This is a genomic window from Pseudonocardia petroleophila (assembly GCF_014235185.1).
In the GTDB taxonomy this organism is placed as follows: domain Bacteria; phylum Actinomycetota; class Actinomycetes; order Mycobacteriales; family Pseudonocardiaceae; genus Pseudonocardia; species Pseudonocardia petroleophila.
Map to the genome: position 1 here is coordinate 7,501 of NZ_CP060131.1, position 225,455 is coordinate 232,955.

At 73.1% G+C, this 225,455-nt stretch carries 218 protein-coding genes, 4 tRNA genes and 3 pseudogenes (2 of these 225 only partly in view); 103 read left to right on the top strand and 122 right to left on the bottom strand.

Features of this window, described 5'->3' with window-relative positions; all coding sequences use genetic code 11:
- On the bottom strand, window positions 1-424 hold the 5' portion of the coding sequence (locus tag H6H00_RS00020; RefSeq protein ID WP_185719348.1) for a bifunctional copper resistance protein CopD/cytochrome c oxidase assembly protein. It extends 1,760 nt beyond the left edge of the window; only the first 424 of its 2,184 coding nucleotides appear in the window; it begins with the start codon at window positions 422-424; the stop codon falls past the left edge of the window.
- A gap of 50 nt (window positions 425-474) precedes the next feature.
- Here H6H00_RS00020 and H6H00_RS00025 point away from each other — a divergent pair, with 50 nt between their 5' ends.
- On the top strand, window positions 475-1,107 hold the full coding sequence (locus H6H00_RS00025; protein ID WP_185719350.1) for a class I SAM-dependent methyltransferase: 633 nt from the start codon (window positions 475-477) through the stop codon (window positions 1,105-1,107).
- A gap of 32 nt (window positions 1,108-1,139) precedes the next feature.
- On the opposite strand, the gene H6H00_RS00030 is transcribed toward H6H00_RS00025, so the two are convergent.
- Window positions 1,140-3,107 carry a putative bifunctional diguanylate cyclase/phosphodiesterase gene (locus tag H6H00_RS00030; protein WP_185719352.1) on the bottom strand — a complete coding sequence of 656 codons (1,968 nt, stop codon included), beginning with the start codon at window positions 3,105-3,107 and terminating at the stop codon, window positions 1,140-1,142.
- A gap of 38 nt (window positions 3,108-3,145) precedes the next feature.
- Window positions 3,146-3,946, bottom strand: a complete 801-nt coding sequence (locus H6H00_RS00035; RefSeq protein ID WP_185719354.1) for a PP2C family protein-serine/threonine phosphatase — start codon at window positions 3,944-3,946, stop codon at window positions 3,146-3,148.
- 121 nt (window positions 3,947-4,067) lie between these two features.
- On the opposite strand from H6H00_RS00035, the gene H6H00_RS00040 reads away from it, so the two are divergent.
- Both H6H00_RS00040 and H6H00_RS00045 read left to right on the top strand, forming a co-directional pair.
- Window positions 4,068-4,141: transfer RNA gene (locus tag H6H00_RS00040), tRNA-Arg, on the top strand.
- A gap of 29 nt (window positions 4,142-4,170) precedes the next feature.
- Window positions 4,171-4,761 carry a hypothetical protein gene (locus H6H00_RS00045; RefSeq protein WP_185719356.1) on the top strand — a complete coding sequence of 197 codons (591 nt, stop codon included), beginning with the start codon at window positions 4,171-4,173 and terminating at the stop codon, window positions 4,759-4,761.
- A gap of 13 nt (window positions 4,762-4,774) precedes the next feature.
- Here the strand turns inward: H6H00_RS00045 and H6H00_RS00050 are convergent, their stop codons facing one another.
- From H6H00_RS00050 to H6H00_RS00095, 10 genes are read right to left on the bottom strand one after another with little or no spacing between them, the layout of a single operon-like run.
- The gene (locus H6H00_RS00050) at window positions 4,775-5,923 is read right to left on the bottom strand and encodes a tyrosine-type recombinase/integrase (protein WP_185719358.1); all 1,149 of its coding nucleotides are present in this window, start codon (window positions 5,921-5,923) and stop codon (window positions 4,775-4,777) included.
- On the bottom strand, window positions 5,923-6,111 hold the full coding sequence (locus tag H6H00_RS00055; RefSeq protein WP_185719359.1) for a helix-turn-helix transcriptional regulator: 189 nt from the start codon (window positions 6,109-6,111) through the stop codon (window positions 5,923-5,925). Before H6H00_RS00055 ends, H6H00_RS00050 begins: the two co-directional genes overlap by 1 nt.
- 17 nt (window positions 6,112-6,128) lie before the next feature.
- The gene (locus tag H6H00_RS00060; RefSeq protein ID WP_221775731.1) at window positions 6,129-7,763 is read right to left on the bottom strand and encodes a replication initiator; all 1,635 of its coding nucleotides are present in this window, start codon (window positions 7,761-7,763) and stop codon (window positions 6,129-6,131) included.
- The gene (locus tag H6H00_RS00065; protein WP_185719360.1) at window positions 7,760-7,990 is read right to left on the bottom strand and encodes a hypothetical protein; all 231 of its coding nucleotides are present in this window, start codon (window positions 7,988-7,990) and stop codon (window positions 7,760-7,762) included. The genes H6H00_RS00060 and H6H00_RS00065 overlap by 4 nt, the downstream gene beginning before the upstream one ends.
- On the bottom strand, window positions 7,987-8,799 hold the full coding sequence (locus tag H6H00_RS00070) for an FtsK/SpoIIIE domain-containing protein (protein WP_185719361.1): 813 nt from the start codon (window positions 8,797-8,799) through the stop codon (window positions 7,987-7,989). The genes H6H00_RS00065 and H6H00_RS00070 overlap by 4 nt, the downstream gene beginning before the upstream one ends.
- A 2-nt stretch (window positions 8,800-8,801) precedes the next feature.
- Complete coding sequence (locus H6H00_RS00075; RefSeq protein ID WP_185719362.1) at window positions 8,802-9,428, bottom strand: hypothetical protein; 627 nt, start codon at window positions 9,426-9,428, stop codon at window positions 8,802-8,804.
- Window positions 9,425-9,595: a hypothetical protein gene (locus H6H00_RS00080; protein WP_185719363.1), complete on the bottom strand. Its 171-nt coding sequence runs from the start codon at window positions 9,593-9,595 to the stop codon at window positions 9,425-9,427. The genes H6H00_RS00075 and H6H00_RS00080 overlap by 4 nt, the downstream gene beginning before the upstream one ends.
- The gene (locus H6H00_RS00085; protein ID WP_185719364.1) at window positions 9,592-9,957 is read right to left on the bottom strand and encodes a hypothetical protein; all 366 of its coding nucleotides are present in this window, start codon (window positions 9,955-9,957) and stop codon (window positions 9,592-9,594) included. Before H6H00_RS00085 ends, H6H00_RS00080 begins: the two co-directional genes overlap by 4 nt.
- A complete protein-coding gene (locus H6H00_RS00090; RefSeq protein WP_185719365.1) occupies window positions 9,954-10,328 on the bottom strand; it encodes a hypothetical protein in 375 nt (124 codons plus the stop codon). The genes H6H00_RS00085 and H6H00_RS00090 overlap by 4 nt, the downstream gene beginning before the upstream one ends.
- Window positions 10,318-10,770: a plasmid replication, integration and excision activator gene (locus H6H00_RS00095; RefSeq protein ID WP_185719366.1), complete on the bottom strand. Its 453-nt coding sequence runs from the start codon at window positions 10,768-10,770 to the stop codon at window positions 10,318-10,320. The genes H6H00_RS00090 and H6H00_RS00095 overlap by 11 nt, the downstream gene beginning before the upstream one ends.
- A gap of 129 nt (window positions 10,771-10,899) precedes the next feature.
- Between H6H00_RS00095 and H6H00_RS00100 the strand changes: the two genes are divergently transcribed.
- The 7 genes from H6H00_RS00100 (at window position 10,900) to H6H00_RS00130 (ending at window position 17,692) form a co-directional block, all read left to right on the top strand.
- A complete protein-coding gene (locus tag H6H00_RS00100) occupies window positions 10,900-11,676 on the top strand; it encodes a GntR family transcriptional regulator (RefSeq protein WP_185719367.1) in 777 nt (258 codons plus the stop codon).
- Complete coding sequence (locus H6H00_RS00105) at window positions 11,677-12,558, top strand: DMT family transporter (protein WP_185719368.1); 882 nt, start codon at window positions 11,677-11,679, stop codon at window positions 12,556-12,558.
- A gap of 165 nt (window positions 12,559-12,723) precedes the next feature.
- The gene (locus H6H00_RS00110) at window positions 12,724-13,404 is read left to right on the top strand and encodes a hypothetical protein (RefSeq protein WP_185719369.1); all 681 of its coding nucleotides are present in this window, start codon (window positions 12,724-12,726) and stop codon (window positions 13,402-13,404) included.
- Window positions 13,405-14,259: 855 nt separating this feature from the next.
- Window positions 14,260-15,114 carry an ABC transporter permease gene (locus H6H00_RS00115; RefSeq protein ID WP_185719370.1) on the top strand — a complete coding sequence of 285 codons (855 nt, stop codon included), beginning with the start codon at window positions 14,260-14,262 and terminating at the stop codon, window positions 15,112-15,114.
- Window positions 15,111-15,950: an ABC transporter permease gene (locus tag H6H00_RS00120; RefSeq protein ID WP_255425489.1), complete on the top strand. Its 840-nt coding sequence runs from the start codon at window positions 15,111-15,113 to the stop codon at window positions 15,948-15,950. The genes H6H00_RS00115 and H6H00_RS00120 overlap by 4 nt, the downstream gene beginning before the upstream one ends.
- Entirely contained in the window at window positions 15,934-16,698 is a 765-nt protein-coding gene (locus H6H00_RS00125) for an ABC transporter ATP-binding protein (RefSeq protein WP_185719371.1), read from the top strand. Before H6H00_RS00120 ends, H6H00_RS00125 begins: the two co-directional genes overlap by 17 nt.
- Before the next feature lie 25 nt (window positions 16,699-16,723).
- The gene (locus tag H6H00_RS00130) at window positions 16,724-17,692 is read left to right on the top strand and encodes an ABC transporter substrate-binding protein (protein WP_185719372.1); all 969 of its coding nucleotides are present in this window, start codon (window positions 16,724-16,726) and stop codon (window positions 17,690-17,692) included.
- A 31-nt stretch (window positions 17,693-17,723) separates the two neighbouring features.
- On the opposite strand, the gene H6H00_RS00135 is transcribed toward H6H00_RS00130, so the two are convergent.
- On the bottom strand, window positions 17,724-18,500 hold the full coding sequence (locus tag H6H00_RS00135; RefSeq protein ID WP_185719373.1) for an IclR family transcriptional regulator: 777 nt from the start codon (window positions 18,498-18,500) through the stop codon (window positions 17,724-17,726).
- A 58-nt stretch (window positions 18,501-18,558) separates the two neighbouring features.
- On the opposite strand from H6H00_RS00135, the gene H6H00_RS00140 reads away from it, so the two are divergent.
- Genes H6H00_RS00140 through H6H00_RS00180 form a run of 9 tightly spaced genes read left to right on the top strand, consistent with a single transcriptional unit; the run spans window position 18,559 to window position 28,984 of the window.
- Complete coding sequence (locus tag H6H00_RS00140; RefSeq protein ID WP_185719374.1) at window positions 18,559-19,821, top strand: FAD-dependent oxidoreductase; 1,263 nt, start codon at window positions 18,559-18,561, stop codon at window positions 19,819-19,821.
- On the top strand, window positions 19,818-20,912 hold the full coding sequence (locus H6H00_RS00145; RefSeq protein ID WP_185719375.1) for a cupin domain-containing protein: 1,095 nt from the start codon (window positions 19,818-19,820) through the stop codon (window positions 20,910-20,912). The genes H6H00_RS00140 and H6H00_RS00145 overlap by 4 nt, the downstream gene beginning before the upstream one ends.
- Before the next feature lie 2 nt (window positions 20,913-20,914).
- Complete coding sequence (locus H6H00_RS00150; RefSeq protein WP_255425490.1) at window positions 20,915-21,835, top strand: fumarylacetoacetate hydrolase family protein; 921 nt, start codon at window positions 20,915-20,917, stop codon at window positions 21,833-21,835.
- Window positions 21,836-21,891: 56 nt separating this feature from the next.
- Window positions 21,892-23,121, top strand: coding sequence for an acyl-CoA dehydrogenase family protein (locus H6H00_RS00155; protein ID WP_185719376.1), 1,230 nt, complete (start codon window positions 21,892-21,894; stop codon window positions 23,119-23,121).
- Window positions 23,118-23,657 (top strand): adenylyltransferase/cytidyltransferase family protein, encoded by a 540-nt coding sequence (locus H6H00_RS00160; protein WP_185719377.1) that lies wholly within the window; start codon window positions 23,118-23,120, stop codon window positions 23,655-23,657. Before H6H00_RS00155 ends, H6H00_RS00160 begins: the two co-directional genes overlap by 4 nt.
- 31 nt (window positions 23,658-23,688) lie before the next feature.
- A complete protein-coding gene (locus tag H6H00_RS00165) occupies window positions 23,689-25,059 on the top strand; it encodes a BPG-independent phosphoglycerate mutase family protein (RefSeq protein ID WP_255425491.1) in 1,371 nt (456 codons plus the stop codon).
- A gap of 45 nt (window positions 25,060-25,104) precedes the next feature.
- On the top strand, window positions 25,105-26,580 hold the full coding sequence (locus tag H6H00_RS00170) for a flavin-containing monooxygenase (RefSeq protein WP_185719378.1): 1,476 nt from the start codon (window positions 25,105-25,107) through the stop codon (window positions 26,578-26,580).
- A 41-nt stretch (window positions 26,581-26,621) separates the two neighbouring features.
- Window positions 26,622-27,338: a response regulator transcription factor gene (locus H6H00_RS00175; RefSeq protein WP_185719379.1), complete on the top strand. Its 717-nt coding sequence runs from the start codon at window positions 26,622-26,624 to the stop codon at window positions 27,336-27,338.
- Window positions 27,339-27,349: 11 nt separating this feature from the next.
- Window positions 27,350-28,984 carry a GAF domain-containing sensor histidine kinase gene (locus H6H00_RS00180; RefSeq protein WP_185719380.1) on the top strand — a complete coding sequence of 545 codons (1,635 nt, stop codon included), beginning with the start codon at window positions 27,350-27,352 and terminating at the stop codon, window positions 28,982-28,984.
- On the opposite strand, the gene H6H00_RS00185 is transcribed toward H6H00_RS00180, so the two are convergent.
- On the bottom strand, window positions 28,977-29,459 hold the full coding sequence (locus H6H00_RS00185; RefSeq protein ID WP_185719381.1) for an SRPBCC family protein: 483 nt from the start codon (window positions 29,457-29,459) through the stop codon (window positions 28,977-28,979). The genes H6H00_RS00180 and H6H00_RS00185 overlap by 8 nt on opposite strands.
- 36 nt (window positions 29,460-29,495) lie before the next feature.
- Window positions 29,496-30,962, bottom strand: a complete 1,467-nt coding sequence (locus H6H00_RS00190) for an aldehyde dehydrogenase (protein WP_185719382.1) — start codon at window positions 30,960-30,962, stop codon at window positions 29,496-29,498.
- A gap of 99 nt (window positions 30,963-31,061) precedes the next feature.
- On the opposite strand from H6H00_RS00190, the gene H6H00_RS00195 reads away from it, so the two are divergent.
- The 5 genes from H6H00_RS00195 to H6H00_RS00215 are packed head-to-tail and all read left to right on the top strand — an operon-like array spanning window position 31,062 to window position 35,009.
- Entirely contained in the window at window positions 31,062-31,367 is a 306-nt protein-coding gene (locus H6H00_RS00195) for a PASTA domain-containing protein (protein WP_221775732.1), read from the top strand.
- A gap of 35 nt (window positions 31,368-31,402) precedes the next feature.
- Window positions 31,403-31,684, top strand: a complete 282-nt coding sequence (locus H6H00_RS00200; RefSeq protein WP_218601144.1) for a metal-sensitive transcriptional regulator — start codon at window positions 31,403-31,405, stop codon at window positions 31,682-31,684.
- A 15-nt stretch (window positions 31,685-31,699) separates the two neighbouring features.
- Window positions 31,700-31,906 carry a heavy-metal-associated domain-containing protein gene (locus tag H6H00_RS00205; protein ID WP_185719384.1) on the top strand — a complete coding sequence of 69 codons (207 nt, stop codon included), beginning with the start codon at window positions 31,700-31,702 and terminating at the stop codon, window positions 31,904-31,906.
- 2 nt (window positions 31,907-31,908) lie between these two features.
- Window positions 31,909-32,814 (top strand): DUF8832 domain-containing protein, encoded by a 906-nt coding sequence (locus H6H00_RS00210; RefSeq protein WP_185719385.1) that lies wholly within the window; start codon window positions 31,909-31,911, stop codon window positions 32,812-32,814.
- On the top strand, window positions 32,811-35,009 hold the full coding sequence (locus tag H6H00_RS00215) for a heavy metal translocating P-type ATPase (protein WP_185719386.1): 2,199 nt from the start codon (window positions 32,811-32,813) through the stop codon (window positions 35,007-35,009). Before H6H00_RS00210 ends, H6H00_RS00215 begins: the two co-directional genes overlap by 4 nt.
- A 30-nt stretch (window positions 35,010-35,039) precedes the next feature.
- On the opposite strand, the gene H6H00_RS32635 is transcribed toward H6H00_RS00215, so the two are convergent.
- Together H6H00_RS32635 and H6H00_RS00225 are read right to left on the bottom strand one after the other, a co-directional pair.
- A complete protein-coding gene (locus tag H6H00_RS32635) occupies window positions 35,040-35,582 on the bottom strand; it encodes an FKBP-type peptidyl-prolyl cis-trans isomerase (protein ID WP_185719387.1) in 543 nt (180 codons plus the stop codon).
- A 46-nt stretch (window positions 35,583-35,628) separates the two neighbouring features.
- Entirely contained in the window at window positions 35,629-36,576 is a 948-nt protein-coding gene (locus tag H6H00_RS00225; protein ID WP_255425493.1) for an asparaginase, read from the bottom strand.
- A gap of 78 nt (window positions 36,577-36,654) precedes the next feature.
- On the opposite strand from H6H00_RS00225, the gene H6H00_RS00230 reads away from it, so the two are divergent.
- The 3 genes from H6H00_RS00230 to H6H00_RS00240 are packed head-to-tail and all read left to right on the top strand — an operon-like array spanning window position 36,655 to window position 38,236.
- The gene (locus H6H00_RS00230; protein WP_185719388.1) at window positions 36,655-37,017 is read left to right on the top strand and encodes a YbaB/EbfC family nucleoid-associated protein; all 363 of its coding nucleotides are present in this window, start codon (window positions 36,655-36,657) and stop codon (window positions 37,015-37,017) included.
- A complete protein-coding gene (locus tag H6H00_RS00235; RefSeq protein WP_185719389.1) occupies window positions 37,014-37,316 on the top strand; it encodes a hypothetical protein in 303 nt (100 codons plus the stop codon). The genes H6H00_RS00230 and H6H00_RS00235 overlap by 4 nt, the downstream gene beginning before the upstream one ends.
- Entirely contained in the window at window positions 37,313-38,236 is a 924-nt protein-coding gene (locus H6H00_RS00240; protein ID WP_185719390.1) for a PPE domain-containing protein, read from the top strand. Before H6H00_RS00235 ends, H6H00_RS00240 begins: the two co-directional genes overlap by 4 nt.
- Window positions 38,237-38,254: 18 nt before the next feature.
- Here the strand turns inward: H6H00_RS00240 and H6H00_RS00245 are convergent, their stop codons facing one another.
- A complete protein-coding gene (locus H6H00_RS00245; RefSeq protein ID WP_185719391.1) occupies window positions 38,255-40,282 on the bottom strand; it encodes an amylo-alpha-1,6-glucosidase in 2,028 nt (675 codons plus the stop codon).
- A gap of 85 nt (window positions 40,283-40,367) precedes the next feature.
- Between H6H00_RS00245 and H6H00_RS00250 the strand changes: the two genes are divergently transcribed.
- The 3 genes from H6H00_RS00250 to H6H00_RS00260 all read left to right on the top strand — a co-directional run bounded on the left by H6H00_RS00250 (window position 40,368) and on the right by H6H00_RS00260 (window position 42,295).
- Window positions 40,368-40,796: an SRPBCC family protein gene (locus tag H6H00_RS00250; RefSeq protein ID WP_185719392.1), complete on the top strand. Its 429-nt coding sequence runs from the start codon at window positions 40,368-40,370 to the stop codon at window positions 40,794-40,796.
- Window positions 40,789-41,730, top strand: a complete 942-nt coding sequence (locus H6H00_RS00255) for a carbohydrate kinase family protein (protein WP_255425494.1) — start codon at window positions 40,789-40,791, stop codon at window positions 41,728-41,730. Before H6H00_RS00250 ends, H6H00_RS00255 begins: the two co-directional genes overlap by 8 nt.
- A gap of 187 nt (window positions 41,731-41,917) precedes the next feature.
- Entirely contained in the window at window positions 41,918-42,295 is a 378-nt protein-coding gene (locus H6H00_RS00260) for a cupin domain-containing protein (RefSeq protein ID WP_221775733.1), read from the top strand.
- Window positions 42,296-42,304: 9 nt separating this feature from the next.
- Here the strand turns inward: H6H00_RS00260 and H6H00_RS00265 are convergent, their stop codons facing one another.
- The 7 genes from H6H00_RS00265 to H6H00_RS00295 form a co-directional block, all read right to left on the bottom strand.
- Window positions 42,305-43,327 (bottom strand): PHP domain-containing protein, encoded by a 1,023-nt coding sequence (locus H6H00_RS00265; protein WP_185719394.1) that lies wholly within the window; start codon window positions 43,325-43,327, stop codon window positions 42,305-42,307.
- Window positions 43,328-43,342: 15 nt separating this feature from the next.
- Window positions 43,343-44,821 carry a CYTH and CHAD domain-containing protein gene (locus H6H00_RS00270; RefSeq protein ID WP_185719395.1) on the bottom strand — a complete coding sequence of 493 codons (1,479 nt, stop codon included), beginning with the start codon at window positions 44,819-44,821 and terminating at the stop codon, window positions 43,343-43,345.
- Between the two features lie 19 nt (window positions 44,822-44,840).
- Window positions 44,841-46,265, bottom strand: a complete 1,425-nt coding sequence (locus H6H00_RS00275; RefSeq protein ID WP_185719396.1) for an AMP-binding protein — start codon at window positions 46,263-46,265, stop codon at window positions 44,841-44,843.
- Window positions 46,262-47,644 carry an FAD-binding oxidoreductase gene (locus H6H00_RS00280; RefSeq protein WP_185719397.1) on the bottom strand — a complete coding sequence of 461 codons (1,383 nt, stop codon included), beginning with the start codon at window positions 47,642-47,644 and terminating at the stop codon, window positions 46,262-46,264. The genes H6H00_RS00275 and H6H00_RS00280 overlap by 4 nt, the downstream gene beginning before the upstream one ends.
- Window positions 47,645-47,655: 11 nt before the next feature.
- Window positions 47,656-48,576, bottom strand: a complete 921-nt coding sequence (locus H6H00_RS00285; RefSeq protein ID WP_185719398.1) for an NAD(P)/FAD-dependent oxidoreductase — start codon at window positions 48,574-48,576, stop codon at window positions 47,656-47,658.
- Between the two features lie 260 nt (window positions 48,577-48,836).
- The gene (locus H6H00_RS00290) at window positions 48,837-49,769 is read right to left on the bottom strand and encodes an o-succinylbenzoate synthase (protein ID WP_185719399.1); all 933 of its coding nucleotides are present in this window, start codon (window positions 49,767-49,769) and stop codon (window positions 48,837-48,839) included.
- Window positions 49,770-49,773: 4 nt separating this feature from the next.
- Window positions 49,774-51,231: a flavin-containing monooxygenase gene (locus H6H00_RS00295; RefSeq protein ID WP_185719400.1), complete on the bottom strand. Its 1,458-nt coding sequence runs from the start codon at window positions 51,229-51,231 to the stop codon at window positions 49,774-49,776.
- Window positions 51,232-51,302: 71 nt separating this feature from the next.
- On the opposite strand from H6H00_RS00295, the gene H6H00_RS00300 reads away from it, so the two are divergent.
- A complete protein-coding gene (locus H6H00_RS00300) occupies window positions 51,303-51,905 on the top strand; it encodes a TetR/AcrR family transcriptional regulator (RefSeq protein WP_185719401.1) in 603 nt (200 codons plus the stop codon).
- Window positions 51,906-51,912: 7 nt separating this feature from the next.
- The gene (locus H6H00_RS00305) at window positions 51,913-52,647 is read left to right on the top strand and encodes a siderophore-interacting protein (RefSeq protein WP_185719402.1); all 735 of its coding nucleotides are present in this window, start codon (window positions 51,913-51,915) and stop codon (window positions 52,645-52,647) included.
- Window positions 52,648-52,656: 9 nt separating this feature from the next.
- On the opposite strand, the gene H6H00_RS00310 is transcribed toward H6H00_RS00305, so the two are convergent.
- The 3 genes from H6H00_RS00310 to H6H00_RS00320 form a co-directional block, all read right to left on the bottom strand.
- Window positions 52,657-53,799, bottom strand: coding sequence for an acyl-CoA dehydrogenase family protein (locus tag H6H00_RS00310; RefSeq protein ID WP_185719403.1), 1,143 nt, complete (start codon window positions 53,797-53,799; stop codon window positions 52,657-52,659).
- On the bottom strand, window positions 53,796-55,277 hold the full coding sequence (locus tag H6H00_RS00315; RefSeq protein WP_185719404.1) for a TLP1 C-terminal extension domain-containing protein: 1,482 nt from the start codon (window positions 55,275-55,277) through the stop codon (window positions 53,796-53,798). The genes H6H00_RS00310 and H6H00_RS00315 overlap by 4 nt, the downstream gene beginning before the upstream one ends.
- Window positions 55,278-55,382: 105 nt before the next feature.
- On the bottom strand, window positions 55,383-56,006 hold the full coding sequence (locus tag H6H00_RS00320) for a DUF2461 family protein (RefSeq protein ID WP_185719405.1): 624 nt from the start codon (window positions 56,004-56,006) through the stop codon (window positions 55,383-55,385).
- A 95-nt stretch (window positions 56,007-56,101) separates the two neighbouring features.
- Between H6H00_RS00320 and H6H00_RS00325 the strand changes: the two genes are divergently transcribed.
- Both H6H00_RS00325 and H6H00_RS00330 read left to right on the top strand, forming a co-directional pair.
- A complete protein-coding gene (locus H6H00_RS00325; RefSeq protein WP_185719406.1) occupies window positions 56,102-56,833 on the top strand; it encodes a response regulator transcription factor in 732 nt (243 codons plus the stop codon).
- Complete coding sequence (locus tag H6H00_RS00330; RefSeq protein ID WP_185719407.1) at window positions 56,830-58,266, top strand: sensor histidine kinase; 1,437 nt, start codon at window positions 56,830-56,832, stop codon at window positions 58,264-58,266. The genes H6H00_RS00325 and H6H00_RS00330 overlap by 4 nt, the downstream gene beginning before the upstream one ends.
- Here the strand turns inward: H6H00_RS00330 and H6H00_RS00335 are convergent.
- From H6H00_RS00335 to H6H00_RS00355, 5 genes are read right to left on the bottom strand one after another with little or no spacing between them, the layout of a single operon-like run.
- On the bottom strand, window positions 58,244-59,242 hold the full coding sequence (locus H6H00_RS00335; protein ID WP_185719408.1) for a branched-chain amino acid ABC transporter permease: 999 nt from the start codon (window positions 59,240-59,242) through the stop codon (window positions 58,244-58,246). The genes H6H00_RS00330 and H6H00_RS00335 overlap by 23 nt on opposite strands.
- Complete coding sequence (locus H6H00_RS00340; RefSeq protein WP_185719409.1) at window positions 59,239-60,102, bottom strand: branched-chain amino acid ABC transporter permease; 864 nt, start codon at window positions 60,100-60,102, stop codon at window positions 59,239-59,241. The genes H6H00_RS00335 and H6H00_RS00340 overlap by 4 nt, the downstream gene beginning before the upstream one ends.
- Window positions 60,099-60,791, bottom strand: a complete 693-nt coding sequence (locus H6H00_RS00345; RefSeq protein WP_221775734.1) for an ABC transporter ATP-binding protein — start codon at window positions 60,789-60,791, stop codon at window positions 60,099-60,101. Before H6H00_RS00345 ends, H6H00_RS00340 begins: the two co-directional genes overlap by 4 nt.
- A 13-nt stretch (window positions 60,792-60,804) precedes the next feature.
- Window positions 60,805-61,539: an ABC transporter ATP-binding protein gene (locus H6H00_RS00350; protein WP_185719411.1), complete on the bottom strand. Its 735-nt coding sequence runs from the start codon at window positions 61,537-61,539 to the stop codon at window positions 60,805-60,807.
- Entirely contained in the window at window positions 61,536-62,876 is a 1,341-nt protein-coding gene (locus tag H6H00_RS00355) for an ABC transporter substrate-binding protein (protein WP_185719412.1), read from the bottom strand. Before H6H00_RS00355 ends, H6H00_RS00350 begins: the two co-directional genes overlap by 4 nt.
- A 298-nt stretch (window positions 62,877-63,174) precedes the next feature.
- Between H6H00_RS00355 and H6H00_RS00360 the strand changes: the two genes are divergently transcribed.
- From H6H00_RS00360 to H6H00_RS00395, 8 genes are all read left to right on the top strand, one after another.
- Window positions 63,175-65,811, top strand: a complete 2,637-nt coding sequence (locus H6H00_RS00360) for a nitrate- and nitrite sensing domain-containing protein (RefSeq protein ID WP_185719413.1) — start codon at window positions 63,175-63,177, stop codon at window positions 65,809-65,811.
- Between the two features lie 77 nt (window positions 65,812-65,888).
- Window positions 65,889-67,115, top strand: coding sequence for a glycosyltransferase (locus H6H00_RS00365; protein ID WP_185719414.1), 1,227 nt, complete (start codon window positions 65,889-65,891; stop codon window positions 67,113-67,115).
- Window positions 67,112-69,073, top strand: coding sequence for an ArnT family glycosyltransferase (locus tag H6H00_RS00370; RefSeq protein ID WP_185719415.1), 1,962 nt, complete (start codon window positions 67,112-67,114; stop codon window positions 69,071-69,073). The genes H6H00_RS00365 and H6H00_RS00370 overlap by 4 nt, the downstream gene beginning before the upstream one ends.
- 73 nt (window positions 69,074-69,146) lie before the next feature.
- The gene (locus H6H00_RS00375) at window positions 69,147-70,712 is read left to right on the top strand and encodes an AMP-binding protein (protein ID WP_255425495.1); all 1,566 of its coding nucleotides are present in this window, start codon (window positions 69,147-69,149) and stop codon (window positions 70,710-70,712) included.
- A 46-nt stretch (window positions 70,713-70,758) separates the two neighbouring features.
- On the top strand, window positions 70,759-71,637 hold the full coding sequence (locus H6H00_RS00380; protein ID WP_185719416.1) for a ferredoxin family protein: 879 nt from the start codon (window positions 70,759-70,761) through the stop codon (window positions 71,635-71,637).
- A 102-nt stretch (window positions 71,638-71,739) separates the two neighbouring features.
- Complete coding sequence (locus H6H00_RS00385; protein ID WP_185719417.1) at window positions 71,740-72,228, top strand: PH domain-containing protein; 489 nt, start codon at window positions 71,740-71,742, stop codon at window positions 72,226-72,228.
- Window positions 72,225-73,742, top strand: coding sequence for a PH domain-containing protein (locus H6H00_RS00390; protein ID WP_185719418.1), 1,518 nt, complete (start codon window positions 72,225-72,227; stop codon window positions 73,740-73,742). Before H6H00_RS00385 ends, H6H00_RS00390 begins: the two co-directional genes overlap by 4 nt.
- Complete coding sequence (locus tag H6H00_RS00395) at window positions 73,727-74,809, top strand: glycosyltransferase (RefSeq protein ID WP_185719419.1); 1,083 nt, start codon at window positions 73,727-73,729, stop codon at window positions 74,807-74,809. Before H6H00_RS00390 ends, H6H00_RS00395 begins: the two co-directional genes overlap by 16 nt.
- A 7-nt stretch (window positions 74,810-74,816) precedes the next feature.
- On the opposite strand, the gene H6H00_RS00400 is transcribed toward H6H00_RS00395, so the two are convergent.
- Entirely contained in the window at window positions 74,817-76,349 is a 1,533-nt protein-coding gene (locus H6H00_RS00400; protein WP_185719420.1) for a helicase HerA-like domain-containing protein, read from the bottom strand.
- Between the two features lie 139 nt (window positions 76,350-76,488).
- On the opposite strand from H6H00_RS00400, the gene orn reads away from it, so the two are divergent.
- From orn to H6H00_RS00425, 5 genes are all read left to right on the top strand, one after another.
- Entirely contained in the window at window positions 76,489-77,091 is a 603-nt protein-coding gene (gene orn / locus H6H00_RS00405) for an oligoribonuclease (RefSeq protein ID WP_185719421.1), read from the top strand.
- Between the two features lie 57 nt (window positions 77,092-77,148).
- Window positions 77,149-77,224: transfer RNA gene (locus H6H00_RS00410), tRNA-His, on the top strand.
- 211 nt (window positions 77,225-77,435) lie between these two features.
- A tRNA-Lys gene (locus H6H00_RS00415) sits at window positions 77,436-77,508 on the top strand.
- 143 nt (window positions 77,509-77,651) lie between these two features.
- Window positions 77,652-78,842 carry a tyrosine-type recombinase/integrase gene (locus H6H00_RS00420; RefSeq protein ID WP_185719422.1) on the top strand — a complete coding sequence of 397 codons (1,191 nt, stop codon included), beginning with the start codon at window positions 77,652-77,654 and terminating at the stop codon, window positions 78,840-78,842.
- Window positions 78,843-79,175: 333 nt separating this feature from the next.
- Window positions 79,176-81,113 (top strand): AAA family ATPase, encoded by a 1,938-nt coding sequence (locus H6H00_RS00425; protein ID WP_185719423.1) that lies wholly within the window; start codon window positions 79,176-79,178, stop codon window positions 81,111-81,113.
- A 174-nt stretch (window positions 81,114-81,287) separates the two neighbouring features.
- Here H6H00_RS00425 and H6H00_RS00430 read toward each other — a convergent pair whose 3' ends face one another.
- The 10 genes from H6H00_RS00430 to H6H00_RS00475 form a co-directional block, all read right to left on the bottom strand.
- Window positions 81,288-81,881 carry a hypothetical protein gene (locus tag H6H00_RS00430; RefSeq protein ID WP_221775736.1) on the bottom strand — a complete coding sequence of 198 codons (594 nt, stop codon included), beginning with the start codon at window positions 81,879-81,881 and terminating at the stop codon, window positions 81,288-81,290.
- Window positions 81,874-82,488: a uracil-DNA glycosylase gene (locus H6H00_RS00435; RefSeq protein WP_221775737.1), complete on the bottom strand. Its 615-nt coding sequence runs from the start codon at window positions 82,486-82,488 to the stop codon at window positions 81,874-81,876. The genes H6H00_RS00430 and H6H00_RS00435 overlap by 8 nt, the downstream gene beginning before the upstream one ends.
- Window positions 82,489-82,614: 126 nt before the next feature.
- A complete protein-coding gene (locus tag H6H00_RS00440; protein WP_185719425.1) occupies window positions 82,615-82,968 on the bottom strand; it encodes a hypothetical protein in 354 nt (117 codons plus the stop codon).
- A 387-nt stretch (window positions 82,969-83,355) separates the two neighbouring features.
- Window positions 83,356-83,625, bottom strand: coding sequence for a hypothetical protein (locus H6H00_RS00445; protein ID WP_185719426.1), 270 nt, complete (start codon window positions 83,623-83,625; stop codon window positions 83,356-83,358).
- 67 nt (window positions 83,626-83,692) lie between these two features.
- Window positions 83,693-84,220 carry a hypothetical protein gene (locus H6H00_RS00450; RefSeq protein ID WP_185719427.1) on the bottom strand — a complete coding sequence of 176 codons (528 nt, stop codon included), beginning with the start codon at window positions 84,218-84,220 and terminating at the stop codon, window positions 83,693-83,695.
- Window positions 84,221-84,794: 574 nt separating this feature from the next.
- Entirely contained in the window at window positions 84,795-85,715 is a 921-nt protein-coding gene (locus tag H6H00_RS00455; RefSeq protein WP_185719428.1) for a DUF5655 domain-containing protein, read from the bottom strand.
- Window positions 85,715-88,315 carry a DEAD/DEAH box helicase gene (locus tag H6H00_RS00460; RefSeq protein ID WP_185719429.1) on the bottom strand — a complete coding sequence of 867 codons (2,601 nt, stop codon included), beginning with the start codon at window positions 88,313-88,315 and terminating at the stop codon, window positions 85,715-85,717. Before H6H00_RS00460 ends, H6H00_RS00455 begins: the two co-directional genes overlap by 1 nt.
- Window positions 88,312-90,339: a site-specific DNA-methyltransferase gene (locus H6H00_RS00465; protein WP_185719430.1), complete on the bottom strand. Its 2,028-nt coding sequence runs from the start codon at window positions 90,337-90,339 to the stop codon at window positions 88,312-88,314. The genes H6H00_RS00460 and H6H00_RS00465 overlap by 4 nt, the downstream gene beginning before the upstream one ends.
- Before the next feature lie 10 nt (window positions 90,340-90,349).
- Window positions 90,350-91,861 carry an AAA family ATPase gene (locus tag H6H00_RS00470; RefSeq protein WP_185719431.1) on the bottom strand — a complete coding sequence of 504 codons (1,512 nt, stop codon included), beginning with the start codon at window positions 91,859-91,861 and terminating at the stop codon, window positions 90,350-90,352.
- Window positions 91,862-91,865: 4 nt separating this feature from the next.
- Window positions 91,866-94,592: a hypothetical protein gene (locus H6H00_RS00475; protein WP_185719432.1), complete on the bottom strand. Its 2,727-nt coding sequence runs from the start codon at window positions 94,590-94,592 to the stop codon at window positions 91,866-91,868.
- Between the two features lie 321 nt (window positions 94,593-94,913).
- On the opposite strand from H6H00_RS00475, the gene H6H00_RS00480 reads away from it, so the two are divergent.
- The 3 genes from H6H00_RS00480 (at window position 94,914) to H6H00_RS00490 (ending at window position 97,630) form a co-directional block, all read left to right on the top strand.
- Window positions 94,914-95,423: a hypothetical protein gene (locus tag H6H00_RS00480; protein ID WP_185719433.1), complete on the top strand. Its 510-nt coding sequence runs from the start codon at window positions 94,914-94,916 to the stop codon at window positions 95,421-95,423.
- 911 nt (window positions 95,424-96,334) lie between these two features.
- Window positions 96,335-96,646: a hypothetical protein gene (locus H6H00_RS00485; RefSeq protein ID WP_185719434.1), complete on the top strand. Its 312-nt coding sequence runs from the start codon at window positions 96,335-96,337 to the stop codon at window positions 96,644-96,646.
- A 378-nt stretch (window positions 96,647-97,024) separates the two neighbouring features.
- Window positions 97,025-97,630, top strand: coding sequence for a hypothetical protein (locus H6H00_RS00490; RefSeq protein WP_185719435.1), 606 nt, complete (start codon window positions 97,025-97,027; stop codon window positions 97,628-97,630).
- 10 nt (window positions 97,631-97,640) lie between these two features.
- Here H6H00_RS00490 and mobF read toward each other — a convergent pair whose 3' ends face one another.
- The 12 genes from mobF to H6H00_RS00550 all read right to left on the bottom strand — a co-directional run bounded on the left by mobF (window position 97,641) and on the right by H6H00_RS00550 (window position 108,781).
- Complete coding sequence (gene mobF, locus H6H00_RS00495) at window positions 97,641-102,155, bottom strand: MobF family relaxase (RefSeq protein WP_185719436.1); 4,515 nt, start codon at window positions 102,153-102,155, stop codon at window positions 97,641-97,643.
- Window positions 102,155-102,613 (bottom strand): hypothetical protein, encoded by a 459-nt coding sequence (locus H6H00_RS00500; protein WP_185719437.1) that lies wholly within the window; start codon window positions 102,611-102,613, stop codon window positions 102,155-102,157. The genes mobF and H6H00_RS00500 overlap by 1 nt, the downstream gene beginning before the upstream one ends.
- Window positions 102,610-102,831 carry a hypothetical protein gene (locus H6H00_RS00505; RefSeq protein WP_185719438.1) on the bottom strand — a complete coding sequence of 74 codons (222 nt, stop codon included), beginning with the start codon at window positions 102,829-102,831 and terminating at the stop codon, window positions 102,610-102,612. The genes H6H00_RS00500 and H6H00_RS00505 overlap by 4 nt, the downstream gene beginning before the upstream one ends.
- Before the next feature lie 544 nt (window positions 102,832-103,375).
- The gene (locus H6H00_RS00510) at window positions 103,376-104,101 is read right to left on the bottom strand and encodes a hypothetical protein (protein WP_185719439.1); all 726 of its coding nucleotides are present in this window, start codon (window positions 104,099-104,101) and stop codon (window positions 103,376-103,378) included.
- Window positions 104,085-104,513: a hypothetical protein gene (locus tag H6H00_RS00515; protein ID WP_185719440.1), complete on the bottom strand. Its 429-nt coding sequence runs from the start codon at window positions 104,511-104,513 to the stop codon at window positions 104,085-104,087. Before H6H00_RS00515 ends, H6H00_RS00510 begins: the two co-directional genes overlap by 17 nt.
- Complete coding sequence (locus tag H6H00_RS00520) at window positions 104,510-106,483, bottom strand: type IV secretory system conjugative DNA transfer family protein (protein WP_255425496.1); 1,974 nt, start codon at window positions 106,481-106,483, stop codon at window positions 104,510-104,512. Before H6H00_RS00520 ends, H6H00_RS00515 begins: the two co-directional genes overlap by 4 nt.
- Window positions 106,480-107,067, bottom strand: a complete 588-nt coding sequence (locus H6H00_RS00525) for a DUF2637 domain-containing protein (protein WP_185719441.1) — start codon at window positions 107,065-107,067, stop codon at window positions 106,480-106,482. The genes H6H00_RS00520 and H6H00_RS00525 overlap by 4 nt, the downstream gene beginning before the upstream one ends.
- Complete coding sequence (locus H6H00_RS00530; protein WP_185719442.1) at window positions 107,064-107,336, bottom strand: hypothetical protein; 273 nt, start codon at window positions 107,334-107,336, stop codon at window positions 107,064-107,066. Before H6H00_RS00530 ends, H6H00_RS00525 begins: the two co-directional genes overlap by 4 nt.
- Entirely contained in the window at window positions 107,333-107,722 is a 390-nt protein-coding gene (locus H6H00_RS00535; protein ID WP_185719443.1) for a hypothetical protein, read from the bottom strand. The genes H6H00_RS00530 and H6H00_RS00535 overlap by 4 nt, the downstream gene beginning before the upstream one ends.
- A 29-nt stretch (window positions 107,723-107,751) precedes the next feature.
- Complete coding sequence (locus H6H00_RS32950) at window positions 107,752-108,276, bottom strand: WhiB family transcriptional regulator (RefSeq protein ID WP_185719444.1); 525 nt, start codon at window positions 108,274-108,276, stop codon at window positions 107,752-107,754.
- A gap of 8 nt (window positions 108,277-108,284) precedes the next feature.
- Window positions 108,285-108,506: a hypothetical protein gene (locus H6H00_RS00545; protein WP_185719445.1), complete on the bottom strand. Its 222-nt coding sequence runs from the start codon at window positions 108,504-108,506 to the stop codon at window positions 108,285-108,287.
- A 2-nt stretch (window positions 108,507-108,508) separates the two neighbouring features.
- Window positions 108,509-108,781: a hypothetical protein gene (locus tag H6H00_RS00550; protein ID WP_185719446.1), complete on the bottom strand. Its 273-nt coding sequence runs from the start codon at window positions 108,779-108,781 to the stop codon at window positions 108,509-108,511.
- A 189-nt stretch (window positions 108,782-108,970) separates the two neighbouring features.
- On the opposite strand from H6H00_RS00550, the gene H6H00_RS00555 reads away from it, so the two are divergent.
- The 3 genes from H6H00_RS00555 to H6H00_RS00565 all read left to right on the top strand — a co-directional run bounded on the left by H6H00_RS00555 (window position 108,971) and on the right by H6H00_RS00565 (window position 111,293).
- Entirely contained in the window at window positions 108,971-109,342 is a 372-nt protein-coding gene (locus H6H00_RS00555; protein ID WP_185719447.1) for an XRE family transcriptional regulator, read from the top strand.
- Window positions 109,343-109,584: 242 nt separating this feature from the next.
- Window positions 109,585-110,787, top strand: coding sequence for a helix-turn-helix domain-containing protein (locus tag H6H00_RS00560; protein ID WP_185719448.1), 1,203 nt, complete (start codon window positions 109,585-109,587; stop codon window positions 110,785-110,787).
- Window positions 110,784-111,293: a flavoprotein gene (locus H6H00_RS00565; RefSeq protein ID WP_185719449.1), complete on the top strand. Its 510-nt coding sequence runs from the start codon at window positions 110,784-110,786 to the stop codon at window positions 111,291-111,293. Before H6H00_RS00560 ends, H6H00_RS00565 begins: the two co-directional genes overlap by 4 nt.
- A 185-nt stretch (window positions 111,294-111,478) precedes the next feature.
- Here the strand turns inward: H6H00_RS00565 and H6H00_RS00570 are convergent, their stop codons facing one another.
- From H6H00_RS00570 to H6H00_RS00590, 5 genes are all read right to left on the bottom strand, one after another.
- Window positions 111,479-112,495: an AlbA family DNA-binding domain-containing protein gene (locus tag H6H00_RS00570; protein WP_185719450.1), complete on the bottom strand. Its 1,017-nt coding sequence runs from the start codon at window positions 112,493-112,495 to the stop codon at window positions 111,479-111,481.
- Window positions 112,496-113,873: 1,378 nt separating this feature from the next.
- Window positions 113,874-114,401 carry a hypothetical protein gene (locus H6H00_RS00575; RefSeq protein ID WP_185719451.1) on the bottom strand — a complete coding sequence of 176 codons (528 nt, stop codon included), beginning with the start codon at window positions 114,399-114,401 and terminating at the stop codon, window positions 113,874-113,876.
- 23 nt (window positions 114,402-114,424) lie between these two features.
- Window positions 114,425-115,288 (bottom strand): hypothetical protein, encoded by an 864-nt coding sequence (locus H6H00_RS00580; protein ID WP_185719452.1) that lies wholly within the window; start codon window positions 115,286-115,288, stop codon window positions 114,425-114,427.
- 442 nt (window positions 115,289-115,730) lie between these two features.
- Window positions 115,731-116,549 (bottom strand): CBS domain-containing protein, encoded by an 819-nt coding sequence (locus tag H6H00_RS00585; RefSeq protein ID WP_185719453.1) that lies wholly within the window; start codon window positions 116,547-116,549, stop codon window positions 115,731-115,733.
- 448 nt (window positions 116,550-116,997) lie between these two features.
- Window positions 116,998-117,507 carry an IclR family transcriptional regulator gene (locus H6H00_RS00590; protein WP_185719454.1) on the bottom strand — a complete coding sequence of 170 codons (510 nt, stop codon included), beginning with the start codon at window positions 117,505-117,507 and terminating at the stop codon, window positions 116,998-117,000.
- A gap of 32 nt (window positions 117,508-117,539) precedes the next feature.
- Here H6H00_RS00590 and H6H00_RS32720 point away from each other — a divergent pair.
- From H6H00_RS32720 to H6H00_RS00600, 3 genes and pseudogenes are all read left to right on the top strand, one after another.
- Window positions 117,540-117,635, top strand: a pseudogene (locus H6H00_RS32720) (oxidoreductase); the annotation flags it as partial.
- Window positions 117,608-117,967 carry a flavin reductase family protein gene (locus H6H00_RS32725; RefSeq protein WP_221775738.1) on the top strand — a complete coding sequence of 120 codons (360 nt, stop codon included), beginning with the start codon at window positions 117,608-117,610 and terminating at the stop codon, window positions 117,965-117,967. The pseudogene H6H00_RS32720 and the gene H6H00_RS32725, both read left to right, overlap by 28 nt.
- Window positions 117,968-117,971: 4 nt before the next feature.
- A complete protein-coding gene (locus H6H00_RS00600; protein ID WP_185719455.1) occupies window positions 117,972-118,406 on the top strand; it encodes a GlcG/HbpS family heme-binding protein in 435 nt (144 codons plus the stop codon).
- A gap of 58 nt (window positions 118,407-118,464) precedes the next feature.
- Here the strand turns inward: H6H00_RS00600 and H6H00_RS00605 are convergent, their stop codons facing one another.
- The 13 genes from H6H00_RS00605 to H6H00_RS00665 form a co-directional block, all read right to left on the bottom strand.
- On the bottom strand, window positions 118,465-119,481 hold the full coding sequence (locus H6H00_RS00605; protein ID WP_185719456.1) for an AraC-like ligand-binding domain-containing protein: 1,017 nt from the start codon (window positions 119,479-119,481) through the stop codon (window positions 118,465-118,467).
- Window positions 119,482-120,040: 559 nt separating this feature from the next.
- On the bottom strand, window positions 120,041-121,300 hold the full coding sequence (locus H6H00_RS00610; RefSeq protein ID WP_185719457.1) for an acyl-CoA dehydrogenase family protein: 1,260 nt from the start codon (window positions 121,298-121,300) through the stop codon (window positions 120,041-120,043).
- A 205-nt stretch (window positions 121,301-121,505) separates the two neighbouring features.
- Window positions 121,506-122,528, bottom strand: coding sequence for a helix-turn-helix domain-containing protein (locus tag H6H00_RS00615; RefSeq protein ID WP_185719458.1), 1,023 nt, complete (start codon window positions 122,526-122,528; stop codon window positions 121,506-121,508).
- A 389-nt stretch (window positions 122,529-122,917) separates the two neighbouring features.
- Entirely contained in the window at window positions 122,918-123,502 is a 585-nt protein-coding gene (locus H6H00_RS00620; RefSeq protein WP_379539921.1) for an LOG family protein, read from the bottom strand.
- Window positions 123,503-123,665: 163 nt separating this feature from the next.
- Window positions 123,666-124,835 (bottom strand): acyl-CoA dehydrogenase family protein, encoded by a 1,170-nt coding sequence (locus tag H6H00_RS00625; protein WP_379539923.1) that lies wholly within the window; start codon window positions 124,833-124,835, stop codon window positions 123,666-123,668.
- An 85-nt stretch (window positions 124,836-124,920) separates the two neighbouring features.
- Window positions 124,921-125,952, bottom strand: a complete 1,032-nt coding sequence (locus tag H6H00_RS00630) for a ribose-phosphate diphosphokinase (protein WP_255425498.1) — start codon at window positions 125,950-125,952, stop codon at window positions 124,921-124,923.
- The gene (locus H6H00_RS00635) at window positions 125,949-126,608 is read right to left on the bottom strand and encodes an HAD family hydrolase (protein ID WP_221775739.1); all 660 of its coding nucleotides are present in this window, start codon (window positions 126,606-126,608) and stop codon (window positions 125,949-125,951) included. The genes H6H00_RS00630 and H6H00_RS00635 overlap by 4 nt, the downstream gene beginning before the upstream one ends.
- 77 nt (window positions 126,609-126,685) lie before the next feature.
- Window positions 126,686-128,158 (bottom strand): nicotinate phosphoribosyltransferase, encoded by a 1,473-nt coding sequence (locus tag H6H00_RS00640; RefSeq protein WP_255425499.1) that lies wholly within the window; start codon window positions 128,156-128,158, stop codon window positions 126,686-126,688.
- A 390-nt stretch (window positions 128,159-128,548) separates the two neighbouring features.
- A complete protein-coding gene (locus H6H00_RS00645; RefSeq protein ID WP_255425500.1) occupies window positions 128,549-129,526 on the bottom strand; it encodes a PfkB family carbohydrate kinase in 978 nt (325 codons plus the stop codon).
- 10 nt (window positions 129,527-129,536) lie between these two features.
- A complete protein-coding gene (locus H6H00_RS00650; protein ID WP_185719460.1) occupies window positions 129,537-130,535 on the bottom strand; it encodes a LacI family DNA-binding transcriptional regulator in 999 nt (332 codons plus the stop codon).
- A gap of 37 nt (window positions 130,536-130,572) precedes the next feature.
- On the bottom strand, window positions 130,573-131,352 hold the full coding sequence (locus tag H6H00_RS00655; protein WP_255425501.1) for a glutamine amidotransferase: 780 nt from the start codon (window positions 131,350-131,352) through the stop codon (window positions 130,573-130,575).
- Window positions 131,349-131,864, bottom strand: a complete 516-nt coding sequence (locus tag H6H00_RS00660; protein WP_185719461.1) for a pyridoxamine 5'-phosphate oxidase family protein — start codon at window positions 131,862-131,864, stop codon at window positions 131,349-131,351. Before H6H00_RS00660 ends, H6H00_RS00655 begins: the two co-directional genes overlap by 4 nt.
- A 2-nt stretch (window positions 131,865-131,866) precedes the next feature.
- Window positions 131,867-132,334 (bottom strand): EutQ-related cupin domain-containing protein, encoded by a 468-nt coding sequence (locus tag H6H00_RS00665; RefSeq protein ID WP_185719462.1) that lies wholly within the window; start codon window positions 132,332-132,334, stop codon window positions 131,867-131,869.
- 266 nt (window positions 132,335-132,600) lie between these two features.
- Between H6H00_RS00665 and H6H00_RS00670 the strand changes: the two genes are divergently transcribed.
- Entirely contained in the window at window positions 132,601-133,722 is a 1,122-nt protein-coding gene (locus tag H6H00_RS00670; protein WP_185719463.1) for a CaiB/BaiF CoA transferase family protein, read from the top strand.
- On the opposite strand, the gene H6H00_RS00675 is transcribed toward H6H00_RS00670, so the two are convergent.
- Together H6H00_RS00675 and H6H00_RS00680 are read right to left on the bottom strand one after the other, a co-directional pair.
- On the bottom strand, window positions 133,719-134,708 hold the full coding sequence (locus H6H00_RS00675; protein WP_185722067.1) for an IS481 family transposase: 990 nt from the start codon (window positions 134,706-134,708) through the stop codon (window positions 133,719-133,721). The genes H6H00_RS00670 and H6H00_RS00675 overlap by 4 nt on opposite strands.
- A gap of 188 nt (window positions 134,709-134,896) precedes the next feature.
- Window positions 134,897-136,336, bottom strand: a complete 1,440-nt coding sequence (locus H6H00_RS00680; protein ID WP_221775740.1) for an aldehyde dehydrogenase family protein — start codon at window positions 136,334-136,336, stop codon at window positions 134,897-134,899.
- Window positions 136,337-136,540: 204 nt separating this feature from the next.
- Here H6H00_RS00680 and H6H00_RS00685 point away from each other — a divergent pair, with 204 nt between their 5' ends.
- Window positions 136,541-137,362 carry an alpha/beta fold hydrolase gene (locus tag H6H00_RS00685; RefSeq protein WP_185719464.1) on the top strand — a complete coding sequence of 274 codons (822 nt, stop codon included), beginning with the start codon at window positions 136,541-136,543 and terminating at the stop codon, window positions 137,360-137,362.
- Window positions 137,363-137,366: 4 nt separating this feature from the next.
- Here the strand turns inward: H6H00_RS00685 and H6H00_RS00690 are convergent, their stop codons facing one another.
- The gene (locus H6H00_RS00690; RefSeq protein ID WP_185719465.1) at window positions 137,367-139,061 is read right to left on the bottom strand and encodes a helix-turn-helix domain-containing protein; all 1,695 of its coding nucleotides are present in this window, start codon (window positions 139,059-139,061) and stop codon (window positions 137,367-137,369) included.
- 129 nt (window positions 139,062-139,190) lie between these two features.
- Here H6H00_RS00690 and H6H00_RS00695 point away from each other — a divergent pair, with 129 nt between their 5' ends.
- From H6H00_RS00695 to H6H00_RS00710, 4 genes are all read left to right on the top strand, one after another.
- Window positions 139,191-140,486, top strand: a complete 1,296-nt coding sequence (locus H6H00_RS00695) for an MFS transporter (protein WP_185719466.1) — start codon at window positions 139,191-139,193, stop codon at window positions 140,484-140,486.
- Window positions 140,483-141,904, top strand: a complete 1,422-nt coding sequence (locus H6H00_RS00700) for an FAD-binding oxidoreductase (RefSeq protein ID WP_221775741.1) — start codon at window positions 140,483-140,485, stop codon at window positions 141,902-141,904. The genes H6H00_RS00695 and H6H00_RS00700 overlap by 4 nt, the downstream gene beginning before the upstream one ends.
- Window positions 141,905-142,446: 542 nt before the next feature.
- Window positions 142,447-143,577 carry an N-acetyltransferase DgcN family protein gene (locus H6H00_RS00705; protein ID WP_221775742.1) on the top strand — a complete coding sequence of 377 codons (1,131 nt, stop codon included), beginning with the start codon at window positions 142,447-142,449 and terminating at the stop codon, window positions 143,575-143,577.
- Entirely contained in the window at window positions 143,574-144,662 is a 1,089-nt protein-coding gene (locus H6H00_RS00710) for an alanine/ornithine racemase family PLP-dependent enzyme (RefSeq protein WP_185719468.1), read from the top strand. The genes H6H00_RS00705 and H6H00_RS00710 overlap by 4 nt, the downstream gene beginning before the upstream one ends.
- Here H6H00_RS00710 and H6H00_RS00715 read toward each other — a convergent pair.
- From H6H00_RS00715 to H6H00_RS00730, 4 genes are all read right to left on the bottom strand, one after another.
- Window positions 144,569-146,119, bottom strand: a complete 1,551-nt coding sequence (locus H6H00_RS00715) for a flavin-containing monooxygenase (protein WP_185719469.1) — start codon at window positions 146,117-146,119, stop codon at window positions 144,569-144,571. The two genes, H6H00_RS00710 and H6H00_RS00715, sit on opposite strands and share 94 nt — an antisense overlap.
- Window positions 146,106-146,528, bottom strand: a complete 423-nt coding sequence (locus tag H6H00_RS00720; protein WP_185719470.1) for a DoxX family protein — start codon at window positions 146,526-146,528, stop codon at window positions 146,106-146,108. Before H6H00_RS00720 ends, H6H00_RS00715 begins: the two co-directional genes overlap by 14 nt.
- A 77-nt stretch (window positions 146,529-146,605) precedes the next feature.
- Window positions 146,606-147,355: an LLM class flavin-dependent oxidoreductase gene (locus H6H00_RS00725; RefSeq protein ID WP_185719471.1), complete on the bottom strand. Its 750-nt coding sequence runs from the start codon at window positions 147,353-147,355 to the stop codon at window positions 146,606-146,608.
- Window positions 147,352-149,310, bottom strand: coding sequence for an acetoacetate--CoA ligase (locus H6H00_RS00730; protein ID WP_185719472.1), 1,959 nt, complete (start codon window positions 149,308-149,310; stop codon window positions 147,352-147,354). Before H6H00_RS00730 ends, H6H00_RS00725 begins: the two co-directional genes overlap by 4 nt.
- A 174-nt stretch (window positions 149,311-149,484) precedes the next feature.
- Here H6H00_RS00730 and H6H00_RS00735 point away from each other — a divergent pair, with 174 nt between their 5' ends.
- Window positions 149,485-150,471 (top strand): LLM class flavin-dependent oxidoreductase, encoded by a 987-nt coding sequence (locus H6H00_RS00735; RefSeq protein ID WP_185719473.1) that lies wholly within the window; start codon window positions 149,485-149,487, stop codon window positions 150,469-150,471.
- 108 nt (window positions 150,472-150,579) lie between these two features.
- Here H6H00_RS00735 and H6H00_RS00740 read toward each other — a convergent pair whose 3' ends face one another.
- Genes H6H00_RS00740 through H6H00_RS00750 form a run of 3 tightly spaced genes read right to left on the bottom strand, consistent with a single transcriptional unit; the run spans window position 150,580 to window position 154,145 of the window.
- A complete protein-coding gene (locus tag H6H00_RS00740; protein ID WP_185719474.1) occupies window positions 150,580-151,584 on the bottom strand; it encodes a VOC family protein in 1,005 nt (334 codons plus the stop codon).
- 12 nt (window positions 151,585-151,596) lie between these two features.
- Window positions 151,597-152,808 carry an FAD-dependent oxidoreductase gene (locus H6H00_RS00745; protein WP_255425502.1) on the bottom strand — a complete coding sequence of 404 codons (1,212 nt, stop codon included), beginning with the start codon at window positions 152,806-152,808 and terminating at the stop codon, window positions 151,597-151,599.
- Window positions 152,805-154,145, bottom strand: coding sequence for an MFS transporter (locus H6H00_RS00750; protein WP_185719475.1), 1,341 nt, complete (start codon window positions 154,143-154,145; stop codon window positions 152,805-152,807). The genes H6H00_RS00745 and H6H00_RS00750 overlap by 4 nt, the downstream gene beginning before the upstream one ends.
- A gap of 172 nt (window positions 154,146-154,317) precedes the next feature.
- Between H6H00_RS00750 and H6H00_RS00755 the strand changes: the two genes are divergently transcribed.
- The 3 genes from H6H00_RS00755 to H6H00_RS00765 all read left to right on the top strand — a co-directional run bounded on the left by H6H00_RS00755 (window position 154,318) and on the right by H6H00_RS00765 (window position 156,353).
- A complete protein-coding gene (locus H6H00_RS00755) occupies window positions 154,318-155,088 on the top strand; it encodes an IclR family transcriptional regulator (RefSeq protein ID WP_185719476.1) in 771 nt (256 codons plus the stop codon).
- Window positions 155,089-155,186: 98 nt separating this feature from the next.
- Window positions 155,187-155,993 (top strand): IclR family transcriptional regulator, encoded by an 807-nt coding sequence (locus H6H00_RS00760; RefSeq protein WP_185719477.1) that lies wholly within the window; start codon window positions 155,187-155,189, stop codon window positions 155,991-155,993.
- 30 nt (window positions 155,994-156,023) lie between these two features.
- Entirely contained in the window at window positions 156,024-156,353 is a 330-nt protein-coding gene (locus H6H00_RS00765) for a tetratricopeptide repeat protein (RefSeq protein ID WP_185719478.1), read from the top strand.
- Between the two features lie 10 nt (window positions 156,354-156,363).
- On the opposite strand, the gene H6H00_RS00770 is transcribed toward H6H00_RS00765, so the two are convergent.
- Window positions 156,364-156,570, bottom strand: a complete 207-nt coding sequence (locus H6H00_RS00770; protein WP_185719479.1) for a hypothetical protein — start codon at window positions 156,568-156,570, stop codon at window positions 156,364-156,366.
- A 165-nt stretch (window positions 156,571-156,735) separates the two neighbouring features.
- Between H6H00_RS00770 and H6H00_RS00775 the strand changes: the two genes are divergently transcribed.
- Complete coding sequence (locus H6H00_RS00775; RefSeq protein WP_185719480.1) at window positions 156,736-157,059, top strand: putative quinol monooxygenase; 324 nt, start codon at window positions 156,736-156,738, stop codon at window positions 157,057-157,059.
- On the opposite strand, the gene H6H00_RS00780 is transcribed toward H6H00_RS00775, so the two are convergent.
- A complete protein-coding gene (locus tag H6H00_RS00780; RefSeq protein WP_185719481.1) occupies window positions 157,051-158,061 on the bottom strand; it encodes a TerC family protein in 1,011 nt (336 codons plus the stop codon). The two genes, H6H00_RS00775 and H6H00_RS00780, sit on opposite strands and share 9 nt — an antisense overlap.
- 39 nt (window positions 158,062-158,100) lie before the next feature.
- Complete coding sequence (locus tag H6H00_RS00785; RefSeq protein WP_379540063.1) at window positions 158,101-158,958, bottom strand: SCO6745 family protein; 858 nt, start codon at window positions 158,956-158,958, stop codon at window positions 158,101-158,103.
- Between the two features lie 92 nt (window positions 158,959-159,050).
- Between H6H00_RS00785 and H6H00_RS31725 the strand changes: the two genes are divergently transcribed.
- Genes H6H00_RS31725 through H6H00_RS00795 form a run of 3 tightly spaced genes read left to right on the top strand, consistent with a single transcriptional unit; the run spans window position 159,051 to window position 161,456 of the window.
- The gene (locus H6H00_RS31725; protein ID WP_255425503.1) at window positions 159,051-159,353 is read left to right on the top strand and encodes a hypothetical protein; all 303 of its coding nucleotides are present in this window, start codon (window positions 159,051-159,053) and stop codon (window positions 159,351-159,353) included.
- On the top strand, window positions 159,346-160,611 hold the full coding sequence (locus H6H00_RS00790) for a cupin domain-containing protein (RefSeq protein WP_255425504.1): 1,266 nt from the start codon (window positions 159,346-159,348) through the stop codon (window positions 160,609-160,611). Before H6H00_RS31725 ends, H6H00_RS00790 begins: the two co-directional genes overlap by 8 nt.
- On the top strand, window positions 160,608-161,456 hold the full coding sequence (locus H6H00_RS00795) for a ferredoxin family protein (RefSeq protein WP_185719483.1): 849 nt from the start codon (window positions 160,608-160,610) through the stop codon (window positions 161,454-161,456). The genes H6H00_RS00790 and H6H00_RS00795 overlap by 4 nt, the downstream gene beginning before the upstream one ends.
- 4 nt (window positions 161,457-161,460) lie before the next feature.
- On the opposite strand, the gene H6H00_RS00800 is transcribed toward H6H00_RS00795, so the two are convergent.
- A complete protein-coding gene (locus H6H00_RS00800; RefSeq protein WP_185719484.1) occupies window positions 161,461-162,585 on the bottom strand; it encodes an App1 family protein phosphatidate phosphatase in 1,125 nt (374 codons plus the stop codon).
- A 35-nt stretch (window positions 162,586-162,620) separates the two neighbouring features.
- Between H6H00_RS00800 and H6H00_RS00805 the strand changes: the two genes are divergently transcribed.
- Entirely contained in the window at window positions 162,621-163,274 is a 654-nt protein-coding gene (locus H6H00_RS00805) for an HAD-IA family hydrolase (RefSeq protein WP_185719485.1), read from the top strand.
- 6 nt (window positions 163,275-163,280) lie between these two features.
- Here the strand turns inward: H6H00_RS00805 and glpK (H6H00_RS00810) are convergent, their stop codons facing one another.
- Together glpK (H6H00_RS00810) and H6H00_RS00815 are read right to left on the bottom strand one after the other, a co-directional pair.
- Window positions 163,281-164,777 (bottom strand): glycerol kinase GlpK, encoded by a 1,497-nt coding sequence (gene glpK / locus H6H00_RS00810; RefSeq protein WP_185719486.1) that lies wholly within the window; start codon window positions 164,775-164,777, stop codon window positions 163,281-163,283.
- Window positions 164,774-165,538 (bottom strand): IclR family transcriptional regulator, encoded by a 765-nt coding sequence (locus tag H6H00_RS00815; RefSeq protein WP_185719487.1) that lies wholly within the window; start codon window positions 165,536-165,538, stop codon window positions 164,774-164,776. Before H6H00_RS00815 ends, glpK (H6H00_RS00810) begins: the two co-directional genes overlap by 4 nt.
- Window positions 165,539-165,696: 158 nt before the next feature.
- Here H6H00_RS00815 and H6H00_RS00820 point away from each other — a divergent pair, with 158 nt between their 5' ends.
- The 7 genes and pseudogenes from H6H00_RS00820 to H6H00_RS00850 all read left to right on the top strand — a co-directional run bounded on the left by H6H00_RS00820 (window position 165,697) and on the right by H6H00_RS00850 (window position 173,412).
- Window positions 165,697-166,506 carry an MIP/aquaporin family protein gene (locus H6H00_RS00820; protein WP_185719488.1) on the top strand — a complete coding sequence of 270 codons (810 nt, stop codon included), beginning with the start codon at window positions 165,697-165,699 and terminating at the stop codon, window positions 166,504-166,506.
- Window positions 166,507-166,525: 19 nt separating this feature from the next.
- A pseudogene (gene glpK / locus H6H00_RS00825) lies at window positions 166,526-168,045 on the top strand (glycerol kinase GlpK).
- A gap of 41 nt (window positions 168,046-168,086) precedes the next feature.
- On the top strand, window positions 168,087-169,796 hold the full coding sequence (locus H6H00_RS00830; protein WP_185719489.1) for a glycerol-3-phosphate dehydrogenase/oxidase: 1,710 nt from the start codon (window positions 168,087-168,089) through the stop codon (window positions 169,794-169,796).
- Between the two features lie 66 nt (window positions 169,797-169,862).
- On the top strand, window positions 169,863-170,525 hold the full coding sequence (locus H6H00_RS00835; RefSeq protein ID WP_185719490.1) for a DUF1345 domain-containing protein: 663 nt from the start codon (window positions 169,863-169,865) through the stop codon (window positions 170,523-170,525).
- A gap of 20 nt (window positions 170,526-170,545) precedes the next feature.
- Window positions 170,546-171,538: a threonine ammonia-lyase gene (locus H6H00_RS00840; RefSeq protein ID WP_255425505.1), complete on the top strand. Its 993-nt coding sequence runs from the start codon at window positions 170,546-170,548 to the stop codon at window positions 171,536-171,538.
- A 37-nt stretch (window positions 171,539-171,575) separates the two neighbouring features.
- A complete protein-coding gene (locus tag H6H00_RS00845; RefSeq protein ID WP_185719491.1) occupies window positions 171,576-172,625 on the top strand; it encodes a flavin-containing monooxygenase in 1,050 nt (349 codons plus the stop codon).
- A gap of 109 nt (window positions 172,626-172,734) precedes the next feature.
- Window positions 172,735-173,412, top strand: a complete 678-nt coding sequence (locus H6H00_RS00850) for an N-acetyltransferase (protein ID WP_221775744.1) — start codon at window positions 172,735-172,737, stop codon at window positions 173,410-173,412.
- Window positions 173,413-173,425: 13 nt separating this feature from the next.
- Here the strand turns inward: H6H00_RS00850 and H6H00_RS00855 are convergent, their stop codons facing one another.
- The 3 genes from H6H00_RS00855 to H6H00_RS00865 all read right to left on the bottom strand — a co-directional run bounded on the left by H6H00_RS00855 (window position 173,426) and on the right by H6H00_RS00865 (window position 177,079).
- Complete coding sequence (locus H6H00_RS00855; RefSeq protein WP_185719492.1) at window positions 173,426-174,640, bottom strand: acetyl-CoA acetyltransferase; 1,215 nt, start codon at window positions 174,638-174,640, stop codon at window positions 173,426-173,428.
- Between the two features lie 44 nt (window positions 174,641-174,684).
- On the bottom strand, window positions 174,685-176,151 hold the full coding sequence (gnd, locus tag H6H00_RS00860) for an NADP-dependent phosphogluconate dehydrogenase (RefSeq protein WP_185719493.1): 1,467 nt from the start codon (window positions 176,149-176,151) through the stop codon (window positions 174,685-174,687).
- Window positions 176,152-176,212: 61 nt separating this feature from the next.
- Entirely contained in the window at window positions 176,213-177,079 is an 867-nt protein-coding gene (locus H6H00_RS00865; protein ID WP_185719494.1) for an LLM class F420-dependent oxidoreductase, read from the bottom strand.
- Window positions 177,080-177,267: 188 nt separating this feature from the next.
- Here H6H00_RS00865 and H6H00_RS00870 point away from each other — a divergent pair, with 188 nt between their 5' ends.
- On the top strand, window positions 177,268-178,008 hold the full coding sequence (locus H6H00_RS00870) for a histidine phosphatase family protein (RefSeq protein ID WP_185719495.1): 741 nt from the start codon (window positions 177,268-177,270) through the stop codon (window positions 178,006-178,008).
- Here the strand turns inward: H6H00_RS00870 and ygiD are convergent, their stop codons facing one another.
- Both ygiD and H6H00_RS00880 read right to left on the bottom strand, forming a co-directional pair.
- Entirely contained in the window at window positions 178,009-178,863 is an 855-nt protein-coding gene (ygiD, locus tag H6H00_RS00875) for a 4,5-DOPA-extradiol-dioxygenase (RefSeq protein ID WP_221775745.1), read from the bottom strand.
- Window position 178,864: 1 nt separating this feature from the next.
- A complete protein-coding gene (locus H6H00_RS00880) occupies window positions 178,865-179,230 on the bottom strand; it encodes a DoxX family protein (RefSeq protein WP_185719496.1) in 366 nt (121 codons plus the stop codon).
- Window positions 179,231-179,324: 94 nt separating this feature from the next.
- On the opposite strand from H6H00_RS00880, the gene H6H00_RS00885 reads away from it, so the two are divergent.
- Together H6H00_RS00885 and H6H00_RS00890 are read left to right on the top strand one after the other, a co-directional pair.
- A complete protein-coding gene (locus H6H00_RS00885) occupies window positions 179,325-180,179 on the top strand; it encodes an EamA family transporter (protein ID WP_185719497.1) in 855 nt (284 codons plus the stop codon).
- 37 nt (window positions 180,180-180,216) lie between these two features.
- The gene (locus H6H00_RS00890) at window positions 180,217-180,636 is read left to right on the top strand and encodes a VOC family protein (protein ID WP_185719498.1); all 420 of its coding nucleotides are present in this window, start codon (window positions 180,217-180,219) and stop codon (window positions 180,634-180,636) included.
- 3 nt (window positions 180,637-180,639) lie between these two features.
- On the opposite strand, the gene H6H00_RS00895 is transcribed toward H6H00_RS00890, so the two are convergent.
- Genes H6H00_RS00895 through H6H00_RS00910 form a run of 4 tightly spaced genes read right to left on the bottom strand, consistent with a single transcriptional unit; the run spans window position 180,640 to window position 183,599 of the window.
- Window positions 180,640-181,434, bottom strand: coding sequence for an SCO1664 family protein (locus tag H6H00_RS00895; protein WP_185719499.1), 795 nt, complete (start codon window positions 181,432-181,434; stop codon window positions 180,640-180,642).
- 12 nt (window positions 181,435-181,446) lie between these two features.
- Entirely contained in the window at window positions 181,447-182,019 is a 573-nt protein-coding gene (locus H6H00_RS00900; protein ID WP_185719500.1) for a DUF3090 domain-containing protein, read from the bottom strand.
- 46 nt (window positions 182,020-182,065) lie between these two features.
- Window positions 182,066-182,767 (bottom strand): histidine phosphatase family protein, encoded by a 702-nt coding sequence (locus tag H6H00_RS00905; RefSeq protein ID WP_185719501.1) that lies wholly within the window; start codon window positions 182,765-182,767, stop codon window positions 182,066-182,068.
- 10 nt (window positions 182,768-182,777) lie between these two features.
- Window positions 182,778-183,599 (bottom strand): undecaprenyl-diphosphate phosphatase, encoded by an 822-nt coding sequence (locus H6H00_RS00910; protein WP_185719502.1) that lies wholly within the window; start codon window positions 183,597-183,599, stop codon window positions 182,778-182,780.
- Window positions 183,600-183,651: 52 nt separating this feature from the next.
- Between H6H00_RS00910 and H6H00_RS00915 the strand changes: the two genes are divergently transcribed.
- Together H6H00_RS00915 and H6H00_RS00920 are read left to right on the top strand one after the other, a co-directional pair.
- Complete coding sequence (locus H6H00_RS00915) at window positions 183,652-184,599, top strand: aldo/keto reductase (protein WP_185719503.1); 948 nt, start codon at window positions 183,652-183,654, stop codon at window positions 184,597-184,599.
- A 112-nt stretch (window positions 184,600-184,711) separates the two neighbouring features.
- Complete coding sequence (locus H6H00_RS00920; RefSeq protein WP_185719504.1) at window positions 184,712-184,951, top strand: DUF5703 family protein; 240 nt, start codon at window positions 184,712-184,714, stop codon at window positions 184,949-184,951.
- Here H6H00_RS00920 and H6H00_RS00925 read toward each other — a convergent pair.
- The 4 genes from H6H00_RS00925 to H6H00_RS00935 are packed head-to-tail and all read right to left on the bottom strand — an operon-like array spanning window position 184,948 to window position 188,022.
- Window positions 184,948-185,592 carry a zinc-binding dehydrogenase gene (locus tag H6H00_RS00925; RefSeq protein ID WP_255425508.1) on the bottom strand — a complete coding sequence of 215 codons (645 nt, stop codon included), beginning with the start codon at window positions 185,590-185,592 and terminating at the stop codon, window positions 184,948-184,950. The genes H6H00_RS00920 and H6H00_RS00925 overlap by 4 nt on opposite strands.
- Window positions 185,589-185,930, bottom strand: coding sequence for an alcohol dehydrogenase catalytic domain-containing protein (locus H6H00_RS32065; RefSeq protein WP_255425510.1), 342 nt, complete (start codon window positions 185,928-185,930; stop codon window positions 185,589-185,591). Before H6H00_RS32065 ends, H6H00_RS00925 begins: the two co-directional genes overlap by 4 nt.
- The gene (locus H6H00_RS00930) at window positions 185,930-186,700 is read right to left on the bottom strand and encodes an SDR family oxidoreductase (RefSeq protein WP_185719505.1); all 771 of its coding nucleotides are present in this window, start codon (window positions 186,698-186,700) and stop codon (window positions 185,930-185,932) included. Before H6H00_RS00930 ends, H6H00_RS32065 begins: the two co-directional genes overlap by 1 nt.
- Entirely contained in the window at window positions 186,700-188,022 is a 1,323-nt protein-coding gene (locus H6H00_RS00935; protein WP_185719506.1) for a M20/M25/M40 family metallo-hydrolase, read from the bottom strand. Before H6H00_RS00935 ends, H6H00_RS00930 begins: the two co-directional genes overlap by 1 nt.
- Before the next feature lie 51 nt (window positions 188,023-188,073).
- Here H6H00_RS00935 and H6H00_RS00940 point away from each other — a divergent pair, with 51 nt between their 5' ends.
- The 6 genes from H6H00_RS00940 (at window position 188,074) to H6H00_RS00965 (ending at window position 193,171) form a co-directional block, all read left to right on the top strand.
- Window positions 188,074-188,766 carry a response regulator transcription factor gene (locus H6H00_RS00940; RefSeq protein ID WP_185719507.1) on the top strand — a complete coding sequence of 231 codons (693 nt, stop codon included), beginning with the start codon at window positions 188,074-188,076 and terminating at the stop codon, window positions 188,764-188,766.
- A 78-nt stretch (window positions 188,767-188,844) separates the two neighbouring features.
- The gene (locus H6H00_RS00945) at window positions 188,845-190,092 is read left to right on the top strand and encodes a carboxylate--amine ligase (protein ID WP_185719508.1); all 1,248 of its coding nucleotides are present in this window, start codon (window positions 188,845-188,847) and stop codon (window positions 190,090-190,092) included.
- A gap of 26 nt (window positions 190,093-190,118) precedes the next feature.
- Window positions 190,119-191,420, top strand: coding sequence for a sensor histidine kinase (locus tag H6H00_RS00950; RefSeq protein WP_185719509.1), 1,302 nt, complete (start codon window positions 190,119-190,121; stop codon window positions 191,418-191,420).
- Window positions 191,421-191,467: 47 nt separating this feature from the next.
- Window positions 191,468-191,555: transfer RNA gene (locus H6H00_RS00955), tRNA-Leu, on the top strand.
- A gap of 240 nt (window positions 191,556-191,795) precedes the next feature.
- Entirely contained in the window at window positions 191,796-192,131 is a 336-nt protein-coding gene (locus tag H6H00_RS00960; RefSeq protein ID WP_185719510.1) for an AbrB/MazE/SpoVT family DNA-binding domain-containing protein, read from the top strand.
- A complete protein-coding gene (locus H6H00_RS00965) occupies window positions 192,128-193,171 on the top strand; it encodes a tyrosine-type recombinase/integrase (RefSeq protein ID WP_185719511.1) in 1,044 nt (347 codons plus the stop codon). Before H6H00_RS00960 ends, H6H00_RS00965 begins: the two co-directional genes overlap by 4 nt.
- A gap of 142 nt (window positions 193,172-193,313) precedes the next feature.
- On the opposite strand, the gene H6H00_RS00970 is transcribed toward H6H00_RS00965, so the two are convergent.
- The 3 genes from H6H00_RS00970 to H6H00_RS32730 all read right to left on the bottom strand — a co-directional run bounded on the left by H6H00_RS00970 (window position 193,314) and on the right by H6H00_RS32730 (window position 194,226).
- Window positions 193,314-193,568: a type II toxin-antitoxin system RelE family toxin gene (locus tag H6H00_RS00970; protein ID WP_185719512.1), complete on the bottom strand. Its 255-nt coding sequence runs from the start codon at window positions 193,566-193,568 to the stop codon at window positions 193,314-193,316.
- A 69-nt stretch (window positions 193,569-193,637) separates the two neighbouring features.
- Complete coding sequence (locus tag H6H00_RS00975) at window positions 193,638-193,904, bottom strand: DUF6247 family protein (RefSeq protein ID WP_185719513.1); 267 nt, start codon at window positions 193,902-193,904, stop codon at window positions 193,638-193,640.
- Between the two features lie 46 nt (window positions 193,905-193,950).
- Complete coding sequence (locus tag H6H00_RS32730) at window positions 193,951-194,226, bottom strand: hypothetical protein (RefSeq protein WP_221775746.1); 276 nt, start codon at window positions 194,224-194,226, stop codon at window positions 193,951-193,953.
- Window positions 194,227-194,392: 166 nt separating this feature from the next.
- Here H6H00_RS32730 and H6H00_RS00985 point away from each other — a divergent pair, with 166 nt between their 5' ends.
- From H6H00_RS00985 to H6H00_RS00995, 3 genes and pseudogenes are all read left to right on the top strand, one after another.
- A complete protein-coding gene (locus tag H6H00_RS00985) occupies window positions 194,393-195,406 on the top strand; it encodes an alpha/beta hydrolase family protein (RefSeq protein WP_185719514.1) in 1,014 nt (337 codons plus the stop codon).
- Window positions 195,406-195,819: pseudogene (locus H6H00_RS00990) on the top strand (pyridoxamine 5'-phosphate oxidase family protein); the annotation flags it as partial. The gene H6H00_RS00985 and the pseudogene H6H00_RS00990, both read left to right, overlap by 1 nt.
- Window positions 195,820-195,964: 145 nt before the next feature.
- Window positions 195,965-196,705, top strand: a complete 741-nt coding sequence (locus tag H6H00_RS00995; protein WP_185719515.1) for a helix-turn-helix domain-containing protein — start codon at window positions 195,965-195,967, stop codon at window positions 196,703-196,705.
- Between the two features lie 126 nt (window positions 196,706-196,831).
- Here H6H00_RS00995 and H6H00_RS01000 read toward each other — a convergent pair whose 3' ends face one another.
- Window positions 196,832-197,500 carry a DUF3159 domain-containing protein gene (locus H6H00_RS01000; protein WP_185719516.1) on the bottom strand — a complete coding sequence of 223 codons (669 nt, stop codon included), beginning with the start codon at window positions 197,498-197,500 and terminating at the stop codon, window positions 196,832-196,834.
- 83 nt (window positions 197,501-197,583) lie between these two features.
- On the opposite strand from H6H00_RS01000, the gene H6H00_RS01005 reads away from it, so the two are divergent.
- Together H6H00_RS01005 and H6H00_RS01010 are read left to right on the top strand one after the other, a co-directional pair.
- A complete protein-coding gene (locus H6H00_RS01005) occupies window positions 197,584-198,294 on the top strand; it encodes a hypothetical protein (protein ID WP_255425511.1) in 711 nt (236 codons plus the stop codon).
- A gap of 96 nt (window positions 198,295-198,390) precedes the next feature.
- Entirely contained in the window at window positions 198,391-201,120 is a 2,730-nt protein-coding gene (locus H6H00_RS01010; RefSeq protein ID WP_185719517.1) for an ATP-binding protein, read from the top strand.
- A 90-nt stretch (window positions 201,121-201,210) separates the two neighbouring features.
- Here H6H00_RS01010 and H6H00_RS01015 read toward each other — a convergent pair whose 3' ends face one another.
- The 9 genes from H6H00_RS01015 to H6H00_RS01055 all read right to left on the bottom strand — a co-directional run bounded on the left by H6H00_RS01015 (window position 201,211) and on the right by H6H00_RS01055 (window position 209,576).
- On the bottom strand, window positions 201,211-201,573 hold the full coding sequence (locus H6H00_RS01015; protein WP_185719518.1) for a nuclear transport factor 2 family protein: 363 nt from the start codon (window positions 201,571-201,573) through the stop codon (window positions 201,211-201,213).
- Window position 201,574: 1 nt separating this feature from the next.
- Entirely contained in the window at window positions 201,575-201,886 is a 312-nt protein-coding gene (locus tag H6H00_RS01020) for a MoaF-related domain-containing protein (RefSeq protein ID WP_185719519.1), read from the bottom strand.
- Window positions 201,887-202,007: 121 nt separating this feature from the next.
- Complete coding sequence (locus H6H00_RS01025) at window positions 202,008-202,361, bottom strand: hypothetical protein (RefSeq protein WP_185719520.1); 354 nt, start codon at window positions 202,359-202,361, stop codon at window positions 202,008-202,010.
- Between the two features lie 53 nt (window positions 202,362-202,414).
- Window positions 202,415-202,714, bottom strand: coding sequence for a GNAT family N-acetyltransferase (locus H6H00_RS01030; protein ID WP_185719521.1), 300 nt, complete (start codon window positions 202,712-202,714; stop codon window positions 202,415-202,417).
- On the bottom strand, window positions 202,711-203,658 hold the full coding sequence (locus tag H6H00_RS01035) for a DUF5996 family protein (RefSeq protein ID WP_185719522.1): 948 nt from the start codon (window positions 203,656-203,658) through the stop codon (window positions 202,711-202,713). Before H6H00_RS01035 ends, H6H00_RS01030 begins: the two co-directional genes overlap by 4 nt.
- Window positions 203,655-204,362 carry a flavodoxin family protein gene (locus tag H6H00_RS01040; RefSeq protein WP_185719523.1) on the bottom strand — a complete coding sequence of 236 codons (708 nt, stop codon included), beginning with the start codon at window positions 204,360-204,362 and terminating at the stop codon, window positions 203,655-203,657. Before H6H00_RS01040 ends, H6H00_RS01035 begins: the two co-directional genes overlap by 4 nt.
- Window positions 204,359-206,293 carry a S9 family peptidase gene (locus H6H00_RS01045; RefSeq protein WP_185719524.1) on the bottom strand — a complete coding sequence of 645 codons (1,935 nt, stop codon included), beginning with the start codon at window positions 206,291-206,293 and terminating at the stop codon, window positions 204,359-204,361. The genes H6H00_RS01040 and H6H00_RS01045 overlap by 4 nt, the downstream gene beginning before the upstream one ends.
- 193 nt (window positions 206,294-206,486) lie before the next feature.
- Entirely contained in the window at window positions 206,487-207,671 is a 1,185-nt protein-coding gene (locus H6H00_RS01050) for a CE1758 family FMN-dependent luciferase-like monooxygenase (protein ID WP_185719525.1), read from the bottom strand.
- Between the two features lie 78 nt (window positions 207,672-207,749).
- On the bottom strand, window positions 207,750-209,576 hold the full coding sequence (locus H6H00_RS01055; RefSeq protein ID WP_185719526.1) for a carboxylesterase/lipase family protein: 1,827 nt from the start codon (window positions 209,574-209,576) through the stop codon (window positions 207,750-207,752).
- A 347-nt stretch (window positions 209,577-209,923) separates the two neighbouring features.
- Between H6H00_RS01055 and H6H00_RS01060 the strand changes: the two genes are divergently transcribed.
- Window positions 209,924-211,285 carry an alpha/beta hydrolase family protein gene (locus tag H6H00_RS01060; protein WP_221775747.1) on the top strand — a complete coding sequence of 454 codons (1,362 nt, stop codon included), beginning with the start codon at window positions 209,924-209,926 and terminating at the stop codon, window positions 211,283-211,285.
- A gap of 96 nt (window positions 211,286-211,381) precedes the next feature.
- On the opposite strand, the gene H6H00_RS01065 is transcribed toward H6H00_RS01060, so the two are convergent.
- Window positions 211,382-214,138, bottom strand: a complete 2,757-nt coding sequence (locus tag H6H00_RS01065; protein WP_185719528.1) for an ATP-binding protein — start codon at window positions 214,136-214,138, stop codon at window positions 211,382-211,384.
- Window positions 214,139-214,371: 233 nt separating this feature from the next.
- On the opposite strand from H6H00_RS01065, the gene H6H00_RS01070 reads away from it, so the two are divergent.
- The 3 genes from H6H00_RS01070 (at window position 214,372) to H6H00_RS01080 (ending at window position 216,544) form a co-directional block, all read left to right on the top strand.
- Window positions 214,372-215,238, top strand: coding sequence for an alpha/beta fold hydrolase (locus tag H6H00_RS01070; RefSeq protein ID WP_185719529.1), 867 nt, complete (start codon window positions 214,372-214,374; stop codon window positions 215,236-215,238).
- Between the two features lie 71 nt (window positions 215,239-215,309).
- Window positions 215,310-215,552 (top strand): hypothetical protein, encoded by a 243-nt coding sequence (locus tag H6H00_RS01075; RefSeq protein WP_221775748.1) that lies wholly within the window; start codon window positions 215,310-215,312, stop codon window positions 215,550-215,552.
- A gap of 53 nt (window positions 215,553-215,605) precedes the next feature.
- Window positions 215,606-216,544: a CPBP family intramembrane glutamic endopeptidase gene (locus H6H00_RS01080; protein ID WP_185719530.1), complete on the top strand. Its 939-nt coding sequence runs from the start codon at window positions 215,606-215,608 to the stop codon at window positions 216,542-216,544.
- Between the two features lie 181 nt (window positions 216,545-216,725).
- Here H6H00_RS01080 and H6H00_RS01085 read toward each other — a convergent pair whose 3' ends face one another.
- Together H6H00_RS01085 and H6H00_RS01090 are read right to left on the bottom strand one after the other, a co-directional pair.
- Window positions 216,726-217,586, bottom strand: a complete 861-nt coding sequence (locus H6H00_RS01085; protein ID WP_185719531.1) for an LLM class flavin-dependent oxidoreductase — start codon at window positions 217,584-217,586, stop codon at window positions 216,726-216,728.
- Window positions 217,583-218,605, bottom strand: a complete 1,023-nt coding sequence (locus H6H00_RS01090; RefSeq protein ID WP_185719532.1) for an aldo/keto reductase — start codon at window positions 218,603-218,605, stop codon at window positions 217,583-217,585. The genes H6H00_RS01085 and H6H00_RS01090 overlap by 4 nt, the downstream gene beginning before the upstream one ends.
- A 123-nt stretch (window positions 218,606-218,728) precedes the next feature.
- On the opposite strand from H6H00_RS01090, the gene H6H00_RS01095 reads away from it, so the two are divergent.
- The gene (locus tag H6H00_RS01095) at window positions 218,729-219,301 is read left to right on the top strand and encodes a TetR/AcrR family transcriptional regulator (RefSeq protein ID WP_221775749.1); all 573 of its coding nucleotides are present in this window, start codon (window positions 218,729-218,731) and stop codon (window positions 219,299-219,301) included.
- A 102-nt stretch (window positions 219,302-219,403) separates the two neighbouring features.
- Window positions 219,404-220,372 carry an IS481 family transposase gene (locus H6H00_RS01100; RefSeq protein ID WP_185719534.1) on the top strand — a complete coding sequence of 323 codons (969 nt, stop codon included), beginning with the start codon at window positions 219,404-219,406 and terminating at the stop codon, window positions 220,370-220,372.
- On the opposite strand, the gene H6H00_RS31735 is transcribed toward H6H00_RS01100, so the two are convergent.
- Entirely contained in the window at window positions 220,369-220,572 is a 204-nt protein-coding gene (locus H6H00_RS31735; protein WP_221775750.1) for an SDR family oxidoreductase, read from the bottom strand. The genes H6H00_RS01100 and H6H00_RS31735 overlap by 4 nt on opposite strands.
- A gap of 649 nt (window positions 220,573-221,221) precedes the next feature.
- On the opposite strand from H6H00_RS31735, the gene H6H00_RS31740 reads away from it, so the two are divergent.
- The 3 genes from H6H00_RS31740 (at window position 221,222) to H6H00_RS01120 (ending at window position 224,091) form a co-directional block, all read left to right on the top strand.
- The gene (locus H6H00_RS31740; RefSeq protein WP_255425512.1) at window positions 221,222-222,175 is read left to right on the top strand and encodes an alpha/beta hydrolase family protein; all 954 of its coding nucleotides are present in this window, start codon (window positions 221,222-221,224) and stop codon (window positions 222,173-222,175) included.
- A gap of 3 nt (window positions 222,176-222,178) precedes the next feature.
- Window positions 222,179-222,502, top strand: coding sequence for a DMT family transporter (locus H6H00_RS01115; protein WP_185719535.1), 324 nt, complete (start codon window positions 222,179-222,181; stop codon window positions 222,500-222,502).
- Window positions 222,503-222,651: 149 nt separating this feature from the next.
- Window positions 222,652-224,091 carry an MFS transporter gene (locus H6H00_RS01120; RefSeq protein WP_255425513.1) on the top strand — a complete coding sequence of 480 codons (1,440 nt, stop codon included), beginning with the start codon at window positions 222,652-222,654 and terminating at the stop codon, window positions 224,089-224,091.
- On the opposite strand, the gene H6H00_RS01125 is transcribed toward H6H00_RS01120, so the two are convergent.
- Window positions 224,051-225,455, bottom strand: partial view of an ATP-binding protein gene (locus H6H00_RS01125; protein ID WP_185719537.1) — the 3' portion only. Its footprint extends 1,346 nt past the window's final position; 1,405 of the gene's 2,751 nt are visible here — the last part of the coding sequence; its start codon lies beyond the right edge, outside the window; it ends in the stop codon at window positions 224,051-224,053. The two genes, H6H00_RS01120 and H6H00_RS01125, sit on opposite strands and share 41 nt — an antisense overlap.

Sequence of the window (225,455 nt, forward strand, 5' to 3'; positions counted from 1 at the left end):
CGACGAGCAGACCGACGTCGAGGACGTCGGAGACCGGGCGGCCGAGTGCGTCGGCGACGTTGAGCGGCACGAGCAGCACCGCGGCCACCAACCACACGACGCCCGTCCAGGTCGCCGTCCGCAGCGCGCGGTACCCGGCGACGTCGAGGTAGCCCGACCGCTGCGGGGGCACCAGGAACGCGGCGAGGAGCAGCGCGCCGATCGTCAGCACCATCCCCACCTCGGCGACGGCCCGCACGGCCGGCAACCCGGCGGTCGTGAGCACCCCGGGATCGGGCAGCCCGAGCGCGGTGAGCGGGCGGGCCCCGGACAGGACCGTGAGGCCCGCGGCCACGAGGACCGCGATCGCCGTACCCAGTGCCACCAGCCCGGCCGGTCCGGACGTGCGGGGTGGAGCGGCGGTCTCGACGGGGGTCTTCGCCATATCGACCAGGCTAGCCGCAGGTCCGGCGGCCGGCCCGGCACACTGCGGCGGTGACCGGCGATCCCCTCATCACACTCCGCGGTGGTGACGCGGCCGCCTGGGCCGCCGCGCCGCTCCGCGGGCTCGCGCCGGTGCTGCTCCCCCGCGTCGACGACGGACGGCTCGTCCTCGACGCACCCGGGGCCGGCCCGACCGGGACCGCCGACGGGCCGGGCGCGAGCGGGCCCGGTGGTGCCGGCGGGGTCCTGCTGCGGCTGGTGCTGCACCGCGTCGTCGACGTGGACGCGGCCTTCGCCCGGCTGCGGCACCTCCTGCGGCCGGGCGGGACGCTGGTCGTCGTGACGCCGTCGGTGTCGACGCGCTCGGTCGCGGAGCTGCGCTGGCGCGGGACGCTGAGGCCCGTGCACCGGGGGCCGTGGCGCCACCGGGCCGCGCTCGACGACGCGGCGTGGCTGCTCACGGCGGCCGACTTCGCGGTGCTGGCCGACGACCGCGTCCCCTTCGCCCTCCCCCTGCCCGACGTCGACGCCGCCCGACGCGCGGTCGACGACCTCCCCGCGGCAGGGCTGTGGCCCGACCTCGCCCCGGACGTCCGCACCGCGCTGGCCGCGGAGCTCACCCATCGGGCCGGACCCGGCGCCCGGCTGCCGGTCCCGCTGCGCCGGCTCGTGGCCCGCCGCTAGGAGCCGCGCCGCGACCCGGCGACCGCTCCGCTCTAGAGCGCGGCCAGCACCTCGCGCAGCGGCTTGGGCCGTCCCAGGTGGTAGCCCTGCCCCTGCGCGACGCCGAGCCCGCGCAGCTGCCCGACCAGCGGGGGCCGGTCGACCTGCTCGGCCACCGTGACGATCCCCAGCTGGTGCGCCACCCCCACGACGGCCCCGACGAGCGCCCGGTCGACGGGCTCGGTGTCGAGCTGGCGCACGAAGTCGCCGGCGATCTTGATCCCGGTGAACGGCAGGTGCTTGAGGTGGGAGAAGGAGCCGAAGCCGGCGCCGAAGTCGTCGAGGGTGAAGCCGCACCCCGCGCCGGTGAGCCGGCAGGCGAGGTCGCGGGCGGCGTCGATGCTGGCGATGGCGGCGGTCTCGGTGATCTCCAGGCCCAGCCGCCGGGGGTCGACGTCGGCGCGCGAGAGCACCGACAGGATCCACGCCCCGAGCTCCGGATCGTCCAGCGAGCGCGCCGAGACGTTGACCTCCAGCCGCAGGTGCGACTCCAGCGCCCACGGCGTCGCGAGTGCGGCGATCGCGCGCTCCAGCACCCAGCGGTCCAGCCGCAGCACCAGGTCGGTGCGCTCGGCCGCCGGCAGGAACTCGGCGGGTCCGAGCACGGGTTCCAGCCCGTCGCGCAGCCGGATCAGCAGCTCGTGCCGGGCGACGGTGCCGGTCCGCAGGTCGACGATGGGCTGGGCGTCGAACGTCATCGTGCCGTGGTCGAGCCCCGCGCGGACGCGCTCGAGCACCGAGACCCGGCGCAGCGCCTGGTCGTACTGGTCGGGGGCGAACAGCCGGGCCCGGTCGCGGCCGGAGCCCTTCGCCTCGTACAGCGCGAGGTCGGCCTGCGCCATCGCGCTCTCGACGTCGTGACCGCGCCGGAACGCCGCGACCCCGACCGAGATGCTGACGCGCAGCGCGTCGCCCTCCCCCGGCACCTGCGTGTGACGGGCGGCCGCGCACAGCCGCTCGCCGAGGTCGAGCGCGTCGGTGGCGCCGCACGCGGGGACCACCACCGCGAACTCGTCGCCGCCGAGCCGACCCAGCAGGGCGTCCGGTCCGATCTGCGCACCCAGCGTGCGGGCGAGCGTGCGCATCACCCGGTCACCCGCGGCGTGACCCCGGATGTCGTTGATGTCCTTGAAGTTGTCGACGTCGACGAGCAGCAGCGCCACGCCCCGCTCGTCGGCCAGGCACTCCTCCAGCCGCCCGGTGATGCGACGGCGGTTGGCGATGCCGGTGAGGGGGTCGTGGTCGGCGAGGAACGCGAGCTCGGCCCGCGCGCGGTGCTGCTCGGTGACGTCACGGACGGCCCCCAGCACCCGGACCGGCGCGCCCGACGCGTCGGTGAACACCTCGCCGTGGCACTCGAACGTCCGCAGCGTGCTGCGGTCGTAGGAGTGCATGCGATGGGTGTAGGTGAACGGCTCGCCCGTGCGGAGGGCCTCGGCGAGCACGGCGTCGACCATCGCCCGGTCGTCCGGGTGGATCAGGTCGCGGAACCCGGTCCGGTCCCGCGTCGTGCCCGGCGGCACGCCGAGCAGCCGCAGCAGCGAGTCGGAGTACTCCGCGATGCCGTCCAGCGGGTCCCACTCCCACGACCCCATCCCGGCGATGGCCTCCAGCCGGTCGAGCCGCCACCGGTCGTTGCGGTCCTCGCGCAGCTGCCGCGGGGTCTCGTCGGTGATCTCGTAGAGCAGGCCCATCGTGGTCGGCTCGAGCAGGCGGCAGGAGACCTCCCACCAGCGCGTACCGCCCACCGGGGACGGCCAGCGCAGCGCCTCCCGGCGGGTCCCCGGCCGGACGCCGTGCAGGAGGTGAAGCACCGTCGACGCGCCCTGCCAGGCTCCGCCGTGCGGGGCGACGAGGTCGTGCGCGGCGCGGTTGGTCCACTGCACCGCGCCGTCCCGCACCACCACCAGACCGACGGAGGTGCGGCGGGCCACGTCCTCCGCGGTCACGTCGGCCGCCACGTCGCCCATCCTGCCAACAGTCGGGCCGTTCGGCTCGATCAGTCGGGGGGTGCGACCGCGGCGGCGCCGACCAGCTCCGGGCCGGCGTCGGACACGGGTTCCTCGCCGTCGACGACGTCGGCCACCACGCAGGTGATGTTGTCGGGCCCGCCGCCCTCGTTGGACAGCTCGATCAGCCGCGCCACCACGGCCTCCGGCTCGCCCGCGGACGTCAGTACCTCGAGGATCTCGTCGTCGCCGAGCACGGCGGTGACGCCGTCGGAGCAGACGAGGTAGCGGTCGCCCGGCTGCGCCTCGTGGTGGAACAGGTCCGGCTCGACGGTGTTGCCGTCCTGCAGCGTGCGCATCAGCATCGAGCGGCGCGGGTGCTCACGCGCCTCCTCCAGCGAGATGCGACCCTCGTCGACCAGGGCCTGCACCAGCGTGTGGTCGCGCGTGAGGCGCACCAGCTCCCCGTCGCGGACGAGGTAGGCGCGCGAGTCGCCGACGTGCAGGATCCCGACCCGGCCGCCGTCGAAGAGCAGGGCGACGACCGTGGTGCCCGACCCCCGCAGCGCGGTGTTCTCGCGCGCGAGGCCGGTGAGGCGGTCGGCCGCGGCGGTGACGGCGCGGGCCAGCACGCCGAGCAGGTCGAGCCCGGCGAGGTCGGTGCCGGCCAGGTCCTTGTCGAGATCGGCCAGCGCCGTCACGGCGACGGAGCTGGCCACCTCACCGTGCGCGTGCCCGCCCATGCCGTCGGCGACGGCGAGCAGGCGCGGACTCGTGACGGCGGAGTCCTGGTTCAACGGACGGCGCCGACCGACGTCGGACCCGGCCGCCGAGCGCAGCGTCAGGGGCATGGGCACACCTTCTCATGGGGTGGACTTCCCCCACCACGACGACACCCGGGAGAGGTCCTGCTCGCCGCGCGGGGTGCCCGGACGGCCCGCTACGCTTCCCGTGGGCGGTTCGTCCGTCCCGGCCTCCGTAGCTCAGATGGATAGAGCAAGAGCCTTCTAATCTCTAGGTCGCAGGTTCGAGTCCTGCCGGGGGCACATACTCGCTGGTCAGTCGCGTAACCGGGTTGACCAGCGACGATCTAACCCGCGTTTACCCCGCGCATTGCGACGCGACGACGGCTGGAGGGTCTGTGCGGAACTGTCAGCGGACGGCGCTGAACGTGCTCGTGGTTCTGTCCCTGGCCGTCCTCAGCGGATGCACCGTCGAGGCACCGGAACCCGTCGCACCCGTGGCGGTGCCCGACGCCGCCACTCCTGATGCGCCGGCTGACGGTTGCCCGGTGCTGGCTCCCGAAGCCGACGGGCCGATCAGGTCCGGCGTCGCGATCGACTACACCGACTTCGTCAACCACGCCGGCCGCCGGTATCTCGCCGGGTTCAACGAGGCTGCGCCTGTCGCTCGCACAGACCTGGGCGACGTGGTCCTCCGGTCGAGGTGCTCCCTCAGCACCTTCAACGAGATCACGGGGCGAGATCCAGGCCGACCCCGGGACGGCGACACCGCTTTCCTCCCGCAAGGAACGGCGATCCGGACCGTTCGCGGCTGGGCGCCAGAGTGTCGGCTTGCCGCCGAACGCGACGGACAGGTCTACGTCTACCTGGCCCTCGACCCGAGCGCGGAACGCGCCCAGCCCGCTTCGTGCGCTCTCGACTGAGCAACGGCCGACTTTAGCCACGGCCCGGCTCGAACTGCTGGAGGGCAGATGCGGCACCGGTCCCGATCGACTTGCGCGACATGTACACGTCCTGGGTCATGCTCACCCGCTCGTGGCCGAGGTAGTCGGCGATCTCGCGCGCGGTCAGGCCGGCGGCGTCGAGCCGAGTGGCGACGAGGTGCCGGAACGCGTGCGGGTGCAGGCCCTGCCACTCGGTGCCGGCGACGACCTCGCGCAGCGCCTTCCGGGTGTTGTCCGGATCGCGGAGGGTGCCGCGCGTCGACGGGAACACCCAGGGGCCGTGTGAGTCGGCGTGCCGCTTGCGCAGGAGCGCGAACACCCAGCGCGGCGGTCGGATGGTGCGCATGCCGGCGTCAGACTTCGTGTGCGACTGGACGAACAGCCCCTCACCAGGAACCCGGATCACCGTGCCTTCGATCGCGACCGTGCCGACGACGTCGTCGACCCGCGGCCAGTCGAGCGCCAGCAGCTCGCCGATGCGGCAGCCCAGCCCGGACAGAACCTCGGTGAGGTCGCGCAGATCGTGCTTGCCGGCGGCCGGCGAGTCGGCGAGGTGCGCCCGGAGGCCGTCCCAGCTCGACTCCGTAAGAACGAGGGGCTTGCTCGATGGCTTGGACCGGGCCGGCGTCAGGTCGCGGACGGGGTTGGCGTCGAGTGCGTCGTGACGGACGGCGAGCCCGAGGACGCCCGAGAGGATGACCTTGGCGTGCTTGGCGGTGCCGGGGCCGGACCGCTCGCGCAGTTGCCGGATCACCGCGTCGACGCGGGACACCCGAGCGTCCCGGAGCCGTAGTGACCCGACGGCCGGTTCGAGATGCCGGGTCCAGACGTCCCGATAGGTGATCTTCGTGCGGATGGCGCGGTCGGACTCGTCGAGGTCGCGCAGCCACACAGCCCCCACGGCGCTGATCGTCGAGTCGGCGGTGATCTCGCCGCCGGCCGGCGTCCACTGCCGATCGCGCAGCGCTTCCCGCAGGTTGTTGATCGCCGCCGTCTTGGACGGGCCGACGCGCTCGACGTGGCGGGTGATGCCGTCGACGTCGCGGAAGCGGACCCGCGCCCGGAAGCGGAGCCGGCGACCGGGCGCGGGCGTCACGGTGATCTCCCCGTAGGTCCCGATCGGGAGCGGGGGCCGAGCCATCAGGCGGCGTCCCCGTCGAGCTGGGCGAACCACTGTCGGACAACGGTCTCCTCGTAGCGGAGGTACCGCCCGACCCTCTTGCCCTTCGGGCCGTACCCCTTGCAGCGCCAGTCGTAGAGCGTGCCGACCGGGACGCCGAGGTAGTCGGCCACGTCCTGCACGGTCCAGAGCCGGTTCTTGACCTGCATCGCTGTCACCTCCTCCCCTACGCCGCCGGTCGATCGTCGGTTGCCGGAAGTTCGGCGACTTGGTCGCGGGCGCGTTCGTACTGCTCGCGCCATCGCTTGCGTTCGGAGATCAGCCGTAGCAGCAGTTCGAGCCGGTCGGGCTGGTCGGGGTCGGTGGGCCGGATCGGCTCCCAGGTGTAGCGCTCGCGCTCCCCGTCGGGAGTGGACTGCTCGACCGCCGCACCGACGACGCCGAGGGTGCGGAGCACGTGCTCCCGACGCTCGGTGCGGTGCTCGGTGAGGTTGCGCCCGGACCACTTGCGCGAGACCAGGCAGCGCCGGCCGCCGTAGCCGAGGTTGTCGCGCTTGTGCGCCTTGCCTTTGCATAGCCCAGGGACGAGGCCGGCCTTCGCGTGCTCGGGCGCGACGCCGTACAGGAGCCAATTGGCGCAGGTGGGCGAGCACGGTTCGTAGCGCAGCGCATCGGCGAGCCGGTCGACGTGCGCGATCGCCGAGGTGGAGTCGGGTTCGTGGCACTCGTCGAGCGACTTGGTCAGGTACTTCACGAGGTAGCGCAGGCACTGGCCGGCCTGCTCGGTGTCGCCGAGGACGCCTTGCACGTCGACCTGGCTGCCGAACTGGACCACGTGCGCGGGCGGCGCGGTCTTGTCGGCCGCGAGCTCGTCGAGGACGTCGTCCCAGGCGCGCAGCGGCCGGCCGGTGTCCGGGTCGACGTAGCAGGAGATCTCGCGGGTCTCGTCCCAGATCGGCGGCCGGTCCGGAGAGTAGGTGGGTTCGTCGTGGGGCGGCCACCAGACCTGGTGGTACGTGGCGGCGGCGACCTGGCGCAGGAGCTTTCGCGGGATGGTCCCGCGGACGGCTGCGTGCAGGTGCGGGGCGCCCCGGCGCTGTGGTTCGACAGCGGCGAAGTACTGCACGTTCCACCCGACGGCACGGCGCAGGTTCTGCCAGAACCGGTCGACCAGGTCGCCGAAGTGGATCGCGTCGCGGGCCGCGCGGCGGTAGTCGTAGCGGTCGGGGTCGACGGGCGAGCCGTCGGAGTACATCCGGCCGTAGGACGGCAGGGTGAGGGTTAGGAACGTCGAGGGCCGGTAGCGCCGGCCGTCGGGGGTGTCGAAGGTCCGGCCGACGGTCCGAGCTGCGACGGGCAGCCGGGGCAGGTTCGGTGCGTCCTGCCGGCGGCGGGTGGACCGGACGCGGCGGGGCTTGCGCTCCCCCGGTGGGCGGGTGGAACCGCGGGCGCCGGCCGCCCGGACCATGTCGTCGGCGTCGCCGATGGCGCGGTCCAGGTCGGTCACGGCGGCGGTGTCATTCTCGGCGAGCGCGGCGGCGCGGGCGGACTCGAGGTCGGCGCGGTAGCCGATGACGGCGAGCTGCTCGGCGGTCGGTTCGGCGGTAACGATCTCCGGGTCGGTGTCGAGGTGCCATCCCTCCTGCGCCTGCCACATCCGCAGCCGGCGGGCACGTTCGGCGCACGGCGGGCACTTAGTGGCCCGGGTGGCGCCGCACGGGATCGGGACCGCCATGCGGGCGCCGGTCTGGGTGTCGATCCGGCGGACGGCAAGCGGGCGGATGCAGGCACCGACCTCGGTGGCGGCGGCCTCGGCCAGCTCCCGGGCGAGCGGGGCGACGATCTTCACGGGTGCGGTCATGCCGGTACCTCCTGTCGAGCGGACGGGTTCGTGTCGAGGGCGCGCATGTCGCGGCGGAACCGGCACTCGCGGACGGCCTCGCGCAGCCAGTAGCCGGCCGCCGCACCGCCGGCCGCGGTGAGGATCAACGCGACGAGTACGCCGTCCAGGGCCGGCCACACGGAGGTGACGGCCGCGAGCACCGCGACCAGGGCGACGCCGGTCATGATCAGGCGATAGTCGTTCACGACGTCACCGCCGTGACGACGGCCGCGATGTCGGCGTCGGTGAGCCAGGTGCAGCGCATCCGGCGCGGGATGCCGCCCTCGGCGAGCAGCCAGCCGACGCCGCGGTCCTCCGGGTCGATAGTGGAGGCGTCGTAGCCGCGGGCGTGCCAGCCGTGGCCGAGGATGATGTCCGAGCTGGTCTCGGTGGTGCAGCGGAACGCGAGCCGGTAGCCGAACAGGTCACGCAGCGACACCGGGATGATGTCGTGGCTGGGACGCTGGGTCGCGGCCACGGCGATGATCCCGGCGGCGCGGCCGCGGGCGACGATGTCGCGCAGCAGGAGCGAGAACTGGTCGCGCTGCTTCTTGTCCCCCGCCGTGGCGGAGTAGTAGGCGAGTTCGTCGATCACCAGCATGATCGCATCGGTCCAGTCCTGGCGTTCGATCTGCCGGACTCCGTCGGTGTCGAGCTGGTCGTAGCGGCGGTCCATCTCGGCCTGCAGCTCCCCGAGCGCGTCGATGGCCTCGGCGAGGTCGGGGCCGACGAACCGTTCGGCGGCGCGGCGCCAGAGGCCGAGTTCGACGCGCTTGCCGTCCATCAGCCACAGCCGGCAGTCGGTCGCGAGGGCGGCGTGCGCGGTGATCCGGTTCAGCCCGCCGGACTTGCCGGCGCCGGGCTCCCCGGCCAGCAGGATGTTGCGGTAGATCAACGTGATGTCGACCGAGCAGGCGTTCTCGTCGATCCCGAGCCGGATCGGATCCCAGATCGACGTCGGCGCGAGGTCGATCGGGCAGCTCCGTGGGCGGGGTCGGCGGCGGATGGCGCGCATGATCAAGCTCCCTTCCGGGTGGGCACGCTGTGCAGGACCGGCCGGGCGGCCGGGCGCGGAGCGGGGGCAGCAGGGCGGGCGGCCGGGCCGCTGAGCGGGTCGCGGCGGATGACGTCGACGAGGACGAGGGCCGTCATGCGGCGGGTGACGCTGATCCGGGCGTCCCGGGCGAAGCAGCCCGACGCGATGTGCGCGAGGTTGCGTTCGATGTCGACACCGTCGATACCGGCGCGCAGCAGCACCCACACCCGTTCGCCGACCGGGGTCGGACGAGACCAGAGCAGGACCGGCAGGTTCCCGGTCCAGTTCATGACACGGCGCTGCACCAACACCGACCGCAGCCGATGCCGGGTGAGCACGGCCAGGACGCGGCGGTGCAGGTAGCGCCGACTCACCGGGACCGCGAGCGCGGCCAAGGTGGGGACGCCGAGGACGAGGCCGGCGCCCCAGGTCGGCAGGTGCTCGGTGAGCCACGACCAGGCGAGCAGCCCGGCGACGATGACGGCGATCTCGACGCGGCGGCGGATGAGGAGGCCGGCGAGCCGGGCCGGGCGCGAGCGCTGCGGGCGGGTGAAGACCTCGAACGGCTCCGAGCGGGCGAAGCGGTTCGGGGCGGTCTGGCTGTTCATGCGGCCCTCCGGGTGCGTCGGCCGACGTCCCGCAGCGGGACGAGGGCGAGTTGGGCGAGGTGGTCGGCGCAGCGGCGGCGGTGGGGCTGCGGCCGGCGGCCAAGGACGGCGCAGCAGACCTCGCAGCGGTCGACCGGGGCGCGGCGGTTGCGGCGGGGGCCGTTCATGGCGTGGTCTCCGTTCCGATGTGGCCGATGGCGGACCAGAAGCGGTTGGCCGCCTGGGCTGCCGCGCGCACCCCGGTGCGGGTGTCGCGGAGCAGGGCAGCGGCCTCGGCGAGCCGGGCGGCCGGGTCGACGGTGCGGGTGTCGTCGTAGACGGGCCGGCCCTCGGCGTACATGGCGACCTGCTCGGCGAGGACCGCGGTCAGGTCGTCGAAGGCGTGCAGGGTGGTGACGATCTCGCCGGCCAGGGCGTAAAAGTCGGCGTGATCGGGCGTCGCGTGCCGCTGGTGGCGCACGACCTGCTCCCACCCGTCAGTGCCTTCCGCGGCCCGGTGCAGGGCCGGGGAGCGCTGCTCGTCGTTCATGACGCCCTCCCGGCAGCGCGGTCGAACGGGTCGCCGATCACGCGGGCGGTGTGCTCGGCGTGCCAGTCGGCGGCGGTGGTGCGCCAGAACCGGGCGTCGTCCTCGTCGCGGCGTCGGGCGTCGAGGACGGCGGCGCCGAACACCCACGGCAGGGTGCAGGCGGGCGAGAAGATCCAGCGGACGAGCACGCCCCACCAGCGGGCACGTCGCTCGCACACCGCGGCCAGGCACTCGGCGCGGTGGGCCTGCTCGATGAGGCTGCCGCTGGGCAGGGCCAGGGCCTCGCCGTACTCCTGCGAGCACCGGAGCATCGCGCGCTCGACCAGCTCGGGAACGTTCGTGCCAGCGGGCACGGTGATCTCACGCAGCATCGCTGTGACCCGCCTTCCCTGCCGGACGCGGGGCGCGCATACCGATCGCGCGCAGGCTGTAGGCGATCCGGGCGCGGCAGCGGTGCTGCTCCCCCGGCCGGGCCGGCTTGCACGCCTTGTCGTCGATGTAGGGCGTCACGGTCAGGCCGTCGAACTCGACCGGCCGGAACGGCGTGCCGGGCACGGTCGGAGGAGGCACCGGCTGCACCTCGGCCATGAACTTGATCTCGAAGGTCTTCTCCGTCTTGCGGACGTCGGGGTCGGCGTCGTGGGCCATCGCCGACCACAGGCGCAGGCCGGTGACCTTGTCGAGGGCCTGGACGAAGTTCTCGCGGGTGGACTTGTCGAAGTCGCGCATCGGCTCGACGTCGGTGACGAGGTAGCAGCCGTGCGGGAAGATCTGCTCGTGCGGGATGGGAAGGCGCTGGTTGCTTGCAGACACGGAGGGCTCCTGAGACTAAGTTGCGCCAGTTGGCTAACTGGCTTGAGCCAGTAGAGCACGTGGCTCATGACACAGGAACGGCGGTCTGTCGATTTCACCTGACTGGCGCAAGCCAGTACGGTGGGTGACATGACTTCTCCCGAGGGCGGCGACCGTCGTCCGGCCAGCGAGCGCCTGGCCGATGAGCTGCGCAGATCCATCGAGTCCGGCGAGCTGCCGGCCGGCGCGAAGCTCTCCTCGGAACGCGAGCTCGCCGAGCTCCACGGCATCGCCCGCAACACGGCACGCCAGGCGATCCGGCTACTGGCCGAGAGCGGGCTAGTGATCGCCGAGCACGGCCGCGGGGTGTTCGTGCGGCCGGCCATCTCGGTGATCCGGCTCGGGAACGACCGCTACAGCCCCCGCTACCGCGACACCGGACTCTCGCCGTTCCTGCTGGAGTGCGCGAAGCAGGGCAAGGCCGGCCGATTCGAGGTTCTGTCCGTCGAGCGCGTCACCCCGCCGGCCGACGTCGCCGCACGGTTGAAGCTCTCTCCCGACACCCTGTCGGCGCTACGGCGCGAGAACGTGTTCTGGGCCGACGCCGACCCCGTCCAGCGGGTCACGACCTGGCTGCCGTGGGCGCTGGCCGACGGGACCGCGCTCCTGCGCGACGAGGTCGGCCACCCGTTCGGCATCCACGGAATCTTGGAGGAACGCGGGCACACGATGACCCGCATCCACGACGAGATCAGCGCCCGGATGCCGACCCCCGACGAGCGCGAGCACCTACAGCTCTCCCCCGGCGTCCCGGTGCTCGACGTCCTACACACCAGCATCGACACCGAAGGCGAGCCCTACGAGCTGACACGGTTCGTCATGCGCGCCGATCTGTCAGGACTGCGATACGACGCCCCGGTCGAGTAGGTGCGCACCACCGGCCTGATCGCCACCCTCGCCCTGCTCTGGGGATCAGGATTCTTCTGGATCGCACTCGCGCTCGACGGTTTCACTCCGGTTCAGATCACATTCGCCCGGCTCGCGCTCGGCGCCCTGGTGCTCGTGCCGATCGTTCTGTGGCGACGGCTGCCCCGGCCAGCCGGCCGAACCATGTGGCTGCACCTGACCGTTTCCGCGCTCGTCGGGAACGCGATCCCCTACACGCTCTTTGCGGTCGCCGAGCAGACCGTTCCATCGAGCCTAGCCGGGGTCATCAACGCGACAACTCCACTGTGGACGCTGCTACTTGCCGTGGCGACACGCAGCGACAGCCGACTAACCTCTCGGCGGGCCGCCGGTGTGGCACTCGGATTCGTCGGTGTGCTCGTGGTGTTTGAGCCGTGGAACGGCGTAGCCGGCGGGACCGCTACCGGCCTGTTCGCCTGCATCGGAGCAGCCGCAAGCTACGGAATCGCCTACATCTATCAGGCCCGATTCCTGACCAACCGCGGACTCTCACCACTGACATTGACCGCCGCACAACTCCTCATCGCAGCCGCGCTCCTCGCCCTGGCTCTGCCGTTCAGCGGCGCGCTCCACAGCCCCGGACCACTCGCGATCGTCGCCGTCCTGATACTCGGCATCATCGGCACCGGCGTAGCCCTGATCATCAACTTCCAGCTCATCGCCACCGAGGGCGCCACCGCCGCCAGCGTCGTGACCTACCTCGTTCCCGCGGTCGCGCTACTCCTCGGCGTCCTGGTCCTCAGCGAGCCCGCGAGCCTGGCACTACCCATCGGCGGCGTCCTCATCCTGACTGGCGTCGCCATCACACGTGCCCGCAGCCGTCCCGCTCGACCATCGCCGTAGCCGCTCCGTTGCCGCGTTGACCTCTTTCATCATCAAGGGCGCGCTCCGCGCGCCGCCGGCCCGGATCCCGCCTTGCCGCTCCGCTCACGGCGGGACCGGGCCGACTTGTGCGAAGCTGCCCTGATGGTGGAGATACGTGGCGAGGGGCTCCTTATCGTCGACAGTGTGAAGGTCACGATGCGGTCATACCTGTCGACAGCCCATCTGTGGATGGCCAGGCATTGCGCTGCCTACACATCCAAGTACGAGACGCAGCACAAGGCAGAGCGGTCAGCATTCCATATCCACCAACGCGCATATGTCATGTCAGCAGTAACTGAGGCAGTCGCGTTCGTCGAAGCACTCATCAACGAGTTCTTCACCGATATTCACGACTCGCACGCCGATCGATACGACAGTCTGGGACCTGAAGTGCTCGCAACTATCCGAGGCTATTGGTCCATAGCCGGCAGCGGGAACAACGTATCAGTGCTCACAAAGTACGAGATGGCCCTACTTTTATGCGGCAAGCCTGCATACGACAAAGGCGCTGAACCTTACCAATCCATGAAAGCTGCGATCGATTTGCGAAACTGGCAAATCCACTACAGGCCAAAGAATGTCGGCGACGAATCGAGCTACGACGTAGCAAAACGACTGGTCGGCAAGTTTCCGGACTGCGCATTAATGGCCGGTAGTGGAAATGCGTGGTTCCCAGACCGAGCTCTCGGTGCAGGTTGCGCGCAATGGGCGGTCAGTTCCGCATTGGCTTTCGCAGACCACTTCGTCGAGACGCTGGGAGTCGAACCCAACTACAGGATCGTGCAGCATCCAGATGAACCGCCGCCGATACCAGCCGGAACGTAGCTGCCCCCTCGGCCGTAATCATCCACGCCACGCCGGCGGAGTACAGGGCGCCTACGGCGTCGCTACGCGATGGCTGCGCCACCCTGGACACCACCACCGCGACGAGCAAGGCGGCCAGGACGAGGGAGCCGGGGAGGTGTGGGCCGAACCCCGGCGCGGGTCGGCTCAAGATCGCATCCCACGTTTACCTACCTGGAACGGCCTGGAACGACGCCAGATGACCCGTAGGCGCCGGAACTGTCCGCCCAGCTCAGCGGCATTGTCCGGCACCATGCGGCACCGTCCCGAGACACCGACTCGGAATCTCTAGGTCGCAGGTTCGAGTCCTGCCGGGGGCACAGATCCGCTGGTCGGCCGGATGACCGGGCCGACCCGGAGGCACGGGGATCCGCCTCCCGCGTCGGACGCGGTGTGCGACGGCACGAAGGCCTCCTGCCGCGCCGGCGCGCCCCCGACGGAGTCGCCGTCCGACACCGCGACGACATCCGGACGCCCGGCAGCCCCTGCGCACCGGAGGCGACGCGCCGGCGAGCGACGAAGCGGTCTCGCCCCGGGTCGGCACGACGATCAGCTGCACGGCCGCCGATGCGAGCAGCACGCGGCCCCGGGTCGGGACGGGCCGGCGTCCTTCGTGGATCACCGGTGCTGGTCCCGGTCGGCCGGTCGTGTCCGAGGGGCACCACGCCAGAGGGGTGAGCGGTCACCCCGATCCGGAACCGAGGATTCGACATGGAGGAACTTCGACCCCTCTTTGGCGCGCTGAGCGAGTCGTCGGGCTAGCGTCCCGGGGCATCGCGTGTCCCCGGCCACACCCACCGGCCGGGCACGACCCCGATCCCAAGGAGGGACGTCACGGTGAACTGGTCGACCGTCACCGCCCGGGCGCCGGGGAAGGTGACGACACCCGCCCCGGCACCCGCGGTGACCCCGGTGAACGCGCGGCTCCGCACGGTCGGGCTGGGCGTCGCGGGCGTGCTCGGCACGACCGCGGTGCTGGAGCTCGCCGTCCGCGGCGGCCTGCTGCCCGCGGCCTGGTTCCCGCCGCCGAGCGAGATCCTCCCCGCGTTCGCCGCGCTGGTCACCACCGGCGAGCTGTTCGCCCCGGTGGGCCAGACCCTGCAGGGCTGGGTGCTCGGCATCCTCGCCGCCACCGTGGTCGCGGTGCCGCTCGGTGTGCTCATCGGCTCGGCCGACCTCGCCCACCGGATGTCGCGCTTCCTGCTGGAGTTCCTGCGGCCCATCCCGCCGGTCGCCCTCATCCCCGCGGCCGTGCTGATCTTCGGTTCCAACCTCGACATGAAGGTGTTCCTCATCGCCTTCGGCACGTTCTGGCCGGTGCTGCTGCAGACCGTCTACGGCGTGCACGACGTCGACCCGACCGCGCGCGACACCGCCCGGTCCTACGGCCTGGGCCGCCGGGCCGTGCTGTGGCGGATCACCCTGCCCAGCGCGCTGCCCTACCTCGCGACGGGGTTGCGGATCGCCTCGGCGATCGGGCTCATCCTGGCCGTGACCAGCGAGATCGTCGTCGGGGTCCCGGGGATCGGGGTCGGCATCACCGACGCGCAGTCGGCGGGCGGCGCGGAGGCCCGGATGTACGCGTGGATCCTCGCCGCAGGGCTGCTGGGCTGGGCCCTCAACGGGGTCCTGCAGACCGTCGAGCGCCGCACGCTGCACTGGCACACCTCCTTCCGGGAGGTGGCCCGGTGATCCGCGACCGCCTCACCGGCTGGGGCCTGGCGATGGTGGTCCCGGTCGCCCTGCTCGCCGTCTACGACCTGTGGGCCCGGACCGCGGGCGACTTCTTCTTCCCCCCGCTGTCGGAGATCGGCTCCACCTTCGCCGAGCAGTGGCTGTTCGCCCGCGTCGCCACCGACCTGCTGCCGAGCCTGGCCCGGATGCTCTCCGGCTACGCGCTGGCGATCGGGGTCGGCGTGGCGCTCGGCGCGCTGCTCGGCTTCTCCCGCACGTGGGCGACCGCACTGGACCCGGTGCTGCAGTTCCTCCGGGCCCTGCCGCCGCCCGCGCTCATCCCGGTCTCGCTGCTCGTGTTCGGCGCCGGGGACAGCGCCAAGATCTTCCTGATCGCCCTGGGCGCGCTGTGGCCGGTGCTGCTCAACACCGTCGACGGCGTGCGCGGCGTCGACCGGACGGCGCTGGACATGGCGCGGTCCTACCGGGTGCCCGCCCGGGCCCGGTTCACCCGGCTGATCCTCCCGGCCGCGCTGCCCCGGATCTTCGCCGGCGCCCGCACGGCACTGGCCATCGCGATCATCCTCATGGTCGTCAGCGAGCTGATCGGCGCCGACAACGGCGTCGGCTACCTGGTCCAGCTCTCCCAGCGCGGCTTCGACATCCCGGAGATGTGGGCAGGCACGGTCCTGCTGGGGCTGCTCGGCTTCGCGTTCAACGCCCTGTTCCTGGCGGTGGAGAAGCGGGTCCTGCACTGGCACCTGGCCACCACCGGCCGCGGGCCCGCACCGACCCCGCCGCAGCGCCGCACCGCCCCGACCCCGACGGAGACCGCCGATGCTCGACGTCCGTGACCTGACCAAGACCTACGACCCGGCGGGCGCTCCGGCGATGGCCGACCTGTCGTTCACCGTGGGCGAGCGCGAGTTCGTCTGCATCGTCGGCTCCTCGGGCTGCGGGAAGACGACGATGCTGCGCTGCCTGTCCGGGCTCGTCGACCCGACCTCGGGCGAGGTGACCCTCGACGGCGCCCGCGTCGACGGCCCGCCGAAGGACATGGCGTTCGTCTTCCAGGACTACAGCCGCTCGCTGCTGCCCTGGATGACCGTCGCCGGCAACGTCTCGTTCCCGCTGCCCTACAAGGGCCTGTCCGCGGCCGAGGTCGCCGCCGCCACCGCGGAGGCGCTCGACGCCGTCGGTCTCGGCGACCGCGGCGACAGCTACCCGTGGCAGCTCTCCGGCGGCATGCAGCAGCGGGTGGCGATCGCCCGGGCGCTGGCCTACCAGCCGCGGATCCTGCTGATGGACGAGCCGTTCGCCTCCGTCGACGCCCAGACGCGCGCCGACCTCGAGGACCTGCTGCTCGACATCTGGCGCCGCTTCGACATCACGGTCCTGTTCGTCACCCACGACATCGACGAGGCGGTCTACCTCTCGCAGCGGGTGCTGGTGCTGCGCCGGCCCGCGCACGTGCACGAGGTCGTCGAGGTCGACCTGCCCGTCGAGCGCGACCAGCTCGCCACCAAGGCGCTTCCGCGCTTCGGACAGCTGCGCTCCCGCGTGCTGTCCAGCCTGCGGGCCCCCGAGCCCGCGACCGGCTGACCCCCTCCCACCAGAAAGGCACCCGATGAAGACCTGGCCCCGCCTCGGCGCCGTCGTCGCCGCCGCGGCCCTGCTCACCACCGCCGCCTGCTCCGGTTCCGGGTCCGCCCCGCAGGCCGGTGCGGACGGGATGACCCCGCTGCGCATCGCCGAGACCGCGGGCGCGCCCCTGAACTTCCTCACCTACGGCGACGAGCAGGGCTTCTTCGCCGACGCGGGACTGGACCTGGACATCGCCTCGTCCAGCGGCGGGGCCACCGTGATCCCGCAGCTGATCAGCGGGGACCTCGACGTCGCGGGGTCGAACATCGTCTCCGGCATGATCGCCATCAGCCAGGGCCTGCCGCTGCGGATGGTGGCCGCGGGCACCAGCACGTCCGAGGACCCGGAACAGGACTTCTCGGCCCTGATGGTCGCCGCGGACAGCCCGGTCGCCGGGATCGGCGAGCTCGCCGGGCAGCGGGTCGCGGTCAACAGCCTGCGCAACATCAACGACATCGTGCTCGGCAACGAGCTGGAGCAGGCCGGGCTGGGCTACGATGCCGTCGAGTTCGTCGAGATCCCGTTCCCCGAGATGGCCGCCGCCGTGGAGCGCGGCGACGTGGCTGCGGCGATGATCATCGAACCGTTCATCACCGTCGCCGAGGGCCGGGGGCTGCGGATCATCGGCCGGCCCTACACCGACCTGCGCCCCGGACTGCAGATCGGGACGTTCCTCATGAGCGAGCGACTGGTGGGGTCCTCCCCCGAGCTGGTCGCGTCGTTCCAGCAGGCGGTGCAGGCCACGGCCGACTCCATCGCCGCCGATCCCGCCGCGTTCCGCGCGGCCCTGCCGCGGATCAGCGACACCGACCCCGCCCTGGCCGAGAACGTGCGGATCAACCTGTGGCGTGGGACGACCGACCGCGAGTCGCTGGAGCTGGTGATGGGCCTGATGGTCGACTACGGGCTGGTCGACGCCCCGATCGCGCTCGACGACGTCGTCGTGGGCTGACCGCTCCGTGACCCGACGCGGAGCGGCCCGCTCACTGCGTGCGCAGCCGCTCGTGCACCAGGTCCGCCCCGCGCAGCACCGCCGGGACGAAGGCCCGGATCGCCTCCGCGTCGCCCATGCGGCTGCTCGGGGCGGCGACGCCCAGCGCGGCGAGCGGCTGACCGACGGTGTCGCGCAGGGCCACCGCGACCGCGCAGACCCCGTCGGCGCTCTCCTCCCAGTTCAGCGCGTAGCCGCGGGCACGGATCGCGGCCAGCTCGTCGAGCAGGGCGGTGCGGCCGGTCAGCGCCGCGTCGGTCGTCGCGGCGGGCAGCTCCTCGTCGGGGTAGCGGCGCAGCACCTCCGCGTCCGAGAGCCCGGCCAGGATCGCCTTGCCGACGGCGGAGGCGTGGGCGGGCCGGACCACCCCGGTGCGGTTGCCGACCCGGACCGACCGGGGACCCTCCGCGCAGTCGACGAACCGGATGCTCGCGCCCTCCAGCACCGCGAGGCTGACGGTCTCCCCCGTCAGCTCCCGCACCTCCTCCAGCACCGGCCGGGCGACCCGCCGGATGTCGATCCGGCTCACCGCGGCGAGCCCGATCTCCACCAGCGCCGGACCGGGCCGGTAGGCGCCGTTGGGCCGGTCCTGCATGACGAAGCCCCGCCGTCGCAGCGCGCTGAGCAGCCGGTGGGCGGTGGACCGCGCCACCCCCAGCAGGTCGGCCGCCTCGGCCACCCGCAGCGCCTGCCGCTGGCCGATCAGCTCGAGCAGCCGCAGCGCGTTGTCCACCGAGGTGGAGGGCGGAGACGGGACCACGTTCGACATACCGGAACTCTAACCGAACCCATTCCAACGGACGGAACCGATGTCTAGCCTCAGCGCCATGTCCTGGGACCCAGCCACTGCCGCACCGGTGAACGAGGACCACCCCGTCGTGGTCGTCGGCGGCGGACCGGTGGGGATGACCGCCGCCGCCGCGCTCGCCGCGCACGGCCTGCCCGTCGTCCTCGTCGAGCTCTCGCCCGAACCCCGCCCGGACTGGCGGGCGAGCACGTTCCACGCCGCCACGCTCGAGCTGCTCGAGTCGATCGACATCACCGGGCAGATGCACGCCGAGGGGCTCGTCGTCCCCACCTACCAGTTCCGCGACCGCCGCGACGGGCTGATCGCCGAGTTCGACTTCGGCCTGCTCGCCGACGAGACCCGCTTCCCGTACCGGCTGCAGCTCAACCAGCAGCACCTGGTGCGGATGCTCGCCGAGCGCCTGGACCGCGACGAGCACGTGCGGCTGCGCTTCGGCACCCGGCTGACCGGGCTGCGGATCACCGCCGACGGTGCCCGGCTGCAGCTCGCCGGCCCGGACGGGGACACCGAGCTGGACGCGTCGTACGTCATCGGCGCCGACGGGCCGCGCAGCGCGGTGCGCAACGCGCTGGGCGTCGCCTTCGACGGGTTCACCTACCCGGAGCGCTTCGCGATCACCAGCACCTCGGTCGACCTGCAGGAGCTGCTCCCCGACCTGGGGCACGTCAACTACGTGGCGGATCCGCAGGAGTGGCTGTTCATCCTGCGCACGCCCGAGTCGTGGCGGGTGGTCTGGCCGGTGCCCGGGTCCCTGACCGACGAGCAGGCGAGCGACCCGGACCGGCTGCAGCGCCAGCTGCAGCGCGTCGCCCCGTACGCGGCCGGCTACCCCGTGATCGACCACCAGGTCTACGGCGTGCACCAGCGGGTGGCGGGCGCGTTCCGGGTGGGCCCGGTCCTGCTGGCCGGCGACGCCGCGCACATCAACTCCCCGATCGGCGGGGTCGGGCTCAACTCCGGCATCCACGACGCGATGGACGGCGCCCGGCGCCTGGTCCGCATCGCCGGTGGCGACGCCGACGCCGACGCCGAGCTCGACGCCTACGACCGGGTCCGCCGGACCGTCGCCGTCGAGTACGTCCAGGCCGACACCCAGCGCAACACCGACCGGCTGCGCGAGACCGACGACGGTGTCCGCCGGCAGCACCAGGAGGACATGCGGGCCATCGCCGCCGATCCCGAGCGGGCCCGCGCCTACATCCGCCGGGTGTCGCTGCTGGAGAGCGTGCAGCGCTTCGGGATCGGCCGCCCGCCCGCCGAGCTGGGTGCGGAGGTCCGATGACCGGCACCGGGCACGCGACCGAGCTGGACGCGCTCTACGCCGACCTCGCCGCCGCCGAGCTGCGGCCGCTGTGGACGATCACCGAGCAGCTGCTCACCCCGACCCCGCGGCCCCGCGCGGTGCCGTGGCTGTGGCCGGCGGCGACGATGAAGCCGCTGGCCCGGCGGGCCATCCGGCTCGTGCCCGTGGAGCGCGGCGGCGAGCGGCGGGTGCTGAGCCTGCAGAACCCGGGGCTCGGTGGGGCCCCGTACGCCGTCGGCACGCTCTGGGGCGCGATCCAGTGCCTCGGCCCGCACGAGACCGCACCCGCGCACCGGCACTCCCCCGGCGCGATCCGGTTCGTCCTCGACGGCGAGGGCGTCTGGACCACCGTCGACGGCGACGCCTGCGACATGCGGCCCGGCGACCTGGTGCTCACCCCGTCGATGAACTGGCACGACCACGTCAACGGCGGCGACAGCGAGATGTTCTGGTTCGACGGACTGGACCTGCCCATGGTCGCGGCGCTGGACGGCGTCTTCTTCGAGGAGTACCCGGGGCCGGGCGAGAGCCAGCCCGAGCCCGCCGAGCACAACGTCTCCGAGCGGGTGCACGCCGCGGGCACCCGGTACGCGGTCGGGACGACCGCGGCGCTGAGCCCGCGGCACTCCCCGCTGATGGTCTACCGCTGGACCGACACGGCGGCCGAGCTCGACCGGCTCGCCGCGTCCTCCGACGAGCCGCTGCTGGCACTGGAGTACGTCGACCCCGTGACCGGGGCGAGCGTGCTGCCCACGCTGGCCTGCGCCGTGCACCGGGTCCGGGCCGGGCGGCGCAGCGCGCCGGTGCGGCGCGCGGGCAACGCCGTCCACGTGGTGTTCTCCGGGCACGGCTCCAGCGTGATCGACGGGCAGCGGTTCGACTGGGGGCCCGGGGACATGTTCGCGGTGCCGTCCTGGGCCGCCGTCGAGCACGCGGCCGCGGAGCAGGCCGACCTGTTCGTGCTCACCGACGCCCCCGTGCTGCGGGCACTGGGCCTGGAGCGCGAGCAGGTCCTCGACGCGCCGCAGGCCGTGACCGGCACGTTCGTCCCCCACCCGCGAGAGAGGTAGCCGTGCGACTCGTCAGCTTCCTGACCACCGGCGGCGTGCCGTCGGTCGGCGTCCCCGTCGACGACGGCGTGCTGGACCTGACCGCCGGGCTGGAGCCCGTGATCGGCCCCTCCGGCGCCCACACCGTCAGCCCGATGCGCCGGCTGCTCGCCGCGACCGGCGGCGACCTGCGGGCGCTGTCCGGGCGCGGCGCACCCCGGCTCGGCCGGGGCGAGTACACGCTCCAGGCCCCCGTGCCGGACCCGACGAAGATCGTCGCCGCCCCGGTGAACTACGTCGACCACCAGGCCGAGATGAGCCAGACCGTCCACGTCGGCTCGCTCGGGGTGTTCCTCAAGGCCCCGTCGTCGCTGGTCGCGGACGGCGGTGTCGTGCGGCTGCCCTACTCCGACCGGCGCTTCGACCAGGAGGGCGAGCTCGGGGTCGTCATCGGGCGCACCGCGAGCCGGGTCACCGCCGCCTCCGCGCTCGACCACGTCGCGGGCTACACCTGCGTGCTGGACATGACCATGCGGGGCGGGGAGGACCGCTCGGTGCGCAAGTCGTTCGACACCTTCACCCCCTGCGGCCCGCACCTGGTGACCCCCGACGAGGTCGGGCCGCTGGACGCGCTCGAGCTGCGCTGCGCGGTCAACGGTTCGCTGCGCCAGCTCGCGCGCGTCGCCGACCTGATCTGGGACGTGCCCCGGCTGATCGAGTACGTCTCGTCGGTGATGGTCCTGCACCCCGGTGACCTGATCTCCACCGGGACCCCGGCCGGGGTCGGCGCGGTCGGGCACGGGGACGAGGTCGTCGCCGAGGTCGACGGCGTGGGGCGGCTCGGGGTCACCGTCAGCTCGACCGGTGCCGTCCCGTGCCCGACCTCGGGCGCCGGGGCGGGGCCGGTGCCCCCGGCCGAGCTGACCCCGGTCCGCGGACGCTGAGGACGGCCGCGGCGGCGCCCCGGGCGGGCGGCGGGCCCGGTGGCTACGGTCGGATCATGACCACCGGCACCGTGGCCGCGTCGAGACGCGTCACCGACTACACGACCCGCTTCCGCACCTTCCTCGACGACGAGGTCGCGCCCGTGGAGGCCGAGCTCGCGGCGGCGGGAGTCGGCACCGTGTGGCAGCCCGCCCTGGACGCCGACGGCCGGATGCACCCGGCGGTCTGGGCGGCGCGCCGCGAGGTCCAGCGGCGCTCCGCCCGCGCCGGGCTCTACCACCCGCACGTCTCCACCCGCGCCGGGGGCGACGGGTTCTCCCGCGTGGAGATGCAGCACGTCGAGGAGTACGTCTACCGGAGCTCCGGCCTCGGGCTGGGCCTCGCCGCACTGGGCTGGACCGAGGGCGCCAACCCCGCGATCGAGCACTGCTCCGACGCCGCCCGCGGCCGCTACCTGGAGCCGCTGCTGGCCGGCGAGGTCACCGCGGCGTTCTGCAACACCGAGACCTCGGTGGGCACCGACGTCCTCGCCATGACGACCCGCGCCCGTCGGAGGGGCACCGACTGGATCCTCGACGGCGCCAAGGCGTGGATCACCAACGCCCACTTCGCCGAGGTCCTGCAGGTCGTCGCCGTCACCGAGGCCGGGGCGGGCACGCGGTCGCTGTCGATGTTCCTCGTCGACGGCGACGCGCCGGGCGTCACCCGCGGCCGGGACATCCCCACGATGCTGGGCGACGGCCTGACCGGCGAGCTGCACTTCGACGGCGTCCGGGTGCCGGCGGAGAACGTGGTGCGCGAGGTCGGCGACGGGTTCGCGCTCGCCATGGCGTGGATCAACTGGCGGCGGATGTGCCGCGGCGGGATGTGCGCCGGCTGGGGTTCCTGGCTGCTGGAGCGGGCGATCGACCGGGCGCGCACGCGGCGGTCCGGCGGGCGGCCGATCGCCGACCTGCAGGCCGTGCAGCACCTCGTCGCCGACATGGACGCCGACGTCTACGCCGCCCGCGCCACGTCGCTCGTCGCGCAGGCCGAGCTCGACGAGCTGGGGCCGTTCTCGATCCCGCTGCACCCCGACGCGCCGCGGCTGATCAGCCTGATCAAGGTGGTCAACGACGAGGCGTTCTTCCGGGTGGCCGACAACGCGGTGCAGGTGCACGGCGGCACGGGACTCCTGCAGGGCTCGCCGGAGGAGAAGCTGTTCCGCGTGGCGCGCAACCTGAAGATCCCGGCCGGCACGGTGGAGATCCAGCGCAACGCCATCGCCCGGGGGCTGCTGCGGTGACCACCGGCTGCGTCACGGGGCGGTTCCAGCCCGTCCACGACCAGCACCTGGAGCTGATCGGCATCGCGCTGGCGGAGTGCGACCACGTGATCGTCGCGGTGACCAACCCGGACCCCGACGCCCGCCACGAGGAGTCCACGTCGGCGCACCGGCACACGCCTGCGGCGAACCCGTTCACCTACTACGAGCGGTCCCGGCTGCTGACCGCCGCGCTCGCCGGGGCCGGGTGGGCCGGCCGCACCACCGTCGTGCCGTTCGACCTCACCCGCCCCGCGGTCTGGGCCGCCTACGTCCCGCCCGACGCCCGGCAGTACGTGCGCGCCTACGACGGCTGGGAGCGGCAGAAGGCCGCGGCGCTGGAAGCGGGCGGCTACCGGGTGACCGTGCTCCGCGGTGACCCGGCCGCCAAGCGCTCCGCCACCGACGTCCGCGCCCTGCTCGCCTCGGGCGCGCAGTGGCGCGACGCGGTGCCGGCCGGGGTGGCCCCCCTGCTCGCCGAGCTCCTCGCCGCGACCCCGATGGCGACCCGCCGATGAGCCCGGCGCGGGCGCCGGGCGGGGTGGGCGGGTGAGACCGCCGGAGGCGGTGCTCCCGCGCGCCGACGGCGCGTTCCACCACGGCGAGACCCAGCCGCGGCTGCCCGACGACCGCGTCCCCGTCGTCCTCGTGGTGCTCGACGGGCTCGGCGACCGCCCGGTCCCCGAGCTCGGTGGCCGCACCCCGGCCGAGGCCGCCCGCACCCCGGTGCTCGACGCGCTGGCCGCGCGCGGGGCGTCGGGCTGGCACCTGCCGTTCGGGTGGGGGCCGGCGCCCGCGTCGGAGCTCGCGCACTGGGCGATGTTCGGGTTCGCCGACGTGCCGTTCCCGGGCCGGGCCGTGCTGGAGGCCGTCGGTGCGGGCCTCGACGTGCCGTACGGGACGGCCGTGACGCACGCCGCGCTGCGGGCGTCGCACGCCCACGAGGGCCGGGTGTGGATCGTCGGCCGGGCCGCCGCGGGCGACGCCGCCGATGTCACGACCCTGTTCGACGCCCTCTCCCCGGTCGCCGCCCGGCACGGGGCGGCGCTGCGCGCCCTGCGCGGCCGGGGCGAGGCCCTGCTGACGCTGGCCGGGCACGCGAGCGGCGCCGTGACCGACTCCGACCCGTTCTTCGCCGAGCGGCATCCGTGGCTGCGGGTGCTGCCCGTCTCGCCCGGGGGCACGGCCACGGCGGAGACGCTCAACGCGCTGCTGCTCGACGCCCGCGCCGTGCTCCGCGCCCACCCGGTGAACGCCCGCCGCACCGCCGACGGCCTGCCCCCGCTCGACGTGCTCACCACCAAGTGGTCCGGTGACCGCACCCCGATCCCGACGTTCGCCGAGCGCAACGGCGTCGCGGGCGCGCTCGTCACCCAGACCGGGCTCTACCGCGGGCTCGCCGGCGTGCTCGGCACCGCCCGGCGCGACGTGGCCGCCGTACCGGACGTCGGCGCCGACCTCGCCACCCGGCTCGCCGCGGCCGAGGAGCTGATCGCCGACGGCGCGCGGTTCGTCCACGTCCACACGAAGGCCACCGACGAGGCCGGGCACACGAAACGACCGCACGCGAAGCGGGAGGTGCTGGAGGCGGCCGACCGCGGCCTGGCCGGGCTCGCGGAGCTGGCCGGGCGCGCGGTCGTGGCCGTCACCGGCGACCACGCCACCCCGTCGGTCGACGGCGTGCTGCACACCAGCGACCCCACCCCGCTGGTCGTCGCCGGGCCGGGGGTGCGGCCCGACGGCGTCACCGCCTTCGGCGAGTCGCCCGCCCGGCACGGCTGGTACGGGCAGGTGCGGGCCGCGGAGCTGCTGCCGCTGCTGTTCGCCCACGCCAACCGGCCGGTCTTCCTCGGGCACCGCGCCACCCGGCGGGTGACGTCCGCGCTGCCGGACGATCCCGAACCGATGCCGGCGGACTGAGGACCGGCGGCAGCGGGCGCCGGAGGCCCGGTCCACAATCGGGGCATGACCAGTGATCACGTCGACGTCCTGATCGTCGGGGCCGGGCTGTCCGGGATCGGGGCCGCGTGGCGGCTGCAGCACGACGCCCCCGGCACGAGCTACGCGATCCTGGAGTCGCGCGACGCCATCGGGGGCACCTGGGACCTGTTCCGCTACCCGGGCGTCCGCTCGGACTCCGACATGTTCACCCTCAGCTACCCGTTCCGGCCGTGGCAGGGGCGGGAGTCGATGGCCGACGGGGACCGGATCCGGGACTACATCCGCGACACCGCGGCCGAGGCGCGGATCACCGAGCACATCCGGTTCGGCACGCGGGTGCTGGGCGCGGAGTGGTCGACGCCCGACGCGCGGTGGACGGTGCGCACCGACGGCGGGACGTGGACCTGCTCGTTCCTCTACGTCTGCGCCGGCTACTACGACTACGACCACGGCCACCAGCCCGACTTCCCCGGGCTCGACGACTACGCCGGTCGCTTCGTGCACCCCCAGTCCTGGCCCGCCGACCTCGACCACACCGGGCAGCGGGTCGTCGTCGTCGGGAGCGGCGCGACGGCCGTGACGCTCGTGCCGGCGATGGCCGGGACCGCCGCGCACGTCACGATGCTGCAGCGCTCGCCGTCCTACCTGACGGCGCTCGCGCGCACCGACGGGGTCGCGAACGCGCTGCGGAGATTCCTGCCCGCGGGGCTCGCCCACTCGATCGTCCGCACCAAGAACGTGCTGCTGACCTCGGCGTTCTACCAGCTGTGCCGGCGCCGCCCGGAGACCGCGAAGAAGCTGCTGCGGGCGGGTGCGCTGCGCTTCCTGCACGACCCCGCCTACGTCGACGAGCACTTCACGCCGACCTACGAGCCGTGGGACCAGCGCCTGTGCGTCGTGCCCGGCGGCGACTTCTTCCGGTCCGTCGCGGCGGGGGACGCGTCGGTGGTGACCGCGCGGATCGACCGGTTCGTGCCCGAGGGGATCCGGCTGGAGTCCGGGCGGGTCCTCGAGGCCGACGTCGTGGTCTCGGCCACCGGCCTGTCGCTGGTGGCGCTGGGCGGGATGGACCTCGTGGTCGACGGCGAGCCGGTCGACGTCGGCAGCAGCGTCGCCTACCGCGGCCTGATGCTGGGCGGCGTCCCGAACTTCGCGTTCTGCTTCGGCTACACCAACGCCTCGTGGACGCTGCGCGCCGACCTCTCGTCGCGGTTCGTCGCCCGGCTGGTGCGCCACCTGCGCAGCCGCGGCCTGGCCTCGGCGACGCCGCGGGTGCCGGGCCCGGACCAGCCGCGCCTGCCGTTCCTGGACCTCACCTCCTCCTACGTGCAGCGGGCGGTCGACCGCTTCCCCCGGCGCACCGGCCGGGAGCCCTTCGACGTCCGGCAGAACTACCTGCTCGACCGGCTCGTCATGAGCGGGGCCGCTCTGGGCCGCGACATGGACTTCGCCCCGGCCCGGGTCCCCGCCGCCGTTCGCAACGGACGCTCAACGGACTGACAACGGAGGCCCCTTGCCCCCCGCTCCGCGCGGCGGGCACGATGGGCCCGAGGGGGTCGAGGGTGACCGATCGCACACAGGCGCGGGTGCTCGTCGTCGACGACGACGAACGGGTGCGCACCGTCGTGTCCTGGCAGCTGGAGGCCGACGGCTACGTCGTCGTCGAGGCGCCCGACGGCGCCGCGGCACTGGCCCGGATCGCCGACGACCTCCCCGATCTCGTGGTGCTCGACCTGTCGATGCCCGGCGTCGGGGGGCTCGACGTCCTGCGCCGCGTCCGTGACGGCGACGGGTCGCTCCCGGTGATCGTGCTGTCCGGCCGCAGCGGCGAGACCGACCGGATCGTCGGCCTCGATCTCGGTGCCGACGACTACCTGGTCAAGCCCTTCTCCCCCGGTGAGCTCGCGGCGCGGGTCCGCTCCGTGCTGCGCCGCTCGGGGCGCGCCGCGCCGCAGCCGGTGACGCGCGGGAGCGGGCTCGTCGTGGACCCGGCGACCCGGGACGTCGTGGCCGACGGCCGCACGGTCGAGCTGACCGCGCGCGAGTTCGACCTGCTCGCGTTCCTCGTCGCGCACCCGCGGCAGGTGTTCAGCCGGGCGCAGCTGCTCAAGCAGGTCTGGCGCAGCGACCCGGGGTGGCAGGGCGAGGCCACCGTCACCGAGCACGTCCACCGGCTGCGGCACAAGATCGAGGCCGATCCCGCGCGGCCCCGGCGGCTGCGGACCGTGCGGGGCGTCGGCTACCAGCTGGAGCCGTGATGCTGCCCGTCATGCCCGAGCTCGACCACGCCGACAGCCTCGAGCTGCTGCACCGCCAGACCACCGTCCTGGAACTGATCGCGGGCGGCGCCGCGCTGCCGGAGATGCTGACGGCCGTCACGGTCGCGCTGGAGGAGCTCATCCCGGGCAGCCGCTGCTCGGTGCTGCTGCTCGACGGCACCACGCTGCACCACGGGGCCGCCCCGTCGCTGCCCCGGGCGTACTCCACCGCGATCGACGGCCTCGCGATCGGGCCCGACGCCGGGTCCTGCGGCACCGCGGCCCACCTGGACGTCGAGGTGGTCGCCGAGGACATCCTCGACGACGCCCGCTGGGACCGGTTCCGCGTGCTCGCCCGCCCGCACGGGCTGCGGGCGTGCTGGTCGAGCCCGATCCGCGGGCGCCGGGCCAACGGGGCGGCGACCGGGGTGCTGGGCACCTTCGCCGTCTACCACGACGTCCCGCACCGCCCGACGGCCCGCGAGCGGCGGCTGGTCGAGCGCTTCACGCACCTGTCGTCGGTGGCGATCGAGCACGCGCGGCTCTACGGGGCGCTGACCGAGAGCGAGGAGCGGTTCCGCCGCGCGTTCGAGGACAACGCCGTCGGCATGGCGCTGACCGGCCTGGACGGCCGGTTCGGGCGGGTCAACCGCGCCCTGCGCGAGATGCTCGGCCGCGACGAGGACGCGCTGCTCGCCGCCGGGCTCGACTCCGTGCTCGACCCCCCGACCGCTCCCGCGGCGCTCGCCGCGATCGCCCTGTGCACCAGCGGCGACCGGGACTCGGTGCAGTTCGAGACCACGCTGCTGCGCGTCGACGGCGAGCCGGTCCGGGCCGGCGTCACCGCCTCGGTGGTGCGGGGGGCCGGCGGGGAGCCCGTCTACCTCAGCATCAACGTCCTCGACGTCACCGCGCGCCGCGCCGCGGAGCTCGACCGCCGCGCGCGGCGCGAGGCGGAGCTGGCCCGGGAGGTGGCGGAGTCGGCGAGCCGGGCGAAGTCGGACTTCCTGTCCGCGCTGAGCCACGAGCTGCGCACCCCGCTGCAGGCGATCACCGGGTTCACCGAGCTGCTGGGCACCCTCGACCTCACCCCGGCCCGGCGGGCGGCCGCGCTGGGGCACATCGGCGGGGCGTCCTCGCACATCCTCGCGCTCGTCGACGACGTGCTCGACATCGCCGCGATCGAGGCGGGTGCGCTCCCGCTGCACCCGGTCGACGTCGACGTGGCCGGCCTGGTCGGAGAGGTCGTGGACCTGCTCGGCCCGCTCGCCGACGACCGCGGGGTCGAGCTCGTCGCCTGCGCGCCGTGCGGCACGGTGCGCGCCGACCCGCGGCGGCTGCGCCAGGTGCTGATCAACCTCGTCACCAACGGCGTGCGCTACAACCACGCGGGCGGACGGGTGCGCGTGCGGGCCGGGGCGGGCACGATCCGCGTCGCCGACTCCGGACCGGGCATCCCGGAGGAGCACATGGAGCGGCTGTTCGTGCCGTTCGACCGCCTCGGGGCCGACGTCGGCCCCGAGCCCGGCGCGGGCCTCGGGATGGTGCTCGCCCGCGGCCTCACCGAGGCGATGGGCGGGCAGCTCACCGTGGACAGCGCGCCGGGATCGGGCACGACGGTGCTGGTGCGGCTGCCGGTCAGCTGACGGCGGACTCCAGCCGGTCGAGCGTGCCGGCGAGCTGCTCCTGCGAGACCCGCGGGAACATCTTCTCGAACTGCGGGTCCTTGACGCCCGTCCAGTCGTAGACCGAGGTGACCTCGGTGCCGCCGTCGACCTCGCGCAGGTCGTAGGTGAAGGTGTGGCCGCTGGCCTCCATGCCCTCGAGCTTCTCGGCCAGCTCGCACGTCGGGTCGACCTTCGGGGCCCAGCCGACGCGCGCGCCGGGGACGAAGGCGGTGACGGAGTTGACCATCCGGTACTCGCCCAGGTCGTCGGCCTGCATGTTCATGGTGAAGACCTGGCCGATGCCCGAGATCGGCGGCGTGGAGCCCTCGACCCCCTGGATCGAGCCGGCGCCGTCGAGCGCGGAGTGCTGGTTCGGGTCGGACAGGAGCGCGAAGATCGTGTCGGCGGGGGCTGCGATGACCTTGCTCGCCTGGAGCTTCTTGTCGGTGTCCATGCCAGACGGTTACCCCGTTCGGCCCAGACCCAATCCCTAGCCGAGCGTGAACGGGTCGCGCGTGCCGCCCGTCAGCTCCACCCAGACGGACTTGTTCTCGGTGTAGGCGAGCACCGCCTCGGTCCCGTTCTCGCGGCCGATGCCGGACTGGCCCATCCCGCCGAACGGCACGCTCGGCGCCACCACCCGGTAGGCGTTGACCCACACCGTGCCCGCCCGCAGCCGCGCCGCCACCCGGTGCGCGCGGTGCACGTCCTTCGTCCACACCGCCCCGGCCAGGCCGTACGGGGTGTCGTTGGCCAGCTTGAGCGCCTCGTCCTCGTCGGTGAAGGTGACGGCCGAGAGCACCGGGCCGAACACCTCCTCGCGGAACACCGTGTCCGACGGCTTCACCGACAGCACGGTCGGTCGGACGAAGTACCCGCCGAGCCCGTCGTCGGCGGAACCGCCGTAGGCGACGGTCGCGCCCTCGTCCTGCGCGGTGCGCAGGTAGCCGAGCACCTTCTCGTACTGCGGGGCGTTGGCGACCGGGCCCATCTCGGTCTCCGGGTCGTTCGGGTCGCCGAGCCGGATCGTCGCGGCGCGCTCGGCGACCAGCCGCACGAGCTCGTCGTGCACCGACTCGTGGACGATCAGCCGCGAGCCCGCCATGCAGGTCTGCCCGGTGGCCGCGAACACGCCCGCGATCAGGCCGTTGGCCGCGGCCTCGAGGTCGGCGTCGGGGAAGACGATCTGCGGCGACTTTCCGCCCAGCTCCAGGGTGACCGCGTTGAGGTTGTCGGCGGCGGCGTGCGCGACGGCGCGGCCGGTGGCCGTGGACCCCGTGAACGCCACCTTGTCGACGCCCGGGTGCCCGGCCAGCGCGGCGCCGGTCTCCCGCGACAGCCCGGTGACGACGTTGACGACGCCCGCCGGGAAACCGGCCTCGGCGAACAGCTCGGCGAAGCCCAGCGTGGACGCGGGCGAGTGCTCCGAGGGCTTGACGACGAACGTGCAGCCGGCGGCGAGACCGGGCGCGAGCTTCCAGGTCGTCAGCAGCAGCGGGGAGTTCCACGGCGTGATCGCCGCGACGACGCCGACCGGCTCGCGGCGGGTGTAGACGAGGAAGTTCGGGTTCGGCGCGGGGATCTGCCGTCCCTCGAGCGTGGCCGCGAGGCCCGCGTAGTAGTGGTACCAGGAGCCCAGGCCGTTGAGCTGGCCGATCATCTCGCGGTAGAGCTTGCCGGAGTCGTTGACCTCCAGGCGGGCGAGGCGCTCCGCGTTCTCGCCGATCAGGTCGCCGAGGCGGCGCATCAGCGCGGCGCGGGCGAAGCCGGTCAGCGAGCCCCACTCGCCGTCGAGCGCGGCGCGGGCGGCGGCCACCGCGGCGTCGACGTCCTCGGGCCCACCGTCGGGCACCTGCGCCCAGGGCTGCCCGGTGTACGGGTTCTCCGACTCGAACGTGCGGCCGGACGCCGCGTCGACGGCCCGGCCCCCGATCAGCATCCGGAACACCTCGGTCATGCCGTCCTCCTCGCCTCGCCGGGCAGGTTACGAGGCGCAGCGGCGCGATGCACCTGTACCCAGCGGTAACACGGACGCCACACCGGCGACATACTCGACGTGAACCGACGCCGGACCCTCACCGCCCTGCTCGCGGTGACCGCCATCGCCGGCTGCTCCTCCCCCGACCGGGCGTGGGAGATGCCCGGGGTGGTCGGGCAGAACCTGCAGGCCGCGCAGGACGCCGTGCAGGAGCTGACGGGCTTCGCGGTGCGCGTCACCACGCACGACCTCAGCGGCGCCGACCGCAGGCAGGTCACCGACGTCGAGTGGATGGTGTGCACCCAGACCCCGGAGGCGGGCACCGAGATCACGACGGACTCGATGGTCGACCTCGGCGTCGTGCGGCAGGACGAGGACTGCTGAGCGGTACGGTACCCCCCTAGCGTATGCTCGACGGCGTGAACGGATACGCCCAGGACAAGGACGCCTACCTCAAGCGCATGAAGCGCATCGAGGGCCAGGTGCGCGGCATCGCCAAGATGATCGAGGACGACAAGTACTGCATCGACGTCCTCACGCAGGTCTCCGCCGCCACCAAGGCCCTGGAGGCCGTGGCGCTGGGCCTGCTCGACGAGCACCTGCGCCACTGCGTCTCCGAGGCCGTCGCCCAGGGCGGGCAGGCGGCCGACGACAAGGTCGCCGAGGCCAGCGCGGCCATCGCGCGCCTGGTCCGTTCGTAGCAGAAGGGGAACGACATGACCGAGCACACCTGGACCGTCACCGGCATGACCTGCGACCACTGCGTCGCGTCGGTCACCGAGGAGATCACCGAGCTCGACGGCGTCGCGGCCGTCGCGGTCGACCTGCGCACCGGGGCCGTCACGGTCCGCAGCGCCGCCCCGCTCGACGACGCCGCCGTGCGCGCCGCCGTCGCCGAGGCCGGGTACGCGGTGGCCGCCTGACCATGCGCACCGCCACGAAGCTGACCGCCTACGGTGCGGCGCTCGTCCTGGTCACGGCCGGGGCATGGGCGACCGGAACCGCTGTCGGTCCCCTGGGCTCCGCGGTCGCCGATCCCGGCACCGCGGCCCACGGGGACGCTCACAGCGGCACCGTCGCGGAGGCGACCGGACTGCCCCCGGGGCTGTCCACCACCGAGCAGGGCCTGACGCTGCGGCCGGCCGCGACGACGCACACCGGCGGCCCGTTCGCGTTCACGATCACCGGCCCCGACGGGGCGCCCGTCACCGCGTTCGACGTGGAGCACGAGAAGCGGATGCACCTGGTCGTCGTACGCCGCGACGGCTCCGCGTTCCGGCACGTGCACCCCGAGATGGCGCCCGACGGCACCTGGACCGTGCCGCTGGAGCGGCCCGCCGGCGGGAGCTACCGCGCGTTCGCCGACTTCGTCCCCACCGGCGGCGAGCCCGTCACGCTGGGCGTCGACGTGTCGGTGCCCGGCGAGTTCGTCCCCGTCGAGCACGCCCCCGGCCGCACCGCGCAGGTCGGCGGCTACACCGTGACCCTCGACGGCGACCTGGTCGCCGGGCAGGCCTCCCCCGTCACGCTGACGGTCGCGCGCGACGGCGTGCCCGTCACCGATCTCGAGCCGTACCTCGGCGCGTACGGCCACCTCGTCGCGCTGCGCGGGGGCGACCTCGCGTACCTGCACGTGCACCCGGAGGACGGGCCGGCGGGGCCGGGGATCGGGTTCGTCGCCGAGGTGCCGAGCGCCGGCACCTACCGGCTGTTCCTGGACTTCTCCCACGGCGGGGTCGTCCGCACCGCGGAGTTCACCGTGCCCACCGGCCCGTCCACCGGGGCCGGCGCGGAGAGCGAACCGCACTCGCACGAGGAGGGACCCCGATGACCGCGACGCTCCCCGTCACCGAGATCGAGCTGGTGATCGGCGGGATGACGTGCGCGTCCTGCGCCAACCGGGTCGAGCGCAAGCTCAACAAGCTCGACGGCGTGAGCGCCAGCGTCAACTACGCCACCGAGAAGGCCCGGGTGCAGGCGCCCGACGGCGTCGACCCGGCCGTGCTCGTCGCGCAGGTGGAGGCGGCCGGGTACACGGCGAAGCTGCCCGCCGCGGCGCCCGCTCCCGAGGAGGGGACGGCCGACCCGCTGCGCGAGCGGCTGCTCGTCTCGATCGCGCTGTCGGTTCCGGTGGTCGCGCTGTCGATGGTGCCGGCCTGGCAGTTCACCTACTGGCAGTGGATCGCGCTCGCGCTCGCCGGGCCGGTCGTCGTGTGGGCGGCGGCGCCGTTCCACCGCGCGGCCTGGACCAACCTGCGCCACGGCGCGGCCACGATGGACACGCTGGTGTCGATGGGCGTGCTGGCCGCGTTCGCGTGGTCGCTCTACGCCCTGCTGTGGGGCACCGCGGGCACGCCCGGGATGGTGCACCCCTTCGAGCTGACGATCTCCCCGAGCGACGGCGCCGGCAACATCTACCTCGAGGTCGCGGCCGGGGTCACCACGTTCCTGCTGGCCGGGCGGTGGTTCGAGGCGCGGTCCAAGCGCCGGGCCGGCGCGGCGCTGCGCGCGCTGCTGGAGCTGGGGGCGAAGGACGTCGCCCTGCTGCGGGACGGGACGGAGACCCGCGTCCCGGTCGACGCGCTGCGCGTCGGTGACCGCTTCGTGGTGCGGCCCGGTGAGAAGGTCGCGACCGACGGCGTGGTCGAGGACGGCAGCTCGGCCGTCGACGTGTCGCTGCTGACCGGGGAGCCGGTGCCGGTCGAGGTCGGGCCCGGTGACGCCGTGGTCGGGTCGACCCTCAACTCCGGCGGGCGGCTGGTCGTGCGCGTGACCCGCGTCGGCGCCGACACCCAGCTCGCGCGGATGGCGCAGCTCGTCGAGGACGCGCAGAGCGGCAAGGCCGCGGTGCAGCGCCTGGCCGACCGCGTGTCCGGGGTGTTCGTGCCCGTCGTCATCGCGCTCGCCGCGGCCACGCTCGGGTTCTGGCTCGGCACCGGAGCCGGGGCGGCCACGGCGTTCACCGCGGCGGTCGCGGTGCTCATCGTCGCGTGCCCGTGCGCGCTGGGGCTGGCCACGCCCACCGCGCTGCTCGTCGGCACCGGGCGGGGCGCCCAGCTCGGCATCCTCATCACGGGGCCGGAGGTGCTGGAGTCCACCCGCCGCGTCGACACCGTGGTGCTGGACAAGACCGGCACCGTCACCGAGGGACGGATGTCGCTGGTGTCGGTCGTCGGCGACGAGGACGCCCTGCGGTGGGCCGGGGCCGTCGAGGCCGCGTCGGAGCACCCGATCGCGGCGGCCGTCGTGGCCGGGGCGCGGGAGCGCGTCGGGGACCTGCCGGCCGTCACCGGCTTCGCGAACGTCGAGGGCCTCGGGGTGCGGGGCACCGTCGAGGGGCACGACGTCGTCGTCGGGCGGGCCGCGCTGGACGACCTCGACCTGCCCGCGGCGCTCGTCGCGGCGCGGGAGGCCGCCGAGGAGTCCGGGCACACGGCCGTCGTCGTGGCCTGGGACGGCGAGGCGCGCGCGGTGCTCGCCGTCGCCGACACCGTGAAGCCGACCTCGCGCGAGGCCGTCGCGCAGCTCCGCGCGCTGGGGCTGCACCCGGTGCTGCTCACCGGCGACAACGCCCGCGCCGCGCGCGCCGTCGCCGGGCAGGTGGGCATCGACGACGTGATCGCCGAGGTGCTGCCCGCCGACAAGCTCGACGTGGTGAAGCGGCTGCAGGACGAGGGCCGGGTCGTCGCCATGGTCGGCGACGGCGTCAACGACGCCGCCGCGCTCGCCCAGGCCGACCTCGGCCTCGCGATGGGCACCGGCACCGACGTGGCGATCGAGGCGAGCGACCTGACGCTGGTCCGGGGCGACCTGCGGGCCGTCGGCGACGCGATCCGGCTGTCGCGCCGCACGCTCGGCACGATCAGGGGCAACCTGTTCTGGGCCTTCGCCTACAACGTCGCCGCGCTGCCGCTGGCCGCCTCCGGGCTGCTCAACCCCATGATCGCCGGGGCGGCCATGGCGTTCAGCTCGGTGTTCGTGGTGGCCAACAGCCTGCGCCTGCGGGGGTTCCGGCCCGCGCGGTGACCGGCCGATCCCGGCTCAGCCGATCCCGGCTCAGCTGATCCCGACGAGGTCCACGACGAAGACCAGGGTGGCGCCGGCGGGGAGGCCGGGGGGCGGGTTGTCGCCGTAGGCGAGGTCCGGCGGCATCACGATCACGCGGCGCCCGCCGGGGGCCATGCCCTCGATGCCCTGCGAGAAGCCGGGGACGACCTGGTCCAGCGGGAACTCGATGGGGGCGTCGCCGCGCGACCACGAGCTGTCGAAGACCGACCCGTCCGACCACAGCGTGCCGGTGTAGCGGACGCCGACCGTGTCGGCCTGGGTGGCCGCGGCGCCCTCCCCGACGACGACGTCCTCGGTGACCAGCTCGGTGGGCGGGGCGCCGGTGCCCGCGCCGGCCTGGGTGGGGGCCGTCAGGTCGGTGGGGTCGCCGGTGAGGCCGGGGACGCCGCCCTCGGGCCCGGCCGGGGCGGCCGCCGTCGCGGACGCGGACGGCGCGGCGGACGCCGGGGACGCGGCGGGGGCGGCGGTCTCGGCGGAGCCGCAGCCGGCCACCGCGAGGACGAGGAGCGCGGGGAGCAGGAGCCTTCTCATCCGACCAGCAGATCACGCACCGTGCCCGCCACCGCGCCCGGGCCCGTCAGGCCAGGACGGCGCGGATCTCCCCGACCGGTTCGCCGCCGCCGAGCACCGGGCGTCGGCCCAGGTCGTCGGGGACGTCGGCGCCCAGGGCGCGCAGGGCCCCGGCGACCACCACCGGCAGCGGACGCATCGCGCCGTCGAGCACCTTGACCGCGACCGCGCCGCCGTCGGGCAGGGCGGCCGCCCACACCCCCTCCGCCCCGTCCTTGGCGACGAGGCCGGGCACCTCGGACAGGAACGCGCTGACGTCGCGCCCGATGCCACCCACCCACTCGGGGTGCGCCGACATCGCCGCCGCCACGCGGTGCTCGGCCGAGCCCGGCTCGGCCAGCACGAGGCGGGCGAACGCGTGCGCGAGCCCGGTGAGCGTGCACGAGTAGAGCGGGGCGCCGCAGCCGTCGACGGTGACGTGCTCCGCGGCGTCGCCGGTGAGCTCCTGCACCGTCTCGCGCACCGACTCCTGCAGCGGATGGTCCGGGGCGCGGTAGCCCTCGACGGGCCAGCCGGCCGCCACGCAGGTGGCGATCATCGCGGCGTGCTTGCCCGAGCAGTTCTGCACCAGCGACGAGGGGCCGAACCCGTCGGCCCGCCAGGTGGCGCCGACGTCCTCGCCGAGCGGGTACGCGGGGGTGTTGGCCAGGTCGTCCTCGGTGCGACCAGCCCCGGCCAGTATCCGGCGGACCCCGTCGACGTGGATCGGCTCGCCCGAGTGGCTGGAGCAGGCGAGCGCGAGCAGCTCGCCGTCGAGGTCGAGCCCGGCGCGCAGCATGGCGACGGCCTGCACGGGCTTGAGCGTGGACCGCGCGAAGACCGTGACGTCCGGGTCGCCGCGGTGCAGGACCGGCGAGCCGCCGCCGTCGAGGGCGACGAGGTGGCCGCGGTGCACCGACTCCACCGTCCCGCCGCGGACCACGTGGGCCAGGGCCTGCGCCCGATCGTCGATCACGCGTCGACGCTACGTGAGCGGGACGAGTTTCACCGAACGCCCACGGGGCGCGGGCGTCCCTCCGTACCGTCCGCGGGCATGGACGGACGCCCAGGCATCGACGGACGACAGTGGCTCGACAGCTACCAGGACCGGCTCAGCGAGCTCAAGGCCCGCGCCGACCGCGCGCAGGCCGCGCTCGCCGGCGTCGACGGCACGGCGGCGAGCCCCGACGGGGCGGTGTCGGTCACCGTCGTCCCGGGTGGGGCGGTGCGGCGGGTCGTGTTCTCCGAGCGCAGCGAGGCGCTGTCGCGCGTCCAGCTCGCCGCGCTCGTCGTCGAGACCGCGGCGCGCGCGCAGGCCGAGGCCGACCGGCGGGTGACCGAGGCCGTCGCCCCGCTGCTCGGCGACGACAGCGAGGCGATGCGGGTGATCCGCTCGTACCGGGGGGCCGGGTCGTGAACGCCGACTCCGGGTTCCGCCTCGGTGACCTGGGGCCGCACATCGGGTTCGTCGAGGGGTCCGTCGCCGAGCCGATGCGGCTCGCCACCGGGGCCGGGCGGCCGCTCGACCCGCTCTCCTACGGCGTCGTCGGGCAGGTGTTCGCCCTCGCCGTCGGGGTGGCGGCGGGCATCGGCGCGCACGCGGTCCGCGGCCTGGCCGACGAGTCGGACGGCTTCGTCGTCGGGCTCCGCGCCACGCGCGCCGCCTACGAGCACGCCGAGCGGGTCACCGCCGAGCTGTTCCGGCCGCCGCGGTGACCGCGCCGAACCCGCTGATCGTCGAGGCGGAGAACGAGGACGCCCAGCCCCTGGACAACTGGGAGGGCGCCGGAGCCGCGTCGAGCGTCGCCGACATGAACGCGGCGTGGGCGCGCGACGACCCCGACCTCCTGCAGATCGGGTTCACCACCGCCGGGGCCGCGCTCGACGGGCTGGACGCGGTGATGCACCCGCTCGACGCCCTCGCCACCTCCGCCGTCGGCTGGCTCATCGAGCACGTCTGGTGGCTGCACGAGCCGCTCGACGCCCTCGCCGGTGACCCGACGCAGATCAAGGCCCAGGCGCAGACCTGGCACAGCGTCGGCGCGCAGCTCTCCGCGGTGGCCGCCGGGTACCGGTCCGAGCTCGCCGGCGGCTCCCCGGACTGGGAGGGGGCCGCGGCCGACGCCTACCGCGCCGCGGTCACCGACTACGCCACCCGCCTCGACGACGTCGCCGCGATGGCCGAGCGCCTGTCGTCGGTGATCCTGGTGTCCGGTGCCGGGGTCGCGGCGATGCGCTCCTGGATCCGCGACCGGATCGCGGAGTTCGTGTGGCTCGTCCTGCAGCTGCTGCTCTGGTCGGGCGTGCTCGCCTTCCTCACCGCCGGTGGATCGCTCGCCGCCGCGGCGGTGCAGGCGATCGTGCGGGCGGAGCGGCTGGCGCGCTCGTTCGTCCGGCAGATCTCCCGCCTGCTCGACACCCTCGACGCCTCCGGCCGCACCGCCCACCAGCTGGTCTCGGCGATGCGCGACACCGTGGCGCAGGTCCGCGCCGCTGCCCCCCTCCTCCACACGACGGGCGAGGGGGTCCTGAGCGGTGCCGACGCGGTCCGCGCCGCGGAGGTGATCGAGACGGGCAAGCAGCTGACCAACTCCGCGCAGGACCGTCGGAACTGGGACACCCCCTCCCCCGGCTGATCGCGGGCGCGGCCCTTCCTACCCGGCGACCTCGACCCGCAGACCGGACGCATGCGAGCAGTGGACCACCCGCCCGCCGCGATCGAGGGAGACGTCCAACGCGCCCCCACCGACCACCAGACCCCGAACGTGCAGCTCCCCCACCGGGCTCGGCGACGGCGGCGCCACCCGCACCACCCCGGCGGGCACGTCCACGGTCAGCCCGAGCAGCGCCGTCACCAGCCCCACCACCGACGCCGCCGCCCACGCCTGCGGCCGGCACGACGCCGGGTACGGCACCGGCGAGGCCACCTCGTCGCTCCCGAACCCGGCGAACAGCTCGGGCAGCCGCCCGTCGAACCCGTCGGCGGCGTCGAGCAGGGCCACCCCGAGCGCCGCCGCCCGGTCGCCCTGCCCGGACCGCTGCAGCCCCCGCACCACGACGGCGGTGTCGTGCGGCCACACCGACCCGCAGTGGTACGACAGCGGCGAGTACCCACCGGCCCCCGCCGACATCGTGCGCAGCCCGTACCCGCTCGCCATGTCGGGGCCCGCCAGCCGCCGCCCGATCTCCGACGACTCCTCCGCCGACACGAGCCCGGTGCCGAGGAGGTGGCCGATGTTGCTGGTCAGGGCGTCGACGGGGGTCTTGCGGCCGTCCAGGGCCAGCGCCGGGAACGGGCCGTCGCCGTCGGACACCCAGAACGCGCCGCGGAACCGGTCGCGCAGCGCGGCGGCGCGGGCGAGCCAGGGGGCCGGGTCCCCGTCGTCGAAGGCGGTCAGCAGCTCGGCCCCCGCCACCAGCGCCTCGTGGACGTACCCCTGCACCTCGCACAGCGCGACGGGGCCCTCGGCGACCGCCCCGCCCGCGAACCGCACGGCGTCCGCGGAGTCCTTCCACCCCTGGTTGGCCAGGCCCCGACCGGAGTCGTCGAAGTACTCGGTGAACCCGTCGCCGTCGCGGTCGGCGTCGTCGCGGATCCAGCCCAGGGCCGCGTGCAGATGCGGCAGCAGGGCGCGCACCTCCGCGGCGGGGAGCCCGTGCCGCCAGGCGTCGCGCAGCAGGCAGACCCACAGGGCGGTGGCGTCGACGGTGCCGTAGTAGCGCGACGGGAGCAGCATCGTGCCGTGGGCGGCCTCCCCGCGCCGGCGCTCGTGCAGGATCTTGCCGGGCTGCTCGCCGGTGGCCGGGTCGGAGCGGGTGCCCTGCGCGCGGGCCAGCGTCCGCAGCGTGCCCCCGGCCACCCCGACGTCGACGGGGAGCAGCAGGGTGGCCGTCCACAGGGAGTCGCGGCCGAACAGGGTGAGGTACCACGGGGCGCCTGCGGCGGCGAACACGTCGTCGGGGTGGTCGGGCTCCGCGACGAGCAGGGCGTCGAGGTCGTCGAGGGCGCGGTCGAGCAGCCGGGCGAGCCGGGGGTCGCCCGCCTCGACGGACGGGCGCGTCAGGGTCCGGGTGGCGCCGACCACCACGGGACGGTCGTCGGACGCCGCCAGCGTCCAGCGGAACGCGGCACTGCTGCGCGGCCCCAGCCGGACCGGCCAGGTGATCGAGGCCCCGTCGCCGCGGGCGCGCAGCGCGGCCCCCGGCGCGGTCAGCACCACCCCGGGCCACCGGACGTCGGGGCCGATCTGCGGGACGACCGCGACGGTCGCCCCTCCCGCCTTCACGACCTCGATCGGCGCGAGGTCGGCCGACACCGCCAGCTCCAGGTCGGCGCGCACCTCGCGGTCGCTGCGGTTGACCACCCGCAGCACCTCGGCCATCGCGCCGGGGCGCACCGTCCGGTCGCGGCGCAGCCACACCGTCGGGTCCGCGACCGGGTCGCCGTGGTCGCGCAGCAGCCCGACGACGTGCTCGGCCGCCGCCCCGTCGACGCCGTGGGCCACCGGCTCCGGCTCGGCCCCGTCGACCGTGACGACGGCCCGGGCCAGCACCCGGACGTCGCCGTGGAACACGCCCTGGGTGCCGGCGGCCCGGATCTGGCCGTCCCGGCCGGCGAGGCACAGGGTGGGGGCCGCGAGGGTGACGGCGAGGTCGTGCAGCAGCGGCTGCCGGGAGGCCATCCGCCGATGGGAGCGACCCGGTGCGGCCCGTGTCAACCCGTCGGCGTCGCGCGACCGCTGCCGGGCGTGCGGCAGGATGGCGGCCATGGCACAGGTGACGGCAACGGCCGAGCGCACGATCGACGCCCCCGCGGAGCAGGTCAGCACGGCGCTCGGCGACTACGAGACGGTCCGCCCGACGATCCTCACCGAGCACTACTCGGAGTACCGGACCGAGCCCGACGGGCGGGTGCACTGGAAGCTCGCCGCCACCGAGAAGCGGGTGCGCGACCAGCTCGTCGCCGTCGAGAAGCCCGACGCCACCACCATCGTCGAGCGCGACGCGAACTCCTCGATGGTCACCACGTGGACGGTCACCTCCGAGGGCACGCACCGCAGCACGGTCCGGGTCGTCACCACGTGGAAGGGCGCGGGCGGCATCGGCGGGTTCTTCGAGCGGACGTTCGCGCCGAAGGGTCTGCGCCGCATCCACGAGGGCGTGCTCGCGAACCTCGACGGCGTCGTGCGTGGCTGAGACCGGCATCGTCGCCGTCGCGGGCGAGGCGCTCGTCGACCTCGTCCCGGCCCCCGTCGGCGGCTACCTGGAGATCGCGCCCGGCGGGAGCCCGGCGAACGTCGCGGTCGGGCTGGCCCGGCTCGGGGTCCCGGCGCGGATGCTGGCGCGGCTGGCCGACGACCCGCTGGGCCACCGGATGCGCGCGCACCTCGCCGACAACGGCGTCGCGCTGGACCACACGGTCGCGGCCGTCGAGCAGACCTCGATGGCGCTGGTCACCGTCGACGACGACGGGGTGCCCAGCTACGACTTCCGCGTCGACGGCACCGCCGACTGGCAGTGGACCGACGCCGAGCTCGCCGACGCACTCGACGGACCGGTCGTCGCCGTCCACTCCGGCTCGCTCGCGCTGACCACCGCCCCCGGCGACGGCCCGCTGCGCGCGCTGCTGGAGCGCGCCGCGGCCACCGCGACCGTCAGCTACGACCCGAACTGCCGCCCGCTGCTCATGGGCGACCCGGCCGTCGTGCTGGAGGGGGTGCACGCGCTGCTCGCCGTGGCCGACGTCGTGAAGGTCAGCTCGGAGGACCTGGAGTGGCTCGGCCTCACCCCGGAGGCCGCGCTGGAGGACTGGCTGACGCGCGGGCCCGCGGTCGTCGCGATCACCCTGGGCGGCGACGGCGTCCTCGCCGGGACGGCCTCCGGGCTGCGCACGCGGCGCCCGGGCGTCCCGGTGACGGTGATCGACACCGTCGGTGCGGGCGACACCTTCTCCGCGGCCCTGCTCGCCGGGCTGCACGGGCGGGGGCTGCTCGGGGCCGCGCACCGCGCGGAGCTGCGGGCCCTGGACGGCGCCGTCCTCGACGCCCTGCTCGAGTTCGCCGCACGGGCCGCGGCGATCACCTGCTCGCGGCGCGGGGCCGACCCGCCGAGGGCTGCGGAGCTGGCCTGACCCGGCGGCCGGTGTGAAACGTGGGTGGGACGACGACGCCCCAGATCTTTTCGCCGCCGCCCCACCCACGGGCCCGCCGTAAGGCCTCCACGATCATCGACCGCGCAGGGTCCCCGGCGCCACCTCGGCCACCGGTTCGGGCGGCCCTCCATCGGGTCGGCGCGTCGCGTTGCGTCAGAATCACGGGGTGTCGATTCCCCCGGAAGTCGCAGCTCACGGCCTCGCACCCCACCCCGAGGGCGGCTGGTACCGGCGCACCTGGACCTCCCCGGTGCGGGTCGACACGCCGGGCGGGACGCGCCCGAGCGCCACGGCGATCCTCTACCTGCTCGACGCGGTCTCGGCCCGGCACCGCGTCGCCTCGGCGGAGCTGTGGCTGTGGCACACGGGATCGGCGGTGGAGCTGACCGTCGACGGGCGGCCGACCGTCCTCGACGCCGCCACCCCGCAGCGGACGGTGCCCGCGCACGCCTGGCAGTCGGCCCGCCTCCTCGGCCCCGATCCGGCCCTGGTCAGCTGCGTGGTCTCCCCCGGCTTCGACTTCGCCGACTTCGAGCTGGCCTGAGCGCGGGGGTCAGGCGCGGGTGCGGTCCAGGAGCTCCTCGACCGGCCAGGTGTTGAGGACGCGCTCGGGCGGCACCGCGCAGGCCACGGCGCGCTCGCAGCCGTTGCCGAGCCAGTCGAGCTGGCCGGGGGCGTGGGCGTCGGTGTCGATCGTGAACTCGCAGCCCGCCTCGACGGCCAGGCGCAGCAGCCGCTTGGGCGGGTCGAGCCGCTCGGGCCGGGAGTTGACCTCCACCGCCACCCCGTACTCGGCGCACGCGGCGAAGACGCGCTCGGCGTCGAACTCCGACTCCGGGCGCTTGCGGGTGCCCGTCACCATCCGGCCCGTGCAGTGCCCCAGCACGTCGACGTGCGGGTTCGCGACGGCCGTCAGCATCCGCTCGGTCATCTCCGCCCGCGGCATCCGCAGCTTGGAGTGCACGCTGGCGACGACGACGTCGAGCTGGTCGAGCAGCTCCGGGTCCTGGTCCAGCGCGCCGTCGTCGAGGATGTCGACCTCGATGCCGGTGAGGACGCGGAAGTCGGTCAGCTCGGCGTTGAGCTCGCCGATCTGCTCCAGCTGCGCGCGCAACCGCTCCGGCGAGAGCCCGTTGGCCACCGTCAGGCGCGGCGAGTGGTCGGTGACGACGAGGTAGGAGTGCCCGAGCGAGCGCGCCGTCTCGACCATCTCGCGCAGCGGCGAGCCGCCGTCGGAGGCGTCGGTGTGGCTGTGGCAGTCGCCGCGCAGCGCGTCCTTCAGGGCGAGCGCGGCTGCGTCGAGCGGCGTGCCCTCCGTGGCCTCCAGCCGGCGCAGGTACACCGGTTCCTCGCCGGTGAGCGACTCGACGACGCACCGCGCCGTCACCTCGCCCACCCCCTTGAGCCGCACCAGCTCACCGGACAGCGCGAGCCGCGTCAGCTCCTCGCGCGGCTGCTTCGCCAGCACGGCGGCGGCGGTGCGGAACGCGCGCACGCGGTAGGTCGACTCGTGCGCGCGCTCCAGCAGGAAGGCCACCCGGCGCAGGTCGGCCACGGGGTCGCGGTCCTCGCTCACGGGGGTGATCCTGCCCTACTTCCGCCCGCGCACACCCGCCCACAGCTGCGGCAGGTCGCGCTCGATCCGCACGGCCCGCTCGACGTCGCGACCCAGCAGCACGCCGAAGCTGAACCCGTTCTCGCCGCTCGCGTGCGCCGCGGCCCCCAGCTCGCGCAGCGCCGTGGCGGCGACGACCGCGTCCTGGTGCTCCCCCAGCGCCTTCTGCAGGCGCTTGAGGCTCCTGTCCTTCGTGCCCGCCACCTCCGTGGCGTAGCGCAGGCGCTTGCCCGCCTTGCGCGCCGCGTGCACGGCCTCGGTCTGTTCCGGGCCGGGTGCCACCGCGGCGTCGACGGCCTTCGCGAGCCGCTTCGTCGCCCGGGCCACCCCGGTCCTCAGCCCGGACTTCCCGCGGGCCGCCCGCGTCAGCGGCGGCTCCTCCAGGAGTGCCTCGAGCGCGCCGCGCAGGGCGGCGTAGCGGTCACCGTCGAGCTCGGTCAGCACGGCGGCGCGGGCCTCGGCCTCGACGCGGGCGAAGTGCCGCGTCGCGAACGCCTCGGCGTGGCCCAGCCGCAGCTCGGGCGGCAGGTCGGCCAGGCCGGCGAGCACGCGCTCGCGGAGCACCTCGGCGTCGCGGGCGGGCGCGAGGGCCTGCCCGAACCGGCGCAGCGCCTCGACGACGGGCTCGGTGCGTTCGACGTCGAGCAGCGGGCGGTAGGCCTGCAGCGCGCTGCGCAGCCGCCGCGAGGCGACCCGCAGCTGGTGGACGGCGTCTGGCTCGTCGCGGCGCACGCGCAGGTCCTCCGCGGCGAGGCGGTCGGCCTGCGTCGCGACGTAGGCCATGAGCGCGGCGCCGGCGGACCCCTTCTTCCCGGCCCGGGCCCGGCGGGCGGACGCGGGGCGCAGCAGCCGGTCCAGCGCGGCGTCGACGCCGGGTGCGGCGGGGGTCAGCCCGGACTCGGCGAGGCGGTCGAGGAGGCCCTCCGGGGCGCCGGGCCGCAGGTCGAGCGCGGCCTCGGTCCAGGTGCGGACGTCGGTGGAGCGGCCCAGCGTGGCCACGGAGACGTGGTCGTGCACGACCTCGGCGAGGACGGAGTCGTCGGCGGCCAGCAGGCGGGTCACCGCACGCGTGGTGCGGGCGCGGCCCACGGGGCGCACCGCGCGGTCCCGGGCGGCGCCGCGGATCAGCTCGTCGATCTGCGCGGGCACCGGGGCCGGCTCGGCAACGTCGGCCGCGACGGGCACGCGCAGGCGCTCGTCCCGGTCGCCGTCGGGCAGGTCGAGGTGCCACTGCGCCGAACCCCCGGGGGCCCGTCCGTCCCCGCGGTGCAGCGACAGCGTGATCCCGGCCGCGGCGAGGCGCAGGTCGTCGGTGTCGTAGCGCTCGACCTCGAGCACCACGACCGGCGACGACTCCTCGCGGTCCACCCCCGGCAGCCCGGCCAGCCGCGGCGACCCGGCCTCGGCGGCTCCGCGGAAGTGCAGGGGCGTGGGCGGGGCGGTCGTCTTCGGCATTGCACCGGAGTGCCCGGTCTCAGCCCTCCCGTAAACGGGACTTGAGCACCTTGCCCATGTCGTTGCGCGGCAGCGCGTCGACGAACCGCACCTCGCGGGGGCGCTTGTGCGGGGCGAGCTCGGCGGCGACGTGGTCGATCAGCTCCCGCTCCGCGGGGGGCTCCCCCGTTGCGACGACGACGGCGACGACCCGTTCCCCGAGGTCGTCGTCGGGCATCCCGAACACCGCGGCCTCGGCCACGCCGGGGTGCTCCAGCAGCGCGTTCTCGATCTCCCCCGCCCCGATCTTGTAGCCGCCGGACTTGATCAGGTCGGTGGACTGCCGCCCGACGAGCGCGAGCGCGCCCGACTCCGTCCAGCGACCGATGTCGCCGGTGGCGAACCAGCCGTCGCGGTCGGCGCCGCCGTCGCGGTGCAGGTAGCCGTCGAACAGGCCGGGGCCGCGCGCGTGCACCGTGCCCAGGTCGGGGTCGCCCTCGACGGGGTCCAGGCGCACCTCGGTGCCGGCCAGCGGGCGGCCGACGGTGCCGGGCTCGGGCTCCTCGTCGGCGCGCACGGCCGTGAGGATCAGCGACTCGGTGAGCCCGTAGCGCTCGCGGACGGCGAGGCCGGTCGCGGCGCGCAGGCGGGCGTGGTCGACGGCGGTGAGCGCTGCCGACCCCGAGACGAGCAGCCGGGCGCGGCCGATCCGCTTCGCCGCGTCCGGATCGGACTCCAGCTGGTCGGCGAGGCGGTGGTACTGGGTCGGCACCCCGAACACCATCGTCGCGCCGGACTCGACGGCCCCGGCGAGCGCACCGGCGTCGAGGGCGGGGAGGTGGTGCAGCGACCCGCCGCGGCGCAGCGGCCCGAGCACGCCGAGGACGAGCCCGTGCACGTGGAACAGCGGCAGCGCGTGCACCAGCACGTCGTCGCCGGTCCAGGACCAGGCGTCGGCGAGTGCGTCGAGGTTGGCCGCGACCGCGCCGCGGGACAGGACCGCACCCTTGGGCGGTCCGGTCGTCCCCGAGGTGTAGACGACGAGCGCGGGCGCGGCCGTACCCGGGTCGCGCGGGGGCGCGCCGCCGCCGGTGCTGCTCAGCTCGACGTCGATGCGCGGGAGCTCGGCGAGCCCGCCGGGCAGGTCGGCAGCCGGGGCGGCGAGCACCGCGCCGGGCTCGGAGTCGCCGAGCACGTGGGCCAGCTCGCGCTCCCCCAGCTTCGGGTTGACCGGCACCGCGGGCACCCCGGCGAGCACCGCCGAGGCCACCGCGACGGCCGTGTGGATCCCGGGCACCGCGTGCACCGCGATCCGCTTCGCGCCGGCCGCCCTGATCCGCTCGGCCAGCGCGTCGGCGACCGACGCCAGCTCGGCGTGGGTCAGCGACGCCTCGCCCGCGCGCAGGGCCGGGCGGTCGGTCGGGTCGAGCAGGGTGGGCAGCAGCGCCGTGGGGAGCGGGGTCACGCGATCACCTTGCCGGGGTTGAGGATCCCGCGCGGATCCAGGGCCGCCTTCACCGCGCGGTGCATCGCGACGACGGCCGGCCCGAGCTCGCGCAGGGCCCCGTCGCGCTTGAGCAGGCCGACGCCGTGCTCGCCGGTGACCGTGCCGCCGAGGTCGATGGCGGCGTCGACGATGTCGTCGAACGCGGCCTGGGTGCGGATGCGGGCGGCGTCGTCGCCGTGCGGGGTGAGCATCAGCGGGTGCAGGTTGCCGTCGCCGGCGTGCGCGACGGTGGCGATCACGACGTCGCGGTGGGCGGCGATCTCCTCGATCCGGGTGAGCATCTCGGCGATCCGGCCGCGCGGCAGGCACACGTCCTCGGTGAGCATCGCCATCCCGAGCTGCTCCAGCGCGGGGTAGGCGAGGCGCCGGGCGTCGAACAGGGCCTCGGCCTCGACGGGGTCGGTGGACAGCAGGGCGTCGCTCGCCCCCGCGGCCAGGAACTCGGCGTGCATCTGCGCCGCCTCGTGCTCGGCGGCGGGCTCCGGGAGGTCGGTCTGGGCGAGCAGCAGCACGGCGGCGTCCTCCGGCAGACCGGCCCGCTTCCAGTCGTTGACGGCCTTGAGGCACACGCGGTCGACGAGCTCGAAGATCGCCGGCTGCAGACCGGCGGCCGTGACGCGCGCGATCGCGTCGCCCGCGGCGGGCAGCGTGTCGAAGAAGCCGACGACGGTGCGCGGGGCGGTGGTGCGCGCGGGCCGCAGCTTGACCGTCACCTCGGTGACGACGCCGAGCGTGCCCTCCGAGCCGACCATCAGCCCCGCCAGGTCGTAGCCGACGACCCCCTTCGCCGTGCGCCGGCCCAGCCGCACGACCTCGCCGTCGGCGAGCACGACCTCGAGCGCGAGGACGTAGTCGCGGGTCACGCCGTACTTGACGCAGCACAGGCCGCCCGCGTTGGTGGCGACGTTGCCGCCGATCGTCGACCACGGGGCGCTCGCCGGGTCCGGCGGGTACCAGAGGCCCTCCTTCGCCGCGGCCGCGCGCAGGTCGTCGTTGACGACGCCGGGCTGCACGACCGCGAGCCGCTCGGCCGGGTCGATCTCGACGATGTCGCGCATCCGCTCGGTCGACAGGACCACGCAGCCCTCGACCGCGTTCGCCCCGCCGGACAGGCCGGTGCCCGCCCCGCGGGTGACGACCGGGACGCCGTGCGCGGCGCACGCGGTGACGATCGCGGCCACCTCGGCGGTCGTCGCCGGGCGGGCCACCGCCACGGCGGCCCCGTGCGGCGCCCACTCGGCCTCGTCGTGCAGGTAGGGGGCGACCGTGTCGGGGTCGGTGAGCAGGTGCTGCCGGGGCAGGATCGCCGTCAGCGCCGCCAGTACGTCGTCGGACATGGTTGCCGACGCTAACCGGCGGTGGCGCGCGCCGCGAGGGCCCGTCCCAGGAGCGTCCCGGAGCGCCACGCCGTCTCCACCTTCGGCGCGCCCCAGCCGTCGCCGGCGTACGCGATGCCGTCCTCGCCGAGGTGGAAGGGCTCCTCGCGGGCCTGCCCCGGGGAGGCGTAGCGCCAGCGGTGGGCGTAGGTCCACTCCGGTTCGACCGTGAGGCCCAGCAGCCCGGCCAGCGCGTCGAGGACGAGCGGGACGGCGGCGTCGGGGTCCGTGTCGTGGGCGCGGGCGACGTCCGCGGTGGTGTGCGCGACGAGGACCGGGGCGTCGTCGCCGCGGCGGGCGCCGTCGTCGGCGACGAGGGTGAGGACCGGGTGGTCGTTGACGAACGCGACCGGCAGGTCGGGCCAGCGGCGGCGCGACCACCCCGCGGCGACGGCGACGACCGGCGACCACTCCGGCGACGGGGCCCCCGTCAGCCGCGCGGACTGCGGGTCGGGCATGGCCAGGACGACGGTGTCGGCCCGCTCGCCGTCGACGACCGGGCCGGGCCCGACGCGGCTCACCTCGTGCCCGAGCCGCACGTCGAGGCCCGTCGCGAGGTCGGTGACCAGGCTGCGCAGTCCGCCCGGCGCCGCGTACCGGACCGGGCCCGGGGCACCGGTGCGCCTGCCCCCGGCCAGCACGGCGGGCTCGGAGGTCCACTCCCGGACCAGACCGGCGTCCTGCCAGCCCCGGACGACCGCGCTGAACTCCGGGTCGCGGGCGGTGAAGTACGCCGCCCCGAGGTCCACCGGACGCCCGGCGAGGCGCTTGCTCGACATCCGCCCGCCGACGACCCGCGCACGCTCGAGCACCCGGACCGGCAGCCCGGCGGCCGCCACCTCCCGCGCACACGCGATCCCGGCGATCCCGGCCCCCACGACGATCACCGACATGGCGGCCACGCTAGGCGCCGGACGGAGCGGGCGCCCGGTGACGGTGCCCACCCGGCCCGCCGCACACCCCCCGCCGGACACCGGCTTTGCTCTGCTTACCGATACGCACCGCCGGAGATCGGCTGGTGCGTCGAGGTAAGCAGAGCAAAGGCGGGGCCGAGTGCCACCCGTCGGCCCGCCCCCTCCCGGGCCGCCGGGACGCTCCCGCGTCCCGCGCACCGGATCCACGGGCGGAGTGGAGCAGGGCGGGTCGGGGCGGGTCAGCGCAGCGCTTCCACCCGGGCCAGTCGCGCCCGCCACCAGGCCGTGCGCTCCGGGTCGGCGGCCGGTGCGTCGGCGAGCCGTGGGACGGGCGCCGTCCGGGGCACCGGGAGCAGCCCGTCGACCGGGGCGAGGGGGGCCACGACGTCGGCCGCCAGCAGCGCCCCCGTGCCCAGCCCGCACGCGAACTCCAGCGACGGCAGCGCCCCGGCCAGCGCGATCTCCGCGGCCAGCCCGACCCCGGACTCCAGCGCCGAGGACACCACGCACGGTAGCCCGCACGCCTCCGCCACCTCCAGCGCCCGCCGCACGCCGCCGAGCGGGGCACACTTGAGCACGGCGACGTCCGCCGCCCCGGCCACCGCGACGCGGAGCGGGTCCGACGCCCGGCGGATCGACTCGTCGGCGGCGATCCGCACGTCGACCCGGCGCCGCACGGCCGCGAGCTCGTCGATCGTGACGCAGGGCTGCTCCACGTACTGCAACCCGCCGGCCGCGCGGTCGAGGGCGCGGATCGCCGCCACCGCCTCGTCGACGGTCCACCGCGCGTTCGCGTCGACCCGCACGTGCCCGCCGGGGCCCAGCGCGTCGCGGACGGCCTCGACGCGCGCGAGGTCAGCGGCCAGCGACCCCGGCGCGTCGGCCACCTTCACCTTCGCCGTGCCGCACCCCGACGCCACCACCATCGCGTGCGCGACGGACGGCGACACCGCCGGCACGATCGCGTTGACCGGCACCGCGTCCCGCACCGGCGCGGGCCAGCCGTCGTGCGCGGCCTCGTGGGCGGCGTCGTACCAGGCCCGCGCCTCGGCGTCGTCGTACTCGGGGAAGGGGCAGAAGTCGCCCCACCCCGCGGGCCCCTCCAGCAGCAGGCCCTCCCGCACGGTGATCCCGCGGAAGCGGGTGGTCATCGGCAGGGCGTAGACGAACACGCCCCTATGCAACCAGCTCGTGGTCGGCCGGGTTCACCTTCCGGGTGCGGCGGCGGTAGTCGAACGTGTAGCCGGGCCAGACGGTGCGGTTGTTGCCCTGGGCGTCGAGGTACCAGGACCTGCAGCCGCCCGAGTTCCACACCGAGCCGACCAGCCGCCGCTGGATCTCGGCGTTGAACGCGTCCTGCCGGTCGCGGCGCGTGTCGAGCGCGGTGGCGCCGTGGGCGTCGAGCAGGCGCAGGGCGTCGACGATGAAGCTCGTCTGCGACTCGATCATGAAGACCATCGAGCTGTGCCCCAGCCCGGTGTTCGGCCCGATCATCATGAACAGGTTCGGGAAGCCGGCGACGGTCGTGCCCAGCAGCGCCTGCGGGCCGTCGGCCCACTCGTCGGCGAGCTTGACGCCGTCGCGGCCGGTGACGGTGACGTCGGCCAGGCTCTCCCCGACCCGGAAGCCGGTGCCGAGGATGATTGTGTCGACCTCGTGCTCGATGCCGTCGGCCGTCACGACCCCGTTCGCGGTGACGCGCGTGATCCCGTCGGTCACGACGTCGACGTTGGGCTGCTTGAGCGCGGAGTAGTAGTCGTTCGACATGAGGATGCGCTTGCAGCCGATCGTGAAGTCCGGCGTCAGCTTGGCCTTGAGATCGGGGCGGTCGGCGAACTTCCGGTCCAGGTAGGCCCGCGCGAAGCCCTCGATGATCTTCATGCGGGCGGGCTTGAGGAAGCCGCCGACGAGCATCTCGTTGCGCGCGTAGACCAGCGAGCGCTGCACCTTCTGCGCGGCCGGGAACGCCCTGTACAGCGCGCGGAGCGGCCCCGCGATCTCCCGGTCGGGCTTGGGCAGCACCCACGGCGCGGTGCGCTGGAACAGCGTCAGCGAGGCGACATCGGGCTGGATGCGCGGGACGAACTGGATCGCGCTCGCCCCGGTCCCGACGACGGCGACCCGCTCGCCGCGCAGGTCGTGGTCGTGGTTCCAGCGCGAGGAGTGGAAGACGGTGCCGCGGAAGTCCTCGAGGCCCTCGATGTCGGGCGTCGACGGGAGGTGCAGCGGCCCGGTGCCCCACACGACGGCGCGCGCGTGCACGACGGAGCCGTCGGCGCTGCTCACGGCCCAGCGGGTGCCGTCCCACTCCAGGCCGGTGACCTCGCGGCCGAAGCGCAGGCGGTCGCGCAGGCCGTAGCGGTCGGTGACCGCCTCCAGGTACGCGCGGATCTCGGGCTGCCGCGCGAAGGTGCGCGTCCAGTCCGGGTTGGGGGCGAAGGAGAACGAGTACAGGTGGCTCTGCACGTCGCAGGCGCAGCCGGGGTAGGTGTTGTCCCGCCAGGTCCCGCCGACGCTGTCGCCCTTCTCCAGGATGACGAAGTCGTCCCGGCCCGCCTCGGCGAGCTTCACGGCGGCGCCGAGCCCGGCGAACCCGCTGCCGACGATGGCCACGTCCACGGTCTGATCCGACATTCCCCGACCTCCCAGTAGGTGTTACCGGCGGTAAGTTACCACGAGTAAGTTACCTGCGGTAGGGTCTTCCCGTGACGACGACACGAGCCCCCCGTCGCCGGGTCGGGCGGGCGGAGCGCGAGCAGCAGATCCTCGACGCCGCCGTCGCCGTGTTCAGCGAACGGGGCTTCCAGAACGCCTCGATGGACGCCGTCGCCGAGCGCGTGGGCGTCACCAAGCCCGTGCTCTACACCCACTTCGGCTCCAAGGACGGCCTGCTGCTCGCCTGCATCTCGCGGGCCCGCGCGGAGCTGCTGGAGGTCACGTCGGGTGCGGCCGCCTCCGCCGACACCCCCGAGGAGATGCTGCGCCGCGGCACCCGCGCGTTCTTCGACTACCTCGAGCGCCACGAGCCGGAGTGGACGCTGCTCTACTGCGAGTCGACGGTCGCGGGCGAGGCGCTGGAAGGCATCCGCGCGCAGCAGACCGACTTCATCGCGGCCCTGCTCGCCGCGCAGGCCCCCGGCACCGACCCGCAGCGCCTGGAGGGCTGGGCGCAGGTGATCGTCGGTGCGTGCGAGCGGCTGGCGGTGTGGCGCGGCAGCGCCCGGACCGTCACGAGCGAGCAGGCCACGGAGTACCTCATGGACCTGGCCTGGACGGGGTTGGGGACGCTGGACCCCGGCGCGGGATGATCGGCCGATGAGCACGACGGCACCCCGCCTGCTGCAGGTCCGGCGCAGCGAGCGGGTCACCCCGCGGATGATCCGCGTGACGCTGGGCGGCGACGAGCTCGCCGGCTTCCCCGGCGACGGCCCGGACCGGCGGATCAAGATGTTCTTCCCGGTGCCCGGCCAGGAGCGCCCCGCGGTGCCGCGCGCCGCGTCCGGCGGGCCGGTGTGGCCGGCCGGTGAGGCGCGGCCGGCGATCCGGACGTACACGGTGCGGCGGTTCGACGCGGGCGCGGGCGAGCTCGACGTCGACTTCGTCCTGCACGGCGACGGGCCCGCCGCGGCGTGGGCGGCGGAGGCGGCACCCGGGGCGTGGGTGGGCGTCTCCGAGCCGGGCGGGCGCTACGAGCCCGACCCGACCGCCGACTTCCACGTCGTCATCGGCGACGAGACCGCGCTGCCCGCGGTGGCCACGGTCCTCGACGCGCTGCCGTCCGGGGTGCCGGCGCTGACGTTCCTGGAGGTCGCCGACGCCGCCGAGGAGCAGCCGCTGCCCGGCACCGTCACCTGGGTGCACCGCGGCGACCGCGAGGCCGGCGCGCCGCTGGCCGAGGCCGTGCGGACGGCGGCGTTCCCGGCCGGGCGCGGGCAGGCGTGGCTCTCGGGCGAGAGCGCGTGCGTCAAGGACCTGCGCAGGCACCTGCTCGACGACCGCGGTCTCGACCGCCGCGCCGTCTACGCCACCGGCTACTGGCGGGCCCGCTAGCTGTGATCCTCAGAACCCCAGCAGCTTGGCGATGATCTCGTTCATGATCTCCGTGGTGCCGCCGCCGATGCCCAGCAGGCGCGCGTCGCGGTAGTGCCGCTCCACCTCGTGCTCGCGCATGTAGCCGAGCCCGCCGAGAAGCTGGACGCACTCGTGGACGGCGTGGTCGCACGCGGCCACCGCGGTGTTCTTGGCCATCGCGGTCTCCATGAGCATCGACTCGCCGGCGAGCCAGCGGGTCGTCACCGTCTGCGTGTAGACCCGCGCCACGTCGATCTGCCGGGCCGTCTCGGCCATCTTGTGCCGCACGACCTGCCGCGAGGACAGGGGGCGCCCGAACGTCTCGCGCTCGCGGATCCAGGTGCTCGTGAGGTCGACGCAGCGCTGCGCGGTGGCGTACGCCTGCACGGCGAGCGAGAGCCGCTCGCTCTGGAACTGCTGCGCGATCTGCAGGAACCCGGTGCCCTCCGCCCCGACGAGGTGCCCGGCCGGCACGCGCACCCCGGCGTAGGACAGCTCCGCGGTGTCGGAGCAGAGCCAGCCCATCTTGTCGAGCCTGCGCGAGACGCCGAACCCCGGCGAGCCCTTCTCCACGACCAGCAGCGAGACCCCCGCGTGTCCCGGGCCGCCCGTGCGCACCGCGGTGGTGACGAAGTCGGCCCGCACCCCGGAGGTGATGTAGAGCTTCGCCCCGTCGACGACGTACTCGTCGCCGTCGCGCCGGGCCCGCGTCCGGATCCCGGCGACGTCGGAACCGCCCTCGGGCTCGGTGATCCCGAGCGCGCCGATCAGCTCGCCCGCCAGCGTGGGACGCACGAAGCGGTCGATCAGGTCGGGGTCGCCCGCCGCGACGATGTGCGGCAGCGCGATGCCGTGCGTCAGCAGCGCCGCGACCAGCCCGCCCGAGCCGCCGGACAGGATGATCTGCTCGGCGACGAGGAAGCCGTCGATCGCGTCGCCGCCGCCCCCGCCGACCTCCTCCGGGTACGCGACGCCGAGCAGCCCGACGTCCGCGGCCTTCCGGTGCAGCTCGCGCGGGACCTCGCCGTCGCGCTCCCAGTCGGCCAGGTGCGGCACGATCTCCCGGGTCGTGAAGTCGGCGACGAGCGCGCGCAGCGCCGTCCGCTCGTCGGTGCGCCAGGGATCGGTCATGCCGCCTCCACCACCACGTGCTCGCCCGTCGTCGTCGCCCGGACCCTCCGCCCGACCGTCTCGCCGTGCTCCAGCGACAGGACCCGCGCGCTCGCCACGTCCCCGGGCGCGGTGGAGGCGCAGTACCGCGCGCCGCCCGCCGTGCGCGCGACCAGGAAGCCCTGGGCCGGTGCGCCGTCGCGGCCGTGCTCGACGGTGGCGGTCTCCACCGTCACCTCCTCGCCGTCGACGACGGTCGCGACGGGCGGCCCCGGCCGCGCGGTGTCGCGGGACCCGGGATCACCCACGTACTCGTGCGGCGTCGTGGAGACGACGAGCGCGTGCTCGTGGGTGAGGTAGCCGCCGTTGCCGTGCACGAGCGCGGTGCCGCCGCCGGCGCGCAGCCGTGCGGTGACGGCCACGAGCGCGTGCAGGGTGTAGCTCGACAGCGGCCCGCCGAACGCCGAGTGCCCGCCCGTCACCCCCACCGGCGGCGCGATGCCCAGGTGCGCGCCGACCAGCTTCGGGACGACGGGGAAGCAGCTGTAGACGTCGATCACGTCGAGGTCGGCCGGGCTCAGCCCGGTGGCGGCGAGGGTGCGGTCGAGGACGTCGGACAGCGCTGCCGACGCCGCGAAGCTCGGCCGGGCCAGCGCGTCGGCGTCGTCGTGGGCGCCCGCCCCGCCCCACACGTGCACGATCCGGTCCTCCGGCACGCCGGCCTCGCGGGCCGCGGCCAGCGAGGTGACGACGACGGCGGCGGCCTGGTCGACCATCGGCATCGCGTTGACGCCCAGCGGGTACGGCTCGCACACCATCCGGTTGCCGGGGCCGACGGTGGCGATCTCGTCGGCGGAGCGCGGCTCGGGGTTCCACGCGACCGGGTTCGCGGCCGCGACCTGCGAGAACGCCGCATACAGCTCCGCGGACGCCCGCGCGGCCTGCTCCGGGGTCTCGCCGCGGGCGGCGCGCAGGGCGTTCTCGAACAGCGGGTAGACGCGCGTCGGCAGCACGAGCCCGGTGCGGGTCATGGCGTCGCTGCGCAGCCCGCTCTCCTCGAACGAGGGCGGCCCGCCGGGCGTGGCGCTCCAGCGCTGCGCCGGGTCGATCCCGTTGCGCCACAGCGCCTGCACCGACGCCTGCGCCTCGCCGCCGACGATCAGCGCGACGCGCGACCCGCCCGCCGCGATCCGCGCCGCCGCGAGCTCCAGCAGCTCGGCGGGGCGCTGGCCGCCGACCGTCGTGTCGACGGTGTGCCGCGGGCTCGCGCCGACCTCGCGGGCCACGCGGGCGGCGAGGTCGTCGTAGGCCCAGCTCGCGACGTGGACGGAGTAGACGGCGTCGAGAGCGGTCGGGTCGACGCCGCAGTCGGCCGTCGCCGCGCGCACGGCCTCGACGATCAGCGGGAAGGGCTCCCGCGCCCCCTCGACCGTGCGCTCCCGGTTGCCCCGGACCTGCCCGACCCCGACCAGCACCGGCCGCCGTTCGTCTGACGTCACGGCGGCGACGCTACAGACGCCGGCGGGGTCCGTCGCCGTGATCGTCGGGAACGGCCCCCGGGTGCCACCGGTGACACCCGCGGCCCACTCCCGGTGGTCTCCGGATCAGCCCGGCACCGCGGGGCGGGGGCGCGGCACGACCGGGTCGGCCGGGCCGACGTGCCGGTCGAGCCAGCGCAGCAGCGGGCCCGCCGCCCGCCACGTCTCCCGCACCCGCCGGACCGGCTCGTCGGTGCCCAGCCACTCCCCCACCGGCCACGACCGCTCCACCTGCAGCCCGCCCAGGCGCAGCAGCGCCAGGTGCGGGGCGTCGGCCCGGAACCCGCGGGGCAGGCCGGTGAGCCGCGGGGACGCGACGGTCCAGCCCTCCAGCAGCGCGGCCAGCCCGTCGTCGACGGCGGCGCGGAAGCGCGTGCGCTGACCGGCGTCGAACCGCCACGGCCCCGCCGACACCGTCAGCGCGGCGGCCGACAGCAGGACCGCCCGCGGCGGGTCGGCGGCGACCAGCCCGGCGTCGGTGCGGTACGGGGGCGCGTCGGGCCGGAAGCGGCGGTTGCGCTGCGGGCGCAGCACGCGCAGCGGACCGAACTCCTCCGCCAGCGCCGCGGCCAGCGCCCGCATCGGCGCGTCGAGGGCCGCGGTGCGGCGGTCGCGGTGGGCGGCGAAGAACGCGGGGGTGTTGTCGTCGGCGATCTCGGACAGGAACGCGGTGGCGTCTGCGGTGAACATGCCGACTTGGACGGGACGCGACGCCCCGCGGTTCCACAGCGGGCGCACAGGTTCCTCCCAGCGAGGCGACAGTTCCGCGCGCGAGGGTCACTAGCATGTCGACGATGAACGAGCAGGCGCCGCTGCGTCGCGCCGACGGCAGCGCGATCCGGGTGCTGGTCGTCGACGACGAGGCCACGCTGGCCGACCTGCTGTCCATGGCCCTGCGCTACGAGGGCTGGGAGGTCCGCACGGCGGCGGACGGGTCCGCCGCGGTGCGCGGGGCGCGCGAGTTCCGGCCCGACGCCGTCGTCCTCGACGTCATGCTCCCCGACTTCGACGGCCTCGAGGTGCTGCGCCGCGTGCGCGCCGACACCCCGGACGTGCCGGTCCTGTTCCTCACCGCGCGCGACGCCGTCGAGGACCGCGTCGCCGGGCTGACCGCGGGCGGCGACGACTACGTGACCAAGCCGTTCAGCCTCGAGGAGCTGGTGGCGCGGCTGCGGGGGCTGCTGCGCCGGTCCGGGATGGCCGCGGCGCGCCAGGGCACCGAGCTGGTCGTCGGCGACCTCACGCTGGACGAGGACAGCCACGAGGTCCGGCGCGGCGACGACCTCGTCGAGCTGACGGCGACGGAGTTCGAGCTGCTGCGCTACCTCATGCGCAACCCGAGGCGGGTGCTGAGCAAGGCCCAGATCCTCGACCGCGTCTGGCACTACGACTTCGGCGGCCAGTCCAACGTCGTCGAGCTCTACGTCTCCTACCTGCGCAAGAAGATCGACGCCGGGCGCCTGCCGATGATCCACACCGTGCGCGGCGCCGGGTACGTCCTGAAGCCCGCCGGGTGAGAGGCACCCTGCGGGCGCGGCTCGTCGCCACCGTCCTGCTGCTGCTCGCCGTCACCGGGGCCGTGATCGGGATCGTGACGACGGTGTCGCTGCACCGGATCCTCGTCGACCAGCTCGACGACAACCTGCGCGCCGCAGGCGGGATCGCCCGCGGGCTGCCGCCCGCCGACGACGACCGCGGCGTCCCCGACGGCGACGACCTGCCCGCCGGTGCCCCGCTCGGGCCGGGGCTGCAGTTCGGGGTGCTCGTCGCGGTGGTCAGCGACGGGCGGGTCACCAGCGCCGCGGTGCTCGACCGCCGGGGGGCGAGCCAGCCGGTGCCCGCGGAGGCGACGCCGGCCCTGCTCGACGTCCGGGCCGGGGACCGGCCCCGCAGCGCCGACCTCGGCGAGCTGGGCGACTACCGGCTCGTCGCCGGCTCGCGGACCTCGTCGGACGGCAGCACGGTGACGGTCGTGACGGGCCAGTCCGAGCGGCCGCTGCAGGAGACGCTGTCGACGCTCGTCGCGATCGAGGTCGTCGTCGTCGCGGTGGCCCTGCTCGGGGCGGGGGTCGCCGGGGCGGTCGCGGTGCGCCGGGAGCTGCGGCCGCTGGAGCAGGTGGCGGCCACGGCGTCGCGGGTGGGCGCGCTGCCGCTGGCCAGCGGCGAGGTGGAGCTGGCCGAGCGGGTGCCGGTGGCCGACCCGCGCAGCGAGGTGGGGCAGGTGGGCACGGCGCTCAACCGGATGCTCGACCACGTCGGCGCGGCCCTGGAGGAGCGGCACGCGAGCGAGCTGCAGCTGCGCCAGTTCGTCGCCGACGCGAGCCACGAGCTGCGCACGCCGCTGGCCGCCATCCGCGGGTACGCCGAGCTGTCGCGCCGCGGCGAGCTGACCGAGGAGACCGCCTACTCGCTGCAGCGCATCTCGTCGTCGGCGGAGCGGATGAGCACGCTCGTCGAGGACCTCCTGCTGCTCGCCCGCCTCGACGCCGGCCGCCCGCTGGAGCGCACCGAGGTCGACCTCACCCACCTCGTCCTCGACGCCGTGAACGACGCCCACGTCGCGGGGCCGGGGCACCGCTGGCTGCTCGACCTGCCCGAGGAGCCGGTGACCGTCACCGGCGACCCCTCCCGGCTCGCCCAGGTGCTGGGCAACCTGCTCGCCAACGCCCGGACGCACACGCCGCCGGGGACGCGGGTGTCGGTCGGGCTCGCCCCGGTGGCCGGCGGGGTGGCGCTGACCGTCGTCGACGACGGGCCGGGGATCGCGCCCGACCTGGCGCCGCGGGTGTTCGAGCGGTTCGCACGGGGGTCGAGCTCGCGGTCGCGGGAGAACGGCAGCACCGGCCTGGGCCTGGCCATCGTCTCCGCGGTGGTGGCGGCGCACCGCGGCACGGTGGACGTGACCAGCCGGCCCGGCCGCACCGAGTTCACGGTGACCCTCCCCCGCTGACCCCACCCTGCGAGCCCGCCACCCGGTAACCCGTCGGGAGGAACCGCACGTCCCGCCCGCCCGTCGCCAGGCCCCACAGCCCCCGCCGGGCGAACAGGGCGGCGGCGATCGCGACCAGCCCGAGCACCACCAGGTACCAGACCCCGTAGGGCTCCAGCACCTGCTGCAGGGCGAAGAACACGATCGCGCCGAGGATCGGGCCCTCGATCGAGCCGATCCCGCCGATCACCACCATGAAGATCATGAACGCCGACCACTGCACCGAGTAGATCGAGTCGGGCTGCACGCGCAGGGAGTCGAGCACGATGATCGCCCCCGCCACCCCGCACCCGGCCGCGGCGACGACGAACACCAGCCGCTTCGCCGCGGTCACCCGCACGCCGAGGCTGTCGGCGGCCGTGGGGTCGTCGCGGATGGCCGTGAGCGCCAGCCCGAGCCGCGACCGCATGATCGCGAACACCACCCCCACCGCGAGGACGACGGCCGCCAGCGCGCACCAGTACGTGACGGCGCCGCGCAGCGTCGGGCCGAGGGCCGACAGCCCCGTCAGCGACGCCCCCGAGCCGCCGCCCACGGCCGCGAACTCCACGGTGACCAGCCGGAACACCTCCGCGACCACCCACGTGCCGATCGCGAAGTAGCCGCCGTTCAGGCGGAAGACCAGCGCGGTCGTGGGCAGGGCGAGCAGCCCGGCGACGAGCGCGGCGAACGGGATCCCGACGAACGGGCTCACGCCCGCGATGTCGGTCAGCAGCACCGTGTACGCCCCGATGCCGATGAACCCCTGCTGCCCGACGGAGATCATCCCGCCGTACCCGGCGAGCAGGTTCCACATCGACGCCAGCACGACGAGCGCGAACAGCCCGACCAGCGTCCGCGTGACCGGCGGCGCGACCAGGTACGGCAGCGCCGCGAGCAGGACCACCACCGGCACGGCGAGGTACAGGGGAAGGCGCGAGCCGCGCGTCACGATCACCGGGTCGCCGCCTTCCGGAACAGGCCCTGCGGCCGGACGGCGAGCACGAGCAGGAAGACCAGGTGCCCGGCGAGCACGCCGTAGCTGGGCTGGATCTGCGCGCCGACGGTCTGCGCGACGCCCAGCACCAGCCCCCCGGCCAGCGTCCCCCACAGCGACCCGAGCCCGCCGATGATCACCGCCTCGAACGCGAAGATCAGGATCTGCGGGCCGAGCGTCGGGGTGAACGTGCCGCGCAGACCGTAGAACACCCCGGCGAGCGCGACGGTCGCGAGCGCGAGCGCGGTGGCCGTGGCGTAGACGCGGCGGGGGTCGAGCCCCATGAGCTCGGCGGTCTCGGGGTCGTCGCTCGTCGCCCGCATGGCCCGGCCGAGCGCGGTGCGCGCGAGCAGCAGCTGCAGCCCGGCCAGCACCGCGACGGCCACCACCAGCGTGAGCAGAGCGAGCACCCCGATCTGCACGCCGCCGCCGAGCGCGATCCCGGCCGTCCCGAGATCACCCGCCGGCAGCGAGCGGGTGTCGGCGGAGAACGTCTGGAGCAGCGCGTTCTGCAGGACGATCGACAGCCCGAACGTGACGAGCAGCGGCGCCAGCTCCCCCGCCTCCAGGCTGCGCTGCAGCAGCACGCGCTGCAGCACGTACCCCAGCAGCGCGACGGCCGGCACGACCACGACGAGCGACACCAGCGGCCCGACCCCCAGCACCCCGGTGACGACGACGGCGAGGAACGCGGCCAGCACCGTCAGGTCGCCGTGGGCGAGGTTGACGATGCGCAGCACGCCGAAGACGAGCGAGAGCCCGCAGGCGAACAGCGCGTACACGCCGCCGAGCAGGATCCCCTGCACCACCGCGTTGATCACGTCGCCGCCCCGAAGTACGCGGCCGTCACGGCCTCCGGGGTGACGTCGGCCGACGCCCCCGTCAGCACCGTGCGCCCGGCCCGCAGGCAGTGCACCCGCGCGGCGATCCTCAGCGCCTGACCCACGTCCTGCTCCACCACCAGCATCGTCATCCCCGCCGCGCCGATCTGCGCGAGCGCCGCGTACAGCCGTTCGACGACGACCGGCGCGAGCCCGAGCGACACCTCGTCGAGCAGCAGCACGCTCGGGTTCGCCATCAGCCCCCGCCCGATCGCGACGGCCTGCTGCTCGCCGCCGGACAGGGCCCCCGCCGGCCGGTCGCGCAGCGCGGCGAGGTCGGGGAACAGGTCGTGCACCGCGTCGACGGTCCACGGGCCCGGGCGGACCGCCCCGATCCGCAGGTTCTCCCGCACGCTCAGGCTCGGGAACAGCCTGCGCCCCTCCGGCACCAGGCTGACGCCGCGCCGCACCCGCTCGTGCGGGCGCAGCCCGTCGATCCGCGTGCCGTCGAGCACCACGGACCCGGTCGCGGAGACCTGGCCCACGACCGCGCGCAGCAGCGTCGACTTGCCGGCCCCGTTCGCCCCGATCACGGCCAGCGTCTCCCCCGTCGCGACCGACAGCGAGACGTCGGTGAGCGCCGGGAAGTGGCCGTAGACGGCGTCGATCCCCTGCACCTCGAGGCTCACCGGCATCCCCTCGTCACAGGCCCTCCACCGACGAGCCCAGGTAGACCTCGCGCACCCGCGCGTCGGCGAGCACGTCGGCCGGGTCGCCGAGCGCGATGACCGCACCCGAGGCCAGGCACAGCATCTCGTCGACGACGGAGACCAGCGCGTGCACGATGTGCTCGATCCAGATCACCGCGGTGCCGCCGTCGCGCACCTCGCGCACGATGCCGATGAGCTCGGGCAGCTCGGCGTCGGTCAGGCCGCCCGCGATCTCGTCGAGCAGGAGCAGCGTCGGGCGGCAGGCCAGCGCCCGCGCGAGCTCCAGGCGCTTGCGGTCGAGCAGCCGCAGGTCCCCGGCCGGGGTGTTGGCGCGGTCGGCCAGCCCGGTGCGGACGAGCGCGTCCCCGGCCGCGTCGTGCGCCTGCGACGTCCGCAGCCCCGCCCCGTGCACCGCCCCCACCAGGACGTTCTCGAACACCGTCATGCCGACGAACGGGCGCGGCGTCTGGTAGGTCCGGCCGATGCCCAGCCGGCAGCGGCGCGCGGCGGACACGCGCGTGACGTCGCGCCCGGCCAGCTCCACCCGCCCGGCGCCGGGCGTGAGCCCGCCGTCGAGCAGCGTCAGCAGCGTCGTCTTGCCCGCCCCGTTCGGGCCCACGACGCCCAGCGCCCTGCCCGCGGGCACGGCGAAGGACACGTCGTCGACGACGGTGAGACCGCCGAACGCGCGGGTCAGGCCGCGCACGTCGAGGACGGCGTCGGTCAACGCAGCGGCTCCACGGTGCCGGCCGTCGGGATGTTCGGGTTCTGCGTGTTCGACACGATCACCAGGTCGTACGGGGTGTCCGTGCCGGTCCGCCACTGCCCGCCCACCACCGGCGTCTTCGCGACGTTCGGCACCGGGCCCGCGGTCCAGTCCAGCGGCCCGACGACGGTGTCCAGCCGCAGCTGCGAGATCGCCTGCGCGAGTCCCTCGCGGTCGTCGATCGCCTCGACCGAGGAGAACGCGGCCGCGGCCACCTCGAACAGCGCGTGCGCGAACCCGATCGGCTGCGTCCACTGCCGCCCGGTCGACGCGGTGTAGGCGTCGGCGAGCGCACCGGCGTTCTGGCCGGTCAGCGACGAGGTGAACGGGTGGGTCGGCGACCACCAGACCTCGGTGCCGAGGTTGACGCCGAGGTCGCCGAGCGCCTCGACGCTCGACGGGAACAGCAGCGCCTTCGCGACCGTGGCGATCCTGGGCTGGTAGCCCTGCTGCGCGGCCTGGCGCCAGAACGTGGTGAAGTCGGGCGGGATCGGGACGCCGAGCAGGATCTCCGCGTTCTCCGCCTGGAACTGCGCGATCTGCGCGGAGAAGTCCTGCGTGCCGTTCGGGTAGTTGCCCGGGTCGACGATCGAGTAGCCGCGCTGCGCCTGGGCGGGCGGGAAGCCGGTCTGCGGGTTGCCCCAGGCGAGGCCGTCAGGGTCGTTGGGCCACAGCGCGCCTGCCGTCTTGTTCGTCGGGACCTGGTCCCACATGTCGGCGAACACCGCCTCGACGTCCTCGAGGCCCCAGAAGAAGTTGAACGTCCAGTTGAACCGCGTGCCCTCGGTGGCGCCGCGCCCGAAGTACCAGGGCTGCCACGGGGTGACCGTCGAGACGCACGGCATGCCGTTGGCCTCGCACTGGTCCGACACCGGGTTCGAGGTGTCCGGCGTGGAGGACACCAGCATCAGGTGGATGCCGGCGTTGCCGATCAGGTCGGCGGCGACGTCGGCGGCCCGGTTGGAGTCGGACTGGCTGTCGCGCTTGATGATCTCGACCGGGTAGGACGTGCCGCCCACCTGGATCGGGTTCTGGGCGAAGTACTCGCCGATCGCGGTGATCACGAACTGGTCGGCCTCGCCGAACGGCGCCAGCGGCCCGGTCTCCGGGCTCACGTACCCGATCCGGATGACGTCCGCGCCCCCCGAGCCGCCGGACTCCTGGAGCCCGCCGCAGGCGGAGGCGAGCCCGCCGGCCGCGGCGAGCCCGCCGGCGCTGCCCAGCACCCTGAGAAAGCGGCGGCGGTCCAACGGGACGCCCCCCGTGATGCCGCTGAGCCGGCGTTGCGTCTCGGCCATGCCGTCGTGCCCCCGTCGTCGCGCGGCCACCGGCGATCCCGGTGCCCGGAGGTCGCAGCATCGGGGGACCAGAGTTGCGGTGTCAACGATCGAGACGGAACTGTTCGCCCGTTCGCACCCGTACGGCGCAGGGGACGCGACCGGTCACTGACGTTCCGTGTCCACACCCCCCGACGTCCCGCGTCGTTCCTCCGATCGTATGAGCGGGACTCCGGGCTCCTCGCTACGCTGAGTCGCCACATCCGTCCCGGACACCGCCGCCCTCCCCAGCAGCGTCTGGCCACCTGGGAGTACTGCCGTGCCATCGTCCCGCCGGTTCTCACCCCGCGACTGGAGCCTGCGCGTCCGGCTCGCCGTCGTCCTCCTCGTCCCCGGCATCCTCGCCGTGGTCCTCGGCGGTCTGCGGATCGCCGACCAGACCGGGGAGGCCGCCGAGCTCGACCGCGTCGCCCGCTTCGCCACCGCCCAGGGCGCCGTCGCCGGCCTCGTCGAGCAGGTCGCCCAGGAGCGCTACGCCGCGACCACGTACGTGGCGGGCGGCCGCACCGGCGACGCCGCCGCGCTGCAGTCCGGGTTCGGCCGCGTCACCGACATCCGGGCCGCGCTCGAGCCCGTGCTCGCCGACCTCTACCCCGACGATCCCGCCCTCGTCGGCGCGGTCCGCCAGGCCGACCAGGCCATCGCCCGCCTCTCCGACGTCCGCGGTCTCACGCTCACCTCGGCGGCCCCGGCGTCGGCGGTCGCCGCGCGCTACACCGGGCTGGTCTCCCAGCTCTCCGAGCTCGACGGCGCCCTGCTGCGCGGGGTCAACAGCACCGAGGTCAACGGCCTGGCCACCGGCCTGTCCGGGCTGACGGCCGCGCGCAACGAGGCGTCGCTGCAGTACGCGCTCGTGGCCTCCGGCGACGACTCCACCGAGCTGGCCGCCTCCGACGCCCGGATGGGCAACGCCCTCGCCGACTTCCGCACCGCGCTCGACCCCGGCCAGCGCGTCCGCTACGGCGCCGTGATCGCCGGGCCGGCCAACACGGCCCGCGCCGGGCTGGTGCAGGGCGTCCTGGCGGCGCCGGGCACGGTCCCGCCCCGCACCCCGGAGGTGTTCGACGGGATCCTCGGCGAGCTCGACGCCGCCGAGGACGGCGTGCGCGCCGAGCTGACCAGCACCGCGCAGCAGCGCGGCAGCGCGGCGACCGCACTGGCGGGCGTCAACGCCGTGCTGCTGCTGCTGGCGCTGCTGGTCGGCGCGGTGATCGTCGGCCTCATCGCCCGCGCCATGCTCACCTCGCTGCGGACGCTGCGGTCGAGCGCGATGGACGTCGCCGAGCGCCGCCTCCCCGAGGCAGTGCAGGCCATGCGGTCGGGCTCGATGCCCGACGTCGACGTCGAGCCGGTGCCCGTCACGTCGCGGGAGGAGGTCGGGGAGGTCGCCCGCGCGTTCGACGCCGTGCACAGCCAGGCCGTCCGGCTCGCGGCCGAGCAGGCGACGCTGCAGGCCAACGTCAACCGCATGTTCGTCAACCTCTCGCGGCGCAGCCAGACCCTCGTCGACCGCCAGCTCCAGCTGATCGAGGCGCTGGAGAGCAACGAGCAGGACCCCGACCAGCTCTCCAGCCTGTTCCGCCTCGACCACCTCGCCACCCGCATGCGGCGCAACTCCGAGAACCTGCTGGTCCTCGCGGGGACCGACCTGACGAAGCGCTCCGCGCAGCACGTCCCCGTGATCGACGTGCTGCAGGCCGCGGTCTCGGAGGTCGAGCGCTACGAGCGGATCACCGTCGAGTCGCCGCCGCCGCTGGCCATCCTCGGGCGGGCCGCCAACGACGTGCAGCACCTGCTCTCCGAGCTGCTCGACAACGCCACCAACTTCTCCCCGCCGGACGCGCCGGTGCGGATGAGCGTCGTCCGCTCCGGCACCGGCCCGCTCGTCGTCGAGATCACCGACACCGGGGTGGGGATGCCGCCCGACGACCTGGCCGAGGCGAACCGGGCGCTGGCCCGGCGCACCGAGGTCGGGGTCACGGCGTCGCGGCGGATGGGCCTGTTCGTGGTCGCGCGGCTCGCCGCCCGCCACGGCATCGACGTCCGGCTCGTCACCGGGGCCGGGCTGGCGCAGGCCCGGGTGCGCAGCGGCGGCGAGCCGCCGGCGATCTCCTCGGCCACCGGCGACCCCGGGATCACCGCACGGGTCGCGATCCCCGCGCACCTCGTCGTCGGGGCCACCCCGCGGCGGCAGCCGCCCGCCGCGCCGCAGTCCCGGCCCCCGCAGGCGGCCCCGCACCCGCAGGTGTCCCCGCCCCCGCAGGCGGCCCCGCCCCGGCCGGAGCGGCCGTCGGTCCCGGAGCAGGCGTCCCGCCGTCCGAGCTTCCCGGTCCGGCCCGACGCCGCGCCGACCCCCGCGCACTCCTCCTTCGCACCGTCCGGCGACGCCGCCCCGTTCTTCACCCCGGCCCGGAGCGAGCCGCCCCCGCGGGTCGCCCCGGTCCCGCCCGAGGCCCGCCCGGTCCCCGCGGCCGACGCCGGTCCCGACGCGGACGGGTCGGCCGGGACGCCGATCTTCGAGGAGGTGACGTCGGGCTGGTTCCGCTCCTACCGGCACGTGCCGATCACCTGGCAGGACGGCGCCGCGCCCGACGGCGAGCCCGTCACCCCCGCCGGACCGATGCTGACGGGCATGCCGCAGCCGCGCCACGAGATCGGCCGGGACGCCTTCGCCTCGCCCGCCGACGACGCCGCACCCGCCCGCGACGTCGCGGTGGAGCTCGACGCCAACGGGCTGCCGCAGCGCACCCCCGGCGCGCAGCTCGTGCCCGGGAGCGTGCCGGCCCCCGCCCCGCCCCGCCAGCGCGACCCGGAGGCGGTCCGCGACCGGCTCACCGGCTACCACCGGGGGACCCGCACCGGCCGGGACGCCGCCGACGGGGGCACCGAGAGGTGAGCGGGTAGGGCCCGACGCACAGCCGGCGCACAGGTCGGCCACACGGGCCCGACAGCGAAGATCGACACGCTCGTGGCATGACCGTCGAGACCGCTCCCGCCGCACCGCCCGGGCCCCGCGCCACCGGCCCCGTGCTGGACCTCGTCGTGCCCGTCCACAACGAGGAGGCGGCGCTGGAGCCGTCGGTCCGGAGGTTGCACGCACACCTGTCCGCGCAGCTCCCCTACCCGTTCCGGATCACCATCGCCGACAACGCGAGCGTCGACGCGACCCCGCGGATCGCCGAGCGCCTGGCCGGCGAGCTGCCCGGCGTCACGGTGTTCCGGACGGCGGAGAAGGGCCGCGGCCGCGCGCTGCACGCGGTCTGGGACGCCTCGGACGCGCAGGTGCTCGCCTACTGCGACGTCGACCTGTCGACCGACCTCGCCGCCCTGCTGCCCCTGGTCGCGCCGCTGATCAGCGGGCACTCCGACCTCGCGATCGGCACCCGGCTGGGCCGCGGGTCGCGGGTGGTGCGGGGGGTCAAGCGCGAGTTCATCTCCCGCTCCTACAACCTCCTCCTGCGCGGCGCGCTGGCCACGCGGTTCAGCGACGCGCAGTGCGGGTTCAAGGCGATCCGCGCCGACGTGGCCCGGGCCCTGCTCCCGCACGTCCGGGACGGCGGATGGTTCTTCGACACCGAGCTGCTGGTGCTCGCCGAGCGCGCCGGGCTGCGGATCCACGAGGTGCCGGTCGACTGGGTCGACGACCCGGACTCGCGCGTCGACATCGTCCCGACCGCGCTCGCCGACCTGCGCGGCATCGCCCGGCTCGGACGCGCGTTCGCCACCGGTGCCCTGCCGCTGCGGGAGCTGCGCGGCCAGCTCGCCCGCCCCACCCTGGAGGTGTCCGGCGTCCTCGCCGGGATGCCGGGCCAGCTGGTGCGCTTCGCCGCGGTCGGCGTCGTCAGCACGCTGGCCCACCTGCTGCTGTTCCTGCTGCTGCGCGACCCCCTCGGCGCCTACGCGGCGAACCTCGTCGCGCTGCTCGTCACGGCCGTCGCGAACACCGCGGCCAACCGGCGCCTGACGTTCGGCGTGCGCGGCCGCGACGGGGCCGCCGTCCAGCAGTTCCAGGGGCTGATCGTGTTCGGTCTCGGGCTCGCGCTGACGACCGGTGCGCTCGCCCTGCTCGCCGCAGCCGCACCGGGCGCGAGCGCGGCCGTCGAGCTCGCCGTGCTGGTGGCCGCCAACGCCCTCGCGACGCTGCTCCGCTTCGTCGCGTTCCGCAGCTGGATCTTCCGTCCGACGGGGACCGCGGCATGACCGCCACCCTGAACCGGCCCGCTCCCGCCGGCGCTCCCGCGGCGCGCGGGGACCGGCGGGCCCCGCTCGCCGTCCTGCTCGTCGGGACCGCCGTCCTCCACCTCTGGGGCCTCGACGCCAACGGCTGGGCCAACAGCTACTACGCCGCCGCGGTGCAGGCGATGTCGCAGGACTGGACGGCGTTCCTGTTCGGGTCGCTCGACTCCGGCAACGCCATCACCGTCGACAAGCCGCCCGCGTCGCTGTGGGCGATGGCCCTCTCGGCGCGGATCTTCGGGTTCTCGACGTGGAGCATGCTCGTGCCGCAGGCGCTGATGGGCGTCGGCTCGGTGGCGCTGCTGCACGCGGCGGTGCGCCGGGTGGCCGGGTCGGGTGCGGCGCTCGTCGCGGGGGCGGTGCTGGCGCTGACCCCCGTCGCCGTCCTGATGTTCCGCTTCAACAACCCCGACGCCCTGCTCGTGCTGCTCATGGTGGGCGCCGCGTACGCGGTGGTGCGGGCGGTGGAGCGGGCCGGCACGCGCTGGCTGGTGCTCGCCGGTGTCCTGGTCGGGTTCGCGTTCCTGACCAAGATGCTGCAGGGGTTCCTGGTCCTGCCCGCGTTCGTGCTGGTCTACCTGGTGGCGGCGCCGACCGGGCTCGGCCGCCGCCTGTGGCAGCTGCTGCTGGCCGGCCTCGCGGTGGTGGTGAGCGCGGGCTGGTGGATCGCGCTCGTCGAGCTGTGGCCCGCCGACAGCCGTCCCTACATCGGCGGCTCGCAGACGAACAGCGCGCTGGAGCTGGCCCTGGGCTACAACGGGCTCGGCCGGATCCTCGGCGGCTCGGGCAACCCGGGCGGCGGGACGGGCGGCGGCTTCGGCGGCACCGTCGGCCTGACGCGGCTGTTCGGCCCGAACTTCGGCGGGCAGATCTCCTGGCTGCTGCCGGCCGCGCTCGCGCTGCTGCTGGCCGGCCTGTGGCTGACGCGCCGGGCCCCGCGCACCGACCCGCTGCGGGCCTCGCTGCTGCTGTGGGGCGGCTGGACCGTCGTCACCGGGCTGGTGTTCTCCTTCATGGAGGGCACGATCCACGAGTACTACTCGGTGGCGCTCGCGCCCGGGATCGCCGCGCTCGTCGGCGTCGGCGGGCACGTGCTGTGGCGGCGGCGGGCGACGTGGGGCGGGCGGGCCGCGCTCGCCGTCGTCACCGCGGGGACCGCGGCCTGGGCGTGGGTCCTGCTCGGCCGGTCGCCGGAGTTCCTGCCGTGGCTGCGCTGGGTCGTCGTCGGGCTCGCGGTGGTGGCCGTCGCGGTCCTGCTGCTGGGGCGCGCCGGGCGGCGGGCCGGGGTGGTCGCGGTGCTGGTCGTCGCGCTGACCGGGCTGGCCGGACCCGCGGCGTACGCGGTGCAGACGGTCGCGACCGCGCACACCGGGTCCATCGTGCTGGCCGGGCCGACCGTCGAGGGCGGCACCGGCTTCCCCGGCGGCGACCTCCCCGCCGGCGGGTTCCCCGGCGGCGACGCCGACGGGCGCGGCCTGCCCGGCGGGGGCACGCCCCCGGCCGGGTTCCCGGGCGGGACGGTGCCGACCGGCGCCCCGCCCGACGGGGGTGCGGTGCGCAGTGGAGCGGGCCCGGGCGGGACGGGCCCGGGTGCGGCCGCCGACGCCGATCCCGCGCTCGTGGCGCTGCTGCAGGCCGCGGGGACGCGCTGGGCCGCGGCGACCGTCGGCGCGCAGGGCGCGGCGGGCCTGGAGCTGTCGTCGGGCACCGCGGTCATGGCGATCGGCGGGTTCACCGGCAGCGACCCGTCCCCGACCCTCGCGCAGTTCCAGGCCCGCGTCGCCGCGGGCGAGGTCCGGTACTTCATCGGGTCCACCGAGGGCGGCTTCGGGCGCGGGGACTCCGAGATCGCCGCCTGGGTGGCCGCCACCGCCACCGCGACGACCGTCGGCGGCCAGACGGTCTACGACCTCACGGGCTGAGCCGCACGCCGGGCTCCGGCACCCCGGCGGGGCCGCACTGCGTCCGGGCGGGCGCGCTGCGAGGATCGGCGCCGTGAACCAGGTGTGGACCACGGCACGGGCGGTGGCGGACGAGGCGGTCGGCACGGCGCGCGCGCTGCGCGAGCTCGGCCGGGCCGGGCTGATCGGGCCGGTGCGGCCCGACCGGCTCGCCCGGATGGCGACGGCGGCGGTGCGCTACCGCCTCAGCGTCGCCGCCGGGTACGAGGCGGGGGCCGCCCGCCACCCCGACCGGGAGGCGATCGTCGACGACGACGGCGTCCTCACCTTCGGCGAGCTGCACGAGCGCACCGACCGGCTGGCGCAGGCGCTGGCCGCGACCGGGGTCGGCGAGGGCACCCGGGTCGGCGTGCTGTGCCGCAACCACCGCGGGCCCGTCGAGATGCAGATCGCGGTGGGCAAGCTGGGCGCCGACGTCGTGCTGTTCAACACCGGCATGTCGGCCGGGCAGCGCGCCGACGTCGTCGAGGAGCTGGGGGTGCACACCCTGCTCGCCGACGCCGAGTTCACCGACCTCCCCGACTCCTGCCGCGTCGTCCGCGACCTGTCGGACCTGATCGCGCGCGGCGGCCCCGACCCGCTGCCGTTCCGCCCCGCGGGCGGGCACACCATCGTGCTGACGTCCGGCACGACCGGTCCGCCCAAGGGCGCCCGCCGCCCCCCGCCGCACAACCTCGCGCCGATCGCCGCCGTCCTCGGCTCCATCCCGCTGCGCGCGGGCGAGCGCGTGCACATCGCCGCGCCGCTGCTGCACACCTGGGGCCACGCGGCGCTGCAGCTCGCGATGCTGCTGGGCTCCCCCGTCGTGCTGAGCGCGAAGTTCGATCCCGCGCGGTTCCTGGAGATCGCCGCGGGGTGCGACGCGGTGTTCGCCGTCCCGGTGATGCTGCAGCGGGCGATGGACGAGCCCGCCGGGGGCCGCATGGCGCGGGTCGTCGCCGTCAGCGGGTCGGCGCTGCCCGCGGGCCTCGCGACGGCGTTCCTCGACCGCCACGGCGAGGTGCTCTACAACCTCTACGGCTCCACCGAGGTCTCCTGGGTGAGCATCGCCGGGCCCGCGGACCTGCGCGCCGCCCCCGGCACCGCGGGCCGCGCGCCGCTGGGCACGCGGCTGGCCGTCCTCGACGAGCACGGCGACGAGGTGCCCGCCGGCACCGAGGGCCGGGTGTTCGTCGGCAACGACATGCCGTTCGAGGGCTACACCCGCGAGGGGGCCGACGTCGAGCGGGCCGGGGACCTCATGGGCACCGGCGACGTCGGGCGGATCGACGAGCACGGGCGGCTGCACCTCACCGGCCGCGCCGACGACATGATCGTCAGCGGCGGGGAGAACGTGCACCCCGGCCCGGTGGAGGACCTGATCGTCGCGCGCCCGGAGGTGCGGGAGGCGGCCGTCGCGGGCGTCGACGACGACGAGTACGGGCAGCGCCTGGCCGCCTACGTCGTGCTGGAGCCGGGGGCCTCGGTCGACGAGGACGCCGTGCGGGGCTGGGTGAAGGCGGAGCTGAGCCGGTTCGCCGTGCCGCGCGACGTGGTGTTCCTCGACGAGTTGCCGCGCAACGCGACCGGCAAGGTCGTGCACCGGGAGCTCCCCTCCTGACCGTTCACCCGAGCGGGTAAGGGCACCCTTACGGTAGGCTCGTCCGATGACGGGTCCCGACGGTCGCTGCGCGGTACTCGCGCGGGCCCTCGACGAGCCGCTGGCCGGCACCGCGCCGCAGGCCGCGCGCTGGGTCGCGCTCGAGCACCGGGGCGCGTGGCCGCGCGACATCGCCGCCCACCCCGACCCGTCGATCTCCGGTTTCGCGGCCCGGGCCAGCGCCGCGGGGTGGCGCCCGCTGCTGATCCGCCGCCCCGGGCGGCGCGCCTGCGACGGGCCCACGCGCGTGTTCCTGGCCGACACGGTGCCGGGGGCGTCGCGCACCACGCTGCTGACGGTCGCCGGCCCCCGCGAGCTCACCCGGGTGCCGCTGCCCCGCGCCGGGACGCCGCTGCCCGGCGAGCCGGTCCGCGACCCCCTGCTGCTGGTCTGCACGCACGGCCGTCGCGACCGCTGCTGCGCCGTCGACGGCCGCGCGCTCGCCGTCGCCGTCACCGCCGTCGGGGAGCCGGACGTGTGGGAGTGCAGCCACCTCGGCGGCCACCGCTTCGCCCCGACCGCGCTCGTGCTCCCCACCGGCTACCTCTACGGCCGCCTCGACGCGGCCACCGCGATCGCCGCCCGCAAGGCCGCCGCGCTCGGCGAGGTGGAGGCCGGGCTGAGCCGGGGGCGCTCGACGTGGTCGGCGGCCGGGCAGGTCGCCGAGCTCGCCGTCCGCGAGGCCACCGGACTGCGCGACGCCGACGCGCTCACGCTGGACCCCCTCGCCCGCCCCGGCACCGTCGTGGTCTCCGGGCCCGCGGGCCGGCGGTGGGCGGTGGAGGTGGCCGAGCGCCCCGGCACCGGCACCCGCCCCGCCTCCTGCGGCGTCGCCGCCCTCCCCTACGTCGCCCTGCACGCCACCGCGGTCCACACCCTCGCGTAGCGGCGTCCGGGCCGCCCGGATCGCCGCCGACCTCGCCCCGCACGCCGCGGGCGTGCGGGTCGCGCAGCTCCGCGCGTCCACCGGCGGGGCATGATCGGGTCCATGACCGTCGAACCGCCGCTGCGTCCACCGGCGCACCAGGTGAGCCCCCGGGCCGTCCGCTGGTGGCAGCTGCGCGCGCTCCCCTGGCTGGTCGTGCTCGGCGTGCCCCAGCTCGTCCTGCTGCTGGCGACCGGCGCCCCAGCCTGGCCCTGGACGCTCGCGGCCACCGTCGTCGCCGTGCTCGCCTACGTCCTGGTCGTGCCGCGGATCCTGTTCCGCATCCACCGGTGGGAGATCACCGACGAGGCCGTCTACACGCTGTCGGGCTGGCTCGTGCGGGAGTGGCGGATCGCGCCGATCTCGCGCGTGCAGACCGTCGACACCCAGCACGGACCGCTGCAGCAGCTGCTGAAGCTGGCCACGGTCACCGTCACGACCGCCTCGGCCCGGGGCGCGGTGAAGATCGCCGGGCTGGACGCGGGGGACGCGGCCGACCTGGCCCGCACCCTGACCGAGACGACGCAGGCCACCCCGGGCGACGCGACGTGACGGCCGTCGACCGGGTCCTCGACGACCGGGTCCCCGGCGAGCAGCCGTGGCGGCGGCTCGATCCCCGGATGCTCGTCGTCGGGCCGCTGGGCAGCCTCGCGCGACTGGTCCCGCTGGTGCTGATCCTGCTGGTCACCGGCGGTACCGGCGACCCGGTCCGGCTCTGGATCGCCGCGGTCGCGGCCGGGGTCGTCGTGCTGGCGGGGATCGTCCGCTGGCGCACGACGAAGTACCGGATCACCCCGGACCGCGTCGAGCTGCACACCGGCTGGCTGCGCCGCCAGCGCCGCTCGGTGCCGCGCGACCGCATCCGCACGGTCGACCTCACCGCCCGCCTGCTGCACCGCGCGTTCGGGCTGTCGGTGGTGCAGGTGGGGGCGGCGTCGGGCTCGCCGCTGGAGTCCGCCGGGCTGAGCCTCGACGCCGTCAGCACCGCCGAGGCCGACCTGCTGCGCCGCGAGCTGCTGGACCGCTCGGGCCCCGTCCCGCGGCAGGAGGCCCCGCCGGGTGAGCTGCTCGCCCGCCTGGACTGGTCGTGGCTGCGCTTCGCCCCGCTGACGTTCTCCTCGATCGCGGGCATCGGCGCGATCGGCGCGACGCTGTTCAACGCCCTCGACGACCTGGGGGTCGATCCGCGCGACATCGGCGCCGTCGACGACGCCGCGGGCCGGTTCACCAGCGCCCCGATCTGGCTGGGGGTCCTCGTCGTGGCGGGCGTGCTGCTGGTGCTCGCCGTCGTCGGGGCGCTGCTCCTCTACGCCGAGCGCTGGTACGACTACCGCCTCACGCGCGAGGCCGACGGGACGCTGCGGGTGGAGCGGGGGCTGCTGACGCGGCGCTCGCTGTCGGTGGCGGAGCAGCGGCTGCGCGGGGCCGAGGTCGTCGAGCCGCTGCTGCTGCGGTGCGGGCGGGGCGGGCAGACCCGGGCCCTGTCGACCGGGCTGTCCCGGGACGCGCAGGGCGGGGCGCTGCTGCCGCCCGCCCCGCGGGCGGAGGCGCACCGGGTGGCGTCGGCGACGCTGCGCGCGCACCCGGCGGAGATCACCGGGGCCGCGCTGCGCCGGCACCCGGCCGCCGCGCGGACCCGCCGCCTCACCCGCACCCTGGTCCCCACCGCGGTGGTGTGCGCCGGCGCGTTCCTGCTCGGCCCCGGCTGGGCGGGGCCGGCGTCCCTGCTGCTCCTGCCCCTCGCGGTGCTGCTCGGCCTCGACCGCTACGCCCAGCTCGGCCACGAGCTCACCGCCCGCTACCTCGTGGCCCGGCAGGGCTCGCTGGTGCGCACCACCGTCGCCCTGCAGCGCGACGGCGTGATCGGCTGGACCGTCCGGCAGAGCGTGTTCCAGCGCCGGGCCGGGGTCGTCACCGTCGAGGCGGTGACGGCGGCGGGCCAGGGCGGCTACCCGGTCCTCGACGTCGCCGCGGCCGACGGGGTCGCGCTCGCCGACGCCGCGGTCCCCGGCATGCTCACCCCGTTCCTGCACCGGACGGAGGACCCCCGATGGCCCGCATCCTGATCGTCACCCGCGGCGGCGACCCGACCGCCCTGGGCATCGGCACGGAGCTGGTCCGCCGCGGCCACGACGTCCGCGCCCTCGACCACGCCGACCGGTACGCCGCGGTGAACGGGGCGGGGCTCGGGTTCGCCGCCTACACCCACGCGGCGGCGTGGTCCCCGGCCGCGCAGGTGCCGGAGAACCGGTTCCTCGCCGCCCGCGTCGCGCTGGCGCTGGACCCGGGTGCCGGCGTCGACGTCCGTGCGGAGCTGGTCCGCCGCCGCCCCGACGTCGTGCTCGTCGACGCCACCTGCCTCACGGCCGTGCGGGAGGCGGAGCGCTCCGGGATCCCGACCGCGGTGCTGGTGCCGACGCTGCACCGGTTCCTCGCCGAGCGCTGGGCCGCCGGCCCGCTCGGGCTCGCCTCCCGGTTGCGGCGGCTGCGGCCGACCACCCTGTGGGGCCGGGCCGCGCGGGTGATCGTCGCGACCGACCCCGACCTGGACGGCCCGCTGCCCGCGGGCGCGGTGCACACCGGTGCCGTCACCGGCCGGTTGCGCCCCCCGGCCCGCGAGCCCGACGTGCTCGTCGCCGTCGGGCTGGGGACGGGCGCCTACCCCGGGCAGGCCGAGCTGCTGCAGCGCGTGCTCGACGGGCTCGCCGACCTCGACGGGCAGGCGCTCGTCGGCATCGGGGACGGGGTCGACGGCGACGCGCTGCGGGTGCCCGGGACCGTGCGGCTGCACCGCAGGCTCGACCACGCCGACGTGCTCTCCCGCGCCCACCTGCTGATCGGCCACGGCGGGCACGCCAGCACGCTGCGGGCGCTGGCCAACGACCTGCCGGTGCTCGTCCTGCCCGGCCACCCGCAGCTGGTGCACCCGATGATCGGCGCCGCCGTCGAGGTGGCGGGGGCGGGCCGGGCCCTGCCGCCGGACAGCCCGCCCGAGGTGATCGCCGCGGGGGTCGCGGCGCTGCTCGCCGACGGCCCGCACCGGGCGGCGGCGGCCGCCGTCGGGGCCCGGATCCGGTCGCGGGACGGGGCCGGGGCCGCGGCCGACGAGCTGGAGTCGCTGCTCCCGGGGTAGGTCCCGGTCAGCGGCGTCGGCGCGTCCCGAACATGCCGCGGGTGATCTCCCGGCCCAGCGCGCTGGCCGCCGAGCGCAGGAACGACCGCACCACGGGTGAGCCGAACGCCTTCTCGACGAAACCGGGCTCGGCCCGCTCCTCCCGCGCGCGCGGCGGCGGGGCGTCGGCCGGCGCGGGGGGCGGCGGGACCTCCGCGATCCGGGCCGTCAGCTTCTCGTAGGCCGACTCGCGGTCGACGGTCGTGCCGTACTTGGGGTGCAGCACGGAGCCCCGCGCCGCCGCCGTGATCGCGTCCCCGCCGATCGCCGCCATGAGCGAGCGCGGGGCCCGCATCCGCGACCAGGCGACGGGCGTCGGCGCACCGCGCTCGGAGAGCACCGTGACGATCGCCTCGCCGGTGCCCAGCGACGTCAGCGCCTCCTCCATGTCGTAGTGCTTCGTGTTCGGGTAGGTCTTGACGGTCTTGCGCAGCGCCGTCTGGTCCTCGGGGGTGAACGCGCGCAGGGCGTGCTGGATGCGCGCGCCGAGCTGGCTGAGCACGGCGTTGGGCACGTCGGTGGGCAGCTGCGTGCAGAAGAAGACGCCGACGCCCTTGGACCGGATGAGCTTCACGGTCTGCTCGATGCGCTCCAGGAACGCCTTCGACGCGTCGTTGAACAGCAGGTGCGCCTCGTCGAAGAAGAAGACGAGCTTGGGCTTGTCGAGGTCGCCGGCCTCCGGCAGCTCCTCGTAGAGCTCCGCGAGCAGCCACATGAGGAACGTGGAGAACAGCCGCGGGTTGGCGGCCTGGTCGGCCAGCTCCAGCAGGGTGACGACGCCCTTGCCGTCGACGAGGCGGATCAGGTCGGACGGCTCGAACTCGGGCTCCCCGAAGAAGTCCTCGCCGCCCGCGGCCTCCAGGTTGACCAGTGCGCGCAGGATGACCCCCGCCGTGGCCGAGGAGACGCCGCCGATGCCCTTGAGGTCGGCCTTGCCCTCGTCGCTGGTGAGGTGCTGGATGACCGCGCGCAGGTCCTTGGTGTCGAGCAGCGGCAGGCCCTGCTTGTCGGCCCAGTGGAAGATCAGGCCGAGCGTCGACTCCTGGGTGTCGTTGAGGTCGAGCACCTTGCTCAGCAGGATCGGGCCGAACTGCGTGATCGTCGCCCGGATCGGCACGGCCGACGAGCTGCCGCCCAGCGAGAGGAACTCGACGGGGTACGCGGTGGGCGTCCAGTCGTCTCCGGTGTCCCGCGCCCGCGAGTCGATCTTCGGGCCGGGCTCGCCGGGCCGCGACAGCCCCGACAGGTCGCCCTTGACGTCGGCCAGCAGCACCGGGACGCCCGCGTTCGAGAGCTGCTCGGCGAGGCCCTGCAGCGTCTTCGTCTTGCCGGTGCCGGTGGCGCCCGCGACGAGGCCGTGCCGGTTGAGCGTGGCGAACGGGATGCGGACCCGCGCCGTCGGGTCCACGACGCCGTCGACGACGACGGCCCCCAGTTCCAGCGCCGCCCCCTCGGTGGCGTAACCGGACGCGATCTCCTGGGCAGCGGTGTCGTTCTCCACGAGCGCGCACCCTATCGCCCCCGGCCGGGCGCCCCGCGATCATGCGGCGGCAGGTCCCGGACTCCGCGCCCACCCGGCCGGGCGACGGCGATGGCGTGTTCCGGCCGCGCTCGGAGCCCCCAGCGCTTACGCTGCGTCGGTGAACGACCGTCTGGTGTGGATCGACTGCGAGATGACCGGCCTCGACCTGCAGCGTGACGCGCTGATCGAGATCGCCTGCCTGGTCACCGACGGTGAGCTCAACGTGCTCGGCGAGGGCGTGGACGTCGTCATCCACGCCGACGAGTCCGCGCTCGCCGCGATGCCCGACGTCGTCCGCGACATGCACGCGCACTCCGGCCTCACCGACGAGGTCCGGCGCTCGACGGTGACGCTGCGCGAGGCCGAGGAGCAGGTGCTGGCCTACGTCCGGGAGCACGTGCCCGACGTCCGCACCGCCCCGCTCGCCGGCAACTCGATCGGCACCGACCGCGGCTTCCTCGCCCGCGACATGCCCGAGCTCGACGCCCACCTGCACTACCGCATGGTCGACGTCAGCTCGATCAAGGAGCTGTGCCGCCGCTGGTTCCCGCGGGTGTTCTACGCGAAGCCGGAGAAGGGCCTCGCCCACCGCGCGCTCGCCGACATCGAGGAGTCGATCCGCGAGCTCGCCTACTACCGCGGCACGCTGTTCGTGGCCCAGCCCGGGCCGAGCACGGAGGAGGCCCAGGCCGTCGCCGCCTCCCTCGCACCCCGGGGTTAACGGCTCGCGGGGTCGCGATAGGCTGGAGAGGTTCCCGGCTGCGGCCGGGTGCGCATGGTGGGTGTAGCTCAGCTGGTAGAGCACCTGGTTGTGGTCCAGGGGGCCGCGGGTTCAAGTCCCGTCACTCACCCCATGCGGTCCGGTCCGTCGTCGGTCACGACGCGGCGGTCGCGTCCGGCACCGCGTTGTCGGCCTCCTCGCACAGGTCGCGACCGGGCGACGCTCAGCTGCACGACGTCGAGGCCCGGGTGGTCGAGGGCCGAGCCCCCCACCCCCGACCCGGTCGACGGGCCGCCGGAGAGGCTGTGTTAGCGTTTTCGAGTGCTCGCAGGAGCGCATCGCACGCGCCGTTAGCTCAATTGGCAGAGCAGCTGGCTCTTAACCAGCGGGTTCGGGGTTCAAGTCCCTGACGGCGCACCCAAAGTAGCAGGTCAGAGCTTTGTCGCTCTGGCCTGCTACACATTCGGGAAGATCGAAGTCAGCGGAAACTCACCGCTTACCCTTCCCGGAGCTGATGCCTCGTGGCACGTCCACCTCTCGCGCTCGGTCATCACGGGACCGTGCACCTCACCCGCAAGGGCAAGGGCTGGGCGGCCCGCTGCCGCGTCCGAGACCTCGATGGCGTGACCCGGCAGATCGAGAAGCGCGGCACCTCCCGCGCAGCGGCGCAACGCGCCCTTCAGGACGAGCTACGCCAACGCCACGGCCAGCGGGTCGAAGCACTCCGGCCCTATTCTCGGTTCCGCGACGCGGCCGACATGTGGATGCTGAAGATCCGGGAACGGCGGGCCGACTCCACGTATGACCTCTACGCGCACTGGTTGAACAAGCTGGTTCTCCCCCAGCTCGGCGAACTGCGCCTGGTCGAGTGCGACGTCGCCAACATCGACGCCTTCTTCTCTCGGCTCGAACGCGCCCGCCTCGCCGTCGTCCAGGACGACGGCTCGATCGCCAAGAAGCCGCACTACGCCGCGGCGACCCGCCGCACGGTCCGCAGCGTCGTCTCCGGCGTCCTGCAGCAAGCCGTGCTGCACCAAGCGATCGGGACGAACCCGGTGCGCAACCTGGAGCGCATCGAGTCTGCCAAGGGCCACCAGGCGCCTTCGCCGCGCGGGCTGACACCCGAGGAGCGGCGCCAGCTCTTCACCTACATCGACACCGACCCGGTCTCCGTCGCCGCCGACCTCCCCGACCTGATCCGTTTCGCCATCGGCACCGGCCTACGCATCGGCGAGCTGTGCGCCGTCCGCTGGCGAGACGTGAACCTGGAAGGCATCGCCGTCGTCAACGAGAACGACATGCGCCTCGTGCCGGTCGTGGCGGTGCGCCAGAACGTCTACCCGGTGAAGGGCAAGGGCCTGTCGGTCCACGGTGGCAAGACCTCCATGGCGCTGCGAATCGTCCCGCTGCCCGAGTTCGTTGCCGACCGCCTCCGACTGCGGCGACACGGCGACGAATCGCCCGACTGGCCGGTGTTCGCCTCCGCCGGCCGCAACGGTCAGCTCACCTACCGGTGGCCCTCAACGCTCCGTCGCACCGTTCGGACGGTCCGAGCGAAAGTCGGTTTGGACTGGATGACTCCGCACTCCTGGCGCCGCACCTACGCCACGATCCTCGACGACGAGATGACCCTGACCGACCGGGCCAAGGCCGACCTGATGGGCCAGGCCAAGTTCCTGAAGGACGCCTACGTCAGCCGCGGCGAGCTACACCCAGACGCAGCGCTGTTCATAGACGCAGCGCTACGGTAAGCAACGAATCGACCGACCACGAAGATCATGAGCAAACGTAGAGACGCTTGTCGTTCTCGCACAGCCGTTCGACCGCTGACGGCTCCCCGGCGGGCCGGTCGTCGCAGGCCGGGATGCGGGTCGAAGGGAACCGTCGGACCCCACGGCTACTGTGATCGATACGGAAAACAGGACGCCCCGGGCACATCGCTGGGCGACAGGCTCCGGGGCGGACTTCCTGATTGGCGTCTGGAACCTACCTCGACCACTGCATCGGGTGCACTACTGCACCCGGATCGAGTGGCGCTTGTCGCGCGCGTGACCGCCCTGGGCTGCGATACGAGGAGGTCAGCCATGCGGCTGGTCGATGCCCACGTCATGAACTACCGCTCTATCGAGGACTCGGAGATGTTCGAGGTCGATCCCGAGGTCACCTGCCTGGTCGGGAAGAACGAGGCCGGCAAGACCGGTCTGCTGCAGGCGCTCTACCACCTAAACCCGGTGGAGAACGTCCCCGAGTTCGACGAGCACGTCGACTTCCCCACCAAGCGGATGAAGCAGAAGCGTGAGTACCGCCGGGACCAGATGATCCCGGTGGTCACGGCGACGTTCGAGCTCACCCCGGGCGAGGTCGCCCACGTCGACGGGGCCCTGGGCGAGGGCGTGCTCATGAGCACGCAGTTCACGCTCACCAAGGGCTACCGGGCCTTCCCTGGTGGGCAATGGCAGTTCCAGTACTCCGAGCGCACGATCACCGCGCACCTGGTCGCGCAGCTCGATGCGACGGCTCGCGAGATCGTCGGTTCCGCCGCGTCGGTCGAGGCACTCGTGACCACCCTCGAAGCCGAGACGGAGCTGCACAGCACGTCCAAGGCGGTCCTGGAGAAGGTCCGAGGCTGGGGCGGGACCGCATCGCACTGCGTGCTGGCGCAGGTCAAGCCGATGCTGCCCCGATTCGTCTACTTCGAGGACTACGACCGGATGCCGGGCAAGATCGCCATCCCCGACCTGGCCAAGCGCTACGCGGACGGCACTCTGACCCGCGGTGAGGCCGCGCTGTTCAACTTGTTGTCGATGGCCGGTACCGACCCCGAGGACTTCGACGACCAGAGCAACCACGAGCGCCTCATCCGGCTGCTGGAGAACGCCGGCAACGGGATCTCCGAGGAGGTGTTCGCGTTCTGGACCCAGAACACCGGCTTGTCGGTCAAGCTGGACGTCAAGCCGCCGGAGAAGGGCGTCACCGGCCGGCTGAGCGAGGGCACGAACCTGCAGGTCCGCGTCTTCAATGAGAAGCACGGGGCCTCGGTGCCATTCGACGAGCGCTCGCGCGGGTTCGTCTGGTTCTTCTCGTTCCTGGCCTACTTCACCGAGCTCGAGGAGGCTCAGGACACCGACCTCGTCCTGCTGCTCGACGAGCCGGGCCTGTCGCTGCACGGCCGCGCCCAGGAGGACCTCCTGCGGCTGATCGACGAGCGCCTCGCCCCGAAGCACCAGGTCCTCTACACCACGCACTCGCCGTTCATGGTGTCGTCGACACAGTTCGGCCGCGTCCGCACCGTCATCGACCACGACCCCGGCGGAACCCGGGTCTCGGCCGAGATCTTCAAGGCCGACGATGACACCGCCGCGCCGCTGCTCGCGGCGATGGGCATCGACATGAGCCAAACCCTGTTCATCGGCGACAACACCCTGCTCCTCGAAGGCCCCAGCGACCTCATCTACATCGATGTCCTCAACGACGCCCTCGCCCAGGAAGACCGGATCACCCTCGACCCCCGGTGGGTCAAGGTCCCCGTCGGCGGCGCCGGGAAGCTGTCCACCTTCGTCACTCTGCTGGGGTCGAACAAGCTCAATGTCGCGGTGCTCATCGACTCCAGCACGAAGGACCAGGGTGCGGTGAGGCGGCTGCACGACAACGGCCAGATGCGACCCAAGGCCCTGATCAAGCTCAGCGAGATCATCGGCCGGACCAACGCCGACATCGAGGACCTATTCGACCTCGACTTCTACCTCGCGCTGGTCAACGACGCCTACAGCGACAAGCTCCCGAGCGCGATCACTCCCGGGGATCTGAACAACGACGACCCGCGCGTGGTCAGCCGCATCGAGCAGTACTTCCGCGAGGGCAACATCAACAACGGTCACTTCGACCACTACCGCCCGGCAGCGGTCCTGCTGCGTCCTGGCGCTGTCACCTCGACTCCCAGCACGACCACCCTCGACCTCGCCGAGCAGCTGTTCGAGCGAATCAACAAGCTGATCGTTAAGAACCGCGGGGCACGCCGATGACCGTCCAGCACTACTCCGACCTGGCTTAACGCATTCGTCGGAGGCCAAGGAGGCCTGGCGCGACGGCGGCGATGTCGTTGACGAGATTACCGCCGGCGTGCGGGCCATGCGAAGAGGCGGCCGCGGGCTGGGCTGGGCCCGCGGCCCGTGTCAAGGTCGTCTACTCGATTCAGCTCAACCGCCGAGCTGAAAGAGCGCGGTGTCCACGCGACGCGCGCTCCAGTCGTGGCCGGCCTCAAGGAGGACTGCACGACAGTTCTCGACGATCGTCATGAAGCGCCGGTAACGACCCGGGCGGTTGTTGAGATCGAACCCGAGTTCGCTGACCGCGGCGTGCGCGCGCCGGTCGTAGACGGCCAGCCGGTCGGGGGCGGCAACGAAGCAGACGGTCGAGGCCAGGGCGTCGCCGGTTCCGAAACCGGGTAGTGGCGAGAGAGCTCCGCGTGCCTGACCAGCGGCATCCGGAACGGACAACGAGGCGTCGTTCGCGAATGTGACTGCTTGGGCGGTGTGGCGCCTGACTTCGGCGTCGGGCCAGCTCATCAGCTCCGCTGCCCACCGGGTGTCCGCACGCAACCTCTTCCATGTCGTCAGGGCGGCGATGTCGAGCTTGCCGACGCTCCCGACATCACCGACTCGCGCGATCACCTCAACAACAACCTCGTCGTAAGACGTCGACACCGAATCTTGGTAGGCGGCGTCGGCCTCCAGCAGCCGCCGAACACACGCAGCGGCCATCCCGATCTCGTCGTTCGCCGGCTCACCCACGCCCGAGCGCTCCTGCGAGTTGCCGGTAGGCAGCCTCTCGATGCTCCGCGCGGGCCTGGCGCACGTCAGGGTCGGGATGGAACAAGGCCTGCCGCCCGGGGTGGAACGTGGCGATGACCGTCCCGGCCCGTCGTGCTCGAGCCGGGTAACGCTTCACCAGCCGCGCCCAACCGTTCCGGGCGTCGTTGCCCTGCAGGAACACCACCCGCACCTTCGTCATCAGATCGAGCAGGTCGATCAGAGGTTGAACGCCGTCATCGAGCTGGGCCGCCTTCGGAGCGGCGTTGATGTACCAGGGGTAGGCGTTCCACGGCGTGACATCGCCCGGCAGCACCCCAACCTTCTCGAACATCGTCTGCTGCCGCTCCGCGGTCGGATCGTCGTTCTCGATGCACAAGAACCCGGACCCCGAACCCACCTGCGTAGCCGGTCCCGGGTCCCGCAGCACGCTGAGCACCTCGGCGTTGATCCCGCCGTGCAGCGGCGCCACGTGCGGCATCCATCCGCGGGTTTCGTCGCGCAGCGAGTCGACGAGCTCGTTGATCGGTTTGACATGTGCGGCGTAGCGGTCCGCTTCCTGCGCGGCCCGGAACGCTGACTCGGCCATTCGTCTCGGCATCCGCGCAGCTTGTCGCACCTGCGGGCGGCCGTACAGCTCCCGGGAACCCTTCCGGCGACTACAGGGGTCTGATCGTGCTCGACCGCCGACGAGTTGATCTCGCGGGTAGCGGTTTCACGACGCGGCGCACACGGTCTGTTCAGCGGCGTCGACGATGGCTTCGGCCTCTTCGGTGGTCACCGTGTAGCTGCCGCCTGAGAACCGCTCGACGGCCTGAGGAATCGCAACCTCCGGGCCGCGCGCGATCGAGTCGCAGCTGTTCGCGCCGCGGCGCGCGAGCCGCTCCGGGTTCTCCGCCAAGGGCGGCGCAATCGTCGCAACCTGTTCGACAAACGCCACCTCTGCCGGCGTGAGCGCGTCCGGGCCGGCCGCTGGCGATGGACTGATTGTCGGCGCCGGTGACGGCGCCGCGCACCCGGTGAGGACGAGCAAGCTGCCAAGAATCAGTACGAACCGGATGAAGACCACGCTCCTCCATCGCGCGACATCGACGCCCGTTACCTGGCTCGTCGATCTTGACGAGGAGACTGTGGATCTAATGGTGGCGCTACCGCCCTGGCCGCCTCGACGTGCCATCACAGGGCCGCGCTTCCCCGCGGTCGACAACAATCAGAGTCGACGTGCGCCGCGAAGCCGACGAGGCCGGTGCGTTGCACGTGATCGCAGTCCTACTCGACGACTACCCGGTATCGACGCACCGGTCATCGCGGACCGGCCGGGCAAGATCTTGCGCTGCACTGCGCTCGAATTCAACGCCGGCCGCGACGTGCCCATCGGGATCCGCCGAGCCGTCCGCCACCTCGCTGACGCGGTACGCGTCGAGATGCAATCCTGTGTAGCCATACAGCTGAGCCTCTACCGACGGGCGCGCTCGAACCTCGGCACGGTCGCAGCGAGATCGAACAGGTCCACGTCGCCCTGCTCGGTCACCCCCGGAATCACGACGATCAAAGTGTCGGCCACACGAATCCGGTACTCCTGGCGGCCGCGATCCATCGCGGCCACGACGAGAGCGTCGGATGCCGCTTCGACCGCCCCCGCCCGCGTTGGCGTGGCGCCACCGGCAAGGGTCTGCACGTTCTCCGCTCCGGCGCTGAGTACTCCGACGGTCCAGATGGTGTACATCCGCGCAGGATCACGGGTTCGGGGCGGCCGCGTCGGCGGCCGCCCCGAGTTGTCCACAGTTGTGCGGCTACTCGTCCTCGGTGGGGTTCTCCCCCAACAACCGGGCCGCCTGGCGCCACGCGCGCAGCATCGAGGTGTACGCGGTCGCGTCGCACACCGCCCACGTGACCGGGCCGACCTCGATCCGCAGCATCGCCGGAACCGCACCACCGGCACGGGCGGGCACGAACGCCGAGTTCACCTTCGGCAGCCCGGCGAACCGGATCATGGCCGCGACCGTCGTCGGCCCGATCAGCAACGGCCGACGGCCCGCGACCGCCGGGGTCAGCGACTGCGCGCCGATCGCGGCTGCGCTCCACCCATCGGCGACCGCCCGCGCGGTCACTCCCGCACGGAGGTAGACCAGCACGGTGCCGAGGGTGAGGCCGAGCTGCTGCTCCGCTGTCCCCACGTGGGCAAGATCGAGACGAGCGGGAACGACTCCGGCGGCGCGGACGGTCAGGTTCGTGACCACCGAGGACTTCGTGATCATCCGCGCCTGCGCGGTCGGGCTCGGCTGCTCGACGGTGCGGCTGCGGTCGGTGCGTGCGGGCATGGTGGCCTCCCGGTGTTGGTGGGCCTGTCGGCCCGTCCCCTTGGGGTGGCGGGGAGTTGTTTCCCCCGCCGCCGTAAGGCGATCCGGCACGGCCGTCGAGGCTCTCCGTCAAGGGCGGCCGCCAGGCCGTCGCGTAGCGACGCGTAGCGCAGCGGAGCGCCCTTTACGGTGAGTGAGGCCGTGCGAAGCCACAGGGCCGACAGGCCCCCGCCGAAGGCGGTCCATCGATCTCATTCTTGGCCCGCGCGGCCGTGAGCGCGCACAGGACAGCCGGTGGCCTCCTGCGCACGCGCCCGCTCCGGAATGTCAGGGGTTCGCCTCACACTGGCCGTCATCGGCCCTGCGCAGGACAAGCTGGTGGCCGCCATGGGCGCTGGCGCGCCCACGCTGCTGGTCCCGATACTGGAGCGAGAGGCCGACGTTCACGCGGCGCTCGCCGCTGACGCGCTGATGCCATCTTCAGGGCATGCCCCGGAGCCGAGCGTGCTCGGACCGATGCCGCCGCCCTGCTCGGCCGGATCGACCCGCCCGAGTACGGGAGTGATCACGCCGAGTAGGTGCGGGCGCGAGACGATCAGCTCGCTTCGTAGCTTCGCTTGAGCAACGGCTCGGCCAGCGCCAGGTCGTCAGCGGTCCGCAGGCGCAGCTCGAGGTCACCGGTACCGAAGTGGCCGATGCTGCTCACGTCGCGGCTGAATCCTTCGACCAGGTCGACCGTCTCCGGGTCCACCTTCAGGAAGACCAGGAGAACCTGCTTCTGTGGGTGCACCTCTACGCACGCGAAGTTCTTGAACCGCTTATACGCGAAATAGTTCTGGCGCTCGGTCAACTGGATGTCGTCGCCGAGTGCAACGAGCCGGGCGTCGAGATCGGCGTAGAGGTTCTTCAGGTTCTGAGGAGCCTGAGCGAGGGCGGCGCCAACAGTCTTCGTCGCGGCCGACGAGCCGGCCTTCGGCGAAGCTTGATGTGGGGTTGCCTTTGACGTGGTCGACGCAGCAACGGTGAGTAGTTCGAGCGCCAGGAGCTGCCCACCGAAGTCCCGATAGCGCACGAGCTCGATGCTCCGGTCGATCTGCTGTACCGCGTACTCGTCGTACCGGTCGAAGCCGCCCGCTACACACACCAGGCGGGGGTTCACCCAGTCGATGGTCTTGGCGGCGTCGGCGTCAAGCCGCTGGGCGACGAGCTGCACGAACTCGGCCCGGTGGTCCAGCAGCCAGTCCAGATAGAAAAGGCCCTGGTTGATGACGTTCTCGGTGCTCGTCCGCTTGTACTCGAAGATCACGGGAGAGCCGTTCTCGTCGAGCCCGAGGGAGTCGATCCGGCCACGGTGCTTGACCCCGGTCGAGTACTCCGAGGCGAGGAACCGGACGCCGAACAGCGTCGCCATGTTTTTCTCGATGAGTTGCTGGAGGTTCTTCTCCAGCGCCACGGCAGTGCCCGCAAGCTCCACGGCGGTGCCCCCGGTGATCCGGAACAGCTTGAGATCACTCATCAGGCGTGCTTCGCGGCGTCGTAGTCGATGGCGAGATCGGACTTGTAGTACTCGATGGGCGTAGAGTCTCCCCGGATCAGCGCCTCTCGGACGGCTGGGAGCTGGAGGTCGAGAATCCGCATCGTGGTGCCGATCTTCGTGACCGCCTCGATCCGATGGAATCCGCCGCCGTACTCCTGCGCGAAGAGGGCCAGACCCTTCAGCTTCACCAACGAGTCGTCGAGGTGGTGGCCGTGCGGGTCCACGATCGACGCCCGGACCACACCGCCCACCTCGTTGAAGAAGAGGAAGTCCGGATGCATCGAGCGCCAGTTGCCGATCGCGTCCCGGTAGGTGACACCGAGCGAATCGACGGCAGCGCGAGCCGGGTTCCGGTACCAGCCGACCGAGCCGGGCCGATCCAGCTCGGCGACCACCACATCCCGTTCCCACTCGTTGAGCGACGAGATCGGGAACTCGCCGTTCCCGTCCGACATGAGGTGCTTACGGACGAGCACGGCGATGCCGATCTGCCCCGACTCATCGACGGTCTTGTAGTCCTCCATCCGCGAGCGTGGGCGGGTGAGCTCCCCGCGTTGTGGCTCCGTAGCGAGAGCACGGATGACCTCGTACTGCTGCTGGTGCTCGTCGGGGAGGCTCCTGATCTCCACCCGGTGCTGGGCGAACCACGCCTTCGCCAGCTCGTCGGCCTCCCGGTCGACCTTGACCCTGACCTCCGGGACCGTGGCGAGCGCGGAGGTCCGGACGTAGGCGTCGCGCAGGTCATCGTCGGCGTCGTCGTCGGGACCGGCAAGGTGGTTGACGTAGGACTGGGCGACGTCGGCACCGAACGCCTTACGAGCGGCGTCGAACGCGACCCGGATGGCCCGGTCGTCCGCTCGTTCGACGAAGTCCGAGTAGACCAGCTGCTTCGCTCCGACAGTCCCGGCGATGGACTGGCCCCGCACGGCCCACACCTCGAAGACGGCCCCCTCTAGCTGCTTCGCATAGAGCGTGGCGTAGGCGTCGAGGATCCGGTGCAGCTCCTCCTCGACCTCCTTCAGCGCGCCCGGACGGATCCCGTCGCTGGACAGCCTCTCGGCGAGCGCGACGAGCCGCTTTACCGGGCGCGCCCCGCGCTGCGGCACCGTGAGCGTGGGCAGCGCGTCCCAGCACTCCCACACCGATCCCTCGATCTGCTCGTTCGGGCGGAGCTCCCGCCCGTCCAACAGGACCTTCCTGCCCGATCCCGCCGGCATCTCCTCCAGCTGCCCGGTCAGGAACTTCACGACGTTCCCGGCGGTGGTTCGGTCGAAGAACGGCAGTATGCAGTCGACGGCGTTGAGCCGCTCGTCTCCCGGGACGCGACGGGCGAGCGGGTTGCGCACCATCCGGCCGAGCAACTGGGTGATGTGGGTGTGGTCCTTCGCCGGCCGGAACGACACCAGCACCTCGGCCCTCGGGCAGTCCCAGCCCGTTGAGATGCCGTCCTTCGCGATCAGGACCCGGACCTTGGTCGTCTCCTCGACCCGCTGCGGCTCTATCCAGTCGACCTCCCACGAGCCGAACCGCTGCACCGAGTGGTCGCCGAGGACGTGACGGACCGCGTCACCGCTCAGGTCGGGGTACTCGGCGAAGATCACGTCCAGCACCCGCCCGAGGTCGTCGGGGTTGGGTGTGTTCGGGGACTGGAGCACCAACAGTGGCCGCACGACGTCGGTGGACCCCTGCGCCTGGGCGTAGGCCTGCCATCGCTCGGTCGACTCCCGGAGTTTGCGGGCGCCCCGCCGGACGAGCACGGTGTCGAAGTTGCCGGCCTCGGCGGGGATGTCCAGCAGGACGGTGTCCTTGACGAGGCCGGACTCCTGCACCCGGTTCGGGTCGACGATGACCGACGGCAGGGCGCGACGGCTCTCGTCCGCGTCGGCCGCCTTCATCGCGTCCCGGAACTTCTCGATAGTCGCCGAGATCCCCCACACGACCGGGATCGGCGGATAGCCGGCGTGCCCGTTGACCAGGCGACGGACGATCGTCGGCTTGTCGGTCGTGGTTCTGGTGTTGAAGCCGCGGTGCGCCTCGTCGAGGATCAGGTACACCGTCAGGTCGTCGTCGCCGATCGTGTTGGCGATCGTCTCCCAGATCGTCCATCCCTGCATGTCCGGTTGGGCAGCCGCGTCCATCCCGGGCAGCGGCTGGGCGTCCGGATCCGGCTGGTGACCGCGCGTCAACAGGGAGTTCTTGGTCAGCTTTCCGGTGTTGAGGAAGTACACCTTGCCCGGATCCAGGCGGGGCTTGGAGAACGGCGGCGCGACCGCCACGAGGTCTGACGAGACCAGCTTCTCCGACGCCTCCATCAGCCGCGACCGGGTCTGGTCGTTGAGGTTCGGGTCGTCGGAGAACCAGATGACGACCGCGCCCGGGTCGGCCTCGAATGTGTCGCTGCCGTAGAACAGCGCCTCGATCGCAGCGGCCGCCATCACCGTCTTGCCGGCGCCGGTGGTTGCCGACAGCGAGAACGACGACTCCCGGCCGTCGCGGTGGAAGATCGTCCGCGCCTGCTCCAGGAGGTTCAGGACGTCACCGACCGCGTCCTGTTGATAGTCCTTGAGCGTGAACTTCATCGAGCGCCCCTCCCGGACTCCAGCTCGAAGTTCCGGAGGTAGGCCGCGTAGAGCCGCACCGGTTCGACGTGTTCTGGCAGGTCGCGGCACATCGACTCGAACAGCCAGTCCTCATCGGTGACGACGAACGCGAGCGCCGCGTCGGGCTCGTCGGCCAGCGCCCGAACGAACTTCTCGGCGTGGTCGAAGTCGGCGATCACACCGTAGGTGTCTGCGACGTCCCACCCCGTCGAGATGTCATCGATTCGCCGTCCGCGGGAGCCGGCCCGCAGCCACAGAAGCGGCGCGATCCGCCCGAACTCGCGGTTGCTGGCGACGCGGAGGGGTGCCTCGTAAGTGAGGTCGAAGAACTCGACGTTCGCAGGGACGGTGTCGTCGTAGGTCGAGCCGTCGGGGCGCTCACCCGTGGCCACTGTGGTGATGCGGGGTCGTGTGACGTACTCATGGACGCCTTTCGCCTCCCACTCAGCATCTCCCCTGCGGTGCCCCGCCTTCGTCAACACCTGCGCTACCTTCGCATCCAACTCGTTGTTGGTGACGAGGATCGACAGTCGGGTGCCGCCGTCCTCCTCATTGAGGCGCATCACGGCCTCGGTGGTGGTGCCAGAGCCACCGAAGAAGTCGAGGACTACCCCGTCACTTGGTGCGGCAAGTCGGATCCACCGCCTCAGCACATCGTGATCTTTCGGATTCGGAAATCGTCGATCTCCGAGGATTGCAATGAGCTGCCGCCCAGAGGAATTTCGATCGCGAATGAAGACTGACTCCGGAACGTGTGTATCCATGGTGTCTAGATACGAAACGCCGCCAGCACCAGTTGTGTGATCGGGTCCGAAGTACACGAGTCCTCGCGCAATCATCTGAGACATGGTCTCTCGCGAGTACCGCCATCCATTTGGATGCATACGAACGGGTCGACCTGTGACAGGATGGAGGAGCTCATATTGGAGATTCGGTCGCGGGTTCGGGCTTCGAAGATCGGCGTCGGTTCGGATTGGCCGCCCATTCTTATCCAGATTGACGAATCGCGTTACGGCATCCGACGACGTTCCCTGGCGCTTGAAGTTGCGGATCCATGCTCGCCACTTGACCGTGGCCGCAGTGTGATCCCCACCGCATTCAACCCAGATCGAAGCTGCAGCAGCTAGAGCCTCGTCTACGCCAGGCTTCTTTTCACGCCACCGGACGCCCTCCGCAGCCAAAGCTGACTCGTTCTTTGCGAAAATCAGCATATAGTCGGCACCGTTTGAGACGTAGCGAGAGTCGTTTTTCCGACCACCTTGCCAAACCACATCCGAGAGGAAGTTGCCATCGCCAAAGACCTGGTCGAGCAGCATGCGGAGCCGATGATGCTCGTCGTCACCGATCGCGACTATGATGATTCCGGTTTCCGCGAGAAGCTCCCGCGCAAGTACCAGGCGCCGCTCGATGAAGGCGAGCCATTTTGAGTGCCGGTAGAGGTCGTCACCGCTGACGTAGCGGTCGTTGTAGATCCAGTCGGCGCTGCCGGTGTTGTAAGGCGGGTCGATGTAGATGCAGTCGACCTTGCCGCGGTGGGTGAACAACAGAGTCTGCAGCGCGTGGTAGTTCTCGGCGTTGATGACGGTGTGGAACGGCGTGTCGCCGCCGCGCTCGACCTTCCCAGTGGAGACGAGCCCGGGGTAGATGGGTTCGCGAAACTCCGCTACTACCACCAGATCGGCTACGGTGACCGACTGCGAATCCTCCCCGTCCAGCGACTCCAGCGCCGCAGCCCGCGCGTCGCCCGCCCTGTCGATCGACGCGACCCGCCACAGGCGCTCGTCCGACTTCGTCGGCATTGTTCCGCGCGGAGGCAGGATCCTGACCTTGTCACCACGCCTTACCTGCCGGCCGGGGAGCTCGACTGCTTCGGGGGTGTGCCGTTCGAAGTTCAGGCCGAACGAACGGCGGTCCGCAAGAGCTCCGACCTCGCGCTCAAGGTCGTCGGCAAGGGCCGGGTCCTTCAGGCGGAGCTGGCGGATCAGGTCGTTCAGCCGGGACAACGGTGCTCCTTCATGCCAATTCGGGATCAACGGTCAGCGTGCCACGGGCGAACGTCGCGAGGATGCGCTGGTGGGTCTGGCGTGGCAGGTGCCGGTTGCCGGGCTCGCCGAACGGCGTCCCCGGACGCGCCGGGGCCTCGCCCAGGAGCCGGCCGAGCCCCGGGCGGGAGACCATCAGTAGCCCGTGGGTGGCGCGGGTACACGTGACGGCGAGCCGTCCGAAGGCGGAGTTGAACTCGTCGAGCTGCGCGGCGCCGGTCAGCGGGTGGATCGCGACCGTGATGCCGTTCGTCTGCCCCTGCCACGAGTCCACCGTGGACGCCACGAGTTCGGTATCGCTACACGCGTGCTTCGCCCGCAACCGCTCGACGACGTTGGTCGCGTCGTCCACTGCCTGGTTTCGGGTCGCCAGGACCGCGATCAGCGGGTCTCCGGCGCCGTCCCCGGGGCACGCCGTCAGCGTGGTTCCGGTCGGGGACCCGGCGTCGTCGTACTGCGCGTACTCAAGCGCGAACCCGGACGACAACAGCTCGTCCAGGAGCGACTCGACCACTCCCATCAGTGGGAGGTCGATGTCGGCAGCTTCGGCGTCAGGCAGACCCTCGACCTCCAGCAGCGTCGGCACGCCGGTGCCGACCTGACGCCAGATCGCGGCCGCCGGCCCGGACAGCCCGTCAGCGACGAGCGCCCGGTCACCCGGCGCGGCGACGCAGTGCAGCTCGCCCCACTCCGGATAGAAGGCCCGCCAGAGGTCGAGGTGGCCCGCCGCCGGCCGCCAGACCGCGGGGAGTTCGACGGCCCAAGTGCGCTCGTCGGCGTCGAACGCGGTCGGCCACGCGCGGTAGGGGTTGAACCCCGGGTCGCCCCGCCACGGGTTCGTGCCGATCTCCATCGGCGGGAGCTGCCCGACGTCGCCGACCCCGACCGTGACTGGAGCCGCCTTCGCGACCTTGTCGAATAGGTGGTGGGGAAGCTGCCACGCTTCGTCGACGAACAGGACGTCGAACGGCGAACGGCCGTGATGCGCGGCACCGAGGTGATCGGTCAGCCGTCTGAGCTCCCCGATCGCTCCCAGCTTGTGAGAGGTCGAGATGATCACCTCTGCCTCGTGCGGGATGTCCGACGTCGTGGTGACCACGGTCGCGCACACAAGAGCGTCCTCGGGGACATCGTCGTACCTGTCCTTGGAGACGAACAGGCACACCCGGTCCTTCCCGAGCGTTCGCCCCAACGCGGTCGCCAGCGGGTGGATCTGCTTGTTGGTGAACGCGACGATCGCCACCCGTGTGCAGCTCGGATGTGCGACGGCGTCGCCCACCAGCCGCTTGAGCACGAAAGACTTCCCGGCGCCGGCCGCCGCTTTGAGCAGGATCCGGTCAACCGGCGCCGTGCCCGAAAGGGCGTCCCGCAGGACCCCTGTCGCCTTCTCGGCGACCGCTGCGTTTCCTCCGGCCGCCCGGGCGTGATGGACCCCGCCAGTTCCGGTGTCCTGGCCGCCCGGTTGGACGAACTCGATCGTCACGACGTCACTCCAGATCGTCCATGGTCACGTCGTCGGGTGGCGCTGTCGGGGGCTCGGCCGTCGCGTCCCCGGTAGGAGCTCCGGCCGGACCGACCTCGAACGCGTCACCGTCGACGACCGGTGGCCACACCTGCGGATTGAGCTCGCCGTTGGCGCGACGCACGGCGAGCTGGTCGGACCAGTCGGCCTCGGCGTCTTCGTGAGGTCGGCAGCAGTACTGGTGGGCGTCGGGGTCGCTCGCGTACGAGTCGGGCTCGCAGGTCACCTTGGGCGCCGACACGTCGTCAGCCTTCGGCCGGCCGACGTTGAGCGCTGTGTTCTTCTTCAGATCGGAGAACCATGCGAAGTCCGCGACGATCAGCCGGTCACCCACCGACACCGTCGGGACCGTCGCGGGGGCCCAGCGCAGGCGGCGCGGCGCGTTGACGTCACCCGCAGACGAGAGCGGACCGATCGACAACCCAACGAACTTGAAGCTGCCCTTCTGCGCAGTCATGGCGATAGCCGGGTGCTCGACGCACGGCTCGTCGTTGACGTGCAGGAGCACGATCCTGGACCCGTCCCCGATCCGGCGCGACGCGACATCCAGGACGAGTGGATCCGCCCGGACGACGGTTGCGATGGCGATTTCCCGCACGCTCGCGTCGGTGGCGAGGTCGTTGGCCACCTGCGGGTTCGCCAGCGCGAGCAGCTGGCTGTGGCACCGGCCGTCGCTCTCGATCACGGGCACGAGCGAGTTGCGCCAGTGGCGGTAGGTCCGCCCGAACCGCACGAGGTCAGACGCGTGCAGCTCCAGACGGCGCCGCCACACCGCCTGGGCGTCGCCTTCGATCGCCCGATGTACCTCACGAAGCGTCGAGTCCGGGACGGTGTCCAGCACGTCCAGGGCTCGTTCGAGGATCGCGGACTTGTACTGGAGTTCCTCGGTGACGAGCTCGGCGTACCTCTCCGGATCGGCGGGGCCCTCCCCCGACCCGCGGCGACGCGACCGCGTTCCCGCCAGAGCCCGGTGGATCGCGTCCGACCGCCGGTTCGTCAGCCGTGCGCCTGGTGAGTGTTCCGAGGACTCGATGTCGTCCTCGAACGGCCTGGGGTCGACCGGACCGGGTTCGCCCCACGCCACCAGGTAGTCCAGGCGCAGAGAGGCGATGGAGGGCCCCCCGGCGATCAGGTGGCGTGCCAGCACCGCCCGGACGTCGACGATCGGCGACCGGAGGGTGAGCGCGCGGGCGCGGTCCTCCTCCAGTAGGAAAGACACCGCTGTTCGGTCGGACTCGGTCAGCCGAGGCGGGATCTGCGCCGGCTCGCCGTTGAACGTCAACGGCTCCCGGCCCGCAGATCGATCTTGCTCCCAACGCAGCCGGCTGAGCTCGATGCCAGCCAGGTTGTCGGCGATCGAGGCGAGGATGTCGGCGGTCGACTTGTCGGCTACGGCGAGGTGGATCGGGCCGGGTGCCTCTCTATTGGTTCTGCGTTGCTCAGCCATCGCCTTCGCCAGGTCTGCTCCGAGCAGGCGCATCACGTCGCGGCGCGTCTGCGGAGACTGAGGGTCATCGAAGACGGTGACCTGCCACGGACCGCGGCCCTGTGCCGTGATTCGCTGCAGGGCGATCCCGTGGAGGCCGAGCGCGGCGGCGTCGGACTTGGCGACGACGACGTTGACGGTGCCGGCCTGGCCCGCCTGGTCGGTGCGCCTCTGCCCGGTCAGCCGGCCTACACCGTCGAGAGTCGCCTTCACGTTGGCGACCACGGACGCCGGCGCCGTGCCGGCCGCGCCCGTCCCGTCGACCAGGCCGACGACCTGGCCACGCACGTCAACTGGAACGCCCAGCTCGACCAGCAGGTCGGCCGGCTCATCCGAGGTGCGGAGCTCGTGGCGGCAGTAGGAGAACAGCGTGCACGTCGTGCAGGTCGCCGGGTCGAACGTCGCCTGAAGGTGAGCGACGAAGGCCGAGACGCTCGTGACGGCGTCGTAGGGCGCCTCCGCGGCCTCGCGTCGTCGCTCCGCGACCCGCATCCGCACCTCGGCCCGGTGGTCGTCGAGCGACTCAACCAGAGCCTCGGGCTGCAGGAACGCGTTGCGCGGCGCGGCCAGAACTCCGTGGGAGTGGACCGCCATGTCACGCGGCAGGCGAGACCAGGCCGCCGCGGACTCGGCACCGAGCGCGACCTGGAGGAAGCCCTTGAGCAGTCGTGTGTCCTCGATGCGTGAGCGGACCCGCTCGTAGTCCTTGGCGTCTCCGACGATCAGCCAGGACCCATCATCCTCGCCTGCCTTCGGCGCGACCACGGCGAAGTCGGGCTTGACCTCGGTGGCGGGGCTCTCCTCGAAACCGACGAACGGGACTGCGAGCCCATGGATCAGCGTTGCCGCCCCGTTCGCCGTCGCTCGCTCATGTGCTGCGACGAGCAGGGCTGCGGTCCGGTCAACGCTCACGTGCGCGTTGACAGTCACGACCTCGGTGGGACGGTTCAGGGCCAGCCGTCCCACCGTGGTCGTCGCGACCTCGCTCGCGAACTTCGGACTGCGCACGAGGCGCTCAAAGGTCATCGCCCGCATCCACCGAGCTTCGGGGATGCGACCCGAATCGTCCGCGAAACCGATGTCAGTAGCGAGCTTCCGGCGCGTCCGTCCGACGACGAGCGGGTCGGTGCCGCGGAAGCGCGCGCAGGCAGCGTGTGCGGACGCGGCGACGGCGCTCGACGCGCCCCCGGGCGACGCACCACTCATGCCGAACCCCTCGGCCCGCTGTCTCGTCGCGACCAGTCGTCGATAGTCATACGGCCCCCCAGCACGTGCGCTTCGTCACGCCAGACTAGTGAGGACCTCTGACGGGCTGTGATCGGGCCACTCGATTGAGTGACAGCTACGTGCGGTATCCGTAGTCAGTCGGGCGCAGATGACGGCGGCCGACGTGGAGATGGCCGGTAGACGTTGCGCCCGCAGGGCGGGCGCCGGCCCCTCCACTCGGGAGGGTCGGGGGCTCAGACGAGGCCCCTGATCCCTCGCCGTCCGCTCAGCAATGTCGGGGATCGGCAGCACACTGGCGTCATGGACCCTGCGCTGAACGGGCTGGTGGACGCCGTGGAGGCCGGCGCGGTCGAGCTGGCCGACGAGATGCTGCGGCGGTCGGGCGCGGTGTGCCCGCCGACGGTGCACCTGCTGTTCAAGCACCTCCCCCAGCCGTACATCGCGAGCGTGACTACCCGGCCGTTCCGGCGCGGCAGCGACGCGGCCGCGGCGGTAGCGGCGCTCGGGTTGCTGCCGTCCGTCGTGCACGCGACACGGCTGGTCGTGGTGTGGGAGTACTCCGACCTGTGCGCGGCTCTGGACCTGCCCGACTGGCGAGAGGGCCGGTACCCGCTCGGGCTGGTGGTGCTCGATACCGACCTGGCCGAGCACGTCGTGCGCTGGCACCCGTTACGGATGCGCACGGACGCCACCTCGGACCCGATCCCGGTCACGGCGTCGATCTGGCCGGAGTGGGGCGAGGTGGTCCGGCATCCGACTCGGGCGACCGCACGACCAGATTGCGCAGCTCATCCCGCTAGGAGCTCGTGATACCGGCGCAGCGACCAGCACCACCAACCCGGCCGACGCCACGACGCTCCGTCGTGAAGGCTGCAGTGCAGGCGTGGTCGGCACCAGGCACTCCGAGGTTCCGACGGGTTGCGCCGCGGTTCTCCCACTGCTCGTACTCGGCGGGTAGCGCCGGGTGTAACGCGGCATTCAGATCGGCTTCGTCCCAGCCGCACTTCGTCCGCAGATCTCGGCGATCGCAGGGAGCTGGTCGTCACGCTGAGGCGCACTGCGCGGACCAGGACCTCGACGTCCGTCTCGCACCGGCCAGGAGCTACGCGGCGACCTCAAGAGAGGCGATTGACTGGCTACGGCTGGCATGGCACTCTCACGACGTCCCACCGGCGGTCCGGTGGTCGACGCTCCAGCAGGTCGAACTTTGGCATGCTGGTAGATAACTTCATGATCGATCTGGGCACATGACTCCATAGGGGAGAAGTGTGCCCTTCATCGTATCCGGACCGGAACCTGCGCCGCAGGTTCCGGTCCTTTTTTGTGCCCGAAACAGAAAAGAGCGAAGGAGATCACCATGCGAGAACTTTGGGAAGACCCCGATCTGAAACGGCGTCCATCCAGGATGGACACTCGATACTCGACAGGCGGATCGAATTGGAAGGGCGAGGGTTGGCGACTCTCGAAAGAAGGGCCTATCGATGTAGCGCATGAAGCAGTACGCGCCTGCAGAGCCCCCGACCGACGCAGCGGCGCACGACGGCGCGGTCGACCTCCATGGACTCGGAGTGAGCCGCACACGGAAGTCGGCGAGGCTGATCTCGCACTGCTGCGCGCTAGGTCCAATCGGATCCGAGCGTTGAAGCTCAGGTGAGCTGCAGCGCGACCCATTGAGTCATTTTCAGCTATTCTCAAACCGACACGCACAAGCAGGAGGAAAGATGCCTGAAGTTCCACCGACTCAAGGTCTGTACTATACCGTAAAAGACTCGCCGCTCGGGCCGGAGGGGACGGTCAATAAGTACGCAGGCCTGATCCTCATTCCCTATCGCGATGCCGCAGGCGACTTTCGCGTTGGTTCGGTGAACACTGAATTCGTGAAGCTGCCACAGCAGGAGCAGCCTTTGCTGTCCTACCTGATTGAACATGGGCTCAAACTCTGGATGCACGCGCCTGAGGTCAAGGCCCGGCGCCCGAGCCTGATCAGTCCGGCCTCGATCCTCGGTTCGGACACGCCGACAAGGCAGGCGTAGGAAGGTACGACGGCAGCCCGGAATGGCCTCCTGACAAAGGTGGCCCCACCGTCGATCGGGCGTGCTCAGCAATGCCGCGCCGTCGTCGGGGCCGCAAGGCGCGCTGGTGGCGGCGGGCGCGGGGCATGCTGTTCGCCTCGTGCTCGTCGTTGCCGGCGCACTCGTGCCTTGCCGCCCCTGCGGCGGTATGGCAACCCTTCAGGGCGACCGATCGACGGTGGAGCCGCCCACCCACATACCCCCGCCACCTGCCTACCGCAGCGGGCGCGGGTCGGGCCCCCTTCTTCATCGGAGTGAGGGCCGGGGGTTCGGGGGCGGGGCCCCTGAGTGCTCTTGGTCCACTCGGGATTGTCAGGGGTCGGCCGCACACTGGCCGTCATGGATCATGCGCTGGACGGGCTGGTGGACGCTGTGGAGGCCGGCGCGGTCGAGCTGGCCGACGAGATGCTGCGGCGGTCGGGCGCGGTATGTCCGCCGACGGTGCACCTGCTGTTCAAGCACCTCCCCCAGCCGTACATCGCGAGCGTGACTACCCGGCCGTTCCGCCGTGGCAGCGACGCGGCCGCGGCGGTAGCGGCGCTCGGGTTGCTGCCGTCCGTCGTGCACGCGACGCGGCTCATCGTGGTGTGGGAGTACTCCGACCTGTGCGCGGCTCTGGACCTGCCCGACTGGCGAGAGGGCCGGTACCCGCTCGGGCTGGTGGTAGTCGATGCCGACCTGGCCGAGCACGTCGTGCACTGGCACCCGTTCCGGATGCGCACCGATGCCGCCTCCGATCCGGCTGTTCCGATCCCGGTCACGGCATCAATCTGGCCGGAGTGGGGCGCGGAGGTCCGACATCCGGGCGGGGACCTGCCGGCGTCGGTCGCCGAGCTGCTGGCGGTGTGGCGGGAGCTGCGGCGCGGCGACGTCGCGGCGACCCGGGCCGAGCTGGAGGCGGCCGGGTTCGTCGTCAACTGGGTCTCGGACCTCGCCCGGCGCTGATCGGCCCAGGTCAGGGCTCGCGGGACAGGACATCCTCCTCGCCGGTGTCGGTGTGGGCGTCCTCGGCGGCCGTCGTGTTGTCGGCGGCCGACCAGCGAGCGAGTTCCTCGCGGCGGGCCGCCTCGGCGGCTTCCCGCTCGGCGGCGTCGGCCGCCGCGCGGGCAGCGTCGGCGGCCTGGCGCTCGGCGATCTCCGCCAGGGTGGCCTGCGCCTTCCGCACGGCGCCCGTCGACTCGTCGACCGGCAACACCCGGCTGCGATCCGGCGGGTCGATGGTCTCGGTGGCCTCCGGCGTGCTGACTTCGCGGATGTCTGGCACATCGGTTTCGACCACCTCCGGTGCATCCGGCCGGCCGGCGTCGTACCAGGCTGGCTCATCACGGAGCGGCTGTCGGTCGTCGTCGTCGTCCGGCACTAGGTCGGCCTCGGTGATCGGCTGGTCGCGTTCGCGGTCGGTCTGCTCGGCGCGGTGTTCGGCGAGCCAGTCCGGGCCGGTCGTGCGGTCGTCGGGCCGATCTATGTCGACGCCGCGGGCGCCGAGCTCGGTGCGGGAGCGGTCGGCGTTATCCCTGCTGATGGCGGTGTGGGTGAACCACGCCGCCCGGGCCGCGTCGACGATCTCCAGCTCGGCGATCTGCTCGGCGAGCCGGGCGGCCTCGGCGCGTGCGGCCTCGGCATCCGCGCGGAGCCGGTCCGCGTCGTCCGGTGCCGTGTCGGGGGCGTCGGCGCGGGCGGTCCACAGGGTGGCGTCAGCCGCGGCGCGGGCGTGCTGCTGGTGGGCGGCGGCCAGGTCGTCCTCCACCCACCGGGGTGCCCAGGCGAGTTCGCGTTCGTAGGCGCGGACCCGCGAGCGCAGCGCGCCGTCGGACAGGTTCGCCTCCTCCGCTCCGGCGTCGACGAGCGCGAGAGCCTCGTGCGCGGCGCGGAACATCACGGCGTGCTCGACGCGGCCCTTGCCGGGGGCGTTGCCGAGCGGATCGTGCTCGTCGGTGTGGTCGACGAGTTCGCGGTAGGCCGCGGCCCAGCCGGCGCGGTGCTCCCAGTCCTGCCGCGCGACCACCTGCGCGGGGTCGGTGCTGTCGGGGACCGGCCCGAGCGCGTCGACCGCCCAGGCGGGCGCCTCGGAGGCGGTGAGGGTGCCGAGTTCGCGGCGGCGGTCGTCCGCGGCGTCGGCGAGCTGGTGCAGCCGCGCGGCTCGCTTGTCGTCGACCGGCTCGACGCTGCGGAGGTGGTGCGGGATGAGGTCTGCGGCGCCGCCGCGGAGGTGTGGCGTGAGCCGACCGGCGAGCGCGTGGGTGATGCGGTGGTGCAGCACCTGCGCCGGGGAGTCGGCATCGTGGAGGCTGCGCGCCTCGATCGCGGCGGTGAGGACCTGGTCGGGGTCGTGGCCGGCGAGTTCGGCGGTGCGTAGCAGGCGTTCGAGTGAGCCGAACGCGTCATCGGCGGCGAGCTGGCCGCGCTGGTGCGGCGTGAGGTGGCCGTCGGCGGCGAGCTGGTCGAGGGTGTCGGCGACGCGGCCGGCGCTGACGTCGCGGATCAGGTCGGCCATGCGGTCGACCTGGGTCATCACCGAGCGGGCCTCGTCCTCGGCGTGGGCCTGCTCGGCGAGTGCGCTGCGGTCCTCGCGGATCGACGCGAGGACGTCGGAGAGGACGGCCTCGGGCGTGCGCGGGGCAGCGTCGAACGTCTCCCCCGTCTCGGCGTCCGGCGCCAGGTGGCGCGTGACGGCGTAGATCGTGTTGCGCTCCCGACCCCGGGTCGCGGGGACGTAGAGGCCGGCGGCATCGGTCCCGGGGCCCGTGACGGCGTGGCTGGTGTCGACGGTGCGGCCCTGGGCGGCGTCCTTGGTCGAGGCGTAGCCGAGCGAGAGGTGCTCGCGGACGTAGGTGCCGGGCAGCTGCATCGGCGTGCCGAGCTGTTCGCCCCACGCGTTGCGCTCGACGTCGGACGTGGCGTCGTTGGCGAGGATCGGGGCGACGGTCAGCCCGCCGTCCGCCCGGGTGGCGATCACGCGGTAGGTCTGGCGGGTGATCGGCGCGGCGGTGTTGCCCTCGAACCCGCGCAGGTGCCACGCGAGGGATCGGGCCTGGACCAGGTCGCCGACGCCCGCAACGGTGCCCCGCCAGTCGGCAAGGGCAGAGCCCTCCCCGAGCGGCACGCCCTCCTCGGCGACCCGGCCGAGCCGGACGAGCTCGGACCGCAGCGCGGCCGAGACCCGCGCGGCCGCGGCGTTCGTGCCGACCATCAGCAGCGACTCGCGCCCGTCGAGCGTGTCGGCCAGCCACGCCCGCGACGCGGCGGCCTCGGTCTGCTCCGCGGTGCCGCCGTCGACAAGCCGGCCGCGCTTGGCGTACTCGGCGAGCACGCCCGCGTCGCCCTCGCGCAGGCGCAACGACGCCGGGCCCTCCCAGTCGTTGGCGAAGCGGCGTACCTCGGAGAGCTGGTAGGTGATGCCGTGCTCGCCGACGTCGGCGAGCGCACCGCCGGGCCCGATCGCGGTCAGCTGCTTCGGGTCGCCCACGAGCAGCAGCTTCGCCCCGGCCGCCTGGCAGCGGGCGCGGATCGCGACGAGATCGCCGGTCTCGGCGGTCCCGGCCTCGTCGACGACCACCAGGTCGTCCCGGCCCAGCCGCCACGACTCGTCGTCGCCGGTGGGGCCGGTCGCGACACCGGGACTATCGAGGCGGTTTTGCGTCGCGAGCCACGACCGGACGTTCTTCGCCGCGAGCCCTTCGCCGGCCAGGACTTCGGCGGCGTTCTGGTACGGCGCGAGCCCGAACACCCGACGCGGCGCCTCTCCGTCGACGGTCCAGGTGTCGGCAATCGCGCCGACGACGAACGACTTGCCGGTACCCGCTGCGGCGGTCAGCACCTCGATCTGCGCGCCGGAGGTCAGCACGCCGCGCAGGGTGGCGGCCTGGTCCGGGCCCAGCGTGATGCCGGATTCGGCGAACCGCGCGGCGACGTCGTCGACCTGGTCGTCGGTGAACCGGTGCGCGCCGCGCTCGACCGCGGCGGCGATCAGCGAGCGTTCGGCCGCGAGCTGGCCGGCCGTGGCGTATCGGGTGGAGCCGTGCCGGGCGTACACGGACTCGCCGTTCGCCAGGCGCAGCTCGTCGGGCAGCGCGTCGATGTCCTCGGCCGGGCCGAGTCGCTGAGCGCGCTCGAGCGCGGCGTCCGTGAGGCCGTCGAGCAGCGGCAGAATGTCGTCGGGCGGGACGCCGAGATGCCCGGGCAGGGCGTTGGAGACGGCCAAGAACATGTCCGAGCGGGAGTAGTGCGCCCGGGTCTGGGCGACCTCGGCGACGGCGCGCTCGATGACGTCGAGCGGGGAGAACTGCGCGACCTCGCCCGGGTTCTGCGCCCGCTCGACCAACCGCTCGGCGAGCGGCGCGAGCCCACCGGTGACCCGCTCGCGGGCCATCTCCTCCCACCGGGCGAACTGTTCGTCCCGCGTCTCCCCCTCGTGGGACTTGGCCTTGCGCGTCACGAGCGTGGCCTGCTCGTGGATCACCGCGCGCTCGTAGGGCGACGGCTCCCGCCCGACCTTCGCCGTGAACTCGCGGATCAGCTCGGCTGCCTTCGGCCCGATCTGCGCCCGGCGCGACGAGTAGAGGTCCATCAGGTCGCGGTCGACGCCGACGACCTCGCGCGCCTTCCCGTCCGGGCGGGTCTCCACCCGCACGCCGAGCGACTGCGCCAGGTGGGCCTCCATCACGCGCTCGGCGATCGCCGCGGCCGCGGCCTTGTGCTCGTCGATCGCGCGCCCATCGACGGTGCGCCAGTTGCCGTCGGAGCACAGGACGCGGTTGAGGATCGCGTTGTGGATGTGCCACTGCGGGTCGCGCTCGCGGGAGTCGTGCTGGAAGAACTGGGCGACGACGAACTCGTGGGCGTCGATCCACCGCCCGGCCCCGCCGCCGTGGTGGCCGACGCGGGAGTAGCCGGCGTGCTCTTGCAGGTAGGCCAGGCCGGCGCGGGTGCCGGCCATCATGGCGTCCTCGACGGCCTGGGCGTGGGTGTCCCACGCCCGCGCGGCCTCGCCGTCGCCGCCCAGGCGGGCGTCGTTGGCTGCGCGCTCGAAGGCCAGGCCGGTGACGGTCACGGACTTGGGCGCGGAGAACGTGACGTCGATGAAGGTCACCGCCTGCCGTGCCGATCGCCCGGCCTGGGCGCGCAGGGCGGCACGCTCCTCGGGCCCGGCTTCCCGGTTGGCCTCCAGCAGCGTCGCGTAGATCTGCTCCGCGGAGCGGTACTTGCGGTGGCCCGCAGCGAGTGCTTCCGCCTCGTCCCAGGTGGTCCGGTCGTGCGCGGCGGGGTCGCGCGGGTCGAGCAGGCGGGTGTAGACGGCCTCCATCAGGTCGGCGTCGACCTCTCCGGCGAGTCCGAGCGACTCGGCGCCCTTGCCCCACCACAGGCCCGGCGGCTCGCCGGCCGCGACGGCGCCGGTGTAGTAGCCCTCACGGGCCGTCGCGACCTCGTCGGTGAGGTACCGGACGGAGTGTCCGCGGTGGATGCTCAGCATCACGCCTCCCCGTAGATCACGGCGTCGGCCCGGTCGTCGATGGGCCAGCGGTCAAGGACGTCGATCTGCGCCGCGACGGCCTTCGCCGGGTCTGGCCCGGCCATCGCGGCGACGGCCGCGCGCGCCCGGGCCACCGCGTCGACGTGGACCGGCGCGAACTCATTGCGTATCAGCTGGCGCGACGGGTTCGGCGAGTCGTCGTCGCTGTAGCCGGCGGCCACCGACCGCAGCGCGGAATCCCGAGTGCAGCGCTCGCCGTGCTCCAGTAGCGCGACCCACGCGAGGTAGTCGGCCTCCGGGTCCGTCACGCCGGGCTCGTGCGCGATCTCGGCCGGGCTGCTGGCACGGGCAGTTGCGAGGTCGCGCTGAACGCGGGCCAGGAACAGAGCCGCCATGCGCTCGGTCGGCCACTGGGCGTCCTTCAGCTCCCGGAGCGCGTCGCTCTGGTCGTTTCTCACCGGTCCTCCTGCTGGCCAAAGTTGATCTTGCGGCGGGCGCGGCGGAGCAGTTCCGAGCGGGCCCGCCAGGGCTCGCGACGGGCACCACAGGATCGTGATGCGTGGGTGTGGCTCTTGCTCTTGGTCTGGTTGCTACGGGTGTCGTCTCGGTGGTTCTCGTCGTCGTACTGCTGGTGGTTCTGGGCGTTGTTGTTCTTGGCGTGTCGGGTGTCGTTCAAGATCGGGGATTCTCGAGTCGAGTCGTGCTGGTCGGGATTCATCGGCGGGCGTCGCGGCTGGATCGGATCGGTACGCCGTGTGCTCGGAGGGCGCGGAGGACGGCGCTCGGGCTGGCGTCGAGGACGGCGCCGATGCCGCGAGAGCTGGCGCCGGCTCGGTAGAGCCAGGCGGCGCGCTCGACGTCCAGCGGGCCGGCCGCCCCGCGCGCGGTGGCGCGCCGGTGGCAGGACCGGCAGAGAGGTCGGTACCGGTCCGGGTCGAGGCTGTAGCGCCGGCCGCGCGCGGGGTCAGTGCGCTCCACGGGGTCGGTGCCGTCGTAGGACCACAGCTGCGCCTCGCGGTCGCAACCCGCACACGGCTGGGCCGCCGCCGGACCGCGCGCCGCAACGAGCCGTTGGCGCATCGCGCAGTAGCCAGGAACGGCCGCAGCGTCGCGGATCTCGGCGCCCATATCCCCGCCGCGGTGGAACCGGTCCCAGTGCGGCCGGCAGAGCCCACGTCCGTGATGCGGGCGCCCGCACTGCGGCACGGCGCAGCCGCGCCTCACCGGTAGCCCCCGTGCTGGGCGAACTCGGCCTGCTCGGCCTCGGCGACCACCGCGGGGGCCGGTGAGGGACCGGCGGTCCGGGTGGTGGCCCAGTGCGCGGCAACGGCGGCGTGGTGCCCGGCCAGCGGCGGCGCAGCGGGCTCGGTGACCTCCGCCGGCCGCCCGTTGCGGTCGACGTGCCGCGACAGCGAGCACCCGCCGAGCAGCGCGTTGACGCGGCGCTCCACGCCGGTGCGCTGCCGGTCGTGCCAGTCCCCCACGCGCAGCCAGGACCCGTTCTCCGGGTGGTAGGCGTCGGCGTGGGCGCAGCGCAGCCACCAGAGCTCCTCTATCACCTCGGGGTGCCAGAGCCAGCAGGACGAGAGCTGCGCACGGGTGTAACGGACGTAGACGCGGCCCATCCACTCCGCGAGATCCGCTAGGTCCGCGACGGCTCGCTCGGTGTCGGTGGTCAGCAACCACGACCGGACGGCGGGCTGGGTCTCGGCGGGCTCGTCAGGTTCGGCGGACCGGGCCAGACGCCCGCCCAGCGCGGCCACGTCCGCGGCGAGCTGGAGCACGTTCTTGTCGACGGTGTCGATGCGGTGCAGGGCACGCTGGACCGCGCGGCCGAGCGCGACGGTCGTCGGGTCCTCTTCGCCCGGTGCGGGAGCCGTCCCACCCGCGGGGTGGTGCCCGTTGGCGGTCACGGGACGGCGGGCGTCGTCATCGGCCGTCGGCATCGCTCGTCTCCTCCTGTGCGTCGGTCGAGTCGGCGGCGGCCTGGTCGTCGGTGTGCCACAGGGCGAGCTGCTCCCGGCGGGTCGACTCGGGCTCGTGCTCGACGAGGCAGCCGGCCCGGTCGCCCTGGGCGGGCGCGTGCACGTCGTGCCGGTCGTTGGTGAACTCCGAGACCATCGCCTCGGCCCGAGCCCGGTCGGAACCGAGGGCGACGAAACGGTCGACCGCCGCGCGATGGCCCACGTCCTCGCCTGCCGCCGAACCGCGCTCGGCAGCGGCGATCCGGTCGAGCAGCGCGTGCTTGTCGTCGAGGAAGGCAGCCAGCTCGTCGGGATCGGCGTGCCGGCCCGGGGTCGAGAGCTGGCGCAGCCGGGCCGTCAGGTCGGCGATCTCCCGCGCGGTGGGCCTGCTCACGAGGCACCGCCCCACGGGTCGCCGTGATCGTCCGGGCGAGCCCACTCGGAAGGGAAGGGATTGACCTCAGCGTCGTTGGTCGTCGTCGTGGGCCCGACGACCTCACCCAGAACGACCTGCGGCGACCGGTAGCTGGTGGCGCCGCCATGCCCGGTGACGCGGACCCGCAGCGCGGTCCCGCGCATCCGGCACCAGCCGGAGACGGCCCTCCCACGAGCACCTATCCACGCTCGTGCGGGCCGGGTCCGGTGGGCGATCCACCCGACCGCCCGGGCGACCTGGCGAGCTTTCCAGGCCCGGGCCCGGACCGTGAGGGCGTCGGGATGGTGGAACGCATGGACGTCCCGGCGGCGCCACGCCTGCTCGGCCCGCCCGATCACCGGCGGCATGTCCCGGCGGAACACCACGACCCGCCCAGCCGGGAGGTTCGCCAGCTGCGCGGGCCCGAGCACAGGGACCCGCCGCGTCGTGCGGGACGCGACCCGCCCGTGCATGTCCGTGGTCGTGGTCGGTTCGTCCCGCTCCCCTGCCAGCGTCGACCAGTAATTCAGGTCGTCCCGGTCGGCGGTCCCGCCGAACAGCTCCCGGGCGCCGGAGTTGTTGAGGATCACGGCAGCCTTGGCATCGCCGTAGCGGTCCAGCAGCTGCGCGCGGGACTGGAAGCAGGCCACGATCGAGATCCCGCGCCCGCCCATGTCGGCCGACCACTTGTCGAGCGGGATCGGGCAGATCAGCGCGGCCTCGTCGAGGCGCAGCGACAGCGGCGGGTCCAGCCGGCCGCCGGGCTGGTCCTCGGCCAGGCGGCGGGCCTCGCGGGCGATGTAGCCGGTCAGCGCGCACACCAGCGGCGCCACCTGCGCTTCCTCGCCGCCGAGCATGTAGACCGTCGCCCTAGACGCCAGCAGAGCCGCCACGTCGAACGGCCGACCACCTTCGGCGAGGGGCAGCGCCGCTGCGCAGGCCGGGCCGTGCGTGAGCCATCCGAGCGCGGGCGAGATCGTCGAGGCGATCGACGTCCGGGTCTTCTCGTTGGTGCCGATGAACTGGCGCACGGCGGTCTCGAACGCCGGTTCCAGGCTCTTGTTGTGCAGCAGCAGCAGGATGCGCTGCTGGTGCTCGTCGAGGGCGGACAGCCAGACCTGGACGGTGTTCATCGTCAGGCCCCCGAGCGCGGCGGCGTGCATAAGCGCGGCCAGGTTGCGGCGGCCCTGCTCGTCCCAGTACTCGCGGTCCCCGCCGCCCGGCCGGGTGGCGACCGCGAGCATGTCGGTGGCCCGCTCGGTCGCCGTGGGCGGGTCACAGCACCCGGTGAGCGGGTCGAACGTGATCGTCGAGGGTCGTCCGCCCAGCCCGACCGGGTTGAACACAAACACCGGCCCGATCTCCTCGCGCATCGGGCCGGTCTGGTCGAGCAGGTTCGTGCGCGTCGAGGTGACCAGAACTGCGCCAGGGGCGTCGAGCACGCGGCCGGCCAGCCACTGCGTCTTACCCACCCGCGGGCCGCCGAAGACCAGGACGACGTCCTCGATCGACGCCCACACGCGCAGCGCCCCGACCCTGCACAGCTCGACCGCCACCGCGGCGGCGGGCAGCCGGAGCAGTTGCGCGGCGCGGTCCCACCGGGAGCCGGCGCGCAGGGACGGGCGGACGTTCGGCGCGCGGCGGCGCATCGCGACAGCCGACCCGACCCGGACGATGTCGCTCGACGACGCGACCCCGGCCTTCCGCCGTGCCGATGCACCCCAGCGGGTGACCGTCGCCATCGTTCGTCCGTGTCGGGACCAGAGCCAGCCCACGACCAGGGCGACCAGCACCCCGACGACGAACGGATGCGTGGTGCGCACCAGGGCCATGCCGAGCATGGCCGCGGCGGCTCCGCATCCGAGGCTGACGGCGTGGGCTCCGCGCCGCCAGAAGAACAGCGCCATCGCGACGAGCGCGGCCAGCAGCGTGAGAGCAGGGACGTTCACGACGTCGCTCCTGATCCGTTGAGAGAAGGTGGCCGCTCCGGGAGCGGGTCGGCCGGGCGATTGCGGGCGAGCAGCTGGCGGGCCTCGTACTCGGAGATGTCCAGCTCCCGCGACAGGCGCCGGCGACCCGCGCCCTCGGCAATCAGCGCGACCGCCCGGTCCGGTGGGTCCTGGCCGTCGGCGGCGGGCACGACTACCGCCGGGCGGCCGACCAGGACGGCCAGGTGCACCACCGCGCCCAGCACCGCCGGAGCGATCGCGGAGACGACCACGACCACCCACCACGCCGGGGCGAGCGCGAACGCGGCCAGGCCGTGACCGAGCGCGTTCGCCGCGACCGACAGTCCGAGCAGCGCCAACGCGAGCGTGCGGGCGAACCGCCGGGCGGAGTGGGCGGACCAGCCACCCAGCCACACCAGCGACCCCGCCGCCGCGCCCGCGTCGACCACGACCGGGAGCAGCCACGCCAGCCACGGGGCGAACCCACAGACGAGGGCGAGGTCGCGCAGCGCGGCGAATGACAGGACCGCGGCCGCGGCGGCGACCACGAGCAGCAGCACGTAGAGCACGGTGCGGGCGCTCATCGAGCACCCCGTTCGGCCGCGGACACCACGACCACCGCCCCGATCAGCACCAGCGCGCCCAGGCCCACCGCGACCATGACCCCGCCCACCAGCAACGCGAGCAGCCCGAGGACGGTCGCGCCGCCCGCGCCCGCGGCGGCGGCCGCGATCAGCAACCGCTCCGGCACCTCGAACGCCGGACCCCTCCCCGCCGGTCGGCCGTGCTCGACCGGCCAGAAGTGCACGGGTCCGTCCTCGTCCCACGGCGGTCCGCCCCACGGCCCGTTCATGACGCCGCCTCGCCATCGGCCGCGCCGTTCAACCTCGGGACATCGCGGGTCGGGGTGTGCCTGACGCCGATGTGCCCGATCGCCGACCAGAACTCGTTGACGGCCGGCGATGCCTGGCGGAGCGCGGCGTACGCGGCCCGCAGCTGCGCGACCGCGTCCACGAGTCGCACGGCCGGGTCGATGACGTGGGAGTCGTCGTAGACCGCACGGCCCTGCCCGTAGGCGGCGACCTGTCCGGCGAGGATCTCCGCCAGGTCCTCCAGCGCGTGGACCGTCGCCAGGGCGTCCCCGGCGATCGAGTAGAAGTCCGCGTGGTCCGCGTCGGCCCATCTCTGGTGGCGCGCCACCTCGGTCCAGCCGTCCGCGCCGGTCTCGGCCGCTGCCACCGCAGCGGGTCGATCGTCCGTTGCGTTCACTAGGGTCGGTCTCCTTCCGTGGTTCGAGTCCCTGCCTGGGTGTTGTGCTGCTGGGAGGTCTGGAGGGGAGCCCGGTTGCCGCCGCGGCTCCCCTCCCCCGCGTCCCGCTCCTGCTGACGCGCGGCACTGGCCTGCGCCGCCCAGCGCTCGACGGTGCGCCGCGACGCCCCGAACTCGTGCTGCACGACCCGGCCGCGGCGGCCGGCAGCGAGCTGAGCCCGGCCCACCGCGGCTGTGTCGTCGCGGCCGGCGCCGATCGGGCGGCCCATCGCGTCGACGTACGGGCCCGCGGTGCGCAGGGCCCGCCGCTCGTCGGCAGTCAGACCGCCGGCGATCCCGTGCGCGAGCGCAGTCAGGGCGAACTCGAGGCAGACGCTCCGGACCGGGCACACGGCGCAGACGGCCTTCGCGGCCGCGACCTGCTCTTCGTAGGCCGGGCCGACCTCGGCGGCGGGGAAGAACGCTTCCGGGTCCTCGGTTCGGCACCCGGCGTGCCGACGCCAGTCCCGCGTCTCGGTGGTCATGGCCGCGGTCACCCCACCGCTCCCGACTCACCGGTCAGCGGCTCGGACGCGGACCCGACGGCCGTCATGAAGTCCGACACCATCTCGGGCAGCCCGGCACCGGCCGGGGTCCCGATGAACAGCACGAGCGCGATCAGGGCGAACGCGATCGCACCTCCGGGGACCCGCGCCTTTGCGCAGATCACGGCGCCCACGACGGCGAAGAAGATCAGGATTCCGGCGCCCGGCATGGCTACCACACCCCCGCGCGCTGCTCGCGGGTGTCCGGGTGTGCCATCACCGACGCCGGATCACCGCCGGCCGCCCACGCCTCCGCGGCAGCTCGGCTCACGTACCAGCGGTTGCCGATTCGTCGCGCCGGGAGCACCTCGGGGATGAGGCGGCGGATCTTCTGGCAGTTCGAGCTGGCCGAGCCGTTCTCGCCGACCTCGCCGAACCACAGCGTCGCCACCTCCTCGACCGTCATCAGCAGGCCGGCACGCTCCGCCTGGGCCGGCGCGCTCATCGGTATGCACCCGTTCCGTCATCGCCGCCGGTCGACAGCGGCCCGTTCCGGTGACCTCGCATGATCACTCCTCTCCTCCGAACGCAGACTAGCATCAGTTGACATCAATATTGATGCCTTTCGGCCACGGTTGCTACTGGAGATGGCGTCGATCGACGCCAGTGGCGTGAGTGGCCCTACGCTGCTCATGTGGCAGAACCGGGCGAGCGCGACGACTGGGATGCCGTCGCGCGGGCGATCCAGAACCGGTTGGACGAGACGCGCTCGACGCAGATGGAGATCGCGTCGCGGGCCCGGGTGTCGCTGACGACGCTTCGCGAGCTACAGCACAACCTGAACCCGCGGCGCCGCCGTCCGCAGACCCTGTCCGCGGTTTCCGAGGCGCTGGGGTGGCCGGCGGGCTACCTCGTGCAGGTGTTGCACGGCGAAGCTGCCGAGCCCCACGCGGACGAGAGCGCAGATCCGGTTCTGACGTCCCTCAGCGGCCTGGAGCAGGAGATCCGCGCTCTCCGGGCCCGAGTCGACCAGATCGAGCGTCAGCTAGCTGACGGAGACGCGTAGCGCGCAGGGCCGCGACCGCCTCGTCGAGCCGGTCCAGCTGGACCTGAAGACGGCGCGCGACGATCAGGCCCTCGCTTCGGGTCTCGCGGCAATGCTCGGTCATCCCGTGCCACCTTCACCATTCGGCCGTGCGGCGGGTGAGCGGGACCTATGCTCGAACACGTCCTTGTAGATGACCTGCACCAACGGCTGGCCGCACAAAAATGCGGGTCGCAGCCGGGATTGGGAGGTGGGATGTGGGCATGGCGCTCGAAGGTCCCATCGGGGAACGCATCCGGATCTACCGGCTGCGCCGCGGCCTCAGCCAGCGACAGCTGGCCGGCCTGGTCCAGCGCTCCGAGTCCTGGCTGTCCCAGGTGGAGCGCGGCATCCGGTCCGTCGACAAGCTCTCGGTCCTGATCGACATCGCGAAGGTCCTGCACGTCAAGGTCGAGACCCTCAGTGGCAGGCCGTTCGCGCTCGCCCCGAACGGCGATCCGGAGTTGGACGGGCTCGCAGCAATTCAAGACGCGCTTGGCGCGTACCCGGGTCTCGGCGTCACCACCCCGCGACCGGCGAAGCTGTCGGACATCGAGCGGCTCACGACCGAGGTGCACCTGCGATACCAAAGCGCCGACTACGGGGCAGCGACCCGCATCCTGCCGTCGCTGATCATGAGCGTCGACGGCCTGGTCGCCGAGTCGCGGGGCGACGAGCGACGCCGCGCGCTCGAACTGCAGAGCAGCGTCTACGTCGCTGCGGCCAAGCTCGTGACGAAAGTAGGCAACGCCGAGTTGGCTTGGCTCACCGCCGACCGGGCCGCAGGCGCCGCGCTGCACGCCGAGTCGCCAGCACTCGGTGCCGCGGCGGCCTACCAGGTCGCGTGCGCCTTCTTGAAGAACGACCGCCTCGACGAGGCCGAGGCCATCGCCCTCATCACGGCCGAGAACCTCGACGACGACTCCCCCGCTGGCCTCTCGCTGCGCGGCGCACTGACCCTCATCGCAGCCGTGATCGCAGGCCGGCGCAACGACCGCGGTGAGGCCATGGAGCGACTCCAGCGGGCGCAGCTGCTCGCCGACCAACTCGGCGAGGACGCCAACCACGGCTGGACTGCCTTCGGCCCGACCAACGTCGCCATCCACCGCGTCTCGACCGCAGCCGAGCTCGGCGACGCAGCCTCCGCAATTGCGCAGGCGGAGGTCGTCGACGTCGCGTCCCTGCCGAGCGGCCTCCTCAGTCGGCGCGCGCAGGTCCACATCGACATGGCGTGGGCGTACTGCCAATGGCGCGCCGACGCCGAGGCCGTCGTGAACCTGCTTGAAGCCGAGCGGGTCGCACCACAGACGTTGCGCTATAACGTCCTCGTGCGCGAGCTGCTACGCGAGATGCTCAAGCGGGAGCGGCGTACGGCAACTCCCGGCCTGCGCGCTATCGCGGGACGCGCAGGAGTGCTGCAGGGATGACAGGAACCCAGCAAGTCGCTTATGTGGTCGCATGCAGCGCGCCGCCCGCCCTTGACCTAGCCCGCCTTACCAAGTTGATCATCGAGGAGGGCTGGACTACTTACGCGATCCTCACTCCGACGGCTGCAACCTGGGTCGACGTAGACGCCCTTGCGGAAGCCAGCGGCCACCCGGTTCGTGTCGATCCGCGTAGACCTGGTGAACCGGATCCACTTCCTCCGGCAGACGTGGTGATCGCAGCACCGCTGACATTCAATAGTCTTAATAAGTGGGCAGCCGGTATCAGCGACACCCTTGCACTCGGATTATTGAACGAAGCGCTCGGTCTAGATGCACCGATCATCGTGGCACCGTGCATCAAGAAGGCTCTACGGCGGCATCCGGCGTACAAACAGAATGCTGACCGGCTCCGATCTGCAGGCGCCATCATGTTCGATCCCGACCGAGTCTTCGTTGACTCAACGAACGTATCTAGTTTTAGATGGGATCTTCTTGTGCCGACCTGATGTCTAGGGCGGCGATCTCAGACGCTGATGAACTTGTCGTGAGACCTCAGGTCGCTTTAGGAGTGCTTCTGATCCAAGTTCATCCCGGATCGAGCGATCTGACCCTCTACTTCAGCAAAGTTCTGCACCCTTTCAATACATGGACACAGAAATGCGCAACTCAGCATTCTAGAACTTGAGGCAACCTACGGACGCAAACGACGACGGCCCACCGAGAGGAGCGCATGGACTTCGCGGGCAGTGATCGGCACAGACCCTTCTCCTCGGCGTCGAACGATGGAGAAGAACGTCTGTTCTACCTTGCCCTCAACTATCGCACCATGGACCAGGAACGGTTTGTCGTCCTCCCTCTGAGCAGGAATGTATATCACTACAATACAAACGTCGGGCGATACCTCGATCTGCTCAACACTTAATCCGCGAACAGCTGGGTAGATTCGGCTATCAATAATGTCCTCGTATCGTTTTGAACAGTTCGACAATAGCGGCAGGGGTGAAAGCTTGACCGCCACATCCTCACCGTTCCGCTTATCCGTTCGAAACCCAATGACCAACAGTCCAGCTCTCTCGGAGTTCGCGAACCGCGAAACATCTTGCGCCAACTCAATCTTCGCAGCGCCGCTATCGAGATCGACAAAGGACTTGAACTCAAGCCATCCAGACTCAGGCTGCCCAATGAGTTCCAGATGGCGACCTCCGCGAAGCTGGTTCACAACGTGAGCGATACTGCTCATTTTTCTTAGATTATCAGCTATACCGAGACTCGCCCGCGCTTCGACAACTGAATCTGCAACTTGTCTAACAGTAGTAGCGAGATCGTTCATGAACAACCGACATATCCAAACGTCCCCTCCTCGGCCCTCTGAGTTTAGCGTGGCATAGTTCACGCTTCCAGACACTGCCATGAACGCTAGATCAAGCAGCGAATGCACATCCTCGAGCGGGTATGGAATTGGTTTATCGACAGCGAACTCTATCTCGATGGAGCCGTCGACTCCGAAGAGGAGGAAGAAGAATGATAGATGCTCGTTTGGACGATTGAACAGAATGTCGAAGTGAACCGCCGCATTGTCTCGAGCTGGAACACTATCGCTTAGAGCGGCAAACTCACCAAGGGTCACATCCAAGACGTCCTCAATGAACACTTCTGTCTCGCCGTGGGACTCTAATGTGAACCGCGTACCGACATCCGACTGCTTCACGACCCTGGAGTTTGACTCTCCCAAACGTCGAAGAAGTTCGCTGGAGTTCAAGCTTCCTCCTTCCCCCACATAGCCGATCCTTGCGGGTTGACATTCCACCCTACAAGATGAGTGTAGCTCCGACGCACCATGTATGATCGTTAAGTGCCTTCGTCAGCTCTTACCGACTGGACAAGTCGGCGATCGCAGAATCTGGACGACCTCCTGGCTGCCCACTCCGCTATTACTGGCCCAGGCCCCGGACGGCGATGGCGCACAAAGCAGATCAACTGGTCTTTGAGCTTGCGCTTAGCCGCAGAGTTTCAAGGATTCGCGCGAGATTTACACGATCTGGCAGGCGACGCTTTAACGGCGGGCGTCACGAACAGTACATTGGCAACAGTAGTAGCAACCCGGTTCACTGACAACCGCCAGCTCGACCGAGGTAATGCAACCCCCGGGAACATCGGCAGCGACTTTCAGAGATTCGGTCTACTGCTTTGGCCTGCCCTCCATCAACAATATCCAAGAGCGCATAAATGGAACAAGGCATTGGAACTTCTATGTGACGCGCGGAACGCGGTTGCGCATTCCGACGATACCAAGCTGGCTAAAGCCGCTGCGGCTGGTCATAACGCCAGCACCCTAGCGGCGTTCAAGAAGGCGAGGTCGCAGGTAGACAAATTGGCCACCGCAATGGATGATGTAGTTTCGACGTACGTGGGTGCAGTTCTCGGCACCGCTAAGCCCTGGTGAGGCACAGATGGAAGAGACGATACCTCTTAACCCCGGGGATCTCGTAGACGTCCCCTGGGGCTTGGATTCCGTCGCAGGAATCGTCCTTGAGTCCTACGTCTCAGGTGGTGTTCAGCGGGTCCGAGTAGCCGTGCAGATTCCCGGCTCGGATACACGCGATGAGATTGTAGTGCGGGCACTCGACCTCCTCGGCCAGGAACAAGCCGTTGAGGGCTTCGCCAAAGCTGGCGGCTGGTTGCGGCATGCGACTTACGAGCGTCAGATTATTCCGCTGATCGGATCTCTACTCGATGACCTCCAACCCGATACGAAATGGCAAGTCTCTACCGCATGGTCGGAGGGAAAGACAGAGCTTGACGCCATCATTGAATCGTCTCGATTAGCTATTATTATAGAGATTAAATGGTCCCTCGGACAGGTCTTCCAAATGGTAGTTCCAATGCTCAAGCGAGCTATGGGAATTGTCCGATCGAGACTGGGTGTCCCAACTGTGAGTTTGGTGATCTCTCCTAATAGCCCCAAAGGCACAAGGTCGAACAACCCAATGACAACTGGTCAGCTGACAAGCAAAGTCTATTTTGCTCGATGGCGGGGAGACTCTGACACAGATCAGCTCATACAAGTGCTTAGGCTGATTCTCAGCTCATCGGACGACCAAGACTGAGCGGACGTCTGATAGCACCCGGTAGGAACCAGCTCCCGCGGCGTAGGCGGGTGAGCCTGAGGTGGGCACCTCCACCTGGAGCCAGTCGCCGTTGGCCAGCCGCACCTCCGACGGCAACGCGTCCAGGTCGACCGTCAGGCCGAGCTGCTGCACGCGCTCGATCGCGGCGTCGGTGAGTCCGTCGAGAAACTGCCATACGTCGTCGGGTCCAATGCCGAGATGGCAGGGCAGCGCATCAGACACAGAGCGAAACAGGTCGGAGCGGCTGTAGTGCTGCCGCACCTCTGCGACGGCGGCGACGGCGCGCTCGATGACATCGGTCGGGGAGAACTCGGCCGCCGGCCCAGGGTCCTGCGCACGCTGGCGCAACTGCTCAGCCAGAGGCATTAACCCGTCCGTGACCCGCTCGCGGCCCATTTCCTCCCACCGGGCGAACTGCTCCTCCCGCGTCTCCCCGTCGTAGGACTTCCCCTTGCGGGTGGCGAGGGTGGCCTCCTCGTAGATCACCACCCGCAGCTTGACGATCCGAATCAGCCGGTGGTTGGCCAGGAGTCTTCGGCTGATTCCGAGTCAACGCCCGATCCAAATGCGTCAAGGAAAAGTTCGGCAAATGCGTTTGATCCCTCGATGTAACGTTCACCAATGGTGCGTCCGATTAGCTCTGGAATTATTGGCAGAACTCCGTTTATCCGTTCGACGGCTTGGCGCTCTGCGTCTGTCAGAACCACTGGCCGAAGAATAAAGATAGTGTGGTGAGCTCCGACGACTCGTAGCCTCGCTAACATACCTTCCATTGAGGCCGGCAAGTCAACCCAGATGGACGCGTCAGCCGTAAATGGCAAAACCCCTAAGAACCGTTGTCCGACGACTGCAAGCGAGAAGCCAACATGATCCGGCCAGAAGTCGTCGTCCGTGATGACAACTCCTGGGTCCAACATCTCGCGCAGGGCCGCGCCGAAGTATTGAACGCTTCTTCGTCGAAGAAGGGGTACGACTGTTAACCCGGACATACCGCTACTGATGTCGACTATCGCTCTTACGCGCGGGTCGACCGGCAGATCGTCAAGCCGGAAAAGAAGCTCTTCGAGATCGATCTCAGATGGGGTCGTTCCTGGCTCGGACATGTTGCTCAAGACGCCTTCAGAGGGCTCGACCACAGACTCTAGCTGCTGACGCAGGGCGCCCCGACTAGATGCTGCCGCTCGCAAAAAGGTCGCGGGGAGCGCCCCCAAGAAGTCAAGTTCCTCTGTCGAGCGCTCAAAGCTGACCCACTCAATGTTGAGGGCTTGCGAAATCTCTGCGACAGTTGGGCGAAAGTCATGGATCTCCGGCTCTCTTCCATCGTATGAAGTGGCAAACGCCAACAAATCATATGATGAGTCGGAAACCTGCACTATCGTATCTGCCGATGCAGTGAGAGGATGCGCCAGTGCTCTCTCGTTGCCAGCAAGACCAATCCCTAGGATCAGCAGCCGAACCCGAGGAAGCACAAGAGATAATTCTGCCCCCGTTCGGCCGAGCAGCAATGCCGCGGTCCCAACTATAATACCTGAGCTTCCATTTAGACCATGCGCCCACTTATTCCGAAGTGCACGTAGCTCCATAGACGAGTGAGGGGTGTAGACGAGCGCACCAGAAGCGCTCAGCCGAGAGGAAAGCTGTGCAACCTCGCTACGAGTTCGGCATACCCAGACATGGATCCCCGACCTGCCCAGCTCGCCCACCACCTGCGCCAGGCCCGAGTAGAATCCAATTTGCGGCCTCACGAGCATGTGGAGCACCCGTCGTCGACCCGTCTCACCATCTAGTGCGGCGCGCAGACTGATTTCAATGTCGCTAGGCGACATTCTCGTCACCACCCTTTAGTCTTGCACTAAATCGACGACAACGTCGCAGAACCCAGTCTCGGGTTTCCACCAGAAGTTCAACCTCGACAACCGCGAGCGGTCTACGAAAGTGGAAGACGGCATTCCGAAGATCACCGACTGGACGCAATTGCAGACCCACGGCATCGGCATGGCGTCCGAACGCAGGCTGAAATAGAGGGTAGTTTCGTCCGTTCACAACCACATTTATTTGCTCATCGTAGGTCAGATCTTCGATTCGAACCGGCATCCGCGACAGATCAGCGCTATACTTACTTGAAAGTGCATTCTTGATTGCACCGCTCATTACGGTTTCGTTGGCACAACTCTCAATTAATGCTCTAACTCCAAGTTCGATTTCTTGCACCAGGATGTAGGGTTCGGCCAGGCGATGAAGATAAGCCACTAAATCCTCGCCAGTCAGAATCGCCAGAAGCGAGTTCTGATCGCCGACCAGAACCGTCCCACTGCTGCGTAATTGTCGGACTGCGAAGTCCAGCCTGTCGGTCTCACGTACGAGTGGCACTTCTTCTACGAAGTCTTCAACAACTAAGGATTTTAATCCGTGTTTCAAAAGTTGGGGCTGCGAATTCAAGCGGAGGGCGAACTCGCGAAAGCTAAATACGCCAAGAATCTCGTCACCCGCCACGACAGGCAACTGATCGTAACCGCCACCGTGCATTAACGTGATCGCTTCTGTGACCAATGTGTCATCTGTCACATAGACCAGCTCTTGGTCGCTGGGCACAAGCTGTCGAACCCGATGAAAGACAGCGGTTGGATCAGTCATTCGCTCGAAACCTGCGCTGCGCCGAGATCCTCCGAGGGAGGATGGCTGATTGAGGCACCGCAGCGTCCATGGCGCGAACCATATCGTTGCGGGTAGATGGCCGCCCGGCTGGTCGACCCCACAGGGTCATAAGTCAAGCCAGTCGGCGTTCATGGCTGCGGCGCCCCTGCAGCCGGCCCCCTCACTCCAACCTGCGGCAGGCGCACCGTTGCCCGCCAGGAACCTTGCCGCTTACGGCGCGGCACCGGCACGCATCACTGCGCACGGCGCATGATCAACCGCTCGGGCCAGGCCCGCTGACCAGCAAGGACGGGGTTCATAGATCACCGTCGCTGACCATGCTCCCGAACAGCGGGTTCGGGGTTCAAGTCCCTGACGGCGCACCACCCGACAGGCCAGAGCGTCTCGCTCTGGCCTGTTGTTCGTTCACGGGATCCGGCCGACCGGACTACGGGACCGCGGAGTCGACGGCGTAGGAGATCTGCGAGCAGCACGCGCGGAGGGCGTCGGCGTGCGTCCGCGCGTCGTCCTCCCCCCACCGCTGCTCCGGCCCGGACACGCTGACGGCCAGCTCGGGCTCCCCACCCGCCGGGGAGAGGACCGGGGCGGCGAATCCGAACAGTCCAGGGTGGTTCTCCCCGTACGAGACGGCGTATCCCCGGTCGACGATCCGCCGCAGCCGATCCCCGAGTTCCGTCCGCTCGGTGTCCGACAGGCCCGCCCGATCGACGATCGCCGCGCGCACGGCGGGATCCAGGTGCGCCAGCACCGCGTTGCCCGCCGCCCCGCGGACCAGGGGGTGGGCGTCCCCGATGCGGATGACGTGGCGCAGGACGTGCCGCTCGCTCTCGATCCCGAGGCACAGCACCGCCTGGTCGTCCGTGCGTCGGTGCAGGCACACCGTCTCTCCGGGCGCGGCGGCGCTGTCGCTGGCGAGCGACGAGAGCTCGTTCTTCACCGCCAACGCGATGATGGTCGACGGGGGCGCGAGTGCGGTCTGAGACCACCGCGGATCTGCGGACGGTCTTCGGCGCCGTCCCCAGTGGTGTCGCGGCCGTGTGCGGTCGCCACGGGGGCGAGCCGGTCGGCATGACGGTCAGCACCTTCACCCCGGTCTCGCTCGACCCACCATCCTCGGCGAGCACCACGGCCCGGCGGGCCTGCAGCTCTCGTCGGGAGCCGGCGACCGGTTCGCGGGACTGGATATCAGCACCGCCGGGTCGGGCTCGGTCTTCCTGTCGGATCCGTGTGCCTGGTTCGACTGCACGCTCGAGGCCGAGCACCCCGCAGGCGACCACGTCATCGCGCTGCTGCGGATCGACGACTGCGGCACGTCCGGATCGGTCTCCCCCCTCGTCGTGCACGCAAGCCGGTTCCGCCGGCTCGACGCACTCCCGTCCCGAACCCACGAAAGGTGATCCGATGTCCACCGGCCCGACCTTCGCCCCTCCCACGGTCAGCACCACCCTCACCCGCACCCTCCTCGACGCGGCGGTGGCCGCGTCCCGGTCGCACGGCCAGGCCCGCACGATCGCCGTGGTCGACAACGCCGGCGTCCTCAAGGGCTTCGTCCGGATGGACGGCGCCGCCCTGCTCACCGTGCAGATCGCCCAGGACAAGGCCTCCACCGCGGCGTCCTTCGGCATGGCGTCGCACCAGAGGCACGACGTCATCAAGGACGACGCACCCCTCGCGGACGGCATCGTCCACACCGCACGCCTCGTGGTCTTCGGCGGCTGCTACCCCATCACGGTCGACGGCGCCGTCGTCGGCGGTCTCGGGGTGTCGGGCGGGCACTACAGCGACGACATGACGATCGCCACAGCCGCCCTCACCGAGGCCGGCTACCCCGCCTGACGGAGATGGCCCCGACCCGGTCCACCACCTCGACGCACGAGGCGCGTGGGCGTCCCACCTATCGGTGGCCCCGACGCCGCGTCGCGGTGGCCGGCGGTCCTCCTCCGGGTACGGCGGCACCCGTTCTCCGGCTCGCCCGGTACTCGGAGGGTGAGCAGCCGAGTTCCGCCCTGAACACCCGGTTGAGGTGTGAGAGGTCGCTGAAGCCCCATCGTGCCGCGATCGCCGTCAACGAGGTGCCCCGTCCAGCGTCGGCGACGTCCCGGGCGCACGCCTCGACCCGCATCCGCCTCACCTGCTGACCGTAGGTCAGGGCGTGGTCCTCGTAGAGGGCGTGGAGCTTGCGCACGGAGATCTCGAACCGCGCCGCGACGGCGGCGGCCGACAGGTCGCCCCATCGGAGGGAGGCGAGGATGTGCCGGTTGATCGCCCCGCGCAGGGCCGCCTCCGCGTCCGCCCGGCACTGCGGACGGACGTCCGGGGACCCGCCCACCGCTGCGGCGAGGACGGAGGCGAACGCGTCGTCCATCGCTGTCGCCGTCGGGACGTCGAGGCCGTCCACGGTCTGCCAGACGGTTCGCATCATGGCGATGACGGCGGCGGTGGACGGTCGGGCACCGGAGTGCGTCACGGCGGTGGCCCCCTCCGGGCGAGCGAGCAGGGGCAGGAGCTTCTCCCGAGGGACGCGGAAGGACAGCACCTCCCAGTCCTCGACGTAGTCGAGGCTGAACGGCTCCGTGGCGTCGAACATGCCGAACTCGCCCGCCCTCAGCTCGCACGTCCGGCCGCGCTGCTCACCCACGCACACACCGGACAGGACCAGGTTGACGAACACCGAATCGGCCGGCGTCCGCCTCACCTCGGCAGCGCCGTGGACGTGCTTCTGCGCCGTCGAACCGATCGCGGCGCAGTTCGTGCTGCTCAGCGGTGAGGACCGCACCCACCCGCGGAGGCCACCGGCGGAGGTCTCGGCACGTCGTCGAGGGCTGAGCGGGGTGAACGCCTCGCAGATGACGTCGCGCCAGTACGAGAACTGCTCGCCGGCCGGAAGCTCGTCGGTGCTCCAGGTCCGCATCACCTGCCACCTCCTGGATCGTCGTTCGACCGACGGCCGCGCACGGGCGAACCAGAACGGTCGTTCAGACCACCTCGGGCGTCAAGCCTCCGATCGGCGACGAGCACGAGCCCGTGGGGCACCCGAGCGTCCCGCCCGCGCCACGCCTCCCGACGTCACCGCCCCCTCCCGGCCGGTCCCGGAGTCCCCCGTGCGGTGGCCCGTCGCCCGCTACCGCGCGGCCTCGACGGCCCGCCACACCGCCTGTGGCGTCAAGGGCATGTCGACGTGGCGGACTCCCAGGTGCGAGAGGGCGTCGATCACCGCGTCGTGCACGGCCGGTGTGGAACCGATCGTCCCGGACTCACCGATCCCCTGGCCCCCAGCGGGTCGAGGTGGGCGTCTCGGTGTTCGAGGCCTCGAACGAGAACAGGTCGCCGGCCGTCGGGTTCCCGTCCTCGGCCGCGGTGGCGACCTGGGCCCGGGTGGCGCCGGCCTGCACGACGCCCGTGACGCCGGACCCCTCCGCAGACAGCTCGATGTCGTCGCCCGCACGCCCGTCACGCCGTGCTGCGGGTGATCAGTTGCCGGTCGAGAGGCGGTTCTCGGCCAGCGCCAGGTGGTCGTAGCTGGGCTCCATGAACATCTCGTGCAGCTGACGCCGCCGGACGCCCATGTTGCCGCCGTCGTAGACGGGGAAGCAGAGGACGTCCTGCATGATGGCGGCGATCGGGGTCTTGTCGCCGTACCCGTCGACGCCGACCAGTCGCATCGCGTCGTAGACGGTCTGCACCGACAGCTCCGAGGCGTACACCTTGGTGATGTTGGCGAGCTCGCGGTCCAGCCCACCGGTCTTGTCGAAGTGGTCCGCGGCCTTCCACGACAGGTACCGGGCCGCCTCGATGCGCATCTTGATGTCCGCGAGCATGTAGCCGGCGTTCTGGTACTCGATGACCGGGTGCGGGCCGCCGCGGTTGTCGGTCTTGGCGAACTCGTAGGCGTACTCGAACGCGGCACGCATCCGCCCGACGCAGGCGGCACCGATCGGCGCACAGGTCCAGGAGAACGCACCCTTGACCATCTTCATGCCGTCGCCGGGCTGCCCGATCATGTTGGCCAGCGGGACGCGCACGTCCTTGAACTCCACCCGGGGCGAGTTCGTGGCGCGGTGTCCGATGGTGTCGATCATCCCGGTGATCTCCACACCCGGGGTGCCCCGCTCGACCACGACGATCGCCAGCGACTCCTGCGGCGGCTTGGCCGGGTCGGTCCGACAGACGACGCTGATGAGGTCGGCCCCCTTGCCCTCCCAACCAGAGGCGTTGGTCGTGTAGTGCTTCGCGCCGTTGAGGACGATCTCCTCACCCTCGATCCGGGCGAAGGTCTGCAAGCCGACCTTGGGGTCGGGGTTGTCGTAGTTCGCGCCCCCGGTGACCTCGGTGTACGCGATCGCGGCCAGCTTGGGGTCGGAGCCGCAGAAGGGCGGGAGGAACCGCTTCTTCTGCTCCTCCGAACCGAAGTGGACGATCGGGTAGAGCCCGAGACCGGTGCCGAGCACCGCCGACGCGACGTTGACGTCGACGCGAGCGATCTCCTCGACGGCCAGCACGAACTGCAGCGAGGAGAAGGGCGCGCCGCCGTACTCGGCCGGGATGAGCGCCTTGACGAAACCCGCGTCGACCATCTGCTGGAAGAACGGCCGCAGGGCGTAGAAGCGCTCCTCGGGCTTCGCGAGGGGTGCGATCGCGGCTTCCACGCCGCTCAGCACCCCTTCGGCGAACTGCCTGGCCTGCGTACGGACCGCCATCTGATCCGCGTCCAGCGTGAAGTCGAGAGTCATCGGTCTCCCCTTCCGGCTCGATGTCCGCACCGCGTACGAACGTGGAGGAGATGGTCGTCACCGCTGCGGCCCCTGGCTTGAACAGGAGTGCCTCGGGTCTAGGACCGATCTGCACGGGTGTCCCGGAGCACGGCCCGGTCCCGGCCTGCTCCGCGCAGCGGGCACCGTCCGGACGCCGGACCCGCGGTGCGCGACGGGCTGGACCTCAGCGGACGGGGCCCCCGGGTCCGGGCGGAGCACCGCCCGGGAGCGCAGTGCTCCGGTACTGCGACGGGAGGCAGTCGTACCGGGACCGGAAGACCCTGTTGAGGTGGGACAGATCGCAGAAACCCCACCTGCTGGCGAGCTCGGTCAACGATCGGCTCGTTCCCGAGGTGAGCTCACGTGCGCATGCCTCGACGCGCAGCGACATGACGGTCTGGGCGTAGCCCTGTCCCGTGCCCTCGTACAACCGGTGGAGCTTGCGCAGCGAGATGCCGAAGCGCCGCGCCACGCGAGCCGCGGACAGGTCCGCGTGCCGCAGGTTCGCCGTGACGTGACGGTGGATCGCGGCCCGCAACGAGGCGTCGAGCTCGTCGCGGCAGGCATCGCGCAGCTGGTCGCCACCGCCGGCTGCCGCCGCCAGCAGCGCGGTGAACGCGACCTCGGCAGCGTCCCTCCCCACCCGGTCGAGGGAATCGAGGGTGCCCCAGATCGACGTCATGGTGGAGGCGACGAGGGAGGCCGGCCCCCCGGACCCGGCGGCGTGCGTCACGGCGGTGTACCCGTGCGGGTCGGCGAGCAGCGGGATCAGCTGGGTCCGCGGCACCCGGAAGGACACGACGTGCCATTCGTGGGTCGCGGGTTCGCCGATGAACTCGAGGCGGTACTCGGCCGTCGTGTCGAACATCGCGAACTCGCCCGGCCGGACGACGCAGGTGCGGTCGCCCTGGCCCCCCACGCAGTGGCCCCGCAGCTGCAGGTTGACGAAGACGTGGTCGGAGTCGGTGCGGCGGACCTCGGCCTCACCGTGCGTGATCAGCTGCGTCGCCGAGACGACCTCCGCGCAGTTGGTCGCCGTCAGCGCGTCCGACCGCACCCAGCTCTCGATCCCCGGTTGCCGCGGACCAGCGGGACGATGCGCCGACCGCCGCTCCGCGGCGAGCGGCGTGAACGCCTCGCAGATGACCTCGCGCCAGTAGCTGAACTGCTCGCCGACCGGCCGGTCGACCGTCGTCCAGTAGCGCACGCGCCACCCTCCTCGCCCGGGTCGCCAGCGTGAGCCCCGCCGACAGCACAGGGCTCGGACAGAGGAGGAACGCTACCCGGCGATCCGGCCCCGGGGACCCGCGGCGGGCACACGTGGCCCGCGGGCCGCTCAGCCCTTCAGCTCGGGGAACCGGTCGTCGCGGAACCCGGTGACGACCCGCTCCCCCGCCGCCTGCTCCTCCCCGCGGCGCAGGTCGACGCGCCGGACGCTGCTCACGACGGTGCGGGATCAGGAGCCTCGCCGCGGCACGCGACCCTGGCCACCGCCTCGGCGTCCGAGCGGCGGGCCCGAGTCCCACGGCCACGACCGCGCACCGCACCGGCAGGCCGGAGCCGTGCAGCCCTGGCCTGCTGGTCGTTCCGCGGCGTTCACTCCACCGGCCGCCACTGCCGTTCGCCGGCCGGCTCCCAGTTCCGCAGCGCGTCCAGGAGGGTCGCGGGGTCCTCCCCGGCCAGGACGAGCTCGCGGTCGGCCGGGCGGAGGAACCCCTCGGCCACGGCGTGGTCGAGGAAGGCGAGGAAGTGCCCGTAGTACCCGTCGGTGTCGAGCAGGCCCGTCGGCAGCGAGTGGATGCCGAGCTGGGACCACGTGAGGACCTCGGCGAACTCCTCCAGGGTGCCGAGCCCGCCCGGGAGCGCGATGAACCCGTCGGCGAGTTCGATCATCTTCGCCTTGCGCTCGTGCATCGACTCGACGACGTGCAGCTGCGTCAGACCCCGGTGGGCCATCTCCTGGCCGGTCTGCTGACGCGGGATCACCCCGATCACCGTTCCGCCGGCCTCGAGGGCGGCGTCCGCCAGCGTTCCCATCGTGCCGACGCTCGCGCCGCCGTAGACGACGGCGATGCCCTCGTCGGCGAGGTGCCGCCCGAGCCGTCGGGCGCCGTCGACGTACCGCGGCCCGCGGCCGGTGTTCGAGCCGCAGAACACGCACAGGCTCGTGATCGTCGTCATCGGGTCTCCCGTCCCGCTCCGTGCGGCGCCCCGTCGTGTCGGACGCGGGGCCCCGCGACCCAGGCCCGTGACGAGTGCCGGACGGCCCACGCGACCTGGTCCCACGACGGCCGGAGGCCGCGCACCGCGCCCACCAGCCGCAGGACGGACCCGCGCGCCGCCGTCACCGGTACGCCGCCCGACCCGTGAGCGCCTGGCCGATGACCAGCGTGTGCACCTCGTCGGTGCCCTCGTAGGTGCGGACCGACTCGAGGTTGCTGGCGTGGCGCAGCGGCGAGTACTCCCCCGAGATGCCGCTGCCGCCGAGGATGGTGCGGCACTCCCGCGCGATGGCGATCGCCTCGCGCACGTTGTTGAGCTTGCCCACGCTGACCTGCTCGGCGCGGAGCTCGTGCCGGTCCTTCAACCGGCCGAGGTGCAGGGCCAGCAGCATGGCGGAGTTGAGCGCGACCGCCATGTCGGCCAGCTTCTTCTGCGTCAGCTGGAAGGCGCTGATCGGCCGGTCGAACTGGATGCGCGAGTCCGCGTACCCCAGTGCCGCGCGCAGGCTGTCGCGGGCGGCCCCGACGGCTCCGAACAGGATCCCGAACCGTGCCTCGTTCAGGCAGGCCAGCGGACCGCGCAGGCCCCGGGCCTCCGGCAGCATCGCCGAGGCCGGCAGGCGCACGTCCTGCAGGTGCAGCGACGAGGTCACCGACGCGCGCAGGGACAGCTTCTGCGTGATGTCGGTCGTCGTGAAACCGGGGGTGCCGCGGGGGACGAGAAAGCCGCGGATGCCGTCGTCGGTCCGGGCCCACACCGTCGCGACGTCGGCGAGGCCGCCGTTCGTGATCCACGTCTTGGAGCCGTTGAGCACCCAGTCGCCGCCGTCGCGGACCGCCCGGGTGCGCATCCCCGCGGGGTCGGAACCGAAGTCGGGCTCGGTCAGCCCGAAGCAGCCGACGGCCTCGCCCGCGGCGAGCCGCGGGAGCCACTCCGTCCTCTGCTCCTCCGACCCCCACCGCCAGATCGAGAACATCGACAGCGAGCCCTGCACGGAGACGAAGCTGCGCAGGCCGGAGTCGACCCCCTCCAGCTCCAGGCAGGCCAGGCCGTAGCTGACGGCGTTCGTGCCCGCGCAGCCGTAGCCGTAGAGGTGCATGCCGAGCAGCCCGAGCTTGCCGAGCTCGGGCACGAGGTCGCGGGGGAAGGTCGCGGAGTCGTACCACCCGGCGACGTGCGGGCGGGCCCGGTCGTCGAGGAAGTCGCGCACCGTCCGTTGGATGTCCCGCTCCTCCTCCGAGAGCAGCGAGGCGGTGTCGAGCAGGTCCAGCGGGTCCGTCATGACGGGCATGGGTTCTCCGGTGTCGGTGCGTACGGGCAGGGGCGGGCGGGCGGGCCTGACGGGGACGGTCCGGTCGTCGGCACGGCGCAGCCGTTCAGAACAGGTGGTTGTTGCCGCCGAAGACCTCGCTGACGGAGTCGTCGGTGAAGATGCGGTGGATGGAGTCGGCCAGCAGCGGCGCGCAGGAGACGACGTCGACGTTGCCGGGGACGCCGGGGCGCAGCGGGATGGTGTCGGTGACGACGATGCGCTCGAACGGCGCGACCGCGAGGTTCTCGTGCGCGCGCCCGCTCAGCACGGGGTGCGTCGCGGCGGCGAACACCCGCCGGGCACCGGCCCGGACGACGGCCTCGCCGGCCGCCCGCAGCGTGCCGGCGGTGTCGATGATGTCGTCGACGATGATCGCGGTGCGGCCGCGCACGTCACCGATCACGTGCCCGATCTCGGCGACCTGCTGGCGGGGGCGTTCCTTGTCCAGGATGGCGAGCCCGGCACCCATGCGGGTGGCGAACTGCTTGTTGAGCTTGACCCGTCCCGCGTCGGGTGCGACCACGACGAGCTCCCCGGGATCCGCCTCGAGGCCGCGGAAGTGGTCGGCGAGCATCATCAGCGCGGTCATGTGGTCGACCGGCCGGGAGAAGAAGCCCTGCAGCTGGCCCGCGTGCAGGTCCATGGTCAGGACCCGGTCCACCCCGGCGGACTCGAGCATGCGCGCCACCAGCCGGGCGGAGATGGGTTCGCGCGGGGCGGACTTCTTGTCCTGGCGGGAGTAGCCGTACCAGGGGGTCACCGCGATCACCCGGTGCGCGCTGGCCCCGACCGCGGCGTCGATCATGACGAGCAGCTCGAGCAGCGCGTCGTTGGAGTTGAGGCCGGTGGCGGGGTTGCCGCACATCGGCTGGACGATGAACACGTCCGCGCCGCGGATGGAGTCGGTGTAGCGGCAGTACACCTCGTCGTTGGAGAAGGTCCGCAGGGTCACCGGACCGAGCTCGACGCCGAGGCGGCCGGCGATGGCCGAGGCCAGGGCGGGGTTGGCGCGGCCCGCGAACAGCATGAGCCGCTTGTCGTGGCTGAACCGCATGCTCGTCGGACCCGGCCGCAGGGGCGCGGTCCCGGCCGTCACGCCGGGCACCCGCGACCGGCCCGCGCGCCGTCGAGCAGCTGCCGGCCCAGGGCGTACGCGCCGCGGAGGTCGTCCCCCTCGAAGCACACCGCGGCGCTCTCCCGCAGCCGGGCGGTGCAGTTGACCCCCACCGAGTGCGGCAGCCGCGCGAACAGCAGGGTGTCCGAGGTCGAGTCGCCGTACGCCACGCACTCCCGGTCGGTGATCCCGAGCTCGTCGAGCAGCGCCAGGGTGATGTCGACCTTGTGCTGCAGCGTGAGGAGCCGTTCCTTCCGGGTCGGGGTGTTGGGGACCACGTCGGACCCGAAGGTGCGGTGGGCGCCCCACCCCTCCAGCCGCCGGACGAAGAAGTGCGGGGACTGCGAGATGACGGCGATGTGCTCGCCCCGGGCACGGATGTCGGCGAAGACCTCGCGGACGCCGTCCATCCAGGCCGCGGCGGCGAACGCGGCGTCGATCTCGGCCTCGCTGACGTCGGCCCAGAGCGGCAGCATCCGCTCCCAGAACTGCACGTCGGTGATCTCGCCGCGCAGCCACGCCTGCTCGATCCGGTCGGCCGGCTCGAAGGTCCCCAGGTGCCGGGCGAGCTCGACCGAGCCGGCTCCGCGCAGGAGGGTGCCGTCCATGTCGAACACGTGCAGGTGGGTCCGGGTCATCGCACAGGCTCCAGTGGTCGGCGTGAGCGGTGCCGTCGCGGCCGGGGGGTCGGCCGCGACGGCGCCGCGGGCGTGCATCAGGCCGACGCGGCCACGGCGGCCTCGTTGACCACGGTGCGCATCTGTCCGACGTGGCTGATGTAGTACGACTCCGGGACCTCCCGCTCGGCGTGGGCGATGAGGTCGGTGAAGTCCCACTTCTTGAGCAGCTTGCCGTTGCGGAACACCGGCGTCAGCACGTTCTCCGACTCCGGGATGGACCCCTTCGGCACGGTGACGTAGGTGCCGTTCTCGTACTTCAGCGCCAGGCGGCCCGCCTTGGAGGTCTTGAACGACGCCCCGGTCGGCTGCTTGGCGATGTCGCGCCACTCGCCGTTCACGCACACCGCCGACGCCTTCTGCCCGAAGTTCATCGTGTCGCGGTTCCAGTGCTGCAGCAGGCCACCGCCCATCCCGAAGACCGCGTTGTCGGCGGCGAGCCCACGGCGCTCGAGCTCCATGTACACCTGCGGGAGGCTGTAGAAGTTCACCCCGTCGCCCTGCACGACCCGGATGTAGGGCGGGAGGATCTTGAAGCCCTTCGAGTTGACCTCGTAGCCGAAGGCCTCCATCAGCCACTCGGTGGTGTCCGCGGTGACCTGGACGATGTCGCCGGAGTCGGGCCGGATCCCGACCAGGCCCGGGAAGCTCCGGATCTGCTCCTTCAGCTCGACACCGATGATCTTCTTGACGCAGTTCTCGTGGTCGTAGGTGTCGCTGAGCAGGAGCGCGACGCCGCTCGCGGCGTAGATGGTGAGCATGTTCCGCAGCGCGTCGGCCTCGTTCCCGCGGCCCCAGGCGCAGAAGCCGGCGTGCTCGGAGTTCGGGCCCGAGTTGGAGACCTTGCCCGCGTTGTAGAAGTGCTTGGCCGCCAGGATGCCGGGGACCGTGTCGGACTGGTCGAAGTTGACCAGGTGCGCCAGGCCGCCCAGTGCGGCGGACTGCTGGGAGCTCACCCCGCGCGCGCCGTAGTCGTGCAGGATGTTGCGGATCAGGTGGGGGTTGTCCGAGGTGCGGGCCAGCGCCTCCTTGATGACCATCTTCGACAGCCAGCTGACCGTGCCGATCGTCGTCGGGTACCAGACGGCGCGCAGCAGGGCGGTCTCGAAGAAGCTGGTGGCCCAGAAGTACTTCGGGTCGGTGTTGATCAGCTGGACGAGGACGTTGCGCGCCGGCAGCACGATGCCCTCCGGCACGGCCTCGATCTCGACGGGCAGGTAACCGCCGTGGTCGTTGAGGATGCCGAGCCAGTTGTCGCGATTGAAGTGCATGCCCTGCTCGCGCGTGACGAACTCGGCCTCGTCGATGTCCTCGAGCGTGATCGGGCGCATCAGGTACTCACGCAGGTACGCCTGCAACCCGACGAACTGGGTCACCGGCCAGTCGCCGCCGCGGGACTCGATGTAGCTCGAGACGTACTCGGTGCCCGGGGGGTACAGCGGGTAGTGGCAGTGCTTGTAGTTGTCGGTGTTGATGATCAGGTTGTCGAGGTAGCCCATCGGCTCGCCCACCTTCCACGAGAGTCGTTTCTACCTGCCATGCGCGCCGACATCGGATGGCACGACAGACTTGGGATGCGCGGAACCACGGTTCTACGCCTTCGAGCAGCCTTGCGTACGTGCTGGCCCATCACCAGGGATCGGCTCGTTCGGCAACACCATATTAACGTTTCTAGTGTGACCGTCAACTCATCTCGGCGCCGAGTTTCGGCCCCGCCCCAGGTCGGGGCGCCGGCCCGGGGCGCGCCGCGGTCGCCGGCGGCCGGCATCACCACAGCCAGAACCCGTACGCCGCTCGCGACCCGCGAGGTCCGGGGCGGGACGCGTCGCTCCCTCGGAGCACGACTCGGCGCGTAGTCCCGCCGGAAGCAGTAAACGATTCTACCCAGGATGGGTCGCCCGCTACCGGGCCCGGGCGGAGACCTCCGCGGCCAGCTCGTCGGCGGTGGGCATGCCGCCCCGGGCGCCGTCGCCGCCGACCGAGAGCGACGCCGCGACGTTGGCCAGCCGGACGGCGTCGGCGAGGGGCCCGCCCCGGGCCAGCTCGAGGGCGAGCACGCCGTTGAAGGTGTCCCCCGCCCCCGTCGTGTCCCGGACGGTGGCCGGTCGGGGCGGCACGTGGGTGACGGCTCCCGTGGGCTCGACGAGGAGGACCCCGTCGGCCCCGAGGGTGACCGCCACGTCCGCACCGGTCAGCTCCGCCAGGGCCAGTGCGGCGTCCCGGACCGACGCCGACGGGGGCGCGCCGGGCGGCTCCCCCGTCGCGGCCCCCGGCCGGGCGACACCGGCCAGCTCGGCGAGTGCGAGGCACTCGCCCGCGTTGGGCGTCAGGATCGGGCCGAGCCCGAGCAGGTCGGCGACGACGGGCAGCACCGGCGCGGGGTTGAGGACGCACCGCACGCCGGCGGCCCGGGCGGCGCGCACGGCGGCCGCGACGGCGGCAGCCGGGACCTCCGTGCTGACGAGGACGCAGCCCGCCCCGGGCAGCAGCCGGCCGAGCCGGGCCACGACCGCCTCCGCGCTCACGTCGTCGTTCGCGCCGGCGCCGACCGCGATCTGGTTCTCGCCCCCGGGCCCGACCACGATCAGCGCCACCCCGGTCGGCGCCGACGCGCTGACCTCGACCCCGCCGGTGTCGACCCCGTCGTCCTGCAGGTCGCGGAGGGCCTGCCGCCCGATGTCGTCGTCGCCGACGGCGCCGACGAGGACGACGGCACCACCCGCGCGGGCCGCCGCGACCGCGGCGTTCGCACCCTTCCCGCCGCCGTACCGCTCGACGCCAGGGCCGACGACGGTCTCGCCCGGCGCGGGCAGGCGCGGGGCGTTCACCACCATGTCCACGTTGACCGCGCCGACGACCACGACGTCGATCCCGCTCACCGGCGCGTCCTCACCCGCGCGGCGGCCCGACGCTGTCGCGGATCTTGACGACGGCGGGGAGTGTGTCACTGGTGTCGACATCGTTGCCCTCCAGCAGGTCGAACAGCACGTTCGCGGCGCGGTACCCCATGTCGTGGGCCGGCTGGCGCACGCTGGTGAGGCGGGGGGTGAGCAGCGCCGAGATGGGCAGGTCGTCGAAGCCCACCACGCTCATGTCGTCGGGCACCGTCAACCCGCTGCTGCGGAGGCAGTCGATGGCGCCGATGGCCATCAGGTCGTTGGCGCACAGCAGTGCGGTGGGCCGCTCGGCCGCCGGGCCCGCGAGGATCTGCTCGGCCGCGGCCCGGCCCGACTCCTGCCGGTAGTCCCCCGCGTGGACCGGGACGGAGTCGGGGTCGATGCCGGCACCGGCGATCGCCTCCCGGTACCCGGCGAGTCGCTGCTGCGCGGTCCACAGCGCAGGCGGCCCGCCGATCACCGCGATGCGGCGGTGCCCGTGGTTCAGCACGTGCGTCGCGACCTCGCGCGCGCCGCGCCGGGAGTCGCACACGATCGCCGGGAGGTCCCGGCCAGGGATCTGCTCGTCGACGAGGACGACCGGCCCGGACTTCGCGAGGTCGTAGATGGACTCGGGCATCGACCCCGTCCCCGACAGGTAGATCACCCCGTCGACCCGCTGGCTGCGCAGCAGCCTCGCGTAGTTCTCCTCCGGCAGCTCGATCGCGTCCGGTACCACGAGCACGACCAGGACGTTGACCGCCGACGCCGCGCGCTGCACCCCCTCGGTGACCATCGCGAAGAACTGGTTGGTCAGATCGGGGACGACCATGGCGATCGTCGAGGCCGAGCGGCGCTTGAGGCTCCGCGCCGACTCGTTCGGCGAGTAGTCGAGGAGGCGGATCGCGTCCAGGACGCGGTTCCTCCTGTCCTGCGCCACGGGGCCGCTGTCGTTCAGCACGTAGCTGACCGTGCTGACCGAGACGTTCGCGCGTTCTGCGACGTCCTTCATGGTGGGACGACGGCGTGCAACCACGGTCGGGACCTCTCTACGAGCTGGCGCGAGCCGCCCACCGCAGGACGGACGCCCAGAACTGCTGGTAGTGCGGCCACCCCACGAACTCGGGTGGCGCCCAGTGCGGAGCCAGATCGGAGGTGAAGGCCACGGACCGGCCCTCACCCGCCTGTCCGACAACCAGCAGCGGGTCGTCACCGGCCCGTGCGACGGTCGTCGCCTCCGGCTTGGCGATCACCCGGTTGTACCCCAGCAACGACGGCCACTCCGCAGGGGTACCACCGAGCACCTCGTGCGTCGGTCGGTCGAAGTCCGCCTTGATGCCCTCGGACTCCTCGATCCGGTCGTCGTGGTCCAGCATCGCGACGGGCAGCACGTCGGCCAGCGGGGTCATGCCGAACCGCGCCTTGCCGTCGATGCCGGTGAAGGACATGTAGCCACCGATCATGACCAGTCCCCCGCCCGCCCGCGTCCAGTCCCGCAGCAGGGCGAGCCGGTTGGGGCTGCGCTCCGACCGCAGGAACGTCTCGTCGGGCAGCAGGAACGAGTTGGACCCGATGTCGGAGAGCACCACGACGTCGAACTCGTCGAGCTCGGTCATGGTCCGGGGGAACCTCGAGGAGATCTCGTGCCCCCGGATGTAGGTGACCGGGAAGCCCTCGCGGTCGAGAGCGGCCAGGAACTCGCCGGCGCCCTCCTCGTACTCCGTGGTGTGGAACTGGTCGAAGCCCTTCATGTGGATGGTGTGCTTCATCCACGACTCACCGGCGAACAGCACCCGCGGCGGGCGGCCCGGCGCGACCCCGGCGCTCACAGGATGCGGTCCTCGACGTGGGCCGGGAGCACGCGCGACTCCGGCATGGGCAGGACGCTGAGCTCGCGCATGTCCCACCCGATCATCTTGTCCGGCACCAGCTCGTAGTAGGTCCGGCCGGCGACGTCGCCGAACTCGAGGTACTGCTCGGCGAACGGGTGCCCGACGTGGAAGTACTTGTCGAACACGAGCTCGGCCAGCTCGGCGGCCAGCGCCGCGTCCTCGACCCGCCGCATGCTGCCGACGATCCGGACACCGGACACCGTCGCGTACTCGTCCCCCTGGTCGACCAGTGCGGACAGCGCGCGTCCCGCCCGGAAGTTGTCGCCGTGCCGGGACGCGGCGTCGATGGGGATGTAGATCTTCTTGTCGCGCACCACCAGCCAGAGCGGCGAGAGGTAGATCGATCCGTCCTCATCGGCCGTCGCCACGCGGATGGTCTTCGCCCGGGACAGGTAGGCCCAGCGCTTGTCGCCCCGCAGGGGCTGCCAGGTGCTCGCGGTGACGGCCATGGTCAGTTCCCCTCCGCGGCGCGCAGCGCCTTCAGTTCGCGGCTGTAGTCGGGCGCGTCGGCGACGCCGACCTTGGGCGACGGGCCGGAGGTCCAGAGGAACTTCCAGGTGACCCCGGTGTTCTCGAGCGTGTACTTGTAGCCGGCCGGCAGGTAGATGTGCTCCCCCGCGGCGGCCTCGAGCACGACCGTGCGTCCGGCCGCGTCCTCGACGACCAGGTGGATCTTCCCCTCGAGCACGTAGTGCGTCTCGTCGAAGTCCTTCTGGTCCCAGTGGTAGGGCAGGTGGTCGGGCTCGCCGTAGCAGTAGCCGTGCCGGAAGTAGCGGGCGTCGTCGCGCTCCCGCGACAGGAAGATGTTGGTCACGATGCCGGTGTTGAACGTCAGCACCGGCATCTTGTCGATCTCCTCGGGCACGATGACCCGCGGGTAACGACGCGCGTTGCGGGCATCGGGGTCGTACTCCGTCACGGCAACGGCCTCCTCTCAGATTGTCCGACTCGGGTACCGTGCGAGAAACCTTTCGCACCGGCCTGACCGCCGTGCACGTTCGCGAACGACGCATCATGTTGATTCGTTTCTAGCGTAGCGCGACCCACTGGCCCGAGGTCAAGGCTTTCCCGGCGGCCAGTTCCGTCGAGCCCCTGCTCGTGCCCCGGAACTGCGGGCTTGACGCTCCGCGTCGCCCGTCCTACGTTTCGTAGAAAGCTTTCTATGCTTCAGGAGGTGCGGTGGCGGTGTCCGAGCCGACGGCGCTCGACGGGCTGGAGGTGCTCGACTTCTCCCGGGTACTGGCGGGGCCCTTTGCGACCATGCTGCTCGCCGACCTCGGCGCCACCGTCACCAAGGTCGAGCGACCCGGCGGCGGGGACGACACGAGGGCGTGGGGTCCGCCGTACGACGACGCGGGGCAGGCCACCTACTTCCAGGCGGTCAACCGCAACAAGGCGACCAGCGCACTCGACCTGTCCTCGCCCGCGGGCCTGGCCGCCGCGCAGGCCGCCGCGGCGCGCGCGGACGTCCTGGTGGAGAACTTCCGGCCGGGGGTCATGGAGCGGCTGGGACTCGGCCCGGCCGAGCTCTGCGCCGCGAACCCGCGGCTGGTCTACTGCTCGGTCACCGGCTTCGGCGCGGGCGCGGGCGCCGGGATGCCGGGGTACGACCTGCTGGTCCAGGCCGTCGGCGGCCTGATGAGCATCACCGGCGAGCCGGACGGCGAGCCCCAGAAGGTCGGGGTGGCGCTGGTCGACGTCCTCGCCGGGCTGTTCGCCTCGGTCGGCATCCTCGCCGCGCTGCGGCACCGCGAGTCCACCGGACACGGCCAGCGGATCGAGGTCGACCTGCTGTCGAGCCTCCTCGCGGCGCTGGTCAACCAGGGCTCCGCGTACACCGCGGGCGGGGTGGTCCCCCGCCGGCTCGGCAACCGGCACCCGAGCATCGCCCCGTACGAGCTGTTCCCCTGCTCGGACCGCGACCTCGTCCTGGCCGTCGGCACCGACCGCCAGTTCCGGGTCCTCTGCGCCGTGCTCGACCTGCCCGAGGTCGCGGGCGACGCCCGCTTCGCCACCAACGCGGACCGCGTCGGCCACCGCGACCTGCTCCGGCAGGTGCTGGAGGAGCGGCTGAGCCGGAGGCCTGCGGCGGAGTGGGTGGAGCGCCTGACCCGCGTCGGGGTCCCCGCCGGCGTCGTGAACGACGTCGCCGGCGCCTTCGCGCTCGCCGAGTCCCTCGGGCTCGACCCCGTCGTGCGGCTGCCGCGCGCCGACGGGACCTCGATCGGCCTGACCCGCAACCCGATCACGCTGTCGAGGACCCCGGTGCGCTACCGGACGGCCCCGCCCGCGCTGCCCGAGCCCTAGTTGTACTGATCGGACAGGTTAGTCAATCTGGTGATCGGTGGGTGTCCGCCGCAGGCGGTGTGGGGTCGGTGATGGTTGTACTCGTGAATCCAGCCCGGTAGGGCTTTGCGGCGGTGGGTTTCGCTGGCGTAGAGCCGGCGGAACGCCCATCCCTCGACCAGGGTCCGATGGAACCGTTCGACCTTGCCGTTGGTCTGCGGGCGGTAGGGGCGGGTGCGGCGGTGGCGGATCTCAAGCTCGGCGCAGGCCTCGCGCCACAGGTGTGAGCGGTAGCAGGCGCCGTTGTCGGTCAGGACCGCCCGGACGGTGACGTGGCGGGCGGCGAACCAGGCCACTGCCCGGTGCAGCACGGCGACCGCGGTGGCGGCGGTTTCGTCGTCGCACATCTCGGTGTAAGCGACGCGGGAGTGGTCGTCCAGGACGGTGTGCAGGTAGCCGGTGCCCATCTTGGGATGGTGGTGACGGTTGCGCGGCTTGCCCGGGGTCGCGGCCCGATGACGCTTGCCTTGGGCGCGTCCGACGAAGCGCCATCCGCCGCCGTCGGGGATGTTGCCCAGCTTCTTCACATCCACGTGGGCCAGGTCGCCGGGGTGGGGATGTTCGTAGCGGCGCACAGGTTCCCCGGTGGCCCGGTCCAGGTGGGAGAGCCGGTTGATCCGGCACGAGGTCAGGATGCGGTGCACCGTGGAGGTCGACAGCCCCAGGATCGCGGCGATTCCGACCGGCCCCAGGCGTTGCTTCCAGCGCAGGTGCACGACCTTGCGCACCGCCGGGGCCGGCGTCGCGCAGGGTGAGTGGTGCGGGCGGGAGGACCGGTCTTGCATGCCGGCCTCGCCCTCGCAGGCGTACCGGTCGGCCCAGCGTTTCGCCGTCGGCCAGGACACCTGGAACCGTTCCGCAGCCCGGGCGACGGGCCAGTCCTGCTCGACGACCAGCTTCCCCAGCCGTAGTCGTGCGGTCGGGGTCAGCGCGGCGTTAGCGTGCACGGTGAGGACCTCCTGGGTCGTGGTGTGGGTGCCGTCAGACAGCTCCACACCACCCCAGGGGGTCCTCACCTATCAAGATCAGTCAGACCGTGTCGTCACACGACCTCGACCAACGTCTCCGATCAGTACACCTAGGCACGGGCCGGCCGGCGGTGGGTGCGAGGGGCGCCCACCGCCCGCCGGGCGGCTCAGGCGCCGGCGTAGCCGAAGACCGACTTGGTCTCCAGGAACTCGCGCAGGCCGAAGTCCGAGTACTCCCGGCCGTTTCCGGACTGCTTGTAGCCACCGAACGCGCCGGCGAAGTCGAGCCCGGCCCCGTTGACGTGGACCATCCCCGTCCGCATGCGGCGCGCCACCGCGCGGGCCCGCTCCAGGTCGGCGGACGAGACGAACCCCGCCAGGCCGTACACGGTGTCGTTGGCGAGGCGGATCGCGTCGTCCACGTCGGTGTAGGTCGTCACCGTGACGACCGGTCCGAAGATCTCCTCCTGCGCGATCTCCATGTCGTTGGTGACGTTCGCGAGGACGGTCGGACGCACGAAGTAGCCGACGTCCAGCCCGGCGGGACGGCCGAGTCCCCCGGCCACGACCGTCGCGCCGGCGTCCACCGCGCCGCGGATCAGGCGCTGCACCTTGTCGTAGGCGGCCCGGGACACGAGCGGCCCGATCTGCACGCCCTCCTGCTCCGGGTGCCCCACGACGACCGCCTCGGCCGCCGTCCGGGCGTGCGCGAGCACCTCCTCCAGCTTGGTCTCGGGGACCAGCCACCGGGCACCCGCGTTGCAGGACTGCCCGGAGTTCGCGTACACGTCGGCGAGGTCGCGCGGGACGACGGAGGCGAAGTCGGCGTCGTCGAGCATGATGTTCGCCGACTTGCCGCCCAGCTCCTGGGCCACCCGCTTCACCGTCGGGGCGGCGCTCCTGGCCACCTCGACGCCGGCGCGCGTGGACCCGGTGAAGGAGACCATGTCGACGTCGGGGTGGGAGGTGAGCGCGCTCCCGGCCGTGGGGCCGTCGCCGTGGACGAGGTTGAACACCCCGGCCGGGACGCCGGCCTCGTGCAGGACCTCGGCGATGACCACCGCGTTGAACGGGGCGAGCTCGGAGGGCTTGAGCACCATCGTGCACCCCGCGGCGAGCGCAGGGGCCACCTTCGCCGCGATCAGCAGCGGCGGCCAGTTCCACGGCGTGATCAGGCCGCAGACCCCGATCGGCTCGTAGCGGACCTGGGTGCCGCCCCGCTGCTCCTCGAACGCGAAGTTCTTCAGTGCGTCGATCGCGAAGGTGAACTGGCCGAGCCCGGCGCCCACCTGGGCCGTGCCGGCGAGGGAGGCGGGCGCGCCCATCTCGGCCGTCAGGGCGTCGGCGATGTCCTGCGACCGCGACCGGTACACCTCGACGATCCGCTCGAGCAGCTGCACCCGCTCCGCGACGGTCGTCTGCGAGAAGGACGCGAAGGCCGCACGAGCCGCCGCCACCGCCCGGTCGACGTCCTCGGCGCCACCCAGGGCCACCGTGGCGATCGCCGTCTCGGTGGCGGGGTCCAGGACGTCCGTCGACGACGCCGAGGCCGACGGGTCGACCCACTCGCCGTCGATGTAGAAACGATCCGCGTTCGTCATCCTCATCCTCACTGCTGCCGGGAGATCACTGACGCAGCCGTGTCCGGAGCTCGTCCGCGCCCACGTCAGGGAAGGTTCGTCCGGGTTCGCTCGGCGGGAACGTGCTCGCACAGCCGGGTAGAAACGATTGCACCGCAGGGTAGAGGGCGCCGAGGAAGTGGGTCAAGGCGTCGGTTCCGGACGGGGCGGTCGCGAGTGGTAGAAGGGTCCATGCCAGCCACGACCCGCTCCACGACGGCGCCCGACGGTGCGCGCATCGACTACACCGAGCACCACCGCTCCGGCGCCGGCCGTGCGGTGGTGCTGCTCGCCGGGTTCGGGGCGCCGGCGACCTCGTGGCTCCACCAGGTGCCCGCGCTCGTGCGGGCGGACCACCGGGTGGTCACGGCCGACCTGCCCGGCCACGGCACGGCCGGCCCGACGCCGGACGGCAGCACCATGCGCGGGCGCGCCGACCACCTGCACGCGCTGCTCGAGCACCTGGACCTGCACGACGCCGTGCTCGTCGGCGGCTCGATGGGCGGCAACACGATCTGGGCGCACGTGGCCGCCCACGGCACCGGGTGGCTGGCCGGCATCGCGGTCGCCGACCAGACCCCGAAGATGGTCAACACCGACGACTGGCCGCACGGGTTCTACGGCTACACCGAGGCCAACCGGGCGGGCTTCTTCGCCGACGGCATCCCGGACACCGGGCACGGCACCCCCCTGTGGCGCCGGGGCCTGCGCCTGGTCCGGCTGCTCCGCGCGATGCGGGGCGCGCGGCGCACGCTGTCCCCGGCCGACCACGTGCTCCTCGACGACCACGGTGCCGCCGACTGGCGCGACACCGTGCGCGCGGTGGACGTGCCCGTCCTCTTCGTCGCCGGGGCCGAGAGCGAGCTGTGGCCCGCCTCCCACGCCGACGCGTCCGCGGCGCTGTCCCCCCACGGTCGCGCCGTCACGATCCCCCGGGCCGGCCACGCGGTGAACATGGAGCAGCCCGCGGCGTTCGACCGGGCGCTGCTGGAGTTCCTGCGGGGCCTGCGCTGACCCGTCAGCCGTCGAGCCGGCCCGACGCCGCGTGCAGGACGAGCAGCACGTGCAGGTCGAGGGCCCGCTTCTGCCAGCCGTCCCCCAGCAGGCGGTCGATCGTCGCGAGCCGCTGGTAGAGCGTGTTGACGTGGATGCCGAGCGCGGCGGCCGACGGGGTCGGGCGCCGCCCGTGCTCGAGGTAGGTGCGCAGCGTGTCGACCAGCGGCACCTGCCGCACCTGCTCCTCCGCGAGCACCCGGCCGAGCTCGCGCCGCACCTGCTCGGCGAGGTCCCGGCGCCCGCTGTGGCTGAGCAGCACGGCGAACACGCCGAGGTCGCCCGCGCGGGCCAGCTCGCCGTCGCGACCCAGCGCGGTGAGCGCCCTCGCGGTGCGCCCGGCGTCGGCGTAGGCCCGGCGCAGCTCGGAGGCGGGCACCGGCCCGGCCAGCCCGGCCGTCGGCGCTCCCGGACGGGTCCAGGTCTCGTGGAGATCCACCCCGTCCGGCAGCACCATCACCATCCGGCCCCGCAGCGCGGCGACGGCGCCCGGTAGCCCGGCCGCCCACCGGCGCGCCGCCTCGGGATCGCCGTCGGCCACCAGCACCAGGTGCTCGCGGCGCGGGTCGAGGCCGGCGCCGCGCAGCCTGCGCCGCTCGGCCGCGGGATCCGGTTCGGCCCGGGTGAGCAGGTCGACGGTCGCGATGTCGCGCCCGAGGCGGTCGGCGCGCTCCGCGGCCCGGCGACCGGTCAGGGTGAGCGCCAGCACCGGCGCCGCCCGCTCCATCAGGAGCACGACGTCGGGGTCCGGGTCGGGGTCGTCGACGGCGAGGGCCCCGAGCAGGTCGCCCGCGGCCACGACGGGACGCGCGGCGCCCTCGCGCGGACGCCGCGCGTCGTCCGGGTCGAGCCACTGCAGCGGGGTCGGCGTCATCGCCCGCACCCGCTCCAGCAGCGAGTCGAGGTCGCCGCCCTCGAGGACGGCCGCGGTGAGCTCGGCGTCCAGCGCCAGGGTGCGCTGCAGCGCCGCCTCCGACTCGGCCAGCCGCTGACGCGACCGCGCGTTGTCGATCGCGACGGCGGCGTGCGCGGCCAGGCCCTGCAGCAGCCGCACCTCGTCGTCGTCGAACACCCGCTCCCGGCGCTTCGCCGCCAGCAGCGCGCCCAGCACCCGGCCGCGGACGGCCAGCGGGACGCCGAGCAGGCCGCGCAGCCCCTCGGCGTCCGCGGCCCGGTCGGCCGTCTCCGCGTGCTCGATGCGGGTCTCGGTGCGGTAGTCGCGCGTCCACATCGCCTCGCCCGAGTCGACCACCCGCCCGATCAGGCCGCCGCCCGAGGGCAGGCGCACCCCCACCAGCCGCGGGCTGCGGGCGCCGTCGGCCACCACGATCCGCATCGCCCGGTCGTCGCCCTCGACCAGGGCGAGGTAGGTGAGGTCGACGCCGAGCAGCCGCCGCGCCTGCGCCACGACCTCCCGCAGGAGGTCCTCCGGGTCGAGCACCACGGCGAGGCGCTCCGCCACGTCGTTGAGCGCCGCGAGCTCGACCGCCCGCTGGCGGCGCTCGGCGAGCAGAGCGGCCACCTCCAGCGCCGCGCGGGCCTGTGCGTCGGCCCGCTCGGGGGGCGTCCCCGCGGCGACGAGCGCGCGCCGGTGGGCCTCCAGGGCGTCGAGCGGCGCCTGCCCCGCCAGCAGCTGCACCCAGTCGGACTCCGCCGTCATGTGGAGGATCCTCCCACCGATCCCCGGCTGTGACAGAGGATCCGTCCGTTGTCGGGCGGGGTGTCCGCGCCGGACCCTGATGCGACCCCACCGAGCGGCAGAGCCGCCGACTCACGCCAGGAGAACCCCATGACCCGAGCGATGCCGTCGCCCACCGCCGTCCCGACACCTCCTGACGGAGGGGCGAAGCCGTCCGGCCTGCGCGGCCTGTCGTTCGGGCTGCTGATGGTCTACGTGTCCATCCTCGCCATCAACTCCGGCGGCCTCGGCATCCTGATCCCCGACCTGGTCAGCCGCATCGACGAGGCCAACAAGGTCGGCAACCTCGCGATCGTCTCCACCGTCGCGTTCCTCGCCAACGTCTTCGCCCAGCCCATCGCCGGGGCCCTCTCCGACGCCACGCGCTCGCGGTTCGGCCGCCGGACCCCGTGGATGGTCGGCGGCGGGCTCGTGGCCGCCGGCTTCATGGTCGGGCTGCCGATGGCGGGCTCGGTCGTCACCGTCGCGATCGTGTGGCTGGCCGTGCAGCTCGGCGTGAACGCCCTGCAGGCGGCGGCCACCGCGCTCGTCCCCGACCGCTTCCCGCCCGCCCGCCGCGGCGGCGTCTCCGGCATGGTCGGTCTCGGCATCACGATCGGCAACGCGGTCGGCGCGATCGTCGCGGGCTCCCTCGCCGCGCAGGGCGCGCTCCCCTACCTCGTGCTGGCCGCCCTCATGGTCGTGGTCGTCGGCACCTTCGTCGTGACGAACCGCGACTCCTCCAGCCTGACCGTCGTCGACGCCCCGCGGGCCCCGTTCTCGCTCGCCGCGTTCCTCACGGGCTTCTGGGTCTCGCCGCGCCGCCACCCCGACTTCGCCTGGGCCTTCGGGTCGCGTTTCCTCATGGTGATCGGCTTCTACGGCGCCCAGACCTACGGCCTCTACATCCTGCGCGACTACGTGGGCCTGTCCGACGCCGAGTCGACCGCCGTCGCCGCCCAGGTCGGCATCGTGCTGCTCGTCGGCGTCCTGATCTCCGCGCTCGCCAGCGGCAAGCTCTCCGACAGGGTCGGCCGGCGCAAGCCGTTCATCGTGTGGTCGTCGGTGGTCATGGCCCTCGCCCTGGCCATCCCGCTGTTCGTGCCGACCGTGACCGGCGTGCTGGTCTACAGCTTCCTGCTCGGCCTCGGCTTCGGCACCTACATCTCGATCGACCTCGCCCTGATGACCGAGGTGCTGCCCGCCAGGCTCGCCGGCGAGCAGAGCACCGCGGGTCGCGACCTGGCCGTGCTCGGCCTGGCCACCACGCTGCCGCAGGCGCTCAGCCCGTCGATCGCGGCCGGGCTGGTGAGCGTCACCGGCGGCTACCCGGCGGTGTTCGTCTCCGGGATCGTGTTCGTCCTCGTCGGCGCGATCGCCGTCCTGCCGATCAGGTCCGTCCGATGACCGCCCTCGACGAGCGACCCCTCCTGCTCCGCGACGCGGACGCGCTGCGCGCCGCCCTGGTGATGCTGCTCCCCGAGGGCACGGTCCTCACCGCCCCCGAGTCGCGGGAGGCCTACCGGCACGACGAGGCCGAGTGGGCGCCGTCCGCCCTCCCCGTCGCGGTGGTGCGGCCGACCACCGCCGAGCAGGTCCGCGACGTGGTGCGGCTCTGCGTGTCCCACGGCGCGCCCGTCGTGGCCCGCGGGGCGGGCACCGGGCTGTCCGGCGGCGCCAACGCCGTCGAGGGCGGCGTGGTCCTCAGCCTGGAGCGGATGGACGCGGTGATCGAGGTGAACACCCTCGAGCGCTACGCGGTCGTGCAGCCGGGCGTGGTCAACGACGACCTGCGCTCGGCCGTCGCCGAGGTCGGCCTGTGGTACCCGCCGGACCCGGCCAGCTCACCATGGTCGACGATCGGCGGCAACGTGGCCACCAACGCGGGGGGCGTCTGCTGCGTGAAGTACGGCGTGACCCGCGACTACGTGCTCGAGCTGCAGGTCGTCACCGGCACCGGCGAGCTCGTGCGGGTCGGGCGGCGCACCGCCAAGGGCGTCGCGGGCTACGACCTGGTCGGCCTGCTCGTCGGGTCCGAGGGCACCCTCGGCATCGTCACCGAGGTCACCGTCCGGCTGCGCCCGGCCCGTCCCGTCGAGCAGACGGTCGTCGGCTACTTCGACTCGCTGGTGGCCGCGGGCGAGGCCGTCGCGGCCGTCGCCGCGGCGGGGGTGGTCCCCTCCGCGCTGGAGCTGCTCGACGAGCAGTGCCTCGCCGCGGTGGACGCGTGGAAGAACATGGGCCTGCGCGCCGACGCCGTCGCGATCCTGCTGGCCCGCGTCGACGCCCCGGGGTCGGCCGGGGACGCCGAGGCCGACGCGGTGCTCGCCGCGTTCGAGGGGGCCGGCGCGAGCTGGGCGGCCCGCTCCGGCGACCGGGAGGAGGCCGACGCGCTGTTCGCCGCGCGCCGCCTCGCCTACCCCGCGCTCGAACGCCTCGGCCCGGTGCTCACCGAGGACGTCTGCGTCCCGGTGGGCGCCGTCCCCGCGATGCTCGGGCGGATCGAGGAGATCGGGCGGCGCTGCGACGTCCGGGTGGCCACCATCGCCCACGCGGGGGACGGCAACCTGCACCCGCTGCTGCTCACCCCGCCCGGCGACGAGGCGGCCCGCGAGCGGGCGCAGCAGGCGTTCGCGGAGATCATCACCGCGGCGCTGGACCTCGGCGGGACCGTGACCGGCGAGCACGGCGTGGGCCTGCTCAAGCGCGAGGGGCTGGAGGCCGAGCTCGACCCGGCCGTCACCGCGATGCACCGCGCCGTGCGGCGGGCGCTCGACCCGCACGGGATCCTCAACCCGGGCAAGGTCGTCCCCGCGCAGGCGTAGCGGTCCGCCGGTCGCCGGGGTGCGCCCGTTCGGCGGTGGGCCCAGGTCGGGGTCGGCGCCCCGACCCAGGCCGGTTGTCCGGCCACGTCGTGCGGACGACGATCGGTGGTGGGCCGATCCCGAGGCCACCGCCGACGACGGGCCACCCCGATGTCCCCTGAGCGGCCCTCCGCCGCCCGGGTCCGGCTCACGCGGTTGCTGTTCGTGGCACTGATCGGCCCCGGCTCCGACGTGCGGCCCGCCCGGGATCGCCCGGACCACCGTCCCGACCGGTCACGCCGGGCGGAGCCGGTGGACCCCGGACGACCGGGAACCGACGCACGGCGCTCTGCGGGACACCGGTCGTCGAGGTGACCCGCTCCCCGCGACGCCGTGGCTCACCGTCCGGTCCGCGTGCCGAGTGGCTCCCGACGTCGATCCGACCGGCTAGACTTAACGCGTTGGTAACTTCGCCAACCCTCAGGGCAGACCGATCGCTGGTCGTTGGGCCGTCGGCCCGACCACGAACCGTCGCCTCCTCTGAGACGTCTCAGAGGATGTCCATGTCGTCGCTCTCCCGCCCTGCGGTCCCGTTCGCGCCGCCCACCGGCTCCACCGCCGTCGTCTACTGCGAGGGCCAGTTCGGCGAGCAGGACGGCAAGACCGCCAACGGGCTGGTCCGGCACTCGGAGAAGTACGAGGTCCTCAGCGTCATCGACAGCGTCCGGGCCGGCGTCGACTCCGGGCAGTTCCTCGACGGCACGGCGAACGGCATCCCGGTGCTGGCCTCGCTCGCCGAGTCCGTCGCGCACGCCGGACGGGTGCCCGACCACCTGATCTGCGGCCTGGCCCCGGCCGACGGCCTGCTGTCGGACGAGCAGCGGATCGTGCTGCTCGACGGCATCGCCCGCGGGATGCACATCGTCAACGGCCTGCACGAGTTCCTCAACGACGACGCCGAGTTCGTGGCGGCCGCGGTGATCGCCGGCGTCACCATCACCGACGTCCGCAGGCCGAAGGCCAAGCGCGACCTGCACCTGTTCTCCGGCCGGATCTTCGACGTGACGTGCCCGCGGATCGCGGTCCTCGGCACCGACGGCGCGATCGGGAAGCGCACCACCGCCACCCTCCTGGTGCAGGCGCTCACCGCACGCGGCATCCGGGCGGTCATGGTCGGCACCGGCCAGACCACCCTGATCCAGGGCGGGAAGTACGGCGTCGCGCTGGACGCGCTGGTGCCCCAGTTCTGCTCGGGCGAGGTCGAGCACCAGGTCGTCGCCGCGTTCGAGGGCGAGGACCCGGACGTGATCGTCGTCGAGGGCCAGGGCGCGCTGAGCCACCCCGCCTACCTGACGTCCGCGCACATCCTGCGCGGCAGCCGCCCGGACGCCGTGATCGTCCAGCACGCGCCGAAGCGCCGGGTGCTCGGCGACTTCCCGATGATGCCGATGCCGACGGCGGCGAGCGAGATCGCGCTGATCGAGGCGTTCGCCGCCACCCGCGTCATCGGGGTCACGATCAACCACGAGGGGATGACCGCGGCCGAGCTGGCCGACGCGATCGCGGACCACCGCAGCCGCCTCGGGCTCCCGGTCACCGACCCGCTGACGCGCCCGGCGTCGGAGCTGGTCGACATGGTGCTGGCGGCCTTCCCCGCCCTCGCGGCGACGGCCGACACCACGACCTCCGTGTGACCGCTCCCCGGATCGGGGTGGATCTGGACAAGATCGAGCAGAACACGCGGGTGCTGGTCGACCGGCTCGCCCCGGTGGGCATCCGGGTCACCGGTGTCACCAAGGCCGTGCTGGGCTCGCCCGGGGTCGCCGCGGCGATGCTGCGCGGCGGGGCCGGCGGGCTCGGCGACTCCCGGGTCCCGAACCTCGACCGGCTGGCCGGGCTGGGCGCGGTGCGCACGCTGATCCGCTCCCCCATGCTCAGCCAGGTGGGGCGGGTCGTCGTGGTCGCCGACGTCAGCCTGAACACCGAGGCCGTCGTGCTGGCCGCGCTCGACCGGGCGGCGTCCCTGCGGGGCCGGACGCACGGCGTCATCCTCATGATCGAGCTCGGTGACCTGCGCGAGGGCATCGCGGTCGACGACGCGCCCGCGGCGGTCCGGGCGGTGCTGGGGCACCCGTCGCTGCGGCTCGTCGAGCTCGGCGGCAACCTCGCCTGCCAGAACGGGATCGTGCCCGACGACCGCAACATGGGCGTCCTCTCCCGCCTCGTCGACGCCGCCGAGGCGCGGCACGGGATCCCGCTCGGCACCGTCTCCGGGGGCAACTCCGCGAACATCGGCTGGGCCCTCACCAGCGACGACGTCGGCCGCGTCGACGACCTGCGGCTCGGTGAGGCCGTCCTGCTCGGTGTCGACCCGCTGCACCGGACGCCGATCCCCGGCCTGCACACCGACGCGTTCACCCTGACCGCCGAGGTCATCGAGGTCGCGGTGAAACCGGCCCGCCCCTGGGGGGACCGGGCCCAGGCCGCCTTCGGCGAGGCCCCGGTCCGCACCGGCCGCGGCACCGTGCGCCAGGCCGTGCTGGCGCTGGGCCACCAGGACGTGGCGCTCGACGGCCTGCGGCCGCCCGCGGGCGTCACCGTCCTCGGGATGAGCAGCGACCACCTGGTCGTCGACCTGGGCGACCACGCCGTCTCCGTCGGCGACGAGATGGACTTCGGCGTCGCCTACGGCGCGCTCCTGCGGGCGACGACGTCGCCGTTCGTCACGACGGTCGAGCACCGCGCGAGCCCGGTGGGCTCGACCGCGCCGCGACCGTAGAGGTAGCTCGCGACGTCGAACCGCCGCAGCCGGCGCCGCAGCTCGGTGGTCGTCCCCGGCCAGTTGGTGGTGTTGCGGCCGCGGCGGTCGAGGTACCAGGCCCGGCAGCCCGTCGCCCACACCGTGTCGACGAGCCGCCGCCGGACCTCGTGCTCCCCGTCGCGCGCCACCTCCGGGCGCACCTCGACCCGGTCGGCGCCGCGGTCACGGGCGGCCGCGAGCGCAGCGGCGACGTGGTCGACCTGCGCCTCCAGCACCGTCACCGACGAGGTCTGGACGTTCGAGTTGGGCCCGGCCAGCAGGAACAGGTTGGGCGTGCCCGCCACGGTCGTGCCCAGGTGCGCCCGCGCGCCGGTGGCCGCGAAGCGCTCGGCCAGCGACGTGCCGTCGGCCCCGTGCAGCAGCCGGAAGACCGGCGGCTCGGCGGCGTGGAACCCGGTGGCGAGGATCAGGGTGTCGACCGGGTGCTCGTGGCCGTCGCCGTCGACGACCGATCCCGGCCGGACCTCGCGGACGTCCCCCGCGACCGCGACGTTCGGCCGGACCAGCGTGGGGTACCAGGTGTTGGACCGCAGGAGCCGCCGGCAGCCGATGTCCTCCGCGGGCAGCAGCCGGGCCCGCAGGGCCGGGTCGGCGACCGAGCGCCGCAGGTTGTGCCGGGCCAGCCAGGTCAGCGGCGGGCGCAGCCACCGGTGCCGGACCCCGAGCGCGACCGCCTCGGCCGCGAGGTAGACGCCCAGCCGCACCGCCCGCTGGGCCGTCGGGAACCGCCGGTACAGCCGGCGCTCGACGCGGGTGACGGACCGGTCGAACCGCGGCAGCACCCACTGGGCGCTGCGCTGCAGCAGCACCAGGCGACGGACCTGCGGGGCGATCCGCGGGACGAACTGCAGCGCCGACGCCCCGCTCCCGACGACGGCCACCCGGCGGCCGCGCAGGTCGCGGCCGTGGTCCCAGCGCGAACTGTGGAACACCGCGCCCCGGAACGTGTCGAGGCCGGGGAGGTCGGGCCAGGCCGGCTCGTGCAGCGTCCCGCCCGCGGCGACGAGCCAGCGCGCCGAGATCGGTCCGGTCGAGGTCTCCAGCCGCCACCGCCGGGTGTGCTCGTCCCAGTCCCCGCGCAGCAGCCGGGTCCCGAAGCGGATGCTGCGGGTCGCGGCGTGGCGGTCCGCGGTGCGGCGCAGGTAGTCGAGGATCTCCGGCTGCCCGGCGTAGCGGGCGCTCCAGTCGGGGTTGGGCGCGAACGAGTAGGAGTACAGCGCCGACGGGACGTCGCAGCCCGCCCCGGGGTAGGAGTTGTCGCGCCAGGTCCCGCCGATCGCGTCGGCCTGCTCGATCGCCAGGACGTCGTGGCCCTGCTCCCGCAGCCGGATCAGCGCGGCGAGCCCGCCGAACCCCGACCCGACGACGACGACCTCGCGCTGCTCGACGGGCGGGCGGCAGCTACCGCCGGCCACGCCGCCGCTCGGGTCCGGTGGCGGAGCCCGCGGACCACAGCACGAACAGCGCCGCGACCAGCAGGAGCGGGGCCAGCGTCAGCGAGGCGGGGTTGCCCCCGACGATCCCGCCGCCGATCACCGCCCCGGCCATGACCAGGGCCAGCACCGCCGCGACCACCCGGACGCCGATCCCGGCCACGAGGGCCAGCCCGCCGAGCACCTCGACCAGCCCGGTCCCGTACACGAGCAGGCTCGACTCGGGCAGGCCGTAGGTGCCGAAGTCGGCCACCCAGCGGGCGTGGTCGGTGAACTTCGGGACGCCGAACACCACGAACAGGATCCCCGCGACCACCCGGACGACCGCCGCGGGACGCGGCATCCGGTGGTGCAGCCCGGTGCGGAGCACCCGGTCGATCGGGCCGGTCATCGCGAACCTCGGACATCGGGCATTCCGCTCATCATGAGCGTCCACCCGTGAAGGGCCGGTGAGCGAGGCCGCCCGGCTCAGCGGTCGAGCAGCGCCCGGACCCGTTCGGGGTCCGGGCCTCCCGGCGCGATCACCACCACGACGTCGTCGAAGCCGGCCTCCGCGTAGCGGTGCAGCGCCTCGCCGGTGGGGCCGAGGTCGGCGTCCGAGTCGACCGGGACCGCGCACACGATCGCCCGCCCTCCCCCGGCGGCCCGGAACCGCTCGTGGGCGGCGATGATCTGGTCGGGGGTGGTGCGGTAGCCCGAGGCGAGCCAGCCGTCGAACTCGCGCGCGGCCCGCTCCACGTTCTTCCCCCACGAACCGAGCAGCAGGGGCGGGACCCGGGTCGGGGCGGGCCCGAGGTCCGCGTGGGCGTCGCGGCCGCGGGTGATCAGCTCGCGGACCCGCGGCAGGTTCTCCCGGAAGGTGCGGAACCGCGCGGCGTGGTCGCGGTCCAGGGTGGCGAAGTCGACCTCCGTCGACCCGGGGCTGACGCCGAGGGTCAGCCGGTCGCCGCACACCGCCATCAGCGAGAGGACCTTGTGCGCGAGGTCGGCGGGGTGGTGCAGCGGGATCTGCACGGTGGCCGTGCCGACCTCGACGCCCTCGGTGGCCGTGGCGGCCACCGCCAGGGTGACGAACGGGTCGGGGACGAGGTACCCGCGGCCGATCACCTGGTGGATCCACAGGCTCTCGAACCCGGCGCCGACGAGCCGCTTCGCCCACTCCGCGGTGGGCGGGGGCGGGCCGGGGGCCAGGTTGGCGAGCGTCGCGCCGAGCCTCACGCGTCCCCGTTCCTCTCCTGCGCGAACCGCGCGTACCAGCGCAGCGCGTCCGGGTCGTCGACGGAGGCGATGTTCGCCGCCTTCTCCAGCGGCCGCCCGGAGAGCAGCTTCTTGATCGGCACCTCGAGCCGCTTCCCGCTCAGGGTGTGCGGCACCGCGGGCGCCTGCACGATCTCGTCCGGGACGTGCCGGGCGGTCAGCCGGGTCCGCAGCGTGGTGACGATCGTCTTCCTCAGGTCGTCGTCGAGGACGTGCCCGTCGGCGGGGACGACGAACAGCCCCAGCCAGTAGCCGTCGTCGGGGAGGTCGACGCCCACCACCAGCGTCTCGGCGATCTCCGGCATCGTCTCGAGCACGTCGTAGAAGTCGCTGCTGCCCAGCCGCACGCCCTGCCGGTTGAGCGTGGAGTCCGAGCGGCCGTGGATGGAGACGCTGCCGTCGGCGTGCATCGTCACCCAGTCGCCGTGCCGCCACACGCCGGGCCAGGTGTCGAAGTAGGACTCGGTGTACCGGGTGAAGTCGGGGTCGTTCCACAGCTGCACCGGCATCGACGGCATCGGCTGGGTGATCACGAGGTCCCCGACCTCGTCGACGACCGGCCGGCCGTCCTCGTCCCATGCCGCGCAGTCGACGCCCGCGAGGCTGCCGCCGATGCGGCCCGCCCGCACCGGGGTGTACTCGTTGGCCCCGACGAACGCGCCGGAGATGTCGGTGCCGCCGCTGGTGGAGTCGATGCGCAGGTCGGGGCTCACGTGCTCGAGCACCCAGTGGTACCCGGCCGGGGGCAGCGCCGAGCCGCTGACCATCACGTGCCGCAGCCGGCTCAGGTCGTGGTCCCGCCGCGGGGAGACGCCGGTGTTCGCCGACGCGGTGATCACCGCCGCCCCCAGCAGCATGACGTCCGCCCGGGTGCGGGCCGCGACCTCCCACACCGCGCCCGCCGGGTGTCCGGGGCTGCCCTCGTACAGCACGATCGCCGCCCCGTGCATGAGCGTGTTGACCTGCATGTTCCACAGCGCCCAGCCGGTGGAGGTGAAGGCGAACATCCGCTCGCCGGGCCGCATCCCGGCGTAGAGCCCGGCCCACTTCAGGCCCTCGCAGGTGATGCCGCCGTGCCCGTGCACGAGGCCCTTGGGCAGCCCGGTGGTGCCGGAGGTGAACAGCACCCACAGCGGGTGGGAGAACTCGACCTGCTCGAACTGCGGCGCCTCGTCGACGGCGAGCAGCTCCGACCAGGGCGTCGAGCCCTCGGGGTCCGGGCGGTCGAACACGTACGGCACGTGCACGACGTGGCGCAGCGTCGGGAGGTTCTCGCGCAGCTGCGCGACGACGTCGCCGCGGTCGATCTCCTTGCCGTTCCAGTGGTAGCCGTCGGCCGCGATCAGCACGGTCGGCTCGAGCTGCGCGAGCCGGCCGATGGTGCCGTCGGCGCCGAAGTCCGGGGAGCAGCACGCCCACACCGCGCCGACCGCCGCGGCGGCGAGCGCCCCGATCACGGCGTGCTCGGTGTTGGGCAGGTAGGCCCCGACCCGGTCGCCGGGACGCACCCCCGCGCGGCGCAGCCAGCCCGCGACGGCCGCGACGGAGCGGCGCAGCTCGGCGAAGGTGATCTCGCGGGCGGCCCCGCCGCCCTCCTGGACGCACACCAGGGCCGGGGCGTCGTCGGCCCCGGTGCTCAGCGCGCGCTGCGCCCAGTTCAGCCGCGCGCCGGTGAACCAGCGGGTGCGCGGCATCTCCTCGGCCGTGCGCACCTGCGTCCAGGGCGCGGAGAACTCGACCTCGAAGTACTCGACGACGGCGACCCAGAACCGGTCCACGTCCTCGATCGACCACGCGTGGAAGGCGTCGTGGTCGGGGAACGGGCGGCCCTCGCGCTCCTCCAGCCAGTCCAGGTGGGCGCGCAGCGCCGAGTGCTCGATGCGGTCGGGGCGTGGGCTCCAGAGGACGGGGTCCATCCCTGGAACATAGGCCGGTGCCGCCGCCCGGGGTACCGGCGGACGGGGTCGTTGATCATCCGTTGAGATCCGCGTGAGGTCGGGTTGATGTGGCCCCGAAACACTACGGGCAAACCCACCGGCGCTACCGGAGCCGGGACCGCTCGACGACGAGACCCCGAGGAGTCCGATCGCATGAAGCTCGCCCTCTACCTCCCGAACTTCCGAGACGAGGTGACCGTCAAGGAGCTCGAGGACCTCACGGCGCTCGCCGAGGACCTCGACTTCGACTCCGTCTGGACACTCGACCGCGTCATCGTCCCGGAGAAGTCCGACCGCGCCGAGATGGAGTACCCGTTCGGCATGATGGACGGCCTGCCCAACGGCCTGCCGGTCATCTCGCGGGGCAAGTGGTTCCAGGGCTGGCCGCTGATCCCGTGGCTGGCCGCGAAGACCACGAAGCTGCGCATCGGCATGAGCATCACCAACACCCCGTTCCGCGGGCCCGCGGTCCTCGCCACGGAGCTGGCCACCGTCGACCACCTCTCGGGCGGCCGGCTCAACGTCGGCGTCGGCTCCGGCTGGATGCCCGAGGAGTTCGCCGCGGCCAGCGTGGCGCACCTGTTCCCGCGCCGGCACGCCCACGTGCGCGACACGCTCGAGATCATGCAGGGCATCTGGAACAACGACCTGTACGAGCACCACAGCGAGTTCGCCGACTTCGAGCTCTCCGGGTTCGGCCACAAGCCGCTCCAGGACCCCCTGCCGATCTACTTCTCCGGCCTCAAGGACCCGAAGCGGTCGGCCAAGCGCATCGCGAAGTACGGCCTCAACGGCTGGATCGGCATCCAGGACTCCCCCGAGGACATCAGGCGCTGGAAGGGCGAGATGGAGCGCGAGCTCAACGAGCTCGGGCGCGAGTTCCCCGCGGACTTCCAGATGTGCAGCATGATCTGGACCGTCATCACCGACGAGCCGCTGGACCAGTCCGACAACGGCAAGGTCACCAACCTGCTGGCGGGCACCGCCCAGCAGATCGAGGACCGGCTCAAGGCCTACAAGGAGGCCGGGATGACGATGCCGCTGATCTGGCCGCCGTTCCGCGACGTCCCCACCTCCAAGACCATGGATGACCTCAAGCGGATCACCGAGGAGATCATGCCCAAGGTCAACGCCAGCTGAGTTCCGCCCGGCACCACGCCGGTGCCACCCCCGACGCACGGACGACAGGACACGGACCCCCGTGGCCTGTCGTCCGTGCGGGCGGTGTACCCAGCTGTCCCGGTGGAGCTAGCGGCTCGGGACGGATCGGACCAGCTTCTCCTGGCCCGCGTTCACCGGGGTGCCGTACACGAAGTAGGTCTCGACCGGGAGCGTCGCGCCGCCGATGGCAAGGGCGGTGTCGAAGTCGCCGAGGTCCCAGGTGACGGTCTCGTGGTCGGGCTCGAACTGCAGGATCCCGGAGTTGCCGAACAGCTCGATGCGGTTGCCCCCGGGCTCGAACACGTAGAGGAACGCGCCCTGGGTGATGCCGTGGACGTCGGGCCCGGCCTCGATCTGGATGCCGTACTCGCGGCACAGCTCGGCGGCGTCGGTGTTGTGCTGGGGCACGCCGTACCAGAACGCCAGGTGGTGCAGCCGCCCGCGCGACCCGGTCTGGTCCAGCATCACCGCCATCTCGTGGCCCAGGTTGTTGACGCTCATCCACGCCCCGATCTCGGTGCCGCCGCCGGCGGCGTCGATGACGCGTTCGCGGGTCTCGAACCCGAGGGTCTGTTCGAGGAGTTCCTTCTGTGCCGTGACGTCGGAGGCCATGAGGTTGACGTGGTCCATCCGGCGCGGGGGCAGTCCCTGCAGCGGGCGCCGGGAGCGGCGCGTCAGGATCGGGCTCCGCAGCTCCGGCGGTGCGACGTACTTCTCGACGTCCCACACGAGCTCCATCGCGTGCCCGTCCGGGGTGTCGAAGGCGAAGGTGCGCCCGACGCCGATGTCACCCGTCGTCCAGCCCCGCCCCAGACCGGCCGCATCCAGCGCCGCGGCCCGCCGCTCGAGCGCGTCGGCGGAGGTGGTGCGCCAGCCCAGCGTGCCCGGTCCTGCGTGGTCGGCGGCGGTCAGCTTGAGGCTGTGGTGGTACGGGTCCTCGTAGCAGCGCAGGTAGACCGAGTCCTGGTGGCGGGCGGTCTCGCGCATGCCCAGCAGCTCGGTGAAGAACCACAGGCTGCCCTCCAGGTCCGGGGTGAGCAGTTCGGCGTGGGCGAGGTGGGCGAGCTCGAACCTCGGCGGTGCGGTGGTCATGTCCGTTCTCCTTCAGCGTCGGGCGTCGGTGAGTGCGTCGGCGGCGGCGTCGGCGTCGTGGCCGTGGATCCAGCCCAGCCACCCGTCGAGAGCGCGCAGGCGCTCGTCGCGGGCGGCGGCGTCGGGTCCGTCCGGCAGGTGCAGGGCGGCGGAGGTGTCCCATGCGGCGCGCTGCACGGCGCGGGTGCGGGCCCGGCGCAGCCGCTCGTAGCGACCGAACGCCGTGCCGTACCCCTGCGGGCCGGTGTCGGCGAGGCACCGGGCGAGCACGGTCGCGTCCTCGATGGTCTGGTTCGCACCCTGGCCGTGGTGCGGCAGCATCGCGTGCGCGGCGTCGCCCAGCAGCACCGCGCGACCGCGGCTCCACCGCGGCGGTGGGGGCAGGACGAACAACCCCCACCGCGGGCTCTGCGGCACCGCTGCGACCATCTCGCGCACCGCGGGGTGCCACTGCGCGAAGGCGGCGTCGAGCTCGCCGGGCCCGGCCTCGCCGAGACCGGCGGCGTGGGGCCACTCCGCCGGCCCGTCCAGCACCGCGAGGAAGTTGACGGTCTCGCCGACCGCGTAGTGCAGCAGGTGCGCGCCCGGCCCCACCCAGAACTGCACGGCGCGGGGAGCGGGCAGGGACGGGAGCGCCCCGGTCGGCACGATCCCGCGGAACCCGCTGGTCCCCGAGTAGACCGGCGCGCCACCGCCGATGTACCCGCGTACGGCGGAGCGCACGCCGTCGGCCCCCACGACGACGCGGGCGCGGACGGTGCGGTCGCCGCCGAACTCCAGGCGCACGCCGTCCGGGCCGTCGGCGATGCCGGTGAGGCACCAGCCGAGGTGCAGCCGCTCCGGTCCCCACGCCGTGCTGAGGGTCCGCTGCAGCGAGGCCCGGTGGATGCCCCAGAACGGTCCGCCGAAGCGGCGCGCGTACTCCGCGCCGATGGGATGGCCGGCCAGCACGGTGCCACTGCGCCAGTGCCGGTACTGGAGCTCCGTCGGCACCACGGAGGCCGCCGCGAGCTCGTCGCCGAGACCCAGCCGCTCGAGGATGCGGGTGCCGTTCGCGGCGAGCGCGACCGCCGCCCCGACCTCGCGCAGCTCGTCGGCCTGCTCGAAGACCTCGGCGTCGATCCCGCGCTCGCGCAGGGCCAGCGCGAGCGTCAGCCCGCCGATCCCCCCGCCGACCACGGCGATGTCCACGTCGGTCGTCGTCGTGTCCGTCGCCATCGTCATCGCCCCGCCGCAGGCCGGGCGGCGGCCCGGTCCGGCGCGTCCCCGGTGCGCGTGCGGATCAGGGCCAGCGCGACGGCCGCGATCACCCCCGGGACCGCGAAGGCCAGGAAGTTGACCTGCAGCGGGACGCCGGCCGTCAGCAGGATCCCGCCCAGCAGCGGGCCGATGATCGCGCCGATCCGGCCGATGCCGAGCGCCCAGCCGATCCCGGCCGACCGCGCGTGGGCCGGGTAGGACTGCGCGGCGTAGGCGTTGGCGAAGATCTGCGCGGCGAAGGTGGCCCCGCCGCCGAGGGCGACCGAGGCGTAGACCAGCACGAGCGAGCTGTCGCCGAGGAAGCCGAGCAGGGCGACGAACACCGCCGCGACCAGGTAGCTGACGATCAGCACCGGGCGGGTCCCGAACCGGTCGGACAGGTACCCGCCGACCCAGGTGATCACGATGCCGGCGAGGAACAGCGTCATGAGGAACGACAAGCTCGACCCCAGCGGGTACCCCGCCTCGATCATGAGCTGGGGCAGCCAGGTGAGCAGGCCGTAGATCATCAGCAGCACCATGAAGAACGCGGTCCACAGCAGCACGGTGTTCAGGCCGGACCCGTTGCGGAACAGGGTCGCGACCGGCGAGGCGGGCGGCGCCTCCTCCACCGTCACGCGGAGCTCGCCGTCGGCGGGCAGGCTCGGGTCCAGCGCCCGCAGCGTGGCAGCCAGCTCGTCGGTGCGGCCGCGGCGGACCAGGAACGCCGGGGCCTCGGGGAGGTACTTCACCAGCAGCGGGACGACGAGCAGCGGCAGCGCACCCAGCAGGTAGAGCGAGCGCCAGCCGTAGGCCGGGATGAACCACACCCCGATCAGCGCCGCGGCGATCCCGCCGACCATGTAGCCGCTGAACATGACGCTCACCATCGTGCTGCGCAGCCGGGCCGGTGCGTACTCGCTGACCAGCGCGACCGCGTTCGGCATCACGCCGCCCAGCCCGAGGCCGGCCAGGAACCGGTAGATCCCCACCTCCCACGGCGAGCTCGCGAGGAACACCGCGCCGGTGAACACCGTGTACAGCACGACACACGCGATGATCGGCATCCGGCGGCCGACCCGGTCGGCGAGTGCCCCGAACGCCATCGCGCCGAGCATCATGCCCACGAGCGCACCGCTCCCGATCAGCCCCGCGGTGGCCGGGCTGATGCCGAACTCGGCAATCATGCGGGGGACGGCGGCGCCGTAGATCGTCAGGTCGTAGCCGTCGAAGAGGATCACCAGCCCGCACAGGACGACGATCCGCACATGGAACGGGCCGAACCTGCTGCGGCCGACGACCGCGTCGAGACCCACCTTCACGGGACCCTCCTACCTCGTTGTCGGGAACGGGGCGAGACCGTCGCACCCGCGCGGGCCGACCCCCAGGAACGCGTTCCAGCCACTGGAACGGGGCCCGGCACCGCGGGGTGCGTCATGATGTGGCCGTCCCTCCCCCGTCCCCCGTCCCCCGTCCCGAGGAGCCCGAGCGCAGGTGACGACGCCCCACCAGCAGGGAGTGCAGTCCGTCGAGATCGGGATGCACGTACTCGCGGCGCTCGAGCGGGGCGGCGGCCCGATGCCGCTGTCGAAGATCGCCGCGGTCTGCAGGCTGGCGCCGAGCAAGACCCACCGCTACCTGGTCAGCCTGGTGCGCACCGGGTTCGTCGCACAGGAGGCCGGCACCGGGCTCTACAACCTCGGCCCCGCGGCCCGGACGCTCGGCGTCGAGGCGCTGCGCCGCGTCGACGAGGTCGGCACGGCCTCCCGGCACGCCGCCGGGCTGCGCGACCGCACGGGCCACACCGTCTACCTCGCGCTGTGGACCGACGCGGGCCCGAGCCTGGTGCGCCAGGACCACGGCTGGTACCCGCTCCCGATCATGGTCCGGGTCGGCTCGATCCTGCCGGTCCTCGACTCGGCGATCGGGCGCGCGTTCCTCGCGTACCTGCCCGAGCCGATGACCGCCCCGGTCCTGCGCGCCCAGCAGCGCCGGAAGGAGACCTCCGACCTCTCACCGCAGCGCTACGCCCAGGTGCTGGAGGAGATCCGGAGCACCGGGCTGTCGACCGTGCGCGGCAGCCTCATCGCGGGCCTCAACGTCGTCGCGGCGCCGACCTTCGGCGCGGACGGGCGCACCGAGGTGGTGATCGCGGTCGCGATGCCGGCCCGCTTCGACCGCGACGAGGAGTTCCGCCGGGTCGGCGATCTGCTGGTCGCGACGGCGAGGACCGTCTCCACCGAGCTGGGGCACAGCGGGTTCTGAACTACGTATTGCGTTACGCATTGCGGAAACGTACTTTCGGGACTCTGCCGTCGCGGGTGCGGCGGTGCACGTCTCGACGCGGAGAGTGGGCGGACCGGATGGGCGCTGATACGGACCTCGGAGCACCGTCGAAGCTGGGCAGAGCCCTGCAGCTGCTCGCCGCGTTCCGGCCCGGCGACGCGGAACTGAGCCTGGCCGAGCTGTCCCGGCGCACGCAGCTCCCGAAGGCGACCGCCCACCGGCTGCTCGGGGAGCTCGCCGCGTGGAACCTCGTGGAACGCACCGACACCGGGCACCGCCTCGGGGTGCGGCTCTTCGAGCTCGGGGCGCTGGCGCCGCTGCAACACCGGCTCCGCGAGGCCGCAGGCCCGTCCCTCGCCGACCTCTTCGAGAGCACGCGCAACACCGTGCACCTGGCCGTGCTCGACGGCACCGACGCCGTGTACGTCCACAAGCTCGGCAGCCGGCACGGGCCGGTGGTGTCGTCGCGGCTCGGCGGGCGGATGCCGGCGTACTGCACCGGGGTCGGCAAGGCGCTCCTCGCGCACTCCTCCCCCACCGCCGTGCAGCACTTGCTCGGCCGCCCCCTGCACCGGCGGACCCCGCGCACGATCGTCGCGCCCGGGCTCGTGCTGCGCGAGCTCCGCGCGGTGCACGAGCGGGGCTTCGCCGTGGAGCACGAGGAGTCCTCCCGCGGCATCGCGTGCGTGGCCGCACCGGTGCTGGACCGCCACCGGCGGGCGGTCGCCGCCGTCTCGGTCACGGGATGGGCGCACCTGATCGACGTGGCCCGCCTGGGCCCGGCGGTGCACGCGGCCGCGCTCGGCATCGCCCGCTCGCTGCACCAGCACGACGCAGCGGGGAATACCGGGGCCCCCGATCGCGCTCACACCCTCGCCGGTTGAGTGTTCCACGATCTGGACAGGAGGGTCGCCATGACCACCACCCGCACCCCGCCCGGGGCCGTGTTCGCCCACGCCCACGGGCTGTTCGACTCCGGTGAGTTCCTCGCCGCGGCCGCGCTGCTGGCGGAGCTGGCCACGGAGTACCCCGACGACCTCGCCGTGCGCCTGCTGCTGGCCCGCGCCTACTACCACTCCGCGCAGCTGCACCGCGCGGAGTCCGAGACGCGCGCCGTGCTCGCCGCCGACCCCGAGAACGCCTACGCCTACCTCCTGCTCGGACGCACCCTGCAGCGCCGGAGCCGGCACGCCGAGGCCGGTGGCCCGCTGCGGATGGCCGCGGCCATGGGGCTCGCCGCCTGACCCGACCAGGTCAGTCGCAGCCTGCGGTCCGGGCCGGGCACTCCTCGCGGCGGGAGCCGCAGGAGCACCGGCCCGCGGCACGGTCGTACAGGCCCGCCAACAGGGCCGCGAGCGGGTCGTCCGCGCCGGCCTCGAGGTGGCCGGCCCGGGCCGCCTCGACCAGCAGGTCGTCGGCGAACACCGGCTCGGGCTCCGTGCGCCGAGGATCGTCGACCATCGCGCTCCGCCTCCCGGCCCGGGTCCTGGACGCCGCACCGGCGCTCGGCCGTGCGCGGACTGCGTAACGACACGATAACGCCGGGTGCCGTCGGCCGCAGGACGGGTCCGGTGGGGCCACCGCCCCGCCGGGCCCGCGCGGGCACCGCGCGGCTACGGTCGGATCATGAGCGATCCGAGCGGCCGCGTCGGCCGGTACGTCCGGATGACGGCCCGGCCGGGGCAGGGTGCGGCACTCGCCGAGACCCTGCTGCGCGTGGCCGACGGCCTGCGCGGAGCCCCCGGCTGCGAGCTGTACGTGATCAACACCTCGCCCGACGAGGACGACGTCGTGTGGGTCACCGAGGTGTGGGCCGACGAGGAGGCCTCCGACCGCGCGCTGTCCGGCGAGCTGGGCGAGGTCGGCATCGGCGACGTCCTGGAACTGCTGGCCGGGCCGCCGGAGCTGGTGGACCTCACCCCGCTCGGCGGCGCCGGCCTGTCACGCTGACGCCTGCTGGTCGTCCTTCTTCTTCGAGGCCTTGAGCGACCCCGGGTGCGCCTTGGCGGTCGGGTCGCCCTTCGTCTTGATCAGGCTCGCGACCGTGACGACGACCAGCACCACGAGGATCACCACGAGGCTGACGGGCGTCGAGATCTCCGGGACCGCCGGGTCGATGTCGACGTGGGCCCAGTGCAGGATCAGCTTCACGCCGATGAACGCGAGGATGACCGCGAGGCCGGCGGAGAGGTAGACGAGCCGGTCGAGCAGGCCCTTGACCAAGAAGAACAGGGCCCGCAGGCCGAGCAGCGCGAACGCGTTCGCCGCGAAGACGATGTAGGGCTCCTCGGTGACGCCGAAGACCGCGGGGATCGAGTCGAGGGCGAAGAGCAGGTCGATGCTGCCGATCGCGATGAGCACGATGAACAGCGGCGTGACCATCCGCCTGCCGTCCACGCGGACGACCAGCTTCCCCTCGACGTACTCCTCGGTGACGGGCAGCAGGCGGCGCGCGGCCTTGACGACGCCGTTGTCCTCGATGTCGGGGTCCTCGTCGCGGTGCCGGAACAGCTGCACGGCCGTGAAGATCAGCAGCAGTCCGAAGATCAGGAACATGAACGAGAACAGCGACAGCAGCGTGGCGCCCAGCGCGATGAAGATCGCCCGCATGACCAGTGCGAGCACGATGCCGAACGTCAGCACCTTGTGCTGGTGCTCCTCGGGCACGGCGAACGTCGTCATGATGATCACGAAGACGAACAGGTTGTCGACCGACAGGCTCTTCTCGACGATGTAGCCCGCGAAGTACTGCGTGCCGAAGTCGCCGCCGTAGCTCGCCATGAACCACAGGCCGAAGGCGATCGCGACGGCGATGTAGAACACCGACCACGCGGTGGCCTCGCGGAACCCGACCTTGTGCGGGCGGACCGCGGCCAGGATCAGGTCGAGGGCGAGCAGCCCGACGACCAACCCGATCGTCACGGCCCAGGTCAGACCGGTGATCTCCAGCACGACATCCTCCATTACCGAGCCTTTACCCGATCGGGGAATCTACCGCGTCCCGGCGAAGACGCCATCCGGGAAGCAGCCCGCGGCGAGCAGGGCGCGCACCAGCACGCCGCCGATGTCGCCGAGCCGGGCCGCGCCCTCGGCGCCGAGGTGGTCCCACGGGCCCGCCCCGAGCCGGTTGGTGTCGTCCTCGATCGTCCCGCGCAGGGCGTCCCCGCCGTCGGTGAGCGCGCCGTCCGCGGTGAGCAGGCCGCGGTCGGCCAGACCGGCGACCGCGCCGTCCCACTGCTCCTGCGACCAGCCGCGGCTGGCCATCGCGAACGGCGTGACGAACCCGCGACCGGTGGCGGTGTAGGTGACGAGCGCCTCCAGCCCGGACAGCCCGGCGCCGAGCAGCATCGCGACGTGGCCGTCGCCGCGGTGCTCGCGCAGGATGCTCAGCGCGTGCCAGAGCACGAGGTGCGGGGCGGTGGGCCACTCCAGGTCGAGGTGCCCGGCCGCCAGCGGGCGACCGTCGACGGTGCAGGACTCGGCGGCCCGGCGGGCCAGCGCGGCGGCCTCGGCCACCTCCAGCGATCCGACGACCTCCTCGCCCAGCATCCGGCGCAGCGCGGCGTCGGCGGCGGCGAACCGGGCCGCGACCAGGGACTCCGGGCTCGCGAGCGTCCAGGCGTCGGGGATGCTGCGGGCCACCAGCGTCGGGCTGAAGTTGTAGAAGGTGGCCGCGACGACCCCGGGCCCGACGGCGCCCATCGGGGCGGCGCGACCGGCGAAGTAGCTCATCCGACCCGGCTTCAGCCCGGCCGCGGTGAGCAGCTGCTCCGTCTCCGGGGCGAAGTAGATCATGGCGTGCAGGGGTTCGAGGGCGCGCGCGAGGCGGCCTGAGTCACGGGGTTCCACCGCCGGACCGTACCGGGATGATCGTCAGGCGTGGAGACGGCGCGAACGGGGTAGTCCGCCGCCGACCATCCGATCCCCCCAGGAGGCACCACATGGCACTCGACGACAACGACATCAGCACCACCGACGGCTCCGGCGCCGAGGGCCCGGCCGACTCCGGTGCCGGCCAGGGCACGCCCGGCGTCTCCGACGGCGGCGCGGACGGCGGCGCCGACTCCGGCGCCGAGGGCCCGGCCGACTCCGGCGCGGGCTCCGGCACCCCCGGCGTCTCCGACGGCGGGGCCGACGGCGGCGCCGACTCCGGCGCCGAGGGCCCGGCCGACTCCGGCGCGGGCTCCGGCACCCCCGGCGTCTCCGACGGCGGCGCGGACGGCGGCGCCGACAGCGGTGCGTGAGATCGATCCCGCTCTCGACGCCGGGCGGCCCGCGACGGGCCGCCCGGCGTCGGCACTGCTGCGGGCGACCGGGCTCGACCCGGCCGCCTTCGCGGACGCGCACTGGGGCCGCACCCCGCTGCTGACCCGCGGCGCCGACGCGGAGTCCTTCCGCGACCTCCTCGACCTCGACGGCGTCGACGAGCTGCTGTCGGTCCGCGGCCTGCGCACCCCGTTCCTGCGCCTGGCCCGCAACGGCTCGGTCGTCGGCTCGTCGTCGTTCACCGGACCGGCGGGCGTCGGGGCCGAGATCGGCGACCAGGTGCGCGACGACCGCGTCGCCGCGCTGTTCGGCGACGGCACCACCGTCGTCCTGCAGGCGCTGCACCGCCTGTGGCCGCCGGTGATCGACTTCGCGACGCGGCTCGGCGCCGAGCTCGGGCACCCCGTGCAGGCCAACGCCTACGTCACCCCGGCGTCCTCGCGCGGCTTCTCCGCGCACTACGACGTGCACGACGTGTTCGTCCTGCAGCTCGCCGGGCGCAAGCACTGGACGGTGCACGCCCCCGTCCACGCCGACCCCCTGCGCGACCAGCCGTGGAACGGACGGGCCGACGCCGTCGCCGCGCGCGCCCGCGACGACGAGCCGGTGATCGACACCGTGCTCGAGCCCGGCGACGCGATGTACCTGCCGCGGGGCTGGCTGCACGCCGCCACCGCGCTCGGCGAGGTGTCCGCGCACCTGACCGTCGGCGTGCACGTCGTCACGCGGTTCGCGCTGGTGGAGGCGCTGACGGCGCTGGTCACCGGCGACCCGGCGCTGCGGGCGTCGCTGCCGCTGGGCCTCGACGTCGCCGATCCCGACGCCCTCGCCCCGCACGTCGACGCCGTGCGCGACGCGCTGGTGGCCGCACTGGGCCGGGTGCCGGCCACCGACGTGGCCCGGCGGGTCCGGACCCGGGTGTGGGAGGGCAACCGGCCCGAGCCGGTGCGGCCCGTCGCGGGTGCGGCGTTCGCCGACGGTCTCGCCCCCGGCGACGCCGTCCGGCTGCGGGCGGGTCTGGGGCACCGGGTCGCCGAGCGCGGCGGGAAGGTCGTGCTGGAGCTCGCCGACCGCGAGATCACCCTCCCGGCCGCGACGACGGCGGCGCTGCGCTCGGTGCTCGACGGGGACACCCACGCGGTGGGTAGCCTGCCGGGCATGGACGACGCCGACCAGATCGTGCTGGTGCGCCGGCTGCTCAGGGAGGGCGTGCTCGTCCCGGCCACCCCGGCATGACCCGCTGCGCCGACCTCGCCGCCGACGACTCCCGGGAGGGCACCGCCCCGCCCGGGGACCGCTGGCTGCTGGTGGAGCACCCGGGGCCGTGGGGGCGGGTGGCGTTCGCGCAGTCCGGGCTGCCCGCGGCCGCCGTCGGGGCGATGGACGCCTGGGCGCGCGCGTCGCGCGGCCGGGTGCTGCTGATCCGGCGACCGGGGCGGCGGGCCGGGGACGGGCCGCGGCGCTGGTTCCGCGTCGACTCCCGGCCGGGGCACGAGTCGGTGCGCACGGGCACGGTCGTCGACGACGCCGGGCTCGTCGACGCCGTGACCGCCCCCGGGACCCCGCACGACGATCCGCTGAACCTGGTGTGTGCGCACGGCCGCCACGACGTCTGCTGCGCGGTGCGCGGCCGCCCGCTCGCCGCGGCGCTGGCCGCCGCCGACCCGGACCGCACCTGGGAGTGCTCGCACATCGGCGGCTGCCGCTTCGCCCCCGCGCTCGTCCTGCTCCCCCACGGGTTCGTCCTCGGCGGGATGACGCCGGCCGAGGGCGTGGCGTTCGCGGCGGGCTACGCCGCCGGCCGGATCGACCCCGGGTACCTGCGCGGGCGCTCCACCGATCCGCCCGCCGTGCAGGCCGCGCAGCGCCACGCCCGGCTCCTCACCGGGGAGCACGGCGTCGACGCGCTGCGGCTGGTGGCCGTCGAGGCCCCCGCGCCCGGCCGGTGGCGGGTGGTCCTGGGCGACCCGGACGTGGTGGTCGACCTGGCCGAGCGCCGGGTCGACGCGGGCCGCCCGCTCACCTGCGCGGCCACCGCCCCCGGCTGGCTGCGCGAGTTCGACGTGCTCGGGACGGCGTAGGCGGTCAGCCCAGGTCGGCGCGGACCGCCGCCACCGCGGCGGCGTCGAGCAGGTCGTGCTCCGCGGCGTGCTCGGCGATCTGGATGCTGTCGTCGACCGCCCGCATCGGGACGCCGAGGGCGGTGATCTCGGCCGCGAGGGCGTCGATCTCGTCGTTGCGGCCCAGGTCGAGTCCGGTGACGCGGCGGATGTAGATCGCGGCCACGCGGTCGGGGCACTCCCGCGCGATGTCGGCGTAGATCTCCGGGTCCTCCTGGCCGCTGTCGCCGATCAGGACCAGCCGCAGCTGCGGGTGCTCGTCGAGCAGGCGGCGCACGAGCGCGGGCTTGTGGGCCTGCGCGCCGATCCGGAACAGCCCCGTGTGCGACGGGCCCCAGTCGGTGAGCAGCAGCGGGCCCAGCGGGAAGCCGCGCATCGAGACGAACTGCAGCAGCATCTCGTGCAGGTTCCACGGACTCGTCGACACGTAGAACACGGGCCGCTCGGGCTTGCCGGGCTTGGTCACCAGCGCGCGGTACAGCGCGGCCGCGCCGGGCAGCGGGGTGCGCTCCTCGACGTCGGTGAGCAGGGTGGCCTTGAGGAAGTCCAGCCCGCGGGTGAGCCCGGTGTGCAGGATCGTGTCGTCGACGTCGCTGATCACCCCGACGTCGACGGCCGGGTCGACGAGCAGCACGCGCGCCGTCGCCGTGGACCCGTCGGGGCCGGACAGCGCGATCTCCAGCCAGCCCGGCCGGGCGCCGGTCAGGTCCAGCTCGTGGTCGACGTAGCCGTCGCGGTCGGTGCGGACGACGACGTCGCCGCCGGGGGCGTGGATCGTCACCTCCGTGCGCGGGACCTCGACGGTGAGGAACCGGGCCAGGCTCACCCGCAGCGTCGCGCGGCGCGACCGGGGAGAGGGCGTCGCGTCCCCGACGAGGACGGCGGGCGCCTGCGGTTCGACCGCGTTGCGCCCCAGGACCAGCCGGGCCCCGACCCGCGCCCGTGCGGTGGTCCCGTGCCCGATGAACGGGATGATCACCGGGTGCCGGTGGCCGCCGAGCTTGGCCCCGGTCGCGATCCCCGCCTCGACGACGTCCTCCAGACGCAGTAGTGCGTAGGTGAACTGTCTGCGCCAACTCCGTGCCGTCACCCCGTCACCGTAACGGCCGTGGTTACGCTCGGTCCGTGCGAACCGTGCTCCTCGACCTCGACGGCACCCTCGTCGACTCCGCCGCCCTGATCACCGAGCACCTCTCGGCCGCGCTGCGGACCCTCGGCGTCGACCGGACGCCGCACCAGCTGCTGCCGCTCGTCGGCCCCCCGTTCGAGACCGCGCTGCCCGCGCTCGGGCTCACCGCGGAGCAGACCGCGGCGGCCATCGACGCCTACCGCGGCTCCTACGACGCCGTCGCCGCCACCGAGACCCCGCTGTACCCGGGCACCGTCGCGCTGCTGGAGCGCCTGGGCGGGCTGCGCCTGGCCGTCGCCACGTCGAAACCGGAGCCGGTGGCGCGCCGGATCGTGGAGGGCGTCGGGATCGGCGGGCACTTCGTGCTCGTGGGCGGGGCCGACCAGCCCAACGGGCGGCTCGGCAAGGCGGCCGTCGTCGGGTCGGTGCTGGAGCGGCTGGGGATCGACCCGGCGCGCGAGCCCGTCGTGATGGTCGGCGACCGGCACCACGACGTCGACGGGGCGGCGGCCCACGGCGTCCCCACCGTCGGGGTGGCCTGGGGCTACGCCGGACCGGGCGAGCTGAGCGGGGCGGCGAAGGTCGTCGCGGACGTCGACGCGCTGGTCGACGTGCTGACCGGCGACGCGCACTGGTCCACCCGCCCGTAGGTCCGGTCAGTCGGCCGAGGTCTGGACCCAGCCGTAGCTGCGGTTGACCGCCCGCCCCCAGTTCGCGTGCTCGCGGCGGCGCAGGTCCGGGTCCATCGCGGGCTCCCAGGCCGCGGCGCGGTGCCAGTTGGCGCGCAGCACCTCCACGTCCGACCAGTGCCCCACCGCGAGCCCCGCCGCGTAGGCCGCACCCAGCGACACCGCCTCGGAGCCGAGCGGGCGCTCCACGGGCACGTCGAGGACGTCGGCGACGAACTGCATGAGCAGGTGGTTGGCCGTCATCCCGCCGTCGACCTTGAGCCGGGTGACGGGCAGGCCGGAGTCGAGGTTCATCGCGTCGACGACCTCGCGCGTCTGCCAGCCGGTGGCCTCCAGCACCGCCCGGGCGAGGTGGCCCCGGTTGATGAACGACGTCAGCCCGACCATCACGCCCCGCGCGTCGGGGTGCCAGCGCGGGGAGTACAGCCCGGAGAACGCGGGCACGATGTAGCAGCCCCCGTTGTCCCCGACGGTCTCGGCGAGCGTCTCGATCTGCGCCGCGGTGCCGATCATGCCCAGCGAGTCGCGGAACCACTGCACGAGCGAGCCGGTCATCGCGATCGCGCCCTCCAGCGCGTAGACGGGGCGGTCCCCCAGCAGGTACCCGACCGTCGGGATCAGCCCGTGCGTCGACTCCGCGATCCGCGATCCGGTGTTCATCAGCAGGAACGCGCCCGTGCCGTAGGTGCACTTGGCCTCGCCGGGGGCGAAGCAGGCCTGGCCGACGAGCGCGGCCTGCTGGTCGCCGAGCGCGCCCGCGACCGGCACCCCGGGCAGCACCGTCGAGCAGACGCCGTAGACCTCGGCGTTGGAGCGGATCTCCGGCAGCATCCGGCGCGGCACGTCGAGGACGTCGAGGAGGGCGTCGGACCACTCCAGGCTGCGCAGGTCCATGAGCATCGTGCGGCTGGCGTTGGTGACGTCGGTGACGTGCTCCCCCGTCAGGTTCCAGATCAGCCAGCTCTCCATGGTGCCGAACAGCAGGTCGCCCGCCTCGGCGCCCTCGCGCGCCCCGGGCACGTGGTCGAGGATCCAGCGCAGGCGCGGCCCGGCGAAGTAGGTGGCCGGGGCGAGCCCGCAGACCTCGGTGATCAGCGGGGCGTGCCCGTCCTCGACCAGCCGGGAGACGATCCCGTCGGTGCGGGTGTCCTGCCAGGTGACGGCCCGCGAGATCGGGACGCCGGTGTGCCGGTTCCACACGACGGTGGTCTCGCGCTGGTTGGCGATGCCCAGCCCGACGAGGTCCTCGGGCCCGAGCCCGGCGCTGCGCAGCGCGGCGGGCACGACGCGCTGCACGTTGCGCCAGATCTCCGCGGCGTCGTGCTCGACGAGCCCGGGGGCCGGGTAGTGCTGGCGGTGCTCGCGCTGGGCGACGGCGAGCATGCGGCCGGAGCGGTTGAACAGCAGGCAGCGGGTGGACGTCGTGCCCTGGTCGATCGCGGCGACGACTCGCTCGCCCCTCACGCCGTCCCCTCCACCAGCGACGCGGAGATCTCGCGGGCGGCGGCGACGAGGTGCACCGCCACCGCCGCCCGCAGCTCCCCGCCGAGCCCGAACAGCTCCTCCACCGGCCCGACGACGCCGATCGCCCCGGCCACCAGCCCGCCGCTGCCCCGCAGCGCCGCCGCCGCCCCGCCGACACCGGGCTCGAACTCCCCGCTGTCACCCGCCCACCCGCGCCGCCGCGCCACGGCGAGCTGGGCGTCCAGCGCCGCGACGGTGACGCAGGTGCGGCCGGTGTAACGGGTCAGCGTCAGGTCCCGCGGGGGCGGCGTCGCGACGGGGGCGAACGCGAGCAGGCACTTGCCCAGTGCGGTGGCGTGCAGCGGCTGCTCCTCGCCGGTCCGGATGGACTGCGCCGTGCCGTCGGGGCGGAAGACGTGGTGCACCAGCCGGACCGCGCCCGCGTCGGGCACCCCCAGATGGACGGCGAGCCCGGTGCTGCCGGCCAGCGAGTCGGCCCAGTTCATGGCGCGGGCGCGCAGGTCGTGCCGGTCCCAGCCGCCGCGGCCCAGCTCGCGCAGCGCACCGCCCAGCACGTACCGCGACGACGGGTCCTGCTCGACGAACCCCACCTCGCGCAGCGTGCGGACGATCCCGTGCGCGGTGGGCCGGGGCAGGTCCAGCGCGGCCGCGATCTCGTTGATGCCCAGCGACCGGTGGGTGCTGCCGAGCAGGCGCAGCACCGCCGCCGCGCGCTCGATCGACTGGATGGATCCCGGCATCCCCCCGACCCTAGACCCGCCGCGGGCGGAGTGTGACGTGCGTCCGAACGGCGGTTCGACAATGTCGAACACCGCTCGTTGACCCGCATCGGCGCCGTTCCTAGCGTCCGGAGCCACGGCCTGTCTGTGGGGGCGGCCGACGAGAGAGGACTTCACCGATGAAGAACTCGTACCTGGGTGAGCTGAGTGCCGAGTTCCTCGGCACCATGATCCTCATCCTGTTCGGGACCGGGGTGGTGGCGCAGGTCGTCACGGCCCCCGACGGCAGCCTCGGCGACCACGACTCGATCGCGTGGGCCTGGGGCATCGGCGTCACGCTGGGCGTCTACGTCGCGGCCCGGCTGTCCGGCGCGCACCTCAACCCGGCGGTGACGATCGCGCTCGCCGCGTTCAAGGGCTTCTCGTGGCGCAAGGTGGCGCCGTACGCGCTCGCGCAGACGGCGGGCGCGTTCGTCGCCGCGCTGATCGTGCGCTTCGTGTACTCCGACCTGATCGACAAGGTGGACCCGAACCACACGATCGCGACGCAGGGCATCTTCTCGACGCTGCCCGGCAACGGGGTGGAGGGCGTCGGCGTCGGCACGGCGTTCTTCGACCAGATCGTCGGCACCGCGATCCTGGTGTTCGTCATCTTCGCGCTGACGACGGCGGCCAACAACCCGCCGATGGCGAACCTCGGGCCGGTGGTCGTCGGGCTGCTGGTCGTCGGCATCGGCATGGCGTGGGGCGCCAACGCCGGCTACGCGATCAACCCGGCCCGCGACTTCGGGCCGCGGCTGGCGTCGTTCGTCACCGGGTACACGACGGCGTTCCTCGACCAGAACGGCGATCTGTACTTCTGGTTGCCGATCATCGCGCCGATCATCGGGGGCCTGATCGGCGGGGCGCTGTTCAAGTACATGATCGAGGGGTTCCTGCCGAACGAACCGGAGACCGTCGTGGTGTCCGAGCCCAACCAGAACGCCTGACTCAGCGAGGAGAACAGTGATGGCAGAGTTCGTCGGAGCCGTCGACCAGGGCACCACCAGCACCCGCTTCATGATTTTCGATCACAGCGGCAACGAGGTGGGTCGCCACCAGCTCGAGCACGAGCAGATCCTCCCGCAGGCCGGCTGGGTCGAGCACAACCCCGTCGAGATCTGGGAGCGCACCTCCGCCGTCATCCAGACCGGGCTGAACAAGACCGGGCTGTCGGCGTCGGACCTGGTCGCGCTGGGGATCACCAACCAGCGCGAGACCGCCGTGGTGTGGAACAAGCGCACCGGCCGCCCGCTCTACAACGCGATCGTCTGGCAGGACACCCGCACCGACCGCATCGCCACCGCCCTGGACAAGGACGGCCGCGGCGACGTCATCCGGCAGAAGGCCGGGCTGCCCCCGGCCACGTACTTCTCCGGCGGCAAGATCCAGTGGATCCTGGAGAACGTCGACGGGGCCCGCGAGCTCGCCGAGAGCGGCGACGCGCTCTTCGGCAACACCGACACGTGGCTGATCTGGCAGCTCACCGGTGGCGTGAACGGAGGGGTGCACGTCACCGACCCGACCAACGCCAGCCGCACCATGCTGATGAACCTCGAGACCCTCGACTGGGACGACGAGCTGCTCGGCTTCTTCGGCGTCCCGCGCTCGATGCTCCCGGAGATCAAGCCCAGCTCGTGTCCCGGCGGCTACGGCACGACGCTGACCAACGGCCCGTTCGGCGGCGAGGTGCTGATCACCGGCGACCTCGGCGACCAGCAGGCCGCCACCGTGGGCCAGGTCTGCTTCGCCCCCGGCGAGGCCAAGAACACCTACGGCACCGGCAACTTCATGCTGCTCAACACCGGCACCGAGCTGGTGCGGTCGAAGGCGGGCCTGCTGACGACGGTGGGCTACAAGTTCGGCGACGAGCCCGTCGTCTACTGCCTGGAGGGGTCGATCGCCGTCACCGGCTCGGCCATCCAGTGGCTGCGCGACCAGCTCGGCATCATCTCCGGCGCCTCGGAGAGCGAGACGCTGGCCCGCCAGGTCGAGGACAACGGCGGCGTCTACTTCGTGCCCGCGTTCTCCGGGCTGTTCGCGCCCTACTGGCGATCCGACGCCCGCGGCGCGATCGTCGGCCTGTCGCGCGCTACAACACCAACGCCCACCTGGCCCGGGCCGCGCTGGAGGCGATCTGCTACCAGAGCCGCGACGTCGCCGAGGCGATGGAGAAGGACTCCGGGGTGCACCTGGAGGTGCTCAAGGTCGACGGCGGCGTCACCGCCAACGAGCTGTGCATGCAGATCCAGGCCGACGTGCTCGGCGTGCCGGTCAGCCGGCCCGTCGTCGCGGAGACGACGGCGCTGGGCGCGGCGTACGCGGCCGGGCTCGCCGTGGGCTTCTGGAAGAACACGGACGAGTTGCGTTCCAACTGGAACGAGTCGAAGCAGTGGACGCCGCAGTGGTCGGCGGAACAGCGTGATGCCGGTTACGAGCAGTGGAAGAAGGCCGTCGAGCGGACGTTGGACTGGGTAGACGTGGGCTGAGAGACCCTCGCCCCACGGAAGAACGAACGAAGGGACACACCATGAGATCGGTCGCGCTCTCCCCCGCCGCACGGGAGTCGGCACTGGAGGCGATGGCGTCGACCGAACTCGACGTGCTGGTCGTCGGGGGCGGTGTCGTGGGTGCGGGAAGCGCCCTCGACGCCGCCACCCGGGGCCTGACCGTCGGGCTCGTCGAGGCCCGCGACTTCGCCTCGGGGACGTCGAGCAGGTCGAGCAAGCTCATCCACGGCGGCCTGCGCTACCTGGAGATGCTGGACTTCCGGCTGGTCGCCGAGGCCCTCTCCGAGCGCGGCCTGCTCATCGAGAAGCTGGCCCCGCACCTCATCCGACCGGTGCCGTTCATCTACCCGCTCAAGCACCGCGCGTGGGAGCGGATCTACGCCGGGGCCGGGGTGGCGCTCTACGACGTGCTCGCCCGGGCGTCCGGGCACAGCGCGGGGCTGCCCCTGCACCGTCACCTCACCCGTCGCGGCGCGCGCCGGATCGTGCCGTCGCTGCGCAAGGACGCCCTCGTCGGCGCGCTGCAGTACTACGACGCGCAGGTCGACGACGCCCGGCACACGATGTTCATCGCCCGCACCGCCGCCGCGTACGGCGCGCACGTGGCCACCCGCTCGCGCGTGGTCGGGCTGCTGCGCGAGGGCGAGCGCGTCACCGGGGCCGAGGTCCACGACCTGGAGTCCGGCCGCACGATCAAGGTGCACGCCAAGCAGGTCATCAACGCCACCGGCGTGTGGACCGACGACACCCAGTCGATGGTCGGCGAGCGCGGGCAGTTCAAGGTCCGGGCGAGCAAGGGCATCCACCTGGTCGTGCCGCGCGACCGCATCCAGGGCGACTCGGGGCTGATCCTGCGCACCGAGAAGTCGGTGCTGTTCGTCATCCCGTGGGGACGGCACTGGATCGTCGGCACCACCGACACCGACTGGGACCTCGACAAGGCCCACCCGGCCGCGTCGGCCGCCGACATCGACTACCTGCTCGACCACGTCAACGAGGTGCTGGAGCAGCCGCTCACGCACGCCGACGTGGAGGGCGTCTACGCCGGGCTGCGGCCGCTGCTCTCGGGCGAGTCCGACGCCACGTCGAAGCTGTCGCGCGAGCACGCGGTGGCGCACACCGCGCCGGGGCTCGTCGTCGTCGCCGGGGGGAAGTACACGACCTACCGGATCATGGCCAAGGACGCCGTGGACGCGGCCGTGCACGCGCTCGACGCGAAGGTGCCGAACTCGGTCACCGAGAACGTGCCGCTGCTCGGCGCCGAGGGGTTCACGGCGCTGAAGAACTCCCGCTACGTCCTGGCCGCGCAGTACGGGCTGCACGAGGCCCGGATCGCGCACCTGCTGGCCCGCTACGGCTCGATGATCCACGAGGTGCTCGACCTCGTGGCCGCCGATCCGACGCTGGGCGAGCCGCTCGCCGGCGCCCCGGACTACCTGCGCGCCGAGATCGTCTACGCCGCGCAGTACGAGGGCGCCCGCCACCTGGAGGACGTCCTCGCCCGCCGCACCCGGATCTCGATCGAGACGTTCGACCGGGGCATCGGGTCGGTCGACGAGGCCGCCGCGCTCATCGCCCCGGTGCTGGGGTGGAGCGACGACCAGGTCGCCCGGGAGGTCGAGCACTACCGCAAGCGCGTCGACGCCGAGCGGGAGAGCCAGAAGATGCCCGACGACGAGACCGCCGACTCCGCCCGGATGGGGGCGCCGGAGGTGGTGCCCCTGCGCTGACGCGCTCGTGCGCGGAAACGGCTGCCCCGGCCGCCGTTTCCGCGCACGGGTCGTTAGCGTGCGCGCGTGAGCGAACCGGCCTGGCGACGGCGGACGCGCGGCGAGCACCGGTGGCCCGCCCTGCTCGCCGTCGCCGTCGCCGTCGCGCTGCAGCTCGGCCTGCCCGACCAGATGACGCCGGCCCCGCGCTGGCTGCTGCCCGCGCTCGAGGCGCTGCTGCTCGTCGTGCTGCTGGTGGCCGACCCGCTGCGCATGGACCGCGACTCGCGGCGGCTGCGCGTGCTGGGGATCGGGCTCGCGTCGCTGGTCGGGCTGGCCACCGCCGTGTCGGTCGTCGGACTCGTGGTGGGGCTGGTCGACGGCCGCTTCGGCGACGACGCACCCGCGCTGCTCGCCACCGGCGCGGCCATCTGGCTGACCAACGTCATCGCGTTCGCGCTGCTGTACTGGGAGTTCGACCGCGGCGGCCCGGCCGACCGCGCGGCGGGCGTCGCGGAGCACCCGGACTTCCTGTTCGCCCAGATGCAGACCCCGGAGGTCGCCGACCCCGACTGGGAGCCGGTGTTCGTCGACTACCTCTACGTCTCCTTCACCAACTCCACCGCGTTCAGCCCCACCGACACGCTGCCGCTCTCGCGGTGGGCGAAGGGCGCGATGCTGGTCCAGGCGCTGGTGTCGCTCGTGACGGTGGCGCTGGTCGTGGCGCGGGCGGTGAACGTGCTCGGCTGAGGGCGCCTACCGTGGCGGGGGTGAGCGACCTGATCTCCATCGACGACATCGCCGCCGCCGCCGCCCGCATCGCCGGGCACGTGGTGCGCACCCCGACCGTGGACTCCCCCGGGCTCTCGGCCCACCTGGGCGCGCCCGTCGCGCTCAAGCTCGAGCTGCTGCAGCGCACCGGGTCGTTCAAGCCGCGCGGCGCGTTCCACAAGCTCCTCGGGCTCTCCGACGCCGAGCGGGCCGCCGGGGTGGTGGCCGTCAGCGGCGGCAACCACGGGCTGGCCGTCGCCGACGCCGCCGGGACGCTGGGGATCGCCGCCACGATCGTCATGCCGTCGTCGGTGCCGGAGCGGGCGGTCTCGACCTGCCGGGCCTCCGGCGCGACCGTGCGGCTCACCGACGACATGGCCGGGGCGTTCGCGCTGCTCGACGAGCTGGTCGCCGCCGGGATGACGCTCGTGCACCCGTTCGACGACCGGGACGTGATCGCCGCGCAGGGCACCGTCGGCGCCGAGTTCGCGGCCGACGCGCCCGGGCTCACCGACGTGCTCGTCAGCATCGGGGGCGGCGCGCTGGTCTCGGGCGTCGCGGCGGCGTTCGCCGGATCGGGCGTGCGCCTGTGGGGCGTCGAGACCGAGGGGGCCGACGCGATGTCGCAGGCGCTCGCCGCGGGCGCCCCGGTGTCGTTCACGCCGACGTCGATCGTCAGCACGCTGAGCGCGCCGTACGTCACCCCGCTGACGCTCGACCACGTCCGCTCGCTCGTCGAGGACGTGCTGGTCGTGTCCGACGCCGACGCCGTGCGCGGCACCCTCACCCTCGCCGAGCGGGCGAAGGTGTGGGCGGAGCCGGCGGCGGGCTGCCTGGTGCCCGCGGCGCTGCGGGTGCTCGACCGCATCGGGCCGGACGCCCGCCCGGGCCTGGTCGTCTGCGGCGGCAACGCCACGACCGCCGACCTCGCGACGTGGACCGGGCGCTTCGCCGCCACCCCGTTCCCCGCCCGGGTGCCCGCCCCCGCCTGACGGGACTGCGCCGGCGGGCCGTGGCGTTGTGCGGTGCGTGCGCACCGACGTCGTGGTGATCGGGGCCGGGCAGGCCGGGCTGTCGGCCGCGTCCGGGCTGGCCCGGGCCGGGGCCGACTTCGTGGTGCTCGACGGCGAGGACGGCCCGGGCGGGGCGTGGCGGCACCGCTGGCCGACGCTGCGGGTCGACGGCGCCCACCGCATCCACGACCTGCCCGGCCTGCCCTTCGACCCCGCCGACGTCACCCGGCCCGCCGCCGAGGTGGTGCCGGAGTACTTCGCCGACTACGAGCGCGAGTTCGGGCTGTCGGTGCTGCGGCCGGTGCACGTGCGCGGTGTCCACGACGACGCCCCGGACCTGCGGGTGGAGACCGACCGCGGCACCTGGACGACCCGCGCCCTGATCAACGCCACCGGCACCTGGACCCGCCCGTTCGTGCCCCGCTACCCGGGGACCTTCGTCGGACGCCAGCTGCACGTGGCCGACTACCGCGGGCCGGCGGAGTTCGCCAGGAAGCGGGTCGTGGTCGTCGGCGGGGGCACCTCGGCGGTGCAGCTGCTCATCGAGATCGCGGCGGTGGCCGCCGGCACCGCATGGGTGACGCGGCGCCCGCCGGTGTTCTCCGAGGAGCCCTTCGACGGGCGCGCCGCCGTGGCGCGCGTCGAGGAGCGGGTGCGGGCCGGGCTCGCGCCCGGGAGCGTGGTGTCGGTGACCGGCCTGCTCCGCACCCCGGCGGTGCGCGCCGCCCAGGAGGCCGGCGTGCTGGAGCGGCGGCCGATGTTCGACCGGCTGGTGCCGACCGGGGTGGCGTGGGCCGACGGCACGGAGTACGCCGCCGACGTGGTCCTGTGGGCCACCGGCTGGCGCGCGGCCCTCGGCCACCTCGCCCCGCTGCGCCTGCGCGGGCCGGGCGGCGGGATCGCGATGGACGGCACCCGGGTGGTGGCCGACCCCCGGGTGCACCTCGTCGGCTACGGCCCCAGCGCCAGCACGATCGGGGCGAACCGGGCCGGGCGGGCCGCGGCCCGGGAGGTGCTCGGGACGCTGCCCGTCACGCCGGCACCCGCGACGGGTCCGTCCACATGAACGCCCCGTCGTGCCCGTCGAGGTCGTGGACGCCGTTGCCGTACGTGAAGCCGTGGTCCTCGACGGGGAGGATCCCTGCGGGGGAGCTCCCCGCGGTGCGGACGTCCCTGTGACGGCGCACCCCGACGGCACTCCTCGGTGCCTGGCGCGGCTCCTCCGCGACGCCGCCGACGGCCGGTTCCCGGACGCCGACGGGAGCTGGGTCCGGGTGCCGCCGTGGCGCGCGGGCGTCGAGGCGGTGGTGGCGTTCACCGGGTTCGCGGTGCTCGCCGTCGACGGTCCGGTGCCCGGGGCAGCAGCGGGGTCCGGGATCGACGGGTCCGGCATCGACGGGTTCGGGGGCGCCCACGACCCGCGCCTGATCGCCGCGCTGGCCGGCCCGGACGGCTGGATCGACAGCCTCGACGCCCTGCTCGTCGCCCGCGGCACCGGCGGCCCGCCGGTGCTCCGGGCCCGACCCGACCTGGCGGGACACCCCCGGGTCGCGTTCGCGCGGGCCGTCCGCGACGACGTGCGGGTGCTGGGCCGCGCCTCCGGGGACGAGGTCGCGGTGCTGGCCCGCGGGATCGCCGGGCTGACGGAGCTGAGCATGGAGGTGCCGCCCGCGGCCCGCGGCGGCACCGGGCGGGCACTGGTCCGCGACGCGCTCGCCTCGGTGCCGGCCGGGGAGGTGGTGGTGGCGGCGTGCGCACCGGGCAACGCCGCGAGCCTGCGGACGCTGCTGGCCGCGGGCTTCGTGCCGGTGGGGTCGTCGCAGCTGTTCCGGCGCGGCTCCCCGGTGCGGTGAGGCCGCCGTCCCGTCAGCCGGCCACCGTGCCCACCACGAGGCTGACGACCGTGGCCGCGCTGCCGCCGATGTTCAGCGTCGCCACCGTGCCCGCGCCCTCGACCTGGCACTCCCCCGCCCGCCCGGTCACCTGGCGGGCGGCGTCGTGCAGCATCCGCACCCCGGTGGCCCCGACGGGGTGTCCGGCGCCGATCAGGCCGCCGGAGGGGTTGACCGGCAGCGCGCCGCCGCGCGCGATGCGCCCGTCGTCGATCGCCTTCGCGGCGGGGATGCCGAGGTGCTCCAGCGCCACGTACTCGGTGATCGTGAAGCAGTCGTGCAGCTCGACCGCGTCCAGCTCCTCGGGCCCCGCGATCCCGGCCCGGTCGTAGGCCTCGGTGACCGCCGTGCGCAGGTGCGGGAACAGGTGCTCGCCGCCGCGGCTCGCGTCGAGCTTGTCCTGCAGCCCGAGCGAGCCGGTGCGGTGGCCCCAGCCGCGGATCACCGCGGGCGTGCGGCCGGTGCGCCGCGACCACTCCTCCGCGTACCGCCGACCGGCCAGCACGACCGCCGCGGCGCCGTCGGTGATGCGGCCGCAGTCGGCCGCCCGCATCTCCCCCACGACGCCGGGGTTGGCCTCGTCGTCGGGTGCGGTGACGACGTCGGTCCAGCCGCGGGTCTGGGCCAGCGGGTTGGCCCGGGCGTTGTCGCGGTTGATCTCGGCGATGCGGCGGAGGTGGTCGCGGTCGAGCCCGTCGCGGTCGTCGACCTCCTGGGCGATGCGCTCGAACAGCGTGGGCCAGGGCAGCCCGTCGGGGAACTCCTCCCGCCCGACCCACGCCGCGGAGCCGAGGTGCTCGGCCGCCTGCCGCCCGCCGACGTTGCGCATGAGCTCCACACCCGTCACGAGCGCGACGTCGTAGCGGCCCGCCTCGATCTCGGCCGTCGCGGCGAGCACCGCGATGCTCCCCGACGCGCACGCCGCCTCGTGCCGGCTGGTCGGCAGCGCCGACCAGGCCGGGTCCAGGGTCGTGAGCAGCGCGCCGAGGTGGGCCTGACCGGTGAACAGCTCGGCGGCGAGGTTGCCGACGTGCGCGGTGCCGATGTCGGCCGCGGGCACGTCGGCGTCGGCCAGCGCGGTCGCGACGGCGTCCGCGAGCATCGCCCGCAGCGGCTCGTCGGAGACCCGGGACCAGTTCGTCGCGAAGTCGGTCTGGGCACCGCCGAGCACGAACACCTGCTGCGTCATGGGTCCACGATCGACCCTTCCGCGCCTGTGGACAACTCCCGCGGCTACCCGTCCGTCCGCACCTCGGTGCCGTCCTGGCCCCACCGGGTGTGGAACTTCCCCTCGGCGTCGGTGCGCAGGTAGGTGTGGGCGCCGAAGAAGTCGCGCAGGCCCTGGATGAGGTTGGCCGGTCCGCGCTCGCGGCGGTAGCCGTCGTAGTAGCTCAGCGAGCTGGCGAACGCCGGGACCGCCACGCCCTGCTGGGTGGCCGTCACGACCACGCGCCGCCACGCGTCCTGCGCGTTCGCGACGGCCTCGGTGAAGTACGGCACCATCAGCAGGTTGTCCAGGTCGGGGTGCTCGGCGTAGGCGTCGCGGATCCGGTTGAGGAACTGCGCGCGGATGATGCAGCCGCCGCGCCAGATCGTGGCCATGGCGCCCAGGTCGAGGTCCCAGTCGTTGGCCAGCGACGCGGCCCGCATCTGCGCGAAGCCCTGCGCGTACGCCACCACCTTGCTCGCGTAGAGGGCCTGGCGGATGTCGTCGACGAGGCCGTCCGGGCCGTCGCCGGGCGTCGGGCCGGCCAGCGTGGTGGACGCGGCCCTCCGCTCGTCGCGCAGCGCGGACAGGCCGCGGGCGAACACCGCCTCCGTGATCCCGGTGAGGGGCACGCCGAGGCCCAGGGCGTCGACGGCGGTCCAGGTGCCGGTGCCCTTCTGCTCGGCCTGGTCGACGATCACGTCGACGAGCGGGCCGCCCGTCCTCTCGTCGGTCTTGCCGAGCACCTTCGCGGTGATCTCGATGAGGAACGACTCCAGGTCGCCGGAGTTCCACTCCTCGAAGATCGCCGAGATGGCCGGGGCGTCGAGGCCGCCGACGTGGGTGAGCAGGTCGTAGGCCTCGGCGATGAGCTGGATGTCGGCGTACTCGATGCCGTTGTGCACCATCTTCACGTAGTGCCCGGCCCCACCCGGCCCGACGTGCACGCAGCACGGCGTGCCGTCGACGACCGCCGCGATCGACGTGAGGATCTCCTCGACCTCCGCGTACGCCGACGGGTCGCCGCCGGGCATGATGCTCGGCCCGAGCAGCGCGCCCTCCTCGCCGCCGGAGACGCCGATGCCCATGAACCGCAGGCCGTTCGCCGCGCACTCCTCGGTGCGGCGCACGGTGTCGGGGAAGTGCGAGTTGCCGGCGTCGATGATGATGTCGCCCTCGTCGAGCAGCGGCGTGAGGTCGGCGATCACGGCGTCGACGGGCTTGCCCGCCTTCACCATCACGATGATCCGCCGCGGCTTCTCCAGCGCGGCGACGAAGTCCTCGAGCGACTCGGCCGCGGTGAACTCGCCCTCGTCGCCGAACTCCTCGATGAACTCCCGGGTCTTGGCCGTCGTGCGGTTGTGCACGGCGATCGGGACCCCGCGACGGGCGATGTTGCGGGCCAGGTTCGCCCCCATGACGGCCAGGCCGGTGACCCCGATGCGACTGCTCACAACTCTCCTCACGACGAACGGACGGCACTTCGGAGCCATACTGTCGGGTGGGGCCCCTCCCCGCAGCAGTACGGCTCCGAAGTGCGTGTGAACAGCGTCTCTACAGTTCTGCTGCTGCTGGGATGATCTCCTTGGCCAGGAGTTCCAGGCGTTCGGGCTTCCAGACCTCGGGGACCCAGCCGTGCGCCTCGGTCACCCCCAGCGCCGCCAGCTCCCGCAGCTGGGTCAGCAGGGCGTCGACGTTCTCACCCTTCTCCCCCGCGTCGAGCGGGAACATGACCGTCTTCTCGATCTCGTCGTAGTCGCGCCCGACGTCGGCGCAGTGCCCGCGCAGGACGTCGAGCTTGTGCGCCAGGTCGGGCCCGGCGAACAGGTTGCACGCGTCGGCGTACTGCGCGACGAGGCGCAGCGTCTTCTTCTCCCCGCCGCCGCCGATGAGGATCGGCGGGCGGCGCAGCGCCTGGGGCACGTTCATCGTCGCGCCGAGCCGGTAGTGGGTGCCCTCGTACGGGCCGTCGTCGTCGCTCCACATCTGCCGGCAGATCTGCAGGGTCTCCTCCAGGCGCTCGAAGCGCTCGGCGGTGCCCGGGAACGGCAGGCCCAGCCCGGTGGCCTCCTCGTCGTTCCACGCGGCGCCGATGCCCAGCCACGCGCGGCCCTTCGACAGGACGTCGAGGGTCGTGACGAGCTTCGCGAGCATCCCCGGCTCGCGGTAGGTGACGGCGGTGACCCAGGCCAGCAGCTGCACGCGCTCGGTGCGCGCCGCGAGGTAGCCCAGGGTCGTGTACGCCTCCAGCATGTCGTTCTCGATCGGGCCGACGGGCCGGATCTGCCAGAGGTGGTCCATGACGCTGACGCGGCCGAAGCCGGCCTCCTCGGCCGCCACGACGATGCGCGTCAGGTCGTCGGCGAGCCCGGCGGGCCCGCTCGGGTAGGTGAAGTCCGCGACGTGCAGACCGATCTCCACAGCAGTACCTCTCCCCCGCGGCTGACTCCGCGGCCGCTCGGGCCCGACGCTAGACCGGTGGTGGCCGCGCTGCCTGGGCCCGACAGTCCTACCCTCGCGCGCCGGTGTTCCGGAATCCGGTACGGCGGTCCCGATCCGCCGGGCGCTCGCCGTAGCGTCGGGCCCGTCGTCGAGTCCCGGGAGGTTCCGTGTCGGAGTACGAGGTCGTGCTGCTGCGGCACGGGGAGACCGTCGGCTACGACGGCGACCTGGGGCTCACCCCGCTCGGCGAGGAGCAGGCCCGGGAACGGGGTGCCGCGCTGGCGAAGGAGATCACCCCCGAGACCGTGGTCCGGATGCCGCACGCCCGCACCGCCCGGGCGATCGCGACGGCGGTCGGGCTGCGCGAGGCGCTGGTCGAGGCCGGGATCGAGCCGGGCCCGCTGCACCCGGACCCGTGGTTCGACAACCTGCGCTACTCCCTGCACGGGCGCGGCGTCGACACCTCCGACGCCGTCACCGAGCGGCTGACGCTCACCGGCGACCTGCCCGACTGGGCCCGCGAGTACGACCGCTTCGACTCCGACTACCGCTCGGTCGCGGCCGCGGGCGGCCCGATCGAGTACTGGCTGCACAACCCGACGCTGTACTTCGAGCCCCCGCACGTCGCCGCCCACCGGTTCTGGCGCGGCATCACCGAGGTCGGTCGCGACGCCCCCGAGAACCTGCTGGTGGTGGCGGCCACCCACTCCGCGCCGATGCGCGCGTTCCTCGCCACCACCCTCGGCGAGGACCCCGGCGAGCCGCACAACCTGGAGGAGATCCGCGTGCGGGTGCGTCCCGGCGGCGGCGCGGACGTCACCTTCCGGGACCGCACCACCGCGATGACGGTGCCGCCGCACCTGCCGCCGTGGATCGACCGCGACTGGTTCGAGTCCTACGGCCGCTGATCAGATGTTCATGTCCTCCGGCGGCCGGCCGGCCGGAACGCTGCCGGCGCCGGGCGGGCCGTCGGCCGCCACGGGGCGGTCGAGGTCGAGCGTGTACGCCGTCATCGACAGCGAGCCGTAGGCGTACCCGTCGACCAGCACGTCGGCCCGGTTCCCGGACGCCGCGCCGAGCCCGGCGAGGTAGAGCAGCGGGATGAAGTGGTCCGGCGTGGGCACGGCGGCGGGGAAGTCGGCGGAGCCGACGATCCCGGGCAGCGCGTCCGGTGAGCCGGTCATCGTGGCGCGGGCGGCCTCGTCGAAGCGCTGCGCCCAGTCGAAGCCCTCGTCGCGGCGGCGCGGGTCCATGCCGCCGAGGTTGTGCACGACGTTGCCGCTGCCGACGACGAGCACGCCGCTGTCCCGCAGCGGGGCGAGCCTCGCCCCGAGGTCGAGGTGCTCGTCGAAGGACTTGCCGGCGTCGATCGACAGCTGGATCACCGGCACGTCGGCACCGGGGAACATGTGCGTGAGCACCGACCAGGTGCCGTGGTCGATGCCCCAGCTGTCGACGTCCTGGCCCACCCACGTCGGCTTGGCGATCTCCTCGACCTCCGCCGCGACGTCGGGGGCCCCCGGTGCGGGGTAGTCGACGTCGAACAGCGCGCCGGGGAAGCCGAAGAAGTCGTGGATCGTGCGCGGCCGCGGCATCGCGGTGACGGCGGTCGCGTTGATGTACCAGTGCGCCGACACGACGAGCACCGCGCGCGGCCGCGGCAGCGCCGCCCCGAGCGCGCGCCACGACTCGGTGTAGCGGTTGGACTCGAGGGCGTTCATCGGGCTGCCGTGCCCGATGAACGCCGCCGGCATCGGGCTCATGTCAGGCAGGGTAGGCGATGCGGAGCACGGCGAGCACGAGCGCGAGGACCCCGAGCACCAGCGGGGGCAGGTAGGGCTCCTTGCGCCGGACGTGCACCACGACGGCGCCGACCATCGTCAGCGCGAGACCGATCGCCGCGACGGGCACCAGCCAGGTCGCGATGCCGGTGACGGCGGGCAGCACCAGACCGATGGCCCCCAGCACCTCCAGCAGCCCGATGGTCTTGATCGCGGAGGCGGAGAAGTCCTCGGCGTAGCCCATGCCGGCCGCGACGAGCGCGGGCTTGGGACGGGCGAGCTTCATGCCGCCCGCGCCGAGGAAGGCCAGGGCGAGGACGATCTGCAGGATCCAGGCGACGACGGACACGGTGCGCTCCCAGCGCTCGAGGTGAGTTGAACACTCAAGAACCTAGTGCGTGAAGCATGAGCCTTCAAGGACCTGTCACGCGATCGTGATCGCGGTGGCGCAGGATGACGCGGTGATCGCGATCCTGCTGGCCCTCGGCACCGCACTCGGCTACGGCGTCGCGAACTACCTGGCCCCCGTCCTCGGCCGCCGGATGCCGCTCGCGGCGGTCCTGCTGGGCAGCCAGGTCGCCGGGCTGGTCGTCTCGGTGCTCCTGACGCTCGGCTCCGACCTGACGATGGACGCCGCGGGGCTCGCGTTCGCCGTCGCCGCCGGGGCGAGCAACGCCGGGGCGCTGGCCTGCCTGTACCGCGCGGCGCAGACCGGCAACCTCAGCGTGATCTCCCCCGTCGCGGCGAGCGGTGCGGCCGTCCCGGTGCTGGTCGGGCTGGTCTCCGGCGACCGGCCCGGGCCGTGGCAGCTCGCCGGCATCCCGCTGGTGCTCGTCGGGATCGTGCTCGCGGCGCGCCGCCCCCCGGTCGGCCCGACGGGCCCGGGCGGCGCCCGGGGCATCGGCTGGGCGCTGGGCGCCGCCGCGCTGTTCGGCACGTTCCTCACGACCTACGCCGGGGCCGCCGCGGACTCCTCCTCCGGCGCGCTGGTGTGGTCGCGGGTCGCGCTCGTGCTCACCACCGGCGTCGGGATCCTGCTGCTCCGCGCCCCTGTCCGGGTGGCGCCCCGCGACGGGGCGCTCGTCCTCGTCCCCGGGCTGCTGCTGGCCCTGGGCACGTTCGCCTTCGGCGAGGCCACCCGGATCGGGCTGCTCAGCGTCGTCTCGGTGATCGCCACCCTCAACCCCGTGGTGACCGTCGTGCTCGCGTTCGTCCTGCTCCGCGAGCGGCCCGCGGCGGTGCAGCGGATCGGAGCGGCCCTCGCGCTGACCGGGATCGTGCTGCTCGCCGCGGGCTGATGCTGCGCACGATCTTGTCGGATGCAACCATCTGCACATGAGCATCCCCGTCACCGGCTTCTCGCACGTCCGCATCACCGTCACCGACATCGCGCAGTCACGCGCCTTCTACGACGCCGTCCTCGGGCTGCCGGTCGCCTTCGCGGCCACACCCGACGCCGACGAGGCCACCCGCGCCGAGGAGTGGTGGCTCTTCGGCGGCGTCGTCTACCAGGTTCCCGGCGGCTTCTTCGGCCTGCGGCCCGTCGCCCCCGGCGGCGACCGGTTCACCGAGGACCGCGCCGGGCTCGACCACCTCAGCTTCGGCGTCGCCTCGCGCGCCGACCTCGACGCCGCCGCGGCCCGTCTCGACGAGCTCGGCGTCGCCCACGAGGGCGTCAAGGACATCGGGATCGGCCAGCTGCTGGAGTTCCGCGACCCCGACAACATCGCGCTGGAGCTGTGGGCCGACGCCTAGCCCCTAGAACGCGGGCCAGGGGATCGCCGGGCCGTACCCCGAGGGTTCGGGGAACCGCGGCTCGGCGATCAGCCCGTCGACCCGTGAGGCGAGCGTGCGCACCTCACGACGGGTGACGTGCTCGCCCAGCACGTCGGCGAAGGTGCCGTCGAGCTCGGTGCGCAGCTTCTCCAGCGCCTCGACGACCTCGCCGGGCAGCGGCTCGCCGACCCAGCCCCACAGCACCGTGCGCAGCTTGTCCTCGACGTGCAGCGTGAGGCCGTGGTCGACGCCGTAGAGGTTCCCGTCGGTGCCGGCGAGCACGTGCCCGCCCTTGCGGTCGGCGTTGTTGACGACGACGTCGAACGCCGCCATCCGGCGCAGCGCCGGGGTGTCGGCGTGGACGAGGACGGCGGGCTCGCCGCGGTCGCCCCGCGCCCGCAGCACCCCGATCCAGCCCTCGGGCACCTTCTTCGGCGAGCACACGTCGACCAGCTCGCGCTCGTCGTCGGTGTCGACCCAGACCTGCACCATCCCCGGCCCGAACGGCCCCTCGCGCAGCAGCGTCGGCGGCACGACGTGCAGCCCCGCCGCCTCGGAGACGAGGAACGAGCCGTACTCCCGGCCGGCGAGCGTGCCGTCGGGGAAGTCCCACAGCGGCCGCTCGCCGCGGACGGGCTTGTAGACGCACTTCGCCTCCAGCCCGTCGGCGCTGACCGTGCCGAACAGCGTGGCGTTGGAGGCGTCGACGAGACGGCCGGTGATGTCGATGCGGCCGTGGCGGAGCAGCTCCGGCACCGCGGGGTCCCGAGGATCCACCGAGGGGTGGCCTCAGCCCTCGACGGCGGGGGTGCGCCGGCGGTAGCCGTTGAGCCGCACGCAGACGTGGCCGTCCGGGTCGAGCGCCTCGGCGCACAACGGGCACGGCGGCCGGCCGGCGGAGACGACCTTCTCGGCGCGCTCGGCGAAGGCGTGGGCCTGCACCGGGGAGAGGAAGACGCGCAGGGCGTCGGGGCCCTCCTCGGCGTCGTCGAGGACGACCGACTCGTCGACCTCCTCCTCGCTCACGGCGAGCAGCTCCACGACGACCGACTTCGAGTCGGCGTCCCAGCCCAGGCCCATCGTGCCGACCCGGAACTCCTCCTCCAGCGGCACGGCGAGGGGATCGAGATCGGTGCGGTCGCCCGGGGTGTCGGGGTCGTCGTCGCCGAACCGGCGCGCCACCTCCTCCAGGAGAGCGGCGATGCGCTCGGCGAGCACCGACACCTGCTGCTTCTCCAGGAGCACGCTGATCGTGCGCGAGTCCTCGATGGCCTGCAGGTAGAAGGAGCGGTCGCCGGGCTCGCCGACGGTCCCGGCGACGAAGCGCTCGGGCTGGCGGAAGACGTGAATGACGCGTGACATGGCCCTCCCAGGGTAGCTCGCCCCGCCGCGGAGGGCACGCCGCACGTCAGGTGGTACCGCCCACCACCGCATCGGAGCTGCGCGCGGCCGCCGTGCGACGGCGCCGCTTCGGGGCGGGCGGGATCAGTCCGGAGACGTCGCCGCCCAGGTCGTTGACGCGCGCGACGAACGGGCGGGTCTCGGTGTAGTGCACGACGCTGATCGAGCAGGTGTCGACCATGATCCGCTGGAAGTTGTCCAGGTGGGTGGCCAGCGCGTCGGCCAGCACGGCCTTGATGACGTCACCGTGGCTGCACGCGAGCCACACCGCCTGCGGCCCGTGCTCGGCCGCGATCCGGGCCCCGTGCCGTCGCACCGCCGCGACCGCCCTGGCCTGCATCGCCGCCAGCCCCTCGCCCTCGGGGAACACCGCGGCCGACGGGTGGCTCTGCACGACCTTCCACAGCGGCTCCTTGCCGAGCTTCTTGAGCTCCGAGCCGGTCCAGTTGCCGTAGTCGACCTCGGCCAGGTCGGGTTCGGTCAGCGGGGTGAGCGACCGGTCGGCGGCCAGCGGGGCGACCGTCTGCTCGCAGCGCAGCATCGGCGAGCACACGATCTCGGCGATCGGCACGCCGTTCAGCCGCCCGACCACCTTCTCCGCCTGCCCGCGGCCGGTCTCGTCCAGTTCGACGCCGGGGGTGCGCCCGGCCAGCACGCCGGCGACGTTCGCCGAGGAACGACCGTGGCGCAGGAGGATCAGGGTGGTCACCGCCCCGACCCTACGTGGCGGCGAGGCGGCCGGTGCTCAGCGCGGCGAGCAGCAGCAGGCCCAGGCCGACGCGGTACCAGACGAACACGTAGACGCTGTGGCCCTCGACGTAGCGCAGCAGCCAGGCGATCGTGGCGTAGCCGACGACGAACGCGATGACGGTCGCCACGATCATCTGCAGGACGCTCGGCCCGTCGTTCGCGAAGACGTCGGGCAGCTGGAACAGCCCGGCCGCGAACACCGACGGGATGGCGAGCAGGAACGAGTAGCGGACGATCGCGGGCCGCGTCATGCCGAGGAACAGGCCCGCGGTGATCGTCCCGCCCGAGCGCGACACCCCGGGGATCAGCGCCATGGCCTGCGCGAACCCGAGCAGGATGCCGTCCTTCGGGGTGATCTTGCGCAGCTCGATCTGCTGGCGGCCGATCCGCTCGGCCAGCCCGAGCAGCAGGCCGAAGATGATCAGCGTCGAGGCCACCAGCCACAGGTTGCGGCCCACCGTCTGGATCTGGTCCTCGAACAGCAGCCCGAGCACGGCGATCGGGATCGTGCCGATGATCACCAGCCAGGCGATCTTGTAGTCGTCGGTGATCCGCACCATCGGCGTGGAGAACCCCCGCCACCACACCGCGACCAGCCGCCCGATGTCCTTGGCGAAGTAGACGACGACGGCGAGCTCGGTGCCGAGCTGCGTCACCGCGGTGAACGCGGCGCCCGCGTCGCGCCCGAAGAACACCTCGGAGGTGATCCGCAGGTGGGCCGAGGAGGAGATCGGGAGGAACTCCGTCAGACCCTGCACCAGTCCGAGAACGAGAACTTCGAGCCACGTCACGTCGAGCGACCGTACTGGGGACCGTGATCGCGTCCGCCGTAGGCTCCCCGCCGTGCAGAGGCGACGGGTCGGGAGCAGCGGTCTGGAGGTCTCGCGCATCGGTCTGGGCACCCTGACCTGGGGGGCCGACACCGATCTCGAGGCCGCGACGGCGCAGCTCACGGCGTTCGTCGACGCGGGCGGCTCGCTCGTCGAGACCGCCGACGGCTACGGCGACGGGCTCGCCCAGGAGACCCTCGCCGCGGTGCTCGCGGCCTCCGTGCCGCGCGAGTACGTCGTGATCGCCGGGCGCGCGTCGCTGCCCGGCGGGCCGCTCGGCGACGGTGCCGCGCGCGGCGCCCTGCTGTCCGGGCTCGACGCCACGCTGAAGCGCCTGGGGGTCGACCACCTCGATCTGTGGCAGCTCCCCGCCTGGGACGCCACGGTGCCGGTCGAGGAGACGCTCTCGGCCGTGCAGGTCGCCGTGCTCGCGGGCAAGGTCCGCTACGCCGGACTGGTGGCGCCCCGGGGCTGGCAGCTCGCCACCGTCGCCGAGCGGGGCCGGACGCTGGGCCCGCTCACCGTGCCGGTCTCGGCCCAGGTCGAGTACTCGCTGCTGGCCCGCGACGTCGAGGCCGAGCTGGTGCCCGCCGCGGTGCACCACGGCGTCGGGCTGCTGGCCTGGGCCCCGCTCGGGCGCGGCGTCCTGACCGGCAAGTACGCCGACGGCACCCCGGCCGACTCCCGCGGCGCGTCGCCCACTCTCGCCCCCTACGTCGAGGCGCGGCGCACCGAGCGCTCCACCCGGATCGTGCAGGCCGTCCTCACCGCCGCCGACGGCCTCGGCACCTCGCCGCTGGCCGTCGCGCTGGCGTGGGTGCGGGACCTGCCGGGCGTCGCCTCGGCCGTCGTCGGTGCCCGCGACGCCGCGCAGCTCGCCGCGTCGATGGCGACCGAGGCGGTGACGCTGCCCGCGGAGATCCGCGCGGCGCTCGACGACGTCAGCGGCCCGATCACCTGAGCCGCCCCGGCCGGACCCGGACGAACCTGGCACCGGACTCCCGCCCCGCCTATCGTGTGGGGCCATCCGCCGTTCACCGCGGCGCAACACGGACGAGCTCTCGGAGGTGCCGGTGGCCCGCAGCAGTACCACCGCGGACGTCGACCCCGACGCCGCCGACGGGGAGTGGGAGTACCGGCCGATCGACATCCCCGGGGACGTGTCCCGGGTGACGGCAGCGGTCCGGCTCGCGATCCAGGCGGAGTTCGGCGGCTGGGAGCTCTCCCGCGTCCGGCTCTACCCCGGCGGCGTGCGCAAGGTCACGCTCCGCCGCAAGCGCTCCACCAGGATGCTGCCCGAGATCTCCTTCTAGCCGGGCAGCAGCACGACCTTGCCGGTGGTGCCCCGCGACCCGAGCAGGCGCAGCGCCTCCGGCGCCTGGTCGAGCGGCAGCTCCGCGCTGACCAGCGGGTCGATGGCGCGGCGGGCCCACAGGTCCTCGATGACGCCCTGCCACTCGTCGATCCGGCCGGGGTCCATCGTGCGGTAGAAGCCCCAGTGCACGCCCACGACCTCGTAGTTCTTGACGAGCACGTGATTGGTGGGGGCCTCGGCGATGCGTCCGCCGGCGAACCCGATCACCAGGATCCGCCCCTCGAAGGCGACGAGCCGGCGCGAGAGGTCGAAGATGTCGCCGCCGACCGGGTCGTAGACCACGTCGGCCCCCCGCCCGCCGGTGAGCTCCTTGACCCGCGCCACGACGTCCTCGGCCGCGTAGTCGACCACCTCGTCGGCCCCGAGGCCCCGCACGACCTCGCACTTGGCCGCCCCGCCCGCCGTGCCGAGGACCCGGGCGCCCAGCGCCTTCCCGATCTGCACCGCGGCGCTCCCGACGCCGCCGGCCGCGGCGTGCACGAGCAGGGTCTCCCCCGCCTGCAGCCGCCCGCGCCGCGTCAGCGCGCACACCCCCGTCTGCTGGGTGATGAACAGCCCCGCGGCCTGCGCCGCCGTCATCCGTCGGGCCAGGGGAACGTCGACGCCGCGTCGAGGACGGCCAGCTCGGCGTACCCGCCGCGGCCCATCGGCGGCGTGCCGAGCACGCGGTCGCCGACGGCGGCGCGGGCCCCCTCCCCCGCCGCGACGACCTCGCCGGCGATCTCCAGCCCCGGCGTGAACGGCAGGTCCGGCTTCTCCTGGTAGCGCCCCTGGCAGACCAGGATGTCCGGGAAGTTGCAGGCCACCGCGTGCACGCGGACGAGCACCTGGCCCGGCCCGGGCTCCGGGTCGGGCAGCTCGCCGAACTCCAGGACGTCGGCCGGGTCGCCCAGCCGCGAGACGCTCCAGCCCCTCATCAGTGGTCCTCCCAGGACACGGCGGGCGGGGCCCCGGCGCCCTTCGGCCCGGGCACGCCCCGGAACCCGTAGGGCGCGGGCTCGCGGCCCGGCTGCACGAACCAGCACTCGCCGGGCTCGGCGCGGTCGAGGATCGCGTCGACCCCGTCGGCGACGTCCTCGGCGGTGAGCAGCGGGAACCCGCCGAACTGCTCCTTGGCGTGCGCGATCAGCGGGGTGTCGGCGAAGCCGGGGCACAGCGCGGCGACGCGGATGCCCTCGCCGCCCAGGGTCGGCGCGACCGAGCGCACGTAGCCGACGACGGCGTGCTTGGTGAGCGTGTAGATCGGGTCGCCGGGCATCGGGACCAGCCCGGCCAGCGACGAGGTGGCGATGATCGTGCCGCCGCCCGCGCGGCGCAGCGCGGGCACCGCCGCGGCCAGGCCGAACACGACGTGGTCGACGTTGACGCCCATGATCCGGCGGTACGCCTCGACGTCGAGGTCGGAGATCCCGGACTGCCCGGACGTCGTGCCCGCGTTGAGGAACACGATGTCGAGCCCGCCGAAGTGCTCCTCGACCTGCCCGACGAGGCCGGTCATCGTCTCGGCGTCGGTGACGTCGGCGACGACCGCGAGACCGCCGATCTCCCCGACCAGCGCCGTGGCCCTGGCCTCGTCGCGGTCGACCACCGCGACCTTCACCCCGGCCGCGGTGAGCCGCCGCGCGACGGCCTCCCCGATCCCCGACGCGCCGCCCGTGACCAGCGCACTCTTCCCGTCCAGGTCCATCACGAGCTCCTCAGGAAGGTGTCGAGCACACGGGTGCCGAACTGCAGGGCGTCGACGGGCACGCGCTCGTCGATGCCGTGGAACAGGGACGCGAAGTCGAGGTCCGGGGGCAGGCGCAGCGGCGCGAAGCCGAAGCAGGCCATCCCCAGCTCGGCGAACGCTTTCGCGTCGGTGCCGCCGGAGAGCATGTACGGCACGGTCTCGGCGGTGGGGTCCTCGGTGCGCAGCGCGGCGGCCATCGCGTCGGTGAGCGGGCCCCCGAACTCCGTCTCCACCGGCGGCAGCTCGGTGACCCAGCTGCGGGTGACGTGCGGCCCGATCAGCTCGTCGACCTCGCGCAGGAAGGCCTCCTGACGCCCGGGCAGCACCCGGCAGTCGATCACCGCCTCCGCGGTGGACGGGATGACGTTGGCCTTGTAGCCGGCCTTGAGCATCGTCGGGTTGGCGGTGTCGCGGACGGTGGCGCCGACGATCCGGGACAGCGGGCCGAGCTTGGCCAGCGAGCCCTCCAGGTCGTCCTCGGGGAACTCCAGGCCGGTGAGCTCGCTCATCCGGTCGAGGAACTGGCGGACGGTGTCGGTGATCGTCAGCGGGAACGTGTGGTTGCCCAGCCGCGCGACGGCCTCCGCGACGTGGGTGACCGCGTTGTCGTCGTGCAGGAACGAGCCGTGGCCGGGCTTGCCGCGGGCGTGCAGCCGCATCCAGGCGATGCCCTTCTCCGCGGCCTCGATGAGGTAGACGCGGCGGTCCTCGGCCAGCGTCAGCGAGAACCCCCCGACCTCCCCGACGGCCTCCGTGCAGCCCTCGAACAGGTCCGGGCGGTTCTTCGCCAGCCAGTGCGCGCCGTAGGCCCCGCCCGCCTCCTCGTCGGCCAGGAAGGCGAACACGATGTCGCGCGGCGGCACCACGCCCTCGCGCTTGAAGCGGCGCGCGACGGCGATCGTCATCGCCACCATGTCCTTCATGTCGACGGCGCCGCGGCCCCACACGTAGCCGTCCTGCACCGCGCCGGAGAACGGGTGCACCGACCACTCCGACGGCTCGGCGGGCACCACGTCGAGGTGGCCGTGGACGAGCAGCGCCCCCCGCGACGGGTCGGCGCCGGGCAGCCGGCAGAACACGTTGTCGCGGCGCGGGGCCCCGGACTCGACCATCTCGATCTCGTAGCCGACCTCCGACAGCTTGGCCGCCACGTACTCCGCGGCCTCCCGCTCGCCGGTGACCGTGTCGGGGTCTCCGGTGTTGGTGGTGTCGATCCGGATGAGCTCGGAGCAGAGGTCGACGACCTCGTCGACGGCGGAACTGTCCTGGGAGCGGGTCACGCGGCCTTCCTACCATCGAGGCCCGTCCGGGGCGGTCGTAGTCTCCCCCGCATGGCCCGACTGCTCGTGGTGGAGGACGACGAGACCATCGGCGGCGTGCTGCACGCCAGCCTGCTGGCCCACGGGCACGACGTCACCTGGGAGCGCACCGGGCGGGGCGCGCTGCGCGCGGCCGCCGCGCACGACCTCGACCTCGTGCTCCTCGACCTCGGCCTCCCCGACCTCGACGGCGTGGAGGTCTGCCGCCGCCTGCGCACGCAGCAGCCCGGCGCGGTGCTCGTCGTGCTCACCGCCCGCACCGACGAGATGGACGTCGTCGTCGGGCTGGAGGCGGGCGCCGACGACTACCTCACCAAACCGCTGCGCCTCGACGAGCTGCGCGCCCGGATCCGCGCCCACCTGCGCCGCGGCGGGCCCGCCACCCCCGCCGGCGCCGGCACGGTCGAGCTGGGGTCGGTCTTCATCGACGTCGCGGGCCGCCGCGTCACCGTCGCCGGGACCGAGATCGCGCTGCGCGCCAAGGAGTTCGACCTCCTCGCCCGCCTCGCCGCCGACGCCGGCAGCGCCGTCAGCCGGGAGACGCTGATGTGCGACGTGTGGGACGTCAACTGGTTCGGCTCCACCAAGACCCTCGACATGCACATCGCGGCCCTGCGTCGCCGGCTCGGCGGTACCGGCGCGACCGGTTTGCCCGAGATCGTCACGTTGCGCGGTCACGGCTACCGGCTCGACCCCCCGCGCTGAGCCGTCCGGGCCGAGAGTTGTCGCAGCGGTGGGCCTCGGTTGGCCGTCCGTTGACCGTGCGTGAGCAAGCCTGGTTCCATGACGGCACCCCCGCTCCACTCCCGGCCGGCCCCCGTCCGGCCCGCACCGTCCCGGTCGGCCCTGCCCCGGCTGATCGTCCTGCACCCCAACGACGGGTCGCTCACGATCGCCCGCGTGCTCGCCCGCCGCGGTGTCGACGTGCACCTGCTGACGAGCCCCGCGTTCGCCCACGCCCTGCGGTCGCGCGCCGTCACCGGCCGGGTGCTGCCCGACCCCGGTGAGTTCCCCGAGCTGTGGACCGCCGAGCTGCGCCGCCTCGCCGAGGACGGCGGCGGCGTCCTGCTGTCCGGGTCCGACGCGGCAACGAAGTACCTCGCCGAGCACCGGGCCGCCGTCCCCGCCGCGCTGCGGTCGTTCGAGTCCGGCGACGGCGCGCACCTGGCCCTGATGGACAAGAACCGGCTCTACGAGCTCGCCGCCGAGGCGGGCGTGCGGACGCCGTGGATGCACCACGTCTCGACCCGCGCCCAGCTCGAGGCCGTGCGCGGCTCGCTGACCTACCCGTGCATCGTCAAGGCCACCCTGGGCCACGTCGCCCGGGAGAAGGCCGGCTTCGGCACCACCCGCCTCGCCTCCGACGCCGAGCTGCAGGACAAGGCCGGCATCCTGCTCGACCTGGGCCTCGACATCGTGCTCACCGAGCTCGTCCCGGGGCCGGAGACGGCGCTGGAGGGATCGGTGCTGGTGCGCGAGGCCTCCGGGGAGGTCACCCTGCGCTACGGCCGCCGCAAGATCCGGCAGTGGCCCGTCGACTACGGCGTCGGCTCGATGCTGGAGTCGTTCGACGTGCCGGAGGCGCACGCGAACCACCTCCGGCTGCTCGAGCACGTCGGGTTCGTCGGGATCGCCTCGTGCGAGATGAAGCGGCACGCCGACACCGGCGAGCTCTACCTCATCGAGATCAACGTCCGGATCCCCGGCAACTTCGGCCTGTCGCAGGCCTGCGGCGCCGACGGCCCGTGGCGCCTCTACGCCACGCTGGCCGGCCGGGAGCTCGGCGCGCAGCCCCGCCCGGTCCCCGGGCGCAAGGTGTGGCTGCCCGAGGAGGACCTGCGGACGATCCGGTTCCGCCTGCAGAACGGGCTCACGACGCTCCCGGAGGTGCTGCGGACCTTCCGCGGCGTCCGCGACGTCGGCGTCCTGTCGCTGCGCGACCCGATGCCCGGCCTGACGTGGGCGACCGACCTCGCGACCCGGCGTCCGCTGCGGCTGCTGCGGGAGGCACTGGCCCGACGCTCGCGGTGACCGCGGCCGTCGCCCATCATGTGCCGATGCGCCATCGGATCGTCGTACTGGCGGTCGTCGCCGCGGTCATGACCATCGGGCTGTTCGGCGGCCCGCTGGCCGCCGTCATGGCCGCGTACATGCTCAACGCCGGGCACAACCAGGTCGACAAGGCCACCGACACCCTCGGGCTGACCCTGGCCGCGGAGTTCGCGCGCGGCGAGGTGCCCGACGCCCTGCCGCCGGCCGGGGACATCCGGTTCACCCTCTACGACGCGACGGGCACGCGGCTGCTCGGCGACGGCCCGGCCGTCGGCGACGCGCCGGTGGCGGAGGTGATGGAGGGCGAGGGCATCGTCGACGGGGACGGGTCGGGCCGGTTCCTGGTGGCCATCCCGCTCTACGACGGCGACCGGCTCGTCGGCGCGCTGCGCGGCGAGGCGCCCCAGGGGCCCGCGTTCGTGCGGATCGCCGTCGCCCTCGCGGCCATGGCGGCGCTCGGGCTGCTCGCCGTCGGCACCGTCTGGCTGGTGTCGCGGCGGCTCGCCGCCCGGCTGGCCGAGCCGCTGGAGGACCTGGCGTCCGCCGCCCGCACCGTCGGGGCGGGCGACTTCACCGCCACCGCCCCGCCCTCCCACATCCCCGAGATCGACGAGGTGGGCACCGCCCTCAACGGTGCCGCGGCACGCATCGGTGGGCTCGTCGCCCGGGAGCGGGCGTTCTCCGCCGACGCCTCCCACCAGCTGCGCACCCCGCTGGCCGGACTGCGGCTGGGCCTGGAGGCCGCGCTCGACACGCCCGGCCAGAACCTGCACACCGTCGTCGTCACGGCGATGGCGGGCGCCGACCGCCTCGAACGCACCATCGACGACCTGCTGACCCTGGCCCGCGACACCGACCGCCGCGGCGAGCCCCTGGACCTCGACGCGCTGCTCGACGGCCTGCGCCGCGACTGGGCCGGCCCGCTGACCGCGGCCGGCCGGGCGCTCGCCGTCACCGTCCCCGCCGACCCGCCCGTCGCCGCGGCGTCCACCCCGGCGATGCGCCAGGTGCTCGGGGTGCTGCTCGACAACGCCGTCCGGCACGGGGGCGGCGCCGTCACCGTGACGGTCCGCGACGCGGGCGACGCGCTGGCCATCGACGTGTCCGACGAGGGCCCGGGCGTCCGCGGCACCGACCCCGACGTGTTCACCCGCCGCTCGGAGAGCGCGGGCGGCCACGGGATCGGCCTCGCGCTCGCCCGGAGCCTCGCCGAGGCCGAGGGGGGTCGCCTGCTGCTCGCCAGCCGCCTCCCGGCCCGGTTCAGCGTGCTGGTGCCGCTGGCACCGATCCCCGTACGCACCCCCTGAACGGCGTCCGTTATGGTCTTCCCAGTGCGCGGCCACGGCCGCGAACGGTCCGAGTGGCGGAATGGCAGACGCGCTAGCTTGAGGTGCTAGTGCCCTTTAACGGGCGTGGGGGTTCAAGTCCCCCCTCGGACACCACGCAGTTGCATCCCTGCAACACCCGACGTGCTCGTGCTCAAGCGCACTTGAGCACCCCCGGTCCGTATCAGCCACATCCTGCCGTGCCTCCGGCTGGCGGTCGAGGTGCTGACATCGAGCGTCGTCCCCGCCCTTCCCTTGACCAGGCGTCGCAGCGCAGACGAATCCGCGAAGCGTGGATCGGCCACAGCCCGACCGCTGCCGGTCCCCCTGCTGCCCGGCCCATCTGCTCGTGACGCGGTGTACGGCCTCGCGACCCTCGACCGGTACGGACGGCTGGCCGACCGCGCCGTGCTCCGCGCCCTGCACTGGGGCCCCGGCCACCCGCTCGCCCTGACCCTGGTCTCCGGCTCCGTCCTCATCGTCGCGCACGATGACGCGACAGCCCGCGTCGGCAACGACGGATACGTGCGCCTGCCGGTCGGCGTGCGCCGGGCCTGCCGCCTCGTGCCCGGCGACCGGGTGCTGCTCGTCGCCGACCCGCCCGCCGGCCGGCTCCTGCTGCACCCACCCGCCGCGCTGGGCGCGCTGCTCGACACCCACCACGCCGACATCCTGAGCGGAGCCACGCCATGACCACGGCGCAGCCACACCACGCCACGGCGGACCACGCCCGGCGAGCCGAGCTCGACGCCGCCCGGCTGCTGCTCGACCGCATGGGCATCACCCCCGCCGACCTGCTCACCACGCCCCGTCCCCGAGCCACGGTTCCGACCTTCGCCCAGTACGTCCCGCGCGTCCGCGACGCGGTCGGCGAGGGCACCCGCCGGGTGTATGGCTCGTACTGGAACCGCGTCGTCGACAGCTGGCCCGACCACCGCCTCGACGAGATCAGCCCCACCGACATCAAGCAGCTCGTCGAGCACACCAAGACCCACGTCGTGACCCGCCGCAACAACCGCGGCGGGCGCAGCGCCGCCGAGCACGTCATCGCCGCCCTCCGCTGCCTCTACCGCCACGCCGAGGACGACGGTCTCATCGACCCCGCCGACAACCCTGCCCGCAAGGTGCCCAAGCCCCGCCGGCTGCCCAGCACCCGACAAGCCGTCCCCGACGCCCGCCTCGCCGAGATCCACCACGCTGCCGCCACTACCGGGGACGACCCCGCCCTCGACACCCTCCTGCTGCGCCTACACATCGAGACCGCCTGCCGCCGCGGCGGCGCCCTCGCCCTACGCCCCCAAGACCTCGACCCCACCCAGTGCCTGATCTTCCTGCGAGAGAAGGCCGGCACCGTCCGCTGGCAGCCGGTGTCCCCCACCCTGATGACCCATCTGCGCCAGCATGTCGAGCAACGTGGATCGGGCCCCCACGACCAACTGCTGCGCTACGCATCGGGCCGTCCGATCACCCGACGCCGCTACGACCACCTGTGGACGCGCATCGGCGAAGCGCTGCCCTGGGTAGCCGCCCAGCAGATCTCCACCCACTGGCTGCGCCACACCACCCTCACCTGGGTCGAACGGAACTGCGGGTTCGCCGTCGCCCACGCCTACGCCGGCCACACCGACGGCAGCGGCGACGGCTCTTCCACCGCCACCTACGTGCGGGCCACCGTCCAGGAGGTCGCCGCCGCGCTCGCCGCCCTCACCGACGAGACCCACCCACTCGCATGATCACCAGCCCGACAGGGGTGATGACGCTTACGGCGAACTCGGCGGGCTACAGCCCTACCGCCCGGTCAGACCGCCACGCAGCCGATGTCGATCGAGTAGTAGCCGTCTGCAGATCAGGATCGAGATGGCCCGCCGGGCGGTGCTATACGAAGCTCACTACCCGCAGGATGATCAGCGTCGCGGGGTCGCGGACGACGGCGTAGAACAGAAACCCATCATCCCCCAGCGGGACGCTCCACTGGTCGGAGCGCGCGTTGTGGACGGCGTCCGCGTCGGTCGTGGGGTTCTCCAGCAACGCCGCGATGCGGCGGTCGACCAGCCGGCGCAGGTCCTCGGGCAGGTCGCGGTACTGCTGCTCCGCGATCTGCAACCAGACCAGCCGGGACCGCGGCGGCATCCTCCCTTGTGTCGACGTCGACGGGGCGGCCGGCTACAGGGTGGTCCAGGTGCCGCGCTCGTCGCGCACCTAGAGCCCAGTGAGGTCCCCGGCCCGAGCCCGGGCCAGCTGAACCTGCTCATCGGCCGACAGCGGGTTGGCGGCCATGGTGGCCAGCGCGTGCCAGCGGGCGAGCACCGCCTGCGGGCCGGCCAGGTCCAGGTCCTCGCCGGCGCGCACCAGTGCCTCACGCAGCTCGGCGATGAAACGGGCCTCATCGCCGGGGGCGTGCTCGGCCAAGGCCGCGCGGATCGCCGGCCCGGACCGCTCGACCACCACCATCGTCACCGTCGCCATGCCCCCGAGTATGGCGTCTGCAGCCGGCAGGTCGAGGGACCGGGGCTCAGCCCGGCGTGCCGGCGCCGAGCGCAAAGCTGATCAGCGGCCTGCGGCCGCCCTCCGTGGCAGTGGGGGCAAGCGGGTGCGGCTCGCCGGACAGCGCCGCGAGCGCAGCAGCGACCTCCGTGATGTCCGCGCGCACATAGGTCGAGGTGACGCCGACGTCCCGGCTGCCGTTGTGCCCCGCGTAGGCCCGAGCGACCGCGTAGCCGGCATTCCGTTCGACCCACGTCAAGGTCGTGTGCCGCAACCAGTGCGTGGAAACCTGCTGCGTCCGCACCCAAGCAAGGTGCTGCCCCAGCCGCTGCCACAGGTGATCGTATCGTCGGGCACTGATCGGACGTCCCGACCGATAGCACAGGAGCGGACCGTCAGCAGAGCCACCGCGCTCGGCGTTGTGCTCGCGCAGCCGACGCATCAACGTGGGCGACACCGGTTGCCAGCGCATGGTCGACCCGGACTTCGCCGACGTGTACGCCGCCCTGGCGAGGCTGTCCGTCGGAGTGCTGGGCACGCTGTCCTCCGACAAGGCGGGCCGACGGTGGGTCGCCACGTTCGTGCACGACCGCGATCCCGGCGTCACCTGGCTCTACGACCACGCCACCGGTGAGGCCCGCCTGCTGTGGCGGGCCTACCCGGACCTCGACCCCGCCGTCCTGGCCCCGATGACCCCGGTCGGGTTCCCCGCCCGCGACGGCCTGCCGCTGCACGCCTACCTGACCCTCCCGGTCGGGGTCGAGGCACGGTCGCTCCCGCTGGTCCTGTTGGTGCACGGCGGGCCCTGGATGCACGACAGCTGGGGTTACAGCCCGGACGTGCAGTTCCTCGCCAACCGCGGCTACGCGGTGCTGCAGGTGAACTTCCGCGGCTCGCTCGGCCATGGCCGCCACCACCTCACCGCCGCGATCGGCGAGATCGGCCGCGCGATGCACGACGACCTGATCGACGCCGTCGACTGGGCGGTCGCGCGCTGCCACGCGGACCCGGACCGCATCGGCATATACGGCGGTTACGCCGCGCTCGTCGGGGTCACCGTCACCCCGGATACGTTCGCCGCCGCAGTCGACTACGTCGGCGTCTCCGACCTGGCGAACTTCCTGCGCACCCTCCCACCCTTCACCCGCGCCTACAACATCAACAGCTGGTACGCCTACGTCGGCGACCCCGACATCCCCGAGCAGGAGGCCGACATGCGGGCCCGCTCACCGATCACCATGGTCGAGAAGATCCGCACGCCGCTACTGGTCGCCCAGGGCGCCAACGACGTCCGCGTCGTCCGGGCCGAGTCCGACAACATCGTTGCCTCGCTGCGGGAGCGCGGGGTGCCGGTCACCTACCTCGTCGCCGACGACGAGGGCCACGGCTTCGCCAACCCCGAGAACCGGATGCGGCTCAACCGCGCCATCGAGCGGCACCTCGCCGAACACCTCGGCGGCCGCCGCACGGCCGAGGAGATCTGATGGACGCGCTGACCGCAGAGGACCGCGCGTTCCTCGCCCGCCCCCTGCACAGGTTCCTCACCGTGGCCGCGGGCCCGCAACCGCCACAACCCCGGCCGGTGTGGTTCGAGGTCACCACCGACGGGACGCTCCAGCTCTTCACCGCACCCGACTCGCTCAAGGTGCGCCGCCTGCGCCGCGACCACCGTGCCTCGCTCGTCGTCGCCGCCCCGGTCGGTGAGCGGGAGCACTGGGTGTCCGTCGCCGGCCGCGCCACGATCGAGACCGACGGAGCCCACGACCTGGTCTCCCGCCTGGCGGCGCGCTACTGGGACCTCGACGACCCGGTCAGGGCCGACGAGCTCGCCGCGATCGTCGCCGCCGATCAGGTCCGCGTCGTCCTGCAGCCGGAGACCGTGCGTCGCTTCACGTTCTCAGCCCGCACCGCCGGAAGACGTCGACCTGATCGGGGTTGTCGAGCTCACGCGTCTCTGCCCCGGCGATACACGCGATCGGCGCGACGAAACCGTCACCCGTACCGTCCGGCACACGACGAGCGTCGACGGAGGGAGGTCGGTCGTGGCCTGGAGCACCCGCGAGCTCGCCGAGCTGGCCGGCACGACCCTGCGGGCGGTGCGGCACTACCACCAGGTCGGGCTCCTCGCCGAGCCGGAGCGCCGGTCCAACGGCTACAAGCAGTACGGCGTGACCCACCTGGTCCGGCTGCTGCGGATCAAGCGCCTGGTCGACCTCGGGCTCACGCTGCCGCAGATCGCCGACCTCGGCGAGCTGGACGATCACCCCGCCGAGGCCCTACGCACCCTCGACGCCGACCTGGCCGCCACGATCGACCGGCTGCAGCGCGCCCGCGCGGATCTCTGCGAGACCCTCGACCGGGCCGCGCCCACCGACCTGCCCCCCGAGCTCGCCCCCGTCGCCGGCGTCGACCTGTCCGAGGCCGACCGCTCGTTCGTCGCGGTGCTCGGCCGCGTCATCGGACCGCAGCGGCGGCAGGCCTGGGCGGACATGCTGCAGGACCTGCCCGACGACCCGGTCGCCGCGGAGTTCGACGACCTGCCCGCCGAGGCCGACGAGGCGACCCGCCACGCCGTGACCGAGCGGATGGTGCCCTACGTCCGCGCCCTGCGCGCCCAGCACCCGGACCTGGGCGAGCCGCTGTCCGACGCCCCCCGCGACACGCATTTCGCCGCACGGACCGTGGGCGAGGCACTGCGCGACCTCTACAACCCCGCCCAGCTCGACGTGCTGCGGCGCACCGAGGCGCTGCTCCGCGCCGACCGCGCCACGCCGTCCGGTTGATCAGGCGGGGAGTCGAGGTGAGCACCGCCGCGGTGGCGCGGGCGACGGCCGCGATGGCACCGGCGTCGTCGCGCTCACCGACGAGCGGTGCGGCCCGACGGAGATCCGCAGGCGGGCCCGACACCGTCAGGCCGACGGCAGCAGGCGCGAGCTGCTGCGCCGCCAGGCCCAGACGACGACCAGCGCGGCCAGGATGGTCAGCGGCCAGCCCATCGCGACCCGGGCGAACCCCAGCCAGCCGGTCTCGTCGCTGACGTAGAGCCACTGCTGCACGGCGAACCGGGCTCCGGAGACCGCCGCCGCGGCGAGCGTGGCGACGTCGTGGGCGCGCAGGACCCGACGGTCGGCCCGCCAGTCGTGCGTGCCGCCGTGCACCAGGTTCCACACCAGGCCGCTCAGCGGCCGCCGCGCCAGCACCGAGCCGAGCATGGCGACGAACGCCGCCAGGTAGACCCAGATTCCGATGACGAAGAAGTCCCGCGCCGACCCGGTCAGGGCCACGATGCCGATGGCGAGGGCGAGCCCGAGCAACCCGCCGGCCGCGAGGCTGTACTTCTCCCCGCGCAGGAGCCGGTAACCGGCGATCGCCAGCCCGACGGCGACCGAGACGGTGATCGTCGCGGTCAACGCCAGGAACGAGTTGGCCGCCACGAAGACGACGACGGGGACCGCGGAGTAGACGAACCCCATCGGGCCGCCCATCTGCTCGAGCAGCGTCGGCTGCGGTGCGCGGGCAGGTGCCGAACCGCCGGGCGCCTTCCCGGCCGGGCCTCGGTGAGGGTCGCTGGCAGTCATGTGTCCTCCTGGGTCGCGTGGTGTGCACCTCCAGGAAAGGCCGTGCCGCCGCGGCACACTCAAACCGCTGTGGTCCGCACCACATGGGTTTGACCCTGCCGCGACGGCACGGTGTCCCCTTCGGCGACGACGACCACCCGGTAGAGGAAACAATGTTCAACAGGTACAAGCGACGCTGGCAGCTGTCGAAGGCCAAGCCCGGCGACGGCAGCCGGCTGGAACAGTTCCGGTTCTGGCACCTGCTGTCCCGCTCGCTGTTCGCCCTGGACCTGGCCGACGAGTCCGGGCGCCCGAACCGCTACGAGGTCGACGTCCACCACCTCCGCGACAGTTCATCGGCGAAGCGGCCCGCCGCGCTCTACCGCGACAGCGTCCAGGTGCTGGCGGCCAACCTGCCGGTGACCTTCCCTGTGCCCGGCGGCGTCATCGAGGTCGCGGTCAGCCAGTACGGCGTCAAGCGCATGCACCACGTCACCGACGACGGTCGCGCGCGAATGCTGCGCCCGGATCCACGCTCCCTGGAGGGGCGGCGGGCGCGGTTCGGGCAACGATTCCCCCGCACCAGCGCGGTCATCGGCGCGGTGGGCCTCGTCGTGCTGCTGGTGGGGCTAGCGGGCACGCTGGCGGTGGTCGCGGAGCAGATCACCCGCGTCGAGGTCGTCGCCCAGCACGTCGGCACGTTCACCTCACCGATCCACCTGCCCGTCTGGGCGACGATCGCGCTCGCCGTCGCCGGGGCGTTGGCCGCCACCGACCGCGCGCTGCGGCTCAAGAGCACCTGGATGGCGGACTGATCGTCCGACCGCTCGAACCTGTACGGTCCGCGTCGGTGGCCAACGGTCGAAGCGGTTCCAGCGGTCCGGGACCCGCCGCCTCGGGAGGACCGCAAGATGCTGGTGGGCCGGCACGTCGAGCACGAGGCGGTCGCACGGCTGCTCGCCCGGGCCCGGGACGGGCACAGCGGCGTGCTGGTGGTGCGCGGGGAGGCCGGTATCGGCAAGACCGCGCTGCTGCAGGACGTGCGGGACACGGCCGCCACGGCCGGGTTCGGCTTCCGGCCGCAGGATGTGACGGGGACGGAGTCCGAGGCGGAGTTCGCCTTCGCGGGTCTCCACCAGCTGTGCGCGCCGATGCTGGAGCGGATCGCCGGCCTGCCCGAGCCGCAGCGGGTGGCGCTGGGCGTGGCGTTCGGGCTGCGCGACGGCCCGGCACCGGACCGGTTCCTGGTCGGGCTCGCCGTGCTGAACCTGCTGGCCGAGGTCGCCGAGGACGGCCCGCTGCTGTGCGTGGTGGACGACGCGCAGTGGCTCGACCGGGCCTCCGCCCAGGTGCTGGCGTTCGTGGCGCGGCGGGTGGCCGCGGAGCGGCTGGCGCTGGTCTTCGCGCTGCGTGACCCCGCCGACGGCGGCGCCGACCCGTTCGACGGGTTGCCCGAGCTGCGCCTGGACGGGCTCGCGGAGTCCGACGCCCGGGCTCTGCTGGCCGCCGCGCTGGGCACGCCGCTGGACGACGCGGTGCGCGACCGGATCGTCGGCGAGGCCCGCGGCAACCCGCTGGCGCTGCTGGAACTGCCCCACAGCGCCGATCCGCTGCAGCTGCCGGGCGGGTACGGGGTGCCGCGCCGCATCGAGGACGCCTTCCGGCTCCGCACGGAGAGCCTGCCCTCCCCGACGCGGCTGCTGCTCCTCGTCGCGGCGGCCGAGTGCACCGGCGAGGCGGCGCTGCTGTGGCGCGCGGCCGCCCACCTGGGTGTCGAGCCCGGCGCGGCCGGTCCCGCGACGGCGGCGGGCCTGCTGGAGGTCGACACCCGGGTGCGCTTCCGCCATCCGCTGGTGCGCTCGGCGGTCTACCGCACCGCCACGACGCCGGATCGCCGCCGCGCGCACGGCGCGTTGGCCGCCGCCATCGACCCGGAAGTCGATCCGGACCGGCGGGCCTGGCACCGGGGGCAGGCGGTGCTGGGCGCCGACGAGCCGGCCGCAGCCGAGCTGGAGCGCTCGGCCGGGCGGGCCCGCGCCCGCGGGGGCCTGGCGGCCTCGGCGGCGTTCCTGCGGCGGGCGGTCGAGCTGACCCCCGACCCGGCCCGCCGCGCGGGACGGGCCCTGGACGCCGCGCAGGTCGAGCAGGAGGCCGGCGCGGCCGACGCGGCGCGGGACCTGCTGTCGGTCGCGACGGCCGGACCGCTGGACCCGCGGCAACGCGCTCGTGTCCAGCTGCTGCGTGCCCAGCTCTCCTACCACCTGACCCGCGGCAGCGACGCGCCCCGGTCGTTCCTGGCCGCTGCCGACGCGCTGGCCCCGCTCGACGCCGGGCTGGCCCGCGACACCTACCTGCAGGCGCTCGACGCCGCACTCATCGCCAGCAGCGCCTCCGGGGACGATCGCGTGCGGGAGGTCGCGGAAGCGGCCCGGGCCGCACCCCCACGGCCCGGCGCGCCGCGGCCCGCCGACCTCCTGCTGGCCGGGATGGCGACGACCTACTCCGACGGGTATGCCGCGGGGGCGCCCCGCCTGCGCCGGGCGCTGGCCGCGTTCCGCGGCGCCGGCCCGCACGGCGTCGACGGGGACGGGGACCGCTGGCTGTGGACGGCCAGCCGATGTGCCGTCGTGCTCTTCGACGACGATCTCGCCCTCGTGCTGGGCGACCGCACGGTCCGGCTCGCGCGCGAGGCCGGCGCGCTGACCGCGCTCCCCACCGCGCTCGCGTACCTGTCCTCGTTGTTGGTCCTCACCGGCGAGTTCGCCGGAGCCGCGGCGCTGGCCGAGGAGGGGAGCGCGATCAGCGCCGCGACCGGCGCTGCGCCGGTGGACAGCACAGGGCTCGTGCTCGCGGCGTGGCGCGGAGCCCCGGGCGAGACCGCCGCTCGCCACGCCACCGTCGTCCAGGAGGCGACCGCGCGGGGGGAGGGCACCGAGGTCTCCCTGGCGCACTGGGCACGGGCCGTGCTGCACAACGGGTCGGGCGACTACGCGACGGCGTGTGGAGCGGCGGCACGGGCGACCGAGACCGACGAGCTGACGATCAGGAACGTCGCCCTGCCCGAGCTCGTGGAAGCAGCGTCCCGCGCCGGCGAGCCGGAGCGCTCCGCCGCCGCGGCGGCGGAGCTGGACGCGCGGGCGCGGGCCGCGGGGACCGAGTGGGCTCTCGGACTGGCCGCGCGCTCCCGGGCGCTCACGACCGACGGACCGGAGGCCGAGAAGCACTACCTCGAGGCCGTCGGGCACCTGGGCCGGTGCCGGATGGCCACCCACCTCGCCCGCACCCACCTCGTGTACGGCGAGTGGCTGCGCCGCGAGGGCCGTCGCCAGGACGCGCGCGAGCAGCTGCGCACCGCCCACGAGCTGCTGTCGGGCATGGGCGCGGAGGCCTTCGCCGCGCGCGCGGCCCGCGAGCTGCGCGCCACGGGTGAGCAGGTGCGGAAGCGCAGCGCTGCGCCGGTCGACGCGCTCACCGCCCAGGAGACACAGATCGCGCGGCTGGTGGCGACCGGGGCGACCTCCCGGGAGGTGGCCGCGCAGCTGTTCCTCAGCCCGCGCACGATCGAGGCCCACCTGCGCAGCCTCTTCCGCAAGCTCGGCATCACCTCCCGCCGGCAGCTCCGCGACCTGCGACTACCCTGAGCGGCGGCGGTTCGCCGGTCAGCACCGCGCGGCCGCGGCCACGACGTACCTCGCACGCAGCGCGGCCGCCGGCATTCCTGCGCATCCGGGTCAGACCATCGGGTTGCCGCTGGCGGTCCGGTTCGCCTCGACGTACGGCTGAACGACGTCCCAGTGCTCGACGATGCGGCCGTTCTCGAAGCGGAAGATGTCGACGATCGCCGCGTCCCCGTCGGGGATCCACCCGCTGACCCGGCTGTGCGCGATGACGTGGTCGCCGTCCTCGAACACGCGCTCGGGGGTCCAGCGGAAGCCCTCCAGAGCCGGCACGGCGGCGCGCAGCCCTTCCAGTCCGTCGGGCAGGTCGGGGCTGTGCTGAACGTACGGCTCGGCCCAGTACCGGTCCAGAGCCGTCACGTCCTTGTCGTGGAAGAGCTCACGCATGGCCGTCAGCAGGGTGTCCTTGTTCGACATATCAGATCTCCTTCACGGTTCCGTGCAGCCGGTAGAGCCGGCCGTCGAGGGTCACGTTCGAGTGCAGTGTCGAGTTGGCCAGATCCTCCACGTGGACGACGGTCGCGCCGGTGGCCTCACGCCACGAGACGAGGTACACCTGCTGACGGATCTCCACGATCTCGACGTCGACGGTCTCGGTGTGACCGTCGGTCGTCATCCCTGCTCCCCTGATTACCGTGAACGTCATCCGCGTGTCGGATTCGTAGGTCGAGCGCACCTGCAACTGACCGAGGTCCGCCGCGAACGTCCTGCCGACGAGCTGAGCTGTCATGATCGGACTTCTTCCCTGAGGGGTGGTGCGACGAGTGGGTCGTGGCCGCGGCTCACCTGGTGGCGCCGCACGGGGTGGCCGGCCCCGGGATCGTGGCCGGGGCGGCGGGGTGGGTGGTTTCTCACGCTGTGTCGATCAGTACGTACAGACTCGTGATCCGCCCCTCCCCCATGATGAGCACGTCACGGCCGGACGCGATCGGCTCCTGGCCCTCGGCACCCAGGGTCCAGTTGTAGGTGACCAGGTCCTGCGCCGTCTGGACGGGGCCGGAGCGGCTGATCACGGTGCCCGGGAGCTGCGCCTGGAGGGCGGCGATCGCCGCGGACATCCCGGCGTGCCCCCGGTGGGCGGCTCCCGGCTCGCCGACGAACACGTCCGACGAGTACACCGTCGCGACGGACTCGTCCCGGTCCGCGCCGGGTGGGGCGTTCCAGGTGTTCAGATGCGCGCTGACGACGTCTTCGATCGATCCCACTACATCACTCCTGTGGTGTTCCGGCTGGTGGCCTGCTGGTTTCCGAGGATCGTTCAGTCGGTCACCCTGCTCGTCGCCCGGTACTCGAGATCGGCGTACTGCGGGTGGCGGACCAGCCAACCCGCGATGAAGGGGCAGACCGCCAGAACCCGGAGCCCCTCCGCCCGCACCGATTCGACGGCCGTGCGGGCCAGCAGGGAACCCACCCCGCGCCCCTCGAAGGCCGGGTCGACCTCGGTGTGGACGAAAGCGACCAGTTCCGGCGTGCGCAGGTAGTCCGCGAACCCCGCGAGCGTCTCCCCGTCGCGGGCCTCGAACCGGCTCGCCTCGCGGTGGTCGGTCACGATGATCATGTGGCGGTCTCCTGAGTGATCGGGTGCCAGCGGCGAGGGTCGTCCTCCAGCGCAGAGCGGTCCCACCGTCCGCGGACGGCGGCGGCCTCGTAGGTGGTGTGTAGGAAGTCGGCGACCGCGCGGTCGGGGTCGGGGGCCGCGCGGGCGACCTCGTACGGCAGCAGGAACTGCTGGAACTCGGGGCTGTAGAAGGCCCCGTCGGGGCCGACCGGCTGCGCGGCGAACCCGTCGGGAGCGGGGTAGGCGTAGGAGTAGAAGGCGCCCTCCTCACCGCCGCCGGGCCAGAACCCGCAGCTGGACAGCTCTCGGGAGTAGCCCTCGACCATGACCCAGTCCCCGCAGTTGGGCACGCCGCCCGGGTGCGGCGGGGCCGGCCGCCCAGAGAAGCGGGTGCAGGCGAGGTCCATGCCGCCCCAGAAGAAGTGCACCGGGCTGACCTTGCCGACGAAGTGCGACCGGAACTCGCCCATCACCCGGTCGGCCTGCAGCAGCTGTCGCCAGAACAGGGCGGCCGCCTCGCCGTCGTAGGAGGCGTGCACGTGGTCCTCGGCGAACGGGATCGCCGGCTCGACCTCGTTGGGCAGCGGCCGGATCTCCGCCTCGATACCGAGCCGGCCGAGCAGGTCCAGGACCTGGGCGTAGAACTCGGCGACCGGCATCGGCCGCAGCGGGATGCTCTGGGTGCCGCCGTCGCTGCTGCGGACCTCCAGCCGGTGGGCGAGGAAGTCGAACTCGATCTCGAAGGCCCCCGTGCCGTACGGGACGGCCGAGGTCGTCAGCCCGCGCGGGCTGACGTAGAGGGTCACCTGCCACCAGTGGTTGAGCAGCGGGGCGTGGGCCATGCGGATCTTGCCCACGATCTGGGTCCACATGTGCAGGGTCTCGCGGGTGGGCGTCCAGTCCGAGACCCGCAGGCCCGGCCAGCTCGTCGTCGTCATGGTCATCGGTACTCCGGGTTCGCGTGGTCGGGGTGGGTGCCGGTGTCCCAGGCCGTGCGCTGGTTGCCATGGGCGGGGATCCCGCCGGCGCGGCGGATCATCGCCGCGAGGTGCAGCAGGTTGTAGGTCATGAAGGCGGTGTTGCGGTTGGTGAAGTCGTTGTCCGGGCCGCCGGAGCCCTCGTCGAGGTAGGAGGGGCCGGGGCCGACCTCCCCGATCCAGCCCGCATCGGCCTGGGGCGGGACGGTGAACCCGATGTGCTGCAGGCTGTAGAGGATGCTCATCGCGCAGTGCTTGAGACCGTCCTCGTTGCCGGTGAGCAGGCACCCGGCGACGCGCCCGTAGTAGGCGTACTGGCCGTGCTCGTTGAGCACCCCGGAGTAGCCGTAGAGCCGCTCGATCACCCGGCGGGTCACCGAGCTGTTGTCGCCCAGCCAGATCGGGCCGCCGATGACCAGGATGTCGGCGGCCAGGACCCGGTCCAGCAACGCGGGCCACTCATCGGCGTCCCACCCGTGCTCGGTCATGTCCGGGCGGACACCGGTGGCGATGTCGTGGTCGACGGCGCGGATCTGGTCCACACCGACCCCGTTCGCCTCCATGATCGCCGCGCTGCGGTCGATCACGCCCTGGGTGTGGCTGCGGGCGGGCGAGCGGTTGAGGGTGCAGTTGATGAACATGGCGCGCAGCCCGGTGAAGTCGGGGGTCATGCCGCGTCCACCTCGGCTGTCGTCCCGCGCCGCCCGCCCAGGTGCCGGGCGAGGTGACGCTCGACCGCCCGGTACAACCGGAGCCGGTTCTCCTCGTTCTCGAAGCCGTGGCCCTCGTCGTGGGCGAGCAGGTACTCGACCGGGACGCCACGCTCGCGCAGCGAGGCCACGATGCGGTCGGACTGCGCCTGCGGCACGCGGACGTCGTTGGCGCCCTGGGCCACCAGCAGCGGGGTGCGGATCTTCTCGACCATGGTGATCGGCGAACGGGCGCGCAGCTCGGCCTCCTGCTCGGGCACGTCCGGGTCGCCGAGGTAGCGGTACCAGCTGTTGGCGTTGTAGCGACGGGTGAACGGCGGCAGGGCCCGCAGCGCGGTGACGAGGTCGGAGACGCCCACGTAGTCGATCGCGGCGGCGAACAGGTCGGGGGTGGCGGTGATCCCGACGAGCGCCTCGTAACCGCCGTAGGACACACCGGAGACGGCGATCCGGGCGGGGTCGGCGTAGCCCTGCGCCACCGCCCAGCCGACGGCGTCGACGAGGTCGCCCTGCATGGCCCGGCCGTACTCGCCGACGGCCGCGGTCAGGTGGCGGCGGCCGTACCCGGTGGAGCCGCGGAAGTTGACCTGCAACACCGCGTAGCCCCGGTTGGCCATCAGTTGCACCTCGGGGTTGTAGCCCCAGATGTCCTGCGACCACGGTCCCCCGTGCACCAGCAGCACCATCGGCAGGTTCTCCGGCGGCACCCCGACCGGCAGGGTGAGGTAGCCGGGCAGCGGCAGCCCGTCGCGGGCGGGGAAGCGCACCGGGGCCATCGGGGCCAGGTCGGCGGGGTCCAGGTCCGGGTAGGGCCGGCCCAGGCGGCGCTTCTCGCCGGTGGCGTGGTCGTAGAACCAGGTGACGCCCGGCTCGCGGTCGTGCAGGAAGGTGGCGACCCAGCACCGGCCGGACACGTCGGAGGACAGCGTGCCGAGCACCCCGTCCGACAGCGTCGCCAGCTCCGCGAGCACCGGCGCGAACTCGGGGTCCAGCACCTCGATGTGCGGGCGGTCGCCGACGAACCGGACGGCGATCGGCTCACCGGTGCCGCGGTGGGTGTGCACCGCGGGCGGCAGCACGGCCGGGGCCAGGATGCCGAAGGTGTCCAGGGTCAGACCCGCCACGGCGGCCACGACGGTCTCCTCGCCCGTCTCGCGGTCGATGCGGACCAGCCGCAGGTCGTCGCCGCCGTCGGCGTAGGAGCCGACGAGCAGCCCGTCGCCGTCCGGCGTCACCATCTGCGGATTCACGCTCAGCGGGTACTCCGCGCCACCCATCCGCCGCAGCGGTCGGACATCCCCGCTGCTGCGGTCGATGCCGGAGACGACGATCGTCCCGTCCTCCTCGGTCGCGACCCGGAACGCGGGCCTGCCCTGGCGGTCGAGCAGCGTGGCGGCCAGCGGATCGGTCTCCTCGTGGTGGAGCACCTTCCCACCGGAGGCGATGTCGACGCGGTAGACGTCGATCCGCTCGACCTGCGGGTTCATCCACACCAGGACGCTGCCGGGCACCGCGGGCAGCGGCTCGACGGCGAACACCCGCGACCCGGGCCCCATCGGGGTGAGGTCGACCGCCGGCTCGTCCGGCGCGTCGAGGTCGACGCGGTGCAGGTGCCAGTCCTCGTCGCCGTCGGTGTCCTGCTCGTAGAGCAGGAACCGGGGGTCGTCGGTCCAGTGGTAGGTGGTGATCCCGCGGCGGGTGTCGTGGGTGACCGGGACGGCATCGTCGTGGCCCTGGTCGACGCCGCGGACCCAGACGTTTCGTCGCCCCCGGTGCGGGGCGACGTAGGCGATCCGGGTGCCGTCCGGGGAGATGGAGGGCACGACGAACTGCGGGTCGGCGAAGAACTCCTCGACCTCGATCAGCCTCGGCTGCGCGTCGGAGGTGGTCATGTCGTGTCCTTTCGTGGGGCGCCGCCGGTGGCCAGGCGCATCAGGTCGGCGTCGAGGTCGACGTCGTCGGCCGATCGCGGGGACCGGGTGGCGTTGCCGGCGAAGCGGTGTCGGTGGCGGTCCCGACCCGCGTGGCCGACGGGTCGCTCACGCCCGCGCTGATGACCACTAGCCGGGGTCGGGGCCGCCGTGTTCATGCGGCCGGGTACACGGCCGGCGTCGCGGGGTCGCTGTCCTGGTACGGGGAGGTCCCGGTCAGGTTGTCGCCCCGGTTCGCGTTGGGCCGTGGTTGACGCGGCTCGGCGTCTCCGTAGCGCGCCCGCACCAGGGCGGCGTGCGTGGGCGCGTCCGGGACGCCGGGCGCCCGGCGGGCCGCCATCTCGCGTCGCAACCCCGGGACGACCTCGGTGGCGAGCAGGTCGATCTGCTCGAGCACCGTCTCGATCGGGACACCGAGGACGTCGAGGTTCCAGAGCTGGCGCTGGTAGTCGCCGAACCCCTCCCGAAAGGTCAAGGTCTTGTCGATGACCTCCTGCGGGCTGCCGACGCTGAGCGGCGTCCGGCCGGCGTAGTCCTCCAGGCGAGTCCCCCGGAACAGCACGTGGTTCTCGAAGTAGGGCCGGAACGCGGCGTAGGCGTCCTGGGAGCGGCGGGCGACGAACGCGTGTCCCCCGAGCCCCACGATCGCCTGTGCCGGGGTCCCGTGCCTGTGGTGCTCGAAGCGCTTGCGGTAGAGGTCCACCAGAGGCCTGAAGTGGAAGTCGGGTGCCAGGATGTGGTTGGCGAAGTAGCCGTTGCCGTAGAAGGCGGCCTGCTCGGCGATCTCCGGTGTCCGGATCGCGCCGTGCCAGACGAACGGCGGCACGTCGTCCAGCGGTCGCGGCGTCGACGTGAAACCCTGCAGCGCGGTGCGGAACCGGCCCTCCCAGTCAACGACGTCCTCTCGCCACAGCCGGTGCAGCAGGTTGTAGTTCTCCAGCGCGAGCGCGACGCCCTCGCGGATGTCCTTGCCGAACCACGGGTAGACCGGCACGGTGTTGCCCCGGCCGACCATGAGGTCCAGGCGGCCGCCGGCGAGGTGCTGGACCGTCGCGTAGTCCTCGGCGATCCTGACCGGGTCGTTGGTCGTGATCAGCGTGACCGACGTGCTCAGGACAATGGTGCGGGTCACCGCCGCGACGTGAGCCAGGATCGCCGGCGGCGAGGACGGCACGAAGGGCGGGTTGTGGTGCTCGCCGAGCGCGAAGACGTCGAGGCCGAGCTCGTCGGCATGCCGGGCGATCCGGACGATGTCGCGGATGCGCTCGGCCTCGCTCTGCGTCCGCCCGGTGACCGGGTCGGGGGCGATGTCGCCGACGGTGAAGATGCCGAACTGCACGGGTCGGGTCCTCTCTCTTGAAGCCGTGACCTCAGCTGACACCGTGCCGCTGCGGCAGGGTCAAGCCCGGCTCGTCGGTCATGCGATGGGTCCCGCGTGGCGGAGCCAGAAGTCGACCGCATCGGCCCGCGGCCGCGGGCGCATCCCGCTGCGCTCCCCCAGCCCCATGACCTGGTCCGGGGACTCCGCCACCGACGGCCAGCGGGGCAGGCCGGGCCCATTCGGGTCCCCGGTGGCGGCGAACCGCACCCAGTGGTCGGTCATCCGCGCCGACAGCCGGAGGTCGGCGGCGGTGTAGTCGGCGTCGCCGGCCGCGCCGAGGGTTCCGTAGGCGTACATGAGCTCGGCCCCGTGGTAGGCGCCGAACTCCTGCAGCGCCGGGTCGGGCGGGACCCGGGTGAAGAAGTAGACGTAGGCGTCGGCCGTGCCGGTGCTCGTGTGCTCCCGCGCCCAGAGGTGCATGGCCCGGTGCACGACCCGGTCGGCGTCGGCGCGCAGGATCGAGTCGAGCACCTCAGCGTCCGACCCGCCTGGGTACAGCCGCAGGTACTCCTCGGCGTCGGTTCCGAAACGACGCTCGACGTCGGCCCGGTAGACGGCCGGGTCGGTGTCGGGCGGGGCGGCCCGCGCCAGCGACGCCTCGTCGGCGTTGCTGCCCACCAGGATCGGGACGTCGTGCTGCTCCCCCGCGGCGATCACCTCGGCCGCGGCCCGGCGCAGCGCGTGCCCGTCGATCGATGGGCGCCAGTGCCCGGCGAGCTCCCGCGACGCGGCGAACACCCGCTCGGCGGGCATCGCCCGCAGCTCCGCCACCGAGGCCCCGCCGAGTCGGGAGCTCAGCTCCTGGCCGGCCCGGCGGGCCACCTCGCGGGTGTCGACCTGGTCGCCGGCCGCGGTGTCGCCCGCCGTCCCCAGGCAGCCCCCACTGCCGCCGATCACCCGGTGGAACAGGCCCTCGGTCGCCGGCATCGTCGAGAGCAGGCACACGCTCTCCCCACCCGCGGACTCGCCCGCGACGGTGATCCGCTGCGGGTCCCCGCCGAACGCCGCGATGTTGTCCCTGACCCAACGAAGCGCGGCGACCTGGTCGAGCAGGCCGTAGTTTCCGGAGCTCGCGTACCGGGACTCGGCGTCCAGCTCCGGATGGGCGAGGAACCCGAACACCCCGAGCCGGTAGTTGACGGTGACCGTGACGACGTCCCCGCGCCGGGCCAGCGGCTCGCCGTCGAGCACCGGCAGCTCGCCCGAGCCGGTCGCGAACCCGCCGCCGGGCACCGTGACGATCACCGGCAGCGCCGCCGACTCGGGCCGGGTGGGGCGCCAGACGTTGAGGTACAGGCTGTCCTCGCCGGTCGGGTACGGGTTGACGAACACCTCGGCCAGCGGGACGTCCACCGTCTGCTGCACCGCCCGCAGCGCGAACGACGACGACGGCTGCACCGGCACGTCGGCGAACTCCGTCGCCTCCCGCACCTCCGTCCAGGGCTGCGGGGGCACCGGGGGCCGCCACCGCAGGTCGTCGACCGGCGGCCGGGCGTAGGGCACGCCGGCGAACACCTCGACGGCCCCGTCGGCGGTCCGCAGCCCGGACACCGGGCCGTAGGTCGTCCGGACGACCCCGCCGGGGGTGGCGCCTTCGCCCGCCGCCGGGCGGTGCTCCGGGTCCGGGTGGCTCCCCAACGCCGTGACCGCCAGCAGGACCGTGCACACGCCCCACGCGATCAACCGCAGGGCCGGACGGCGCAGGCGCAGCACCACCAACGCGGTCCCGGCCAGCAGCAGACCGACCGCGACCCACCCCCACGCCGCGCTCCGGTTGAGGTACAGCAGCACCACCGACGCGAGCGCCAGCACCGCGAGCGGCAGCCCGAGCCGGCCACGGACCGCGGATGTACTGGTCGACATCGGACTCCTCCGGCTCGGTCGTCGACACTCACGAGACACCCTGCCGTCGCGACATGGTCCAGCCCGCGAGAGCGGGATCACACCGCGCGTCGGGTCCGTCGCTCGGCCTCACGCCGAGCGCACCGGACCGGCGGACGCGATCGGGGTCACAGCGGCACGGGCTTGAGCGTGCCGTGACGGCACGGTGTCCGATGGGGTTCGCTGCCTCCACCCGATCCGCGCTCGAACGGAGCCCACAGATGCCTGCACCCGAACCCGGCGTTCCCCGGCACGCGGCGACCCACCCACGCCCTCCCGGCCGAGGCGGCCGGGCCGATCCGGTCGCGACGGTCGTTGTCCTGCTCGGCGTGGCGCTGCTCGGCTCGGGGTGCGCCGGCCCGCTGGCCGCGACCGGTGGTCTCAACCTGACCGGGGAGTGGCAGGGCCGCATTGACGTGCCCGGCGCCCCGCTGGACATCGGCATCACGCTGAGCGCCGACGGCGCCGGCACGATGGACGTGGCGGCGCAGGGGGCCACCGACCTGCCGCTGGCCGACGTACGGGTCGAGGGCGCGCGGTTCACCGCCGCCGTCCCCGGCCTGCCCGGGGGCGCCGCTTTCGACGGAACGGTCGCCGAGGGCGCGGCCGGCATCGCCGGTGACTACACCCAGGCCGGGCAGACGTTCCCGTTCCGCCTCGAACGCGGCGCCCCGGCGCCACCGGTCCGGCCGCAGGAACCACAGCCGCCGCTGCCCTACCGCGCCGTGGACATCAGCTACCCCAGCGGGGACCTCACCCTGGCCGGCACGCTGACGCTGCCGGAGGGGCCCGGGCCGTTCGCCGCCGTCGTCCTGATCACCGGCAGCGGCCCCCAGGACCGGGACGAGTCCGTGGCCGGGCACCGACCGTTCCTGGTGCTCGCCGACGCGCTCACCCGGGCCGGCTACGCGGTCCTGCGGACCGACGACCGCGGTGTCGGTGGCTCCGGCGGGGACTACTCCCGGGCCACCTACGAGGAGCTGACCGCCGACGTGCTGGCCGGCGCGGCCCACCTGGCTTCGCGGCCCGAGATCGACCCGGCACGGATCGGGCTGCTCGGCCACAGCGAGGGCGGTTCCCTGGCCCCGCTGGTCGCGCGCGAGGCGGCCGGGAAGGTCGCGTTCGTCGTGCTCATGGCCGGCCCGGCGGTCTCCGGTGAGGACGTGCTGGTGCGGCAGAACGAGCGGCTGCTGGCGCAGGCGGGCAGCCCTCCGGCGGAGGTCGAGACGCAGGTCGCGTACGTGCGGGAGCTCGTCGCGCTACTGCGGGCGCAGGACTACGACCGGGCTGCCGAGCTGACCCGCACCCGGATCGCCGAGCAGGCCGCGGCGCTGCCACCCGCGCAGCGGCCCACCCCCGAGCAGGTCGACGCCCAGGCGGCGGCTCTGGTCTCGCCGGTGACGCGGGCGCTGGTGACCTACGACCCGGCCGCGGCACTGGGCGAGCTGTCGGTGCCGGTGCTGGCCTTCTACGGCGGCAAGGACCTGCAGGTCCCCGCCGAGCAGAGCGAGCCGCGTGCCGTCGCGCTCCTGTCCGGCAACACGGATGCCACCGTGCGCACTCTCCCCGGGCTGAACCACCTCATGCAGCCGGCCGACACCGGCTCGCTCGCCGAGTACGCAAGGATCGAGACCACCGTCGCGCCGGACGTGCTCGACCTGGTCACCGGCTGGTTGCAGGAGCGCTTCTGATCCACCGACCCACTGGAGGTCCGCCGGTAGCATCCGGGCGCGGCCGGCGGACGCGTGCCCTCGCCCCTGCGGACGCTGCATCGGGCGCGACCGCAGTCAGGGGAGCGGCAGGTCCCGAAGTTGCCGGCGAGACGTGATCCCGAGCTTGCGGAAGACGCTGCGCAGGTGGGCCTCGATCGTGCGCGGGCTGAGGAACAGTTGCGTGCCGACCTCCCGCGACGTCGCCCCGGTGGCCACCAGCCGGGCGATCTGCAGCTCCTGGGCGGTGAGCGCATCGGTCGGCTGCGCGGTCCGGCCGCGCGGGTGCTCGCCGGTCGCGCGCAGCTCGCGTGCGGCGCGGTCGGCGAACGCCTCCGCGCCCATGTCGGAGAGCATCTCGTGGGCGGTGCGGAGCTGCTCGCGGGCGTCCTGGCGACGGCCTTCGCGACGCAGCCACTCGCCGTAGAGGAGATGGGTGCGGGCGAGGTGCGTGGCGGCCCGGCTGTTCTTGAGCCGGTCGACGGCTTCCCGGTAGTCCTCCTCCGCGGCCGGCCCGGTGCCGGTCAACGCGCGCGAGCGGGCCGCGAGCCCGAGCGCGAACGGGGTACCGCTCGCCTGCGCCCGCGCGCAGAGCCGCTCCAGGGCGTCGGCCGCCCGCTCCGGCTCGCCGGCCCGGACCGCCGCCTCGATGAACTCGGGCAGCGCCGTGCTGCCATGCGTCAGTTCGTGGGCATCGCAGGCCCGCTCCCCGACGGCCAGGGCGGCCGGGTAGTCGCCGTGGCCGTTGTGGAGCACCGACAGCGCGTAGTAGGCCAGTGCGACCAGGGTGCCCGTAGGCCGGGCCGCCTCCCGGACCATGGCCGCGTGCAGCTCGACGGTCTCGGTGCGGCGGCCGCGCCAGGCCGACAGGAGGAGCTGGGCGTAGTGCTGCGGCGCTGCCCCGGTGGCCTGCGTGATCGCCTCGCTCTCGGCGGCGAGCTCGGCGGCGTACCCGAAATTGCCCTGGGTCACCTGCGTCGCGGACAGGAAGACGAGTGCGCCCGGGAGCGCCGCCACCGCGCCGGCCTCGCGGGTGACGCGGACGTTGCGCTCGGCCAGCAGCTGGGCCATCTCGGAGTCGAGGAGCCCGCCCGCAGCGCGGCTGGCCAGCCACAGCCAGCGGCGGCCGTCCGCGTCACCCGTGGATCCCTCGCTGCGGAACGCTTCCACCGCCCGGCGCAGTCCGGGCACGCCGGCGGCGTACCCGTGCGTGAACATCGTCACGAGCCCGTCGAACAACAGATCGGCTAGGCCCGGCGGCCCGGGCGATGCGGGCGCCGCGGTGGCGGCCTCGGCCACCTTCTGCAAGTCCCGGCCGTCGCCGGAACCGCTGACGATCATCGCGGCATCGATGGCGTGGAGGTAGGTCTCCCGCGACAGCGCCGGGTCCAGCGGGGCGAGCCTGGTCGCGGCGTCCAGCAGCATGCCCGGCACCTCGGCGCCCCGCGTCAGGTGGAACGCGATCCGGGCGCGCAGCAACTGGGCGCGGGCGCCCGCCACGTCGTCCAGCGGTCCCTGCGCCGCGACCTCCAGCAGCTGCGCCGCGACCGCGGACCCGCCCGCCTCGTGCATGGTGTGCGCGGCGTCGAGTGTTCGTGCCCCACGGCGGGCCGGCTCCGGGGTCAGCTCGGCCGCGCGGTGCAGGAACGCCGCCGCCGCGGCCAACCCGCCGCGGGCGCGGGCCCGCCCGGCTGATCGCTCCAGCTCGGCGGCGGTCTCCTCGTCGGTGCCGAGCACGGCCTGCGCACGGTGCCAGGCCCGCCGATCGGGATCGCGCTGCGCATCGGTCGCGGCGGCCAGGGCGTGGTGCGCGCGGCGGCGGTCCGGCGGGGTGGCGGCCTGGTAGACCGCCGAGCGGACCAGCGGATGCCGGAACCGCACCCGTATGTCGATCTCCACCAGGTCGGCGGCCTCGGCCGGGGCCGCCGCCTCGGCCGTGAGGTCCAGGTGCGCGGCCGCGCGCCACAGCAACGCCGCCTCACCGGTCGGCTCCGCCGCGGCGACCAGGAGCAGCAGCCGCGTCGCCGCCGGCAGGCTGTCCGAGCGCTGCCGGTAGACGTCCTCGATGCGCCGCGGAACGCTCACCACGTCCGGCAGCTCGAACCCGCCGACCAGCTGAGCCCGCTCGACACCCCGGGGCAGCTCCAGAAGAGCCAGGGGGTTGCCCCGCGCCTCGGCGACGATACGGTCGCGGACCTCGTCGTCGAGCGATGTGCCGACCCCGGTGGCCAGCAACGTCCGAGCCTCCGTGTCGGCGAGCCCGGACAGGCGCAGCTCCGGCAACCCAGTGAACGCGTCGACGTCGCCGGGATCGCCCTGGCCGGCGTCGCCATGGCCCCGATCCCGCAGCGCGAACAGCAGCACCACACGCTCGGCAACCACCCGCCGCGCCACGAACGCCAGGACCTGGGCGGACGCCTGGTCCAGCCACTGCGCGTCGTCCACCACGCACAGCAGCGGCCCGTCCTCGGCGACCTCGGCCAGCAGGTTCAGGATCGCCAGACCCACCAGGAACCGGTCCGGCGCAGCCCCGTCACGCAGGCCGAACGCCACCCCCAGGGCGGCCTGCTGCGGCTCGGGCAGCGCCCGGGACCGCGCCAGCAACGGCGCACACAGCTGATGCAGTCCCGCAAAGGCGAACTCCGCCTCGGACTCCATCCCCACGACGTTCTCCGTGCGGAACCCGTGCCCGGCCCCGGCCCCGAGGTCCTGCAGCAACGCGGTCTTGCCGATGCCGGCCTCACCCCGCAGCACCAGCACCCCGCTGTGCCCGTCCCGAGCCCGGACGAGCAGCTGCCGAAGCGTCTCGTGCTCGTCGCGCCGACCCCGGAGCATCGCCTCGTCCTCCCCGGGTGCCCACGGTCCCGGACACCGATCTAGGTGATTATCACCGACGCGGACCGCACGCGGCCAGCACCGGTGCTCTCCGAGCACGGTCGGTGGTGTCGCTCGATCGCGGACCGGCGCAGAAGGCGGGAACTTCCACCGACGCGAACACGCGCCCGCACACGGAAGCCTGAACACACGGCCCGTCCCAATGTCGACAACTGCTACCGAGGAGTACAGACGTGACCGAGTTCCTGGAACTGGACGGTGGACGGCTCGCCTACGACGTGATCGGTGACGGACCGCTGATCGTGCTGGCCCACGGCATGGGCGACAACCGGAGCGCCTACCGCGACATGGCCGCACGGCTGGTCGACGCGGGGTACCGCGTCGCGTGCGTGGACCAGCGCGGCCACGGCGGGTCCAGCAGTGGCTGGACCTCCTACACCCGCACCGACTCGGCGGGCGACCTGCTCGCGGTGGTCCGGCACCTGGGCGGCCCGGCCGTGATCGTGGGCCACTCGTTCACCGGCGGCTCGGCCACGATCGCGGCCGCCCGGGAGCCGGAGCTGGTCATCGCCATCGTGCTGATCAGCCCGTTCACTCGGGTACAGCAGATCGACCTCTGGGGACTCGTCTCCCGGGCCCGCTACCGCAGGGGGGTGCTGCTGCTCATAGGTGCGGCGCTGTTCCGCAGTGTCGGGCTGTGGCGACGCTACGTCGAGCACGCCTACCCCGGGTCCCGGCCCCCGGGTTTCGCCGAACACCTCGCCGAACTCGACGCCCAGCTGCGCCGGCCCGGTCGGATGGCGGTGGTGAGCAGGATGGGCATGTCCGCGCCGAGCGACGCCGGCGCCCGGCTCGGGGACATCCGGTGTCCCGCACTCGTCATCGAGGGCTCGCTGGACCCCGACTGGCCCGATGCCCGCGCCGAGGGCGAGGGCATCGTGGCCGCCATGCCGCCGGGCCTGGCCCGGGTCGAGATGATCGACGGGGCCGGCCACTACCCGCACGTGCAGTTCCCGGCCGAGGTGGTCACCGCGGTCCTGGCCTTCCTCGGGGCGCGAGCCCAGGGGCCACACGGCCGTCCGGAACGGCGCGGTGCGTGAGGTCGAGGTCGGAAGCCGCTCGGTCCGCGGTCCGCCCGTCGGGCGGTGCCGACGACGTCGTCCGTGCTGTCGTGCGGCACGCCCGCGACAACGGCGCCACCTGGCAGGTCGTCGGCGACGCGCCCGGCGTGACCCGACAAGCAGCGTTCCAGCGCTACGGCAGACCGATCGATCCGGGAACAGGAGAACTCATGACCACCACACCACTACCCGGCGTCGCCGCACTGGCCACCTCGGTGATCCGCGACCTCGCGGCCGGGCGCGACGATCGGGTCATCGCCGGCCTGCACATCCTCGACAGGAAGACATCATGACCGTCGGCACCTCCGGCGGATCGACCACTGCAGCGACCCGACTCACGCCCCGCATGCCCCTCCGCGACCGGCGATCCGTCGCCGTTTTCCTCGCCCTTGCGTTCACGCTCGCCTGGCTGGTCGCGCTCCCGCTCTGGTTCGGTGACGGCCTCGCCACCCCCTGGTTCCCGCTCGTGGCCGTCGCGGTGATGACGACTCCGGCAATCGCCGCCCTCGTCGTCGTGTTCTTCGTCGAGCGGCCGCAGCACAAGGCGCGGACGCTGGGGCTGTGGCCGCTGACACCGGCCCGGAGAATGTTCGGCTACGCGGCACTGGGGATCGTCGTGCCCATCGCGCTCGTCCTGGTCGCGCTCCCGGTCGGCGCGCTGTTCGGCGTCTACCCGGCCGATTTCGTGAACTTCTCCGCGTTCCGGCAGCTCCTCGACGCGCGGGCCGCCGGAGCGGACGAGCTGCCGATCTCCCCCGGAGCGCTCGTCGCGCTCCAGCTCGCCACGCTCCCGCTCGCGGCGTTCGTCAACCTCCTCCCCGCGCTCGGGGAGGAACTCGGATGGCGAGGGTGGCTGCTCCCGAAACTGATGCCCCTCGGCGCACTCCCGGCCATCCTGATCTCGGGCGTGGTCTGGGGCGCCTGGCACGCTCCACTCATCCTGCTCGGGTACAACTACCCGGCCGCGGCGGGCTGGCTCGGCATGACCTCGATGATCGTCATGTGCACCCTGGTCGGCGCGGTCTTCGGTTGGCTGCGGCTGCGATCGGGATCGGTGTGGCCGGCGGCCCTCGCCCATGCCGCGTTCAACGGAGCGGCCGGGACGTTCCTGCTGTTCGCCCAGGCCGGGGCGCCCATCGACACAACGCAGGCGACGATCCTCGGCTGGAGCGGGTGGATCGTCCCGCTCGTGCTCGTCGTGGTCCTCGTCGCCACCGGACAGTTCGCGGACGCCGGTGCGCTTCCTCGCCCGGGACCGACTCGAACGTCGGATGCTCAGCAGTGAACTCGCCGAACCGACCGGCGTCCCTGCGCGCCCCATGGACGACGAGGACACAATGGACACGAACGAACGCAGGACGGCCATCCGGCCCGCCGGAGCACCCGGCTTCGACCAGGTTGTGACCTCCAGCGGTAGTTGGCTACGTCAGGTGGACCCGGCGCCGACGTACATGCCGACCGCGCGGTCAGGTCGTGATGAGCTCATCGGCGGCCCATTGGGCGACGTGGGCGGGGTAGGGGGTCGGCAGTCCCAGGACGATGTGCCGGAAGCCGGCGCCGGTGGCCCGGCCGATCGCCTCCCGGGTGGTGGTGGGCCGTTCGTAGGAGACCGGCAGGAGGATCGAGCGGGTGATCGCCGCGGGGTCGCGACCGATGTCGGCGCAGAAGCGGTCCAGCAGCGCGCTGCGCCGGACGGCGTCGGCGATGTCGCCGCCGGGGATGTTCCACACGTCGGCGTGTTCGGCGGCCACGCGCAGCGTCGCGGCCGCCCGTCCGCCGATGAGGATCGGCGGGTGGGGCCGTTGGACGGGCTTGGGGTTGCCGAACGCTCCGGTGAGGTGGTGGTAGGTGCCGTCGACGTCGAACGGCTCGGTCTCGGTCCACAGCCGGCGGATGATCGTGCACGCCTCGGCGAGGCTGCCCACCGCGTGGGCGGCGTCGTGATAGGTCAGGCCGTGGGCCTCATACTCGCGGCGGGCCATGGGGACGCTCGGTCGTGAGCCCGCGCCGATGCCGAGGTCGAGCCGTCCGCCGGAGACGATGTCGACGGTCGTGGCGATCTTGGCCAGTACCGCAGGCGACCGGAAGCGGTTGCTGGTGACGAGCAGCCCGAGGCGCAGCCGTTCGGTCTGCGCGGCGAGGGCGGAGAGCAGGGTCCAGCCTTCGAGGATCGGTCCGTCCGGGTCGCCGCCGATCGGCATGAGGTGGTCGAACAGCCAGGCGTGCTCGATCTCGGGGATCGTGTCCGCCTCGCGCCAGACCCGCAGGACGTCGTGGTAGTCGACCTGCATCGGCGCCGTCATGATCCCGAAGCTCGTGGGTGTCATGAGCGCCGTCGCAGCGTCGGGTCGAGCAGGGCCGGTGGGGTGTCGTTCTTCTCGTGGGCGGCGAGGTCGACGCCGGGCGCGACGATCGCGTCGATCGCGTCGAGCAGGTCATGGGAGAGCGCTGTGTCCGCGGCGGCGAGCTGGGATCGCAGGTGCTCCGGTGTGCGGGGGCCGATGATCGCGCTGGTCACCGCCGGGTGCGCCGCGACGAAGCCGAGCGCGAGCTGGATCAGGCTCAGGCCGGCCTGGTCGGCGACCTTCGCGAGCTGCTCGACGGCGTCGAGCTTGGCCCGGTTGGCGGCGATCGTGGTGTCGAAGCGCTGCGGCATGAACGTCGAGCGGCTCGTGGTGATGTCGTGGCCCGCGCGGACCGCGCCGGAGAGCCAGCCCGACGCCAGCGGGCTCCAGGCCAGCACGCCGAGTCCGTAGCGTTCGGTAACGGGCAGCACGTGCGTCTCCGCGCCGCGCTGCAGGATCGAGTAGCTGGGCTGCTCGGTGACGTACCGGCTCAGGTGATGGTCCCTAGCAGCCCACTGGGCCTCCACGACGCGGTAGGCCGGGAAGGTCGAGGAGCCGAAGTAGCGGATCTTTCCGGCGCGCTGCAGGTCGGTCAGCGCGGACAGCGTCTCCTTGTCACTGGTGGCCGGGTCCCACCGGTGGATCTGGAAGAGATCGACGTAGTCGGCACCGAGGCGGCGCAGGCTGTCGTCCAGGGCGGTGATCAGCCAGCGGCGCGAGCCACCCCGGTGGTTGCGCTCGTCGCCCATCGGCAGGCTCGCCTTGGTGGCCAGCACGATGTCGTCGCGTCGGCCGGTGATGGCGCGGCCGACCATCTCCTCGGACTGGCCGCGGCTGTAGGCGTCGGCGGTGTCGATCAGGTTGATGCCGCCCTCGATCGCGGCGTCGACGAGGGCCGTCACCTCGTCCTGGGTTGTGCGCCCGATCGCGCCGAAGTTCATCGCGCCGAGCGCGAGGCTGCTGACCTGCACGCCGGTGCGTCCCAGGTTGCGGTACTGCATGGTCGGAGCTCCTTCGTCACGGGTGAGGCTCCGCTCTGCCATGATGGACAAGCGGAACAGTGCTCCACCAACATACGGAGCAGTGTTCCGTTTGTCGAGCGAGGCGATGAGAGGAGTGCGGTGGTGGCCGACACCGACGGGCGGGCCCCCCGGAAGCGGGCCGACGCCCGGCGCAATCAGCTGGCCCTCCTGGACGCGGCGGCAACCGTGTTCGTCACCTCGGGAGTACAGGCACCGGTACGTGACATCGCGGCCGCGGCCGGCGTCGGGATGGGCACGATCTACCGCCACTTCCCCACCCGGGCCGACCTGATCGTCGCCGTCTACCGGCACCAGGTCGAGGCCTGTGCCGAGGCCGGCCCGGCGCTGCTGGCGAACACCGCCACGCCGTACACCGCGCTGGCGAACTGGATGGACCACTTCGTCGACTTCCTCGTCACCAAGCACGGACTTGCCGCAGCGCTGCAGTCCGACGGCCTCGACGCGCTGCACACGTACTTTCTCGACCGCCTGGTGCCCGTGTGCGCCCAGTTGCTCGACGCCGCCGCCGGCGCCGGCGAGATCCGTACCGACGTCGCCGCCTACGAGCTGATGCGCGGCGTCGGCAACCTCTGCGTCGGGGTCGGCGACGACACCCGCTACGACGCCCGCCACCTGGTCGAACTACTCATCTCGGGGCTACGTCGACAGGGCTAGATGTAGTGCCCATGTGCGTTGTTGACGGCGTGGCGGCTTGAACAGGGCGAGACCTCCGGGCGAGGTGGGAGTTGCTGACGCTCACACCCGCACGGAGGTCTCATGGCCCACCGTAATGCCCGCCTGACCGTTCACGGCCGCAAGCTCCTCGTCGACCGGGTTCTGTCCGGTCGGCCCGTCGCCCACGTCGTCGCCGAGATGGGAGTGTCCCGCCCGACCGGCTACAAATGGGTCGCCCGCTACCGCGCCGAAGGCGACGCCGGGCTCTGCGACCGACCCAGCCGCGCCCACCGGATCCCGCACCGCACCGGTACCGAAGTCGAAACCCAGATCATCGAGCTGCGGCGCGCCCGCAAGCTTGGGCCCGCCCGGATCGGGCCGCTGCTGGACATGCCCGCCTCGACCGTGCACGCCGTGCTGACCCGGCACGGGCTGTCCCGGCTGGCCTGGATGGACCGCCCCACCGACACAGTGATCCGCCGCTACGAACGCGACCGCCCCGGCGAGCTGGTCCACGTCGATGTCAAGAAACTCGGCCGCCTCCGCGACGGAGGCGGATGGAAAGTCCACGGCCGCGACAGCTTGGTGCACCGCCGAGCCCGCTCAGGGCCACGGGTCGGGTTCGACTACGTCCACGCCGCGATCGATGACCACACCCGCATCGCCTACGCCGAGATCCACCCCGACGAGAAAGCCGGCACCTGTGCCGGGTTCCTGCGCCGCGCCGCCGCAGCACTAGCCGAGCACGGGATCGACCGGATCGAGCGGGTCATGACCGACAACGCCATGGCCTACCGCCGCTCCGCGGCCTGGAACGACGCCCTGGCCGAACTCGGCGCGAGCGCCCGGTTCACCCGCCGTTACCGACCCCAGACCAACGGCAAAGCCGAACGGTTCAACCGGACCATGCTCGAGGAATGGGCCTACCAACGCCCGTTCACCAGCAACACCGACCGGGCCCAGGCCTTGCCCGGATGGTTACACACCTACAACCATCACCGCGGACACACCGCGCTCGGAGGTCTCCCACCTATCAGCCGGGTCAACAACCCGCCTGGGCATTACAGCTAGATCTGGTTCGTGCCACCGTCGACGTCAATGTTCGCGCCGACGACATAGGTGCTCTGTTCGGAGGCCAGGAAGGCCACGACGGCGGCGGCCTCCTCAGGCCGACCCATGCGGCCCTTGGCCACGGTCGCGGCGCCGTTCTCCTTGACGGCCCGGGCGGACTCCTCGTCGCCGAAGCGGCACCCCCGGGAATCTCGATCCATGCCGGCGACACCACCTCAGGCCGACCCATGCGGCCCTTGGCCACGGTCGCGGCGCCGTTCTCCTTGACGGCCCGGGCGGACTCCTCGTCGCCGAAGCGGCACCCCCGGGAATCTCGATCCATGCCGGCGACACCACGTTGACCCGGATGCCACGGTCCTTGAGCTCGTGCTTGCCGAGAACCCGGGTGATGTCCTCCGCTGGGTGCGCACACCGACGGGACGCATCCTCGCCTTCAGCATGACCGACGACGGCAGGCACCTGCTGTCCGACTGGAACGCCGGCACACCCCGCCTGATCAGCCGGTTCCCCGGTCTCGATCACCCCTTCGGTCTCAGCCCCTGCATACCCACCCCGGACGGAACGGGGTTGTGGATCGGATCGCCGCGGGGTTCGGACCGAACCCGCCTGGTGCGGCTCGACCTGGACACCGGCGAGCAGATCGGAGTGGACAGCCACCCCGTGTTCGACCGGGACGACCCCGCCCGGAGGCCGACCCGCGGTTCCGTCCTCGCTGATCGTGCACCCGGGCACCGGGGAGCTGCTCGGGGCCCGCTACCTCGGCGCCCGCCAGGAGATCCGCGCCCTCGACCCGTATTTTCGCGACGGTGCTGCCACGGCTGGAGGAGCTCACCGACGGCGACCTGGCTCATGTCTCCTGCGATCTCTCGGCGCAGCGCTGGTCGTGGACTGCACCCACGACCGCGACCCGGGCATCACCTGGTTCTACGACCACACCACCGGCACCGCCCGGCGGTTGTTCCGTCCCTACCGCACCTGGACCCCGCGCGGCTGGCCCCGGTCACCCCGATCACCCTCACAGCCCGCGACGGTCTGGACCTGCCGTGCCACCTGACCCTGCCGGTCGGGGTGGAGCCCCGTGACCTGCCGACCGTCGTGCTGCGGCACGGCGAGCCCTGGTACCGCGACAGTTGGGGCTACGACCCCGAGCTGGAGTTCCTGGCGAACCGCGGCTACGCCGTGCTGAAGGTGAACTTCCGCGGCTCCACCGGTTACGGCAAGGCCCACACCCAGGCCGCGATCGGCCAGTTCGCCGGCCGCATGCACGACGACGTCATCGACGCCCTGGACCGGGCCATCGCCGAGGGCTGGACCGACCGCGGCCGGATCGCGATCTACGGCAACTCCTACGGCGGCTACGCCGCGCTCGTCGGGGCCGCGTTCACCCCGGAACGCTTCGCCGCAGCCATCAGCTACACCGGGATGTCCGACCTCGTCGAGATGAACAGAGGCGTCGTCCCGTTCGCACGGCGCTCGCTGGTGAACACCTACGTGCGCTACATGGGCGACCCGGACGTCCCGGAGCAGGAGGCCGACCTGCTCGCCCGGTCCCCGATCACCCGGGTCGACGACATCACGGCGCCGATGCTGCTCGTCCACGGAGCCCACGACCCGCGGGTGGACCGCCGCCACTCCGACCGCGTGGTCGAGGCGTTGCGAGCCCGCGGCGCCGACGTCGAGTACCTGCTGAACGAGCGCGAGGGCCACTGGTTCGTCAACCCGGACAGCAACATCGAGCTGTACCGCACCCTGGAGCGGTTCCTCGCCCGCACCCTGGGCGGGCGAACCACGGCGGCGGGCTGACCCGTGCCCTACCTGCTGCTCGCCGCCGCGATCGCTCTCGAGGTGATGGCGACGATCAACCTGCGGCTGTCCGACGGCTTCACCCGGCTCGTCCCGTCGATCCTGGTGGTGATCGGCTACCTCGGCACCTTCACCTTGCTCTCGCAGGTGCTCAAGACCGGGGTGCCGGTCGGCGTCGCCTACGGAATCTGGGCAGCCGCCGGAGTGGCGCTGGTCGCGATCATCGGCGCGGTGTTCCTGGGCGACGGCCTGACCCCGGTGCAGATCGGCGGCATCACGCTCGTCATCGCCGGTGTGCTCGCCCTGGAGCTCGGCGCCGCTCACTGATCACCGTGGCGACGGTGCCCGGCCGGTCGAATACCGGAAGCGGGTGGCGCGTCTCACACGCCCCGACGCTTGAGCCTGCCGCGACGGCACGGCGTTGCCTGATGGTCCGACCGGCAGGCTGCCGGTCGCCCGACCCCTGCGAGGACACCGTGACCACGCCCGAACCCCCCGGCCGCGCACTGCGGGCCAGCCCCACGATCTACTTCACCTCCTACGGGCTGTCCCTGCTCGGCATGGGCATCTCCAGCGTCGTGCTGCCGCTGCTGGTGCTCGACCGCACCGGCGACATCCTGGCCGCCGGGGTGCTGGCCACCGTGGCCACAGCCGCGTCGGCCGCGACCGGGATCGTCGCCGGGCTGCTGGTCGACCGGGTCGACCGGCGCACGGTCTCGGTCGTGTCCGGCCTGCTGGCGGCGGTCTCGGTCGCCGCACTCCCGCTCATCGACGCACTGTGGGGCCTGGACATGACCTGGTTCCTGATCGTCGCCGTCGTCGGAGCGGTGGTCCGGGTGCCGGGCATGACCGCCCAGGAAACCCTGCTGCCCGCGCTGGCCCGACTCCGAGCAGCGAGATCACCGGGCGGCCCCGGACGGCTGGACCGCCTGGTCGCGACGCGTGAGACCGTCGGCAACACCCTGGTCCTGGCCGGCCCCGGCCTCGGCGGGCTGCTGATCGTGGTTCTCGGCCTGACCCCGGCCCTGTTGCTGGCCACGGCCGCGACGAGCCTGCTCGCCGCCCTCACCACGCTCCTGCTCGACCCCCGCACCGGCCACGTGCCCGCCCGCGAACGGGACGCCACCGGAGCCGGCGGCGCGGTCGGGCGGGCGGCGACCGACCTGTGGACGTCGTGGCGGTTCCTCGCCCGCAACCGGCTCCTCCTGGGCACCACCCTGATCACCGCCATGCTCGTCGCCGTGCTCAGCTCCCTGCAGAGCACCCTGATGCCGGCCTACTTCACCGCGGAGGACCTCCCCGCCCTCACCGGGCTGACGCTCTCCGCCATCGCCGGTGGCAGCATCGCCGGCTCCGCGCTGTACGCCGCAACCGCGGGCCGGGTGAGCCGCCGCACCTGGTTCGTCATCGGCATGACCGGCCTGATCGTCGGGTTCGTCGGCATCGGCTCCCTCGCCTCGCCGTGGCTGGTACTCGCCGGCGCGGCGCTCGTCGGGCTCACCAACGCCCCGGCCTCGGCCATCCTCGGCGTGCTCGCCATCGAGGCCACCCCCGACGCCATGCGCGGCCGCGTCCTGGGTGCCCAGAACACCGTGATGCTCGCCGCACCCGCCCTCACCAGCGCCCCGCTCGCCGCCGTCGCCGCCACCGCCGGGCTCCCCGTCGCCGGCGCGGTCCTCGCCGGGCTGGCCGCCGTCACCGCGATCGTCGCCCTCGCCGCACCGGCGTTCCGCTCACTGGACGGCCGACGGGGCGCGGAACCGGTCCCCTCCCCGGCGACGGGGGTCGTCGGGGCCGGGCCCCGCCGGCTGGACGTCGAGCCCGCCCACCGCGGCCGGACCCGCGGCGCGGCCGGCGATGTCACCGTCGCTCCGGTCAGGGAAGCTGCAGGTCCCGGAGCTGGCGGCGGGAGCTGATGCCCAGCTTGCGGAAAACGCCGCGCAGGTGGGCCTCGACGGTGCGCGGGCTGAGGAACAGCTGCCCGCCGACCTCCCGGGACGTCGCCCCGGTGGCCACCAGCCGCGCGATCTGCAGCTCCTGCGCGGTGAGCGAGTCCGACGGCTCGGCAGAGCGCCTGCGCGGGTGCTCGCCGGTGGCACGCAGCTCGCGGGCGGCGCGGGCGGCGAACGCCTCCACGCCCATGTCCGACAGCATCCCGTGGGCGGTACGGAGCTGCTGGCGGGCGGCCTGACGGCGGCCCTCGCGGCGCAGCCATTCGCCGTAGACGAGGTGCGTGCGGGCGAGGTAGGTGGCCATCCGGCAGGCACCGAGCAGCTCGATCGCCTCGCGGTAGTGCTGCTCCGCGGCGGGCCCGGTGCCGACCAGCGCCCGCGAGCGCGCCGCCAGCCCGAGCGCCCACGGGGTACCGCCGGCGCGAGCCCGGATGTCGAGCTGCCTGCACCCGGCCTCCGCCCGCTCGGGCTGCCCGGCGCGGGCAGCCGCCTCGACGAGTTCGGGGAGGGCCGCGTTGGTGTGTGTCGCATCGGGCTGGGCGCACGCCCGCTCCGCGGCGTCCAGCGCCGTCGCGTAGTCGCCCAGACCATTGTGGAGCACCGCCCGCGCGAGGTGCACCAGCGCGATCTCGGCACGGTTCCCGCGGGCGGTGGCCTCCTCGACGGCAGCGGCGTGCCTCTCCGCCGACTCGGCCTCGCGACCCTGCCAGGCGGCCAGCGCCAGCCCGCCGAAGCGCAGCGGCACGCCTCCGGTGACCTGCCTGATGGCGGTCTCCTCGGCGATCAGCGAGCCGGCCCGGGACAGCTCGCCTGCGAGCAACGACACCGACGACAGGAACGGGAGCGCGTGGACGAGCGTGGCCAGCGCGCCGGCGTCGCGGGCGAGCCGGACGTGCCGGTGCGCCAGCACGTGCAACAGCTCGTCGTCGTACAGCCGCATCGCGGTGCGGCCGGCCAACCACAGCCACCGCAGGGCGTCGCCCTCGCTCGAGGGCGCCGTCGACAGGTCGTCGGCACGGAAGGCCTCCAGCGCGTGGCGGAGTTCGGGGGCGCCGGCCACGATCCCCTGCGTGAACGTCGTTACCAGCCCGTCGAGGAGCAGGTCGGCGGGCCCCGGCGGTCCGGGTGGCGGGGGTGCGGCCCGGGCGGCTTCGGCGACCTCCGGCAGGCCGCGGCCGTCGCTGAGGCCGCCGGTGATGATGGCCGCGTCGAGAGCGTGCAGGTAGGTCTCGCGGGACAGCGCCGGGTCCAGCGGGGCGAGTGACCTGGCCGCGTCCAGCAGCATCCCCGGCACCTCGTTGCCGCGCGTGCGGTCGAACCCGATCTGA

Coding starts and splice junctions, on each gene's coding strand:
- H6H00_RS00680 (WP_221775740.1), bottom strand. CDS start 136,336: ATGAGGATGACGAACGCGGATCGTTTCTACATCGACGGCGAGTGGGTC.
- H6H00_RS00610 (WP_185719457.1), bottom strand. CDS start 121,300: ATGACTCTCGACTTCACGCTGGACGCGGATCAGATGGCGGTCCGTACG.
- H6H00_RS00035 (WP_185719354.1), bottom strand. CDS start 3,946: ATGCCCCTGACGCTGCGCTCGGCGGCCGGGTCCGACGTCGGTCGGCGC.
- H6H00_RS00735 (WP_185719473.1), top strand. CDS start 149,485: ATGAAGCTCGCCCTCTACCTCCCGAACTTCCGAGACGAGGTGACCGTC.
- gnd (WP_185719493.1), bottom strand. CDS start 176,151: ATGGCTCCGAAGTGCCGTCCGTTCGTCGTGAGGAGAGTTGTGAGCAGT.
- H6H00_RS00950 (WP_185719509.1), top strand. CDS start 190,119: ATGCGCCATCGGATCGTCGTACTGGCGGTCGTCGCCGCGGTCATGACC.
- H6H00_RS00525 (WP_185719441.1), bottom strand. CDS start 107,067: ATGAGCGCCCGCACCGTGCTCTACGTGCTGCTGCTCGTGGTCGCCGCC.
- H6H00_RS00395 (WP_185719419.1), top strand. CDS start 73,727: ATGGCCCGCATCCTGATCGTCACCCGCGGCGGCGACCCGACCGCCCTG.
- H6H00_RS00460 (WP_185719429.1), bottom strand. CDS start 88,315: ATGAAGTTCACGCTCAAGGACTATCAACAGGACGCGGTCGGTGACGTC.
- H6H00_RS01040 (WP_185719523.1), bottom strand. CDS start 204,362: ATGACCCCCGACTTCACCGGGCTGCGCGCCATGTTCATCAACTGCACC.
- H6H00_RS00855 (WP_185719492.1), bottom strand. CDS start 174,640: ATGACGCAGCAGGTGTTCGTGCTCGGCGGTGCCCAGACCGACTTCGCG.
- H6H00_RS00745 (WP_255425502.1), bottom strand. CDS start 152,808: ATGACGATGGCGACGGACACGACGACGACCGACGTGGACATCGCCGTG.
- H6H00_RS32950 (WP_185719444.1), bottom strand. CDS start 108,276: ATGACCACCGAGACGCGGGACTGGCGTCGGCACGCCGGGTGCCGAACC.
- H6H00_RS00370 (WP_185719415.1), top strand. CDS start 67,112: ATGACCGCCACCCTGAACCGGCCCGCTCCCGCCGGCGCTCCCGCGGCG.
- H6H00_RS01090 (WP_185719532.1), bottom strand. CDS start 218,605: ATGCAGTACCGCAACCTGGGACGCACCGGCGTGCAGGTCAGCAGCCTC.
- H6H00_RS00325 (WP_185719406.1), top strand. CDS start 56,102: ATGTCGACGATGAACGAGCAGGCGCCGCTGCGTCGCGCCGACGGCAGC.
- H6H00_RS00280 (WP_185719397.1), bottom strand. CDS start 47,644: ATGTCCGACGACGTACTGGCGGCGCTGACGGCGATCCTGCCCCGGCAG.
- H6H00_RS32065 (WP_255425510.1), bottom strand. CDS start 185,930: ATGAGGGGCTGGAGCGTCTCGCGGCTGGGCGACCCGGCCGACGTCCTG.
- H6H00_RS00060 (WP_221775731.1), bottom strand. CDS start 7,763: ATGACCGCACCCGTGAAGATCGTCGCCCCGCTCGCCCGGGAGCTGGCC.
- H6H00_RS00435 (WP_221775737.1), bottom strand. CDS start 82,488: ATGGCCGAGTCAGCGTTCCGGGCCGCGCAGGAAGCGGACCGCTACGCC.
- H6H00_RS00355 (WP_185719412.1), bottom strand. CDS start 62,876: ATGGCCGAGACGCAACGCCGGCTCAGCGGCATCACGGGGGGCGTCCCG.
- H6H00_RS00510 (WP_185719439.1), bottom strand. CDS start 104,101: ATGCCGACGGCCGATGACGACGCCCGCCGTCCCGTGACCGCCAACGGG.
- H6H00_RS00925 (WP_255425508.1), bottom strand. CDS start 185,592: ATGACGGCGGCGCAGGCCGCGGGGCTGTTCATCACCCAGCAGACGGGG.
- H6H00_RS00270 (WP_185719395.1), bottom strand. CDS start 44,821: ATGCCGAAGACGACCGCCCCGCCCACGCCCCTGCACTTCCGCGGAGCC.
- H6H00_RS00530 (WP_185719442.1), bottom strand. CDS start 107,336: ATGAACGGGCCGTGGGGCGGACCGCCGTGGGACGAGGACGGACCCGTG.
- mobF (WP_185719436.1), bottom strand. CDS start 102,155: ATGCTGAGCATCCACCGCGGACACTCCGTCCGGTACCTCACCGACGAG.
- H6H00_RS00635 (WP_221775739.1), bottom strand. CDS start 126,608: ATGACCCGGACCCACCTGCACGTGTTCGACATGGACGGCACCCTCCTG.
- H6H00_RS00565 (WP_185719449.1), top strand. CDS start 110,784: ATGACAGGAACCCAGCAAGTCGCTTATGTGGTCGCATGCAGCGCGCCG.
- H6H00_RS31735 (WP_221775750.1), bottom strand. CDS start 220,572: ATGGATCGAGATTCCCGGGGGTGCCGCTTCGGCGACGAGGAGTCCGCC.
- H6H00_RS00585 (WP_185719453.1), bottom strand. CDS start 116,549: ATGACTGATCCAACCGCTGTCTTTCATCGGGTTCGACAGCTTGTGCCC.
- H6H00_RS01020 (WP_185719519.1), bottom strand. CDS start 201,886: ATGACAGCTCAGCTCGTCGGCAGGACGTTCGCGGCGGACCTCGGTCAG.
- H6H00_RS01085 (WP_185719531.1), bottom strand. CDS start 217,586: ATGACACCCACGAGCTTCGGGATCATGACGGCGCCGATGCAGGTCGAC.
- H6H00_RS00190 (WP_185719382.1), bottom strand. CDS start 30,962: ATGACCGAGGTGTTCCGGATGCTGATCGGGGGCCGGGCCGTCGACGCG.
- H6H00_RS01035 (WP_185719522.1), bottom strand. CDS start 203,658: ATGACCATGACGACGACGAGCTGGCCGGGCCTGCGGGTCTCGGACTGG.
- H6H00_RS00100 (WP_185719367.1), top strand. CDS start 10,900: ATGACTTCTCCCGAGGGCGGCGACCGTCGTCCGGCCAGCGAGCGCCTG.
- H6H00_RS00230 (WP_185719388.1), top strand. CDS start 36,655: ATGGACGGACGCCCAGGCATCGACGGACGACAGTGGCTCGACAGCTAC.
- H6H00_RS00380 (WP_185719416.1), top strand. CDS start 70,759: ATGACGGGTCCCGACGGTCGCTGCGCGGTACTCGCGCGGGCCCTCGAC.
- H6H00_RS00730 (WP_185719472.1), bottom strand. CDS start 149,310: ATGGACCCCGTCCTCTGGAGCCCACGCCCCGACCGCATCGAGCACTCG.
- H6H00_RS00660 (WP_185719461.1), bottom strand. CDS start 131,864: ATGGCCGTCACCGCGAGCACCTGGCAGCCCCTGCGGGGCGACAAGCGC.
- H6H00_RS01045 (WP_185719524.1), bottom strand. CDS start 206,293: ATGACCACCTCCGACGCGCAGCCGAGGCTGATCGAGGTCGAGGAGTTC.
- H6H00_RS00695 (WP_185719466.1), top strand. CDS start 139,191: ATGACCCGAGCGATGCCGTCGCCCACCGCCGTCCCGACACCTCCTGAC.
- H6H00_RS00900 (WP_185719500.1), bottom strand. CDS start 182,019: ATGTCACGCGTCATTCACGTCTTCCGCCAGCCCGAGCGCTTCGTCGCC.
- H6H00_RS00480 (WP_185719433.1), top strand. CDS start 94,914: ATGGACCCTGCGCTGAACGGGCTGGTGGACGCCGTGGAGGCCGGCGCG.
- H6H00_RS00305 (WP_185719402.1), top strand. CDS start 51,913: ATGAGCACGACGGCACCCCGCCTGCTGCAGGTCCGGCGCAGCGAGCGG.
- H6H00_RS00625 (WP_379539923.1), bottom strand. CDS start 124,835: ATGCCCGTCATGACGGACCCGCTGGACCTGCTCGACACCGCCTCGCTG.
- H6H00_RS00795 (WP_185719483.1), top strand. CDS start 160,608: ATGACCCGCTGCGCCGACCTCGCCGCCGACGACTCCCGGGAGGGCACC.
- H6H00_RS00705 (WP_221775742.1), top strand. CDS start 142,447: ATGTCGTCGCTCTCCCGCCCTGCGGTCCCGTTCGCGCCGCCCACCGGC.
- H6H00_RS00385 (WP_185719417.1), top strand. CDS start 71,740: ATGACCGTCGAACCGCCGCTGCGTCCACCGGCGCACCAGGTGAGCCCC.
- H6H00_RS00175 (WP_185719379.1), top strand. CDS start 26,622: ATGGGCCCGAGGGGGTCGAGGGTGACCGATCGCACACAGGCGCGGGTG.
- H6H00_RS00890 (WP_185719498.1), top strand. CDS start 180,217: ATGAGCATCCCCGTCACCGGCTTCTCGCACGTCCGCATCACCGTCACC.
- H6H00_RS00365 (WP_185719414.1), top strand. CDS start 65,889: ATGACCGTCGAGACCGCTCCCGCCGCACCGCCCGGGCCCCGCGCCACC.
- H6H00_RS00930 (WP_185719505.1), bottom strand. CDS start 186,700: ATGGACCTGGACGGGAAGAGTGCGCTGGTCACGGGCGGCGCGTCGGGG.
- H6H00_RS00050 (WP_185719358.1), bottom strand. CDS start 5,923: ATGGCTCGGCCCCCGCTCCCGATCGGGACCTACGGGGAGATCACCGTG.
- H6H00_RS00945 (WP_185719508.1), top strand. CDS start 188,845: ATGACGGCACCCCCGCTCCACTCCCGGCCGGCCCCCGTCCGGCCCGCA.
- H6H00_RS00740 (WP_185719474.1), bottom strand. CDS start 151,584: ATGACCACCGCACCGCCGAGGTTCGAGCTCGCCCACCTCGCCCACGCC.
- H6H00_RS00820 (WP_185719488.1), top strand. CDS start 165,697: ATGAAGAACTCGTACCTGGGTGAGCTGAGTGCCGAGTTCCTCGGCACC.
- H6H00_RS00545 (WP_185719445.1), bottom strand. CDS start 108,506: ATGCCGGGCGCCGGAATCCTGATCTTCTTCGCCGTCGTGGGCGCCGTG.
- H6H00_RS00145 (WP_185719375.1), top strand. CDS start 19,818: ATGACCGGCACCGGGCACGCGACCGAGCTGGACGCGCTCTACGCCGAC.
- H6H00_RS00285 (WP_185719398.1), bottom strand. CDS start 48,576: ATGTCGGTGATCGTCGTGGGGGCCGGGATCGCCGGGATCGCGTGTGCG.
- H6H00_RS00075 (WP_185719362.1), bottom strand. CDS start 9,428: ATGAACAGCCAGACCGCCCCGAACCGCTTCGCCCGCTCGGAGCCGTTC.
- H6H00_RS01080 (WP_185719530.1), top strand. CDS start 215,606: ATGCCCCTCCGCGACCGGCGATCCGTCGCCGTTTTCCTCGCCCTTGCG.
- H6H00_RS00180 (WP_185719380.1), top strand. CDS start 27,350: ATGCCCGAGCTCGACCACGCCGACAGCCTCGAGCTGCTGCACCGCCAG.
- H6H00_RS00475 (WP_185719432.1), bottom strand. CDS start 94,592: ATGAGTGGTGCGTCGCCCGGGGGCGCGTCGAGCGCCGTCGCCGCGTCC.
- H6H00_RS00830 (WP_185719489.1), top strand. CDS start 168,087: ATGAGATCGGTCGCGCTCTCCCCCGCCGCACGGGAGTCGGCACTGGAG.
- H6H00_RS31725 (WP_255425503.1), top strand. CDS start 159,051: ATGGCACTCGACGACAACGACATCAGCACCACCGACGGCTCCGGCGCC.
- H6H00_RS00210 (WP_185719385.1), top strand. CDS start 31,909: ATGCGCACCGCCACGAAGCTGACCGCCTACGGTGCGGCGCTCGTCCTG.
- H6H00_RS00245 (WP_185719391.1), bottom strand. CDS start 40,282: ATGGCCTCCCGGCAGCCGCTGCTGCACGACCTCGCCGTCACCCTCGCG.
- H6H00_RS00940 (WP_185719507.1), top strand. CDS start 188,074: ATGGCCCGACTGCTCGTGGTGGAGGACGACGAGACCATCGGCGGCGTG.
- H6H00_RS01015 (WP_185719518.1), bottom strand. CDS start 201,573: ATGTCGAACAAGGACACCCTGCTGACGGCCATGCGTGAGCTCTTCCAC.
- H6H00_RS00970 (WP_185719512.1), bottom strand. CDS start 193,568: ATGCCGCCGCGGTCCCGGCTGGTCTGGTTGCAGATCGCGGAGCAGCAG.
- H6H00_RS00155 (WP_185719376.1), top strand. CDS start 21,892: ATGACCACCGGCACCGTGGCCGCGTCGAGACGCGTCACCGACTACACG.
- H6H00_RS00985 (WP_185719514.1), top strand. CDS start 194,393: ATGGTCGACCCGGACTTCGCCGACGTGTACGCCGCCCTGGCGAGGCTG.
- H6H00_RS00720 (WP_185719470.1), bottom strand. CDS start 146,528: ATGACCGGCCCGATCGACCGGGTGCTCCGCACCGGGCTGCACCACCGG.
- H6H00_RS00425 (WP_185719423.1), top strand. CDS start 79,176: ATGCGGCTGGTCGATGCCCACGTCATGAACTACCGCTCTATCGAGGAC.
- H6H00_RS00560 (WP_185719448.1), top strand. CDS start 109,585: ATGGCGCTCGAAGGTCCCATCGGGGAACGCATCCGGATCTACCGGCTG.
- H6H00_RS01065 (WP_185719528.1), bottom strand. CDS start 214,138: ATGCTCCGGGGTCGGCGCGACGAGCACGAGACGCTTCGGCAGCTGCTC.
- H6H00_RS01010 (WP_185719517.1), top strand. CDS start 198,391: ATGCTGGTGGGCCGGCACGTCGAGCACGAGGCGGTCGCACGGCTGCTC.
- H6H00_RS01055 (WP_185719526.1), bottom strand. CDS start 209,576: ATGTCGACCAGTACATCCGCGGTCCGTGGCCGGCTCGGGCTGCCGCTC.
- H6H00_RS32635 (WP_185719387.1), bottom strand. CDS start 35,582: ATGAGAAGGCTCCTGCTCCCCGCGCTCCTCGTCCTCGCGGTGGCCGGC.
- H6H00_RS01030 (WP_185719521.1), bottom strand. CDS start 202,714: ATGATCATCGTGACCGACCACCGCGAGGCGAGCCGGTTCGAGGCCCGC.
- ygiD (WP_221775745.1), bottom strand. CDS start 178,863: ATGAGCCCGATGCCGGCGGCGTTCATCGGGCACGGCAGCCCGATGAAC.
- H6H00_RS00775 (WP_185719480.1), top strand. CDS start 156,736: ATGAGCGATCCGAGCGGCCGCGTCGGCCGGTACGTCCGGATGACGGCC.
- H6H00_RS00185 (WP_185719381.1), bottom strand. CDS start 29,459: ATGGACACCGACAAGAAGCTCCAGGCGAGCAAGGTCATCGCAGCCCCC.
- H6H00_RS00455 (WP_185719428.1), bottom strand. CDS start 85,715: ATGAGTGATCTCAAGCTGTTCCGGATCACCGGGGGCACCGCCGTGGAG.
- H6H00_RS00140 (WP_185719374.1), top strand. CDS start 18,559: ATGTCCTGGGACCCAGCCACTGCCGCACCGGTGAACGAGGACCACCCC.
- H6H00_RS00965 (WP_185719511.1), top strand. CDS start 192,128: ATGACCACGGCGCAGCCACACCACGCCACGGCGGACCACGCCCGGCGA.
- H6H00_RS00445 (WP_185719426.1), bottom strand. CDS start 83,625: ATGTACACCATCTGGACCGTCGGAGTACTCAGCGCCGGAGCGGAGAAC.
- H6H00_RS00975 (WP_185719513.1), bottom strand. CDS start 193,904: ATGGCGACGGTGACGATGGTGGTGGTCGAGCGGTCCGGGCCGGCGATC.
- H6H00_RS00650 (WP_185719460.1), bottom strand. CDS start 130,535: ATGAAGGACGTCGCAGAACGCGCGAACGTCTCGGTCAGCACGGTCAGC.
- H6H00_RS00215 (WP_185719386.1), top strand. CDS start 32,811: ATGACCGCGACGCTCCCCGTCACCGAGATCGAGCTGGTGATCGGCGGG.
- H6H00_RS00550 (WP_185719446.1), bottom strand. CDS start 108,781: ATGAGCGCGCCGGCCCAGGCGGAGCGTGCCGGCCTGCTGATGACGGTC.
- H6H00_RS00085 (WP_185719364.1), bottom strand. CDS start 9,957: ATGAACGACGAGCAGCGCTCCCCGGCCCTGCACCGGGCCGCGGAAGGC.
- H6H00_RS00770 (WP_185719479.1), bottom strand. CDS start 156,570: ATGGTCGACGATCCTCGGCGCACGGAGCCCGAGCCGGTGTTCGCCGAC.
- H6H00_RS00450 (WP_185719427.1), bottom strand. CDS start 84,220: ATGCCCGCACGCACCGACCGCAGCCGCACCGTCGAGCAGCCGAGCCCG.
- H6H00_RS01005 (WP_255425511.1), top strand. CDS start 197,584: ATGGGTTTGACCCTGCCGCGACGGCACGGTGTCCCCTTCGGCGACGAC.
- H6H00_RS00700 (WP_221775741.1), top strand. CDS start 140,483: ATGACCGCCCTCGACGAGCGACCCCTCCTGCTCCGCGACGCGGACGCG.
- H6H00_RS00070 (WP_185719361.1), bottom strand. CDS start 8,799: ATGCGCGCCATCCGCCGCCGACCCCGCCCACGGAGCTGCCCGATCGAC.
- H6H00_RS00125 (WP_185719371.1), top strand. CDS start 15,934: ATGCTCGACGTCCGTGACCTGACCAAGACCTACGACCCGGCGGGCGCT.
- H6H00_RS01000 (WP_185719516.1), bottom strand. CDS start 197,500: ATGACTGCCAGCGACCCTCACCGAGGCCCGGCCGGGAAGGCGCCCGGC.
- H6H00_RS00815 (WP_185719487.1), bottom strand. CDS start 165,538: ATGCCGGGATCCATCCAGTCGATCGAGCGCGCGGCGGCGGTGCTGCGC.
- H6H00_RS00320 (WP_185719405.1), bottom strand. CDS start 56,006: ATGTTCACCGCAGACGCCACCGCGTTCCTGTCCGAGATCGCCGACGAC.
- H6H00_RS00690 (WP_185719465.1), bottom strand. CDS start 139,061: ATGACGGCGGAGTCCGACTGGGTGCAGCTGCTGGCGGGGCAGGCGCCG.
- H6H00_RS00135 (WP_185719373.1), bottom strand. CDS start 18,500: ATGTCGAACGTGGTCCCGTCTCCGCCCTCCACCTCGGTGGACAACGCG.
- H6H00_RS00055 (WP_185719359.1), bottom strand. CDS start 6,111: ATGCAGGTCAAGAACCGGCTCTGGACCGTGCAGGACGTGGCCGACTAC.
- H6H00_RS00605 (WP_185719456.1), bottom strand. CDS start 119,481: ATGCGGACCTGGAGCACCGACGAGCTTCCGGCCGGCGAGCAGTTCTCG.
- H6H00_RS00295 (WP_185719400.1), bottom strand. CDS start 51,231: ATGTCGGATCAGACCGTGGACGTGGCCATCGTCGGCAGCGGGTTCGCC.
- H6H00_RS00170 (WP_185719378.1), top strand. CDS start 25,105: ATGACCAGTGATCACGTCGACGTCCTGATCGTCGGGGCCGGGCTGTCC.
- H6H00_RS00250 (WP_185719392.1), top strand. CDS start 40,368: ATGGCACAGGTGACGGCAACGGCCGAGCGCACGATCGACGCCCCCGCG.
- H6H00_RS00600 (WP_185719455.1), top strand. CDS start 117,972: ATGTCCACCGGCCCGACCTTCGCCCCTCCCACGGTCAGCACCACCCTC.
- H6H00_RS00765 (WP_185719478.1), top strand. CDS start 156,024: ATGACCACCACCCGCACCCCGCCCGGGGCCGTGTTCGCCCACGCCCAC.
- H6H00_RS31740 (WP_255425512.1), top strand. CDS start 221,222: ATGTCTCCTGCGATCTCTCGGCGCAGCGCTGGTCGTGGACTGCACCCA.
- H6H00_RS01100 (WP_185719534.1), top strand. CDS start 219,404: ATGGCCCACCGTAATGCCCGCCTGACCGTTCACGGCCGCAAGCTCCTC.
- H6H00_RS00685 (WP_185719464.1), top strand. CDS start 136,541: ATGCCAGCCACGACCCGCTCCACGACGGCGCCCGACGGTGCGCGCATC.
- H6H00_RS00130 (WP_185719372.1), top strand. CDS start 16,724: ATGAAGACCTGGCCCCGCCTCGGCGCCGTCGTCGCCGCCGCGGCCCTG.
- H6H00_RS00485 (WP_185719434.1), top strand. CDS start 96,335: ATGCCTGAAGTTCCACCGACTCAAGGTCTGTACTATACCGTAAAAGAC.
- H6H00_RS00490 (WP_185719435.1), top strand. CDS start 97,025: ATGGATCATGCGCTGGACGGGCTGGTGGACGCTGTGGAGGCCGGCGCG.
- H6H00_RS00080 (WP_185719363.1), bottom strand. CDS start 9,595: ATGAACGGCCCCCGCCGCAACCGCCGCGCCCCGGTCGACCGCTGCGAG.
- H6H00_RS00620 (WP_379539921.1), bottom strand. CDS start 123,502: ATGACGACGATCACGAGCCTGTGCGTGTTCTGCGGCTCGAACACCGGC.
- H6H00_RS00090 (WP_185719365.1), bottom strand. CDS start 10,328: ATGCTGCGTGAGATCACCGTGCCCGCTGGCACGAACGTTCCCGAGCTG.
- H6H00_RS00310 (WP_185719403.1), bottom strand. CDS start 53,799: ATGACCGATCCCTGGCGCACCGACGAGCGGACGGCGCTGCGCGCGCTC.
- H6H00_RS00760 (WP_185719477.1), top strand. CDS start 155,187: ATGGGCGCTGATACGGACCTCGGAGCACCGTCGAAGCTGGGCAGAGCC.
- H6H00_RS00205 (WP_185719384.1), top strand. CDS start 31,700: ATGACCGAGCACACCTGGACCGTCACCGGCATGACCTGCGACCACTGC.